We start from the raw sequence: 230,686 nt of genomic DNA on the forward strand, positions 1-230,686 counted from the left end.
GCAGGCGGTGGCGCAGTTGCACAAGCAGGCGCTGGCCCAGACCGCACGCGTCGTGCCGGCGGAGCAGTTGAGCGAGGCGGTGCGGGCGGACTGGCAAAGTCTGTCTGCCGGCCAGGTGTTCTGGTTGCCGTTGATCGACCCCCAGGGCCGAGTGTTCGGTGGTTTGTGGCTGGCGCGAGATACCTCGTGGAATCCGGCCGAGCAAGTGTTGCTGGCGCAATTGGGCGACACCTGCAGCCATGCCTGGCATGCGCTGCAGCCGCAGCGGCCGTGGCGGTTGCACCTGACCCGCAAGCGCCGGCTGATGGTGGTGGTCGCCTTGCTGCTGTTGCTGCTGATTCCGGTGCGCCAATCCGTGCTGGCGCCCGCCGAAGTGGTGCCGCTGGCCGGGCAGGTGGTGGCGGCGCCGCTGGATGGGGTGATTGCACAGTTTTTGGTCAAGCCCAACCAGGCGGTAAAAACCGGTGACCTGTTGCTGCGTTTCGAAAGCACCACTCTCACGGCCCAGGCCGATGTGTCGGCGCGTGCCCTGGGCGTGGCCGAGGCCGAGTTGAAGGCCAGCGCGCAGCGGGCTTTTGCCGATGCCGAATCGAATTCGCGTATCGACCTGCTGGCGGCCCGGGTCGAGCAAAAACGCGCCGAACGCGATTACGCCCGCGAACTGCTCAAGCGCAGCGAAGTGCGCGCCGAGCGCGACGGTATCGCCGTCTTCGCCGACGCCGAGCGCTGGACCGGCAAGCCCGTGCAAACCGGCGAGCGCCTGTTGCAGATTGCCGACCCCGACCAGGCCGAGTTGCGCATTGAGCTGGCGGTAGGCGATGCGATCGCCCTGGAACCGAACGCCCAGGTAGCGCTGTTCCTCGACAGCGACCCTTTGCATCGCCACCTGGCGACCTTGCAACGCGCAGCCTATGAAGCGCAGCCCACACCGGGTGGCCAACTGGCCTATCGCCTGGATGCGCAATTCGATGAAGCGCCGCCGCGTATCGGCCTGCGCGGCACGGCGAAGTTGTTTGGCGAACGCGCGCCGTTGGCGCTGTACCTGTTGCGGCGGCCGCTGGCAGGCCTGCGCCAGAGCGTGGGCCTCTGATGGACTTGCCCAAACTGCGTGAAGACCTGCAACTGTCCAGCGCCGGCGCGGCCCTGGACGGTTCGCCGCGCTGGACCCTGGCCGACCCGGTGCGCGGGCGCTATTTCAAACTGGGCGCCACCGCCATTCGCTTGCTGCGCCACTGGTCCCTGGGGGACCCGGAAAAAGTCCTGCAGGCCGCCAACCGCGAGCCGGGCCTGGCGTTGGGCGGCAGTGAAGTGGATGAACTGCTGGGTTTTCTGCGCGCCCACGACCTGATCGCCGCCCTCGACCCGCAGCAGCGCGCCAGTTACCTCGACAAATCTGCCGCGCGCAAACAAAGCCTGTGGCAGGTGCTGCTGCATCAATACCTGTTTTTCCGGATTCCGCTGTGGCGCCCGGATGCGTTTCTCAACCGTGCCTGGCCGCTGCTGGCGCGCTTTGGCCCTGGGTTGCTGCGCTACGGCTTGCCGATCATTTTGGCGCTTGGGGTGTTTCTGGTCGCCCGCGACTGGCAGCGCTTTGTGGCGACGTTTCCGCATCTGTTCAGTCTGGGCGGCGCCCTGGCGTTTGGCGTGGCGCTGTTCTTTGCCAAGCTGTGCCATGAATTCGGCCATGCCTTTATGGCCAAGCGCGCCGGGTGCAGGGTGCAGAGCATGGGCGTGGCATTCATGGTGTTGCTGCCGATGTTCTACACCGACGTAAGCGACGCCTGGCGGGTCAATGATCGTCGCGCGCGCTTGATGATCGGCGCCGGTGGGGTCATGGCCGAGTTGTTGCTGGCGTGCATCGCCCTGCTGGCCTGGTCGCTGCTGCCGGACGGCCCGGCGCGCACGGCAGCGTTCATGCTGGCAAGCGCCACCTGGCTGACCACCCTGGCGATCAACCTCAACCCATTCATGCGCTTCGATGGTTACTTTCTGATCAGCGATTGGTGGGAGGTGGATAACTTGCAAGGTCGCGCCTTTGCGCTGTGTCGCTGGCGCTTGCGCGAGCTGCTGTTCGGGTATGGCGAACCGGCACCGGAGCCGTGGTCGCCGAATATGCAACGCCGGCTATTGTGGTGGGGCTACCTGGCGTGGCTGTGGCGCGCGGCGCTGTTTTTAGGGATCGCCCTGGCGGTGTATCACCTGTTTTTCAAGCTGCTGGGGATCGTCCTGATGGGGGTGGAACTGGTGTGGTTTATCGGCCTGCCGATCTTCAAGGAGTGGCGCCAATGGTGGAGCCGACGCAGCCAGGCCCATGCGCCGCGGGTCATGCTCAGCAGCCTGGGCCTGGTGCTGGTGGTGCTCGCGCTGGTGGTGCCCTGGCGCAGCGCGGTGGAGCTGCCGACCATGCTCGAAGCCGGGCGCGCCAGTGCGCTGCATGCGCCGGTGGCGGCGCGGGTCAAGCACTTGCGGGTGGTGGACGGGCAAGTGGTGACCCAGGGCCAGGTGCTGATCGAGCTGGAATCACCGGACCTGGACGCCCGGCAACGCATCGTGCGTCGCGAAGTGGAGATTTTGCAGTTGCAGATGCGCCGCCAGGCCGGGCGCAGTGAAACGGCAGTGGACGCCGGCATCAATGATCAGCGCCTGTCCCAGGCCCTCGCCGAATACCGTGGCCTGGCCGCCCAGCGCGAACGCCTGCTGCTGCGCGCGCCTCACGCCGGCACGGTGCGCGATGTGCTGCCGCAATTGAGCGTGGGGCGCTGGCTGTCGCCCAAGGATTCGCTGGCGCGGGTGGTGGAAGAAGGCGCCCGCCTGCGCGGTTACATCGCCGAGGCCGAGTTGTGGCGGGTGGCGCCGGGGGCCACCGGACGGTTTATCGCCGATGACCCGATGCACGCGGCAATCCCGGTGGAATTGACCGATATCGACGCCAACGGTGTGGCCTACCTGGACCAGGAGGCGCTGACCTCAGACCACCACGGGCCGATTGCCGTGCGCCGCGATGAAAACCAGCGCCCGGAGCCGGTGCAGGCGCAATACGGCGCACGCTTGAAAAGTCTGCAAGCGATTGCAACGCCCCGTCAGCCATTGCGCGGCGTGGTGGTGCTGCAGGGGCGCAGTGAGTCGGTGTTGGGCGTGGCCTGGCGACGGGCGGCGGCGTTGGGTGTACGGGAAAGCGGGTTCTAGGAGTGAACGCAATGTCGAACAAGCAAGGTGCCCTGGCGCAGGGCCTGGTGATGCGTCCCTCACGCAGTACCGACGGGCCGTTTTTGCAGCGCCTTTACCGCTCGGCACGTTCGGATCTGCAGTGGATTGATGGCGAGCAGGCGCTGGTCGAGGAGGTGATCGCCCAGCAATTCCAGGTCCAGGAAAAGGGCCTGGACGAGCATTTTCCCGGTGCGCTGCACTATGTCATCGAAAAACTGAACACGCCTATCGGCGCCTTGAGTGCCGACTTCGGGGCCCATGAAATCCGGGTGTTGTACCTGGCATTCATCCCCACCGCGCGTGGCCAGGGTTTTGGCCGCGCGGTTTTGCAAGGGGTGCAGCAGGCGGCCACGCAGGTGATGTGCCCGGTGAGCACGGTGGTCTGGGCGAGCAACCCCCATGCGTGCCGGCATTACCTGGCGCTGGGGTTTCGGGTGGAAGAACAGACGCCCGCCGCGCAGCGGTTGGTGTGGTACCCGTCTCAGTTGAACACGATGCAGAAATAACCTCGCTCGCTGTCGCGGCCCATGGCGGGCTCGCGGGACACAAACACCTGTTCGAGGCAGGCGTCCGCCAGCGGTAAACGGCATAAGCCGTCGACGAAATCCGTGGGTACAAGGCTTTCGAGCAGCACCCTGAAGGCCCCGCGCGGGCTGCCTGGCAAGGTGGCCTTGGGGGTCTCGCTGAGGCTTTGGACTTGGATCGGCAGCGCCGAACCGTCGGGCAGGTAAAGCACGGCGGTGCCATCAAGCAACGGTCGAAAGTGTTCCGGGGTGACCAGGTTCAACATGTGAGGCTCCATTTCAGAGATGCCGGGGCCTGCGAGCCCCGGCCAGGGGTTAATCGCGCGACGGAAAAAGCCCGTTCAAGGCAATGCTGAAATTGATCGCAAGGTAAGGGTTCATGGTGGCCAAGGCTTGGCCCTGGCCGGCGACACTGATCGTGCCTCCGGCCACGGCGGTGCTCACGCCCTGCAGAGGGACCGGCGTGGCGCCCTGCTGGTCTGAATAGATTGCGGCGCTGCCTGGCCCACCGCCGGAAGCGCCGATAAACGCGTTGGTAGCGCTGGGTACTGTCAGCGGGTTGCTGGAGGTGTTCGCCAGTTGCACCGAGGTGGTGGCGGTGAGTGGTGTCATGGCGTGGGTGTGGGCAGGCAGGTTGAGCAGGGTGGCGGTGACGGATTCCGTGCCGGATATCTCGCCAATGACGCGCGCCGACAACCCCGCGCCGCTGCCTTGACCAATGGGCATTCGACCTTGCAGGTTAGGCAGCATGAAGCTGACGCTGCCATTTCCGCCGTAAACGACACCGAGCAGGGCGTACAGCGCCTGGTACTGGTTGACGGCAAGGGTTTGCCCGGCGCACAGGGCCCAGTCTCTGGGGGCGAAATCAAACGCAAAGGGTTGGATGGTGCCGATGAAAACTTCCATGGATCGTTCATCCTTGTGATGGCGTGACAGGGGGGAAGACGCCAATCGGTCCGGCGCCATCGCAGAGCGTAGTCGCCGTTGTTGCTTGCTGCCTGGCGGTTGCGAAACAGCGAGCGAAACCGGGGCTTTTGTCCTAGAGTGGCGCGTGTTTGCGCATGTGTGGGGTTTGCCTGGTAAACGGGCTGTGTCTGGGGAGTTGAGGTGCGACGGTCTGTGGTAGAACAAGACGACAAAGTGGCGGCACTTTCCGTAGTCAATCGCCTTTCGAGCGCCTGGGAAGGCGCCGGTTGGCTCAGCCGTTTGTGGTGGGTGCCGATCCTGGCGCTGGCCATGGCCGTGCGGTTTTATGGCCTGACGGCTGCGGCGATCTGGGGCGATGAGGGCTCAAGCCTGCTGCTCAGCGAATACGCCCTGGACGACCTGTGGTTTCACGCCGCCCATGATGTGCACCCGCCGCTGTACTTTTTCATGCTGCGCGGCTGGATCGAACTGTTCGGCGACGGCATCTGGTCGATTCGCGGCATGAGTGCGATCCCCGGCGTGCTGGCGGTAGGCCTGGGCGTCTGGCTCACGCGGCAACTGTCCACCCGCCGCGCTGCGGTGCTGGCGGGGGTGCTGCTGGCGTTGTTCCCCTCCGCCGTGCGCTACAGCCAGGAAGTGCGCATGTACTCGCTGCTGGCCGTATGGTTACTGGGGGCCACGCTGGCGCTGGTGTACTGGGTGCGCCAACCCACGCGTACGCGTTACCTGGTCGTTTATGCGCTGCTGATGGCCGCCGGTTTCTATACCCATTACTTCACGGCACTGTGCGTGCTGGTGCACTGGGCTTACCTGGGGCTGCTGTGCCCGTCCCAGGCGCCCGGCCAGCGCCTGATCCTGCGTCCGTCGTGGTGGTGCGCCAATGCGCTGGTCGTGGCGTTGTATTTGCCCTGGCTGCCGAACCTGCTTGACCTCGTGCAACACGTCGAACAGCTCAAGGTCGGCGGTGACATTGGCTGGGAAGACCCGGTCACGTTGACTTCAGTGCCGTCGATGATCTGGCAGTTCACGCTTCAGGATGAAGGCGTGGACTTCTGGCGACCGCTGTTCTGGCTGTTCCCGCTGTTGTTGATCACCGTCGTGATTGCCACCGCCTGGCAGGATCGCGAGCGCCATCACCCGGCCCGCCTGCTGGCGCTGTTCTTCCTGTTGCCGCTACTGCTGGTGTATGCGGTGTCGTTCATCTCGCCGGTGTTTATCGAGCGCTACCTCACGGTATACGCCCTGGGCTTGCCGATCCTTGTGGCCCTGGCCATCGACCGCCTGCCCACGCGCCTGGCATGGCTGGGCGCGGCGTTGTGCGTGGTGTTTGTCGGAGTGGAACTGCTGGGGCTGAAAAACAATGCCACGGTGGATGTGCATGATCAGTTCAACGTGCCGGTGGAGTTCGTCAACCGCAACTACCAGGAAGGCGACCGCATCGTTCTCAGCGACATGATGTGGTACCTCAGCTACGTGTATTACGACCAGACCGACGCCCAACTGCAGCTTTACACCCCGCCCAGGCCCGACGGCACGCCGACTCGGCCGAATGCCTATGGCTTCGGCACCCTGGTGGATCAGGACGGCGGGCGCATCTACCTTGACCGCCTGTCTGCCTTAGCGCCCGACACCCGCCGTGTCTGGCTGATCAGCAGCAACGAGCTGCCGGATGAATTCGCGCCGATTCCGTCAGGCTGGCAAGAACTTTTGCAGCAGGACGGCGGCGGCGCGCGGGCGCGGTTATTCGTGCTGTGTGGCGGGCCAGAGCCTTCGCGGCCCGCCGGTTGCCGCTAATCACGAATCGGTATTGGGGGCATGCCAAAATAGTGGCAAATGATCGCTAGTCGGCACTGTGTTTCTCAACTACGCTGCGGCCCACAAACGGATTTTTGTCCTACAAAGTGGTGAACGGATTGCAGTATCACTTTATCTCGGGCTTGCCGCGCTCCGGCTCGACCCTGCTCTCTGCGATTTTATTGCAGAACCCGCGTTTTCACGCCGGCATGAGCAGCCCTTTAGGCACCTTGTTCAATGGTGTGCTGGCGCAGTGCAGCGCCGGCAGCGAGTTTGGCTCGGTCATCGATGCCAACACCCGTCGTCGCCTGTTGCGCGGCCTGTTTGATTCCTACTACGCCGACAAAGCCTCCATCCCGGTGGTATTCGACACCAACCGCCAGTGGTGCGCGCGCATGCCTGCGCTGCACGACCTGTTTCCCCAGGCCAAGGTCGTCGCCTGTGTGCGCAACGTTGCCTGGATCATGGACAGCCTGGAACGCCTGTATCGCGCCAATCCTTTCGAAAACACCAAGCTGTTTGGCGATGACGTCGAGCGCAATACGGTCTACAGCCGCTGTGAAACCCTGGCCCAGCGCAACCGTCTGGTCGGGTTTGCCTGGGCTGCGCTCAAGGAAGCCTATTACGGTGAGCATGCCGATTCTTTGCTGATCGTCGATTACGACCTGCTCAGCCAAGCCCCGGAGCGGGTCATGCGGTTGGTCTACGATTTTATCGGCGAGCCATGGTTTGAGCATGACTTCGACAACCTCGCCTACGACGCGCCGGCATTCGACGAGGCGCTGGGCGTTTCCGGGTTGCACAAGGTCCAGCCCAAGGTGCGTTTGCAGTCGCGGCGCACCATCCTGCCGCCGGACTTGTTCCAGCAGTACACCGAGTTGTCGTTTTGGCAGGACGGCTCAGCCAGCGCCGCCAATGTGATTCGTATGAAGGCCAACGCCGCGATCAGTTGATCGCGGCGTTTTCATTTTTCTCAAGAACGTTTGACGCCGGGTGAGCAGCATGTGGTGGAGCAATCGCAAGTCGCGGGAAACCGAAGCAGTACGGGCACGGGTCTCGCCGATGATCATGCACCTGGAGCCGCGCATGCTGTTCGACGGCGCAGTCGCCGCCACCGTGGCTGAAGCGGCGCAACCGGACAGCCATCCCACCGCTGACGCCGCCAAGCCGCCGACGGCTGACCACCCGAGCGTGAGCAAAGACACCCACGGCCAGGCCGACGCGCCAGCCGTTTCACCCGTAGCCGTGCCCGGTCAAACCGTGGTGTTCGTGGATGCCCGGGTCAAGGACTCCGCCAGCTTGTTGCAAGGCGTGGCCCCGGGCGCCCAGGTCATCCAGCTGGATGCGAGCAAGGACGGCCTGCAGCAGATTGCCGACTACCTCGACACTCACCAGGGCGTAAGCTCGGTGCAGATCATTGCCCACGGCAACGCGGGCGATCTGTGGCTCGGTACTACCTACCTGTCGGCCGACAACGTCGCGGCCCGCAGCGCGGTGCTGGGGCAAATCGGCAAGGACATGAACGTTGGCGGCGACATCCTGATTTACGGCTGCTACACCGCCGAGGGCGAACGCGGCCTGAATTTTGTCGATTCCCTGGCGCAGTTGACCGGCCGCGACGTGGCGGCGTCGATCAACCGCACGGGCGTGGGTGGCGACTGGGACCTGGAGATCGCCACCGGCTCCATCGAAAGCGCCAACGTGCTGTCGACCAAAGCCATGAGCGATTACCAGTGGGGCCTGGCGACCTGGACCGCCACCAACAACCTCAACACTGGGGTCGGCTCGCTGCGCGCGGCCATCGCCTCGGCGCAGAACGGCGATATCGTCACGTTCAATGCCGGCCTCTCCGGCTCGACCGTGGCGCTCACGTCCGAGTTGCTGATCAACAAGAACATCACCGTCGATGGCGACCTGGACAACAACGGCACCGCGGATATCACCCTCGATGGCCAGTACCGGTCCCGCGTCGTGGAAATCGCGTCCGGCAGCACGGTAACCCTCGATGGCCTGGTCATCACCAAAGGGCTGGTGGCGGGCAACGGCGGCAACGGCGGCGCGGCAGCGGCGGGCGCGATGGGCGGCGGGATTTTCAACGCTGGCACCCTCACGCTCAACAACGTGACGGTCACCGCCAACGCCGCGTCCGGTGGCGGTGGCGGTGGTGGCGTGACGCCCGCCTATTCCGGCGGCGGTGGTGGCGGCGGCGGGGGTATCGGTGGGGGAAGCGGCGGCCATGGCGGTTCGACCGGCCCAGGCAACCTCACGTATGCAGGGGGCGCCGGCAGCGCCGGCGCTGGCGGCTACGGGGGTGGCTACTCAGTCAACGACATGGGCGGACGCGGCGGCACCAGCACCGGCGGCCTGGGTGGCAATGGCGCCTCCGGCTACAGCCACGGCGGTGACGGCGGATCGGCGACCAACGGCACGCTGTCGATTGGCGGTGGCGGTGGCGGTTCCGGCTGGGACAAGGTCGGCGGCGTCGGCGGCAATGCATCGGGCGGTATCTACAACGCTTCAAGCGGCACCCTGAAAGTGATCGGTGCTTCGGTGATCAGCAACAACATCGCGGCCGGCGGCGGCGGTGGGGGCGGCGGCAGCGGCGGCAAGATCTTCGACGGCGGCGCCGGTGGTCGCGGTGTGGGAGCCATCTGGAACAACGGCGGGACCGTGTTGATCACCGCCGCCAACTTTGCCGCGCTGAGCGGTAACGCCGCGGCCAGCGGGGTAGGCGGCCCCACGAGCGGGGGCACCGCGGGTACCACGCCGAGCGCGCAGCCCTCGATTTACAGCAGTGGCGGCGTCCTCAATACCGCCTATGTCGAGCCCCCGACCGCGACCATCGTGCTGGCCGATAGCGCCCTCAAAATTGGCGATACCTCGCTGGTGACCATCACCTTCAGCCGGGCCGTGAGCGGCTTCACCAATGCCGACCTGGCCATCGCCAATGGCACGTTGACGGCCGTTTCCAGCGCCGACGGCGGCATTACCTGGACGGCGACGTTCACGCCCACCAATGCCATCTCGGACACCACCAACGTTATCTCCCTGGACAACACCGGCGTGGCGGCCATCTCCGACGGCGCAGTCGGCGTCGGCACCACCAATTCCGCCAACTACGTGGTCGACACGCTTCGCCCGACGGCCACGATCGCTATCACCGACACGGCACTCAAAGCCGGCGAAACCACGGCAGTGACCTTTACTTTCAGTGAAGCCGTAAGCGGTTTCACCAACGCTGACCTGACCATCGCCAACGGTACGCTGAGCGCGGTGAGCAGCAGCGACGGCGGTATCACCTGGACGGCGACCTTTACCCCGACCACTGCTATCACCGACGCCACCAACCTGATCACCCTGGATAACACCGGCATTGCCGACCAGGCCGGTAACGCCGGCAGCGGCACCACCGATTCGGCCAACTACGCCATTGATACGGCTCGGCCGACCGCGACCATCGTGGTCGCCGACAATAACCTGAGCATCGGTGAAACCTCGCTGGTGACCATCACCTTCAGTGAGGCCGTGAGCGGTTTCACCAACGCGGACCTGACCCTCGCCAACGGGACGCTGTCGGCCGTCACCAGCGGCGACGGCGGCATCACCTGGACGGCCACGTTCACGCCCACCAACAGCGTCACTGACACCACCAACGTGATTACCCTGAATAACGCCGGGGTAGCAGACGCTGCCGGGAACACCGGGCAGGGCACCACCGATTCGAACAACTTCGTGGTCGACACCACGCGTCCGACCGCCACCCTCGTCGTGGCCGACACCGCGCTGGCCATCGGTGAAACCTCAACGGTCACCATCACGTTCAACAAGGCCGTCAGCGGCTTTACCAACGCGGACCTGGCTGTCGCCAACGGTACGTTGTCGGCCGTCAGCAGCAGCGACGGCGGCATCACCTGGACCGCGACGCTCACCCCGACGGCCAGCATCACCGACACCACCAACCTCATCACCCTGGATAACACCGGGGTCAGTGATGTGAATGGCAACCAGGGCCTCGGCACCACCAGCTCCAACAACTACACCATCGACACCCAGCGCCCGGCCGCGTCCATCGTAATGGCCGACACGGCCCTGAAAATCGGCGACACCTCGCTGGTGACCATCACCTTCAGTGAAGCCGTGTCGGGTTTCACCAATGCCGACCTGACGATTGCCAACGGCACATTGACGGCTGTCAGCAGCAGCGACGGGGGGATTACCTGGACAGCGACCTTTACCCCTGCCGCCAGCACCAGCGACGCCACCAACCTGATCACCCTGAACAATACCGGCATCGCCGACCAGGCCGGCAACGCCGGCAGCGGCACCACCGATTCGGCCAATTATGCCGTCGATACCGTCCGGCCAACCGCGACCATCGTGGTCGCCGACCCGGTGTTGAGCGCTGGTGAGACCTCGCTGGTCACTGTCACCTTCAGTGAGGCTGTCAGCGGTTTCACCAATGCCGACCTGTCGATTGCCAACGGCACGTTGACGGCCGTCAGCAGCAGCGATGGCGGGATCACCTGGACCGCCACCTTCACGCCGACGCTTGGCGTCAATGACGCCACCAACCTGATTACCCTGGCCAATACCGGCGTCGCCGACCTCGCCGGCAACGCCGGGTCCGGCACCACCAACTCGGCCAACTACACGATCGACACCGTACAGCCGACGGCGACCATCGTAGTCGCGGACACCGCGTTAAGCATCGGTGAAACCTCTCTGGTCACCATCACCTTCAGCGAAGCGGTCAGCGGCTTCAGCAACGCCGACCTGGCCATCGCCAACGGTACGCTGAGCGCGGTGAGCAGCAGCGACGGCGGCATCACCTGGACGGCGACGTTCACGCCCACCAGCGCCATTACCGATGCCAGCAACCTGATCACCCTCGACAACAGCGGTGTACAGAACGGCTCGGGCAACGTCGGCAGCGGTACCAGCGACTCCAACAACTACGCCATTGACACCCAGCGCCCAACCGCCAGCATTGTGCTTGCCGATACCGCCCTCGGCGTCGGCCAGACGTCGCTGGTAACGGTCACTTTCTCCGAGGCGGTCACAGGCTTTACCCTCGCCGACCTGACGGTTGCCAACGGTACCTTGAGCGCCTTGAGCAGCAGCGATGGCGGCATTACCTGGACCGCAACCTTCACGCCGACGGCCGGAGTCACCGACACCAGCAACCTGATCACGCTGAACAATACCGGCATCGCCGACTCGGCCGGCAACGTCGGCAGCGGCACCACCGATTCGAACAACTACACCATCGACAGCCAGCGCCCAACGGCCACGATCGTGGTCGCCGACCCAGTGTTGAGCGCCGGTGAGACCTCGCTGGTGACCATCACCTTCAACGAGGCGGTTTCAGGTTTCGACAACAGCGACCTGAGCGTGCCCAACGGCACTCTCTCGGCGGTGAGCAGCGCCGACGGCGGCATCACCTGGACGGCAACCTTCACCCCGAACGCCAGCGTGCGCGACACCACCAATCTGATCTCCCTGAACAACGCCGGGGTCGCCGACCTGGCCGGTAATGCCGGTACCGGCATCACCAACTCGGGCAACTTCACCATCGATACGGTGCAACCGACGGCAACCATCGTGGTCGCGGACACCGCGTTAAGCGTCGGCGAAACCTCACTGGTCACCATCACTTTTAGCGAAGCGGTCAGCGGTTTCAGCAACGCCGACCTGGTCATCGCCAACGGTACGCTGAGCGCGGTGAGCAGCAGCGACGGCGGTATCACCTGGACGGCAACGTTCACGCCCACCAGCGCCATTACCGATGCCAGCAATCTGATCACCCTGGATAACAGCGGTGTACAGAACGGCTCGGGCAACGTCGGCAGTGGCACCACCGACTCCAACAACTACGCCATCGACACCCAGGCCCCGACCGCCAGCATTGTGCTTGCCAATACCACCCTCGGCGTCGGCCAGACGTCGTTGGTAACGGTCACCTTCTCTGAGGCGATCTCCGGCTTTACCAACGCCGACCTCGCGGTTGCCAACGGTACCCTGAGCGCCTTGAGCAGCAACGATGGCGGCATTACCTGGACCGCAACCTTCACGCCGACGGCCGGAATCACCGACACCAGCAACCTGATCACGCTGAACAATACCGGCATCGCCGACCAGGCCGGCAACGTCGGCAGTGGCACCACCGATTCGAACAACTACACTATCGACAGCCAGCGCCCGACGGCCACGATCCTCGTCGCCGACCCGACTCTGGCCGCCGGGGAAACGTCGCTGGTGACCATCACCTTCAACGAGGCGGTTTCAGGTTTCGACAACAGCGACCTGAGCGTGCCCAACGGCACCCTCTCGGCGGTGAGCAGCGCCGACGGCGGCATCACTTGGACGGCAACCTTCACCCCGAACTCCAGCCTGCGCGACACCACCAATCTGGTCACCCTGAACAACGCCGGGGTCGCCGACCTGGCCGGTAATGCCGGTACCGGCATCACCAACTCGGGCAACTTCACCATTGATACGGTGCAACCGACGGCAACCATCGTGGTCGCGGACACCGCGTTAAGCGTCGGCGAAACCTCACTGGTCACCATCACTTTCAGCGAAGCGGTCAGCGGGTTCAGCAACGCCGACCTGGCCATCGCCAACGGTACGCTGAGCGCGGTGAGCAGCAGTGACGGCGGTATCACCTGGACGGCGACGTTTACGCCGATCAGCAATGTCACCGACACCAGCAACCTGATCACCCTGGACAACAGTGGCGTGCAAAATGGTGCGGGCAACGTCGGCAATGGCACCACCGACTCCAACAACTACGCCATCGACACACAGGCCCCGACCGCCAGCATTGTGCTTGCCAATACCGCCCTCGGTGTCGGCCAGACTTCGCTGGTAACGGTCACCTTCTCCGAGGCGGTCACCGGCTTTACCAACGCCGACCTCGCGGTTGCCAACGGTACCCTGAGCGCCTTGAGCAGCAGCGACGGCGGCATTACCTGGACCGCAACCTTCACGCCGACGGCCGGAATCACCGACACCAGCAATGTGATTACGCTGAACAATACCGGCATCGCCGACCAGGCCGGCAACGTCGGCAGCGGCACCACCGACTCGAACAACTACACCATCGACAGCCAGCGCCCAACGGCCACGATCGTGGTCGCCGACCCGACCCTGGCCGCCGGGGAAACTTCGCTGGTGACCATCACCTTCAACGAGGCGGTTTCAGGTTTCGACAACAGCGACCTGAGCGTGCCCAACGGCACACTCTCGGCGGTGAGCAGCACGGACGGCGGCATCACCTGGACGGCAACGTTTACTCCGACCAGCGATATTCACGACACCACCAACCTGATCACTCTGGATAACGCCGGTGTCAGCGACCTGGCAGGCAATGTCGGCAGTGGCGTGACGGGCTCCGGTAACTTCAGCATCGACACGCTGCGGCCGACCGCGACGGTTGTGGTCGACCACGGCGCATTGAAGGTGGGTGAGACTGCCCAAGTCACCATTACCTTCTCCGAGGCAGTCAGTGGCTTGAGCGTCGGCGACCTGAGCGTGGCCAATGGCACTCTGGGCAACCTGGCCTCCAGCGATGGCGGCGTGACCTGGACCGCGACCCTGACGCCGACAGCCAACATCACCGACACCAGCAACCTGGTCACGCTGAACAACAGCGGCGTGCAGGACGCGGCCGGCAACGCAGGCAGCGGCACCACCGATTCCAACAACTATGCCGTCGACACCCAACGCCCCACCGCGAGTATTTCCGTGGCCAACGGCACCTTGGGCATCGGGCAGACCACCACCGTTACCATCGCCTTCAGCGAAGCAGTGAGCGGCTTTGACCTGTCGGACCTGAGTGTGGCCAATGCTGTGCTGTCCAACCTGACAAGCCAGGATGGCGGTAAAACCTGGACCGCCCTCCTGACCCCGACAGCAGTGATCAGCGATGCGACCAACCTGATCGTGCTGGATGCGGGTCAAGTCAATGACACGGCGGGTAATGCCGGCAGCAGCATTACTATCTCCAACAACTATGCGATCGATGGCGAACGCCCCACCGCGACGATCAGCATCGCCAACCCGAACCTGACGGTGGGCCAGACCACCACCGTGACCTTCACCTTCAGCGAGAAAGTCAGTGGCTTCGACCTCGATGACCTGAGCGTGGCCAACGGCAGCTTGTCCAACCTGGCAACCAGCGATGGCGGCCAGACCTGGACGGCCACTTTGACCCCGGCAGCCAACCTCAACGACCCGAGCAACTTCATCACCCTCGATACCGGGCTGGTGAATGACCTGTCGGGCAATACGGGCAGCGGTTTTGCCAACTCCAACAACTTCTCGATCAATACCGTTACGTTGACTGGCGACCCGCTGTTTCGCGTCACCGAGCCGGCACCGTCGCAGGTGGCGACGAACGTGCCATTGCAGCCCGTTATCTTCGGCCCGCCGACCGGCAATCTCGGCTCACTCATCGGCTTCTCGCCGTTGTTTGCACCGCGCGAAATAGGCGCGGGTTTGCCGCCCCTGGGCAGTATCTTCATTCAAAACGGTGCGTCGGCGCCGAGCTTTATCGCCCAGGTTTTCAGCAATAACGACGCCGGTGACGGCAGCGGCAAGGGCTTTCTCGGCTTTGGCGGCGGCGATGGCGGAGTGTTTGGTTCAAGCTCCTTGTCGAGCCTGTTCAACCGTGAAAGCGGCGGCGACGACAGCGGCCTCAAGGCGTTCGACAGCAAGTCGATCAAGGGCCAGTCCGACCCGGCCCACGGGTTGCGTGGCGTATTTGGCGCGCCGACCCTCGGCCAGCAATTGCAGCAACTCAAGGACACCGAACAACGCCAGGTGATTGACCTGGCGCATGCACTGCAACAGGTCGGCATCAGCGAAATGCAGGCTTGAACATACTTAACTCAAGACGCAGGAACAGGGGCGCTCCAAGGATGAAAACAGGTCATAAGTTGTTCGGCGCCAGCTTGCTGGCGCTGGCGATAAGCGGTTGTGCAGTCACCAGCGAGCCGATTGAACGCAGTGTCAGTGAGCAGCGAGCCCGCAGCGATCTGCAAGGCATGTACAAGGACCAGGAGCCGCTGAGCGGCCCGCTCACGTTGCACCAGGCCATGGCCCGTGCGGTGAAGTACAACCTTGAAGGCCGCTTGAAGATCATGGAAGAAGCCCTGGCCATGCGTCAGTCCGACCTTTCCAGCTTCGACATGCTGCCGCGCATGGCCCTGTCCGCGGGCTACGCCGGGCGCAACAACACCAACGCCTCCAGCAGCCAGAGCGTGCTCAGTGGCAACCAGTCGCTGGAACCGTCCACTTCCCAGGACCGCGACCGCCGCGTGGCGGACCTGACCATGGTGTGGAACGTTCTCGACTTTGGTGTGAGCTACATCAGCGCCAAGCAGCAGGGCGACCAGCGCCTGATCATCCAGGAACGTCGGCGCAAGGTGATCAACACCATCGTGCAGGACGTGCGCTCGGCCTATTGGCGCGCCGTGGCGGCCGAACGCTTGCTGACCCAGATCGACAGCCTGATGGCGCGGGTCAACCAGGCCCAGACCAACAGCCAGAGCATGAGCGAGCAGCGCATCGGCGACCCGGTGCAGGCCCTCGGTTACCAGCGCTCGCTGATCGAAGCCACGCGCCAGTTGCAGGAACAGCGCCGCGCGCTGTCCCTGGCCAAGACCGAACTGGCTACCCTGATCAACCTGCCCATGGGCACCGACCTCAAGCTGGTAACGCCGGATGACTACAGCGTGCCGCAACTGAAGGTCAAGCTGGCCAGCCTGGAGCAGGAAGCCCTGGCCAACCGCCCTGAACTGCGCGAGCAGGACTACCAGACCCGCATCAGCGCCGCCGAAACCCGCAAAGCCATGCTGCGCCTGCTGCCGGGCCTGGAGTTTTCGGCCGGAGGCCATTACGACAGCAACTCGTTTCTGGTCGACAACCGCTGGGCCGACTACGGCGCCAAGATCACCTGGAACCTGTTCAACGTGATCTCCGCACCGGCCGCCATCGACGTCGCCAAGGCCGGTGAAAACGTCGCGACAGCCCGACGCCAGGCGATGTCCATCGCGGTGCTGGCCCAGGTCTACGTGGCCAACGCCAATTACCAGGAAGCCGTGCGCCAGTTCAAGACCAGCGAACAACTGGCCAGCATCGACGGGCAAATCCTCACCCAGTTGCGCAACCGCCATGAGGCCGCCGGGTTAGGTGAGCTCGACCTGATCCAGGGCGAACTCAACACCCTGCAAGCCGACCTGCGCCGCGACCTGGCCTACGCCGACCTGCGCAACGCCTATGGCCAGATTTTCGCCAGCGCTGGGCTCGACCCGTTGCCCGAAGAGCTGGACTCGGACCGCGTGCAGTCCATCGCCACGGCGCTGGCTGGCCGCGAATCAGCGTGGGCTGCCGGCAATATCACCACGCCGGTGCCACGTGCCGTCGCCAAATAACCTGGTAGCGCCGACGGCGAGCGTCACTCGCCGTCAACGCGAAGCGCGCAATGGGCATTGCGGCGTGGCGATCCTGCTCACCGGTTTGCCTGCCTCGGGCAAATCCACCCTGGCCCAGGGGTTGCACGCGGCGCTGTTCGAACAGGGCCGTCAGAGCCTGGTACTCGACGGCGACGCCTTGCGCGGTGGCCTCAACAAAGACCTGGGGTTTGCCGACAGCGATCGCCTGGAAAACATCCGCCGCGCCAGCGAACTCGCGGCATTGCTGGTGGAAAACGGGCACATCGTGATCCTGGCGTTGATCGCGCCGCTGGTTGAGCTGCGCGCGGTGTTTGCCGAGCGCCTGGGCGCCGATTATCGCGAAGTATGGTGCAGCGCCTCACTGGCGGTGTGCGAAGGCCGCGACCCCAAGGGGCACTACGCCCGTGCGCGAAGGGGAGAACTGCCGGGGTTCACCGGCATCGGCTCGCCTTACGAGCCACCGCCCCATGCGTCGCTGGTGCTGGATACCGGCGTGCTGTCGGCACAGCAGTGCGTCGAGCGGTTGTTGGCGTGGCTGGCGCCCGAAATGTGCAAAAAAATGTGTAAAAAGGCCAAAACTTGAAAAAAAATGGTGAGGGTTGAAAAAAACCGGGCTTTAGTCGGCTAGGTGAACTTTTTTTGAGGTTGCGTGATGTCTTTACGCCTCTCTAAATGTGGGAGGGGGCTTGCTCCCGATAGCGGAGTGTCAGTCGACAGTTTATTGCCTGTTTCACCGCTATCGGGAGCAAGCCCCCTCCCACATTCGTCCAGCGGTGTCAGCGCTATACCGCTCCACTCATCCGCGAAATTGTTTCCAAACTTGACGGGCGCGCATCGATCCACCATATTGATAGTTAGCAAACTAACTGTATGCGAACGATCCCGTGCCTCAATCCCTCGAACAACTCCAGATGAACCTCAGCAGCAGCATGGTGGTGGGCGCCCGTAATTGGCGCAAAATCTGCCAGACCACGCTGGTGAGCTATGGCATCTCCGAAGCCTGCGCCGTGCCGCTGCTGATGATCGGCCGCCTGGGTGACGGCGTGCACCAGGTCAAGGTGGCCCAGGCTTCCGGTATGGAGAGCCCCTCGTTGGTGCGCCTGCTCGACCGCCTGTGCAGCGACGGCTACGTGTGCCGCACCGAGGACATCCACGACCGCCGCGCCAAGGCCTTGAGCCTCACCGAGCGCGGCCGCGAACTGGTGCAGGCGGTGGAGGCGCAACTGGTGCGCCTGCGCAGGGACGTCCTGGCGGATCTGCCCCCCGACGACTTGCAAGCCGCATTGCGCGTTCTGCGCGCCTTCGAGGCAGCCGAGGCTGTGGCGCCTTGAACGGATTCTTGACCGGCTTTCCGCCCGCTCGCGACTGGTTCTACGGGGTGCGTACCTTCGCCGCGTCGATGATCGCGCTGTACATCGCCATGCTCATGCAAATGCCGCGTCCCTATTGGGCGATGGCCACGGTGTATATCGTCTCCAGCCCCTTTGTCGGCCCCACCAGTTCCAAGGCGTTGTACCGCGCTATCGGCACCTTGATGGGCGCGGCGGCGGCGGTGTTTTTTGTGCCAATGTTCGTGCAGTCACCCTACATCCTGGTGGTGGTGATCGCGTTGTGGACCGGGACCTTGCTGTTTCTCTCCCTGCACCTGCGCACCGCCAACAACTACGCGCTGATGCTGGCCGGCTACACCTTGCCGCTGATTGCCCTGCCGGTAGTGGATAACCCGTTGGCGGTGTGGGACGTGGCTGAGGCGCGTACCGAGGAAATCTTCCTCGGCATCGCCGTGGCGGCGGTGGTGGGCGCAATGTTCTGGCCGCGTCGCCTGATGCCTGTGTTCGATGGCTCCGTGGCCAAGTGGTTTACCGACGCCCAGGTCTACGGCCAACGTTTTCTCACCCGCGATGTAGACCCGGAAGCCGTCAGCATCCTGCGCGGTGGCATGGTCGCGACCTTCAACACCCTCGAATTGATGATCGGCCAGTTGCCCCACGAAGGCGCGCGGCCGCAGACGGTGCGCAACACCAAGGAACTGCGCGGGCGCATGATTCACCTGTTGCCGGTGATCGACGCCTTGGACGATGCGGTGTACGCCATCGAACATCGCGCCCCCGAGTTTCTCGCTCAGCTCACGCCGTTGCTCCAGGAGGCCAATGCCTGGCTGCAAAGCACCACCCAAACAGCTCCCCTTGAACGCTGGCGCGTGCTGCGCGACCAGATCGACGCCGCGCAACCCCAAGGCGAAGCGCTGGACGACCGCCACACGCTGCTGTTCTCCAACGCCCTGTACCGCCTCGGCGAATGGGTCGACCTGTGGCAAGACTGCCGCAGCCTGCAAGCCGCCATCCAGTGCGAAAGCCAGGACACCTGGCGCGCCGTATACCGTCACTGGCGCCTGGGCCGGCTCACGCCGTTCCTCGACCGGGGCCTGATGTTCTACTCGGCGTTTTCCACCGTCAGCGCGATTATCGTCGCCTCGGTGCTGTGGATTCTGCTGGGTTGGACCGACGGCGGCAGCGCAGTGATCCTGGCCGCCGTCGCCTGCAGCTTTTTCGCCTCGATGGACGACCCCGCACCGCAGATCTACCGGTTCTTTTTCTGGACCGCCATGTCGGTGCTGCTCGCCAGCCTGTACCTGTTCCTGGTGCTGCCCAACCTGCACGATTTCCCGATGCTGGTGCTGGCGTTCGCCGTGCCGTTCATCTGCATCGGCACCCTCACCGTGCAGCCGCGCTTTTACCTGGGCATGCTGCTGACGCTGGTCAACACTTCATCGTTCATCAGCATCCAGGGCGCCTATGACGCGGACTTTCTCAACTTCGCCAACGTCAACCTGGCCGGTCCCGTAGGCCTGCTGTTTGCCTTTATCTGGACCCTGATCGCGCGGCCCTTCGGCGCGGAACTGGCGGCCAAGCGCCTGACCCGTTTCAGCTGGCGCGACATCGTCAGCCTCACTGAACCTGCGACCCTGGCCGAACACCGGCACATGGCCGCGCAAATGCTCGACCGCCTGATGCAGCACCTGCCGCGCCTGGCCCTTACCGGCCAGGATACCGGCACCGCGCTGCGCGACCTGCGCGTGGCGCTGAACCTGCTCGATCTGCTCGCCTACTCGCCGCGCATCCTCGGCGTGCCTCGCGTGCTGCTCAACCAGGTGGTGGAAGGCGTGGGCGGTTATTTCAAGGCGTGCCTCAAGGCCGGTGAACGCTTGCCCGCGCCCAGCGGTCTGCTGATGACCCTGGACCGCACACGCCGCGCCCTCAACGGCCAGGGCCTGCAAGACGACGGTGACACGCGCCTGCACCTGCTGCATGCCCTGGCCGGCCTGCGCCTGGCGCTGTTGCCTGGCGTGGAGTTCATTGGCGGCACGGAAATGGAAGCGCCGCTACCCGATGGAGCGCCTTTATGATCGGTGACCTGGATATCAGCGGCGTATTCCTGCCCACGCTGCTGGTGCTGATGGGCATTACCTATGTGTTGTTTCTGGTGGTGCACGGGCTGTTGACGCGCATGCACTTCTATCGCCTGGTCTGGCACCGGGCATTGTTCAATGTGGGGCTCTACGCGCTGTTGCTGGGCGCGGTGGACTCACTCAGTCGATATTTGATGACATGAAAAAACCTTTTTTGACCATCGGCCGTGTAGTCCTGACGCTGTTGATCGTGAGTTTCGCGGTCGTCGTCGTGTGGCGCATGGTCATGTACTACATGTTTGCGCCCTGGACCCGCGACGGGCACATCCGCGCCGACATCGTGCAGATCGCCCCGGACGTGTCCGGGCTGATCCAGCGGGTGGACGTGCGCGACAACCAACTGGTGACCAAGGGCCAGGTGCTGTTTGCCGTCGACCAGGACCGCTTCAAGCTGGCCCTGCGCCAGGCCCAGGCCGCCGTGGCCGATCGCCAGGAAACCCTGGCCCAGGCCCAGCGTGAGTACAAGCGTAACCGTGGCTTGGGCAACCTGGTGCCCAGCGAGCAACTGGAAGAAAGCCAGTCCCGCGTGGCCCGTGCCCAATCGGCGCTGGCCGAGGCGCAAGTGACGGTGGATTCCGCCCAGCTCAACCTCGACCGTTCGGTGATCCGCAGCCCCGTGGACGGCTATGTCAACGACCGCGCGCCGCGCACCCAGGAGTTCGTCACCGCCGGGCGGCCGGTGCTGTCGGTGGTGGACAGCAATTCCTTCCATATCGACGGCTACTTCGAAGAGACCAAGCTCGACGGCATCCACGTCGGCATGGGCGTGGATATCCGCGTGATCGGTGACAACGCCCGCCTGCATGGGCATGTGCAGAGCATCGTTGCCGGTATCGAAGACCGCGACCGCAGCAGCGGCTCCAACCTGCTGCCCAACGTCAACCCGGCGTTCAGCTGGGTGCGCCTGGCCCAGCGGATTCCCGTGCGTATTGCCTTTGATGACGTGCCACCGGACTTTCGCATGATCGCCGGGCGTACGGCGACGGTGTCGATCATCGATGACAAGGCCAGAGCCGGAGACCAGCCATGAAGCAACTGCTGGCCACCGCTGCGCTGGGGGTGTTGCTGTCGGCCTGCCAGGCGGTCGGCCCGGATTACAAACTGCCGGACACCGCTGCCGTCAACCGTGGCGACCTGCAAGGCGCTATCGCGGGGGAGGGCAATAATGTGATGTCCGCGCCCGTGCCGACGGACTGGTGGAAACTTTACAAAGACCCGCGCCTGGATGAGCTGGTGCGCCAGGCCATGGCCTCCAACACCGACTTGCGTGTGGCCGCCGCCAATTTGCAACGCGCGCGCTATCAGACCCAGCAGGCCGAATCCGCAGGCGGTTGGAGCGCCGGGGCCAAGGCCGAAGCCCAGCGGTTGCAGGAGTCTGGCGAAGCCTTCTTGCTGGAAGACAAAGTCCCGGTGGGCAACATCGGCAGTGTCGGCATCACCACCTCGTATCAATTCGACCTGTTCGGCACCCTGCAGCGTGGCATCGAAAGCGCTCAGGCCAGCGCCGATGCGGCCCAGGCGGCCGCCGATATCGCGCGCATTACTCTGGTGGCCGATGTGGTGCGTTCCTACACCCAGGTCTGCGCCGCCAACGAAGAGCTGGCGATTGCCAACGAATCCCTCGACCTGCAAGCGCAAAGCACCAAGCTCACTCAGCGCCTGCGCGACGCCGGGCGTGGCGATGAAACCCAGGTCACGCGCTCGCAAACCCAATACAAATCTCTGCGCGCCGATATGCCGCGCTACGAAGCGGCGCGCCAGGCGGGGCTGTTCCGGCTGTCGATGCTGCTGGCCAAACCGCTCGATCAACTGCCGGCCGGCACCGCCAGTTGCGCCGAGCTGCCGCACATTGCGCAATTGTTGCCGGTGGGCGACGGCGCGGCCCTGCTCAAGCGCCGCCCGGATGTACGCCAGGCCGAACGTCAATTGGCCGCTGCCACCGCGCGCATCGGCGTGGCCACCGGCGCCTTGTACCCGGACATCGCCATCGGCGCCACGGTGGGCACAGTGGGCCTGCTCGACAACCTCGGCCAGCCGGCGACCAATCGCTGGGGCTTTGGCCCGATGATCAGCTGGACAGTGCCGACCAACGGCGCCCGCGCCCGTATCCACGAAGCCGAAGCCGCGACCCAGGGCGCCCTGGCGCATTTCGACGGGGTGGTGCTCAATGCGATCCGCGAAACCCAGACCGGCCTGGCGCAGTACACCGCCATGTTGCAGCGCCGTGAGGCGCTGGCCGACGCCGAACGCTCGGCACGTGAAGCGGCAGACCAGACCCACCGCTTCTTCCAGGCCGGGCGCGAGTCGTTCCTCGCCGACCTGCAAGCGACCCGCACCTACACCACCATGCGCGCGCAATTGGCGGCGGCCAACACCCAGGTTGCGATGAGCCAGATCGACCTGTTCCTGGCCCTGGGCGGCGGCTGGGAAAGCGGACGAACGCAAGGGGTAAAACCCGGCAATCCATGAGGTGATAGCTATGCTGTGTCTAAGGGGCGTAACGCCTCGCCTGACACTGCTCGCGTTTGCTCATGGGGATTCCAATAATGAAAAACCCTTATGCTCCCGCTTTCTGGTGCGTGCTCTTCGCACTGGTGCTGTTATCGGCCGCGTATTTCTACGGGGTCATGCTCGCCCACCAACTCGACAAGGCCATGGTGTTTCTCGACAGCGCCTGTCTGGTTATCGGCACCTTGTCCATCGGCGTGGTGGCCTGGGCGTCCTATCAAAACCAGCGGGTGAAGCGAAAGCTGCTCGAGCAAGGCAAGACCCGCGTAACGATCTGGGACACCAAGGTTGCCCTGCGCCGTGTCGAAACCGTGTTCGACCGCTATTTCTGGGGCAGCTACTGGCAACCCGGGCGCACCTTCCAGGAAGTCATGGGCGACCTCACCGGCACGCCCCTGGAAAAAAGCCTCGAAGTCCTGAAGAAGCAGTGCGTGGTGCTCGACCGGCAGGTCGCGGACGGTAGGCACTGGCTCAATAATGCGCGGGAATTGTCCGATGTCGCCACGCAGATGGCCCGTGAGCGCTACCAGCTGGACTTCTGTGACCCCAAGACCGACACCCCCGGCAACGCGGTGATACACCGCGAGTTTGAGGTGCTGGTCTACACCTGGACGGCGCGCCTGAAGAGCTTCGATCACCAGTTGGATGAAATTGAACTGGAGTACTCCTGAACTCCTGCTGAACTGATCCCTCTGAAAGGCTGGGCCGTTTGCGCCCGCCAGTGCTAATCTTCCCCAGCCTTTCGGCCATACGGGCCAGTACTGTAGGAGCGAGCTTGCTCGCGAAAAACGTCAACGATAACGCGTGCATTCTGAATGAACGCGGTGCCTGTGCGTTCTTCGCGAGCAAGCTCGCTCCTACAGTTCAAGGAAGACAGCCCACCTCTCACAGGATTTGATCAGGTCACTTCATGAATAAGCCAGCAGTCGTTCTTTTGGGTTTCGTTGTCGCCGTTGGCGTCGTCAGTGCAGGCGGCGCCTGGTACACCGGTAAACAACTGGAGCCGGTCCTGCAAACCGCGATCCAGAACGCCAACAAGGAACTGCAGACCTCCATGGCCGGCGTGGACGGCAGCGTGTCCCTGGAACTGGTGTCTCTGGACCGCGGCGTGTTCAGCAGCACCGCCCACTACCGCCTCAAGGGCCAGGGCAGTGTGTTCGGCGAGCAAAACCCGAACCCCGAGCTGCTGTTCGTCGACCATATCGAACACGGCCCATTGCCGTTCTCGCGCCTGGTTAGCCTGAAGTGGTTGCCAGTGATGGCCACCAGTCACTACGCACTGGAAAAGAACGCCACCACCGAACAATGGTTCGCCGCCAGCAAAGACGTGTCGCCGCTTAAAGGCGTGGCCAATATCGGTTACAGCCGTTCGGTCAGCGGCAACGTCGAACTGCTGCCCCTGGAATTCAAGGACGACAAGTCCTCGGTGAGCTTCTCCGGCGCCAACCTCGACTTCGACAGCAGCGCCGAAGGCCAGAAGGTCAAGGCCGACGGCTACATGAACAGCCTCAAGGTCGCGGCCGTCGATGCCAACGGCGACGCGTTCGAAGCCGAACTGGCCGGCCTGACCGTCGCCAGCAACCTGGCCAAATCCACCTTCGGTTTCTACACCGGCCAGAACACCATCGAACTGACCGACACCAAGGTCACCTTCGGCCCGCAGAAAGCCGTGCTGACCCTCAAGGGCTTCGAGCAGAAAGACTCCAGCGAAACCAAGGACAACAACCTGGCCGGCCGCGTCGACTACAAGATCGACGAGATCGGTTACCAGGGTAAGCCGGTGGGCTCGGCCGCCATGGCCGTCAGCATGAAGAACGTCGATATCCCGGCGATGCTGGTGCTGACCAAGCTCTACCAGGACAAGATGCAGCCGGTGCAAGCCGCCGCCGCTGCCGGCCAACCCGCGCCGGAGCTGCAACTGACCGAAGCCGAGCAGACCCTGGCCGAAGCCAACGTCAACCAGGTGCTGGCCGCCAAGCCACAACTGGCCGTGGAAAACCTGTCGCTGAAAACCACCCATGGCGAAAGCAAGTTCAGCTTGGTGCTGGACCTGGCCAAGCCGGCTTCCATGGAACTGCCGCCGGTTGAACTGGGCAAGCAGATGATCTCGCTGCTGGACGCCAACCTGAGCCTGTCCAAGCCGATGATCGGCGACGTGGCCGCGCTGCAGGCGCAGGTCGGCGGCGTGACCGACCCGAAAGCCATCGAACAGCAATCGCAGATGGCGGCCGATATGGTCAGCGGCGTGGCCGTGGGTACTCAACTGGCAACCCTGGAAGGCACCGATGTGGTGTCCAAGCTGCACTACGCCAATAACGAAGTGACCTTCAACGGCCAGAAGATGACGGTCGAGCAGTTCATCAGCTTCGTGATGTCCAAAGCCGGCGCAATGAGCGGCGCGCAATAACCCTGAAATGCAGTTAAAAATGTGGGAGGGGGCTTGCCCCCGATAGCGGTGGGTCAGTTAAAAATTTACTGACTGACACTCCGCCATCGGGGGCAAGCCCCCTCCCACATTTTGTTTTGTGTTCGGCAAGAAATCGCTTTCAGCCAATTCTGAACAATTGTTCTGAATTGCCCTTGGCCTCGCCTGGCTGAGGGATAGTTCCCATAGGAAAGCTAGGTCGGGTCCCGAGACGCCGACACCCTGATGCACATCGCTCAGGATCACCCATCGTTGCAGCTTTCCTTGTAAGGAAGCTGACGCCATGTTGCCAATCCATTCACTCAGTGCATCAGGCCGGTTGCGGTTGCTCATCGGAGCAGCCCTGTGCAGCCAATTGCTGATGCCCGCCTACGCCGTGGCCGACCCTGCCTATGACGCGCTGATCATCCAGGCCCGCAACGGCCACTTCACGCCGGCCCTGACTCAACTGCGCCAACTGTCCGCCGAACGTCAAACCCCAGGGCAGGTCAGCGATCACCTGGTGATTGCCGGTTGGGCCGGGCAGGACGCCGAAGTGCTGAAGGTGTATGAAGCCCAGGGTAAAAATCGCAACCTGACCAGCCAGGCGCTGGCCACGGTGGCGCGCACCTACCGCAATCAAAAACAGTGGGCCCAAGCCGAGGCGGTCTATCGCCAGGCGCTGCTGCGTGAACCGAACAATATTGACCTGCAACTGGGCCTGGCGCTCACCCAGGCCGATGGCGGCAAAGCCACCGAGGCGGTGCAACGTTTGCGCGCGCTGGTGGCCGCGCAGCCGAATGACCCCAGCCGTCGCATGGCCCTGGGCTATGCGCTGAGCCGCGCCGGCTTGAACTACGACGCGCTGTTCGAGTTCGACCAGGCATTTATCCGCGCCGGCGACAAACCCGACGTAGCCCGTGAATACATCGTCGCCCTGCAAAAGGCCCGCCTGCCGGAAGCCGCGCTGCGCCTGTCGGCCAAGCGTCCAGGGCTGGTGGACGCGGTGACCCAGCGCCGCCTGGAAGGCGACCTCGCCGCCGAGCGCGTGCGCATCGCCGAGTTCGCCACGCGTACCGAAAAAGAGCGCTACGTGGTGGCCGACCGTGCCCTCATTGACTACGACCGGCTGATCGCCCGCTGGGCCCCGGACGCCAGCGCCCATGACGACGTGGTGCGCTGGCGCATCGACCGCCTGGGCGCGCTGAAGGCCCGGGCGCGTACCGCGCAAGTGATCCGCGAATACCAGACCCTCACCGGCGAAGGCGTGCAGTTGCCCACTTACGCGTTGCGTTGGGTTGCCGCGTCGTATCTCGACCAGCGCCAGCCGGAGAAAGCCGAACCGCTGTACCGCCAGGTGTTGACCGCACCGGATGCTGACGCCAGTTACCGCGTCGACGACAGCACCGCGTTGTTCTACGCGTTGCTGGAAAGCGACAAGGTCGAGGACGCCCGCCAGGTCGCCAACTCCCTGGCCAAGGAACAGAACCCCCGCGTCGAACTCAAGGGCCTGCCGATTGGCAACCCCAACGACAACTGGATGGACGCGCAACAACTGGCCGCCCAGGCCGGCACCTTCGGCGGCGACCTGCCGGGCAGCGAAGCCAGCCTGGAAGCTCTGGTGGCGAAGGCACCGGGCAACGTCGGCCTGCGCATCGCCCAGGCCGACATGTACCGCGCCCGTGACTGGCCGCGCCGCGCCGAAGGCACCCTCAAGGAAACCGAAGCCCAGGCCCCACGCGACATCGGCCTGGAAGTTTCCCAGGCCTACACCGCCATGGACCTGCAGGAGTGGCGCCAGATGGACGCCCTCACCGACGACGTGGTTGCGCGCAACCCGGACAACCGCCAAGTGCAACGCCTGCGCCGCCTGCGCGATGTACATGACATGGCCGAACTGCGCGTCGAGGCCTACACCGGCAAAAGCTATGGCGGTGGCAATGACAACGACGCGGGTGCCGTGGCCGGTAGCCGTGACTGGGGCATTGAAAGCGTGATCTACACGCCGCCCATCGACGAAGACTGGCGCCTGTTCGCCGGTGCCGGCTACGCCACCGCCGACTTCAGCGAAGGTACCGGCCAGCACCGTTGGCAGCGCGTGGGCGTGGAGCGGCGTACCCGCGACATGACCATTGAGGCCGAAGTGTCCAACCATTCCTACGGCGATGGCTCCAAGCAAGGCGCGGCAGTGTCGATCGCTCGCGACATCAATGACCACTGGCAGTACGGCGGCAGCGTCGGCTACCTGCTCACCACCACGCCATTGCGCGCCTTGAACGACGGCGTCACCGCCAACGGCGGCAGTGGGTTTATCCGCTGGCGCGCCAATGAAAGCCGCGAGTGGAAACTGACCCTCAGCCCGTCGCACTTCAGTGACGGCAATGACCGCTTCGAAGCGCTGCTCAGCGGCCGCGAAGGCCTCTACAGCTCGCCCCATGTGCAAGTCGACCTGGGCCTGGAAGTGGGCGCCAGCCGCAACAGCAAGGAAGACACCGCGTACTTCAACCCGAAGTCGGACTTCACGGTGTTACCGATGATCAACGTCAATCACGTGCTCTATCACCGCTACGAGACCCAGTGGAGCCAGCAGTTCCAGATCGGTGCGGGCACCTACAGCCAGCGCGACTACTCCACCGGCGGCATCGGCCTTATCGGTTACGGCCAGCGCTTTCGCTGGAACGACGTATTGGAAACGGGCGCCAACCTCAGCCTGATCAGCCGACCTTATGACGGTGATCGCGAACGCGATCTGCGCCTGCTCGTCGACCTCACTTACCGTTTCTAGAAGAGCCTGACCATGACCGTCCTCAGCCGTTGCTTGTTGGTCCTGGGTGTAATGCTGGCCGCCGCCTGCGCCCAGCAACCCGCGCCCTATACCCCACCCGCGCAGCGGCCAACAGCGCCGAACGAAGCGCCTTGGCCGAAAAACCATTTCCTGGGCATTGCCTACCACGACGTCAATGATCGCGACCCCGACCAGACGGTGGTGGCGGTACGCACCGAACGCTTGATCGAGCAACTGTCGTGGCTGCGGGAGAACGGCTACCAGGCGGTCAGCGTCGACCAGATCCTGGCGGCGCGCGCCGGTGGCCCTGAACTGCCGCCCAAGGCCGTGATGCTCAGCTTCGACGACGGTTATACGAGCTTCTACACCCGCGTGATGCCGATTCTGCGCGCCTACCACTGGCCGGCCGTGCTGGCGCCGGTGGGCTACTGGATCGATACGCCACTGAACAAGCCGGTGGACTTCGCCGGCTCACCGCGCCCGCGTGGCGAATTCCTCACCTGGCAGCAGATTCGCGAAGTGTCCCAGTCGGGCCTGGTGGAAATCGCTGCGCACACCGACGCCAGCCACACCGGGATTCTGGCCAATCCCCAGGGTAACCTGGAGCCGGCGGCGACCTCGCTGCGCTACGACCCGGCGACCCAGCGCTATGAAACCCAAGCGCAGTTCCAGGCGCGGATGCGCGCCGATGTGGCGGCCATTACGCAGAAAATCCGCAGCGTGACCGGCAAGGCGCCACGGGTGTGGGTGTGGCCGTACGGCGCGGCCAAAGGCACGTCCCTGGCGGTGGTCAGCGAGCAGGGCTACCAGATGGCTCTGACCCTGGAAGACGGCCTCGACAGCCCCGGCAACCTGATGAACAGCCCACGCTTCCTGGTGGCCTCCGACCCGGACGGCGAGCACTTCGCCAACAGCATCGTCGCGGCGCAGACCCCGGCGCCGCTGCGCGTATTGCACGTGGACCTGGACAACGTCTACGACCCCGACCCGGCCCAACAGGCGCGCAATCTCGACGTACTGGTCCAGCGGGTAGTGGATATGGGCGTCGGCACGGTATTCCTGCAGGCCTTCGCCGACCCCAAGGGTGACGGCCTGGTGCATTCGCTGTATTTCCCCAATCGTCATCTGCCGGTGCGCGCCGACTTGTTCAACCGCGTCGCCTGGCAACTGCACACCCGCGCCCATGCTGCGGTGTATGCGTGGATGCCGGTACTCAGTTTCGCCCTCGACCCCAAGCTGCCCCGCGTGACCCGCTGGGACCCGCAAAGCGGCAAGCTGGGCGCCGATCCTGATCAGTACATACGCCTGTCGCCGTTCGACCCGCAGGTGCGCAAAATCATCGGCGAGATCTACGAAGACCTCGCCCGCAACAGCGCCATCGACGGTGTGCTGTACCACGACGACGCCGTGCTCTCGGACTTCGAAGACGCCAGCCCCGCCGCGCTCAAGGCTTATGCGGCCAATGGCTTGCCGGGCAGCATCACCGCTTTGCGCGCAGACCCTGCCACGCTGCAACGTTGGACCCGCTTCAAAAGCCGCTACCTGATCGATTTCACCCAGGAGCTGACCACCAAGGTGCGCGCCATCGCCGGGCCGCAGGTGCAGACCGCGCGCAACATCTTCGCCGAGCCGATGCTCAACCCGGCCAGCGAAGCCTGGTTCGCGCAGAACCTCGATGACTTCCTGCAGGCCTACGACTGGACCGCGCCGATGGCCATGCCGCTGATGGAAGGCCAGTCGCTGGAAAACTCCAACGCCTGGCTGGAAAAACTGGTCGCTACCGTCAAGGCCCGCCCCGGTGCGCTGGAGCGCACCGTGTTCGAACTGCAAGCCAAGGATTGGCGCACCCAGCAAGCCCCCGATATCAACGCTGTGCAAATGGCCGAATGGATGGGGGTGCTCAAACGCCAGGGGGTCAAGAGCTTTGGCTACTACCCGGACAACTTCCTGGAAAACTCGCCGGACCTGAAGACCGTACGCCCGGCCCTTTCCAACCAGTGGAACCCTTGATCATGTTCGACAGAATCCTGGCTTTATTCGTGTTGGCGTTGGTACTGGGCGTGCCCCTGGGCCTGATCTTTCTGGTCACCGGGCAGTTCCTGATGGACTTCGTGTTTTTCTACCCGTTGTTCATGTCTGCGCTGTGGATCGCCGGCGGCCTGTACTTCTGGCTGCACTGGGAGCGCCACTGGCCGTGGAAGGAACATACCCCGGCGCCGACCCTGGCCGGCAACCCGCTGATCTCGATCATCATCCCTTGCTACAACGAAGGCGATAACGTCGCCGACACCATGGCCGCCGCATTGGCCCAGGTGTATCCGAACATCGAAGTGATCGCGGTCAACGACGGTTCCAGCGACAACACCGCCGCCGTACTCGACGCGCTGGCGCTGCAACACCCACGCCTGCGCGTGCTGCACCTGGCGCAGAACCAGGGCAAGGCCGTGGCCCTGCGCATGGGGGCGGTGGCCGCGCGCAGCGAATATCTGGTGTGCATCGATGGCGATGCGTTGCTCGACAAAAACGCGGCGGCCTACATGGTTGCGCCGATGCTCGACAACCCGCGCCTGGGCGCCGTGACCGGCAACCCGCGTGTACGCACACGCTCCACCCTGATCGGCCGGGTACAAGTGGGCGAGTTCTCCTCGATCATCGGCCTGATCAAGCGTACCCAGCGCGTGTTCGGGCGGATCTTCACCGTGTCGGGGGTGGTGGTGGCGTTCCGTAAAAAGGCGCTGAACCGCATCGATTACTGGAGCACCGACATGATCACCGAGGACATCGATGTCAGTTGGAAGCTGCAGCTCGATCACTGGGCGATCTTCTACGAGCCGCGCGCGCTGTGCTGGATCCTCATGCCCGAAACCGTCGGCGGCCTGTGGAAACAGCGCCTGCGCTGGGCCCAGGGCGGCGCTGAAGTGCTGTTCAAAAATATCCGTGGCATCTGGCAATGGCGCCATCGCTACCTGTGGCCGCTGCTGTTCGAGTATTGCCTGTCCACCGGCTGGGCATTCACCTTCCTGCTCTCGGTGTTTTTCTGGGGGCTGGGTAAATTCATGGTGTTGCCGCAGGCGATTACCGTCGTCTCCCTGGTGCCCCCGGCGTTTACCGGGCTGGTGCTGGCAATGGTGTGCCTGCTGCAGTTCGCGGTGAGCATCCTGATCGACCGGCGCTACGAAAAAGACCTGTGGAAAACCCTGTTCTGGACCGTGTGGTACCCGATGGTGTTCTGGCTGGTGAGCCTGTTCACCACGCTGGTCAGCTTTCCCAAGGTGTTGTTCAACCAGCACCAGAAACGCGCCCGCTGGGTCAGCCCGGACCGTGGTATCAAACCTGCCCAAGAGGAGGCGTGACGATGAAACTGGTCAGAACCCGCCAGCACCTGGTGATGTGGATCATCGATGTATTGCTCACCCTGCTGGCCTGGGGCGGCCTGGTCTGGCTGCTGGCCCGGGGCATGAGCGCCATGCTCGAAACCCACGGCGGCCCGCGCCTGGAAGCGCCGATTTTCGCCGCGCTCAATACCTTGCAGATCTATCTGTGGATCGCCCTGTTCAACGCCGTGATCCTGATCGCCTGGGCGCGCTACCAGCAGCGCAAAGGCCGAAGATTCGCCCAGCGGCGTGCCGAGGCCAAGTCCCTGAGCGACCAGCACCTGAGTGAAAGCTTCAGCCTGGCCGACGGCGACCTGGAACAGTTGCGTCGCCCCGGCGTATTGGTCATCCACAACGACGACGAGGGCGGCGTCGCGCAGGTGAAAGCTCATGTCTCCCGTAATGTAGAGCGCCCGCCGCTCTCGCTGGTGCCGGGCCAGGAAAAAAACAAGGACATTGGCTGAGACCCAAGATCTGTGGCGAGCAGGCTAGTTCTGGTGAATAGCTTCTTATTGCGAGCGGGCTTGTCCCGCGATGGGTTGCAAAGCAGCTCTAACTATTCCAGGGTGAGCAAGCTGTGATAGACCCGATTTCCATCCTGATCTGTATTTACGCATGCTGGGAGATCGACCCAAGCGGCATCCAAACGCTCACCTTATGAAGTTGGAAATGTAGTCATCTAGTCATACCCCGGACTTCATACGCTTATAGGGTTCTATATTCTCGCGCCGACGTCTCTTGAGGGCAGCTCCTGCAGAAACGCCCGCCATCGCTGCAACTACTTTGTCGGGTAGTTTTCCCAAAAGGTGCTCGTACTCGTCAATAGGTGATGTATTCGAGCTCCTCAATGACTTTATCCCTAAGCGCGTACGGCGCTCTGTTATGGCGGCTTTCGAAACGCCAGCCCTGTTGGCGATTTCCTGATCTGGCATCGTTCCTAGAAGGTGTTCGAACTCTGCCAGTTTGGATACCCGGACATAGGGATCAATCTTAAGTGCAACTCTGCGTTGGCAGACGGCTGATACAGACACCTTAGCCAAGGCTGCCACATTGGGATCTGACATCTTCCCCAATAGAGCATCAAAGCCCCCCTGTGACAACAACGATTTCTTAGCCACTAACAGCACCTCACTGCAACTGAAGCGGATTTTGCAGACTGACTATTATGGATGTTTGCACGACGGTGGTTACCCATAAGCAATCAGGATTTCGTTTCTTTGGTTCCAAGTACGTCACGAATGCCGTCAATAACGTTGCCGTCTTTAATCACATCAGTTAGCCACCCCTCAAGCGGCATGTTACCCCACTTGATAGCGCGTTCGATCAGGTAGGGCACGGGGCTGTGAGGTTCGGTGGTTTTGAAGAATTGCGCCACGCTCGCTAACATTGTGAACGCTTCATCGCGGGTACCTGGAGTAGTCCGCAATATAGTCGACGGTGGGGTCTGCTGTTGTGAGGGCATTGCCGCACCTGCCTGGGTGATATCCAATTCTGGAGTGCCAAGAGTGACCGGCTCGACTTGCGCCGGATTGAGCTCGATTCCTCGGTCCTTCAACAGCTTCTCGACCAGTTGCGCGGCTCGCGACAAGATGGCGTCAAGTGCTGCGAAACTTGGAGCGTCGTGCCCGAACAGGCTGTCGCAGGTCGCCTGGAGCTGTCGGCAGGCCATAAGGCTGGCGGTGATTTCCGTGGCCTTCAGGCGAAGGTGATCAGTGTCGGTAAGGACCACCGAGCGCTGGAAAATTTCTGCGTTGATCTTGCCTTCATCGACAGCAGCCCGCATGGCCTGGGGGTTCTGCAAGGCGAGGTTTTCTACATGTCGGGATTCGTCATAACGCAACAAGCCATAGTTATCACCCTGAGTGATTGGCAATCCGCCGACCACATCGACAAGTGAGGCTTTGAGCCAGGTCAGGCGGGCGTTACGCTCTTCCATGCCGTCTTCAAGTGTTGGATATAAATCGTCCCAGAATGCCTGCAAAATACGCTCGGCGAGGGTCAGGCCGAAGTGAATGCCAGTAAAGTGATATTGGTGCGCGAGGCCTTCTGAAAGCCAGGCAACCAGCATCAGGTCCTTGCTCTGTTGAACCAGGCCTTGCGCGGCCAGGGTGACGGTCAACTCCCAATCCGAAGATTTGAGTTCGGTTTGCCAGTCGCCCTGGGTCAGGTAATCGGGATCTGCTCGGCGCGCTTCTTTGATTTGATCGAACAGGGTGGAAAAACTCAGGTCGGCGCCACTTCCCCCGTCGATTGGGGCGGTCAGTTCGGCCAGGGAAAGGCCGTTGAGAAATTCAGGCATAGGTAACTCTGCTCGGAAAAAAACGCCGTGCCTGCAAGCAGGCACGGTGTGGAGTACGGGATGCATGCGCGTCCCGAAATCGCCATATGCTTAAGCGAAAACCTTGTTCGCGGTGCGATCCCAGCCACCGGTGACGTTACCGCCGCCCTGACCGTCGGCACGGCTTTGTTGGGTATAGGTAGTCTTGATGCGTGCGAAGTTGAAGCTCACTTCCTCGATCGGCAGGTCGCTGACTGCCTTGTCCTCACCGCCTTGGTTACCGCCAGCTACAGCTTTGACGGAAGACACTACAACTTCTTCCAGGTTAATCGTCAGGTAGGTCAGCTTATCGCCGCCAGCACGGTTGACGTTCAGCTGGATCTTGGCGATGTGGGTGCCCTTGCAGCAGGCTTCAAACAGCTTGGCCGATGCCTTGTCCACGGCTTTGCGGATGCTGAAGTCACTGAGCGCTACGCGTTCAGACGACGCGCCGCCCGAAGAGCTGGCAGTGGCAGAAGTAGCTTGAGTAGCACCGTACTCGTAACCCAGCACTTCGATCCAGTCCTTGTGCTTATCGTCCAGCACTTCGCCTGGGATGCCATCGATTTGGATATATGCGTCAAATGCCATTTCTATTTCTCCTTTCACTGTTTAAGAGTTGTATCGACCCGCGCTGGGTCCCAACTCTCGTTTTGACCGTCTTGAAAAATCAAGACAGGCTTCTTTTACGCTGACCCGGCATCGGACCGGGCAGCGATATCTCGCTGACACATGCGCCTCAGTTGAGCGCGCGGACTTCGATCTCGACCCGCCGGTTTGGCTCAAGACATTGAATCAGTGCGGCACGGGGCAGTTGCATGTCACATTTCACAAGCGGTTTTTCGCTGCCTTCGCCCACCACGTCCACCAGTTCGGCAGGTACGCCTTTACCCACCAGATAGGTCTTGATGGTTTGCGCCCGCTGCTTTGAGACCGCCAGATTGCCCTGGCGATCTCCCAACTGGTCGGCATGCCCGGCAATGATGATTTTGCCGATGTTCGGTGTGCTTAACAGCTTGCCGGCGATGGCGCTCAACTGCGCCTGACCTTCGTTTTTCAGACTCTGGAAGTCGGCGCGGCCGAAGGCGAACAATGTGTCGGACTCCAGAGTGATCGTTTCGATTGAGCGCAGCGACTGGGTCAGCAGGCTATTGATGTAATTGCGCGAGCTGGAGGTGAGGAACGCGTTGTCGAGGATGCGCGGCACGTCCGGCTCATGAATCTGATCGCTATAGAAGTTGATCTGGCGGCTGGCGTATTCGTAATCCTGATTGGCACTTGCGGCATTGCCCTGACTGATAGTCTTGCCGGTCTGGCGCGCAATAGCCGGATACCAGTAGTCGGGCATTTTTGCTCTGAGAAACGCCGGGTCGGCCTTCTCTCGCTGGGCACGCGACAACATGATGTAAGTATCCAGGGTCGCCGTGCCGAAGTTCGCAATGGATTGCGCGCGATTGTCAGTCGGCAGCGCCTTGGGCTCCACGCTGTCGATACCTGTTACTGGGGTCAGATCCTTGGCGTTGCGCTGATACACCTTGATGGTGGTCAACAGGTACAACGAGCGGGTGAGGTTGTCGGCGGTTGGCTTGAGCATCACCGTCTCGAGGCGTGAGAAATACTGGCTGCGCAGGAGCGGCTCGATTTTGTAGCCTTGGTAAAGGCCCATGCGCATGCGCAGCGGTACGCCGTCTTCGTGGTGCTGGCTGTAATAGTGCCCGGTCCACGAACGCATGCTGTCCAGCGTATGCCATGCTGTGTATTGGCTGGGGTTGGCGCGATCATCGCTGGACGCCTGGGCCAGCTCGGCAGACAGGCTCCGGATCGTGCTTTTGTTGTTCCAGTAAGACCAGCCCCACACACCGCACAGCAGCAGGGCCAATACACCGAAACCGCCGATCCAGGCCGCTTTGCGTCTACGTTCGCGGTGATTGGTAGTGTATAGCGCCACCAGGTGCTGGTCGGGAATAATCACCTTGCGGAACAGGCTATTGATGAACAGCGCACTCGGTTGCGCATGGCCGCTGGTGGGCTCCTGATCGCTCTGCAGTGAGAAGCGCTCGGTAACCTGGCGAGCATGACCGCCCAATTCAGGCTGATCGGCATCCAGCGCACTGGTGAAGTAGAAACCGCGCAGCAGTTCGGCGTTTTGATATGGGTTGGCCCGCAGCAAGGCATCGACAAACAGTTGCAGGCGCGGTTTGAGCGCCGCCAGTTCTAGCGGGAAGCGGTACACCGACGAGTTCTGGCGGGTCACCTGAATGTCTTGCAGCACTAATTGCCGGCTGGCCACATCCTGCCAATAGGTAATCAGTTCATCCATGGCGACGCCGAAGCGCTGGCCCCAATCGGCTTGCTCAAAGCCTTTGTGGGAGAAGGTCTTGCCCATCACTTCGCCGCGTGCCACCTCATCGAGTTGGCTGTAGAAGGGCGCAAACCCTGGCACCAGATCGCACTTAGTGAATACCAGATATACCGGCAGCCGCACTTCCAGCAGCGCGTGGGTTTCCTGGATGCGTTCGCGCAAGCGCTTGGCAATGCGCTCCTGATCTTCGAGCGACGATTGCAGGATGTCATGGATGCTCACCGCAACGATCAAGCCATTCAGCGGGCGACGTTGGCGGTGCTGGCGCAGCAATTGCAAAAACGCTCGCCATTTGCCAGCTTCTTCCTGGTTGTTCATATAGCGCCCTGCGGTATCCAGCAGCACGGCTTCGGAGCTGAAAAACCAATCGCAGTTACGCGTCCCGCCAAGGCCTGCGACTCTTGCGCCTTCGCGCTCGGCATACGGGAAGTTCAGCCCGGACTGATACAGCATGGTGCTCTTGCCCGCTGCAGGCTGGCCGATCACAAGGTACCAGGGCAGGGCGTACAAGGCATCCTTGGATTGGGTGCCGGGCTTGTTGTTGCTCAAACGCTCAATGCTTTGCAGCAGGCGTTCGCGTAGCAGGCTTACTTCCTCACGGTCCGCCGGACTTGCGTTCAGCACGGCTTGGTCGGCGTCCTCGCGCAACAGTCCTTCAAGGTTGTGATGCCGGGAGACACCGCGATACAGCAGCACCACATAGCCGGACGACAGCACCAGAAACACACCGATCCCGGTCAGCAGGCTATTGAGCGAGCTGAAGTTGAACGCACGGCCGATTCCCCACACGATAAAAATCGTCAAAAAGAACAGCACCCCGAGAATGTAGGGTTGGTAGCGCAAGAAATAATATTTGATTCTATTCATACGGACTTCAAATCCAGGGCACCGACAAAACGGTCGATAACGTCATAAAGAGGGCAGTCGATTTCAGGAAAAGCATATCCACAGTGGTGCTCATCAAACACTTCAAATGGCGCCAGCACATCGTAACTTTCTTGGCGTTCGCTGCTGCCGGTTAGCACCCTATACAGACTGTTGCCGCTGCGCGAAGCAAAGCACAGCAACTTGGGGCGCATGAAGTCATCGGCCAGCACGCTGATATGCGGCTCGGTCTCGGCGCTCTTCATACGCGTGAGCCAGTCGATCCACAGGTCGGCGGTCGGGTTTTTCAGCCCCCGTTCGGCAGGCAGGGGCAGAGAGATCGCCATGCTGGTTTTTTGTTGCATCGGTTGTTGCAGGGCCTGCAGGCGAGTGAGCACCGCATTGCTGACAAACTCCGGATACGAGTCCTCCAATGAACGGGTGATGTCGCGCAGATTGAAATTAACCAGGAACTTGTCGTGTACGCGCCGAAACAGTTCAAAGTCCTGGACTTGCAAGGGACGCAACGCTTTGATTCGCTCAAACAGCGTTGAGGGGTTTTCACCTTGCGCCGCCATGTGCAGCAACGGCTTGATTTGCCCACAAAACAATTCGCTCAGGGTAAAAGGATTTACCAAGGGCTGGGCTTCGCTGGCTTTGAGCGTCTGGAAGATGAAAAACGGGTAGCGCCGTGCGCTGAAGTCCCTCGAACTGATCATGCCACCCAACAGCCAGTTGCCGTTGCGCGCACGGTAGCTGAACAGGCACACCGGCAAGCGATCGAACAGCTCGCGCCAGTCCTCGCGGTGCTGCATGGCCGCCAAGGCACCCTGCAACCACGCGTCGAACTCGCAGACTTCTTCCATCGCACCGTGCAGGCTGACGAAATCTGCACTGGCAGGCACTTTGCCGAAACATCCGATCACCGGCGGCACTCCTGATACATGTATTGAGTCCTCACTTGGCGCGTCCGTCCGTGGCGTTCAACGCACTCAGTGCCTTGACGTTGGCCAAGTCGGTAAGCTTGACGCCGCCATAGTTGCGCACGGTCAGGCTGATCGGACCGCTGGCGGTGTTCCAGCTGAAACGCTGCTGAATGCCATCAAGGTCGGCGACCCGCGCACTGTCGTTCATGCGCAACAGACCCCAGCGTCCCGGATAGTCGAACACCGTGATGCGCTCGCCGCTCAGGGTCACCACGTCAAGACGTGCACCCGGCGCTGTGGTAGTGCCCGGCCACGAGAACCGGCTCCAGCTGGTCTTGCCATTGCGGTAGTGCTGCACCTGGCCGTCCAGGGTGAAGACGATGTCGGTGAAGTAAGCCGACGGCTCGAGCATGATCTCGAAGCCGTTGTCGCGGTCGGACAGGCTGGCAATCACCTCACCCAACGAACTGGCCTTGTCGATGCTGTTGACCATACCCGGATTGACCAGTGGGGCGGATTTCACGCCGCTACTCATGCCCAGACCTTCGCCTCCGGCAAGGTTACCGATTTCGTTACGCTTGAAGTTTGGCAACAATCCTGACTGGGGGTCGACAAAACGTTGCAGGTCCTTGACCGACGCTTCGTTGCGGCTGTTCACAGCAATCGGGTAACGATGGGCCATGACCTGCTCCCACGGCTTGGCGATCTGCTGTGCCCAGGCCTTGGCAATTTGCTCACCGGCCGGGTCGCGTAGGGTTTCCCAGGTGTATTGGATCGGCAGGCTGAACAGGCTTTGCAACGAATCCGACAGGCCGCCCTGACTGGTGTCGATGGTGGTCTCCACATAGTTGCGCACATTGGTGACCTCGCTTGGCTGGCCTTCCAACGTCTCGCTGATCAGTTGCTTGCTGCTTTTGCCGACGTCCTGCGAGCGCTGGATGTTGTTGACCCGCACTTTAAGTTTGCGCAGGGCGGCCAGGTAACGATCCATGATCGTGCTGTCTGCGCCTTCGGCGTTCTGTGCCGCAAATACGCGTGATACCGGCTCAAACCGTGCGGCAAGGCTGCCGTCATTCACGGCAGGTAGCGGCGAAATCAGCGTGCCCGGCGAGACGTCGGGGGAGTCGAATATGCCGCTGACTTTGCTCCAGAAACTGTCCTCATGCTTGGTGCCCGGTTGCTGGGCCTCATGCGACTCGGGCAGGTCCCACCGGGTGTTGTCATTGATCGCCGACAGCAACCGTTTGACGGGCGAATTCTGCACGTCACTGAGCAGCGAGAGTTGTTGGGTGGCGTTGGCCATATCGGTGAAGTGACGCACGCCGACACTGCCGACCAGGGTGTACCAGGCCTGGGTGTAGTCACGTTTGTAGCGCGCCATAAACTCACGGATGAAGTTGGCTTTTTGCACCACGCTGTCGCCGCCGTCGCCATCCAGCACCCAGTCGGTTTCGTTGTGCAGGTTGCCCGATACCAACTTGATCAGCTCAGGCTTGACGAATTCGTCCCAGCCCTGGCGGGTGAAAATCGCCGGAACCACTTCGGTGCCGTACAGCAGTTGACGGCTTGGAAGCGGCACCAGATCGCTCAAACCAATTGCTGGGAACTGGCGGCTGGATTCGAGTTGTAAACGCAGGTATTCACGGTCGACCAGGGAGCTGGATATCATGAACGACTTGAGGCTTTTTTGCGTTTCACTGATCAATTGCTCGTTACGCGGCAGCGTCGGTGCCTGGCCGTTTTTGAGCATTTGTACGTAGACCGGCACGTTATCCTGAATCACCTTGTCGCTGATCGGATTGTCCTGGCCAAGGGTGTTTGCCCAGGCGACCGGCAGCGCGGCGTCGACGAACTCGACTTCCGGGTGCGCGGCAGGCTGGGTGAGGATCAGGTACAGCTTCAGCGTGTTGTACGACTCGATGATCGACGCCACCTGATGCTCATCCAGGCGCCCCAGCATTTCTTCCGACAATGATAGCCCGCCTGTGGTGGCCGACAGGTCCGCAGCGTCACTGGCGGTAGCCGGGCTACGCAGGGAGGCGAGAGCGTTGTCGCGCGCCTGTCGGGCCGAACCCTTGGTCGTGCCGGTCAGTCGTTGACTGACATCGCTGGTGCTGTGTGGAAGACTGCCAAGATTAGGCTTCACTCCGGCACGTGCAGCCAGTCGTCGTGCGCTGTCGGCCGAAGCGCCCTTGCGTGTGTTTTTGGCAGGCAGTGCCGCCGTGGCATGTTGCAGGTCCATGGTATTCGCGAAGTCATTGAATTCGCGCAGATGGCGCTGCAAGTTGAGCGTAATCGGCTCCAGCGCCTGGGTGCGCAGTTGTTGCAAATATGCGTTTTGGGTAGCCAGATAAATATCGTCGCCACGGTACAGGCCGCCACTCAGCCGCAGCGGCACGCCGTGGTTGCGGTAGCGTTCGATGGTAGTCATCTGGTCACGCAATAGCTCCAGGCCCTGGCCGGAGGCAAGCAAATGCTCACGGTCCGGGGATTGCTCCAGCTCGCTCAGGTGTTGGCGCATGGAGGCCAGCCACTCACGGTTGTTCTTGAACGACAGACCTTGCCAGCCGATGAACATCACCCCGGCGAAAAGCGCCAGGCCGATCATCACCGGGTTCAGCGTCGACTTGCGACCAGAGCGCGACTGGTACAGCGACAGGTCGCGGTCGGGGAAAATCACACGGCGGAACGTATCGGTAATGAAGTAGCTGCGATCACCGGTTTTGCGGGTGCTGGCGTCAGCCGGCGGAGCCTGGTCAGCCTGTGGATGCAAGGCGAACGACTCGGCCAGGTCATCTTCGAACACCGGGCTCAGTTGCCGGTCGGTCTGCAACGCACTGGTAAAATACAGGCCGCGCAGCAGAAGCGGCTTGGTCTGATGAATGTGCGGGGCGAAGTGCTGGAGGAACTGTTCGAGTACACCCGCCAGTTCGGCAAAGTAGTTCGGGAAGTTCAGCAGCGCACTACTGGTATCGGCGCCGAGGGCGATCATTTGCGCATCGACGTGACGGCGAATCTGCCCGTGCAGGTTGGCCAGTTTAGTATCCAGTACGCTGCGCAAACCCTGGTTGCGGATCTCCGACAAACCAAAGGTCATGCCCAGTGGTTGCTGACGCTCGTTGAGGTCAAGGCCTTCGAATGCCTGACTGAAACCGGGCAGTTGGTCGGTCTTGCTAAGCATCAGGTAGATCGGCGGGTTCACGCCCAGGCAGTCGACGTATTCTTCAATACGCGACACCAGTTGCGCAGCCAGTGCATCGCGCTCATCCGAGGTGGAGGCGAGTAATTCCGGCAGACTGACCACCAGCACCAACCCGTTGACTGCAGCCTTGTTGCGTTGCTTTTTGAGCAGGCGCAGGAAGTCGGCAAAGTCGCTGGCGGATTGATCGTCGCGCAGGTACCGCCCGGCGGTATCAATCATTACGGCTTCAGGGCTGAAGTACCAGTCACAGTGCTGGGTCCCGCTTTCGCTGTCGTTCGCGCTGCTGGCAATGCGTGCAGACAAGCCCGAGCGGCTGAGCAGCGAGGTCTTGCCCGCTGCAGACATACCTATCACCAAGTACCATGGTAAGTCGTACAACGCCGAAGAACCGCCGCCGCCAGCCGCACGGTCGGTACGCAGCATGGCGATGGCGTGCTTGAGGCGTTCACGCAGCACTTGCTGGTCGCGGAACTCGCCAGTGGATTCGAGCGAGCGATCAACTTCGCGCTGTACCAGGTTCTCAAGGTTGTGCTCGGTGCGAATACGCCTGTATTGGCGCAGCACAATAATCAGTACATAAAAGGCGCTGATCAGAATCAGTGCTTCCGGCAAATGGCCCTGCAACCGCTGTACACGCGGTGCGGCGATCCAGCATGCCAGCAGGCTCAATGCCCACAGCACGGGGATGAGGAACCAGAAACTTTTCAATAAGCGCAGTAATGTCTTCATGTCTTCCTGACCCGGTTACCTGATCTGTGCTCAGGCACTGAACAGCTGGCTGATTTGTTCTGCCAGCGCGGCGACGTCCTTACCCAACAGCCAGTCCAGCGTCAGGTAAACAGCAACGCAGACCAGTGCAATGAGCACCAGATACAGCCACACCGGGACTTCGTGACGAAGCATTTGCGAGACCTGATCGGGCAGCGCCCAGTCCGGCGATAGCGCTTTTGGTATCTTGCGGTAACGTGCGATGTCCTGGCCGAGGGTGTTGGCCAGGTAACGCAATTGGTCTTTCTGGCCGAGGCTGAATTTGCCCTCGAAACCTAGCGCCAGGCACAGGTGGTAGACCTCAAGCACATCCAGGTTGGCTTTCACGTCGCTGCGCAACGATTCGATCTTTTCAAAGAACCCTTCACCCGCCAGGTGTACGCCGAAGTAACGGAACTGCAAAGGCTGCAACTCGAAATGATTGCGCAGGGCGTTTTCACCCGAGCGCAGCACGCTTTCGTCGAGGAATGCGCACAGGGCGTACTGGGTGTCCTTGACTTCGTCGACGCTGTAGTTGGCGCTGCGTGCATCGCGTTCCAGCGTATTGAAGAAACTGTCGACACTGGCTTCAAAAGCATCCACCGATGTGACTTGCCGGCCCCGGCGAACGATCAGCGCCATGCTGATGAAGTCCTGCACCAAGTCTTTGAGGGTAGGCTTTTCGTGCGCCGTGGCCACGGCGCCTTGCATCATGGTTTCGGTCATTTGAGTACCGCCATCAGTTCAAGCTGGAGGTTGGTAAAGGCGCTGGGCGCATAGAAGGAGATGGCTTGGGCGTTCATCATTCGCTCATACACCCGGCCGTGCGGCTCGATGGAGAAATAGTGGTTGTCCAGGCGCACCGGAATGGCGTTGGGTAAACGTGTCGAATGGTTCAGCGTGACGCCTGGCATGGCGCTGTTGACCACCACCTCAATGTCTTCCGGCGAACCCACCTTGATCGCGCGCGGTACCAGTTCCAACAGGCTGGAACCAGGCATGTCGGCATGCACTGAGATGTAGAAGTCGGCCTCGGTCAAACGCGGGTCGAGCAACTGGCCCTGCCAATAAGACGGCTTAGTCTGCGTCAGATTGATGACAATGCATTGGTTGGGAATCACATTGTCGAGCAGCACCCGGATCATCTCGTCGAGCTTGACCAAAGACGCAGCCGGATCATGATGGTCATACTCGGGAATGTCGTTGAGCTGAGTGTCGAGCGAAAACGTCAGCAGGCCGCCCGCAAGCTCCGCCAGGAACAGGTACAGGCGTTCGGGATGCAGGCGCGGGTGGGCCAACAGGTGAGCCAGGTTCGGGTAGGCACGGTTTACCGTGTTCAGCAGCCAGAACAGTGTAACGTCGCTGGAACCGAACTCGGCGATCTGGTCGGCGCGCTCACGACGACGGCCCGACAGCGCCTTGCTCTTGGACTGCAAGGCACCGAGCAGCCGTTTCCCCAGACCGACCAAGGTTTCATGGGTGCCGACATGCAGCGTCGGGTGCACAAAGTGCGTATCGAGGTTGAAGCCGCCGATGTTATTACGCGATAACCGCGCAATCGGGCAGTAGCTGTAACCGTCGAGGTTATCGCCGTCGATCAGCATCACCACGTTCAATCGCAAACTGGTGATTTCGTTTTCCAGGTCGCCTTCATTCAGGTCAGGCAGGGTGTCGAACTGCTTGCGAAAACGCCGGGCGCTTTTTTGCTCCTGGCCATCTTCGACATAGTTCAGGCCGAACGGCTCCGGCAGCTTGAGCGCGGCATACACCTTGAGGTCATTACCCTTGAGCAATTCCTTCAAGTCGCGCGCGGCGGGCAGCGGGTCGTGCTGGGGCGCGTCAAACAGGCTGCCGTCGGGAAACACCAGCTTCAGCCGAGTCAGGCGCAGGGTGCCGGTGGCCAGGGCTTCTTCATCAATCTGCAGGGTTTGCACACCCCAGTGGAATGGCGTGCTGCGCAGGGTCGACTCGGTCAACTGATGTTGGTGAAACTCATCCTGATACTGGAAATGCTGCGGCAAAAGGAACATGCCTTCTGACCACATCACACGGCTTTGCTTACTCATTTAGCGCCTTCCAATAGAGAATTCATTTGCGTATCAGCGGTCTTTTTCACGGCACCGTTGGCCATGTCAGCAGCTTGCTTCTGAGCCATGTCGCTGACTGGTTTGGGTATCACCGGGGTTTGAGGAGTGTTGGTTGCAGTCGACGGTTCTGCAGTCCTGGGTGTGTTCAGTACATCAACGCCGCCCACTGCCTGCACCGAGTAGAAGTCGGCCAGTACGCGTACCCCGTCAGAAGAGAACCAGATACCGTCCTTGCGTAGCGAGGTGGCATCGAAGGCGACCTTCCATTGGCTGTCTTCATCACTGCGAAAGAACCCTGCAACGCCTACATACCGAGTCGCCTTGTTCAACGGCCAGGTGTCGGTCTGGCCCATGCCGGGAAGCAGGATAATTTCGCGCTCGTCGATCAGCGTATTGCCCAGGGTCTGCTTAGGCGTCGCATACAAATCGTCGGCGGAGCCCGAGGCAAAACGCTCCAGTGCACTTAACTGATATACATGCACCACCACTGATAGCGGCTTGCCGTCTGCATCCAGGTTGAGCTGATTGCCAGCGTAGGTGTTGAGGATCACCTTTTCATTGTCGCTGTAAAACATGTCACCCATCCAGGTATCGTCGGCGCGCTTGCCGATGCGGTCGGTGACGCCGCATCCGCTGAGCAGTGCTGTCATTGCCAGGGCTACCACGCAGGCCGCGAGGGCTGGCTTTTGTCGCTTGTCCATAACTGCTACCCGTAGTGGTCGATCAGGTCAGGCTGTAGATGAAATCACCGTCGCTGCCCAGTCCGATGGCCAGGCTTTCAATCGGTTTATCCTGTGCCATCCGCTCCAGAACGCGTTGCGCCAACTCCGGCATCAGCGTTTTCGAGAGAATGTTGTCGATGTTGCGGGCACCGCTGTCCACCTCGGTGCAGCGCGCGGCAATCGCCTTGACCAGTGCTTCGTCGTAACTGAGCACCGCGTGGTGATTACGCTCGAAGCGCTTGCGAATGCGCGCCAGTTTCAGCGCAACGATGCGTTCCAGAATCGCGTCCTTGACCGGGTAGTACGGCACCACGGTCAGACGGCCGAGAAAGGCCGGCTTGAATACCTGATTCAGCTCCTCACGCAGGCCCTCGACCATTTGTTCCGGGGTGGGTTGCTCATCGCTGTTCAGGCACCACTGCATGATGCTGTCGGTGCCGGTGTTGGAGGTGAGCAAAATCACCGTGTTGCGAAAGTTGATCTCGCGGCCTTCGCCATCGTCGAGCACGCCCTTGTCGAATACCTGGAAGAACAGCTCAAGCACGTCCGGATGAGCTTTTTCCACTTCGTCCAGCAGCACGACGCTGTAAGGCTTGCGCCGCACGGCTTCGGTCAAGACGCCGCCTTCGCCATAGCCGACATAACCCGGCGGCGAGCCTTTGAGGCTGGAAACCGTGTGGGCCTCCTGATACTCGGACATGTTGATGGTGATCACGTTGCGCTCGCCACCGTACAAGGTGTCGGCCAGCGCCAGCGCGGTTTCGGTCTTGCCGACGCCGCTCGGGCCGAGCAGCAGGAACACGCCGATTGGCTTGTTCGGGTCTTCCATGCGAGCCCGGGAGATCTTGATGCGCTTGCCGATCTCGACCAACGCGTGGTCCTGGCCCAGCACCCGTTCGCCCAACAGCGCCGGCAGGCGCTGCACGGTGTCTATTTCGTCGCGCAACATCTTGCCCAGCGGGATGCCGGTCCATCCGGAAATCACTTCGCCAATGGTGCCGCCGTCTACCAAGGCGTGCACCAGCGGCTGCTCGCCCTGCACATTGGCCAGCTCGGCGCGTACAGCGGCAAGCTCGCTGGCGTCCGGTGTGCCGTTTTCCGGCGTGCTCAACGCGCCGAGTTTTGCCACCAGTTCCAGCTCACGCTTCCACTGGTGTTCCAAGGCTTCGCGCTTGGTTTGTTCGGCTTGCAGTTGCTCTGTCAAGACGCCCAAGCGTCGGGCATGGTCGCTGCCTTTAGAGACTTCTTGTTCCAGCACGGTGATTTCGGCCTGAAAGTTGTCGATCTGGCGTTTGCAGTCTTCCAGCGGTCCGGGCTGCGACGACTGGCCCAGAGCGACTCGGGCACACGCGGTGTCGAGAACGCTGACCGCCTTGTCCGGCAATTGGCGACCAGTGATGTAGCGGTTGGACAGGCGCACGGCCTGCACCAGCGCCTCATCCATCACGGTCACCTTGTGGTGCTCCTGCATTTTCGCGAGCAGGCCGCGCAGCATGTGTATGGCCTTGTCTTCGTCAGGCTCTTCAACCTTGACTACCTGGAAGCGGCGGGCGAGGGCGGCGTCTTTTTCGAAGTATTTTTTGTATTCGGCCCACGTCGTGGCGGCAATGGTGCGCAGCTCGCCGCGAGCCAGTGCCGGCTTGAGCAGGTTGGCGGCATCGTTTTGTCCGGCCTGGCCACCGGAGCCGATCAGGGTGTGGGCTTCATCGATAAACAGGATGATCGGGTGCAGGCTGCGCTTGGTTTCTTCGATCACCGACTTGAGACGGTTTTCGAACTCGCCCTTTACCCCTGCGCCGGCTTGTAGCAAGCCAAGGTCTAGGGTGTGCAGTGCCACGTCCTTGAGCACCGCGGGGACATCGCCCTGCACGATGCGCAGCGCCAGGCCTTCGACTACGGCGGTTTTACCCACGCCAGCTTCACCGGTAAGAATCGGGTTGTTCTGGCGCCGGCGGGTCAAGATGTCGACCATCTGGCGCACTTCGAACTCGCGACCGAGCACCGGGTCAATGCGGCCGTCGCGCGCACTTTGGGTGAGGTTTATGGTGTATTGATCCAGCGCTGGGGTTTTGCCGTTGCCCTTCACCGGGCTGCCATTGCCGGCGCCAGCGTTTGCCAATGGTTTGGCGAGCTTGGACTCGACGCTGCCTTCAACCAGGGCATTGAAATGCAGGCGCAGGTCATCCGCGTTGATTTTTTCCAGCTCGGGCGCGGAGCCGATAATCACTCGGCGCAACTCGGCGTCATCAAGCAGTGCCTGCACCAGGTGGCCGGTGCGGATCTGCGCCTGGCCGAACTCGATAGACGCCAGCACCCACGCTTGTTCGATCATCCGCGTGATATGCGGCGACAGCGCAGGCGTACGGGTATTGCCCTTTTTGAACGTGCTCAGGGCCGTCATCAATTGTGCCTGCAGACGATCCGGCACCACATCGTAATGGCGCAGGATGGCCGGCAGGTCGTTGTCGCTGGTATCGAGCAACTGCAGCAGCAAGTGCTCCACTTCTACATCGTAATGGTTTTCCGAGAAGCACAGTGCTGCGGCACCTTCGGTGGCGGTGCGGCTGTTGTCGTTCAACTTGGCAAACAGGGACTTCAGGTTCACAGGCAGACCCCATCAAAAGGAATGTGAAAGAGGGCGCAACGGGAGGGTTCCACGTCAACACCGGGGCGTTTTAGCCAGCCAAGCCGGCCCAGAGAAACGTTGCCTTTACGGCCAATACTGGCGACGGGTACGGCTTCGCGCTTAAGCGTGGGGGCCAATTGAAAGTCCAGCTCGGCGCCAACATAAAAGCGCACCAGCTCGACCAGCTTTTGGTAATCCACTGTGCCTGGCTGGAAGCGTTGGTAATCGATCAGCTCCAGCGGGCCAAGCTCGATGCGCACGCAGGATTGATAGTCCCAGACCCGGTTGCCGGCGACGGCGCTTTGCCCGAGCACGGCATTCTTGCGGCCCAGTTGCGTGCATTGGCTGGCGTCCAGGCGTAGCCAGCGACCGGCAAAGGACTTGACCTTGAACGGCAGCGAAAAATAGAAGCTCAGCATTACTTGCAGGTTCAGCGTATTGCGCGGCTTTTGCGCGAACATGCCCGAGAAGTAGCTGAACAGTTCGCGGCGCAGGGGCGACTCGCCCTTGTCGAACTTCTGTTTTTGCGCCTGCGGCCCAAAGCCCACCAGGTTGAGCAGGTAGCGATCAAACCCGGAAGTGCCATTGCGTTCGTACTCGATATAAAACTTGTACTTCTGCCAGGCTTCGTAAAAGAGCGTGGTCATACGGTGCGAGAAAATATCCAGGAACGCATGCGCCGCGTCGTCGCGGTACTGGATGTGACGGTCCATCAGCAGCTCGGTATATGGGCGCGGCAGTACCCCGGAAGGCCCGACCAGGCCCATGAACGTTACCTGCACCTCAGTCAGTGGCAAGCCCGCCGCCGACACATTGCCTGCGTGTTCGAACCGCAGGTCGCTGACCTCACTGGCAGGGAAGTTGAGCGACAACTGCGAGCGGAAGCGCAGCGGGTCTTCGTGCGGCCGGGTTTGCAGGTCCATTCGCCCGGTTCTGCTGTAATGAAGGCGCAGCAGACGCACCAATTGAAAGAATTCGAATCGGTGCGGCTCGGCCCTGGCCTGGTCGATCAGACCAGGGGTTGATCGCCGGTTCGCGGGGGCCATTGGACCACTCTCTTTTCGCGCTGCAGGGTGCGAAGGGTTAATTGGGTAAAGCTGTTCATCGTGCAGTACTGACCGAAGAAGTGGTCGAGCACCATGCCGAACAAAAACACACCACTGCCGGTGTACTGGCTTTCGTCAAATTTGAGGGTGATGCCTACTCCGCGCACAAAGTTCGGGCGCGGGTGACCAATACGTGCAACAACCGGCTCACTAGTGATCGAGACAATGCCGTTGATCTGTTTGCGGATTGCCGACAGGTTGCGGTAGTTGTAGAGCGACAGCAGCTCCAGCAGCACTTCGCGGCCTTTGGAAACCAGCGACATATGGTTGAGCGAGAGGTGCGAAATCAAGCGCCAGATCACCCCGTTGCCCAGCGGCACACGCACGGTGGCGGTGGGCTTGCGCAGGCAGCGGATGTCTTTGATCACCGAGTTGGCCGGCATGTTGAAATCCCCACGCTCGCCGCCAAACGGCAGCATCAAAGGCAGGTCGCGATTGCTGCAGGTGAGACGGATGCTCAAGGTATCGTTGTTCGAATCGATCATCTCCAGATTGCGATCCACCACCCGAATAAACATGTTCGAACCGTCGCGCTGCTGGGTTTGCACGGCACGGCGGCGGGCAATCCAGAAGCTGCTGCCGGGGCCCTGATCGCCACGCGGTTCAAAGAACGGGTGGCAGGTGCCGACCTGATCGGTGCCGCCGACTTTTTTCACGCGACGCACGCGGTCAATTGACACCACTTCCGACGCGCTTTGCAGGCGGACATCCGGCATCACTGCATACTCATGCTGGGCATGGGTCAGCTTTATAGGCTCGGCCTGCTGGCGGAACAGGTTGATGATCGGTGTGCAGTTGAGCTTGAAGTTATTGCGGCCGATATTTTGCGTAAGGCGAACCAGGCGGTCCGTAAGGTCGTAATCGGAAAAGTAGAAATTGATCTCGACGTTCTCGACTTCCTTTCCTGCGAGAATGCGCGCAAAACCGGAGAGGTCGAAGAACATGAATTTGTCGGGGAAAGTGAAGTATTCGTGAAGCAACCGGTAGCCCAGGAACGAGCGCTCGGAGTAATCCACCAAGCCTTCATCCAACTGGTAACCGACCGCCTTCAGCGCGCCGGCGGGCAGGGCCACTTCGCGGGTGCGGTCTTCGTCCTTGAACGACAACGTGGCCTTGGCCAGGTTGTTGAACAACAATTCGTACAGTTGCAGCATCAGCGTGCTTTCGCCGTCGAGGAAAAACCGCAGGCTGTCCAGCTCCATCTTGCCGAATGGCACGTCCGAGGTGGCCGTCAGGCCAATGCGCAGACGCGCGACGAGGTCGGCGCTGTGGCCGTTGAACGCTGAGCGTTCCATCTCGATGAACGACGCTTCCTGCACCGCCACTGGCCATAGCTCGACCGGGTAGCAGGTGCGGAATTTACACACCACGCCGTCTATGGGGTTGGCATGCAGTTCGGTGTGGCGGGCTACACGGTAGGCTTCAGTGACCTTCTCCTGCTTGCCGAGGTTGAACTCCACAATCGACATCGACGGCGTAGGGCGCAGGTAGTGGGGGTACAGCACTTCCAAAAAGGCTTCGACGATTTCCGGAAACTCGTCATCGAGTTTTTTGTGCACGCGCGCCGACAGGAACGAAAAGGCCTCGATCAACCGTTCGGTATGCGGGTCTTCGCAGTTATCGCCCTCGATGAGCAACCGCGAAGCAATTTTTGGATACTGGCTCGCAAACTCCTGGCCCAAAAAGCGCAGATGCGAGAGTTCCTTTTCGTAATAAGGCAGCAGATCGTCGAGCATCAGTTGAGATTCTGCACTTTGTATTCCTGGGTGTTGACTTGCAGCACCGCATCGAAGGAGACCTGACGTGAAATGTCCTGCAGACGCAGAACCGCGTCCACACGAAATGTCAGCATGCGTTGGCCGGTTTGTTGTGCGAGCAGTTGTACTTTCACGCTTCGAAAGCGCCGATCACCAACCGTGATGGCTTTTTCCAGCTGACGTTGTATCAGCAGGCGGTCCTGGGGATCGAGCACACTCTTGCTGGTGAAATCGGGCATGCCGTAGTCGAGGATGGTTCCCCCCAGATTGGCAAAACCATCCAAATCGCCGGCGACCAGGGACTGGCGGGTATTCACCAGAATCTCCAGGTCACGCACGATGCTGGCCTTGTAATCGGCCAGTGAACACAAGCGTTGCGAAGCTGCTTCAACGGATTGGTGCGGACGATCATCCAGCAATCGGTCCAGCAACGAAGGCAACAACCTATGTTGGCTACTCATGACGGCCTCCCTGGCTGAGTTCGATTAACCGCGAGTCGAAGGTGGCAGTTCTGCGACCAGACGCAACGAAGCAGTCAGTTCGTCCAACTGGTAGTGTGGACGCAGGTAAGTCACAGCCTTGTAAACGCCTGGCTTGCCCGGTACTTCAAACACTTCGGCACGGGCTTCGCGCAACGGGAACTTGGCTTTGGCTTCCTGGCCTGCGGTGTCATCCAGCAGCACATAACCCGACAGCCACTTGTTCAGAAACATCTCGACGTCCTTGCGCGAAGCGAAGCTGCCGATCTTGTCGCGCATGATCGCCTTCATGTAGTGAGCGATACGCGAGGTGGCGAAGATGTACTGCAACTGTGCCGACAGACGCGCGTTGGCGTTGGCGATGTCGGTGTTGTATTGCTTTTGCTTCTGCGTCGACTGGGTGCCGAAGAACGCGGCGTAGTCGGTGCCTTTGCAGTGCACCAGAGGGATGAAACCCAGGTCCGACAGCTCTTTTTCACGGCGGTCGGTGATCGCGATTTCAGTCGGGCATTTGAGCGCGATTTCGCCATCGTCGGTGTTGAACGTATGGGTTGGCAGGCCTTCCACCAGGCCACCGCCTTCCACGCCGCGAATCGCCACGCACCAGCCATAACGCGAAAACGCGTCGGTCACTCGGGTGCCCAGCGCGTAGGCGGCGTTCATCCACAAGTATTTGTTGTGATCACGACCATCGACGCTTTCGACGAAGTTGAATTCTTCCACGGGAGTGGTATCCGGGCCGTACGGCAGGCGACCGAGCACATGGGGCAGGGTCAGGCCAACGTAGCGCGAATCTTCCGAGGCACGGAACGACTTCCACTTGGCGTATTCGACGGTGTCGAAAATCTTCGCCAGGTCACGCGGGCCGGACATGTCGGTGAACGAATCCCAGCCGAACAGCTCTGGCGATGCCGCCGAGATGAACGGTGCGTGCGCGGCAGCGGCAACGTGGGAGATCTCTTCGAGCAGGTACATGTCTTCCGGGCTGCGGTTGAACTCGTAGTCGCCCAGCAGCATGCCGAACGGCGCGCCGCCGAAGGTGCCGTATTCTTCTTCGTAGATTTTCTTGAACAGTGCGCTCTGGTCGAATTCGGACGAAGCCTTGAGGTCGCGGACCAAGTCTTTTTTCGAGGCGTTGAGCAGCTGGATTTTCAGCGTAGTGCTGGTCTCGGTCTGGTCAACCTGGTATTTCAGGCCGCGCCACGAAGCTTCCAGTGCCTGGAATTCACGGGCATGCATGATTTCGTTCATTTGCTCGGAGAGCATCGCGTCGATTTCTGCGATACGCGCGTCGAGTACCGCGATCAAGTCCTTGCTCGGCGTCATTTCGCCTTCCAAGACCTGCCCGACCAGTTCACCGATCAAGTCGCGGGTGCGGGTACGCTCGGTTTCCGAACGGGCGACGCGGCTTTCGGAAATGATGCTGTCCAGAAGAGACGACTGTGGGGCGAAGTTTTCCACTTCCACCAGAGCACTGTCCTGCTGAGTCGCGGGTTGCTTATCGGTCATCATCAGGCTCCTGCTTACGCTTTAGGATCAGTTGGGGGAACAGCGGCTTCGCGGCCAAATTCCTTGCCCAGGGTTTTCAATTTCTCGGTGTTCTGCAGCACGTCCATCAGCAGCTCTTCGAGCTTGTCATTGCCGCCCATCTTGTTGCGTAAGTCAGCCAGCTTGTTACGCACTTCCAGCAGTTTGCGCAGCGGCTCCACCTGCCGAACCACGTTCTGTGGCTCGAAATCTTCCAGGGTGTTGAAGTTCAGTTCCACGCCCAGCTGGGTGCCGTTCTTGACCAGTGTGTTGTCAACCCGATAGGTCAGGCGCGGCTTGATGCCTTTGAGCACCCCGTTGAAGTTGTCGCGGTCGATAAAGATGAACTTGCGATCCTTGAGCTTGGGCAGAGGCTCAAGTGGGTTGCCGGAGAAATCGCCCAGCACGCCAACGACAAAGGGCAGCTCTTTCTTTTCCTGCGCGTCGCCAATGTCCACGTCGTAGGTGATGTGGACTCGGGGCGCACGAACGCGGTCGAGTTTATGCTGGGTACTTTCCTTCTTCGCCATCGTGATCTCCTGTGCGAGCAACTCGCTGAAAGTTATTTTCGCCTCGGTCGATTATTGACCGAGAGCGTTACAGTCCATCGACCGTCAGCAGCAGGCGCTGACGGATCTCATCATCCATTTCCAAAATATTCTCGCGCCCCACCAGCTCTTCAAAGGTGGTGTTGCCGGCAATCTGCGTGCTGTTACGGATGACAGTTTCATCTGGCAATTCAGAGCGCACGGGTGAGCTGATAATGCAGAACGGCAAGTCGCCGAAGTCCTTCAAACGCTCGAAACTCACCGGGAAGCGTAAGCCTTCCAGCAAGCGGCTCAGGCCGGGAGATTTGCTCAGGCAATAAAACAGCACCAGGTAGTGCACAACGAAACGGTACAGCTCGGCGTTACTGCGATTGGGGTCTTTGATGATCTGGCGAAATTGCGCCAGGTCGAACGAACTGAAACCGACCACCCAGCGTACGGGGCTGGTGATACGGATGGTTTGTCCGCTGTCTGAAAGTACCTTGTCGTATTCCAGCGCAAACAATTGCGGCGTAGTGCTGATGAGATTGAGGGGGACTTCCAGCTCGTTGACCAGCTGAAAAGGCGCAGCCGAACCGATGCGGTCGTACAGCGCCTTGAGCTCTTTGAAGTGGTGCTGGGTTTCGCGTCCGCTGCTGCGTTGCGCCCCTTGCAGGTATTCACCGAATAGCGTCTGTGGGCGAATCAACAAAGCGAGCGTCGACAGATAATCCGACGCCTGCGATTTGAGCACGTCAGAGATCGCCCGGGTCTGCCGGCGCAGCGTTATCAATGCTTCAACATCAAAGGTCTGAGTCATCAGTACATCGTCCTTGAACTCATCGCAACGATCCCGTCGTTATCGCGGGGGAGGAGAGGAGTTACGAATTTCTCGACTGCACGCCGGTTCATATCATGCTGCTGGCGAATCGCGGCGCCAGACGGGGCACGCCTGACTGGCTCTGATAGCGAACGGTGCTGGCATATTAATATCCAGAAGCCATCATTTGTGCAATATGGCAATCGCTCAACCGATTTAGTTCCCAGAGGATGTATATTTTCTTGTTTCTGCTACAGGTAGCAATAATGGCTCTGTGCCACTTTTTTTGAGGTGGAAGGGCGAAAAAGCGGTAAAACCCCGGAAATCAAGGGGAGGAATCCGATTTCTGTAAGATTATTCTTTTCAAATGAAGTAGAAAAATGCGAAACCAATCGTTTTTTTCTGACTTTAAGGAAGAGCCGGACATGCGGTGCGGGCAGGGAACATTCACATTGCGTGATGGCACCCCGCCGGATGGGCGGGGCGCCTGGAGGCTTGATTGCGGGTTAGAGGCGCATGCCCTTGAAGGGATTCCAGCCTTGTTCGCCCTTCACTTCCTTGAGGTAATACGCGTAGTTCGTGACGATCGCGTACATGAATGAAAATCCGAAGCCGATGCCGTTATCCAGCGCTCTCGGGAACTCCATGCCCAGCACAGCCAATATGATTGATACCACGGCATACGTCGCGAACATGATGCCAATCAACGCCAGGTTTTTCTTCCAAAGGCCCAGCACAAACAGATAGATCGGGCCGAAGAAAAAGGCGATGACATTTCCGTTGATCAGGAGCTTTTTACGAAAGGTCGGCATCGCCTTGAGGGCAGATTTGTAGCGAGGGTCGTTTGGTGCACCGTAGGTGTCAAAAAAATCGAAGCGCTCTTGCCATTTAGGCTTGTGCGTAGTTGGTATTTGAAGCTGTTCCGTTGTGCTCATCCTTGCGTCCTTATGTTCGTTATGTGGGTGTTTCAAAAAGCGCCATTCATCTCTTTGGCTTAGGGTGGCTCTCCTAATCAGCGTTTTCAAAATCAGGGATCAATCGTGCTGGTGTGGCTTAGCGGCTTCACTTGCAATGATCAGGCGCCAATGTGATTTCAGCGATAGGCACCGCCGCGTCGCTCATATACTGGTAGGTAATCTTGTTGCCAAGCGCCAACATCAGCAGATACGCCGTCTGGCTGCACAACGATTTTTCGATCTGTTGAGTCAGAAAGCTTTGGTAATAAGCCTGCTCGCCAGGCTGGCCCTTATAGCCACTTAGTGTGATGGTGTAGCGCACGTTGTGATCGGCGTATGCAATAGCGTCTACACGCGTGGCGGGGTCCAACATTATGGGCAGTTGCTGCTGTTGGGCAACGACAATTTTCAGGACTTGTTCGCTGTCTTGAGCCTGAAGGACGCCCGAGAAGAAAGTCGCCGCGCAGCAAGCAGCACCCAGAAAGATTCTATTCAAAATCAACACTGCGTGTTTTTTATTGATGGTACGCGCTGCTTTTCGGCCGACAGCTTCAATCCGGCAGCTGTATTTTCAGCCCGCGCGCGGATTGTATGGCGACATAAAAAGCGTCTTTCAACGCTCTCGCCAGCTCCGGATCATTTTCTTCGAATTCCTTCGATGCAATCGCACCAATGCTGAGCTGGTGCAGTTTGGATTTGTCGGTTTCCGAGCCCTCAAAAACAGCTTTTACATAGTCAAGTTGTTTGAGCAGTAGGTCGTAAACCGGAAACTGCGGGCATCGGTTACGGCGGTCCACCGTCAGCTCAATAGCTTTTTGAACATAAGCGAGTGGAGTGGCTAGTTTCATGGGTTACCCGGAGTAATTAATTTGAAGAGTTCTCGCTGGCCAGAAGTCATCTGCCGGGCGCCCCCAATTGCATCGAACGGCTGGGAGGGAACAGACCACGTGTCGAGCACGGGAGCGGACGTGCTTCGTAGCAGCGTCACTTTATCGGTGGTTTGATAAACGTTGACGATTTTCGGTACGACAGTTTCAGTTTTATAGATCTGGCCCAAAGGATTGATGCCCAGCTGAGATGGCACGATATCGGGGGTCGGAGAATACCACATGCCCTGACGGCCACCCGGGACCTGGAACTGCCAGAGTTTCTTGCCGCTATTGATGGTTTCGACGCTGACAGGCTTGGTGAAGTCCAGTCCGTTCATATAGCCTTCGTAGTCGGCCGGTTTGTAGCCTTGAGACTTGAAGAAGTTGGCAGCGGTTTCCTGATTTCCGCGAATATTGATGTCCTGGACAAGGTCGCCCGTACGCCCGAACTTTTTGTTCAAATAATCTCGGCGTGATGTCAGGTCGGCCGCGGGTTCCTCGATCGGTTTGGTCGCAGGCCGGTCTCGCAGCGGTGGGGGTTCCGGCTCTGCCCGTTTCAACGGCGCAGGATCCTTCACCTGCAACTCCGGCTGCGCCAGCATCTTCTGCTCATTCTTCGCCAACCAAACCGCAAACTGCTTGTTCGAAATCTCCGCCTGCAGCTTGGCACTTCGCGCCGCGATGCTGTCCATGCTAGCCATAACGCCGGATTTGATCTGTCCTCGGGTCAGGTAGGTCACGATTGCGGTGAGCAACAGCAACACCAGTTGTTCTTGACCACGTGCCAGTTGTCGCGCCGCGCGTTCCGTGCGTTCCTGAACTTGCGCTGCAGAACCGCCAGTAGGATCAAGCCCCTCGGGCTTGACGCCGTCTGCTGCGAACCACGCTGTGGCGAGCCCTTCTTGCAAGGTTGAAAGGCAAGCGGGCAAGCCCTGATAAAAATACTCGGCGATGGCCGACAGGCCCAGCGCCATCAGGATCAGATTACCCACCTGCAAACCGATACCTGCTCCGGCAATGGCTGCTGGCGCGGCGCCGACACCAAACGCAAATGCTCCCGCCGCACCACCAGCAATAGTGCCCACTGCCACGCTGGCGCCAAGGATCATCGAGACCTCCTTGACCAGTTGCAGCAGCACGGGAAGGATTTGTTCGATTTCGATCGAAGCCCATTTGTGCTTCAGGTTCGATTGGATGATCGGGTATGACAACGCCATGGCTTGGCGAACGTTGTCGATGCGGTTTCCGCCTAGCACTATTGCCGACGCGGCGAGTGAAGCCATTCCAACTGTCGTGAGTATTCTGTAGATTTATCTGCGAGTATTTTCACGGGCAAGTAAACGTCGAGACCTTACAACCGGCACAGACAGATAGGTGAACCGTAAATATCTGATCGCTGACGAGGTGTGTTCGTTGAGCCATGACGAAGGTCAATGTCGCAGTAGGAAAAGCTCGATGAGAGCGTTAATCTTGGTGACCTGAACCGGCTTCACATGAGACTTGAGCTGTAACTCTGCCGCGTGGTATTCGTCGGCTTATCCAAGGACATATGCAGGATTAAGGAGATAGCCATGCCGCCTACGCCATCATATTGCCGGTCTCAGCAGTTACGAGCCTTTGTCCCTATGGTGTGTGCAAACTATCGAGTGTCAGCTGCAATGCCAAAGGCCAGACCTTTGTGCGGCAGTCAGCGAGGCGATGTGCGTGAGTAATTTTTTGACGCCTCCCACTTCAGCCAGCTTGCGATGTGAGCGCAGGCAGTCAGGTCTATTGAGCGGCCAGCAGGTGTTCGCTGGCGAGTCGGCAATGGATTTTATATGCAGCCGGGGCGTTTCGCCGGGCTATACGCGACTGACGATTACACGGCCGCTGTGTATCTTGTACATCAGTTGTCATCTCGCGATGATCAAATGAGTCCTGATGAATTTAAGGGTGCTGTGCTGCTGCTCCGCGAGCTGCTGCAGAAGCTGAAGTCCGCCACCAATGTATCTGTTGAAGCGTTGCGGTCTCTGCAACAGGCTGCTTAGAACATTCCAGGAATTGGCTCCCTCATGTTCTCCGGGAGTAATTTGCCTGGGACCATCGCAACTGCCGCCGGTGGCATTATGGCGGCAGCCAAGAGCAGAAAGGTTACTGATCTTCTGGATTTGAGTCCTGCGCAAAAATTGAAGCTTCACGCGTGGGCCAATAGTCGCGGCACTCCCGGGGCGCAATCGGCCAACAGAACATTTAAGGGCAGTATCAAATTATCGCTAAAGAAAGTCAGTTATTCTTTGAGGTGCCGGTAACGGCCGTTGCGAAACATTACAAGATATTAGGTGCGGTCGGGCCGTCTGCTGTTCATGTACCCGTGGGAAGTACCAAAGCGGCGTTGAGTCAGCGCGCCCATTTGCATGCAAATGGGGCTACTGGGGCGCTAAAATTTATGGGGGGGAACACGGTCGGCGCTGTTCTAGCCGCGGGACCGCAAGCATTCTTGGATTATTCAAGCTCAACTACGGGCACAGAGTTCTACAATAAGTCTGTTCATAACCAACCCACGAATATCTTATCAGCGGCTGTGGGCGTCGGCGCTGGCTATGCACTGACGGGTGCCGCTGCGCTATTGGCGGTCCCCGCAGCGCCCCTGGTAGTAGTTGTGGCTGTTGGCTTCGTTGCTGGCTTGGGAATGCAGTGGGCGATGGTCGGATTTGGGATTGATAAGATGATCGGCAACGCATTGGAAATTGGTAATCATAATGATTGACTCAGATAGGCTTAGGAAATTTAGTTGGTTTTTGTTTAGCTTCTTCGTGTTTTTACTGGCTTTTGGTACTTCAGGGTTTAAATATTTTTGGCATGCGGTTTTCTTTATTTCTTTTTCGGCTCTAATTTGGAATTTATATCTAATTTATGTGTGTGAAAAGTTTGCGCTATATATAACTTCGGTGTTAGTTTCGGTGGTGGGTATCTTCTGTTGGTTAGCTTCTGTATCGGCTTATTTAGTTGCTGCCAGATTCTGGGGCAAGACAAGCGTTATTGCACTTTTAATTGGGCTTGTTCCGATAGGGGTTTCATCACTTGCATATTTGGTATTGGCCAGTGGCAAACCGTCATTTCATCCGTTCGAATATGATGGAATTAAGGTTCAGCCACGTCCGCAAGCAAAGCAAAGAAAATCGACTGCGTACTCTCCTCTCTTGGTGGCCGGCGCGACCACGCTGGCAGCTAGTGTCTTTACAAAAACGTTGGGGCCCCTCAGTGCTGGGATGGTCGCCATGTTTGGGCTCACGACTTTCTCGGTGGCATTATTGTTTCACGTGCGCCACATAATCAGGGGCCTACGCCTCCTCCGCGCCCAAGAAAAGAACATGCCTAAACCCTATACTTTCATGCAAATCGACGAAATCCGTGAAGCTCGCAATCATTGGTGGCTGAGCAGGTTGTTCAAGTGGATCGCTCGCTGGCGCAAATCATCGGGCGCCTGATGAGCTCGCTAACAAGCATTCTTTAATTGCTGCTGTTGGGAAATGATGATTTTCAGGGTTCGTTCGCTGTCTTGTGCGTGGAGGAGGCCCGAGAAGAAAGTCGTCGCGCAGCAGGCAGCACCCTAGCTTCCTAAGTTGAGGAGGAGAGAGGACCTTGGGTTCGACAAAGGCGTGTCATAAGGACGTCAGAGTCTCCGAGCGTGGGGTTTACCGCAGCTCCCACGGGTATCCTACTTCATCGCCAAAAGATATCGTTTATAGGCGATTCGTAAGGTACCGGTTGAATGTATTCAGCGTCTTCGAAAAAGCGCTTGAAGATCTGACTGTAGGTGTGCTCCCAGCGAAAAGTAAGCTCCTCGGATAGTCCACAAATATGTCCTCGGTTCTGGATCTTGGGTCTTTGCCTACTCCCACTGGGCCCTCCGTTGGCATATGGCCGCGTTGATGCCGCTAGCGGGTTATTTTCCAAGATTTCACCAGATGCCTTGGGTGTCAAATCAGCGCCAAAATTCCAGTTTTGCGGTAGAACGCCTTGACGCAGATCGTCCTACAGGTTGACACGATCGGCTCAGCGGTGTTTCCTCATCGCAATTGAAGAGTGGAACGTTTAAGCAAGTGTGACCAGCCTCTCTTTTTTTGAAACACTGAGGGCGTTTTTCCACGGTTTCGTGGTCACAGCGGTTCAGTCAAACAAGGCCTGTGGCTGCTGACGCCAGTATGATGATGAGGGGAAGGCCGTAGCCTTTTCCCGCAGGGCTCTTGGAGCTTTAGTACGTCTAAGTGCGACGATGGCGGTATAAGTACCATTGCTGATGCTTAATTTTTGGTGTCTCGCACGTGCTTCACGGTCTCGAGGCTTGTCGCTCTGTCGCGGTAGCGTCCGCAGTTGTATCCAAGGATAGTATGCAGAATTATGGACATCTCTACGCTGCCTGCTCCGTCAAAAAGTCAGCGATCACAAGGTGCTGAATTGCGTGGTGGGTGCGAATTATGGAGAGCACCGTGGTCGATTGATGCCGTGGTTCAAAATCTGCCTGGGCAGACTGTGAGGGGCGCGTATGAGTAACTTTTTGACACCAACCACTTCAGCCGCTCTTCGATGTGAGCGGAGACAGATTGGCCTGCTGGGGGGGGCAGCAGGCGTTCGTAGGCGAGTCGACCATGAGTTTTTACATGCGCCCTCCTAGTCCTGGTCTGGCAGGGCAGTACGCAACGGATGATTACACTGCCGCTTTACTTTTGATAAGTCAGCTGTCATCTCCTGATGAGCAGTTGGCTCCGGAAGAAGCCGAGAGCATGGCGGTTCTGCTCTGGGAATTGTTGCAAAATATCGAGCGGTCAAAAGACGTATCAGTTGAGGCGCTCCAGTCTCTGCAGAAAGCGGCGGAGGGAATTCCGGTATTAGGACCGCTGATGTTCTCCCCAGGGAACATTCCTGGAACTATTGCAAGCGGCTCAGGCTTAATCATGGCAGCCACCAAAGCCAAAAACATCTCCGATATGCTCGATCTAACTTCTGCTCAGCACACCAAGCTCCGCAAATGGGCAAATCAAAGAGGCGGGCCCAATGCCCGCGCTGCGGGCAAAGTTTTGAAGGGTAGAATCAAAGTCCTGCGCAACGGTGGCAAGTTATTCTTGGAAATACCGCTTACCCTAGAAGCCAAGGATTATAAAATACTGGGTGGGATTGGCAAATCGTCGATAAATATTCCTATGAACGAAGTGCGAAGTAAACTAAACAGCAGAGTGCATCTTCATGCTGATGGAGCAAAGGGCGCTCTTAAAGTAATGAATGGTGGTGTTGCTGGCGTAGCGCTGGCGGTCGGGCCACAAGCCTATATTGATTGGACCGGTTCAAATACCAAAGAAGAATTTTTTAGAAAGTCGGCGGAAACCCAACCTACAAACGTCGCCTCATTTGTTGTCGGCGCTGTGTTTACGGTTGCAGCTGGATTCGTTGGGGCTCCTCTCGTGGTTGTCATCGCTGTCGGGTGGGGAGCTGGCCTGATGGCACAATATGCCATGTCCAAGACCGGTGCGGATAAGGCGGCGGAAAAAATGATCAAGAGTTACTTGCCAGAATGAGCACTATTTACAATCCCGATGCACAAACTGTCAAACAAGCGTCGTTAGTGATATTTTTAATTATCGTGATTTCTGGAGTTATGGGCCCAGTAAGCTTTTCGGGTGGCTGGTGGGTTTATGGATGCTTTTCCTTAATGGCTTTTTTGTACATGATGTATATTAAGTATGTGTGTGAAAGCTATACTTTTTTTGCCTTGAGTTATTTTGTACTATTTGTTTTCTCTCTTGCCTTTGCACCAGCTTGCGTAACCTATATGGTGGTGACAGACGATCTGGCTGGGTCTAAGTTTGAGGGAGGTTTCGCCGCCTTTCTTCTGCTAAGTTTTCTTGCGCTGGTATATTTTTTTATTTATCTCACTCCAACAGTAGCGTTTCCATTTGAAGTGGCCGGCAATAAAGTTTCCTTCACTGCTCCTGATACATCCAGTCTCAAGGCTGGGGTCATTGCAGGTCTTGGAACATTGGTCGCATCTATAGTTATACGGTCAGTTACTCCGCTTACCACAGGCATCCTTATCATCCTGATTTTTGTATTCGGATGCATCACTATGTTAATCCACTCTCGTCATCTTATTAGAGGCCTACGCACCCTCCGCATCCAGGAAAAAACCATGGGCACCCCCTTCACCTTCATGCAAGTCGACGAAATTCGTGAAGCGCGCAGTCGTTGGTGGTTGAGCAGATTGTTCAAGTGGGTTGCTTCCTGGCGCAAGTCGCCGGGTGCCTGATTTTCGATGATCACTATGTGCAGGCCGCTCAAGCCTGATGACGTGTTTCGGTTAAGGAGTTGAAGCGATGGATCTTTCCTCACTGTTTACGGCTCAAAATAGGCGTCTGTTCAAGCTGACGATGGCCCTTAAGGGTGGTCAAGAGCTATTGCTTGAATCTTTTGCTGGTAGTGAGGGATTATCGGCCGATTTCGGGTTCCAGCTTGATCTGATTTCCGAGGACGCGAGCGTAAAGCTCAAGTCCGCCATCGGGCAGGCTGCGACGATTGAAATCGAACTCGCTACCGGCGGCAGCCGTTATATCAACGGCCACGTATTGAGCTTCGGTAACAACGGCAGCGATGGCGGCATGTCGCGCTATTCGGCCTATGTGGGTTCATGGTTGAGCTTGATTGCACAGCGCTATGACTCTCAAATCTATCAGGATCAAACCGTAGAGCAGGTGATCAGGAGGGTCTTTGGTCGCTATGAAGGTCTCGCGAAATACGAGTTCCGCGTCGACCGTACACTCAAGCCACACAGCTACATCACTCAGTACCGCGAAAGCGACAGTCACTTCGTCATGCGGCTGCTTGAGCAAGAAGGGTTGTTCTTCTACTTCGAGCACACGGCCGACAGCCACACGCTCATCATCATGGACGACTCCAGCGTTCTGACGCCGTTGCCTGAGCAGCCGCAAGTGCGCTTCCATACAGCATCGGTGACCGAAAACTCCGACTCCATCACCAACTGGAGTTCCGCCAGGGAGTTCCAGGCCGGAAAGATCTCGGTGCAAACCTTCGATTACCGACAGCCGGGAAGTCGTATTCCCGTCACGATGACTAGCCTCAATCAACAAGGCGATGTTCCGTCGTATGAAATCTTCGACTACATGGGCCAATACACCCACGGCACGCCTGAAGATGGCGAGCTTCTGGTGCGTAACCGCATCGAGGCGCTGGAGCTCAAAGGCAAGACATTTGTAGGGTCAAGTAACTGTCGCGCTATGCGTCCAGGCCATACTTTTGAGCTGACGCAGCATTACGAACATGACACGGGTTCTGCCGATGACAGGCAGTTCCTGGTGATGAATATCGAGCACCGCGGCAGCAACAATTATACTTCGGGCAGTCAGGCTGGCTACGGTAATAAATTTTATTGCGTGCGGAAGAAGATTAAATTCCGTCCGCAAATGGACTTGCTCAAGCCCGCGATTTCCGGTCCGCAAACCGCCATAATCGTCGGCCCCCCTGGCGAAGAGATCTACACCGATGAAATGGGTCGCGTCAAAGTGCAGTTCCACTGGGACCGTTACGGTAAGTTCGACGACAAAAGCTCCTGCTGGGTCCGCGTCGCCCAAACCGGCGCCAGCGGCGGTTTTGGCAGCATCCAGATTCCGCGAGTCGGCGATGAAGTGGTGGTGGTTTTCCTCGACGGCAACCCCGACCGACCTTTGGTCATGGGCAGCCTGTACAACAGTCAGAACACTCCGCCCTGGTCGTTGCCGGCGAACAAGACGCAGAGTGGCTTCCTCACCCGGTCGATCAAGGGTAAGGGCTCTAACGCTAACTTCTTCCGTTTTGAAGACAAGGCGGGGGCGGAACAAGTCAGCCTCCATGCCGAGCGCAACCTGGATACCGATATCGAGGCGGATGAAAGCCATACGGTTGGCGGCAATCGTGAGCTGAAAGCGACGGCAAGCATACCGAAACGATCAAGCTGGAAACCAGCATTGCGGTGACGGAAGGATCCTATTACGTCACGGTCGATAGCGGCGAAGTGAAGATCACCTCGGCGACCTCAATCACACTCGAAGTCGGTGCCAGCAAATTGGTTATGAACTCCGACGGCACCATCACGCTATCTGGCGTCACCGTCGATGTGACCGGCAGCACAAAAGTCAACCTTAACTAATCAGCCCGACGGACAAGGAGTTCCCGTATGCGCCGGAATATTTATGATCGCCTTTCTGAACGACGTCTCCGGGACCAAGAGCGCGAACGCGTTGAAAAGGAACTTGCCGATGCTGTGCCGCCCCCTCCTGAGCGTTTTCATACCAACGAATTGAGTTTCGTAAGAACGCCGAGCCTCAAAGACAAAACCTTCCATGTATTCACCCTGACAGACATCGGGCCAAGCCCGTTCTCACTGGTGGTGGGGCGTTCACAAGTTGAGGCGGGCGTTGATCTTGAAACCATGGCCCAACAATTACTGGGTGAGCTGAAAAAGTCTTTATCGCATGTCGAGTGGATCGAGCCGGTCACACCTCGGTGCGAAGGGTGGTAAGTGGTTTGATGCGCGGTATGAGGTTAAGGTTCAGGGGCTTGGGTCGAATTTTAGGAAATGTTAAAATTCAGCCTAGAAAACTCCTACTTCAACCGAACCTGCGCCGTTAGCCCGGCCTCCGAGGGATGCAAAAGGCCGCTTCGTACGAACTCAAGATCCAGCCATATACAATCGCAAGTCTCAATATCCGAGTGCATATCGTGCAGGTGTAAAAGATAAAGTATTAGATGCTAATACTATAACTAAAGGCAAGCAAGGCAAGCATGCCGGGAAAGTCTTGACGGTAGATGGAGATAAGGTTCCGCGTAATGGTCCTCGGTTGACAATTGAACATAATAAACCGGTTGTTGAACATTGGAATGAGCAAGGTTACAACTCCGGGAGGGCTGTGCGAAATGATTTTTATAATGATACAAATAATATGAGCCTCAGGCTTCGCTCGGCTAATAGTTCTGATGGTGCGAAGATGATGCAGAATGGTATAAGATATAGACAGGATGTTGGGCCAAATTATGAGTGAAAGAGGGTTTATGGATATTGAGGAATTACTTGAAGATGAGTATGGTGACGTCATAAAGAAAAACTCTGACATGTTCTTTTTTCAGGACGAGACCAAGACGTATGTAATTAATTACTGGCTAAAGGCGCGAGAAGATAATTCTAAACTACTCGTCATTTCTCAAGATTTCTTCGATGACGCTTTGGCGGAAATTATTGTTAACTCAGTTTCTGTTATTTCTTCAACAGATAAGCCATTAATATTACCGATCACCGCTGGTAAACACTCTTCTAGTTTGTTTACTCATATAATCATTTTGCCGCAAAATTACCATGGGTATATGAAAAGTGCAGGTATTGACCGAGGTGATCTCTATTGGTGTATTCCTATATTTCGTTGTGAGTTTTCCGGCGAGGAGAGCGTTGAAGAATTTATGAGTATGCGTGTACACTTCGTGCCTGTTCTTGATTGGAAGCGCGCGATCCGTCCTAAAGTTAAGGTCTATTTTGACAATCCTAAAACTGGCGCAGGCGCCGATGAAACACGTGTTTTGGTGCAATATCTGACTCTCCTTCAAGAGGTTGACAATCTTGAAGGTGTCTCTAACGGCTTTATTGAATTGGAGAATTATAAAGGTGAGGTTGTAGAAATTTTATCTCCCGTAAAAAGCGAATTCATTCTTATCCTAAATAGAGAGGATGAGACTGCTATGTCCAAGGATGTATTAAAAACCCATCTGGACGAGTTTGTGATGAGTTGAATTATATGTGCGAAGCTGACACTGCAGTGCACTGGCGCCGTTGCCCGAGCAACCGTGGAGCTACGCGCCTCTATTGCATTCCTAAACGCGCCGCTCGCCGTGCGCTAGTTGGGTTTTAAGGAGCGCTTACGAATTACGGCGGTGTATCGGCCGTCAGAGAATGTTTCTGCAAGTCTTGGGTCAAGCGGTCCGGCTCAATCGCAGAGTACTTGCCTGTAATTTTGCCTAGCTTGTGGCTTGGTAGGGTTTCAAGCTTTTGGGTGGCGGACTGGTTATCTATGGGGGCCTCAAGCAAAGGCTCCTCGGTCCATCCCAGGCGCACCGGCTCTCTCGCCTGCAACTCCGGCTGTTTCAGGTTCGTCTGCTCATTCCTCGCCAGCCACGCCGCAAGGAGCCAACACTAGCAATAGAATAAAAAACTCTGAGAGGCTGAGTACAGGTACCGGGTGTTGGTTCATTCATTCAGAAGGTGCATAAGCATAAATATTCGCTGGTGAAGGGCATTTTTTGATTGACACAATACGTTGCCTTCAATGTGCTGGGCATAATAATGCTCTATCTTCCGTCTGAGCGAATGCATATTTCTTGAGTGCCAACCATCTTGCAAGGCCAGTTGCCATTTATATACCGAGTGGGCTTAAAGCATGCTCTTTCGTCGTTAACCCAGAATAGTTGCCATGCCGAACCTGATATGAGCAGTTTTGGACAAGGTGAGTAATCCTTGAGCAGCAAGATTGCCGTCGTGAGGATCATTATCGCCGGAACGGCAAAAACTATTGTCTTGACAGAAAGATAAATCATCAGTGATTGAAAGCGGAATAAAAACGAATTCACCGGGGGATCAAATTTTTTTCCGTTCCATACGCAAATTGAAGCGCCTACGACGGAGGTCAGAGCTGCGGGTGGAGCCATCAGTAGACAGAACGCCATATAGGGTGTTTCTACGATTGGCGCTCCTCGATAAATGCGTCCGTATATGGGTAGCACGTACTCCCAAAGCCAATAAAGCGAAAATACGCCAATAATGGACATAAAAAAAACAATGAGCGCCGCGATTAGTCTGAGCTTTAGCGGCGACAAGGACGGTGCAAGCGTGCTTGAATTTTTTTTCATATGGATGCCTAAAACTTGGGGAGCTTAAAATCTGAAAAATTTGGCAACGTTGGAGTTTTAGGCCAATTAGGTAGTGGAAGCTCACCAGGCTGAATTTTTCGCAAAATCCAAGATTTTGTTTCGTCGTATGCTTGATCAAGAATACTTTGTGCGGCCTGAGTTGCTATATCCTCCATATACCGTTGCAGGTCTTTAGTCGTGACTTTGGTAGCTCGCTCATGCAGCAGTCTCACATTGTCCACAGCGTAGCGCATTCCAGATTTTACGCTGTCTTTAATACCATATTTATTATCTAATACGTTTAGTCCTATGCTGATAGCGAATACAACTATAGCTCCGACCACTACCGGAAGTGCGGCGGCTGTGAAAACCGCCCCTATCGCTAGTGCCGCAGCATAACCAATCGCAGTTGCAATTCCTGCCTTTACTAACTCAACCCCGATGCCTGCAAATAGGTCAGACAGTACCGCCTCGTCATTGAATATCCATTCTAAAACCTCAATGCCGACTGCCACGTAGCATGAGAGCTTAAATCCTGCTATCGAAGACCCCCTGACGCCATACCTACCTATACCCATCTCAACCAGTTGAGCGTTGCGAATCCCATAACGGGTTCCATTTAAGCGTCGCCGTAGACCTGGATAGCCGGTCAATACTACGTATTGTTTACCGTTTTTCACCGTAATCCGAATTTTGGTTCCGAACCCTCCGATATCTCGGAGTAAACGGCTGATATTGTAGGCATCGTAGGAGCCCAACGCAGTTGCTGTTGCCCATGAGGTGTTAACTGTCGGGTGTAGGGTCGCGTTATATATAGATTGAGTGCCGCCCCATAGGCCGTCCAACATTCCTGGCTGAGTTCTAGAACACATCACTGGTGGCTGCGTACTGGCGCCGGACGATGTATTGCTTTCGGCAATTATTGCATTCGCGTCTTCAAGAGTGAGAACAACCATTTCTTGCTGATTGTTATCGATATCCTTATCAAGTTTTTTGAGCTGGGTATCACTCAAGCTCATGATGCACTCCCTGTTTCTAATTGTCCGCTCGCTCAGCGCGGCAGCACGTGCGCTGGTAAGGGTGCACCGAGTGAGAAATAAAATCAAACTAGCATATTGCCACCTTTGGCGAGACGCCCGCTCTGGCTTGACAAGGTCACTACAAAAGGTTTTTCATCGTGCGCTTAGGCCCTATCTTGCAGGATGCAGTCAATGATTTCTGAGCTCCTCGAGCAGATAAACGTCCAGAATAGCAGGCTCATCACTTTCGATTCTCCTTTACCACCCGAGCAGGAGCTTGTCCTGGAGAGCTTCAGCGGTGAAGAAGGGCTGTCGATCCTGTTCGAATACGAGCTTCAACTGTTGTCCAACGATGCGACAATCGAGCTTAAAAAGCTCATAGGCAAAAAAGTCTCAATGGGCATCACATTGGCCGATGGCAGCACAAAAGTGATCAGCGGGCATTGCTCTCACTTTAACCACGTCGGTGCCAATGCTGGCGTTGCCAATTACGTGGCTAAAGTTGTGCCTTGGTTGTGGATATTAAGTCGTCGTCGCGATTCTCGTATATTTCATGACAAAACGGTTGAAGATATTGTAAAGGAAGTATTTGCATACTACTTGAGTCTCGCAAATCACGAATTCAGACTGAATCGCCCGCTAAAACCGATTAGTTACTGTACCCAATATCAAGAATCTGATCTTAATTTTGTATTAAGACTTCTGCAGCAAGAAGGCCTGTTCTTTAATTTTGAGCATAGCCAAGACGGTCATCGTATGATTATTTTTGATGACAGCCTTGATGCGGCTCCGTTGCCGAATCAGCCCACCATACGATTTCATACAGCCTCCGTGACTGAAGAGGATGACTCAATTACTGAGTGGTCATCCCAGCGTACGTTTCACTCCACCCGGCTTTCATTGAAGTCGTTTGATTATAAGCAGCCAAATTTTTCCAACCAGGTGCAGCTTCAAACTGTATCTAAGCAAGGGGACGTCGGGCAGTACGAGATATTTGAGTACGAGGGACTTTATGGTTACTCGGACCCGCAGCACGGTGAGCAAATTGCTCGCAATCGGCTTGAGGCTATGGAGGTCCAGGGCAAAACGTTCCAGGGCAAAAGCAACTGTCGCGCAATGCAGCCCGGCTACTATTTCGAACTGACTCAACATTATGACCACGACAGTGGTGCGGTTGAAGATCGACAGTTTCTGCTCTTGAGCGTCAAGCAATTCGGCCGAAATAATTACTCTGGCTCGGGAGAGGCGTTTTACCAGAATCAATTTATCTGTATTCGACGCAAGATTCCCTTCAAACCACCGATGAGCACCCCTCGAGCGGTGATCAGTGGCCCGCAGACGGCCATCGTCGTTGGCCCCAAGGGCGAAGAAATCTACACAGACGAACTCGGCCGCGTAAAAGTCCAGTTCCACTGGGACCGCTACGGCGAGCACAACGACAAAAGCTCCTGCTGGGTCCGCGTCGCCCAAACCGGCGCCAGCGGCGGTTTTGGCAGCATCCAGATTCCACGAGTCGGCGATGAAGTGGTGGTGGTTTTCCTCGACGGCAACCCCGACCGACCTTTGGTCATGGGCAGCCTGTACAACAGTCAGAACACTCCGCCCTGGTCGTTGCCGGCGAACAAGACGCAGAGTGGCTTCCTCACCCGGTCGATCAAGGGTAAGGGCTCTAACGCTAACTTCTTCCGTTTTGAAGACAAGGCGGGGGCGGAACAAGTCAGCCTCCATGCCGAGCGCAACCTGGATACCGATATCGAGGCGGATGAAAGCCATACGGTTGGCGGTAATCGTGAGCTGAAAGTCGACGGCAAGCATACCGAAACGATCAAGCTGGAAACCAGCATTGCGGTGACGGAAGGATCTTATTACGTCACGGTCGATAGCGGCGAAGTGAAGATCACCTCGGCGACCTCAATCACACTTGAAGTCGGTGCCAGCAAATTGGTTATGAACTCTGACGGCACCATCACGCTATCTGGCGTCACCGTCGACGTGACCGGCAGCACAAAAGTCAACCTTAACTAATCAGCCCGACGGACAAGGAGTTCCCGTATGCGCCGGAATATTTATGATCGCCTTTCTGAACGACGTCTCCGGGACCAAGAGCGCGAACGCGTTGAAAAGGAACTTGCCGATGCTGTGCCGCCCCCTCCTGAGCGTTTTCATACCAACGAATTGAGTTTCGTAAGAACGCCGAGCCTCAAAGACAAAACCTTTCATGTATTCACCCTGACAAACATCGGGCCAAGCCCGTTTTCACTGGTGGTGGGGCGTTCACAAGTTGAGGCGGGCGTTGATCTTGAAACCATGGCCCAACAATTACTGGGTGAGCTGAAAAAGGCCTTGTCGCATGTCGAGTGGATCGAGCCGGTCACACCCGCCGAGGTGGCAGGGGTAGAGGCGCGTCGCGTAGAGTTTCGCTGGCGGCAACAGGGTCAACCGGTTCATCAGCTGCAACTGATCTTCTTGCATCAAGATGAACATCAACAACCGTTGCTCATGCAGATCACCGGTACCAGTAACAACCCTAAAGGCATGACGTCCGAGGAGCGCCGGCAGTTTGATGCCTTGGTGCAGACGCTTGAATTGCGCTACCCGCCCGAAAGCGACAAGGAGGAGGACGTCGACGAGGTTGTACTTTCATGAGCCAGGCGGCGGCGCGCCTGGATGACCCGATTGAACACTCCAGCGCGCTAGGGGGCTTGCTGGCCGGTCTTGCCATCGGCGCCGGTGCGGTGTTGGTGGGGATTGCCATCGTCGGAACCGGCGGTCTCGGTGCCGTGGCATTGTGTGCGATGGTCGGAGCAGGGGCCGCTACCGGAGCAGGCATAGGCCAGTTGATCGGAAGCCTTTCATTTGCCTGCCACGATACCGGCCAGATCAAGACGGGCTCTGGAAATGTCTTTACCAATGGCAAACCGGCGGCCAGGGCCCATGTTGATACCGCGACGTGTGACCAGCATGGGTCTGCTCCGCAGATTCTGGCGCAGGGCAGTGACTCGGTTTACATCAACGGGCTGCCCGCTGCACGGGTAGGTGACAGAACAGTTTGTGACGCCAAGATCAGTGCCGGGTCCGGTAATGTGTTTATTGGAGGCGGTACTGAGACAACAGACGCCATCAGTCCAGAAGTACCGGGGTGGTTGGAGCGGGCGGTATTGGTGGTGGGTTTGGCGAGTGCCTTTGTCCTGGCGAGTCCGGTCGTGGTTATTGCCGGGCTGGTTGGAGGTATTGCGGGGGGCTTGGGGGTAATTGGGCAGGCGGTAAGCTGTTTGGTGAAGGTTCTGATGGCCAGAAATTGATGGCATTTGGCGGTGCGCTGCTGGGAGGCGGACTGGGTGCGAAGGGTGGTAAGTGGTTTGATGCGCGGTATGAGGTTAAGGTTCAAGGGTTGGGGTCGAATCTTGGGAATGTGAGAATAACTAAGCGGCCGACTATTCCACCGGCGAATACGAAAGGCGTTTCCCCCGAAGTTTATCAAAAGCTAAGAGCCCGCACTCCGAGCAAGGAGATACAAGCGATGGTTAACGATGAAGTTGTGCTACCAATGAAAGATCCTGCCTTGCCAGGGTTAGAAATTACAAAGCCTCTCCACGCGGATCATATCGTCCCGATGAAGCAGATAACAGAAATGGATGGCTTTAATAGACTAACCTTTGAAAATCAACTGCAGGTTCTTAATCATAAACCAAACTTTACTCCCTTAAGTGAAACGGCGAATACTTCGAAGGGCGCTAAAACGTTCGAGCAGTGGACTCGCTATAAGAAAGGAGCTGTAGATGTTGATCCCGCGTTCAGAAGTAGTATGATGGAGCGCGCCAGTAAGCTGGAAGTTGAACTGCAAAATAAAATTCATACACTTTTACCATAAAGGGAATGAAATGATAAGTTTTGATGATGTTTTAAACGAAGTAAGATCAAGGTTTTCTGATAGGGACGTTTACTTCTCAATCGCTGAAATTCCGACTGGCTTAGTTGTGCCAAGTGATTGGGAAGGTTTTGGTGCAGCCACCACAGAACATCCTAGTTTTCCAGCTTCATGGTATCTGTTTGCAGAGGAATTGCCTTGGGTGCTTTCCTTGCTAGAGGTAGGGCTCCTTGGGACTGGAATATTAAGCGGTGCAAAGCTGGAATTATTATATATTTTTCATGATGCAAACGGACTGTACTATTATATTGGAGGTCAGCCCCTGAACAGTTGCTCGCCGAAAGATAATCAGGCTGTTCCTTTTGAGGGTAAAGTTTTAGAGTTTTATCGTCGAGTACATAACGGATTTACTTTTTTTCCAGCTCAATCCATGGGACCTCAAAATGTAGAGGACTTTTCATGTATTGCTGACTTGATAGACGAAGAAGACACGCGTTTTGCTGAAAAGTGGGTGACGTTATTCTCAAATGGAGCCGGCGATTATTTGGCTATAGACTTAGCGAGTTCTGCTGAAGGTAAAGGCATTATTTGGTGGCATGAACAACCACTGGAGCCAGAGCTTGATGTTGATGTATTTAAAATAATGGACACTTGGATTTCTATTTTTTTAGAAGATACACAGCCGCGCGACAATATAATTATCCCAAGTGCGGGGTTTACAGCTTAACCACAGTTTTCGCTTAGCCGTTGCTCTATGGTAATTTGAATTTTTAACGCCAGCCTGACTCGTCGTATTACTACGAGCGCTCTACAAGTACCAATGGCAATCCGGCGCCAAGGTCCATGTTGATGCTGCGACATGTAACCAGCATGGGTCTGCCCCTCAGGTTCTGGCTAGGGCAGTGATTCGGTTGTAACTGATCCATAATCCCACCTATCCAAATAGGCGGCGTCTGAGCTGGGAAAGAGTCAAATCAAGCTGGCGCGGAGGCTATTCACGGCGCAGCGACTTAATTTTTTCTGGCTTGATATCCACCACCGTTCCCGCTTGTACGTATTTGATCGGTGAAAGCAAGTACGACGAAATTCCAGCTTATCCGTGGTCGGTTACCACAGTGACTCAGTTGTTATATATGCAAGTGCGTAGTCAGAAGTTATTGATCTATTTAAATCCAGTTGAGTGCTCGGCGTCGTAATATCAGCAGGAACTATTGTTCAACTGTACGATGGTGGGTTGCCTGTCAGCGACGTCCATAAATAATGGAGTTCATTTCATCGTGAGGCGGCGCTCGTTCAAATAAATTTTGTGCCTTTTCCTGAATATGTACCGACCAAGCAACCTTGTGGACCCATTCTTCCGGCATACCCGACACCCCGTACAGCCTCCCGGAAAGCTGGCTGGTGGCGACGACTCCACTACGCTGGCGCCGTTACCCGAGCAACCACAAATACGCTTCCACACTGCGTCGGACACAGAGACGGCCGACTCCATTACCCTATGGAGCGGAAATCGCAAATTGCAATCGGGCAAAATTGCGGTCCAGACCTTCGATTACCGCCAGCCTACCAACCGTCTGCCGGTCGCCATGAAGAGTCTGAATAAGCAGGGCGATGTCGATGATTTTGAAATCTATGACTTCCCCGGCCAGTACACTCACGGTACTTACGACGAAGGCGAAGCTTTGGTTCGCCTGCGCGTCGAGGCACTGGAACTCAAGGGCAAAAGCTTCCAGGTCCTGAGCAACTGTCGGGCCATGAAACCTGGCTACACCTTCGAACTGCTGCAGCATTACGATCACGATCAAGGCTCGCCGGACGACCGTCAGTTTCTGCTGATGAGCGTCGAAAGTGAAGGCCGCACAATTACCTCAACGGGCATCAGGCGAGCTACTTCAATACCTTCTCCTGCGTGCGCAAAAAAATCGTTTTCCGCCCTCAACTGACCACACCGCGCCCGACTATTTCCGGGCCGCAAACGGCGATCATTGTCGGCCCGCCGGGAGAGGAAATCCTCACCGACGAACTGGGATCGCTATCTGGCGTCACCGTCGACATGACCGGCAGCACAAAAGTCAACCTTAACTAATCAGCCCGACGGACAAGGAGTTCCCGTATGCGCCGGAATATTTATGATCGCCTTTCTGAACGACGTCTCCGGGACCAAGAGCGCGAACGCGTTGAAAAGGAACTTGCCGATGCTGTGCCGCCCCCTCCTGAGCGTTTTCATACCAACGAATTGAGTTTCGTAAGAACGCCGAGCCTCAAAGACAAAACCTTTCATGTATTCACCCTGACAAACATCGGGCCAAGCCCGTTTTCACTGGTGGTGGGGCGTTCACAAGTTGAGGCGGGCGTTGATCTTGAAACCATGGCCCAACAATTACTGGGTGAGCTGAAAAAGTCCTTGTCGCATGTCGAGTGGATCGAGCCGGTCACACCCGCCGAGGTGGCAGGGGTAGAGGCGCGTCGCGTAGAGTTTCGCTGGCGGCAACAGGGTCAACCGGTTCATCAGCTGCAACTGATCTTCTTGCATCAAGATGAACATCAACAACCGTTGCTCATGCAGATCACCGGTACCAGTAACAACCCTAAAGGCATGACGTCCGAGGAGCGCCGGCAGTTTGATGCCTTGGTGCAGACGCTTGAATTGCGCTACCCGCCCGAAAGCGACAAGGAGGAGGACGTCGACGAGGTTGTACTTTCATGAGCCAGGCGGCGGCGCGCCTGGATGACCCGATTGAACACTCCAGCGCGCTAGGGGGCTTGCTGGCCGGTCTTGCCATCGGCGCCGGTGCGGTGTTGGTGGGGATTGCCATCGTCGGAACCGGCGGTCTCGGTGCCGTGGCATTGTGTGCGATGGTCGGAGCAGGGGCCGCTACCGGAGCAGGCATAGGCCAGTTGATCGGAAGCCTTTCATTTGCCTGCCACGATACCGGCCAGATCAAGACGGGCTCTGGAAATGTCTTTACCAATGGCAAACCGGCGGCCAGGGCCCATGTTGATACCGCGACGTGTGACCAGCATGGGTCTGCTCCGCAGATTCTGGCGCAGGGCAGTGACTCGGTTTACATCAACGGGCTGCCCGCTGCACGGGTAGGTGACAGAACAGTTTGTGACGCCAAGATCAGCGCCGGGTCCGGTAATGTATTTATCGGAGGAGGGACTGAGACAACAGACGCCATCAGTCCAGAAGTACCGGGGTGGTTGGAGCGGGCGGTATTGGTGGTGGGTTTGGGCAGTGCCTTTGTGTTGGCGAGTCCGGTCGTTGTCATTGCCGGATTGGTGGGTGGCATTGCAGGTGGACTTGGGGGTAATTGGGCGGGTGGCAAGCTGTTTGGTGAAGGCTCTGATGGGCAGAAATTGATGGCATTTGGCGGTGCGCTGCTGGGAGGCGGACTGGGTGCGAAGGGAGGTAAGTGGTTTGATGCGCGGTATGAGGTTAAGGTTCAGGGGCTTGGGTCGAATTTAGGAAATGTTAAAATTCAGCGCCGAGCCGTACCTACCGACGAAACGGTAAAGGTTCCTACTCACAAAGTTCCGTATTCTCCAGTAACCAAGACACAAAGGGCTGCTCTAAAGGCGAAGCTGGAAAACCGAACGCTATCAAAGGATGAGTATAAGCGTCTTGATTGGGATAGAAGATTTGCTAATAAACGAGCAAAAGGCGTTTCGAGGTTTTGGTCTGATGAACGTACCAAGCTCAAGCTGGGAGAATCTGGAACTCGGAAATGGTCCCCGGAACAAGAGGCAGATATTTTATCTGGTAAAACACCAAAATATAATGGTGAAGCTATTCAAGGTCATCATAAATATAATGCGTTGGATCATCCGCAACTTGCTAGCGATCCGAAAAATATCTATCCTGCTACTCGAACGGAGCACTTTGAGAGATGGCATGGGGGCAGTTGGAGAAATGACTCGTTTGGCGAGCCTGTTAATTTTAAATATCCGGAGGAATTCTAATGTCTGTTATAGCAATAGTTTTAGATTTTAACTCTGTAAGCGCTCAAACGGTTATGAAGTTGCACCGCGCGCTCGGGATCTCTATACAGTCTATAAAGGATGCTTGGGCTGCGGGACTACCTATTGTGGAAATAGAGATATTCGAGGGGGATTATCAAGCTAATGCTCAGGCGATACGTTCCGTTCTGAAGATAATAAAAGAGAATAGCCTGATGGCAAAGTTTTATGAGCTCCCTTATGGAGAGCAATATGAGCGTGGTTCAAGTGTTGGCACTTGGGAGATTGGCGCTGAGGTTGTAGCCAACATATTGAATACGGCAGACGAAGAAGTTGAACGTCAGCTTGATAGCTAATGATGTCATCAATGTTGGCGGCAGATACTGGCCTGTTCTTTAATAATTCATTTTTGAGAGTGATTGTGAGATAGCTGCAGCCACCTGTTTCCAGTAGGACCTGAAACTCCGCATCACTGGGGCCGTCAACGTGCTGGGCCGTGAGCTGGAAATTCACTACAACGAAGACCTACGCGTCATCGCCAGCCGCGACATCGGCGGTGAGCACTACGCCATCGACCTCGACGAAGCCGGCAATACCACCGGTATCACTTTGCCTGACGGGAATCGTCTGACGTTCAAGTACGACGATTTTTCTCGGCTGATCGAGGAAACCGACCCACTCGGACGCAAGATTAAATACAAGCACCACCTCAGCACCACGCTGGTCACCGAAACCACTTTTCCGGACGGCAGCGTGTGGACCGCGCGTTACGATGATAAAGGCAACCTGATCGCCGAAGTTGATGCCCTGGGTCACAAGACCGAATACCTCAACAGCGAGGATGGACTGCCGCACACCATTATCGATGCCACGTATAAGTCCAAATATTTGTGGTGGAACGGGTTGGCGCAGGTTGAGCGGTTTCAGGATTGTTCGGGCAAAGACACGTATTACCGCTATGACGAGCGGCAGCATTTGGTCGCGGTGACGGATGCGCTGAATCAGACGACAGCCCTTGAGCGCAAGCCTGACGGCGAAGTGCTGCGCATCGAGCATCCGGACGGCACCGCCGAATCCTTTACCTACAACGCGTTCGGGCAGGTGCTGACGCACACCGATGGCAAAGGCCAGACCACGCGTTTATTACGCACCGCACGCGGTTTACCGAGCAGCCGCCAGGACGCCAAAGGCCAACGCATTCGTTATGAATACGACAAAGCCATTCGCCTGACCGCCCTGGTCAACGAGAACAATGCCGCGTATCAGTTTGCCTACGACGCTTCGGATCGATTGATCGAAGAAAAACGCATCGACAACCTGACCCGCCGCTTCCGCTACAACCTCGGCGGGCATCTGACGCGTGTTGATGAAATTGGCTACGGCGACAGAGCTGAAAGGCCACAACGCCATACCGAATTTGAGCGTGACCCGATTGGACGGTTGCTGGCCAAGCTTAACGAGGACGCCCGTCAGGATTATGCCTACGACGAGGGTGATCGTTTGCTGTCCATCAATCGGTTACCGACCACCATTGGTAAAAAACTCGGCGTTTCTGAAGAAAAACTAGAATTCGCCTATGGCCTATTGGGCCGACTGATCCAAGAGGCTACGCCCCAAGGCGCGTTGGCCTACGAATACGATCCCCTGAGCAACCTCAACACGCTGACGCTTCCGACCGGCCAACACCTTAACCACTTGTATTACGGCAGTGGCCACCTGCACCAACTCAACCTCGACGGCCAGTTGATCAGCGACATGGAACGCGACGACCTGCACCGTGAGGTCTATCGCACCCAGGGCAAGCTCACCAGTTGCTTTGGCTATGACGCGATGGGACGCAAGGCTTGGCAGTTTGCTTCAACGCTGCCTGCTGAAAAACTCTCGCGCGTGCTGGGCAGCGAAACGCCACAACTGCTGGTGGAGCACGCGTACAACCCAATCCATCGCCGTTATCAATATGACCCAGCTGGCGAACTGATCCGCACGCTTGACAAATTGCGTGGCGAAATCAAATACGAATATGAAGCCAACGGTCAGTTGCACAGCCGCGACACCGGCAAGCTGGTCGACAGCGAAGAGTTCCGCTACGACGCCGCCGCCAACCGCCTGAACTTCAACACCAGCCAGTTTGACCACGTTAAAGACAACCGCATCAAGCAGTGGCGGGATCAGGAATATTCCTACGACGCGTGGGGCAACCTGATTGAAAAGCGGATAGGACTGACAACGTTACAAACTTTCACGTACGACTGCGAAAACCGCCTGGTCAAAGCCGAGACGCTGGTTAACAGCAAGCGCGAAAGTACCGGCAATTATCGCTATGACAGCCTCGGCCGACGGGTTGGCAAGACCTCCGAAATCAACGGCAAAACGGAGCAGAAAAACTTCCTCTGGCAAGGTTTGAGAATGCTGCGTGAGGAAAGCCCCGGCCAAAGCAGCCTGTACGTGTACGAACCCGGTAGCTATGCACCGTTGGCCCGCGTCGACCACCATGAAGGAGAAGAGCAAAAGCTTTACTACTTCCACACTGATCAGATCGGTACGCCGTTGGAAATGACGGACATCGATGGCGAAATCGTCTGGCAGGCAACGTACCGGGCGTGGGGTGAGGTTGAAACGCTGGCGGTGAGTGAGGTTGAGCAGAACCTGCGGTTTCAGGGTCAGTATTTCGATGATGAGACGGGGCTGCACTACAACACGTTTAGGTATTACGATCCGCAGGCTGGGCGGTTTATTACGCAGGATCCGATTGGGTTGGCGGGTGGGGTGAATCTTTATGCCTACGCTCCGAATACCAATGGGTGGATCGATCCACTCGGCTGGTGTGTCACTACAGTCACTACAAATGTTACGAGAGGGGCGGGACAACCTTTGCGAGCAACCGCCACTATCAGTGCAAAGGATTTAGGAACTGGGACCGCGACCAACAAGTCATCAAGATTTTGGGCGCAGCGGTGTGACAGTCAATGATGTATTGACTGTCACACCGCCATCGGGAGCAAGCCCCCTCCCACATTTGGATTTGTGTGAATCCGTTAGAACAACTTGCGCTGTACCGCCTCATCCAGCGTGCTGCGTGTCAACGCTTCTACCACGTCCAGGGTGTCTGCCTGGAACGGGATGCCCACGATCAGCACCAGGTGCATCCAGGTGCGTACCGACTCGCTCTTCTTGACCCGGCCCAATTCCTTGCCGTCTTTGTCCTTGAACACGGTTTCCAGGGTGAAGGTGTTCTTGGCCGTGGACGGGATGATGAAGAACGTCACGCCGGTGATGATCGCCGAGGCCATGCTGAACTGTTCGTTGTTGTACAGGGTGGCGTCAGCGTAGATGTCCGAGTCGACCTTGTCGGTGCTCACCCGTGCAAAGCGGTTGGACTGGCGGAACCCATCCGCCACGGCTTTTTCCCACAGGGCGGCGGGTGCGCCGGCAGCGGCGTTGGCGGGGCCGCCGTTGACCTGGTTCAGCCCGGTGGTGCGCACGTACGCCGTAGGTTTTTGTGCGGGCGCGTTGGCGGTGGGCGGCCAGGTCTGTACTGGTGGCAGTTCGTGTTGCGAGTAGGACACGCAGCCCGTCAGCAAGACGGCCGCGAGTACCAGGCTGTGCTTGATCAATCCTTTCATGTGGGGCTCCTTGAGTTTACGGTTTGGCCAGTTTGGCGGTGGCGGTGTCGAGCAGTTGCGCGACGAGTTCATTCAGTTGTTTGGCGCCCATGGTCGGGGCCCAGTATTCGCGACCGTACAGGCCCACGTTGCGCTCGAACTTGACCTCTTGTTTGCTGCTGGCCAGTTCCTTGCCGTCGCGGTCGACGATCACCAGGTCGCCGGCCAGATCGAACGTGTCGACGTAGATCGGGCCGTTGACCCAGATCCAGATCGTCAACGTCAGCAAAGCACCGGGCACGTAACCGGGGTGCACGCCGCGATGGCCCTTGAGCGACGTCATGTTGAACTTGAGCGAAACATCCTGCTCACCCAGGCGCACCGGGTACTCGGTAACCTGCTTGAAGTAACCGGCGGTGCGCACATACTGGATGAGCTGCAGCGTCAACGAACGGCTGATCGCGGTTTTGTTGGCGTCGTTGACGTCGGCGGCGTTCACCGTCACATCAGCGATTTGCGCGCTGCGCGGGCTGCTGACAGAAGCCGGGTGTAACGGGGCGCCGATGGGGCCGGTGACGGTGTAGGACACACAGCCGGTCATCGACAGTGCGGCAACGAGGGCCGCTGCCCGCAAGAGGATTTTCAACACGCAATATCCCTATTAATGAATGAACCAGGTCAGGGTCTCGGCACGTCGGCTCAGAACTTTAGGCCGATCCGGTTTCCTTCCCTCAGCAGCCCCATTCATCACTTAACCCTGCGTTTATTCAAAACACCTTGAGAACCGCTCTCAACCCCGTAAAATGCCGCAGCCGTTGCGGCACGACAGGTTCAGGGATGAATACAGACGCACGTGTTTCCCTCCCCGAAAGTGGCCGCAGCCCTGCGCTCTGCCGATTTCTCACTTTAGGAGCAACACGTGAAGACACTGTCCAAAATCCTGCTGTCGGGCCTCACCGCCGTGGCGCTGTTGACCGTGGCCGGTTGCGCCACCGAGAGCAACCGCGCAATGCCGGTGGAGCAAGTCGCCAGCGCCAGCGTGGCCTATTCCGGCGTGCGTGTACCGATTGCCGTGGGCAAGTTCGACAACCGCTCCAGCTACATGCGCGGTATCTTTTCCGACGGCGTCGACCGCCTCGGCGGCCAGGCCAAGACCATCCTCATCACCCACTTGCAGCAGACCAACCGCTTCAGCGTGCTGGACCGCGACAACATGGGCGAAATCTCCCAGGAAGCCAAAATCAAAGGCACCGTGCAGAAGCTCAAGGGCGCTGATTACGTGGTGACTGGCGATGTGACCGAGTTCGGCCGCAAGGAAACCGGCGACCGCCAGCTGTTCGGCATCCTCGGCCGTGGCAAGACCCAAGTGGCCTACGCCAAAGTCGCGTTGAATATCGTCAACATCAACACCTCCGAAGTGGTGTATTCCACCCAGGGCGCCGGTGAGTACGCGCTCTCCAACCGTGAAGTGATCGGCTTCGGCGGCACCGCCAGCTACGACTCCACCCTCAATGGCAAGGTGCTTGACCTGGCCATGCGCGAAGCGATCAACCGCCTGGTGGACGGCATCAACGCCGGCGCCTGGAACCCACGTAACTGATCAGCAACACCTCAAGGAGCAGTACACGGATGAGCAAGGCAGTGAAGTTGGCGCTGACGCTGGCAGCAATCGCGACGGTAACCGGGTGCCAGACGGCGCCCCAGCCCCTGTATCAATGGGAAAGCTACCAGCCGCAGGTTTACGAATACTTCAAGGGTGAGCCCAAGGAAGCGCAGGTCGAGGCACTGGAGCGCGACCTGCAAAAGATCAACGCCACCGGCCGCAAGGCGCCGCCGGGCTACCACGCGCATTTGGGCATGCTGTACATGAACATGGGCAAGGACGACCAGATGGTGCAGGAGTTTCGTACCGAGAAGGCGCTGTTCCCTGAGTCCGCCGCCTACATGGACTTTCTGCTGAAAAACGCCAAGACCGGAGTCGCCACTAAATGAGCCTGTTAAAACTCACCGGCGCCCTGCTGGCCCTGGCCTTGCTCGGCGGTTGCGCGGCGCCCAAGACGTTTGATTACTCAGCCTACAAACAGGCGCGGCCCAAGTCGATCCTGGTACTGCCGCCGATCAACGAGTCACCGGAAGTGCAGGCGTCCTACAGCCTGGTGTCGCAAGTCACCTACCCGTTGGCCGAAGCCGGCTACTACGTGCTGCCGATCGCCCTGGTGGACGAAACCTTCCGCCAGAATGGCCTGACCACCGCCAACGATATCCAGGCCGTACTGCCGGCCAAGCTGCATGACATCTTTGGTGCAGACGCCGCGCTGTACATCACCGTCAGCGAGTACGGCACCAAGTACATGCTGATCTCCAGCGACACCTCCGTGACCGCCTCCGCCAAACTGGTGGACCTGCGCACCGGCACCACCCTGTGGACCGGCACGGCGCGTGCGTCGAGCGAGGAGGGCAACAACAACAGCGGTGGCCTGGTGGGTATGTTGATTACAGCGGCGGTCAAGCAAGTGATCAACAGCTCCACCGACGCGGCGCACCCGATTGCGGGTATCACCAGCGCACGGTTGCTGTCGGCCGGGCAGCGCACCGGCATCCTCTATGGCCCGCGCAACCCCAAATACGGCACGGACTGATAGGCTCTGCAGATCAAAATGTGGGAGGGGGCTTGCCCCCGATAGCTTAGTGTCAGCCACTGCATCTGGTGGCTGACCCACCGCCATCGGGAGCAAGCCCCCTCCCACACTGATTTCTGCTGTTGTCAAAATTGCACGCGTTAACCCGAACCCCATATTCCTCGCGTCTGACCTTGTGAACGGACTATTCACTCACGAGGTTCAGCCCATGTCCCGCCCTCTGCTCTTCCTGCGTCCTGCTGCCCAAGGCTTTACCCTTACCCTGCTGGTGGCGCTGGCCGGTTGCGGGCTGTCGTCCTCGCCTGACCTGGCGAAACCGGCTGAGCCCGCCGCCGAGCTTCAGCGTGCGCCGGCCCAGGGCGCATTGGTCAAGCGCATGGCCATGCCTGCACCGATGCAAATGCGCGAGACCGCGACCATGGACTACCGCAGCGAACCCCGCGAGCAATACGCCAACCTGCCCGACAACCCGGTGCATCGCGTCGCCGAAACCCCCGTCTCCACTTTCAGCGTGGATGTCGACACCGGTAGCTACGCCAACGTCAGACGCTTCCTCAACCAAGGCAGCCTGCCGCCCGAAGGCGCGGTGCGACTGGAGGAAATGGTCAATTACTTCCCCTATGACTATGCGTTGCCTACCGATGGCTCACCCTTTGGCGTTACGACCGAAGTCGCCGCCACGCCGTGGAACCCACGGACTAAACTGCTGCGCATCGGCATCAAAGCGTCCGACCGCGCCGTGGCGGACCTGCCGCCGGCCAACCTGGTGTTTCTGGTGGATGTGTCCGGCTCCATGGACCGTCGCGAAGGTTTGCCGTTAGTGAAAAGCACGCTGAAATTGCTGGTGGATCAATTGCGTGATCAGGACCGCGTGTCGCTGGTGGTCTATGCCGGTGAGTCCCGCGTGGTGCTCAAGCCGACTTCCGGGCGTGACAAAACCAAAATCCGCAACGCCATCGACCAACTCACTGCCGGTGGATCCACCGCTGGCGCGTCCGGTATCGAACTGGCCTACCAGCTGGCCCGCGAAGGCTTTGTCGACAAGGGCATCAACCGCATCCTGCTGGCCACCGACGGTGACTTCAACGTGGGCATCAGCGACTTCGACAGCCTCAAGCAAATGGCCGTCGACCAGCGCAAAAGCGGCGTTTCGCTGACCACCCTCGGCTTCGGAGTGGGCAACTACAACGAACGCCTGATGGAGCAACTGGCCGATGCCGGTGACGGCAACTACGCCTACATCGACAACCTGCGCGAAGCCCGCAAAGTGCTGGTGGACCAACTCAGCTCGACGCTGGCGGTGGTGGCGCGGGACGTAAAATTGCAGGTGGAATTCAACCCGGCACACGTCAGCGAGTACCGCCTGCTCGGCTATGAAAACCGCGCCTTGAAGCGTGAGGATTTTAATAACGACAAGGTCGATGCCGGCGAAATCGGCGCAGGGCACACGCTGACCGCGCTGTACGAAATCGTACCCAAGGGCGAGAAGGGCTGGCTGGAACCGTTGCGCTATGCCAGAGCGCCTGCGGCTGAAAACACCTCGGTCGAACTGGCGACGGTGCGCGTACGCTACAAACCTGCGGCGGGCGGTGATAGCCAATTGATCGAACGGGCCGTCGATAAAATATCAGCCAGGCCCAGCGACGACCTGCGCTTCAGCGCCGCCGTAGCCGCGTTCGCCCAACAGCTCAAGGGCGATGGCCGCTACACTGGCAACATGAGTTTGCAGGACACCGCCAACCTGGCCCGCACTGCACGCGGCGACGACCCGTTCGGCCTGCGCAACGAGTTCGTCCAGCTAGTCGAACTGGCCCAAAGCCTAAAACACTGATCCCGACCACAACAAAGATCAAATGTGGGAGGGGGCTTGCCCCCGATAGCGGTACATCAGCACCAAATGTGCTATCTGACCCACCGCATCGGGAGCAACCCCCTCCCACAGTTAACCCTGCTTCGGCTGACAAAAAGGAGTTCACCCCACCAAATGGCCGTCCCAGACGATCCACCCAGCGACGAATCGCTGCTGGCCCGCTACCGCACCGGCGACGCCGCTGCTTTCGAAGCCTTGTACGCCCGGCACCGCCAAGGCCTGTACCGCTTCCTCGTTTCCCTGTGCAACAAACCCGAACTGGCTGAGGAAATCTACCAGGACACCTGGCTCAGCCTGATCCGCAGCACCACCCAGCCACAGGGTCGGGCGAGTTTTCGTACGTGGCTGTTCCAGATCGCGCGCAACCGCCTGATCGACCACTGGCGCAAGCACGGCATCCACAACCCGTTGCACGACAGCTACGACGAGCAACTGCACGCCCAGGCCGACCACAGCGCCGGCCCCGAGCAACACCTGAGCCTGAGCCGCGACCAGGCGCGCCTCGACGCCGCCGTGCAAGACCTGCCCGAAGACCAGCGCGAAGTCTTCCTGCTGCGCCTGCACGGCGAACTTGAAGTCCCCCAAATCGCCGCCCTCACCGGCGCCCCGCTGGAAACCGTAAAAAGCCGCCTGCGCTACGCCCTGCAGAAACTGCGGCGCTTGCTGGCCGACGAGGTAACCGTATGACTGACACTCGACCCACCCCAGACGACGAACTGCTCCAGCACTACCGTCAACACAGCACCGGCGAACCCCCCGCGTCCCTCGACGCCTTCATCCTCAACACCGCCCGCCGCGAAGTCCCGGCGCCACAACCGAACCTGTGGCAACGCTGGCTGCACGCCTGCCAACGCCCACGCTGGCAAATGGCATTCGCCACCGTCGCAGGTTTAGCGCTGATGATCGGCGTGCTCACACGCTCCCCCGTGCCGCAGCCCGAAATCTCCACCGCGACATTCTCCGCCCTGCGCCACGAAGAAGCCGCCCAGCCAACGCCGCAAGCCTTCTCCGCCCCCGCGCCAATGGCCCGCATGGCTGCGGCACCCAGGCTTGAACGTGCACCTGCCCAGGCTGAAACCGCAGATGCATTGGCGGCTCCGCCAGCGGCAAAGCTCAGCAAGGCCACGCCGGTTGCATTGCCATCTTTGGAGCAGGAGTTGCAGGCCATCGTGAAGTTGCGTGAGGCGGGAGAGAGCAAGGCGGCTGATGAGAAGCTGCTGGCACTGCATAAACGCTTTCCGGAGGAGGATTTGCCGGGGAGGTTGGAGGCGTTGCGGAAGCGCTGAATTGGCATATACGGAAAAGCCCCGGGTCTTTCGACCTGGGGCTTTTTAATTCATATCTGGTGCCCCGGCGTCGTTTGAACTGGGCGGTAAGATGCCCGTATTTATTGGGCTTCTTTGGTGGTGCGTCGGTTAGGCATACACGTGGGCATACAGGGCGCAGTGTGCTGACGCCTTTAACGCTCTTTCTGGAGGTTCCATCGAAGCTCCTCGTGACCTAGATCCCGATGGGTGACTCGCTTTCTTCAATGGCCTCTCCACGTTGAACCCTGTGGTCCTTTCGCCACCAGCACAACTACCGTGCTTTCGCTGCCTTCAGTAATTGGGTGAAGCTGTAAATTGCGAGGTGTATGTCATCCTGGGTATCTCCGTCCCACTCCTCAACCGTTTCTAACTCGGCTCGTAAGCTGACGATACGCTGTTCGATTTCTTCGATCTCAGCGGCACCGCATTGCTTAGCAATTGCCTGCCAACTGTCATCAGAGATTTTTTCGTCGAGAGCTAAGCCGGATCGGGCATTTACGATTAGGTTCTGGAGGTTACTCATCTGAGATCTCGGGTGGGTTGCAGAAAAAGGTGCTGGGGACCCCTGACGATATCCTGAGTATACGGGGCATGAAATCCGCGGGACTGAGTTAGTGGGAGGTGCTGAAAGTTACTGAAATTTCAATTGTTGAAATTGAAAGGATCTTGAAGAAAAAAGGGGATCCTTACCGGAACGGTAACGGTCCTCGGTTTTGTTCAGGATTGTGAACGGATGGCTCGGTCAACTCAGTCAACTAACTTTGGAGCCCAGCCACTAACGAGATCCGGCGGGTTCTTTGCCCCGTGTCTATCCGAAATGCCCAGGGTCCCCAGTGGCTTTGCGATTCATAGGGCAAATGCACTGGTGAACAACAGTTCACCCGGTTCACCTGTTCACTAAGCTGGGCACCTTTTCGCTAACACGATCACGCGGGTTTCCTACCCCGTACCAAACCAAAATTCGTAGGGGCCCCCACTATCTAGCTAGAATCAAGAGCATGTCGATCTCCCTTCGCTGGAGGGGCAATAGTAATGGGGTTCGGGGATGCGCTAATAAACCGTGTTAGGGCTGTTACGCGCGTTACATTGAGATTTAAGTGCTTGATTTTAAATGATTTAATCGAGGTTACAAAGCTTTGCTTCGTTTGCCGATAGACGTGTTACATAGCAAGTTGGTGTTACATCAATAACTGCTCTGCGAGGAGCAGGTTATGATTACTGAGGTGGCTGCCATCGGACGAGTGCCCTCTGATAAGAAAGGCCGCTACCGTACTAAAGCTGCAGCCCCTCAATGACAGGTAAGGTTCTTTTAAAGTGTCCGCTACTGAGAGCGGAAGGGCATTTATGCCGTCACTTTCTCTTACGGTCCCCCCAACTGCGTTTTTTAGCTACCCCGCTAAAATCCTCTTCCCACCCTCTCATCCATCCTTCATAGGCACTATCGGGAGGGATCAGAGCTGCGTTTTCTCCAATTGAGTCTACCCGCCGAATCAACCGCTTTTCCCCAGATAACTCCTCATACCGGTCACGGGCTTGAATCCCACGTGATGTCAGGCAATCGGAGAGCTTACATGCGAAGAAGATAATATCGTCGGTGTAGGTTGCTATTCCCTGCACAGCCGAGCCGTATTCATTATTTACAACGCCTCCAACGGGTAGCGCAAGATAGTAGTGCTCGGGCGCGAAACCTGCTGGTAAGCTTCGGTTTCTAAACATCTCCAGCAGTGCGTTATATGTGTCAATCATGCCGTTGAGATTTCCGACGGCGTCCGATAGCGCAATTATTGATTTCACCCCATTGGGCGACATGCTCATGTTCTTAAGAATTAGGCTTTGTAACTCAACAGTCGGCGGCGCTATGGTTTGAAACTTAAAATGGTTGATACTCAGTGGGAATGGATCTTCACGTCTCTCAGCTGCCTTATAATCAGCGAACCTTGCCAAGTCCGATTCGTACTTGCTCAAAAGTCCTAACACGTGCTGCTTTTTGAGAGATCCGGCCATATCTATTACCGATATGCATAGCGTTATCGCGACGTCGATACTGCGGAGCTCAGCCAATAGCTCGTCTCTCAGCTTCGCGCTCCTAGCAATGCGGCCGGCCATCCATGCACCAATACCAGCACCGAACCCTGCGCTGATCAGCGCGCTTCCCCATTGAACAGCGTCAATGTTGGGCAGACTAGCAGCCCAGGGGAAAAGCGGTACCGTAGCTGTATAAATGCCGTTAATCGGCTCCCACAAATCCGTCATTACGTACCCTCAAACTCGACGCCTCGACCATTTAAGGCATACGAGTCGGCATATTAAGCGATTCGCTACAGCAAGAGTGGTCCGTTCATTAGGCGCTGGCTTGCAGCCAAAAGGAATAAATACTCTTCAACTTCACAGCTCTGCCTTTGAGACTGAATCTCAGGGTTACCCTACGACTGTGATTGTCCCGGAAAAGATCTTTTATTAACGGTGGGTTACGACCCATACCTGAGACTCGGAGCGGACAGCTCCGGTCAGAAACGTCTGCCTGAGGCATTTCGCCATTACACGTCTACAATTGGCTGATTCACTGACCATAAAATGTTGAAGTTAACGCTAGATAAGGGGATCAAGATGCGCCTCAAGACCGTCAAGCTCACTCACTTCCGTGGTTATCGCAGCACCACCATCATTCCAATCGATTTAGCGATGACCGGCATCGTGGGCCGAAACGACTATGGGAAGTCCACCGTCCTTGAGGCTCTGGCCATCTTCTTCGATAGCGCCGATATCAAGCCTGATAAGAGCGATATGAACTGTTTTAGCCTGATGGAGGGGCATGACAAATTCGAGATTACCTGCGAGTTCGACGACCTTCCCGAAACCCTGGTGCTTGATGAGAATGTTCAGACTTCATTGTCGCAGGAGTTCCTGCTAAACGTGGAAGGCGGCTTTGAAGTTGTCAAAACCTTCAAGGCTAGCACCGGCAAACATGACGGTACGGCCATTCGCTGTCAGCACCCCGCAGACAAAGCACTCGCAAGCCTATTGAGCCTGAAAATGGCGGATCTGAAAAAGCTTGGCGAACAATTTGGAGTTACTGATCAAGTGGCTGATCAGCGGGTTGCTTCACAGTGGCGGCAAGCCATTCGCAGTGCCGCAGGAGATGTTTCTTGTCAGGAGACGCTGCTCGATGTAGGCAAAGGTCTATCGACAGAAGCCAAATCTATTTGGGAGAAGATTGAGATGCTGTTGCCGACCTTCGCTCTTTTTAAAGCTGACCGAGAGAGCAGTGACGGTGACGCCGAGGCCAAGAATCCCCTGCAACTAGCGGTCAAAGAAGCCCAGGCTGCGCTACAAGCCCAGATCAGTGAGTTGGAGCGGCAAATAGAAAGCAGCGTGCTAGACGTAGCCAAACGCACCCTCGACAAGCTTCGCGAAATGGCTCCTGAGCTGGCAAACGAGCTGACCCCGCGCTTTAAAGATAAGCCCAAGTGGACCTTCAACTTCACTTTGGAAGGAGAGAACGGCATCCCCATTAATAAACGCGGCAGCGGCGTACGCCGCCTCATTTTGCTCAACTTCTTCCGGGCCGAGGCAGAAAAAAATGCAGTAGTTGGAAGCCCGCGCAATGTGATATATGCCATTGAAGAGCCGGAGACCTCACAGCACCCCAACTACCAGATGATGCTGATGAAGGCGCTGCTGGAGCTATCCAGCCAGACGAATCGGCAGATCATCGTTACTACCCACGTCCCTGCACTAGCGGGTTTGATCCCCATTGAAGGTATCCGTTATGTCACTAGGGACGAGAACGGCATACCCATCGTCAAGATGCCCAGCCCACAAGTACTTAAGGAGGCTGCCGAGAGCCTAGGCGTACTACCGGAGACAGGGATGGAGCGGGCAAAAGGCGTAGTGCTGGTGGAGGGCAAGTCAGATGTCCTCTTCCTCCGCCATGCTTCGAATATCCTAAAGGCGGGTGGCCATCTTCAAGCCAGTCTTGAGGATGCTGGTATTGTCCCTATCCTTATTGGTGGGTGTGGCAGTGTGAAGCACTGGGTCACCCTCAACCTCGCCGATGATCTCGGGCTACCTTGGTGCGTTTTTCTGGACTCTGACCTAGGTGGGAGCCCGGAGCAGGTCGCCGCGATTTTAAAGCGTAAACAAGAAGTCGAGGGACAGGGCCGGGCTTTCTACTCGACACGTAAACGGGAAATCGAAAACTATCTTTGTCCCGACATGATCAACATGCAAACGGGGATACAGGTGGCTTTCACTGACACCTGCGATGCCAAAAAAATCATTGGCAAAGCAGTGGGCATCAAGGCGGACGATGTGATCGATAAACTCTGGCCTTTGATGACGGCCGAGCAGATCCTCAACAGGTCTACGTACCGAGAAAATAATATAGATCGCGCTGAGCTTAAAGAACTGTTGGGTAATCTGCTGAAACTTGTCGCGTGAATTCCTCGACAGCGCTAGCGCGCGGCAGAGATCTGTTGCCGATGAGAAGACGCTTCGTGCTACTGGCCGCATTAGGTCAATTGCTGCGAGGACGGCCGGCGGCTCCGGCCATAAGCGGATGGTTTCGGCTTACCCTCACATAAGCAAATAGGGAGGTGTGCTGTTGACAGGAAAAGCTTACGCCGTACTACTTAAGGATTACTCGCTGAAAAAGCTTTGAGAAAAAAACAACTATCACATTGCATTTCTATATGGTAATTTCAAAGAAGTGGCTGGATGACTGACTGCGGTTATGTCCGTGGGTACGAGTTCGTACTCGACAATTTGAGGTCTTACAAATTCCATCCAGCCACCCCATTTTTCCTATCAGTACAACACAATGACAACTACTAGAATTGAAGATGTTCATGATCTGGCCGAATTGTCTTTCGCAGTAGGGGTGAAGGCTGAGCTGATAGAGTCGTATTTAAACGCACCCTGGCAGGCACACCACTATCAAATTATAAAAATAGCTAAGCGGGGACGAAATCGTCAAGGAGAATACCGGCAGGTATACAAGGCGAAAAATAAGTGGCTTGCACAACTCCACCGATCTATTGCGATGATTATTTCAAATAGTGTCGAATTCGGTGAGCATGTACAAGGGTTTTTAGCTGGTCGATCAACAGTGTCTAATGCTAAATTGCATATGAAAAAAGACGTTATTGTTCATGCTGATATCAAAGATTTTTTTAATGCGATAACTGAAGTCCAAGTCTGTCAGTCGATATTGGCGCTTGGTGGCAATCTCCTCATCGCTCAAATTTTGGCGAGAGCATGCACTATTGATGGTTATTTATTACAGGGTACAAGATGCAGTCCTGTACTCTCAAACATAGTATGCAGAAGACTCGATTCAGATATGTTGGAGTTGGCGCGCACCACTAAATCGACATTTAGCCGATATGCAGATAACATAACTTTTTCTGGTATAACACCTCCAGCGCCGGAAAATATTGAAGCTGTTATCAATGGAAACGGTTTTCAATTACAGGCAAAAGGTTGTTATGTACAATATCGTGGTGCTCGTCAATTTGTAACAGGCCTTTCAGTAGTCGATCATGAAAGGCCAAGACTTCCAAAAAAAATGAAGAAGAAGCTGAGGTTGATTGCTTACTATATAAAAAAGCACGGAGATGGGCACTTCGAGTTCCCTTCAAGAAGTCATTCAATAGCACCGACGAGAGCTCAATTTGAAGGTTTTATCGCTTACGCTCATTCAGTTGAGCCACAGTTTGCAAAAAAGCTATGGTCGATGCTAAATTAGTTCAGGCAATAGGGTTTTTATCTCTTTTATGCTTCTCGCCAGTTGCAATATTTTCTCCATAGCGAATTCTGGTTTTTATATATGCTATATATTCTTTTGGATAGATTGATCCAGTCGATAGGTAATTGGCAGAAATATCAGCAACTAAATCTGAAAGCTCTAGTATTTCCTTTCTATTTCTAGCGTAGGAGCTTGATACTATAGAGTTAATTGAGCGATGGTATCTATTTTCAACTTCAGTTACGGCAGATGTAAATATAAAGTCAATGTTTTTAATTTTTGAATATACCATCTCGGTGAGTTCATTTTTATTGCTTAATCTATGGAGAAGAGGTATCACCATTAGCTCTCTCTCAACTTTCTCAGGAGGCCAATCACTTATCTCATTCCCTCTGGCATAATAGATATAAGCAGAAAAATCAGCAGTGACAAGATCTTGCATTAAGATACTTGCAAAATGAACATTTTTAATTAGTTCGTTCAGGTCGCTGTTTTCTATTAGAGCTTTATCATTTCTGGTCAGCAGTGAGCTGCGTTTTAACCGTTCCTTCCAAGTCCTCACCTCTTTTGCTAGTTTATTTAGATCATCAGTCACAACTATTGCGGTAAGGGCTAGATCTTCGTTTTTTGCGACTACATTGGCTATGGCAACACTACAGATTGAAGGGATGGCGCTGTCAAAAATCGGTTGATCAAAATGATTTGTAGTCACCGCAGAATCAATTTGGCTATTTTTGTCTTTAAATTTAAAAAGAGGGTACAGTAGTCGTTTGAGGGAATCCTGGCTATAAGTTGCGGAAACGCCAGCTCCTTCTCTAGATATGTTTTTCAAGTACTCCCAAAGATCATGTGCTCGACTAGGGGTTGTCAGGATTTGACTTAATCTATTAATTGTCTCTGAATTAGAAAGTGACTCATGTGTCATGACGTCAAAATTAAATATGACGAAGTTTTTAAGAAAGTTATGTAGTTCGAAGTCACTAAAATTAAATTGTGCAACACTTAAAATTTTCCGGATGTCGTCAATGAAGCTTTCAAACTCGACACTTGAAGTTCCAGATTCATTTTTTCGTGAAAAAAATACTGCTTCACTATGACTATGTCTCGCAGCCTGACAAACAGTTTTAACATTTCTTAAGCTAGCGCTGGAAATGGTATCTGTTGCTGCTCCATAGTAATCATATCCGAGATGGTTTTTTGGATTTTTGTAAGTTAGCCAGGAGCCCTTTACAACTTCACGGAAGTCTTTGTTGCTTTCGGCTGCGGATATTCTCAATGAGCGCTTAACTTGTATGTGTAGTTTCGTTTCGTGAGCATCATCAAAGGTGACAATTACGTCATCAAGCGGATCACCGAAGGCTGACTGCTGTAATGCGACAGTTCTGATGCTGGAGTTAAGTGGAGGTCGTATTTCTCCTGTTAGTAGTGCTGCTAAAAAATATGCAGCCACGTGTCCCTCATAAACGAATCCAGTCCCGCCAGCCAACTCAGAGGATTGTGCCATTTTTTTTCCTATTTTTGAGGACGCTTGTTGGTTAGTGACTAGGGATTTTTTGAGCTTCAAGGCAGGATTGCCTAGACCAATACCGGCCCCACTTATCAGCCCTACTTAAATAAATGAATTATGAATCGAACATACCATTTCGAGGAGCGATTTTAGACACTCGTGATGATTACTCATGTTCCGATCCGCCATTCTGGGGCTGCCCAATCAGATGTCCAATCAAGTTCCTCAGACATCGCCGCAATTTGACCATACTCTTCAAAATATGCGTTGACGATTTTCGCGTCGGTTATAAAAAGCGCGTTCTCGAGAGATAAGGTAGCGCTTTTTGTTAAATTAAATGAGCCTGTCCAGACTGCATAAGGCGTAATTGTTTCAACGCTGTCCGGTCCACTTTCTTCAATCTTCGCAAACACTAAAAATTTGTTATGCATACGCGGGAATGCAGGGTTTTTCTCGGAGTTATGATTGCCCACACATCTGATGGGATCAATAGAAGGGTCGCTTGCAACTGATATAGAGCTCAAAATATTACTAAACGAATACCTTGTTAAATTACATCTCAGTGCTTTGTACTTCTTACGCAATGCCTTTTCAAAGCCATATTTAGCGCCTACGTCAGGGCGAAGAAAGTCCTCTTTTTGTACAATAATAGAGACGTTTCTCAACCTAGCCAGTGCATCTAGTATAGGAAAATTTGTTAGCCAGGCAACGGCACCAAAAACAGCATCAGATTCTTTAATGTGCTGCAGCAATTTTTTATCTAAATTTCTAAAGTATACGGTTAAGCCGGAGTCCGAAACTACGCTGTTATCATTGAAAGCTTTATCATAGTTTCCATCATTTTCCAGTTGATATAGGTTCAGGTTGTCCATGTATTAAGCTTTCTCCATAATTCAACTGTCAATTGGTTTTTTTGATTCTAGCTCAATTCAATAAGTATTTCATTTTTTTATTGCTGGCTTGAGATTGCTGATTATGTTTTTGTTGTTGGTCTTAACAGTATCGGTGGTAGCAGATGCTGTATCAATATCTGCACTTAGACTAGAGTGTATAAAAGCGCTGTATCAAAACTCAAGTGCACGTGTCTATTTTGCATATGGAATTGATCAGCACGTTAGTAGATGTGGATTTTGCGCAGGTGTGCAAGTTTCAGTCCCGGTTTGAGTATTTGTTGCGCTCAAAAGCGCTGTTACACAGCCTCGGATGAATCGGTCATAAGACTAGGTCCGCCGTAGACCAGAAATCGAAAAGATCTGAACCTTTTTTGTAGTAGCACGATCTAGCACGGCGGAAACTGATTAAGCTTCCGCTTCTTCATCACCCGCTCTTTCTTTTGAGCTGACGGTCAATGAAATCGAGCTCTGCCTTGATTGCATCAAGCGTGAGCGTCTCAACTTTAGTGACAGTGTTTGCTCTTGCGTTGAGCTTTTTGGTGTCAGCCATGCCGATAATTGTCCCGTTCAAATGCAGCTTTCGGGCCTTTAGGTAATCAGGCATCTGAGCACTGTTCTGTGGTGGTTTATTCATGGTTAGACCGATGGTTGGCCCGAAGCAGCCGACCCTCGCCGGTTGCTTCGGGGAAGGTTCAGGTTAGGCCGCCAGCAGGTCAAGCAGGCTGTGTTGGCGCGAGCGATCTGCGAGTTCGTGCCAGGTCCAGCTTCCAAAGCGCTCGCCCTGTTCAGGGATATCCAGCTTCATCAATGCAACCGGGTCTCGATTGATCAAGTCGCGTGCGGCCCACAACTTACCGCCTGTTTCCAGCAGCGCTTTCGCGGCCTCATTCCACTTTTCTTCTAATACCGTGTTTGCCAGATGTGCTGCTTCTTTTTCAATCTTGGCATGTTCTTTTTGTGCCTCCGTAATGTGCTGATCAATCGTCACGAGTTCCTGCTCCAGGGCGGTGATGAGCAGTTGTTGACGGCGGTGATGCTCAGCCGCAGCCGTGAGGTTTTTTGCTGCCTTTTGAGCTTCTGCGTTAGCCGCTTTCTCGCCCTCTACATCGCCCCAGGCGACAGCCTGTGCATAAGCGGTGGCCGCGTCCGTTTCAGCTTGTCGAGCTTTGCCATGTCTTCCTGATCGCTCTGGCGGACCTGCTGTAACCTGGTCTCGATGCTGCTGCGCTTTTCGTTGAGTTCCATATCGTCGGCTTTCCAGTTCGCCATATCGCTGAGATAGCCCGCAGCCAAGCTCTCACGGTTTGCCAATGTCTCAAGGCGATGAATCTTTTGATTCAGGTTGCTGATCTCCAGATTTCGCGAGTCGATGCGTCTTTCGTGATCGTTGATTTCATCCTGCACGGCTCGTTGACGGCCCTGCTGGATGACCTCTGGGCTTTCCAGCGCCTCTTCGAAGGGCGCCAGGTCACGCTGAATGCTCTCCATTTCGAGGGTTAGTTTGTCGCGGCGGTCTTTCAGTTCTTGGATAGTGTTCATCTGTATTGTCTCTGGGTACTGCGGTTGATAGGGATGGTTGTCGAACGGCTGGCGAGGCCGGGAATGAGCCGGCGCTACCTCGATCAGCAGGCATGCCGTCAGGCGGCCTTGGCCTCGCTTTCATCCGTTCCTGGAACGGTCTTCACCACGTAGCAGCGTTGAGGTCCTAACCCGGGCAGACGGATCAAGCTGTAGGCCTTGCCGTCACTACCCGGCTCAAGCACGCAGCGTTGCAGCAACTCCTTGTTCACCGCACTGATGTTCATGCCTTTGAAGATCTGGGCCCTCCAGGCTTCAGGCAGTACGTAATAGGTGTTGGTGGTGTGCAGGGCGTCGCCCATGCCGTGTTCCAGCGTCTTGCGAAAGCCCAACCGATCAATCGTGCGTGGGCCGTGCTCGTCGATCTTGGCGGCGGCAGATTCCCAGCGGGTGAAGCGGCTTTCTCCAAAGCGCTCGATGACCTGGCGCAGCCGCGCCAAGATCGCATCACCCTCAAAGTTACCGGCGCCGCCACGTTCGGCCAGCCACGCATGCAGACACACCCGAGCGGCGGTCGTGGCTGTGCCATCCGGCCAGCCGGTAACACCAAAGGCGGTAGCCAACTCTCCGGCGGCGGCGAGGCCGAAGCGAAGAGCGGCACGCTGCGCCTGACCACTGGCCGAGGCTGGTAGGTTTTGGGTGATGAACTGTTCCACCGTGCGGCGCACGATCACTGTCCACCTGAGCATTTCCCCAGGCGCACACAGTGCGTGCAGGAAAGCGGTGAGGGGCGTGCCGTAATATTTGGCTACTCGGGCCTTGAGCGCATCGGAGAGGGCGGCAGCGTCCTCAAAACCATCCAGCACATCGAACATGCCGAGGCCTTTGCTGGCATCCGCTGGCACGGCGAGCATGCGCACCTCCATACCGGCTTTCAGCTCCTTGTTTGCATCCGCCATGTGCTGCGCCAACGTCTTCTCGCCGGTCGAGAGAAACAGCAAGCGCCACTCCTGCACCTGTCGGCCCGCTTGTCCTCGATCATTCGCCCGGGCCTTGCCGGTGCCGTTGCCGAGCATGTACACCGTCTCGCCAATAATGCGCGGGTCGCACATGCCGATTTCATCCAGTACCAGACGACCGTCTGAATGTGCAGCGGCGATGGATTCCAGAGCGTTATCTGTCGAGCGCCATGAACGCACCAGACGCGGCCCGCCATAGACCGAGGCGGCGACCCGCAAGTGGGTGGTCTTGCCCCCCGGAACTGTCGCCGTACAGGTGGAAGCCGCCTGATTCATGCCCGAGCAGGTTCAGCAGAGGCCCCGCAAAGGCCACAGAGACGACAAACGCCAAGCGGTGATTACCAACGCACAGCGCGCCGATTTGCTGCTGCCATTGCTCCAGAGAGCCCGCCTCGCTGATCGGCGGCAACTGCGCACCAGCCTCGTAAAAATGCAGGTGTTCTGCGTGCGAGCCGATCTGTTGTTCGGGCAATAGGAACGCGTTGTTGTGCCAGCCCAAGCGAGTCACCAAACGTGCTCGCTGGGCGCTATCGAAGCCGCCGAGATAACTCTGCAGATCATTGCGGGCATTGCGCCCTGATCGGGTTCCCGCGAGGCGCAGGCCCATGTCGACCGGTGGACCGAGTATGTCCTTTCCAAAGTCGCAGCCATGGTTCGGGCCGGAATGTTCCAGCGCTTTTTGGCGCCGTCCGGGTAATCGAATTCGACCAACACGCCCCAGTTGTGGACCTTGTCGTCGCGATTACAGGCGACGGATAGCCAGAAACAAGAAAGCCCGCACGGGGCGGGCTTCTTGGGGTGTTTCGTAGACTGTCTGAGACAGCCCGAGACTGCTATATGGTGCACCCGGCGGGATTCGAACCCACGACCCCTGCCTTCGGAGGGCAGTACTCTATCCAGCTGAGCTACGGATGCTTGTGCGGGCGACATCATACCCATGTCGACCTTGGGCGTCCATGCTGGTCTTTGGGCGTTTATGCGTAGGAATCCGCCGCGTGCAGGCTCTGGGCCGGGGGCCATCGATCAGTGCGGTGAAACCAAGTGCAACTACGCTGATCAGAAAGGTCTGACGGATATGCCGTTTTTGTTCTTTTTTTCGAACATCCTATTGCCCTGTACCCCCATTGCTCCTAGGATTCGTTTGAGATTTCAAACGCTCTGCCTCTCGTGCACTATCTATTCACTGTGGCGCGTTGAGGCCGATTTCCCTGACGGCAGCCCACCAGGCGCCTTTCAACAACTCTAATTCGCTCCGCGTGCGCGCGGTGCTGTTAAGGAAAGCCGACATGCAGCTTAAAGACACCCAGTTGTTCCGCCAGCAAGCCTTTATCGATGGCGCTTGGGTCGATGCGGACAATGGTCAAACCATCAAGGTCAACAACCCGGCCACGGGCGAAATTCTTGGCACTGTGCCGAAGATGGGCGCCGCCGAAACCCGCCGCGCCATCGAAGCCGCCGACAAGGCCCTGCCGGCCTGGCGTGCACTCACCGCCAAGGAGCGCGCCAATAAGCTGCGCCGCTGGTTCGAACTGTTGATCGAGAACCAGGACGACCTTGGCCGCCTGATGACCCTTGAACAAGGCAAGCCGCTGGCCGAAGCCAAGGGCGAAATCGTCTACGCCGCTTCCTTTATCGAGTGGTTCGCCGAAGAAGCCAAGCGCATCTACGGTGACGTGATTCCCGGCCACCAGCCCGACAAGCGCCTGATCGTGATCAAGCAGCCGATCGGCGTGACCGCTGCCATCACCCCGTGGAACTTCCCTGCGGCGATGATCACCCGCAAAGCCGGTCCGGCCCTGGCCGCCGGTTGCACCATGGTGATCAAGCCTGCGTCGCAAACCCCGTTCTCGGCCCTGGCCCTGGTTGAGCTGGCGCACCGTGCCGGCATCCCGAAAGGCGTGCTGAGCGTGGTCACCGGCAGCGCCGGCGACATTGGCGGCGAGCTGACCAGCAACCCGATCGTGCGTAAATTGTCCTTCACCGGCTCCACCGAAATCGGTCGCCAGCTGATGGCCGAATGCGCCAAGGACATCAAGAAAGTCTCCCTGGAGTTGGGCGGCAACGCGCCGTTCATCGTGTTCGACGACGCCGACCTGGATAAGGCCGTCGAAGGCGCGATCATCTCCAAGTACCGCAACAACGGCCAGACGTGCGTCTGCGCCAACCGCCTGTATATCCAGGATTCGGTGTACGACGCGTTTGCCGAAAAACTCAAAGTGGCCGTGGCCAAGCTCAAGATCGGCAACGGTCTGGAAGAGGGCACCACCACCGGCCCGCTGATTGACGAAAAGGCCGTGGCCAAGGTCCAGGAACATATCGCCGACGCCCTGAGCAAAGGCGCCAAACTGTTGGCCGGCGGCAAGGTGATGGAAGGCAATTTCTTCGAGCCGACTATTCTGACCGACGTGCCGAAAAACGCCGCCGTGGCCAAGGAAGAAACCTTCGGCCCACTGGCGCCGCTGTTCCGCTTCAAAGATGAAGCCGAAGTGATCGCGATGGCCAACGACACCGAGTTCGGCCTGGCGTCCTACTTCTATGCGCGTGACCTGGGCCGTGTGTTCCGTGTGGCTGAAGCCCTGGAATACGGCATGGTCGGCGTCAACACCGGGTTGATCTCCAACGAAGTGGCGCCGTTCGGCGGCATCAAGGCTTCGGGCCTGGGCCGTGAAGGTTCCAAGTACGGGATCGAGGATTACCTGGAAATCAAATACCTCTGCCTGGGCATCTGACCGGTAAGGGATTGCAGTAAACGCAGAGGGCACGAGAGCGCTGTCCCTTTGCGTGTTTTACGCCGTTATTCGCAGTGGCCGGAAAGCTGTGGCAGTCGATCATCGCATGCTGCCGTAGTTGCCTCCCCGCCACCTATCCTTGAGCTACGCCGCCCGATGAGCGGCGAATGAGGACTTTATGAGCAAGACCAACGCTTCCCTGATGAAACGCCGCGAAGCCGCTGTACCGCGCGGTGTTGGCCAGATTCACCCGATCTTCGCCGAATCCGCGAAGAACGCCACCGTGACCGACGTTGAAGGTCGCGAGTTCATCGACTTCGCCGGCGGTATCGCCGTGCTGAACACCGGTCACGTGCACCCGAAAATCATCGCAGCGGTGACCGCGCAGCTGAACAAGCTGACGCACACCTGCTTCCAGGTCCTGGCCTACGAGCCTTACGTGGAGCTGTGCGAGAAAATCAACGCCAAGGTGCCAGGTGATTTCGCCAAGAAAACCCTGCTGGTCACCACCGGTTCCGAAGCGGTCGAGAACGCCGTGAAAATCGCCCGCGCCGCCACGGGCCGTGCCGGTGTGATCGCCTTCACCGGCGCGTACCACGGCCGCACCATGATGACCTTGGGTCTGACCGGTAAAGTCGTGCCGTACTCGGCCGGCATGGGCTTGATGCCGGGCGGCGTGTTCCGTGCGCTGTTCCCCAATGAGCTGCACGGCGTGAGCGACGACGACGCCATCGCCAGCATCGAGCGTATTTTCAAGAACGATGCCGAGCCGCGTGATATCGCTGCGATCATCATTGAGCCGGTGCAGGGCGAAGGCGGTTTCTACGTCGCGCCGAAAACCTTCATGAAGCGCCTGCGCGAACTGTGCGACAAGCACGGCATCCTGCTGATCGCCGACGAAGTGCAAACCGGTGCCGGCCGCACCGGCACCTTCTTCGCCATGGAACAGATGGGCGTCGCCGCCGACCTGACCACCTTCGCCAAATCCATCGCCGGTGGCTTCCCGCTGGCCGGTGTGTGCGGCAAGGCCGAGTACATGGACGCCATCGCCCCAGGCGGCCTGGGCGGTACCTACGCCGGTAGCCCGATCGCCTGCGCGGCCGCGCTGGCGGTAATGGAAGTGTTCGAAGAAGAGCACCTGCTGGACCGCTGCAAGGCCGTCGGCGAACGCCTGGTAACCGGCCTCAAGGCCATCCAGGCCAAATACCCGGTAATCGGCGAAGTGCGTGCCCTGGGCGCGATGATTGCCGTGGAGTTGTTCGAAGATGGCGATAGCCACAAACCGAACGCCGCTGCCGTTGCATCCGTGGTGGCCAAGGCGCGTGACAAGGGCCTGATCCTGCTGTCCTGCGGTACCTACGGCAACGTCTTGCGCGTACTGGTGCCACTGACCTCGCCGGACGAGCAGCTGGACAAAGGCTTGGCAATCATTGAAGAGTGCTTCTCTGAGCTCTAAGCCCAGCGCTTTTCTCGATAGAAGAACCCCGCCTCGGCGGGGTTTTTTGTGCCTGATGAATCACCTCCAGGCGTTGTTTGGGTTAATCCGCGATCACCACACCGATCAACGGCACGATCAACGCCGTACTGATGGCCATGGATAAGACGTTGCCGATGTAGGGATGCAGGTAGCCAGGCAGGCGCCCGGCAATCGCGCAGGCCAGCGGCGGGGCGATCAGCGCGCCCAGTATTGCGCTGGCTACAATCACTGTCGGGTTGCCGCCATAGGTCAATACGGCAGCGGGCACCACCGAGACCAGGGGCACATAGGTTGGGTACCAGCCACGCTCACGCCATTGCCGGCGCCACAGGATAATGCCGATGAGTGAGGTCAGCGCTTGGCCTGCAATCAGGTGTGGCAACCATCCAGACCCATAAGCGGGGCTCAGTGGATTCAGTGCGTAGGCCAGCAGCACCCCAGCGAGCAGACCCAGGCTGGCCCACTCATTTCCATAGAACGGTGCTTCGGAAAAGTCCGCCAGTACCCGACGTAACGTCCAGCGTATACCGTAATCGGGTGTTTTCAGGGCGGCAGCGGGAGGGATGCTGGCCTTGGGTTCAGCTGCACGGCTTACCAGCACCGGCAGGGCACGGCATAGTAAAAACGCCACCACACTGCCTAAAGCCATGCCCAATACATTGCCAATCACCACCGGCAAACCCAGCGGAATGCACAAGTAGTTGACCAGCAACAGGCAGCTCGGTGTCACCAGAAGCGCGCCGAGCAAGGCGCCATTGAGCGTGACCTTCCATCCCCCGCCAAACAGCAGCACCATGGCCGCCGGCAGCGAAACAAAGGCGGCGAACGTGGGTTGCCAAGCGTCTGCCGTCAGGGTCCAGCCCCACATCGCATTGCTCAGCAGCAAGCCCAGCAATGAACTGGTCACCAACCAGGGCCAGAGCCCCGTGCCGTAGGCGATGTTGAAGCCTTGCCAGGTTTGAGCGTAACGACTGGTCCAGTAACCGAAGGCGCCACCGAGCAGCAGGCCGAGTGACGCGAACTCGTGTTTATAGAAGGCCACCTCACTGATATCGCCGACCACCCAACGCAACCACGCTGTCGGTGTGGGCAGGCTGGCCATCATGTCGTTGTAGCTTGGCCAAAGCTCCGGCGCCGAAGTGGAGTAAGCCACTGACAACCCGGTGAGTGACACTGCCAGGGTGAGCGAGGCCAGGAGCAGAATGACAAGGTGGCGAACAGGTGAGTCTGATGACGGTTTTTTTGTCGGTAGGAAAGCCATAGTCGCACCCCCATCAGCGTGGCAGGCACGGGTGAAGGCGGTAGCCGAGCATCCCGTCATACAGGTCGCTGCGACGATCCCGTTGCAGGTCGTTGAGGCTGTTCCAGATCGGTGCGCTGCGAGCGCTGGAGAGGTCGATGTCGGCGTAAATAATCGCTTGCTCGTTAGGTGAGGCGATCTTGCCGATCGGCCAGCCGTTGGTGCCGGCAATCAATGAACACCCAAGGTAACGTGCATCCTGTTCCTCGCCGATACGGTTGGCCGCAGCGATGAACACGTTGTTGACGTGGGCGGCCGTCATGGTCAAGTACGAGGCCATGCATTTGCCGGCTTCGTCGAACAGCGGCGGCGGGGTCCACACCCAGTTGTTCAGGCTGCAGATGATATCGGCGCCTTGCTGGGTCAGGATGCGTGGGACCTCGGGGAACCAAATGTCCCAGCAGATCAGTAAACCTATACGGCCGATGGGTGTTTCAAACACCGGGAACCCAAGGTTGCCAGGGCTGAACCAGAGCTTTTCCTTGTTCCAGAGGTGGGCCTTGCGGTATTTACCAATCAGGCCGTCGGGGCCCAGCAGCACGGCGGTGTCGAACAGTTGCATGCCATCGCGTTCAGCCAGGCCTGCCGCAAGATACACCTGATGAGACTGGGCGAAATCCATCCAGGCCCGTACGCTCGGACCGTCTGGAACGGGTTCGGCATGCAGATAGGCGTCCTGGCGATTGTTGAATAGGTAACCGGTATTGGTCAACTCGGGCAGCACAATCAGATTGGCGCCATTGTTAACCGCTTGCAGGGCAAGGCTCAGGCTGGTTTCCAGGTTGGAAGCGCGATTGTGGGTGCCGACTTGCGGATCAAATTGCACAACGGCGACGCGTACGGGACTCGTGGACTCGTTCATGGTGCAGACCTCTTATTGTTATGAACCCACCGGAATGGGTGGGCGTTTAATAGGAAGTCTTTTTTGTTTATGCGTCAGTAGGCTGTTTCCGCTTTAGTCGTAGGCAGTTGCTGTATCAATGGCTGCCCCTGGTAACGCGGGTACTCATCCAGGGTAAACCCCCCGTTGAACGCGGCTTGGGTCGTATTGCAGAGGTTGATCACGGCGTCGACGGCGCCGCGCAGGCACGGCTCGGTCCAGCCTGCATCCACGGAAAACGATTCCCCAGCCAGATACAGGCCGGAAACATGGGCATAGTCGCGGTTGTACTGCATCAAACTGACGGCATCGTAGTAAGTCCCCGCGCGGTAGAGCTTGGCGCACCCTAGCGCGTTCTTGTCGGTCATCCAGCGTTGGACGATGGCGTTTTGTGCATCGATGTAGGGCGATATCGGCGCTTTGATATTGGCGCTGCGTAACAGGATGCGGTCCAGTTCCGTGACGCACTTGTTGACCAGTGTTTGGTCGTCAAAAGAGGCCAGTTTGGTCGCGTCATCCTCCCAGGTGTAACTGAGCAAGATGCAGTCATAGGGATAGGCGTCGTGGTAGCGATAGGTGTACACATCGTGGATAAAGCTATCGGTGACCATGATCTGGGGAATCTTTCTGTTGTTCGACAAGAAGCTTTTCTTGAGCGGTGCGTAGACCTTGCAGCTGGTTTCCCAGTGAGCGGTTTTGTAGGCATTGGTTACGGAATAGGGCAGCATGGCCTGGCTGAAATTTTCCAACTGAATGTGTGTTTCGATAATCCAGGACGGCAGGGTCATGATCACCGCATCGAAGTCTTCATGACGTTCGGCTTTACCAGTAGGGCTGCTGGCGTGCCAGTCGTAGGTCACGCGAATTTGGCCGTTTTCAAGCTTGGTCAAGCGAGTCACTGAGGTATCGGTGAGAAAGCCCTTTCCGCGTTCTCGGCAGTGATCATAAAAGGACTGGGCGTTGACCTTGGTTTCCATGAACAGCAGGCACTCATCCAGCGCTGCCAGCCCCAGATAACGCGGCGCGTCGAACGCCAAGTCATTACAGTCCTGGAGGCTGGTTTGCCCCAAGTACGGTGACGCAACGGGATTGCCGTCAATGCCGACGCGCCCATGCACCAGTTGTAGTTGACTGCTGAAACCGAAGATCGCCGTGCGTAAAGGGTAGAGGCAGCACACGTCATAAAACGCTCCCCAACTGCCATCGCCGATGCCGATGGAATAGAACAGGATGGACTCCTCCCGGGTCATGCCGAGCCCGCCAAAGTCCCCGGGGATATTGGCATTCCACGTAACACTCGCCAATGTCACCAAGTCACGGAAGGACAGGCTCTGGTAACGCGCGACGATGGCGGCCCATAGGGATTCCCACTGCGGCGTGCCATAGATCTTTGCGACTTGGTGCGTCATCTGATCTGCAAATTGGCGCCACTTGGCATACACCTGCTGCAATTTTTCTGTGGGCGGAGGTGTGTGACCTTGCGAGTTTTTCCAGATAAGCATTTGCGGCTCTAGCTGTCCCTCGAGTAGCCCTTCACGCAGGTAAATGCCAGTGCTGCGCACATGCGGCGTGCCTGGATTGGGGAAGTCGGATAGCTGCAGTTCGAAGCGTTTGCAATAGTAGGCCAACAGCGATTGACCTTCTAAAGGCGATTCACCGGCCTGGTTGAACATCGGCATGCGCATGGCGCCCATTTCGAAGGGGGTCTGACCCAGCAGTGGAGATTGGCCGGAGTTGAGCGTTGATAGATGACGCCCTCCAACGCGGTGAGACTGTTCCAGCAATGTGACGTTTTTGAATCCGCACCGAAGCAATTCCCGCGCAGCGGTCAAGCCGGTGATGCCCGCCCCGACGATGCAGATTTTGTAATCAGGTTGGGTAGCCTGGGCGATGCCAAAGTCGTGTTCGACCAATTTCCGATAGTTGAAGCACAAGTCCGGAGGGCTCGGGAAACGGCCTCGCCATGAGGATGGCGCATGGGTTGGCAAGTGCTTGGCGACTAAGGCGGGGTAGTCGTAGGTGGATCCGATGGTCATGGTTCACGCTCCAGAGTCTGGCCAGTCTTGAGGAATGACCGGCGGCAATGGTGAGTGAATTTAGTGACGCGAGAAGGTGTCGGGGTGGTAGATCGTTGTGGTGAGACTGGCGTCAGATGTAGCGCGGGCCTGCAATCTTTCGACGGTAGCCCCGCTCCTGTATTTGATCAGCGCTAACCCGCGATCACCCGATTTTTACCCTGACGTTTTGCCTCATACATCGCCGCATCGGCGCGGCCGAACAGGCTGTCCAGGGTCGAGTCGTCTTCGCGCAGGCTGGTCAGGCCCTGGCTGACGGTCACTGTAAACGCGTGGCCTTCAACGCTGAAACTCAGCGCCTGGATTTCCTTGCCCAGCCGCTCGGCTACCTGCAAGGCCATGTCCGGGGCGCAGCCGGGCAGTATGGCGGCGAATTCTTCGCCACCGATGCGGCCGAACAGGTCGCCACGGCGTAACACGCCTCGGCCACTTTCGGCGATGCGCCGCAGCACCTGGTCACCCTCGAGGTGGCCATAACTGTCGTTGATGTCTTTGAAGTCGTCGATGTCCAGCAACAGGAACGCCAGCGGCGTGCCCTGCATACAGGCGTTGTCAAAGGCCTGGTTGGCGAGTTCGAAGAAGTGCCGGCGGTTGCTGCTCTGGGTCAGCACGTCGGTGGTGGCCAGGCGATGCAGTTCCAGCTCCAACTGCTTCTTTTCGGTGATGTCCTCGGCCATGCCCACGACGATCATCGGCTTGCCCGGCTCGGCCTGCTGATTGATATAGCATTTGTCGCTGAGCCAGCGGATCTGCCCGTCGACCGTGACGATGCGGTATTCGCGGTCTTCCACGGCGCCCTGTTCCAGCACGCGGGCCAGGCTGTGTTCGGCGTAGTCGAGGTCTTCGGGGTGGATGCTGTTGCGCCATTCCCGGTGATCGGCCAACAGCAAACCGGCGCTGCGGCCGAATATCCGTTCGTAGGCCGGGCTGACGTAGAGCACGCGACGCGTTTCCCAATCGATGGCCCACAGCACCGCATTCACACTCACCAGCAGCGAGCTGAGCAGCTGCTCACGCTCACTCAGCCGTTCGACCTCACCCTGGGCATGCATCAGCGCCAGCAGGGTCGACGCGGCCGCCGGACGCGGTGGCTGGGCGGTGGACAGGTCAGTCGGGCAGGGCTTTTCGTGAACCATCGGAACAACTCTCTCTGGGCGCGCCGCAGGATGGAACAGCGGTCACTACAAGGGGTCACCATGATGGCGAAGTGTTCTTTGAGAGAGGGGAATTGCGGTGAAGTTCCGTGATCGTGGTGGATTGGCGGTGCCCGGAAAATGGCGCCAAAAAGCCAGTGTGCGGGAGGGAGAGCCCTCCCGCAGTACCGTCAGACCGCTGCGGGACGCAGTGAATAGGTCTTCAATTGGTGAGCGAAATCGCGCAGAGATTGAATGCCGCTGGCCTCGGCTTCGTGCACCCATTCCTTGATCGCAGCCAGCATGTCGTGGCCGTTGGAACTGGTCTTGAGCCAGATTTGCTGCAGCGCCAGGCGCTTCTCGTAGATCACGCTCAGCGCATGGCTGTGTTCCAGCATGCTCTGGATGCGCACGTGGTGGCGATCGCTCAGCAGGCTGGTTTCCCGCGACAGCAGGCGCTTGGCGCGGTGAAACTGGTGGCGCACCGAATGATCGACTTTCTCCAGCTCCTGCTTGACCAGCGGGCCGATCACCAATTTGCGGTATTGGGCCATGATCTGGAAGCGGTTGTTGAGGATCGCCATCGCGGTGTCCATGTCCAGGTGGCCCTTGCCTTCGACACGGTGGGCGATCGGCGCGACGCGCTGCACCTTGGCCAGGCGCAGGAAGCTGAACACCTTGATCCAGGCCCAGCCCAGGTCGAATTCCCACTTCTTCACCGACAACTTGGCCGAATTGGGGTAGGTGTGGTGGTTGTTGTGCAGCTCTTCGCCACCGACGATGATGCCCCACGGCACCAGGTTGGTCGCCGCGTCGCGGCATTCGAAATTGCGATAGCCCACGGCATGGCCCAGGCCGTTGATGACGCCGGCGGCCCAGAACGGGATCCACATCATCTGGATCGCCCAGATGGTGATGCCGATGGTGCCGAACAACAGCACGTCGAGGACACCCATGATCGCCACGCCCAGCAGCGGGTAGCGCGTGTAGAGGTTGCGTTCGATCCAGTCGTCCGGGCAGTTCTTGCCGTAGATGCGCAGGGTCTCGGGGTTTTCCGCCTCGGCGCGGTACAGCTCGGCACCTTTGCGCAGCACGGTGGATAGGCCCTTGATCACCGGGCTGTGCGGGTCATCGACGGTTTCGCATTTGGCGTGATGCTTGCGGTGGATGGCGGTCCACTCACGGGTGTTCTGCGCCGTGGTCAACCACAGCCAGAAGCGGAAGAAGTGTTTCAGGCCAGCATTGAGCTCGAGCGAGCGATGGGCCGAATAACGGTGCAGATAGACGGTGACCCCGATAATGGTCACATGGGTCATCAACAACGTGACTGCCACCAGTTGCCAGGCTGACAGGTCAAGAAAACCGTTGTACCACATAGGCTGTATGGCCCTCAGATAAAGTAAAGAACAGCTCACGCATTATCACTAAGCCTACAGAGAAAACCAGCCGCCCTTTCAGATAGAAGTGACTGGATGTTTCTTATTCTATAATCCTCAGCCTTCGTAGGGCGATTGTGTTTTTTTGGTAAGGATTACTGAGCATATGTTGTTTTCATACCGAGGAGCCCTACGTGCGGGGCTGGTATACCTGCTGATTTCCATTCTATGGCTCCAGCTTAGCCACCATCTATTAATCAGCTTTATCGATGATCCACGGGCCTTGGCGCATTGGCTGCAACTGCGCGGCTATGTCTGGGTAGGCCTGAGCGCGCTGGCTATTTATCTGATGAGCGCGCGTTTTGCCCGTGCCCACGCGTTGCAACAACCCCTGAAAGAAAACCGTGAACGCCTGCAACAGGCCGCTGCGGTGTTTGATTGCACCCGCGAAGGCGTGCTGGTCACCGACGCTCAGGGCCTGATCGTGCACGTTAATCGGGCGTTCATCGAGATCACCGGATACCGCCGCGAAGACGTCATGGGCCGGCCTCCCAGCCTGTTCAAGTCCGGGCGCCATTCGTCGAATTTTTATCAACAGATGTTCCAGGTCCTCGAGCGCAGCGGCGAATGGAGCGGCGAAATCTGGAATCGACGCAAAAGCGGAGAAATTTACCCTCAGTGGCAAACCATCCGCGTCATCCGTGATGACCAGGGCCACATCAGCCACTACGTCGCCGTGTTCTCGGATATCAGCGCCATCAAGGACTCCGAACACGAGCTGGCGCACCTGGCCCACCACGACCCGCTGACCGGCCTGCCCAACCGCCTGCTGTTCACCGACCGCGCCGAGCAGGCGTTGGCCTCGGCACGCGTGCACAAGCGCGGCTGTGCGTTGCTGTTGATGGACCTGGATCACTTCAAGATCATCAATGACAGCCTGGGCCACAATGTTGGCGATCAACTGCTCAAGCTGGTGGCCGACCGTCTCAAGGGGCTGTTCGGGCCTGGGGTGACCCTGGCGCGCCTGGGGGGCGACGAGTTCGCCGTGCTGGCGGAAAGTTGTCCACAGGTGATGCAGGCTGCGGCCATGGCCCAGCGCATGCTCGACGCCATGAAGGAGCCGTTTGTTTTTGACGGCAACCAGCTGTTTATCAGCGCCAGCATCGGTATCAGCTTGTTCCCCAGCGATGCGCTGAGCGCCGAGCAATTGTTGCGCAACGCTGACTCGGCCTTGTTCAAGGCCAAGAACGCGGGCCGTGAAAGCTACGCCTTGTACACCGAGGAACTGACGGCTCACGCGCAGAGTCGTGTGGAAATCGCCAGCGAATTGCGCCGCGCCCTCGACCGGCAGGAACTGCGCGTCTATTACCAGCCCGTGCACGACCTGCAGGACAGCCGTTTGATTGGCGTGGAAGCGCTGGTGCGCTGGCAGCACCCGGAGCGTGGCCTGGTGCCGCCGGCTGAATTTATCCCCATCGCCGAGCGCACCGGGTTGATCGCCGACATCGATGCCTGGGTGATGGACCAGGCCTGCCGCCAGATGTGCCTATGGTTGGCGGACGGCGCGCCGTTGGGGTTTATCGCGATCAACGTCTCCAGCCGCCTGTTTGCCCGGCGTGAACTCTACGAGCAGGTCGGCCAGGTGCTCCACGACACCGGCCTGGACCCGGCCTTCCTGGAGCTGGAAGTCACCGAAAGCGCGGTGATGGATGATCCGGAAGTCGCCCTTGAACAACTGCACCGCCTGCGCGAGCTGGGCTTGCGCCTGGCCATCGACGACTTCGGCACCGGCTATTCCTCGTTGTTGCGCCTCAAGCGCCTGCCGGTGCAGAAACTCAAGATCGACCAAGGCTTTGTCGCCGGTTTGCCCTGGGACGAAGACGACGCCGCCATCGTGCGCGTGGTCATCGCCCTGGCCAAAAGCATGGGCATGCAGGTGCATGCCGAGGGGATCGAGCAAGTGGAGCAGGCGCGCTTCCTGCTGGACCAGGAGTGCGACATGGGCCAGGGGTATTGGTTTGGCAAGCCGATGCCGGCGGCCGATATCGACTGGCACCGAGCCCCGGTCCTTAATTGAAATGCGATCAAACTGTGGGAGGGGGCTTGCCCCCGATGGCGGTGTATCAGCTTGGTGAGGCTTGGCTGACCCACCGCCATCGGGGGCAAGCCCCCCTCCCACATTGGATTGCATTACGGCTTAATTTCAGTGGTTGAACGCAAAACCTGCGCGCAACTCCACGCCCCGCCAGAAAATTCTTTTTTGTTATATAAACATTCTTAAATAGTATTTTTAAGAATATCCGCGCTTATCTACTATCGCCCTCACGCCGCAAGCAGTGCCGCCACTGCCAGGCACTATTCATTTCAGGAGCGAGACCATGAGCGCATCTCTACGTAGCGTCGACGGCCAGGACGAAGCAGCCATTTTGCGTGAGATCCAGAGCGCCTTGCGCGATCTGCGGTTTGGCGCGGTGGAAATCACCGTACACAACGCTCAAGTGGTACAGATCGAACGCAAGGAAAAATTCCGTCTGCAGAACCCGGGTAACAAACCCGCCTAAGAATAAGCCACCAGTAGGAGCGAGCTTGCTCGCGAAAAACGCCAACGATAACGCAGCGCATCAGGTTTAACGCGGTGCTCCTGGGTTTTTCGCGAGCAAGCTCGCTCCTACAGGGTTGCGCCAACATAAGAATTTCAGGAGCTTCTATGTCGTCGATTCGCCGTTACGCCCTGGCCGCATTGGCCAGTGCCGTGTTTGCCGGTTCCGCCGTTGCCAAGGATTACGAGTTGCTCAACGTCTCGTACGACCCGACCCGTGAGCTGTACCAGGACTACAACGCTGAGTTCACCAGCTTCTGGAAACAGTCCCACCCGGGCGACAACGTGAAGATCCAGCAATCCCACGGTGGTTCGGGCAAGCAGGGCCGCGCGGTGATCGACGGCCTGCGCGCCGACGTGGTGACCCTGGCCCTGGCGGGCGACATCGACGAAATCGCCAAGCTGGGCAAGACCCTGCCGGAAAACTGGCAGACCCGCCTGCCGGATGCCAGCACCCCGTACACCTCGACCATCGTGTTCCTGGTACGCAAGGGCAACCCCAAGGGCATCAAGGACTGGGGCGACCTGGTCAAGAAAGACGTTTCGGTGATCACACCCAACCCGAAAACCTCCGGCGGTGCGCGCTGGAACTTCCTCGCGGCCTGGGCCTACGGCCTGAAGACCGGCGGCAGCGAAGCCAAGGCTCAGGAATACGTCAAGGAGCTGTTCAAGCATGTGCCGATCCTCGACACCGGCGCGCGCGGTTCCACCATCACTTTCGTCAACAACGGCCAGGGCGACGTGCTGCTGGCGTGGGAAAACGAAGCGTTCCTGGCGCTGAAAGAAGACGGCGGCGCCGACAAGTTCGACATCGTCGTGCCGTCCCTGTCGATCCTCGCCGAGCCACCAGTGGCCGTGGTGGACAAGAACGCCGAGAAAAAGGGCAATACCGAGATCGCCACCGAATACCTCAAGCACCTGTACAGCCCGGCTGGCCAGGAGATTGCGGCGAAGAACTTCTACCGCCCACGCGATGAGAAAGTCGCCGCCAAATACGCCCAGCAGTTCCCGAAACTGGACTTGGTGACCATCGACAAAGACTTCGGCGGCTGGAAAACTGCCCAACCGAAATTCTTCAACGACGGTGGCGTGTTCGACCAGATCTACACGGCGCAATAACAACACCGATCCCTGTAGGAGCGAGCTTGCTCGCGAAAAACTTCAAGGCACCGCGTGCAAACAGACCGCCCGCGTTATCGTTGACGATCTTCGCGAGCAAGCTCGCTCCTACAGGGGTCAGGAGAGCCCGCATTCATTTGCGGGTTTTGCATATCCGTTCCGCTAACCAAGGACTCTTATGTCGCGTCGTATCTCCCCCGTCATACCCGGCTTCGGGCTGACGCTGGGCTACACCGTCGTGTACCTCAGCCTGATCGTGCTCATCCCGCTGGCGGCGATGTTTGTACACGCCGCCCAACTCACCTGGGATCAGTTCTGGAACATCATCTCCGCACCCCGCGTGCTGGCAGCGTTGAAACTGAGCTTCAGCACCGCATTGTACGCCGCGCTGATCAATGGCGTGATCGGCACCCTGCTGGCCTGGGTGCTGGTGCGCTACACCTTCCCCGGACGCAAGATCATCGATGCGATGATCGATCTGCCGTTCGCCTTGCCCACGGCTGTGGCCGGTATCGCGTTGACCGCGCTGTACGCGCCTAACGGGCTGGTTGGCCAGTTCGCCGCCGACCTGGGCTTCAAGATCGCCTATACCCCGCTGGGCATCACCCTGGCGCTGACCTTCGTTACCTTGCCCTTCGTGGTGCGCACGGTGCAGCCGGTACTCGCCGATATCCCCCGGGAAGTCGAAGAGGCCGCCGCCTGCCTGGGCGCCAAGCCGCTGCAAGTGTTCCGTCACATCCTCGTGCCGGCGCTGTTGCCGGCCTGGCTGACCGGTTTTGCATTGGCCTTCGCCCGCGGCGTCGGCGAGTACGGTTCGGTGATTTTCATCGCCGGCAACATGCCGATGAAAACCGAGATTCTGCCGTTGCTGATCATGGTCAAGCTTGACCAGTACGACTACCGCGGTGCCACCTCAATCGGTGTGCTGATGCTGGTGGTTTCCTTTGTCTTGCTGCTGCTGATCAACTTGTTGCAGCGGCGCATCGAACGTCCATAAGGAGGCGCGGAACATGTCCCAATCGTCTATCTCCGCCGCGTCCTCGGCCAACGCCGCCCGGCGCGGCAGCGCCACCTCGCGACGCATCCTGATCGGCCTCGGCTGGCTGGTGTTCGCGCTGTTTTTGCTGCTGCCGCTGTTGATCGTGGTGTCCCAAGGCTTGAAGAATGGCCTCGGCGCGTTCTTCACTGCGATCCTTGAACCTGACGCGCTGTCGGCGCTGAAACTCACGGTAATCGCCGTGGTGATTTCGGTGCCGCTCAACCTGGTGTTTGGTGTCAGCGCCGCGTGGTGCGTGAGCAAGTATTCTTTCCGTGGCAAAAGCATATTGGTAACGCTGATCGACCTGCCGTTCTCGGTCTCGCCCGTGATCGCAGGCCTGGTGTACGTGCTGATGTTCGGCGCCCAGGGCTTCTTCGGACCGTGGTTGCAGGACCATGACATCCAGATCGTGTTCGCCTTGCCCGGCATCGTGCTGGCGACCATCTTCGTCACCGTGCCGTTCGTGGCCCGCGAGCTGATCCCGTTGATGCAGGAGCAGGGCACCCAGGAAGAAGAAGCCGCGCGCCTGCTCGGTGCCAACGGCTGGCAGATGTTCTGGCATGTCACCGTGCCGAACATCAAGTGGGGCCTGATCTACGGCGTGGTGCTGTGTACCGCGCGGGCCATGGGTGAGTTCGGCGCGGTGTCGGTGGTGTCCGGCCATATTCGTGGCGTGACCAACACCCTGCCGCTGCACGTCGAGATTCTCTACAACGAATACAACCACGTCGCCGCCTTCGCGGTGGCCAGCCTGTTGCTGATCCTGGCGCTCTTCATCCTGCTGCTCAAGCAGTGGAGCGAGAACCGAATCAACCGCCTGTGCAACAGCGCCGGTGAGGAATAAGTCATGTCGATCGAAGTCCGTAATGTCAGCAAGAACTTCAATGCCTTCAAGGCCCTGGACAGCATCAACCTGGATATCCAGAGTGGCGAGCTGGTGGCCTTGCTGGGCCCGTCCGGCTGCGGCAAGACCACCTTGCTGCGCATCATCGCAGGTCTCGAAACCCCGGATGCCGGCAGCATCGTGTTCCACGGCGAGGACGTCTCCGGCCACGATGTGCGTGATCGCAACGTGGGCTTTGTGTTCCAGCACTATGCGCTGTTCCGCCACATGACCGTGTTCGACAACGTCGCCTTCGGCCTGCGCATGAAGCCGAAAAACCAGCGCCCGAGCGAAAGCCAGATCGCGACCAAGGTTCACGACCTGCTGAACATGGTGCAGCTCGATTGGCTGTCGGATCGCTATCCGGAACAACTCTCCGGCGGCCAGCGCCAACGTATCGCCCTGGCCCGCGCCCTGGCGGTAGAGCCTAAAGTGCTGCTGCTGGACGAACCCTTCGGTGCCCTCGATGCCAAGGTGCGCAAGGAGCTGCGCCGCTGGCTGGCGCGCTTGCACGAGGATATCAACCTGACCTCGGTGTTCGTGACCCATGACCAGGAGGAGGCCATGGAAGTTGCCGACCGTATCGTGGTGATGAACAAGGGCGTGATCGAGCAGATCGGCTCACCGGGCGAGGTGTATGAAAACCCGGCCAGCGATTTTGTGTACCACTTCCTGGGTGACTCGAACCGCCTGCACCTGGGCGAGGATAAACACCTGCTGTTCCGCCCCCATGAGGTGTCACTGTCGCGGCATGAACTGGAGGATCACCATGCGGCTGAGGTGCGCGATATTCGGCCGCTGGGCGCGACCACGCGGGTGACCTTGAAGGTCGAAGGCCAACCCGAGTTGATCGAAGCCGAAGTGGTCAAAGACCACGACAGCCTCACCGGCCTGGCCCGTGGCGAGACCCTGTTCTTCAAACCCAAGGTCTGGCAAAAAGCCTGAGCTCACCGCAAAACCAAATCTGAAACCGGGACCAAATGTGGGAGGGGGCTTGCCCCCGATAGCAGTGGATCAGTCAGAGCATCTGTGACTGAGACACCGCCATCGGGAGCAAGCCCCCTCCCACATTCAGACCTCGCTTGGCTTGAGATCGCGGCGCGCCACCGGCCCCGAGCGCGTTTCAATCTGTTGTTTCAGGTCCTGCCGCAAGCCCACCAGAAACGCCAACTCCGCCACCACAAACAACGGCCCCACGATCAGCCCCGACACGTCGTCCACAAACGCCGGCTTGCGGCCTTCGTAGTAATGCCCGACAAACTGGATCACCCAGCCCAGCACAAACAGGCCCACGCCGCTGCCCAGCCACACTGCCGTGCTCTGCGCCGCCAGTACGTGCCCGGCCCACACCGACAAACCCATCAGCACCGTCATCAACCCACCCAGCGCCAGCTCCAGGCGTAGGTAGAACCACGCCGAAAACAGCGCCAGCAACACCGCCGGCGATAGCCACAGCCCGCCCACCGGCCATTCGGGGCGTGACAGCAGCACGGCGACCGCCACCACAATCAACGGAATGCCGATGAAATGACTGGTGATATTGCGCGGGTCGCGGTGGTAGGCGGCGTATTGACTGAGGTGGTCGACGAGGCTTTTCATTGTTATTCCTCTTGTAGGATGTTTGATCATGCCCTGTCAGTCGGCTGCCAGCGGCTGCTGATGATGATCGCGCAAGGCCAGGGTGAAGTCGAGCAGGCGCGCCTATGAACCGCGATAGGTGGAGAAGCCGTAAGGGCTGAGCAACAGCGGGATGTGGTAGTGCTGGTCAGCCTGCTTGACCTGGAAAATCACCGGCACTTCGGGGAAGAAGGTTTCGCGGTTGGCTTTCTTGTAATAGTCGCCGGTCTTGAACACCACGCGGTACTCGCCCGGCTTCATTTTGCGGTCAGCCGGGAACAGTTCGGCGATGCGCCCTTGTTGGTTGGTCACGCCTTGGGACAGCGTCTGCCATTGGTCGCCCACATGTTCTTCCAGGGTGACGTTGACGCCGGCGCTCGGCAGGCCATTTTCCAGGTTGAGCACATGCACGCTCAGCGGGTTGCCGTCGGCCAGGGCCAGATTGCACAGGCCGCTCAGGCTGAGGGCGGCGAGGGTCATGCTTAGGGTTTTCATCGAGAAGTCCTTGTTGACAGGAGTGGAATCAAGGGGTGATTTTCAAGCCCAGTTGCTCGGCCGTCTGTACGGCGCAGGCTTCATCCTGCGGCGCGCCGCCGGCACCGGCGATGCCCAGCGCGCCGACCAGTTCGCTCTCGGCAAACAGCGGCACGCCACCGCCGAGCAACAGCAATTCGGGCAAGCTGTTAAGGTTGGCGGCCTCGGGGTTGTTGCGCGCACGCTCGGCGAACAGCCGGGTTGGGGTTTTGGTCGACAACGCCGTGTACGCCTTGCGCTGGCTGGCGAGGCTGTTGTGCGGGCCGACGCCGTCGGCGCGCAGGGCCAGCAACAGGTTGCCGCCGCGGTCGAGCACGGTCAGCGCGGCGTTGCAGTGCGCCAGGCTGGCATCGGCCAATTGGCGCGCGGTGTGTAAATCAAGCGTGGCGTAGCGTGGCAGTTGTGGCGTTGCCTGAGCGGCAGTCGCCACGGCGAGGCTCAGGAATAAAGCAGTGCGATACATGGTGAACGCTCCAGAAGGCAGGCCGTCACGGTAGCCAGTGGAGGTGGACAAAAGCCGCACAATTTGATGACAGGTTTGTAATCAAACCCAGAGGTAAGGCATGCACGTGTTGTTAGTGGAAGACCAGCCGCAATTGGCGCAACGGATGGCCCAGGGCTTGAGCGAGGCCGGTTTTACCGTGGAAGTCGCGGCCAACGGCATGGCCGCGCAACGGTTTGTGGAAAGCACCGTGTACGACCTGGTGATCCTGGACGTGATGCTGCCGGGCCTGAATGCCTGGAAGTTGCAGCAGGCGATTCGCCAACGCGGCGAAACGCCCGTGCTGTTTCTGACCACGCCCGATGGCATCGAAGATCGTTTGCGCGGGTTGGAATTGCATGAAGACGACTACTTGCTCAAGCCGTTTGATGCCAAGGCATTGGTGGCGCGGGTGAGGAAGGTGCTGCGGCGTGACCGAGGGCGGTGATGGCCTGGGCAATCGCTATCGGGGGCAAGCCCCCTCCCACACTTGAATGTATTCACAGACCCAATGTGGGAGGGGGCTTGCCCCCGATGAGGCCCTCAAAGCCACTGCACATCTGCCTACCGCAACCCATCCCTGAACTGCCCCGGCGTCATCCCCGTCCAGCGCTTGAACGCCCGATTGAAGCTGCTGGTATCGGCAAACCCAAGCAAATGACTGATCTCGGCCAATGAACACTGCGGATCGCGCAGGTGCAACAGCGCCAGGTTCTGCCGACACTCATTGAGCAGCGCATCAAACCGGCAGCCTTCATCCGCCAGGTGCCGCTGCAGGCTGCGCAGGCTCAAATGCAGCGCCTGGGCGATCCGCTCCGCGCTGGGTTCGCCGTCGGGCAGTTGCGCCTCGATGGCGGCGCGCACCTTGCGTTCCCAGGTCAGCGGTTGCAGTTGGGCCAGGGTGCGCTTGAGCACGGTTTCATTGTGTTCGGCCAACTCCGGGTTGGCGTCGTCCAGGTGGCTGTCGAAGTCGCGGGCGGCGAACTCCAGGCGGTCTTCCTCGGCGCCGAAGAACACCGGTGAGCGAAACACCGTGTGCCAGGGCGCAGGGTCGGCCGGTTCCGGGCGCCGCAGGTACACCGCCAGCGGTGCGTAGTCACGCCCCAGGCGATTGCGGCAGGTGCGCACATAGATCGCCGCAAACGCATCGATCGCTTCCAGCGCCGGCGCCGGGCTGCCTTCGGGTTGCAGCAGGCGGAAACGGTAGCCGTCACCGTGACGGCTCAGCTCCAGGCTCAGGGCATCACTGACCACCTGGTGATAGCGCACGATACGCTCGAACACCTCGCGCAGGCTGCCGCTGGCCACCAGCGCATACCCCAACGCATGAAAGGTGGTGGGGCTGACAAATCTCGACACCCGCAAGCCAATCGCCGGATCGCCACTGGCCTGCACCGCCAGTTCCCACAGGCGCGTGGTGGCCGACAACGGGTAGCGCGCATTCGGGTCGTCCATCAACAGCGGGTCGAGCCCGGCCTCGCGGCAGAGCGCGGCGCTGTCGAGGCTCAGGGCGTCGAGTTGCTTGCGCAGGGCGCGGGTCCAACTGGCGAGGGAGGTGGGTTCGGTCATGGCGATTGGCGCTTGCGGTCAACAGGTTGGCGTGCGGAGCTAGCGCCCTGCGCCAGGGTTGGGTGCAGGATGCAGGCATCACTCCACTAGAGAATGGAAGCATGGACGGTACTTGTGCAAGTCCCCAGCAGATGAACGCGCAACAGCGTTCGGCGCATATCCGTGAGGTGGTGCTGGCCGAGGGCGTGCGACTGCGCCAACGCCACCCCTGGCTGCTGCATCAGGACGCCCTGGGCGCGGGCATCCTGGCGTTTGCGCTGGTCGGCATGCTGGGTTCGGCGGCGCTCTATATCAGCGGCCAGATGGCCTGGTGGGTGTGCCTGCTGCTCAATGCCTTCTTCGCCTCACTCACCCATGAGCTGGAACATGACCTGATCCACAGCATGTACTTTCGCAAGCAGCGCGTGCCGCACAACCTGATGATGGGCCTGGTCTGGCTGGCGCGGCCGAGCACCATCAACCCGTGGATTCGCCGGCACCTGCACCTCAATCATCACAAGGTCTCCGGCACCGAGGCCGATATGGAAGAGCGCGCGATCACCAACGGCGAGCCCTGGGGCATCGCGCGTTTGCTGATGGTCGGCGACAACATGATGTCGGCGTTGATCCGCCTGCTGCGCGCCAAGACCTGGCCGCACCGGTTCAGCATTCTCAAGCGCGTGGTGCTGGTGTACGCACCGCTGGCGCTGTTGCATTGGGGCGCGTGGTACGTGTTCCTGGGTTTTCATGCCGCCAATGGCATCGCCAGCCTGATGGGCGCGCCCATCGAGTGGTCAGCCGGGACGCTGCAGATGATGCAGGTGATCGACATCGCCGCCGTGGTGATCATCGGCCCCAACGTGCTGCGCACCTTCTGCCTGCACTTTGTCAGCTCCAACATGCATTACTACGGCGACGTGGAGCTGGGCAATGTGATCCAGCAGACCCAGGTGCTCAACCCCTGGTGGATGTGGCCGCTGCAGGCGTTCTGTTTCAATTTCGGCAGCACCCACGGCATCCACCATTTTGTGGTGAAGGAGCCGTTCTATATTCGCCAGATGACCGCCAAGGTGGCGCACAAGGTCATGGCCGAGATGGGTGTGCGCTTCAATGATTTGGGCACCTTTGCGCGGGCCAATCGGCTTGAGCGCCAGGAGCAGCCGCGCAGCGAACTGTCGTTCAGCAAGCGATGAACGCCAACGGCAGGTCGCGGATCTGTTCGCGCGCCGGCGGCTGGTAGTGATCGTCGCTGGTCAATTCATGCAGCAGCTCTTCGCGCAACTGGTGGAATTCAAAGCTGCTGCGCTGGCGTGGATGGGGCAGGGCAATCTCGACCACCTGCTTGATCCGTCCCGGTCGTGGCTCCATCACCACCACCCGGTCGGCCAGGAAAATCGCTTCCTCCACGTCGTGAGTCACCAGCACCGTAGTGATGCTGGCGCGGGCGCGGATCGCCAGCAGTTCGTCCTGCATTTGCTGGCGGGTCAGCGCATCCAGTGCGCCGAACGGCTCGTCCAATAGCAGAATTCGTGGGCTGGCGACCAAGCCGCGAGCGATCGCCACCCGTTGCGCCATGCCGCCGGACAATTGGTGAGGATAGGCGCGGGTGAAATCAGTCAGGCCCACCAGTTCGATAAAGTCGCTGATGCGCCGGCTGTGCTCGGCCTCGCTCAAGGGCTCGTTGATCAGGCCCAGGCCGATGTTCTGCGCCACCGTCAGCCACGGAAACAGGCGGTGTTCCTGGAACACAATGCCGCGTTCGCCACCGATGCCGTTCACCGGCTTACCGTCCACCTGTATCTCGCCGCGAAACTGCGTATCCAGCCCCACCAGCAAGCGCAGCAGCGTGGATTTGCCGCAACCGCTGGAGCCGACAATCGCAACGAATTCGCCCTCGGCGATCTGCAGGTTGAACTCGCGGATGGCCTCCAATTCGAAGCCGTCCACATCGAAAGACTTGCCCACATGGTTGAAGCTGACAATCGGTGCGTTCATGCGTGTCTCCAGCGGGTGGCGCGGGTTTCAAGGCGTTGGCCGACAAGGTTGAGGGTGGCGCCGGTGAGGCCGACCAGCAGCATGCCGCTCATGATCAAGTCCATGCGCAGCAGCTGTTGGGCGCCGATCATCAGGCTGCCGATACCGCCGTTGGACGGCATGAAGTATTCCGCGCCGATGGTGCCCAGCCAGGCGTAGATCAGGCTCAGGCGCAGGCCGGCGAAAATTCCCGCTGCCGCGCCGGGCAAGATCAGGCGGCGCAGCCGTTGGGGCAGGTCCAGGCGCAGCACTTGGGCGGCTTCGCTCAGTTGCGGTGACAGGTTCAACACGCTGCGCTGGGTGGCGACAAACAAGGGGAAAAACGCCGCCAGGCCGATAAACACCCACTTGGCCAATTCCCCCAGGCCAAACCACGCCGTAAGCAGTGGTACCCAAGCGAAGATAGCGATCTGGCGCAACGCGGCGAGGGTAGGGCCGAGTACCCGCTCACTGCGCGGTGACAAGCCCAGCCACAAGCCCACGGCAAACCCCAGGCTGCCGCCCAGGATCAAGCCGCCCAAGGTGCGCCCCAGACTTTTGCCCAGCGCCCCCGACAGCGTGCCGTCCGCGACACCCGAGGCGGTGGTGTGCAGCACCGTCCAGGGGCTCACCAGGATATTCGCGTCGACCCAGCCCTGTTGCGTCGCCACCTGCCACAGCGCGAGCAACAACAGCGGCAGCAGCCACGGCTGCAGGCGTTGCCAGCCGTGGTAACGCGGGCCGCGACGGATCTGCGCCGTGGCCGGGTGCGGCCAGTGCACCCAGCGCCGATCCAGCCAGCCGATGCCACGGTCCATCGCCACGCCCAGCACGCCGATGACCACGATGCACACAAAGACGACATCGAGCATGAATAACTGGCGCGCCCACACCATCAGGTAGCCGATGCCTTCGCTGGAGGCGAGCAATTCCACCGCCAGCAGCGACGTCCAACCGGCCGCCAGGGCCAGGCGCACGCCAGCCATGAACGCCGGCAGGGCGGCGGGCAGGATCAGCCGGCGGATCAGCAGAGGGGTGGGCAGGCGCAGCACCTGCGCAGCCTCACGCAACTGCGGTTGGGCGTCGCGCACGCCGACCAGGGTATGCAGGGTGACCGGCACCACGATGGCTTTGACCAGCACCACCAGTTTCAACGTCTCGCCGATGCCGAAAAACACCATGAACAGTGGGATCCACGCCAGGGTCGGCACCTGCGACAGCGCGCTGAATGTCGGAAATACCAGGCGCTCGGCACGCGCGCTGAAGCCCAGCCAGGCGCCGAGCAAGGCCCCGGCGCTGATGCCCGCCAGCAAGCCCCAGCACAAGCGCTGCAGGCTGATCGCCAAATGGCTCCACAACTCGCCGCCCGCCAGTTCCACTGCGCTGCTCCACACCAATGAAGGCGGCGGCAGGATCTGCTCGCTCATCCACTGATTGCGGCTGGCCAGCCACCACAGGGCGAACAACGACAGCGGCAGCAGCCAGTGGCTGAGCGACGGCCAGCGCAGGATGGGCGTTGTCAGAGGCGGGCTCAATCGTGCGCTCCGGGCCATTGAGGACTTCCCTTTCGTTATGTGATTTCGATCTTATAAAAACGTAATCAAGATGATTGTGGGATAAGAGAAGTCATTTAAAGCCTGCGCCCGGCACGCATCCAATGCATTCGAAGAATATTTTCGATGCTGTTTGTGCATAGGTCGCTGGAGCCTGCGGTTTGGCTCGCATAGTGCTAAAAGCTATAAAATAGTGAATTTATAGTATTTAAAGTTTTCAGCAGCCTGTGCCTACTTTCAGCTCCCCGGCGACCGTCGCCCACCAGGAGCTGCGCTTATGAAACTGCCCTTCAAACGTCTGATCACGCTGTTCGCGGGCACCGCATTGGCGGGGCTGGTGCATGCCGCCGAACTCAAGGAAATCCGCATTGCCGTGCCTGACCTCAGCGCTGGCACCCAACACAGCGGTGGCGGCATCACCGATGTGTTGCGCCAACAGCAGATCTTCGAAAGGGCCTTCGCCGACCAAGGCATCACGATTCAGTGGAATTACTTCAAGGGCGCGGGCCCGGTGATTAACGAAGCCTTTGCCAACGGCCAGGTGGACCTCGCCTACCTGGGCGACCTAGCGGCCATCATCGGCCGCTCCAATGGCCTGCAGACCCGCTTGCTCAGTGCAACGGCACGGGACATCAAGCAGTACCTCGGCGTGGTACCGGGCTCGGGCATCAAGACCCTGCAAGACCTCAAGGGCAAGCGCGTCGCGGTGTTTCGCGGCACGGCCAGCCAGTTGTCGTTCGACAGCGCACTGGCCAGCCAGGGCTTGAATGAGAAAGACCTGAAAGTCATCAACCTGGATTTCAACGCGGCCGGTGCGGCGCTGGCCGCCAAGCAGATCGACGCGACCTGGGGCGGCTCGAACCTGACCGCGCTGCAAGCCAAGGGGCTGGCCGAAATCGGCCTGACCACCAAGGACCTCGGCGGTGCCGGCAGCATCCAGGCGGTGCTGGTGGGCAGCAAACAGTTTGTCGATGAGCATCCCGACGCCGTGGCCAAGCTGCTCAAGGCCCAGCAGCAGGCGGTGCAATGGTTGACCGATGACAACAACAAGCAGGCCTACATCGAACTGGTGTCGGGGCTGGCCAGTTATCCGCCGGTGATCCTGACCAATGATTTGAAAGACCAGCAGCTCAGTGCGATTTTCCCGGCAACGCTTGATCCGGTGTTCCTTGGCAAATTGCAGGATGCAGTGGACTTGGCGTCCAGGGAAAAGCTGATTCGCCGGTCGTTTCAGGTGAGTGACTGGGTAGCGCCTGGGTTGGTGGCGGCGGGGCTTTGAGCTGAGTGGTGCCTGGGCAATAGCTATCGGGGGCAAGCCCCCTCCCACACTTTGAATGTATTCGCAGTTCAAATGTGGGAGGGGGCTTGCCCCCGATGAGCATAGGTATCTACACAACTTTGTAGCAGCCAACAGTAACCACGATGCGAAGCGAGCCGCTCTTGATCTTGCTCTTGATCTTAAGCGCCCCGTTAAACCACGCTGGCCGGAATTCGACAGTGATTTGGGGGGTAAACCGGCAGGGATGCCGGTTTAGCCGCCCCGCGCCATGGATGGCGCGTGGCTGCGGCCCCCCAAATCGCTGTCGGATTACGGGCACACCGAGCCTAAGCGAGGTGCCGAGTGGTGGGGCAAGAGCGTTTTGCTTACTTTTGCGCTTTTCAAAAGTGAGACGCCGTAAGGGCGGAACCCATAGCAGCCGTTACCGCAGCAACGGATATGTACTCGCCCTGATCCAGCATCCTGGTCGGCTGTCAGGCCGCCATCGGGAGCAAGCCCCCTCCCACATTTGGATCGCGCGGCATCAGTCAGATAGCTATAGGCCGCCAGGTCGCCACGGGAGCAAGCTCCCTCGCCACAGGTTCAGGGCTACGCCAAAGTTGTGTAGATATCTATGCCCCGATGAGGCCCTTCAAACCGCCACACTCACCTCCTGCCGATCAACTTCCACCAACGTCTCAATCATCGCCTTGGCCGCCGGCGACAAGCGTGACCCGGTACGGCTGACAACCCCGCACCGCGCACTCAAGGTCTCCAGGCTCTGCGGCAGGTTGCGCCAGTGCAGCAGCACCAGCGCACCTCGGGCGATGTCCTCGGCGAACGCTTCTTCGGTGCCCACGCCGATGGCATTGGACTGCAGCACAATCTTTACCAGCGCCGGGAAGTGTTCGGTCTGGATGCTCGGTGAAAAGTCCATGCGCCCGCTCAGGTTCGCCAGCAGTTTGCGAATGCCCTGGGAGATCAGCGGCGCGGCCAGCGGGTAGTCGAACATGTCGTTGGTCGACAGGCTGTCCTTGGCCAGCAGCGGATGCCCCGGGCGGCAGAAAAACACGCCGCGCTTGGGCGTCAGCGCACGGGTCTGGAAGTTCGGGTCGGCTTCGAATTGACGGATGTCGGCAATGAAGAATTCGATCTCCTCACGGCTCAATGCACGGCTGAGCTTTTCCCAGTTATCCACTTGGAAACTGGTGCGGATTTTCGGGTGCGCGCCGATAAAACGCGCCACCGCATCCGGCACCAGCTTCACCGCCGGCGCCGGGCCGCAGCCGAAGCGCAGGTCGCCGGCATCAAGCTTGGTCATGCGCGTGACTTCACTGCTCAGCAAGGCGGCGCCATGCACCAGGGTAAGGGCGTGTTGCAGCACCACCTGGCCTTCCGGTGTCGGGCGCAAGTCCTTGTGGCCACGGTCCACCAGCACGCAGCCGAACTCCTGTTCCAGCCCCTGGATACTGCGGCTGAACGCCGGTTGCGTGATGCCCATGGCGTCCGCCGCACGCACAAAACTGCGGTGTTCGTTGAGGGCGATGAAGTAGCGCAGCTGACGAAGATCCATATGCATTCCCGGCATTTGAAAAATAGGTCGAAGGCATTTGCGAGCGACGCAGCTGAGGTTTTAAATGCAAGCTCTTATTCCGTCAACGAAGCATTGGTTCAATTGCTAGATCTAAAAGGCATATGAATAGAGCGTTGTCGGCGAGCGTTCCACCATCCGCAGGCACATGAGGGTCACTACAATGAGCAACGCCGCATTAGCTGTTCAACCCATCGCCCAGGCACTGGAGATTCATCCGGTTGCCGGCCGCATCGGTGCCGAGATTCGTGGCATCACACTGTCCGGTCACCTCGATGCCGCCACGGTCGAAGCCATCCAGCAAGCGCTGGTGCAGTACAAGGTGATCTTCTTTCGCGAGCAAACGCACCTCGATGACCAGAGCCAGGAAGCCTTCGCCCATCTGCTCGGCGAGCCGATTGCGCACCCGACTGTGCCGGTACGCGACGGCACGCGCTTTCTGATGGAGCTGGACGGCACCCGCGGCCAGCGCGCCAACTCGTGGCACACCGACGTGACCTTCGTCGACGCCTACCCGAAAGCCTCGATCCTGCGTTCAGTGCTGGCGCCAGCCTCCGGCGGCGACACCGTCTGGGCCAACACGGCGGCCGCCTACAACGACCTCAGCGTCGAACTGCGCGCCCTGGCGGACAACCTCTGGGCCATTCACAGCAACGAATACGACTACGCCGCGCGCAAGCCGGATGTGGCGGTGGAGAAGCTTGAGGAGTACCGCAAAGTGTTCACCTCGACGGTGTATGAAACCGAGCACCCGGTGGTGCGCGTGCATCCGGTCAGCGGCGAGAAAACCCTGCTGCTGGGGCATTTTGTCAAACGCCTGAAAGGCTACTCCCAGGCCGACTCGACGCAACTGTTCAACCTGCTGCAAAGCCACGTCACCCGCTTGGAAAACACCGTGCGCTGGCGCTGGAACAGCGGCGACGTAGCCATCTGGGACAACCGCGCCACCCAGCATTACGCGGTGGATGACTACGGCACCCAGGAACGCATCGTGCGCCGGGTGACACTCAAGGGCGATGTGCCGGTGGGGGTGCAGGGCCAACGCAGCCAGACCACCAAAGGCCTTTAAATTCACACAGATGATCGTTCCCACGCTCCGCGTGGGAATGCCTCCTGGGACGCTCCGCGTCCCGCTACCGCGCACAGGTGACGCAGAGCGTCACGGGCTGCATTCCCACGCGGAGCGTGGGAACGATCATAGGCCTTACCAGACCCCAATCTGCACCACCTTCTCCGCCTCTGGCTCCCCATAGCGAAACCATTGGCCACGCACTTCAATCTCCGTGTGGCTGATGGTCGTGCGCCGCTTCAACCCACGCAGCCACTCGAACAGATAACCCACGTGTGTCTCGCGCACATCCGCATAGGCCGGATCGGCGCCCAGGTCGTGCACTTCTTGCGGGTCGTTTTCCAGGTCGAACAGCTGCGCGCGAAAGCCGTCGTACGCCAGGTATTTCCAGCGCTCGCTGCGCACCATGGTCATGCGGCAACGGTCGATCGGCCGGCCCAGGCGCTCGCGGGCCGGGGCCTGGAAGGCGTAGTCGTATTCGGCAATCGCATACTGGCGCCAAGGGGTCGGCTGACCATGCAGCAGCGGGATCAGCGAACGACCTTCCAGGCGGTGATCGGCGGCGGGCAGGCCCAGGGCGTCGAGGAAGGTCGGCAGCGCATCGATGGTCTCTATCAGGCGCGCGTCCACCGAGCCGCGGCTGCTATCGGCACTCGCGCGCGGGTCGCGCACAATCAAGGGAATGCCCACCGCAGGCTCCAGCAGAAATTCCTTTTCACCGAGGAAGTGGTCGCCGAGGAAGTCGCCGTGGTCGCTGGTGAACACGATCAGCGTGTCATCCCAGCGCCCGTTGCTTTGCAGGAAGTCGAACAGCCGCCCGAGCTGGTCGTCGATCTGTTTGATCAGCCCCATGTAGGTCGGAACCACTGTGAGCCGCACCTCGTCGCGAGAGAAATTCACGCTCTCCTGATGCTGACGGAATGCCTGGTACACCGGGTGATCGCTGGTCTGCTCCGGTTGAATCGGCGCCTGCACATGCTCGGCGGCGTACAACGCGTGGTACGGCGCCGGTGCGATATAGGGCCAGTGCGGCTTGATATAGGACAGGTGCAGGCACCAGGGTTGCTCGGCCTGTTCCTGGATGAAGTCGATGGCGCGGTCGGTGGTGTAGACGGTTTCCGAATGCTGCTCGGCGACCCGTGCCGGCAAACCGGCGTTGCGCATATGCCAGCCGCTGAGCACTTCGCCGTTTTCGCCTTGTGCGGCATTGGCCCATTCATGCCAAGGGTTGCTGCCGCCGTAGCCTCGCTCGCGCAGGTAATGCGTGTAGGGCGCGGACTCGCGTTTATCCTCGAACAGCGGGCTGTCGGGGTAGATGCCGTCGTGACGAAAATAGGTGTCGAAGCCCACTTCATTCAGCGGCTCGGCCTGGGCGCTTTCAGGGTCGATGTTCACGCGTAGCAGCGCATCCAGATTCGGCGTGGCGTGGGTCTTGCCCACCAGCGCAGTACGGATGCCGTGGGGGCGCAGATAGTCGCCGATGGTCAGCTCGTCCAGGGGCAGCGGCACGGCATTCCACGCCACCTGGTGGCTGCTGACATAACGCCCGGTGTAGGCCGACATCCGCGACGGGCCACAAATGGTGCCTTGGGTGTAGGCGCGGCTGAAACGCACGCCGGCAGCGGCGAGGCGGTCGATATTTGGCGTGTGCAAGTGCGCATGGCCATAGCACGACAGGTAATCGCGGCGCAGTTGGTCGCACATGATGTACAGCACATTGCGCACGGGTTGGGGTTTGGACATGAGGCTTCACCGAACGGAGGACAGGTGACGGTTTTCGCCGTTCGGATGGGCGCTGGCAAGTGCATTTGGGGTCTGGGTTTCATGCAGTGAATGCATGGGGCTTGCCCCGATGGCGTCGGTTCACACAGCGACATTTTCCAGCGTGCAAATATCTTCATCCAACTCATCTATCTGCTTGATCTGCTCAATCATCGCCTCCGCCAGCGGTGACAACCGATACCCCGCGCGGCTGACGATGCCGTAGCGGGTGTAACGCTCCTCCAGGTTTTCATCCAGGCCGTCGATCGCCAGGCACACCAATTCGCCGCGGGCCATCTGCAGCACGTCGCTGTTGGCGCTGACGATGCCGATGGCGTCCGAGCGCAGCACCACGCCCAGCAGGCTGTAGCCGTTTTCGCATTCGACATTGGGCAGGTAATCCGGTCGGCCGCTCAGGTCGACGATGACTTTGCGCAGGTTCGGTGGGCGGATGGTCACGGCCAGCGGATAGCTCATCAGTTCGGCGGCGCTGACGCTGTCGCGGGCGGCGAGGGGGTGGCCGACGCGGCAGCAGAAATACCAGCGGCGCGCGCGCAGGCGATGGGTGTGATAGTCGGGGTTGGCCTCGAAATGGCGGGTGTCGGCGACGAAGAATTCGAACTCTTCGCTGAGCAGGCGTTTGCTCAGGCTGTCCCAGTCGTCCACCTGGAACTGCACGCGGGCCTTGGGGTAGCGCCCGATAAAACTGCCGATGGCGCGGGGGATCAAGCCGCCCGCCGGGGCCGGGCCGCAACCGAAGCGCAGTTCGCCCGCCTCGAGGCCATTGAATTGGCTGATTTCGTTAGCCAATTGCTGCGCGCCGCTGACCAGGCGCCGGGCATGTTCGAGCAGCACCTGGCCTTGTTTGGTCGGCGCCAGGTCTTTGCGCCCGCGGTCCACCAACTGGCAGCCGGCGCTGTGTTCCAGGGCCTGGATGCTGCGGCTGAAGGCCGATTGCGACAGGTTCACCGTCAACGCCGCCGCGACAAAACTGCGTTGTTCGGCGAGGGCGATGAAGTGGCGAAGCTGGCGCAGGTCGATATGCATTTTTCACATCAAAAATATCCGGGAAATGCATTGGCTATGCATTAGGTCGACTCCTTATAAAGGCTATCTCTTATGCAGTAAATGTTCGTAAAAACATAAATAAATAACCTAAGGGAATATCAGAGATTGAATATTCCTGGGTTCCGGAGCCGCTCATGAGTCTGTTCACGCCCGCTGTACCTTGCTCTCCCTGGACGCTCAAGCGCCTGCCCTTGGCCCTGTTGCTCGCGGGCAGTGCCGGTTGGACGCCCAGCCACGCGGCTGAGCCTGCGCCTGCGGGCGAAAGCGCCAGTGGTCAGCTGGAAACCGTCACGGTCACCGCACGCCGGCGCACCGAAAGCGCCCAGGCGGTACCGACGCCCATGAGCGTGGTCGGCGGCCAGGCGTTGGAGAGCCAGCGGGTGTACCGGATTCAGGATTTGCAGCAACTGGTGCCCAGCGTAAACGTCGCCTATATGCATGCGCGCCAGTCCAGCGTGTCGATTCGCGGCCTGGGCAACAACCCGGCCAGCGACGGCCTGGAAGGCAGCGTGGGGTTGTATATCGATAACGTGTACCTCGGCCGCCCCGGCATGGCGGTGTTCGACCTCATGGACATCGAACAGCTCGAGGTACTGCGCGGCCCGCAAGGTACGTTGTTCGGCAAGAACACCACGGCGGGGGTGATCAATATCAGCACGCGTGCGCCGAGTTTCACCCCGGAGCGCAGCATCGAAACCTCGTTGGGCGAGGACGGCTATTTCCAGACCAAGGGCACGATTTCCGGCCCGCTGAGCGATGAACTGGCCGGGCGCTTTTCGGCCTATCGCACGCGCAGCGACGGCGACATTAAGAACGAACATGACGGGCATGACCTCAATGGCGGTTCGCGCCAGGGCTTTCGCGGGCAACTGCTGTACAAGCCCAATGAGGCGTTCAACCTGCGCTGGATCGGTGACTACAACGAGGAGGATTCCAGCGCCGGTACCCGCGTGCTCTACAGCACCGGGCCGACCATCAACGGCACCAACCTCTACCAGTCCAGGGCCAACGCAGCGGGCGCGACGCTGGTCGACGGCACCCACCGCAAGGTCAATCTGGACAATGACCAGCACGTCACGGTGTTCCAGGGCGGAACGTCGCTGGAGGCCAACTGGACCTTGCCGAGCGATTTCACCCTGACGTCGGTCAGCGCCTATCGCTGGTGGAATTTCACCCCGCGCAACGATGACGGGCTTAACGTGCCGGCCTCGTATAACGCCGGCGTATCGGTGGAAGACAAACAGTGGTCCCAGGAATTTCGCCTGGCTTCACCCCAGGGCGGGTTCTTCGACTACGTGCTCGGCGCCTATTACTTCGGCTCAGACCTGGATAACCAAGCCTTCGCCTATTACGGCCCGAGGGCCGACATCTGGAACGGCACGCCGACCGGCGCGTTGAATAATGTGAGCAGCGTCGGCAACGGGCACATCCGCACCGACAGCTTTGCGCTGTTCGCCCAAGGCACCTGGCACCTGACTGAACGCCTGGATTTCACCGCCGGCCTGCGCGGCACCTACGAAGAAAAAAGTGCCTGGGTGACACGCAATGCCCCGCTCGGCGGCGCGGCTGCCACGGCGCGGCGCGGGCGCGCCGGGGCGTATGACTCGGGTGACCTGACGCAATACAGCGCCACGCCGTCGGGGCTGCTCAACCTCAGTTATCACTTCAACGACAACCTGCTGGGCTACGCGACGCTGTCCCACGGCGAGAAGTCCGGTGGCGTCAACCTGGCGGTGGGCTCGGCGCCGACGGCCGGGGCCGACTCGCTGCTGATCGGCACCGAGCGCGCCAACAATGCCGAGTTGGGTTTCAAGAGCACGTTGTGGGATCGACGCCTGCAGCTCAATGCCAACCTGTTCTGGACCCAGGTCAATGGCTACCAGACCAACGCCTACGACCAGGACAACCGTGTGCAATACCTCACCAACGCCGGCTCCGTGCGCTCACGGGGCGTTGAAGTGGAAAGCACCCTGGTGCCGATCAAGGGCCTGACGTTGAATATCAACGGCTCGTTCAACGACGTGAGTTACCTGTCTTACAAGGACGCGCCATGCCCGCCGGAAGTCAGCCTGCGCCCCGGGGCAGCGGCGTCCTGCGACCTGACCGGGCACCAGGTGGTGGGCGCGTCGAAATGGATTGCCAATGCCAACGGCGAGTACAAGTGGAACCTGGATAACGGCTTTGAACCCTACGTCACCGCCAGTTATGCCTTCCGCTCCAAGGCGGTGGGCACGGTGGAAGATTCCGACTACGGGCAGATCCCCGCCTATGCGCTGGTCAACCTCTCCACTGGCCTACGCGGCAACTACGAGCAAGGCCAGTGGGATGTGTCGTTGTGGCTGAAAAACGCCTTCGACAAAACCTACTACACCACCCTGTGGACCGGCGGCAACGGCGGTTACGAAGGCCTGCTGGGCACGCCGCGTACCCTAGGCGTGACCGGGCGCTACGACTTCTAGCCCGGTGCGGTAGGTGGCCGGGCTGAACACCCGCGTCACCAGCAGCATCGCCACCGCCGTTACCGTGAGCACGACCCAGGCGCTGATGAAGTGGCCGGTGAGTTCGCGCAGCCAGCCGGTCAACCACGGCGAAATCGCGTTGATCAAAAAGCCCACGCCTTGTACGAAGGCCGCCAGTTGCCCGGCCTGGCGTGGGTCGCGGTGATGGTCGAGGGTCAGCAGCAGGCTCAGGGCGAAGCACGCACCCAGGCCGAACCCGCACAAGGCCACCCACAGGTGGGGGAATGCGGTGGGCGCGATGATCAGGCCGAGATAGCCGAGGATTTGCGCCAACAGGCTGATGCCTAGCAGCGGGCGACGGTCGATCCCACGTTGCGCCAGTACCGGCATCAACAGCGCGGCGATTACTTGGAAAATGGTCATGAACGCCAGCAACGAGCCGCTGGGCAGCACGCCCCAACCCAGTTGCTGATAGTAGGCGGGCAGCCAGGCCACCATGCTCATGTAGCCGCAATTGACCAGTCCGAAATACAGCGCCAGCAGCCACGCGCGGCGGTTGCGCAGGCCTTTGAAGGCCGGGGCGACCTGTGTATTTCGGGCGGCGCCCAGTGGCAACCCGGCCCATAGCAACAACGCCCCCAACGCCGGCAACAGCCATACGCCCAGGCCCGCCTGCCATTGCTGGAAATACGTGGCTACCAGCGGGCTGAGCAGCGCCGCCAGCCCTCCACCGGCCATCAGCGACGCCGAATACACACCCATCGCCACCGGCACGCGGTGCTGAAATTCGCGCTTGATCATCGCCGGCACCAACGCCTGGATCAGCGCCACACCCGCGCCGCCGAGCAATGCCGTGACCAACAGCGCCGAGGCCTGGCCCATCAGCCAGCGCGCCAGGCACGCCAGCAGAATCATCACCAGTCCCAGCGCAATACCGCGCCGTTCACCGAGTCGTGCTTCTACCCGCACGCCCACCAGCGCCACCAACCCCATGCACACCACCGGCAAGCTGGTGAGCAAGGCACTGCTCTGAAAGCTCAGGCCGGTGGCTTGGCGAATCTCACCGAGCAGCGGGCTGATGGAGCTGAGGATGGGCCGCAGGTTCAGTCCCAGGACCACCAGGAGGCCCCAGCCTGCGAGCTTGCTGGCGATCGAATGGTTAAGCGTCATGCAGGGCCTGCCGGAGAGCAAAAAGAGGCAGGGAGTATGCCAGCCGTTGTGTTGGGTCGACAGCCTGAGCACGCCTGGGGTGAGGTGCTTATCTGGTGCGATGCAAATCCCGCTTGAACCATGCCTTCACTGAATATTTTGTATGCCGTAAACGCATGCAAAAACAAGCGCTTCGCGCAAAGCCACGGAAGACGCGGGCTTGACGCAGGGGACGTATTTTTATATTCGCTTTAGATATATCCATAACTTTAAAGATTACTTTAAGAGATAAGCGCTCAACCCCGATGATTCAGCCCTCGACGGCCTTTCAAGCAGGCCTGTCGGTTTTTTGGTCTTGAAGCCGTAGGGAGTGAATCAATGGGCAATGTCCAGACCGCCGCCAGTGCACAAGAGGCGCAATGGCGCCTGGCACCGGGTGGTGAGTTGGTCGACCTTGGCCGGCCGCACCGTGCGCCGTTGGGTCAGTTACGCCTGCAACAGACCCCCAAGCGGTTTTCCAGCCGACGCGAAGGCATTCTGCTGGGCTTGTTGGTGCTGGCCTTGCACGGCGCCGTGATCTATTGGGTGAGCCAGAAGCCCACCCCGCTATTGCCGGTGGTGCCGCCGGAAATTCCGCCGATGACCATCGAGTTTTCCCGGCCGGCGCCACCCGTGGTCGAGCCGCCACCGCCCGTGCCGCCGCCACCTGCGGTGGTCGAGCCGCCGCCGGTGGTGGATGAGTTGGCCGCCAAGCCGGCGCCGCCCAAACCGATTCCTAAACCCAAGCCCAAGCCCGTGCCCAAACCTGAGCCCAAGCCGGTACCCAAGGTGATCGAACAGCCGCCCGCGCCGCCTGTACCCGCGCCGTCGGCACCTGTTGCACCGCCCGCGCCGGCCCCGGTAACGCCCGCTTCGGCCAACGCCGCTTACCTGAAGAACCCGGCGCCGGAATACCCGTCCCTGGCCCAGCGTCGCGGCTGGGAGGGCACTGTGTTGTTGCGGGTGCACGTACTGGCCAGCGGCAAACCGGGTGAGATCCAGCTGCAGAAAAGCAGCGGTCGCCAGCAACTCGATGACGCCGCATTGGCCGCCGTGAAGCGTTGGAGCTTTGTGCCGGCCAAGCAGGGTGACGTGGCCCAGGACGGCTGGGTCAGCGTGCCGATCGATTTCAAGATTCATTAATTATTCAGCTGCACAGAGGGAACACATCATGGCTTTGGCATCTCCACTTGAATCCATTGAAAGCGCGGTGATCTGGCTGTTGGTGGTCTTTTCGGTCGCCACCTGGGGCTTGGCGTTGTTGAAGGGCGTGCAATTCGGGCGCCTCAAGGCCCAGGATCGCCGGTTTCATAAAAAATTCTGGGCTGCCTCAAGCCTGGACGCCGCCGCCGAATTGACCGAAACCCAACCGGGCGCGGCGGCCCGAGTAGCCCATGCCGGTTACGCCGCGATCCAGGTCGGTGATACCCAGCACGCGGCTGACCTGAGCCAGGCCATCAATCATCAAGACCGCCTCGAACGTGCCTTGCGCCAGCAGATCGTGCGTGAACGCCGCTCCCTGGAAACCGGTCTGGCCGTGGTCGCCAGCATCGGCAGCACCTCGCCGTTTATCGGCCTGTTCGGCACCGTGTGGGGCATCATGGAGGCGCTCAAGGGCATCAGCGCCGCCGGTTCGGCCAGCCTGGAAACCGTGGCGGGGCCTATCGGTGCGGCGCTGGTCGCCACGGGCGTGGGGATTGCCGTCGCGGTGCCGGCGGTGCTGGTCTACAACTATTTCCTGCGTCGCCTGAAGCTGACGGCTGCCGACTTGGACGACTTTGCCCACGACTTCTACAGCCTTGCGCAGAAAAACGCCTTCCGCGTGCTGTTGCACCCGGCGCTGACCAAGACCAGCGCCGCCAACCCGCAAAAAGTGAAGGAGGCCTCCTGACATGGCCTTCTCCACCCAAGACAGCGATGAGGTGCTGAGCGAGATCAACGTCACGCCGCTGGTGGACGTGATGCTGGTGCTGCTGGTGGTGTTCATCGTCACCGCGCCGCTGCTCACCAATGCGATTCCGATCAACTTGCCCAAGACCGAGGCCGTGGCCCCGGTCGAGCAGAAAGACCCGCTGGTGGTGAGCATCGACGGTGCCGGCAAACTGTTTATCAACAAGGACGAAATCCCGCCGGACCTGCTGGAGTTCAAGCTGCAGGCGGCCAAGGCCAAGGACCCCGATGTGCGGGTGCAACTGCAGGCTGATGATGGTGTGAACTACGGCGAAGTGGCGCGAGCCATGGCGTCTATCGAGCGCGCGGGGATTACGAAGTTGTCGGTGATTACGGCGCGCTAGCGCGTAGTTGTGAGCTTCAAGCTTCAAGCTGCAAGCGGCAAGTAAAAGTCCGTCCGCTTACAGCTATTTTTTCAGGCCGTCTCCTTGGCAGGGTGCGGCCTTTTTTTTGCTCCAGACTTGCCGCTTGCCGCTAATCCCTTGAAGCTGCTTTTCAGTTATTAATAAATAGCTTCTTATTCCTTAACGAATATAAACCGCGTCCCTATACTGGTCTGCAACGTTAAACGCTGCAGGAGGGCACACCCATGCACAGCGAATCGATTCGTTACCTGATCGTGCCGGGCTGGCAAGGATCGCCAGAAGATCATTGGCAAAGTCACTGGCAGAACAGCCTGCCCAACAGTGCGCGCGTGGAGCAGGATGACTGGCTGACCCCGCGCCGCGAAGACTGGGTGGCGGCGTTGGCCGAGGCCATCGCCGCCGACAGCACGCCGGTGATCCTGATCGCCCATAGCCTGGGTTGCATCACCGTGGCGCATTGGGCGGCCACCGCGCCGGTGAATTTCCTGCGCCAGGTGCGCGGTGCCTTGCTGGTGGCCCCGGCGGACGTCGAACGTCCGGCCTGCGCCCCCGCCCTGCGCAACTTCGCGCCGATTCCTACCGACCTGTTGCCGTTTCCCAGCCAAGTGGTCAGTTCCGACAACGACAGTGCCGTCAGCGCGCCACGGGCGTTGGAGCTGGCGCGTCACTGGGGCGCCGAAGCCGGCATCCTGTCGGGGGCCGGGCATATCAATGTGAAGTCCGGCCACCAACGTTGGGAGCAGGGTTTCGCGTACCTCTATCGCCTGCAAAATCGCCTCGAGCATCACGCTCGGCGCCGTGCATAACCTATTTCAACACCCTGTCCCTGAGTGGATGGGGGCGGGAGCCTGCCATGAGTCTGCATGAAACCTACGGCCAGCCATTGCTGACCTTCCCCGATGCCGAAAAAAGCCCGTTGAGCATCCGCGCCAAGGCGCTGGTGTTCGTCGACCCACGTTCGCGGCAGCTGCGCGAAGAGCTGGAAAGTCTCGCACCGCGTGCATTGCCCGTGTTGATTCGCGGCGAGACCGGTAGCGGCAAAGAGCTGCTGGCGCGGCATATTCACCGTGGCAGTGATCGCTCGGGCTTGTTTGTGTCGGTCAATTGCGGCGCGATCAGCCCGACTTACGCCGACGCGGAGCTGTTCGGCTATGCCGCCGGCAGCCACAGCGGCGCGGCAAGCAGCCGGGCGGGGTGGTTCGGTTCGGCCAATGGCGGCACGCTGTACCTGGACGAAATCGGCGATTTGCCGTTGCCGATCCAGGTCAAATTGCTCGCCGCCCTGGAAAACCACGAAGTCACCCGCGTCGGCGCCCACCAACCCAGCCCGGTGGACGTGCGCCTGGTGGCCGCCACCAGCATCGACCTGGCCCAGGCGGTGGCAGCGGGCAAGTTCCATGAGCGCCTGTTCCATTATCTGAGCGAAGGTCAATTGGACCTGCCGGCATTGCGCGAGCGGGTCGGCGACATCCTGTCCCTGGCCGAATACTTCCTGGGCATCTACAGCCAGCGCCTGGAACTGCCGGTGCCGCTGATCAGCGACGCCGCCCAGCGCGTGCTGGAACGTCATAGCTGGCCGGGCAATACCCGCGAGCTGGAAAACGTTATCCACTTTGCCCTGTTGGTGAGCAGCGGCGATGAGATTCTGCCCGAGCATCTGAACCTTCCCGCCGCCGGCTCGCCCTTGGAGCAAGTGCAGCGGATTTTCGCGAACGCCAGTCCCACCGAACGGGAGACGCTGCGTAGCTTCTTGTATGAGCAAAATGGAATATCAACGTGAATAAAAGATATTGTTCGGGAATAAAAAATCTAGGTATTGTCCACTCCACGCCGCGATAGCACTTCGCTGGCACTCCACATAAAAACGGTCGTTAGAAGGACATTGCATGAAAAAGGTTCTGTTGTTTACCGCCCTGGCGGCTGCCCTGACTGCCAGCTTCGCCCAGGCCAACGAGAAACTGGTGGTGGCCGCCACCCCGATCCCGCACGCCGAGATCCTCGAGCTGATCAAGCCAACCCTGGCCAAGGAAGGCGTAGACCTGCAGATCAAAGTCTTTACCGACTACGTACAGCCGAACGTGCAAGTGGCCGAGAAGCGTCTGGACGCCAACTACTTCCAGACCCTGCCGTACCTGGAGAACTTCAACAAGGGCAAGGGCACCAACCTGGTGACCGTAGTCGGTGTGCACGTTGAACCTATCGGCGGGTACTCGAAAAAAGTCAAAAACATCTCTGAGCTCAAAGATGGCGCCACTGTGGCCATCCCGAACGAAGGCTCCAACAGTGGTCGCGCCCTGTTGCTGCTGCAGAAGAACGGTCTGATCACCCTGAAAGACCCGACCAACCCGTTGTCCACGCTCAAGGACATCAAAGACAACCCCAAGCACCTCAAATTCAAGGAGTTGGAGTCGGCGCTGCTGCCCCGCGTACTCGACCAGGTTGACCTGGACGTGATCAACACCAACTACGCGCTGGAAGCCGGCCTGAACCCAGCCAAAGACGCGCTGATCATCGAAGACGCCAAGTCGCCCTACGTGAACTTCCTGGTCGCTCGCCCGGACAACAAGGACAGTGACGCGATCCAGAAACTGGCCAAGGCCCTGACCAGCCCCGAAGTCAAAGCCTTCATCGAGAAGAAGTACAACGGCGCGGTCGTACCAGCGTTCTGATGTAAGTCAAAACCTCCTTCAAGGTTTCAACGCCGGTGGCTAATAAAGCGCCGGCGTTTTTTTTGTGACAGATACAGGGCGTCGAAGTGAAGCGTTAAGTTGTGGAGCGCAACTTTATATTCGTTACATTAAGGGTGTTTATTGGTTTTGTTTGTGGATTAGTTGCATTGAATGTTTTCTTGAATTGCTGGCTTATGTTTCTTAAATAATCTTACATTTGTATCTTTGTTTTTTTGTTTTTTTACCCGCAGGCTTGGAGTCGATGAAGGAACTAACGCATGGAGGCGCCGGCAAGTGTTGTCAGCTTTTTGGAGCCAATAGTTATGACTCAGCATGTATCTTCGCATCAACCGCTCACCACCTCCCCAAGCATGAGCCCGGTAGCGGCCCAGCCCCAGAGCCCTAAAAGCTTTGAATCCACCTACCCTCTAAGCGAATTCAAGCCCGTCCCGAACAATATCCATATGGTGTGGGTGGGCTCGGAACCAAGCGTCAAGCAGGATGAATACTTGCGTCAGTGGGCAGCCAAGAACCCTAACCATGAAGTCACGCTTTGGGTGGATTCCACTCAATTTGATGCTTACGCCACGAATAAGTCCGCGCAGGCAAAAGCGGAAGCTATTTATCCAGGCTATCAATCAGAGCGTCCCATTCGCGGTTTATTCAGCCAACTCAAAGTGACTACGGAATCTCCCAGGCAGCGTAAACCTGCAGAACAGTCACAAGTCATCAGCGAGTTGAACAAAGAGCTGTCTGCCTCGGGTAACAAAAAGTTGAAAGCGCTACTGCTGCCCGAAGGTGGAAACGTGACGGCTGCTAACGCTCGGCAGGTACTTGACGGATTTGAGCGTTACGCGCAGCGCACCGACGATAAGTTTTATCAAGCAGAAGCCGTGATTCTGGACCAGACGACAAAATCCTGGGACCGTTACGCGAGTAACCCTCCCCGTGATATCAGTACGCTGACGAGTTTAAAAGAGCGGTTTGCCGATCAAAAGAACATTCAGATTCGTGACCTGAGCAATCCCTCGGACATTCGATTACAGAATAAAGACGTGTATCAACACGAAATTATCGGACGTAACGGTGGCTATGCTGCAGCCTCGGACGTGGCACGTTATGAAATCGTCAATCGTTATGCGGGCACTTATACGGATATTGATCTGGAGAGCGTACGCCCCCTCGATGGCGCACTGCATGCCCATCCCGATTTAATGCTGGTCGGCATGGCTGAAGGCAAAAATGACGCAAAGGGCAGCGCCACCCCTTATTTCGCCAACGCGTTATTTTCCAGCCATGCCCAGAGTGCGATGCTGTCCAGCCTGATTGATGACATCGGCAACAACTACCGTTCCATGAAGGGCAATGAGTACGGCGGTGACCGTTACTTCAGTCGCCCGAATAAAAGCACTATTGAAACCACCGGCCCCAATGCATTACGCGGGCACGTCGACAAAGTGATACAGCAAGCGAAGGGGCAGCCGGATCTGGTGCGCAGCGACGCCCGCTCTCTGGCTGATCGAATATGGGACAAAGCAAAGCCGCAAAACGAAGAGTACTGGAAACTCGTGGATTCCCATTTCAAATTCCCCGACAACTACGTCAATTTTGAGACCGAAGAGCAGCAAAACAGCGCTACCAAAGCAATGGCCGGTGGCGGCCAGCCCGACACTCTGAAGAGGGGCTGAATAGTGTTGAAAGCCTTGCCTGTCGGCAGGGCTTTTTTTATCGAAGCGTTCACGTCTTGCACTTGGTTGAGCAATCCCCAATAGGTTAGCTATTTGGGTGATATTGATATGCTATTTCGGTATTTAAATTTTGCTTTTTATACCTTTAAAGTTCGCGCTACCCGACGTTATCCACGCCGGAACGGACTGCGCTCGCGGCATTACCCATGCGGCGATTTGGACTGCACATGACCTTCGATTTCGCATTTATTCTCAGCACCTTGCCGGCGTTTCTCAAAGCGGTCGGGGTGACGCTGCAAGTGGGTCTGATCGCAATTGCCACCTCCTTGCTTGTGGCGCTGATCAACGCGGCGCTGTTGGTGTTTCGCACCCCCTACCTGTCGCGGCTGGTGGCGCTGTATGTGGAGCTGGCGCGTAACACGCCGCTGCTGATTCAACTGTTCTTCGTGTATTTCGCGCTGCCGGCCCTGGGCTTGAATATTTCCGGATTCTGGGCGGCGATTATCACCATGACCTTCCTCGGCGGCGCCTACCTCACCGAAGTGCTGCGCGCCGGTGTGGAAGCGGTGCCGCTCGCACAGATCGAGTCGGGCAAGTCTATCGGCCTGTCCGACTGGCAGCTGCTGCGCCATGTGATTCTGCCCCAGGCCGGCATCCTCAGCCTGCCGGCGCTGTTCGCCAATTTCATCTTTCTGCTCAAGGAGACCACGGTGGTTTCCGCTGTGGCGGTGCCCGAGATTCTCTACACCACCAAGAGCTACATCGCGCTCTACTACAAGACCTACGAAATGCTCGCCGTATTGACGCTGATCTGCGTGCTGCTGTTCTTGCCGTTGTCGCTGTTGCTCAGCCGTTTGGAAAGGAGGCTCCAGCATGGCCAGTTCGGGTCTTGAATTGTTATGGGTGTCGTTGCCGCAACTGGGCAAAGGCGCTGCGCAAACCCTGTCGATTTCGTTCTTGAGCATCGCCTTCAGCACGGTCGGCGGCGTGTTGTATGGCGTATTGCGCACCTTGGACAACCGCGTGATCAATGCGCTGCTGCGGGTTTACCTGGAGCTGTTTCGCGCCATCCCGGTGCTGGTCTGGCTGTACCTGTTGTTTTTCGGCCTGCCGATCTTCTTCGGCCTGAGCATCCCCAGTTTCTGGTGTGCGGTGCTGGTGTTGTCGTTGTGGGGCGCCAGTGAAGTCGGCGAAGTGGTGCGCGGCGCCTTGCATTCGCTGCCCCGTGGCCAGCGCGAAGCCGGCTTGTCGATCGGGCTGTCCGACCCGCAGCTGTACGGCTACGTGCTGCTGCCCCAGGCCCTGAAACGCATGACGCCGCCGACCATCAATGTCTACACGCGGATCATCAAGACCAGCTCCCTGGCGGTGCTGATCGGCGTGGTGGATGTGATCAAGGTCGGCCAGCAAATCATCGAGCGCACCTATGAGTCGGTGTTGATCTACGGCGCGCTGTTCCTGTTTTTCTTCTTTATCTGCTACCCGTTGTCGGCCGCCTCCAAGGTGCTGGAACGGCGCTGGGCCCAAGCATGAGCGCATTGATCGAGTTTCAGGGTTTCAACAAATTCTTCGGCGAACAGCAGGTGCTCAAGGGCATCGACCTGAGCGTGCACAGCGGCGAAGTGGTGGTGATCCTCGGCCCCAGTGGTTGCGGCAAAAGCACCTTGCTGCGCTGCCTCAATGGCTTGGAAGTGGCTCACAGCGGGCACTTGCGGTTCGCCGGCAACGAGCTGTTGGCAAAACATACCGACTGGCGCCAGGTGCGCCAGGACATCGGCATGGTGTTCCAGAGCTACCACCTGTTCCCGCACATGAGCGTGCTCGACAACATTCTGCTCGGCCCCTTGAAGGTGCAAAAGCGCGACCCGCGTGAAGCGCGTGAGCAGGCGGAAAAACTGCTGGCGCGCGTGGGCCTGGCCGACAAGCGCGACGCCTTTCCACGCCAGCTTTCCGGCGGCCAGCAGCAACGCATCGCCATCGTCCGTTCGCTGTGCATGAACCCTCAGGTCATGCTGTTTGACGAAGTCACCGCCGCCCTCGACCCGGAAATGGTCAAGGAAGTGCTGGAAGTCATCCAGGGCCTGGCCCGCGACGGCATGACCCTGCTGATTGTCACCCACGAAATGGCCTTCGCCCGCGCCGTCGCCGACCGCGTGGTGTTTATGGAGGCCGGTCGCATCCTCGAACACAACACCCCCGAGGCATTCTTTACGAACCCGCAAACCGCACGCGCGCAGCAGTTCCTGGAGAAGTTCTCCTTTGTTTCAACACTGCCCAGAAAGATCAAGGAACCGGAGCTGCTATGAAAAAGTTACTGCTGCCACTGTTTGCCGTCGCGTTACTGGCCGGCTGCGACAAGAAGGCCGAAGAGCCTGCCAAACCTGCCGCCAGCGCGGTGAGTGCTATCGACAAGATCAAGGCCCGCGACAAGCTGATCGTCGGCGTCTTCACCGACAAGCCGCCGTTCGGCTTCGTCAACGAAGCCGGCCGCTACGTCGGTTTCGATACCGACATCGGCCGCCAATTCGCCAAGGACCTGTTGGGCGATGAAAACAAAGTCGAGTTCGTCGCCGTGGAGCCGGCCAGCCGTATCCCATTCCTGCAAAGCGACAAAGTCGACCTGATCCTCGCCAACATGACCGTGACCCCTGAGCGCAAGGAAGCGGTGGACTTCACCAACCCCAACCTGAAAGTCGCGGTACAGGCCCTGGTACCGAACGACAGCCCGGTCAAGAACCTGGATGACCTGGCCAGCCGCACCACCATCGTCACCACCGGCACCACCGCCGATATCTGGCTGACCAAAAACCACCCGGACTGGAAACTGCTCAAGTTCGAGAAAAACTCCGAGTCGCTGCAAGCGCTGTCGGCCGGCCGTGGCGATGCCTACGCCCAGGACAACCTGGTGCTGTTCAGTTGGGCCAAGCAGAACCCCGGCTACCGCGTGCTGGAGCAGAAGCTCGGTGACGAAGCCCCGATTGCCCCGGCGGTGAAGAAGGGCAATATCGAACTGCGCGACTGGGTGAACGCGGAATTGGCGAAGTTGGGCGAAGAGAAGTTCTTGCTCAAACTCTATGACCAATATGTGCGTAAAGAACTGAGCGATGACACCAAGCCTGAGAGTGTGATTGTTGAAGGCGGGAAGTGGCAGGGCTGAGGCCTGGCTTTTGTGTTGGCTGTTCTGCCGCCATCGGGGGCAAGCCCCCTCCCACACTGGATTGGGTTCACAGGTTCTGATTTGTGCATATATCCAAATGTGGGAGGGGCTTGCCCCCGATGAGGCCTGTGCAGTCACCCCCTATTCCGGCCACTGCCACGCCGGCGCATCCAGCATCCCCTGGCCCACCACCCGCGTCTCCCCCATCACCTTCTCCAGCACAATCGAGTTGCACTCTTGATCCTGCTGCAACGCCGCAATCAAGCGGCTGGCATGGGACACTACCCACACCTGGCACTGCGCCGACGCCTGGATGATCAAGCGCGCCAACGCTGGCAACAGGTCTGGATGCAAGCTGGTTTCAGGCTCGTTCAGCACCATCATGGTCGGCGGCCGTGGCGTCAGCAGCGCGGCGATCAGCAGCAGGTAGCGCAAGGTGCCGTCCGACAGCTCTGCCGCCGACAACGGGCGCAGCAGGCCTTCCTGGTAAAACTCGATGGCAAAGCGCCCGCCCTGTAACGGTTGGATATTTAAGCGCGCGCCTGGAAACGCATCGCTGACTGCGCGCTGTAACGCCTCGGGGTCGCCAATTTCACGAATGGTTTGCAACGCTGCGGCCAAATCGCGCCCGTCGTGATGCAGCACCGGCGTGCGGGTGCCTAACTGCGGTTGGCGCACTGGCGCGTCCACGTCGCTGCGAAAGTGATCATAAAAGCGCCAGCCACGGATGCTTTCGCGCAGCAGCAATACTTCCGGCGAGCCACGCAAACTGCCGACTTGGTCGAACAGGCTGTGGTAGTTCGGCGTGTGCTGGGCCAGTACATCCCAGGCACGGCCTTCGCGAGCGCGCACCAACGGCCCGGAACGCTGTACCAACAGGCTGGCCGGGCGGTAGACGTGCCCGGCCCAGATGCATTCCCTCTTCACTTCCGGGTCGAGGCTGAAAAACGACTGGGTGGGTTCCGGCAAGCCCAGGGAGATCGCGTAGCTGAAATCTTCGGCGGCGAACCCCAGGCGCAGACGCTTGACGCCCTTGCGCACGACAGCCTCCACCGGCACTTCACCGCTGTGCATACGCCGGCTGATGGTTTCCGGCCCGGCCCAGAACGTCGAGTCCAGTCCGCCCTCCCGGGCCAGGGCATTGATCACCCCGCCCTGGGCAGTTTCGGCCAGCAGGCGCAGGGCGCGATACAGGTTGGACTTGCCGCTGCCGTTGGGGCCTGTGACCAGGTTCAAGCGGCCCAGGGGCACCACCAATTTATTGATCGAGCGGTAATTGGCCACCGCGAGGGTCTTGAGCATGGCAATTGAGTCGGTAGGGGAACCATTGAAGTATGGGATCCTCCATGCAGATAAGGAACCCTGATCTAAGCTCACAGTCGCATACACACTGGCACGTCGGCATCACGCAAAAGGAGCCTGCATGGGCGGTCGCATTTCCACATTTTTCTTCGGGCTTGGCTTACTGACGCTGCTGGGCGGTTGTGGCCAGGAAAAGGCCGAGCCCAAGGCCCATTCGCGGGTGTTCGTGCAAACCGTGCAGCCGGCGGATTTTGCCGCAGCGGTCACGCTGACCGGGGATGTCCAGGCGCGGGTGCAAACCGATTTGTCCTTTCGGGTGGGTGGCAAGATCATCCAGCGCCTGGTCGACGTCGGTGATCGGGTGACGGCCAAGCAAGTGCTGGCCAGGCTCGATCCCAAGGACCTGCAGACCAACGTCGATTCCGCCCAGGCCCAGGTCGTGGCCGAGCAGGCGCGGGTCAAGCAAACCGCCGCCGCCTTCGTGCGTCAGGAAAAGCTCTTGCCCAAGGGCTACACCAGCCGCAGCGAATACGACGCCGCCCAGGCCGCGTTGCGCAGCAGCCAAAGCGCGCTGGCCGCCGCCCAGGCGCAGTTGGCCAATGCCCGTGAGCAACTGGGCTACACCGCGCTGATCGCCGATGCGCCGGGCATCATCACGGCGCGCCAGGCTGAAGTCGGCCAGGTCGTCCAAGCCACCGTGCCGATCTTCAGCCTGGCCCGCGATGGCGAACGCGACGCGGTGTTCAACGTTTACGAATCGCTGCTGGTGGAGCCGCCGCCGGACGCGCCGATCACCGTCAGCCTGCTGGATAACCCGAGCATCAAGACAGTGGGCAGAGTCCGCGAAGTCACCCCTGCCGTGGCCGCCAATACCGGCACCGTGCAAGTGAAGATCGCCCTGCAAAGCCTGCCCAAAGGCATGGAACTGGGGTCGGTGGTAAGCGCCACCGCCAATGGCCCGGCCAAGGCCAGCATCGAGTTACCGTGGTCGGCCTTGACCAAGGACCTCAGCGAACCCGCCGTCTGGCTGGTGGACGGCGACGGCAAGGCGCAGTTGCACAAGGTTACGGTGGCGCGGTACCTCACCGGCAAAGTAATCATCGGTGACGGCCTTAAAGGCGGCGAAAAAGTCGTGGTGGCCGGTGGGCAATTGCTGCACCCCGGCATGCTCGTCGAAATTGCCCAGCAAGGAGCCCAGCCATGAAGCACCTGACGGTGATCCTCGCCGCCAGCCTGTTGCTGGTGGCCTGCTCCAAGGAAGACGCGCCGCCCGAACCGGTGCGCCCGGTGTTGTCCATGGAGGTGGAGGCCGAAGACCAGGCACAGCTCGGTCGTTTTGCCGGCACCATTCAGGCCCGCTACGAAAGTAACCTGGGCTTCCGTGTGCCGGGCCGTATCGCCCGCCGCGCGGTGGACGTGGGCGCCGAGGTGGAGAAGGGCGCCTTGCTCGCCGTCCTCGACCCCACCGACCAGCAGAACCAACTACGCGCCGCCCAGGGTGACCTGGCCCGCGTGCAGGCACAGTTCATCAATGCCCAGGCCAATGCCCGCCGCCAGCAAGAGCTGTTCGACCGTGGCGTCGGCGCCCAGGCGCAGTTGGATGTGGCCCAGACCGACCTGAAAACCACCCAGGCCACCCTCGACCAGGCCCGCGCCTCGGTCAATCAAGCCAAGGACCAGCTCAACTACGCCGAGCTGCGCACCGACCACGCCGGCATCGTCACCGCCTGGAACGCCGAGGCCGGCCAGGTGGTCAGCGCCGGCCAGCAAGTGGTGACCCTGGCCCGCCCGGACATCAAGGAAGCGGTGATCGACCTGCCCGCCGGCCTCGCCGAGCGCTTGCCGGCGGATGTGGTGTTCCTGGTGGCCGGGCAACTGGACCCCAGCGTGCACACCACCGCCATCGTGCGCGAGATCGAGCCCCAGGCCCAAAGCGCCACGCGTACCCGTCGCGCGCGCTTGAGCCTGACCGACACCCCCGCCGCGTTTCGCCTGGGCACCGCCATCAGCGTGACCTTGAGCAGCGCCATCGCGCCGCGTATCCAGCTGCCGTTGAGCGCGTTGCAGGAAGTCGATGGCAAGACCCGCATCTGGTTGCTCGACACCCATAGCCAGACGGTGCAACCGCGTGATGTCACGGTTGTCAGCCGTGACGCCGACAGCGCAGTGCTCAATGGTGGCATCAAGCCCGGCGAGCGCGTCGTCACCGCCGGTGTGAACAGCCTGAAACCCGGGCAGAAAGTCAAAATCGACGAGGACAGCCCGCGATGAAAGGAAGCTTCAACTTATCCGACTGGGCCATCAAGCATCAGTCCTTCGTCTGGTACCTGATGTTCGTCGCGCTGCTGATGGGCGTGTTTTCGTACATGAACCTGGGCCGCGAGGAAGACCCCTCGTTCACCATCAAGACCATGGTCATCCAGACCCGCTGGCCGGGCGCGACCCAGGAAGAAACCCTCAAGCAGGTCACCGACCGCATCGAGAAAAAACTCGAGGAACTCGACTCCCTCGATTATGTGAAGAGCTACACCCGGCCGGGCGAATCCACGGTGTTCGTGTTCCTCAAGGACACCACCAGCGCCAAGGCCATCCCGGAGATCTGGTACCAGGTTCGCAAGAAGATCGACGATATTCGCGGCACCTTCCCCCAGGGCTTGCAGGGGCCGTCGTTCAACGACGAATTCGGTGATGTGTTCGGCTCGGTGTATGCCTTTACCGGCGATGGCCTGTCGATGCGCCAGTTGCGCGACTACGTGGAGCAGGTGCGCGCTGAAATTCGCTCGGTGCCGGGGCTGGGCAAGGTCGAGATGATCGGCCAGCAGGACGAAGTGATTTACCTGAATTTTTCCACACGCAAACTGGCGGCCCTGGGCATCGATCAGCGCCAGGTCGTGCAAAGCCTGCAATCGCAAAATGCCGTGACCCCCGCTGGGGTGATCGAGGCCGGGCCGGAGCGGATTTCCGTGCGCACCTCGGGGCAGTTCGCCTCGGAGAAGGACCTGGCCAACGTCAACCTGCGCCTGAATGACCGCTTCTATCGCCTGGCCGACATTGCCGACATCAGCCGGGGCTACGTCGACCCGGCGCGGCCGATGTTCCGTTTCAACGGCAAGCCGGCGATTGGCCTGGCGATTGCGATGCAGAAGGGCGGCAATATCCAGTCGTTCGGCAAGGCGCTGCATGGGCGCATGGATGAACTGACCGCCGACCTGCCGGTGGGCGTCGGCGTGCACAAGGTTTCGGACCAGGCCGAAGTGGTGGAAGAGGCCGTCGGTGGCTTTACCAGCGCGTTGTTCGAAGCAGTGATCATCGTGCTGGTGGTGAGCTTTATCAGCCTGGGCATGCGTGCCGGGCTGGTGGTGGCGTGCTCGATTCCGTTGGTGCTGGCGCTGGTGTTCGTGTTCATGGAATACAGCGGCATCACCATGCAACGGGTGTCGTTGGGCGCGTTGATCATCGCCCTCGGCCTGTTGGTGGACGATGCGATGATCACCGTGGAGATGATGATCACACGCCTGGAAAAAGGCGAAACCAAGGAGCAGGCCGCGACCTACGCTTATACCTCCACGGCCTTCCCGATGCTCACCGGCACGCTGGTGACCGTCGCCGGTTTCGTGCCAATTGGCCTCAATGCGAGTTCGGCGGGTGAGTACACCTTCACCTTGTTCGCGGTCATCGCCGTGGCGATGCTGGTGTCGTGGGTGGTGGCGGTGCTGTTTGCTCCAGTGATCGGCGTGCATATCCTCAGCGCCAATGTGAAGCCCCATAGCGCCGAGCCGGGGCGCATCGGCCGCGCGTTCAATGGCGGCATGTTGTGGGCCATGCGCAATCGCTGGTGGGCCATTGGCATCACCGTGGGCCTGTTCGTGGCGTCGGTGTTCTCCATGCAATTTGTGCAGAACCAGTTCTTCCCGTCGTCGGACCGTCCGGAAATCCTCGTCGACCTCAACCTGCCGCAAAACGCCTCGATCAACGAGACGCGCAAGGCGGTCGACCGTCTGGAAGCGATCATCAAGGACGACCCGGACATTACGCGCTGGAGCACCTACATCGGCCAGGGCGCGATCCGATTCTATCTGCCGCTGGACCAGCAACTGGAAAACCCCTACTACGCGCAGTTGGTGATCGTCAGCAAGGGCCTGGAAGAGCGCGGTGCCCTGATTGCGCGCCTGCAGAAGCGCCTGCGCGATGATTTCGTCGGCATCGGCAGTTTCGTGCAGCCGCTGGAAATGGGCCCGCCGGTGGGACGCCCGATCCAGTACCGCGTATCCGGCAAAGACACCGACCAGGTGCGCAAGCACGCCATCGAACTGGCGACTTTGCTCGACCAGAACACCCACCTGGGCGAGATCATCTACGACTGGAACGAGCCGGGCAAAGTGCTGCGCGTCGACATCGCCCAGGACAAGGCACGGCAACTGGGGCTGTCGTCGGAAGACGTGGCGCAGTTGATGAACAGCGTGGTCAGCGGCGCCTCGGTGACCCAGGTGCATGACGACATTTACCTGATCAATGTGGTCGGCCGCGCCGAAGACGCCGAACGCGGTACGCCGGAAACCTTGCAGAACCTGCAGATCGTCACGCCCAACGGCACCTCGATTCCGCTGCTGGCCTTCGCCACCGTGCGCTACGAGCTGGAGCAGCCGCTGGTGTGGCGTCGCGACCGCAAGCCGACCATCACCATCAAGGCCGCAGTGCGCGACGAGATGCAGCCGACCGACCTGGTCAAGCAGCTGGCGCCGACCATCCAGAAGTTCAGCGACGGCCTGCCGGTGGGTTACAAAGTCGCCACCGGCGGCACCGTGGAAGAAAGCGGCAAGGCCCAGGGCCCGATTGCCAGCGTGGTGCCGTTGATGCTGTTCCTGATGGCGACGTTCCTGATGATCCAACTGCACAGCGTGCAGAAGATGTTCCTGGTGGCGAGTGTCGCGCCGCTGGGGCTGATCGGCGTGGTGCTGGCGCTGATCCCCACGGGCACGCCTATGGGCTTCGTGGCGATCCTCGGTATCCTCGCGTTGATCGGCATCATCATCCGCAACTCGGTGATCCTGGTGACGCAGATCCACGAATATGAAGTGGCCGGCTACACGCCGTGGGACGCCGTGGTGGAAGCCACCGAGCATCGGCGCCGGCCGATCCTGCTCACGGCGGCGGCGGCGAGCCTGGGCATGATCCCGATTGCGCGGGAAGTGTTCTGGGGGCCGATGGCCTACGCGATGATTGGCGGGATTATTATCGCCACCTTGCTGACGCTGTTGTTCCTGCCGGCGCTGTATGTGGCTTGGTACAAGATCCGCGAGCCAAAGCAGGAAGAACGCGGTTAAAAATGTGGGAGGGGCTGATCGTTCCCACGCTCCGCGTGGTAACGCCTCCTGGGACGCTCCGCGTCCCGCCAAGCGCTGCAAATTTCGGCTACTGCGCACAGGTGACGCGGAGCGTCACGGGCCGCATTCCCACGCGGAGCGTGGGAACGATCTTTGAGATGTGGGAAGCTTCTGAAAGTGACGCCTGTTGCCCTGGTCACCCCGTTGAGTGTTTTACCCTCCGGCCTCCACCTCTCAACGGTCGCCTGCCATGAACCGTCTGCGTCATACCTTGCTGATCTGCTGCTGCTTCCTGTCGCCCCTGGCCTTTGCCAGCACCGTATTGGAAAACCCGTTGTGGCGAGTCGAACTCGACCCGGCCACCCTCGCCATCCGTGTGACACCCAGCGGCCAACCCGAGGTTCACGCCTCCAAAGGCGTATCGGCCCGCGCCGTCAGTCAACTCGCACAAAACGATCAACAGGTCAGTTGGCAATGGGACGACGGTGCCTATCGCGTAACTGCCAGCCTTGAGCAGCGCGACCTGCTGCTGTCGATCAGGGCGCGGGAAGACGGTGAACTGCCGATCCTTGTGCAGCCGGCGAGCGCCCTGGGCAAGGGGTTGATGTGGCCGTTGGCCGAAGGGCATTACGTGCCGGCCGGCAATGCCCTGTGGAGCGATTTCCTGATAGAGCAGGGCGATATCAACACCACCCAGGACCTCAGCCTGCCGTTGTGGGGTGTCGATCACGGTGCCTTCACCTTGAACTGGCTGCTGACCAATCCCTACAACAACCGCCTGCGCTGGCAAGGCCAGGCGTTGTCGTTGGCCCATGAGTTCACGTCGCTCGCACCTGCCGCGCCCATGACCCTGTTGTTGCACCTGGGCGACGCCGACCCGCTGGCCGGCGCCAAGCGCTATCGCCAATGGCTGGTCGAACAGGACCGTTACGAACCCTTGGAGGCCAAGCTGCGGCAAACGCCGGGTGCGCAAAAACTGCTGGGCGCCAGCCATGCCTACCTGTGGGGCAATGACCTGCTGGCGCTGGAGGATGTGCGTGATTGGCCGCTGTTGCTCAAGCGCTTGCGCGATCATGCGCTCAAGGGCCTGTTGGACAAGGACTCCGCAGCGCTGCTGGCGCAGCCGGGCAGGTTGAATCGCTACGAGCAAACCGTGCTGTTGCGCGGCCTCAACGCGGCGATCAACCAGAAGGCCCGGCAGAGCTGGCAGGTGGACGAGCCCGATATGACCCGTCTTGCCGCCCGCTACGGTGAGTTGCGTCGTGAACTGGCCGTGGATTTTGCCGGTGCCCTCGGCGGTAGCCCCGACACCTGGGGCAGCAAGATAGTACAGACACTGCGCGACGCCGGGCTGCCACGCTTGATGCTGACCCTGGGCGAAGGCTGGGAAGGCGGCCTGTGGCACCCCGAAACCATCCGCGCCGGTGTCGACGCGGGCTACCTGATAGCGCCCTACGACTCCTATCAAACCGCGTTGTCCGCCACCGAAAATCCCGACTGGACCACCGCCCACCTGGGCAGCAAGGCCTACCGCGACTGCGCCATTGTATTGAAGGACGGCCAGCTCAAGACCGGCTTCCAGCGGTCCGGCCACTACACCGATCCGCGCTGTGTGCGGCCGTTATTGGAAGCGCGGGTGAAAGCCGTACAGGCCAGGGCGGGCTTCAACGCCTGGTTTCTCGATGCGTACGCTACCAGCATGCTGCTCGACAGCTACCGCGACAGCGCACCGATGACCCAGGCGCAAAACGCTGAAGGCAATATCGATGCGTCCCGTTGGCTGAACACCACGCTGCAATTGCCGACAGGCTCCGAAGACGGCAACGCCATCACCGCCCAGGGGATCCTGTTCGCCCATGGCATGCAAACCCCGGTGCTGGGCTGGGGGGATCGCGACATGACTCGGGACAAACAGTCGCCCTACTACTTGGGCAACTGGTATCCGCCGGAGCAACCGGCGGTGTTCTTCAAGTCGGTGCCGCTGAACGAGCCATTTCGCACGCTCTACTTCGATCCGACGCTGCGCCTGCCGCTGTACCAGGCGGTGTTCCATGGTTCGGTGATCACCACCCATCACTGGCTGTTTGATAGCCTCAAACTGAGCAATGTGCGGGCTGAAAATGAGCTGACGCAGTTGCTCTACAACGTACCGCCGCTGTATCACCTGAGTGCTGCGACGCTCAAGGAACGGCTGCCGTTGATTCAGCGCCAGGATCGGTTTTTCCGTCCACTGCATGAGCGCCTGGCGACTCAGGCGATGACTGATTTTCGCTGGCTGACCGCAGATAAACAGGTGCAGCAAACCACGTTTGCCGATGGCACGCGGCTGGTGGCGAATTTTTCGGCGGGAGAAAAACAAGGCTATGCCGGGCGCAGTGTGACGGCGCTGGTGGAGGGTGAAAGCCCGGTGGTGTATCAGGTGTATCAGCGGGGCCATTGAGACCATCGGGGGCAAGCCCCCTCCCACATTTGAACGCGTTCCCCTGTGGGAGGGGGCTTGCCCCCGATAGCGTCAGCCCAGGCAATACATCACTTAAACCCGACGCCACACACTGGCCAACCAAGGCTGCTGCTCCCGAGGCAATCCCGCCGGCCGGTAATAGTGCTCCAACTCCACAAACCCCGCCGTCGTCAGCAATGCCTGCCACGCCGCCAGATCGTGATAAGACCCATACCGAGGCCCATTCCAGCCTTCCTGGTTGTCACCGCGAGGATTGGAGCTGAACAGCACGCCTCCAGCCTTCAACGTGCCATGCAGTTGCTTGAGGACCCGGGGCAATTCCTGCTTGGGAATATGAAACAGCACCGCATTGGCAAACACCCCATCGAAGCGCCCGTCGGGCAGGTCCAGCTTGAGGAAGTCCTGCTGCAACACCTCGCAGTCACTGTCCTGCCGCGCCATCTGCGCAAACCGCTCGGAACCATCGAGCCCCACGGCGATATGCCCCAGGCGTGTAAAGGTCTGCAGATCCCGCCCCGGCCCGCAGCCAAAATCCAGCACGGTAAACGGCGGCGTGCCCTGGATGTGCCGCAGCAACGCGTCGATGTTCTGGCTCACATCGTGATCGCGGGTGCCCTCGCGGAAGTCTTCGGCGACTTTGTTGTAATGGCCGAGGGTGGTGGCGGTAATCTGGTTAAGGTCGTCGGGCTTGAGGGTCATGACAGGCAATACCGGGCGCTGGGATGCGCCGACTATACCTCACCTCTTGTTCAGCACCCGCGCCAGTCGATCCCCGCCGAGTTGGATCACCGCCACCAACACCACCAACAGCACAATCACCGTCAGCATGATCTGCGTATCGAAGCGCTGGTAGCCATAGCGGTACGCAATGTCGCCCAAGCCACCGGCGCCAATCGCCCCGGCCATGGCCGACGAGTTGATCATGGTCACCAGGGTAATGGTGAACCCGCCGACGATCCCCGGCAGCGCTTCGGGCAGCAGCACGTGCCAGATGATGTGCCAGCGGCGGCACCCCATGGCCTGCGCCGCTTCGATCAAGCCATGGTCGACCTCGCGCAGGCTGACTTCGGCGATGCGCGCAAAGAACGGCGTGGCCGCGATGGTCAGCGGCACGACCGCCGCCCATACGCCGTAGGTGGTGCCGACGATCAGGCGGGTGAACGGGATCAGCGCCACCATCAGGATCAGAAACGGAATGGAGCGGAACAGATTGACGAAGGCCCCGAGCACCCGGTTCAGCGCCGGTGCCTGGTAGATGCCACCTTTGTCGCTGGTGACCAGAAACACCGCCAGCGGAATCCCTACCAGCAAGGCGATCAGTGATGACACGCCGACCATCAACAAGGTGTCGATGGCGCCCTGTACTAAACGATCAAACCACATAGCCCAGCACCTCCACCTGTTGTGCCCAGTTCGCGGCGCGGTTGCGCAGTTCCTCGGTGCTATGGGGCGAGCCATTCACCGCCAGCAGCAGTTGCCCCAAGGCATGCCCCTGAATCCGTTCGACACCGCCCTGCAGCAGACGCACACGCCCGCCGAGGGCACTGAACAGCGCGGCCAGGTCGGGTTCATCGCTGGCACTGCCGGTGAACTGCAAGCGCATCACCACGGCGGCTTCCGGCGATTCAGGCTGGGTATGCAAACGGTTTTGCAGCTCTTCCGGCAGCCCATGTTGCAGCGGCGCCAGCAGGGTCTTGCTGACCTCGTGTTGCGGGTTGCCGAACACTTGCCACACCGGGCCTTGCTCGACGATACGCCCATGCTCCAGCACCACCACGCGGTCGCAGATGTCGCGGATCACCGCCATCTCATGGGTGATCAGCACGATGGTCAGGCCCAGGCGCTGGTTGATCTCGCGCAGCAGGCCGAGGATCGATTGGGTGGTTTCCGGGTCCAGCGCCGAGGTGGCTTCGTCGCACAGCAGGATCTCGGGGTCGTGCACCAGCGAACGGGCGATGCCCACGCGCTGTTTCTGCCCGCCCGAGAGCTGTGCCGGATAGGCTTTGTGCTTGTCCTGCAAACCCACCAGCTCCAGCAGCTCACGCACCTTTTGCTCACGCTGCGGCTTGGGCACCCCGGCGACCTTGAGCGGCAGTTCGACGTTCTGCCAGACGGTCTTGGCCGACATAAGGTTGAAGTGCTGGAAGATCATGCCGATGCGCCGGCGCAGCGCTACCAGGTGGTCTTCATCGAAGCTGCCGATATCCACCTGATCGATCAGCACGCGCCCGCTGCTGGGTTGTTCCAGGCGATTGATGGTGCGGATCAGCGACGACTTGCCGGCGCCGCTGCGGCCGATGATGCCGAACACTTCGCCGCGCGCAATCGCCAGGTCGATGCCTTGCAGGGCATGCACAGTGCCGTCATAGGTTTTGCCCAGGTTGATGAAACGCACGTGGGCGCTGTTCAAGTCCGGATGCAGTTCGGTCTGCTCGGCGTCCCTGGGCAATGTGCCCAGGTCGCGCAGTTGGGCGTTGGCGGCGGTCATTTTTTATCGTCCCAGCCGACTTGGTAGAGCTTGCCGAGGGATTTATCCAGGGCGGCGCGCACCGTCGGCGAGTGCTGGTAAATGTCGACGAACTTGATCACCCTCGGGTCGGTTTTGCTCTTGGGCTGGATCACGAACTGGATCACGTATTCCGGATGGTCGAGGCCATCGAACAGCAGCGCCGACTCGGCATCGAAGGTCTTGGACAGGCGGATGTACGCCGGGTAGCCCTGCACCAGATCGGCGTCGTCATAGGCGCGTACCAGTTGCACGGCCTCGACTTGCAGGATCTTGATCTTTTTCGGATTGCTGACGATGTCTTCTTCCGTGGCCTTGTAGCCCACCCCCGGTTTGAGGGTGATCAGCCCGGCTTTGGCCAGCAGTTGCAGGCCGCGCCCGCTGTTGATCGGGTCGTTGGCGATGGCCACGCTGGCGCCTTCGGGCAGGTCGTTGAAGCTTTTGTACTTTTTCGAATACAGGCCGACGTTGTTGATGATGCCCGGCGCGTAGGGCTCCAGGTCAAAGCCGGCGGCGGCCTTGGCGTTTTCCAGGAACGGGATGTGCTGGAAGTAGTTCACGTCGATATCGCCGGCGGCGAGGCTGACGTTCGGCGCGATCCAGTCGGTGAATTCCACCAGTTCAACCTTCAGGCCCTGTTTGCCGGCTTCTTCTACAGCGGCTTCCAGGGGAATCGCGAAGGCGGCGGTGGTGCCGACTTTCAACGGCGCATCGGCGGCGAATACGGCCGAGCTGAACAAGCCGAATGCCAGGGAGAGCACTATTTTTTTCATATGAATTTCCAATTGTAGGAGCGAGCTTGCTCGCGAAAAACTTGAGGGCGCCTCGGTAAACCAGATGCACCGCGTTATCGTTAACGATCTTCGCGAGCAAGCTCGCTCCTACAGGGGTTAGTGTCGATAGGTAGACCCGGTGTGTTGTTCGGGAAGACGCGCAGTGCCATGGAAGACTTTTTCGCGCAGCGTTCCCTGCTCATATTCAGTCTTGTACGAACCACGCTTTTGCAGCTCCGGCACCACCAGATCAATGAAATCCACATAGCTCTCCGGCGTCACGATGCGCGTGAGGTTGAAGCCATCCAGGCCGGTTTCGCTGATCCAGGATTCCAGTTCGTCGGCGACCTGCTCGGGCGACCCCACCAGCGTGATGTAGCGCCCACCGAGGGCGTGCTGCTCGAGCAATTTGCGCCGGGTCCAGTCGTTGTTCTGCAGGTTTTTGGTCGCCGACTGGATGGCGTTGCTCTTCACGTACTGGATCGGTTCATCCAGTTCGTACTCGGAAAAGTCGATCGCCGTGGACGCCGAAAAGTGCGCCACGCCGGCCTCCGCGCTGGCGTAGCTGAGGTACTCGGCGTGCTTGGCCCAGGCCAGTTCCTCGGTCGCGCCGACGATCACGTTCAGGCCCATGAACACCTTGATGTCATCCGGATTGCGCCCGGCTTCCACCGCGCTGGCGCGCACTTTGTCCACCTGGATTCGGGTCGCGGCCTTGTTCTGCCCGCTGATGAACACGCACTCGGCATGGCGCCCGGCGAACTGCAGGCCACGGTCCGAACTGCCGGCCTGGAACAGCACCGGCGTACGCTGCGGCGATGGCTCGCACAGGTGATAGCCCTGCACCTGGTAGAACTCGCCATGGTGTTCGACCTTGTGCACCTTGCCCGGCTGCGCATACACCCGCGCCTGGGGATCGTTGACCACCGCGTCATCCTCCCAGCTGCCTTCCCAGAGTTTGTACAGCACCTCCAGGTATTCATCGGCCTGGTCATAGCGGCGGTCATGCTCGACCTGTTCGGTCAGCCCCATGGCTTTGGCGGCGCTGTCGAGGTAGCCGGTGACGATGTTCCAACCCACCCGGCCCCGGCTCAGGTGGTCGAGGGTGGACATGCGCCGGGCGAACAGATACGGCGGCTCGTAGGTCAGGTTGGCGGTGAGGCCGAAGCCGAGGTTCCGGGTGACGGCCGCCATGGCCGAGACCAGCAGGAGCGGGTCGTTGACCGGCAACTGGATTGCTTCCTTGAGCGGCACGTCGATGGACTTTTGGTACACGTCATACACGCCGACGATATCGGCGATAAACAAACCGTCGAACAGCCCGCGCTCGAGGATTTTTGCCAGGTCAGTCCAGTACTCGAGGGTCTTGTACTGGGTGGACGTGTCCCGTGGATGGGTCCACAAACCGTGGTTGATATGCCCGATGCAGTTCATGTTGAAGGCATTGAGCAGGATTTTTTTCTTGCTCATCAGATAGTCCCCCGCAGCGGCGGGTTTTCATCGTTGAGGTAGTAATTGCCCACCGCGTGGTATTTCCAGCGCACCGGGTCATGCAGGGTGTGCACGCGAGCGTTGCGCCAGTGGCGATCCAGGCCATGCTCGGCCAGGGTCGCCTGGCTGCCGGCCAGTTCAAATAGCGTGCTGCCGGCGGCCAGGGAGATTTCGGTGCTCAAGGCGCGCACTTCGGCGACGGCGATGGAGGCGGCCGCGACGGTCTGGGCATTGCTGTCGGCCTGGGCGCGGTCGAGAAATTCGCCCGAGCGCTCCAGCAGCGCTTCGGCGGCGTGCAGGCGAATGCTCAAGTGGCCGAAGCTCTTCAAGGTCAATGGGTCATCGGTGGCCTTGTCGCTGCCCGAGTCGATCCAGGGACGGGTCTTGGTGCGCACAAAATGCAGCGCGTCTTCGAAGGCGGCGCGGGCGATACCGGTGTCGATGGCGGCATGAAGGATCTGCGCCAAGGGGCCGACGGTGGTCGGGCGTTCGAAAGCGCTCTGGAACGGGATCACGTCCTGCGCCGCCACCCACACGTTGTCGAACACCACTGAGCCGCTGCCGGTGGTGCGCTGGCCGAAGCCGCTCCAGTCGTCAATCACGCTCAGGCCCGCGCTGTCGCGGGGCACGAAGGCCAGTTGCTGCACACCGTGCTCATCCACCACCGAGGTGGGGATGCGCTGGGCGTAGATCGCGCCGGTGGAATAGAACTTGCGGCCGCTGATGCGAAAGCCGTCACCGTCGCGGGTGATTTTGGTGACGCGGTCATGAGCGGTTTTCGTGCCCAATTCCGCCAGGGCGTTGCCGAAACGCTGGCCGGCCAATACTTCGGCATACAGGCTGCGTTGCTGGGCCGGGCTGCCATTCACGCGCAGCACTTCCAAGGCGTAGAAATGGTTTTGCGGAATCTGTCCCAGGGACGCATCCGCCTGGGCGATCAAGGCGATGACCTTGGCCAGGGTGACGTTGGACACACCAGCGCCGCCGTAGGCCTTGGGCACGCTGATGCCCCACAGGCCGGAACGCGAGAACACGTCCAGTTCGGGTAAGGGCAGGCGGCGCTCGCGGTCGCGCTGGGCGCTGTCGCGACGGAAGTCTTCAGCCAGGTCGCTGGCGACAATAAGGGCTTGTTCGTCGCTGGTGATGACCGCGACGGGGTGAGAGAAAGTCATGATGTTCTCCAGATGTCTGGTCGGTCAGATCCAGGAATGGCGAGCCGGCAAAGTGCCGTTCAGGCGATAGGCGCCCACCGCGTGATACTTCCAGCGCACTGGGTCATGCAGCGTGTGGACCCGCGCATTGCGCCAATGCCGGTCAAGGTTGAATTCGGCGAGGGTGGCGCGGCTGCCGGCCAGCTCGAAGAGTTTTTCGCTGACCAGCAACGCCACCTCAGTGGTGAGCACTTTCGCCTCGGCCACGGCAATCGAGGCGCGTGCAGCGGACTGCGCGGTAATCGGCGCAGCGCTGACCTGGTCCAGCACCTGGCCGGCCTTGCGCAACAGCGCCTCGGCGGCGTGCAGTTCGATTTTCAGCTTGCCGATGTCCGCGATCACATACAGGTCGTCGCTGGCCCGTTCGACCTTGGCGTCGATCCATGGGCGCGAGCGTTCACGTACAAAGGCGATGGTGTCGTCCAGTGCGCCACGGGCAATGCCGGCGTCGATGGCCGCCTGGATCAATTGCGAGACGGCACCCTGGATATTCGGGCTTTCGCCCAGGCGCCAGTTGTCCACCACCAGTTCTGCGTCCACCGGGACCCGGTCGAGCAGCACGGTGCCGCTGGCGGTGGTGCGTTGGCCAAAGCCCGACCAGTCATCCACGATGCGCAGCCCTTCGCTGCCACGGCGCACGAACGCCATGACCTGCTTGCCGTCGTCATTGAGGGCTTTGATGGCCACCCAGTGCGCAAACAGAGCGCCGGTGGAGTAGAACTTCTGGCCGCTGACCACGTAGCCGTCACCCTCGGCGGTGATACGCGCCTTGAGCTCCAGGGTATTTTTGGTGCCGCGTTCCGGACCGCCATTGCCGATGCGCCAACCGTCGAGCACGCTCTGGAACAGCTGCTTTTTCTGGCGCTCGCTGGCGGTGTTTTGCAACAGGTGCAGGATGCCGAAATGGTTCTGCGGGATCTGCCCCAGGGCCGGGTCGGCCGCGCTGATGATCGCGAAGACTTCGGCCAGGGTGACGAATGAAACCTGCGGGCCGCCGTATTCACGCGCAATGGAAATGCTGCCCAAGCCGCTGCGGGTGAACTGTTCGACCTGCGCCCAGGGCAATTGGCGTTGCTGGTCGCGCTTGGCGGCCTGCAGGCGCGCGGCGTCGGCCAGCTCATGGGCGGCGCTCAGCGCCTGGGCGTCGTTGCGCAGCACCGTGGCCGGCAACAACAGTGGGGCTACGTCCAGATCACTCTGGAGGGGTGTTAGAGCCAAGTTAGACATCAGCGCCGCTCCTTGGCTGCACGTAATGCCCTGGCGTTATGCACCGGGGTAATTCTGACCATACCGACCTCGCATTCAATGAAATAAAAACAAAAAATCAGGAATGTCCGGTGGTCCGGTGTATATACCCTAAGCGTGTTTATTTTTTAAATAAACTAACTTTTAGGAATATGCATAGAAGGCGCGTCACCCCGGTTCGCAGGGAGAGCCGAAAGGGCGGGGTTGATACACGTCCTTGGCTGCGCCAGGGGGCGTGGGAACCCAGGCGGCGATGCGCAAGGTGCGGGCTGGCGCCCAGCGCGAATTGTTGCCGACGCGGTCCAGGATGCAGTACGTCACCTCCAGGCGGCAGTCGTCACCGCCTTCGATAATGACTGTCGAAGGCACCCAGACCTGCACCGCCAGGCCGACGTCCCTGGCCTGGATGTTGGGCAGGTCCATGCGCACGTCACCCCAGCGCAGCGTGATGGCATCGCCACTGGCCATGTTCGCGTACGGCTCGATGCTCAGCGGAATTCCACGTTGCACCTGGCGACTGTTGACGCCCTGGCGGCGGATGGTCTCGGGCAGGCTGACCGGCGCGAGGTTCTGGTTTTCGTCGCTGTACAGGGCCGACGGCGCGCCGCCCGGGTAGTTGGTTTTGACCCGGACCTGGGTGGTGGCCGAGCGCGCCGGGCCGTGGCCGATCTGCATGATCTGGTAATGAACCCGCGCCGGGCCATCCTGTACAAAACTTTCCGGCACTCGCAGGTGGGTAGGCGTGCCGATTTTGCCGGCGGTCACCCGGCGTGAGGCGGCAAAGCAGTTGTTCCAGAACAGCTCGATCAGGTCGCCTTCTTCCATGCCGGGGTAAGGTGCGATGTCGACCTGCAATTGGGCAGCCGCGTGGGCACTGATGCCGTTTCGAACGGCTTGGGGCAGGGTGGGTGCGGTCAGCATGGCCGGGGTTGTAGTGTGCGTCATAAGTGATCTCCTTGATGCAGCCAGCAGCAATCGTTCCAGGCCTGGGCGCGGGTGCGCAAAGGGGCCGAAAGAACGATTCAGTGAGTAGCCGGGATAGGATCCAATCCTCTGGACGCTAGATAAGAGGGTTGGGCCGGGGACGTCAATGGCGGCAAAAGGCTAAACGGCGGGTTGGAGGATATTCAGAAGGGTCTGACTGGAAGGGGTATTTCAAGAGGGCCGCAGCGTGGTGTTTTACCGGCAGCAATGGCGTTTCTGTGTAGGAGCGGCTTTTTGTGGCGAGCAAGCCCGCTCGCCACAAAAAGCTGGGTCAATGGGCGAGAAACTTGCTCAGGAACTGCTGGGTGCGTTCTTCCCTGGGGCTGGCGAACAGCGCCTTGGCTTCACCCTGTTCGACGATCACGCCCTTGTCGAAAAAGATCACACGGTTGGCCACATCCCGGGCAAAGCTCATCTCGTGGGTGACGATCACCATGGTGCGGTTTTCTTCGGCCAGGCTGCGGATAGTCGCCAGCACTTCACCTACCAGTTCGGGGTCGAGGGCCGAGGTGGGTTCGTCGAACAGGATGACCTCCGGCTCCATGGCCAGCGCCCGAGCGATCGCCACACGCTGTTGCTGCCCACCGGACAAGCGCCGAGGATAAGCCGCCTCCTTGCCCGCCAGGCCCACTTTGGCCAGTAGCTTGCGGCCCAGCTCGGTCGCCGCCTCGCGTGGCATCTTCTTGACCACGATCGGGCCTTCGATGACGTTTTCCAGCGCGGTGCGGTGGGGGAACAGGTTGAAGTTCTGGAAGACAAAACCGACGTGCTGGCGCAGGCGTCGCACCAGGCCCTGTTGCTGGTTGAGTGGCTTGCTGCTGTCGATCTCGATATCGCCCACCTTGATGCGGCCGCTGGTGGGTTCTTCGAGAAAATTCAGGCAGCGCAGGAAGGTAGTCTTGCCGGAACCGCTGGGGCCGATGATGGCCACGACTTCGCCGGCCTTGACCTCCAGGTCGATACCGTTGAGCACTACCTGGCCGTTGAATTGTTTGGTCAGCTTTTCAACCACGATCATGCTTCAAGACTCCAGGTCGTGCCGGTTGACCCGGTCTTCCAGACGATTTTGCAGATGCGCCAGGATGCTCGCCAGGATCCAATAGATCAGGGCTGCGGACAGATACATGGTGAAAATTTCGAAGGTGCGCGCCGAGACCAGTTGCGCCTGACGGAACAGCTCGGGCACCTGGATAGTGGCGGCCAGCGCCGTGTCCTTGACCAGCGAAATGAAACTGTTGCCCAGCGGCGGCAAGGCCGTGCGCATGGCTTGCGGCAGGATGGCCCGGCGCAACGTCTGCGCGCGGGTCATGCCGATACTCGCGGCGGCTTCCCACTGGCCACGCTCGATGGACGCGATGGCGGCCCGCAGGATTTCACAGGCGTAGGCGGCCATGTTCAGCGAAAAGCCGATCATGGCGGCCGGGATCGGGTCCAGCTCGATGCCCACTTGCGGCAAGCCGTAGTAGATCAGGAACAATTGCACCAGCAAGGGCGTACCGCGAAAGAACGACACGTAGACCCGCGCCGTCCAACTCAGCAGCTTGAAGCGCGACAGGCGCATCAACGCCAGGCCGAAGCCCAGCAGCAGGCCGAAAAACATCCCGCCCAGGCTGAGGATCACCGTGTAATACGCGCCCTTGAGCAGAAAGGGCGCGGAGTCCAGCGCGAGTTGGAAACCTGCTTCCATTATTGAGTGACGTCAGCGTTGAAGTACTTCTCGGACAACTTCTTCAAGGTGCCGTCGGCGCGCAGCTTGTCGAGGGCCTTGTTTACCGCGTCGAGCAGTTCAGGCTCGCCCTTGCGCAGGGCAATACCGGCTTCCTGGCGGGAGAAGGCGGCGCCGGCAGCGGCGGTGTCCTTGGCTTTCTTGGCGTATTCCAGAGCGGCCAGGCGGTCGATCAGGATCGCGTCGATGCGGCCGATGCGCAGGTCCTGGAATTTGGTCGGGTCGTCGTTGTAGGTCTTGATGATGGCTTTGGGTTGGTTGTCCTTGAGCCATTGTTCGTAGTTGGTGCCCAGGCCCACCCCGACTTTCTTGTCGGCCAGGTCGTCGGCGGTCTTGATGCTGTCGACATTCTTCGCCAGGGTCAGCGCCTGGATACCGGAAATGGTGTAGGGCTTGGAGAAGTCATACTTCTTCTTGCGCTCTTCGGAGATCGTCACCTGGTTGACCACGGCGTCCAGGCGTTTGGATTCCAGGGCGGCGAGGATGCCGTCCCATGGCGTGGCTTGCAGCTTGACCTTGACGCCCAGCTCCTTGGCCAGCGCCTCGGACAGCTCCACCTCGAAGCCGCTGAGCTTGCCGCTTTCATCGACAAAGCTGAACGGTGGGTAGGTGCCTTCCAGGCCGATCTTGATCTCGCCGGCTTTCTTGATGGTGTTCAGTTGCTCGCCGGCGACCGCCTGGCCAAGCATGCCTGCGCCGAGCGCCAAGCCCAATGTGCCGACCAGCAATGTGCGACGCAATACAGAAATAGTCATGAAGAGCCCCTGTGGTTTTTTATGGTGAGCGAAGCCGGTGACGCAGTAGCCGTATCCTGCCTTAAAGCGCGGTGCGCGTCTTCGCCTTCGGCGCGATGATAAAGGCGGTTTTTAAGACTTGAAAATAATATAAATCATGTTTGATATTCGTTTTTGAAATATACGCGAATCCAATGTGGGAGGGGGCTTGCCCCCGATAGCGGTATATCAGTCAACTCCTCGGACACTGACCCACCGCTATCGGGAGCAAGCCCCCTCCCACATTTCGGTCCGTGTTCAGTCAGTTGAACACCGAATCATAGGCAAACAACGCCGGCGCTCCGCCGGTATGCAGGAAAATGATCGGCCCGTCTGCGAAACGCTGGCGCCCGATACCGTCCAGCAGGCCGGCCATGGCCTTGCCCGTGTAGACCGGGTCGAGCAACAGACCTTCCTGGCTGGCCAGAAGTTTGATCGCCGACAACGTACCCGCATTCGGCTCGCCATAACGCGGGCCGAAGTATTCATCCCACAGGATCACCTTGAAGGCTTCCGGCACCTGCATGCCGAGCAGTTCGGCCGTGCGCTCGGCCAGGCCTTGCACTTTTGGACGTTGGGCTTCATCGGTGCGCGACACGGTGACGCCGATCACCGGCAGGTTCGGCAGCGCTTCGCTCAACGCCAGTGCCAGGCCGCTGTGGGTGCCTGCGCTGCCGGAGGCCAGTACCACCGCCGCAAAGTCGAGGCCGCTGTCTTCGATCTGCGCCGCCAGCTCCAGGCCCGCGCGCACATACCCCAACGCACCGAGGGCGTTCGAGCCGCCGATAGGCACCAGATAGGGCTTCTTGCCGTTGCTGCGCAGGCGGTCGGCGAGGGCGTTGAGTTGGTCGTCGGCATTGTCGAGGTTTTCCACCCGCTCCACCTTGGCGTCGAACAGCTCCAGCAAAAGCCGGTTGCCGTTGCCCAGGTAGTTGGGGTCTTCGGTGCCGGTGGGGTTTTCCAGCAGGGCGACGCAGCCCAGGCCGAGCCTGGCGGCCAGCGCGGCGGTCTGGCGCACATGGTTGGACTGGATAGCGCCGGCGGTGACCAGGGTATCGGCGCCCTGGGCGATGGCGTCAGCGGCGAGGTATTCAAGTTTGCGCAATTTATTGCCACCCATGGCCAGTGGGGTGGTGTCGTCGCGCTTGACGTAGATATCCCTGCCCAGCCAGGTCGACAGCCGCTCGAGTTTTTCCAGGGCGGTGGCGCCGCCCAACAGTTCCAGACGGTTAAAGCGGTCGAGCTGTTGTTTGATCATGGCTATGCACGGTGGCTGAGTGATGGGGCGACTATAGGCAGGCACTTTTCATCGGGCAACCGCCAATCGCTTATGGGCTGGGGTTATATGTTTGGGATAATTGGTTATTAAGGCTGCTTTCAGTGCATGTCGTAGAGTGGGTGTCTTTTCAGGGGCAAGCTGTGAGCGGCAAGCTGCAAGTTGATCGCGGTTTGCTTGCAGCTTGCAGCTTGCAGCTTGCCGCTGCGCCCCCCCTATTCAGGAGCAAACCCCTTTGAGTGAGCGTTCCAGCCATTGGCAACTACAGACCATCGTCAGCCAACTGCGCAGCGCCCGGGACCAGTGGCGAACGCGCAATGGCCGCTTGAGTGGCGAACATGGAGGCCGCGAACTACCGTCTCGCCAGGCGGTGGCGCAGATTCTCGAAGCCTTGTGCGGCGCACTGTTCCCGATGCGCCTGGGCCCGGTGGACCTGCGCGAAGAAAGCGAAGACTTCTATGTCGGGCATACCCTCGACGTCGCCCTTAACGCCTTGCTCGCCCAGGCCCGCCTGGAGTTGCGCTACGCCGCGCGCCAGGGCGGCCAGGATGACCGTGAGGTCGACGCCCAGGCCATTCGCCTGATCCAGGATTTCGCCCTGGCCTTGCCGGCGTTGCGCAGCCTGCTGGACACCGACGTACTGGCCGCCTACCACGGAGACCCCGCCGCGCGCAGCGTGGATGAGGTGCTGCTGTGCTACCCCGGCATCCTGGCGGTGATCCACCATCGCCTGGCCCACCATCTGTACCGCGCCGGTTTGCCCCTGCTGGCGCGGATCAGCGCGGAAATCGCTCATTCGGCCACCGGTATCGATATCCACCCCGGCGCGCAGATTGGCCCGAGTTTCTTCATCGACCACGGGACCGGCGTGGTGATTGGCGAGACGGCGATCATCGGCGAGCGGGTGCGCATCTACCAGGCGGTGACATTGGGCGCCAAGCGCTTCCCGGCGGATGAAGATGGGCAATTGCAGAAAGGCCATCCGCGCCACCCTATCGTTGAGGATGACGTGGTGATCTACGCCGGCGCTACGATTCTGGGGCGGATTACCATCGGCCAGGGTTCGACCATTGGCGGTAATGTGTGGCTGACCCGCAGCGTGCCGGCCGGGGCGAATATTACCCAGGCGAATTTGCAGCACGACGATGGCGCCCAGAAATAAGCGACCTGCACAAATCTCCTGTGGGAGGGGGCTTGCTCCCGATAGCGGTGGACCAGCCATACATGTGCTGGCTGACCCACTGCTATCGGGAGCAAGCCCCCTCCCACATGTTTGACTGCATTCCAAAATCATCCCGTCATTGCTGAACGAATTCCGCACCTCACGCGTCATACCAATCCCTAAGCTAGTGTAGGAATCACCTACCACTCGGCCCCGAAATTAGTCCCAAACCGCCTATCCATGTTTAACTTGAACGTTCGTTCAAGTTAAACCGGTGGTTCGCTGCCCGCTCACAACAGGAGGCTTACCTTTGCTGAGTCCGTTATTGACAGCCACATTTCACACCTCGGGGGTGCATGGTTCATGAGTGCATCATCTACCCCGTCCAGCGGTCAGGTGCGCATGAATGCGCCCGTCTTCTACTTTGCCGCCACGGCTATTCTGCTGTTCGGCATCACTGTCATCGCTATCCCGCAACAGGCCGGTGCCTGGCTGCTGGCGGCGCAAAACTGGGCGGCCAATACGGTCGGCTGGTACTACATGCTGGCGATGACCCTGTATCTGGTCTTCGTGGTGGTCACCGCGTTATCGGGCTACGGCAAGATAAAACTCGGTGCCGACCACGACGAGCCCGAATTCAGTTACCTGTCCTGGGCCGGCATGCTGTTCGCCGCCGGGATCAGCATCACGCTGTTCTTCTTTTGCGTGTCCGAACCCTTGACCCACCTGGTGCAACCGCCCCAGGGCGAGGCGCTGAATGCCGATGCGGCGCGCCAGGCCATGCAGATCCTGTTCCTGCACTGGGGCCTGCACGGCTGGGGCGTGTTCGCGTTTGTCGGCATGGCCCTGGCGTACTTCGCCTACCGGCATAACCTGCCGCTGGCGCTGCGTTCGGCGCTGTACCCATTGATCGGCAAGCGCATCAATGGCCCGATCGGTTACGCGGTGGATGGCTTCGGCATCATCGCCACGGTGTTCGGCCTGGGGGCCGACATGGGCTTTGGCGTGCTGCACCTCAATTCCGGCCTGGATTACCTGTTCGGTATCGCCCATACGCAGTGGATCCAGGTGGGCTTGATCACCTTGATGATGGGCGCGGCGATCATCGTCGCCGTGGCCGGTGTCGACAAGGGTGTGCGGGTGATGTCCGACATCAACATGCTGCTGGCCTGCGCGCTGCTGCTGTTTGTGTTGTTTGCCGGGCCCACCCAGCATTTGCTCAACACCCTGATCCAGAACATCGGGGACTACCTGGGCGCCTTGCCGACCAAGAGTTTCGATGTGTACGCCTACGACAAACCCAGCGACTGGCTGGGTGGCTGGACGGTGTTCTACTGGGCCTGGTGGATCGCATGGTCGCCGTTCGTGGGCCTGTTCATCGCACGCATTTCCCGTGGCCGCACCATCCGCGAATTCGTGTTTGGCGTGCTGCTGATCCCGCTGGGGTTCACCTTGGCGTGGATGTCGATCTTCGGCAACAGCGCCATCGACCAGGTGCTCAACCATGGCATGACCGCGCTGGGCCAGTCCGCCATTGATGAACCGTCGATGAGCCTGTACCTGCTGCTGGAAACCTACCCGTGGAGTAAAACCGTGATTGCGGTCACGGTGTTCATCAGCTTTGTGTTCTTCGTGACCTCGGCGGATTCCGGCACCGTGGTGCTGTCGACCTTGTCGTCCAAGGGCGGCAACGCCGATGAAGACGGACCGAAATGGCTGCGCGTGTTCTGGGGCGCGATGACCGCCCTGGTCACCAGCGCCTTGCTGTTTGCCGGCAGTATCGATTCGTTGAAATCAGCGGTGGTGCTGACTTCGCTGCCGTTCTCGCTGATCCTGTTGCTGATGATGTGGGGGCTGCACAAGGCGTTCTACCTCGAATCGCAAAAGCAGATCGCGCAGTTGCATTCGTTGGCGCCGGTGTCGGGCTCACGCAAGGGCACGGGCGGTTGGCGCCAGCGTTTGAGTCAGGCCGTGCATTTCCCGTCGCGGGATGAGGTGTACCGCTTCCTTGAGACCACGGTACGTCCGGCGATCGAAGAAGTGACGGCAGTGTTTGTCGAAAAAGGCCTCAACGTCGTCACCCAGCCTGACCCGTCCAACGACAGCGTCAGCCTGGAAATCGGCCACGGCGAAGAGCATCCGTTTGTTTACCAGGTGCAGATGCGCGGCTATTTCACGCCTTCATTTGCGCGCGGCGGCATGGGGTCCAAACAGCTCAACAATCGCCGTTATTATCGGGCGGAAGTGCACTTGCGTGAGGGCAGCCAGGACTACGACCTGGTGGGCTACACCAAGGAGCAGATCATCAACGACATCCTCGACCAGTACGAGCGGCACCTGCAGTTCCTGCACCTGGTGCGCTGAGAAAACGTACGGCGCACCGTTCCTCTCAAGTAGGTCTTTGCTGTAAAAGGGAAAGGCAGACTTAAGCGATTCAGCAGGCAGATAAGGCCTGGGAATAACCTTATTCCCAGGCCTTATCTGCCCCAAGCCCAGAGAGGATTCGATGACGTACATTGCTGCCGAAAACCGCTATGAATCTATTCCTTATCGCCGCGTAGGCCGCAGTGGATTGGTGCTGCCGGCACTGTCCCTGGGGTTGTGGCACAACTTTGGCGACAGCACCCCGATCGCCACCCAGCGCGCCCTGCTGCGCACCGCATTCGACTTAGGCATCAACCACTTCGACCTGGCCAATAACTACGGCCCGCCCTACGGCAGCGCCGAGATCAACTTCGGCCGGTTGCTGCGCGAAGACTTCAAGCACTACCGCGACGAGCTGATCATCTCCAGCAAGGCCGGTTGGGACATGTGGCCCGGCCCCTATGGCCAGGGCGGCGGTTCGCGTAAGTACGTGCTGGCGAGCCTGGACCAGAGCCTGCAACGCCTGGGCGTCGACTATGTGGATATTTTCTATTCGCACCGTTTCGACGCCGACACGCCGCTGGAAGAAACCGCCAGTGCGCTGGCCACCGCCGTGCAGCAGGGCAAGGCGTTGTACATCGGTATCTCGTCCTACTCCGGCGTAAAAACCCGTGAGATGGCAGCGCTGCTCAACGAGTGGAAAGTGCCGCTGTTGATTCACCAGCCGGCCTACAACCTGCTCAACCGCTGGGTGGAAAAAGACCTGCTCGACACCACCGAAGAACTCGGCGCCGGGGTGATTGCGTTCACACCGTTGGCCCAGGGTTTGCTCACCGACAAGTACCTCAACGGCGTGCCGGCCGACGCACGAGTCAACCGCCCAGGTGGCGGTTCGTTGCAGGCCAAGCACCTGTCCGACGCCAATATCGCCCATGTTCGCGCCCTCAACGAAATCGCCCAGCGTCGCGGCCAGAGCCTGGCGCAAATGGCGCTGGCCTGGACCCTGCGTGATTCACGGGTAACCAGTGCGCTGATCGGTGCCAGCCGGCCGGAGCAAATCATCGAGAACGTCGGGGCGTTGAAGAACCTGAGTTTCAGCGCGGAAGAATTGGCGGAGATCGATCGGTTTGCCCTGGAAGGCGGGATCAACTTGTGGGAAAAACCATCCACCGCTGAATAACCTGACACAGCTGGGTTAAAAGTGTGGGAGGGGGCTTGCTCCCGATGGCAGTGGATCAGTCAATAGATATAGTGACTGACCCACCGCTATCGGGAGCAAGCCCCCTCCCACATTTAGAACGGCACATCGCCCAGGATGGTCGCCCTATGCATCACCCGCCGCTGCGGCCGGTAGTCATCCACCGCGTAATGCTGGGTCACGCGGTTGTCCCAGAACGCCACGTCATTTTCCTGCCAACGCCAGCGGAGGGTGAATTCCGGGCGTGTGGCATGGGCGAACAATAGTTTGAGAATCGCCGCGCTTTCGGCCGATTCCAGTTCATTGATCCGGGTGGTGAAGCCTTCGCTGACGAACAGCGATTTACGCCCGCTCACCGGGTGCGTGCGGATCACCGGGTGCGACAGGGGTGGGTTTTTTCGGCGGGCTTCTTCCCAACGGGCTCGGTCGTCGGCGGTGTTGCCAAAGCGCTCCAGTGGGAAAGACTGGGTGAAGTCGTGGGTGGCAGTCAGCCCATCGAGCAACGCTTTGAATGGCTCGGACAGCGCTTCATACGCCGCAATCCCACTGGCCCACAAGGTATCGCCACCGAACGCCGGCAGCAGTTTGGCGCTGAGCACCGCGCCCAGGGCTGGCGTGGGCAGGAAGGTCACGTCGGTGTGCCATACGGCGTTATCACGCACATCGGTGACCGCCGTGTCGAGGATCAACACTTCGGGCTGTTCCGGCACGTTGGGGTAGATCGGGTGGACGTGCAGGTCGCCGAAATTTGCCGCGAACCGTGCCTGTTGCTGCGGGGTGATCGGCTGGTCCCGGAAGAACAGCACCGAATGCTTGAGCAGGGCGTGTTCGATGGCGTCGCGCTGTTCGGTGCTCAGTGTCTGGGTGATATCGACGCCACTGATCTGGGCGCCGAGCGCGATGCTTAGGGGGGTAACGGTCAGGCTGCTCATTTATTCATCATCACTCAGTGTGCCTGGCCATGCCACGGCACCAATTTACGCTGCAGGGCGCGCAGGCCCATTTCCATGGCGAAGGCGATCAGCGCGATCACCAGGATGCCCAGGACCACGACGTCAGTGACCAGAAACTGCGCCGCCGACTGCACCATGAAGCCCAGGCCGCTGGTGGCGGCGATCAGCTCGGCGGCCACCAGGGTCGACCACCCCACACCCAGGCCGATGCGAACGCCGGTGAGGATGTCGGGCAGGGCGCTGGGCAGGATCACATGCCGGATCAACTGGGCCCGGGTCGCACCGAGCGACTGTGCGGCGCGCAACTTGGCCGGGTCGACCGTGCGTACGCCGGTCGCGGTGGCGATGGCAATCGGCGCAAAGATCGCCAGGTAAATCAGCAGTACCTTGGACAGCTCGCCAATGCCGCACCAGATCACGATCAACGGCAGATAGGCCAGCGGCGGGATCGGCCGGTAAAACTCGATCAGCGGGTCGAGAATGCCACGGGCGATACGGTTGGCGCCGATGGCAATGCCCACCGGCACGGCCGTCAGCACCGCAAAGCCCAAACCCAGGCCGATGCGGCTGAGGCTCGCCCCCAGATGCTGCCACAAGGTGGAATCCATATACCCCGTGGTCGCCAGCAACCAGCCTTTTTGCAACACGGCAGAGGGCGGCGGCAGGAATAGCGGCTCGATCAACCCGCTGGCGGTCACCGCCCACCAGATAGCCAGCAAGGCCAACAGGGTCAACAGGCTGATCCAGCGCGTGCTCACGCGGCGCCGCACGGGAATGACGGCGCGTGTCACCGGCTTGGCCGCCGTGGCGGCGAGTTCGTAGCTGCTCATGCGCACACCTGCCGTTGCGAGAACACTTTGCCCAGCACGTGTTCGCGGGTTTCGATAAAGCGCGGGTCGGACTTGATCGCCCGTGCCGATTCGCCCGCCGCGTAGCGTTGGCCGAAGTCCAGGCGCAGGCGCTCGACGATCTGGCCGGGGTTGGGCGCCAGCAGGATCAAGTCGGTGGCGAGGAACACCGCTTCTTCGATGTCATGGGTGATCAGGAACACCGGCTTGGCCGTGCGTCGCCAGACTTGCAGCAGCAGCTCCTGCATCTGTTCGCGGGTGAAGGCGTCGAGGGCGCCGAAGGGCTCGTCCATCAGCAATACACGAGGGTCGGCCGCCAAGGCGCGGGCAAGGCCGACGCGTTGCTTCTGGCCGCCGGAGAGTTGCCAGATGCGGCGGCTGTCGAAACCGCCCAGGTCCACCAGCGCGAGCATTTCCCGAGCGCGCACTTCACGTTGCGCCTTGGGCACGCCGGCCAGTTCCAGGCCGAAGGCGACGTTGGCCAGTACGTCCTGCCAGGGCAACAGGGCATCGTCCTGGAACACCACGCCGCGCTCGGCACTGGGCCCCTTGACCGGCACGCCATCGAGGGTGATGCGCCCGGCCGAGGGCTCGACAAAACCGGCAATCAGGTTCAACAACGAAGTCTTGCCACTGCCGGACGGGCCGAGGGCCACCAGCAATTGCTGGGGCCCAAGCTCGAGTGAAATATCCGCCAGTACCGGTTCCGGAGCGCCTGGGTACTGTGCGCTGATGCGCTCCAGTTGTAGCAAGGCCATCGCGATGAACTCCTCAATTAGTGATGAATTTGGCGCTGATGTAAGGGGCGTAGTCTGGGAGCACGGCATCGACCTTGCCCTGTTCCTTGAGGAACGCCGCAGTGTCGGTGACGGCCTTGGTGGTCGGCGCGCCCAGCAGGGTCACCTGGTCAGCGGCCAGCGGGTAGACGTTGCCTTGCAGCAGCAACGGAATGTCGCTGGCCTTGGCACCGGAGAGCTTCACCAGTTTGTCGACGTTGCCTTCGTCGGCGAGCCAGGCTTGTGGGTCTTTGCGGTACGCCGCGTAGGCATCCAGGGTGACTTTGGCGAAGGCGGTGACGATTTCCGGATGCTTCTCGGCAAAATCCTTACGCACGATCCAGGCATCGAAGGTCGGTGCACCGAACTTGGCCAGCTCGCCGGAGGTGATCAACACCTTGCCGTTTTCTTTGGCTACGCCCAGGGCCGGGTCCCACACATAGGTGGCGTCGATATCACCGCGCTTCCAGGCGGCGATGATGGCCGGTGGTGCGAGATTGAGGATGGTGACCTTCGAGGGGTCGATGTTCCAGTGCTTCAGCGCGGCCAACAGGCTGTAGTGACCGGTGGACACGAACGGCACGGCGATCTTTTTACCGATCAGGTCCTGCGGGCTGTTGATCCCCGAACCATCGCGCGCCACCAGGGCTTCGGCACCGCCGATCTGGGTGGCGACGAGGAAGGTCTGCACCGGTACGTTGCGCGTGATTGCGGCGGTCAACGGGCTGGAACCGAGGTAACCGATCTGCACGTCGCCCGAGGCGATGGCGGCGATGATATCGGCGCCATTGTCGAATTTGCGCCAGTCGATTTTGGCATTGGTGGCTTTTTCATAGGCGCCATCGGCCTGGGCGACTTTCGCCGGATCGACGGTGGTCTGGTACGCGACGGTCACATCCGCCGCCTGGGCAAACAGGCTGGCACCGGCCAGGGACAACGCCGCCAGCAAGCGCAGGGGGGTCAGCAGTTTCAAAGGGAAGCTCCTCGATCAGGCGGCCGGGGGTCGGCGTGTGAGGAGACTAAATGATCTAAGAATCCGAAAATAAATAACATTTTCGAATTAGCTTAGTCGGAGAAGAATTGAAGCAAACCTTTGAGCATATGAGAGACAAATGTGGGAGGGGGCTTGCCCTCGATAGCGGTGGATCAGTCACTGATGGAGCGACTGACACTCTGCTATCGGGAGCAAGCCCCCTCCCACAATGGACCGAGTTGGACCTTAGTTACTGATCGCCAGAATACTCGCCTGGTACGACCCGACAAACACATCGAAATCGCCCACCTCGTTCTGCTCAAGCTCCGCCTGCTGGGCCAGCGATGTACGCGCCAGTTCCTCAAAGCGTGCCTGTTCCTCAGCGGGAAGCGGCTCCTTGCGGAAATACTCAGCATGCACCTCGCTCTGATGCAGGGAGAACTGCGCAAAGCTTTCCTTGCGCTCGGCCATCGCTGCCAGCACCTGAGCCGACGGCGTCAGTGACGGGTCATTGACCTTCGCCAATTGAGCGTCCAGCGCCTGGCTGTGCTCGGTGATACCGTGGCTTGCATCGAGCAGGGCGGCCAGGGGGGCGATGTGTTCCAGCAGCTCGGTGGCCCACTCTTTCATATCCACCGCTTGGCCCTCACGCTGCAATTGCAGGCCCGGACGGCGACCTTCCTTGACCACGCTGAGGAAGTTGGAGGTGGCATTCCCACATTCATTATTGGCGAACAGCGGGCTGTCATTCAGCGCGCAATACAGCAGGAACGCATCGAGAAAGCGCGACTCTGGAAGATCTATGCCCATCGGCAGGAATGGGTTGATGTCCAGGCAGCGCACTTCGATGTACTGGATGCCTCGCGCCATCAGGGCCTGGATCGGCCGCTCGCCGGTATAGGTCACGCGCTTGGGGCGGATGTTGGAGTAGTACTCGTTTTCGATCTGCAGGATGTTGGTGTTGAGCTGCACCCACTCACCATCCTTGTGCGTGCCGACTGCGACATAGGGCGCGTAGGGCGTTGCCACCGCTTCGCGCAGGCTGTCGGTGTAGCTGGCCAGGTCGTTGTAGCACGGCGTCAGGCCGGCCTGGGCGTTGCTCTGGTAACCCAGGTCGCTCATGCGCAGGCTGGTGGCGTACGGCAGGTACAGGGTGTCGGCGTCGAGCACCTCAAGCTGGTGCGAGCGACCGCGCAGGAAGCCGGCGTCCAGGGCCGGCGAGGCACCGAACAGGTACATCAACAGCCAGCTGTAGCGCCGGAAGTTACGGATCAGCGCGATATAGGCGGTGGACTGATAGTCGCGGTCAGTGCCGACAAACCCTTCGGCTTCCTTGAGCAGCGGCCACAGCTGTTCCGGCAGCGAGAAGTTGTAGTGGATACCGGCAATGCACTGCATGGTCTTGCCGTAGCGCAGGGCCAGGCCCTTGCGATAAACGTACTTGAGCTGCCCGATATTGGAGGTGCCGTAGTAGGCAATCGGAATATCTTCCTCGGCCGGCAACGGGCACGGCATCGAGGGGCTCCACAGGTACTCGCTGCCCAGCTTGGTGTAGGCAAAGCGGTGGATCTTGTCCAGGCTGCTCAGGGTATCGGCCGGGTTGGGCAGCGCGGGGGTGATGAACTCCAGCAGCGATTCCGAGTAGTCGGTCGTGATCTGTTCGTGAGTCAACGCGGCGCCCAGGGCTTCCGGATGCGGCGTCTGGGCCAGGCGGCCCTCGCTGGTGACGCGCAGGCATTCACGCTCGATGCCATGCAGGCAGTGCTCTAGCAGGGAGAGGTGTTCGCGCTTGCCGAGCAGAGCCAGGCGGCGGTTGAGAAGTTCGCTCAAGTTGGATTCCTTCACGCGTCAGTCGCCCCAATATGGGGGTGGGCAAGACGGTCTACAAGGGTGAAGTTGAAACTGGCGTGATCGCCTGGTTCTGAGTCGATTTGACCCGCTCTGAATATGCCGACTTCACTCCATGAATTGGGCTACAGCGCAGCGAGAAAATTCCGACGCTGTTGTCACAGCGCCGAAATTAACTCAAATCATGGGCGGGGAGCTATAGGACAGCGAACGTGCCCTGTGCTTTTGCGACAAGTCTGTCGCCCTGGTACACGTCGGCTTCGACCACTAATGTGCGCCTGCCGGCGTGGATCACCCGGCTGGTGCACAGTACGTCACCGTCTTCCACGGCGCGGATATAGTTGATTTTGCACTCGATGGTCGCGCTCTGCTGGTCGAACCCATGGGCGCTGGAGCAGGCCAGGCCCATGGTGATGTCCACCAGGCTGAAAATCGCGCCGCCATGCAGCTTGCCGCCGCGATTGCGCAAATGCGGCGCCAGGCTCAGGGCCACTTCGGCAATGCCCTCATCCAGGCGCTGCAGGCGGCAGCCGATCAGTTCGCTGAACGCGCTCTGGGTCAAACCGGCCGGAATCTCCATCAGCGCTTCTTCAACTGTTTGGCGTTGGCGAACAGCGAAGCCATGGCGTTGTTGCTCGGAGCGGCTGTCGCGGTTTCCTTGCGCGGCGCGGTGTTCTGCGACGAGCGCGGGGCCGAGCCAGGACGAGCACCACGGGCGCCGTCGATTTTCTCGCCGGGGGTGTCGCTCATGCGCATCGACAGGCCAACGCGTTTACGTGGGATGTCGACTTCCATCACCTTGACCTTGACCACGTCACCGGCCTTCACCGCTTCGCGGGATCCTTGATGAATTTCTCCGAAAGCGCAGAGATATGCACCAAACCGTCCTGATGCACACCGATATCCACGAATGCGCCGAAGTTGGTCACGTTGGTCACCACGCCTTCGAGGATCATGCCCAGTTGCAGGTCCTTGAGATTTTCGACACCGTCCTGGAACTCAGCGGTCTTGAATTCGGGGCGCGGGTCGCGGCCGGGTTTTTCCAACTCTTGCAGGATGTCGGTGATGGTCGGTACGCCGAAGGTTTCGTCGGTGTACTTCTTCGGGTCCAGGCGCTTGAGGAACGCGGCGTCGCCGATCAGCGAGCGGATGTCGCGATCGGTTTCGGCAGCGATTCGTTGCACCAGCGGATAGGCTTCCGGGTGAACCGCAGAGGCATCCAGCGGGTTATCGCCGTTCATTACGCGTAGGAAACCGGCGGCTTGCTCGAAGGTTTTCTCGCCCAAGCGCGCGACCTTTTTCAGCGCGGCGCGGGTTTTGAACGCGCCGTTCTCGTCGCGGTGAGTCACGATATTCTGCGCCAGGGTAGCGTTGAGGCCAGAGATACGTGCGAGCAGCGCCACGGAAGCGGTGTTCACGTCCACACCCACGGCGTTCACGCAGTCTTCCACCACTGCATCCAGGCCACGCGCCAGCTTGAGCTGCGACACGTCGTGTTGGTATTGGCCGACACCGATGGATTTAGGGTCGATCTTCACCAGCTCGGCCAGCGGGTCCTGCAGGCGACGGGCAATCGACACGGCGCCGCGGATCGACACATCGAGGTCCGGGAATTCCTTGGACGCCAGTTCCGAGGCCGAGTACACCGAAGCGCCTGCCTCGGAGACCATCACCTTGGTCATCTTCATGGCCGGGTATTTTTTGATCAGTTCGGCGGCCAACTTATCGGTTTCGCGGCTGGCGGTGCCGTTGCCGATGGCGATCAGGTCCACGGCGTGCTTGGCGCACAGGGCGGCCAGGATGGCGAGGGTCTGGTCCCACTTGTTGTGCGGTACGTGCGGGTAGACGGTGGCGTGGTCCAGCAGCTTGCCGGTGGCGTCGACCACCGCGACCTTGCAGCCGGTGCGCAGGCCCGGGTCCAGGCCCAGGGTGGCGCGTGGGCCCGCCGGAGCGGCCAGCAGCAGGTCATGCAGGTTGTGAGCGAATACGTTGATCGCCTCGGTTTCGGCGCCGTCGCGCAGCTCGCCGAGCAGGTCGGTTTCCAGGTGGGTATAGAGCTTGACCTTCCAGGTCCAGCGCACGACCTCACTGAGCCACTTGTCCGCAGGACGATTCTGATTCTGAATGCCGAATTGTTGACCGATCATGCCCTCGCACGGGTGCATGGTGCCCGGCAGCTCGTCGCCGACTTTCAGCGCGGAGCTGAGAATGCCTTCGTTACGGCCACGGAAAATCGCCAGGGCGCGGTGGGACGGCATGCTCTTGAGGGGCTCGTCGTGTTCGAAGTAATCGCGGAACTTGGCGCCTTCTTCCTCTTTGCCGGCGATGACGCGGGCGCTGAGGATGGCTTCCTGTTTCAGGTAAGTACGCAGTTTTTCCAGCAGGCTGGCGTTTTCCGCGAAGCGCTCCATCAGGATGTACTTGGCGCCTTCCAGGGCAGCCTTGATATCGGCGACGCCTTTCTGCGCGTCGACAAAGCGCGCGGCTTCGGCTTCCGGGGTCAGCGACGGGTCATTGAACAGGCCGTCGGCCAGGTCGCCCAGGCCCGCTTCCAGGGCGATCTGACCCTTTGTGCGACGTTTCTGTTTATACGGCAGGTAAAGGTCTTCGAGGCGGGTCTTGGTGTCGGCGAGCTTGATGTCGCGTTCCAATTGCGGGGTCAACTTGCCCTGTTCCTCGATGCTGGCAAGGATGCTGATACGCCGCTCGTCGAGTTCTCGCAGGTAACGCAGGCGCTCTTCCAGGTGCCGCAGTTGGATATCGTCAAGGCTGCCGGTCACTTCTTTTCGGTAACGGGCGATGAAAGGCACCGTGGAGCCTTCATCCAGTAGCGCGACGGCCGCTTCGACCTGTTGGGGGCGTACACCGAGTTCCTCGGCGATGCGGCTGTTGATGCTGTCCATAAAACCACCTGAAATTCTGAAAAGCAGCTCGCAGGCCCGAAACACAAGGCTTTGCGAGGCTGGTTGAGCGGCCCGACTGGCGCCGCTGCCTGGGTCAAGAGGCAGTCTGTTGACCCTCGAAATCGAAAAAACACGACAAGCGGGTAAAAAAAGCCTGGCAGTAAACGGTAACGATCTGACGTTGCCCTGCACGAAGGCGCCGCATTATAACCAGCGTTCTGCCCTTGGGGGCTACTGCGCCAGTGGTCGTAGAGCGCGGCTTGGCTGGCAGTAGAGGAAAAATCTGCTAACAATGCACACGGTGCGTATAACGGCAGCTAGGCCATAATGCGCGCCGAGATAAGAGGAGCATCTAATGAGCAGCACTGCACAAACTGCTGAAGGCGAAAAAATTCTCATCGTTGACGACGATCCGGGGCTGAGCAGCCTGCTGGAGCGTTTTTTCAACTCCAAAGGCTACCGGGCGCGCGCGGTGCCGAACACCGAGCAGATGGACCGCCTGTTGGGGCGTGAAGTGTTCAATCTGGTCGTGCTCGACCTGATGCTGCCCGGCGAAGACGGCCTGACCGCCTGCAAGCGTCTGCGCGGTGCGAACAACCAGATCCCGATCATCATGCTCACTGCCAAGGGCGATGAGCTGAGCCGCATCAAGGGCCTTGAACTGGGCGCTGATGACTACCTGGCCAAGCCGTTCAACCCGGACGAGCTGATGGCCCGGGTCAAAGCCGTATTGCGTCGCCAGGCCCCGTCGGTACCGGGTGCGCCGGGCAGCGAAGACGAAAGCGTGACCTTTGGCGACTACGAGTTGTCCCTGGCGACCCGCGAGCTCAAGCGTGGCGACGAAGCGCACATGCTCACTACCGGCGAATTCGCGGTGCTCAAGGCCCTGGTGATGAACGCTCGCCAGCCGCTGACCCGCGACAAGCTGATGAACCTGGCCCGTGGCCGAGAATGGGACGCCCTGGAGCGCTCCATCGACGTGCAGATATCCCGACTGCGCCGGATGATCGAGCCGGACCCTTCCAAGCCGCGGTATATCCAGACGGTGTGGGGTGTGGGTTATGTGTTTGTGCCGGATGGCACCGCAACCAAGTGACCGATGATTTGCAGGGGCGGGCATCCGGCGTTTGATTCCATAAGGATCGACGGGGTGTCCGGCGTCTGCAATTCTGCGAGCGCCGCTCGTTCCTGCAAGGTGTCTAGCTGTCTCCTATGAAAACCCCGCTGTGGTTCCCGCAAAGTTTCTTCTCCCGCACCCTTTGGCTGGTGCTGATCGTCGTTCTGTTTTCGAAGGCACTCACACTGGTTTATCTCTTGATGAACGAGGACGTGCTGGTGGATCGACAGTACAGCCACGGCGTCGCCTTGACGTTGCGCGCCTACTGGGCCGTAGACCCTGAGAACCGTGAAAAGGTAGCCAAGGCCTCAACCCTGATCCGGGTTGATGGGGCCGGCGTGCCTGAGGGCGAGCAGCATTGGCCCTACAGTGAGATCTACCAGCGCCAGATGCAGGCGGAGCTGGGCGACGACACCGAGGTGCGGCTGCGCATGCATGTGTCGCCTGCGCTGTGGGTGAGGGCGCCCAGCCTGGGAGATGCCTGGATCAAGGTACCGCTGTATCCGCACCCGTTGCGCGGGCAGAAAATCTGGAACGTATTGGGCTGGTTCCTCGCCATTGGATTGCTTTCAACCGCGTCCGCATGGATTTTCGTGCGCCAGCTCAATCAACCGCTCAAACGCCTGGTGTTCGCGGCCCGCCAATTGGGCCAGGGGCGCAGCGTGCGGCTGCCAGTCAGCGATACGCCCAGTGAGATGACCGAGGTGTACGGCGCGTTCAACCAGATGGCGGAGGATGTCGAGCAGGCCGGGCGTGAGCGCGAGCTGATGCTGGCGGGCGTGTCCCATGACCTGCGCACACCGTTGACGCGATTGCGTTTGTCCCTGGAGTTGATGGGCAACCATACCGACCTCACCGATGACATGGTGCGCGACATCGAGGACATGGACGCGATTCTGGACCAGTTCCTGGCATTCATCCGTGATGGGCGCGACGAGGTAGTGGAGGAGGTTGACCTGACCGATCTGGTACGTGAAGTGGTCGCACCCTACAACCAGAGCGGTGAGCAGGTGCGCCTGCGCCTGGAACCGATTCAGCCGTTTGCATTGCGCAGGGTGTCGATGAAGCGCCTGCTGAACAACCTGATCGGCAATGCTTTGCATCATGCCGGTTCGGATGTGGAAGTGGCTGCGTACGTGTCTGGCGACAGTGCTGCGCCCTATGTCGTGCTGAGCGTGATGGACCGCGGCACCGGTATCGACCCGGCGGAACTGGAGGCCATCTTCAACCCGTTCACCCGTGGCGACCGCGCCCGTGGCGGTAAAGGTACCGGCTTGGGCCTGGCGATTGTGCGGCGGATTGCGTCGATGCATGGCGGCAATGTCGAATTGCGCAACCGCGAAGAGGGCGGGCTGGAAGCACGGGTGCGCCTGCCGCTTGGATTGATGTTGCCCCGGGATGCGGTCTAACAGACAACATGAATCAAATGTGGGAGGGGGCTTGCTCCCGATAGCAGAATGTCAGTCAATGCAGATGTGACTGACCCACCGCTATCGGGAGCAAGCCCCCTCCCACATTTGAACTGATGTTGTGTCAGGGGCAGAGCTTTTCAGCCCTTTCCCTTGGTCCGGGTCATGTTCGGCCCGCCATTTTTTTCCAGATGCTCAATGATGATCCCCGCCACATTTTTGCCCGTGGTGGTCTCGATCCCTTCCAGGCCCGGTGATGAGTTCACCTCCATGACCAACGGGCCATGGTTGGAGCGCAGGATATCCACGCCCGCCACGGCCAACCCCATAACCTTGGCCGCACGCAGCGCGGTCATGCGCTCCTCCGGGGTGATCTTGATCAGGCTCGCGCTGCCGCCACGGTGCAGGTTGGAGCGGAACTCACCCGGCTTGGCCTGGCGCTTCATGGCGGCAATCACCTTGTCGCCCACCACGAAGCAGCGGATATCCGCACCGCCCGCTTCCTTGATGTACTCCTGCACCATGATGTTCTGCTTGAGGCCCATGAACGCCTCGATCACCGATTCCGCCGCCGTTGCGGTTTCGCACAGCACCACGCCGATGCCCTGGGTGCCCTCCAGCACCTTGATCACCAGCGGCGCGCCATTGACCATTTCGATCAGGTCGGGGATGTCATCCGGGGAGTGGGCAAAGCCGGTGACCGGCAGACCGATCCCCCGGCGCGACAGCAACTGCAGCGAGCGCAACTTGTCCCGCGAGCGCGCGATGGCCACGGATTCATTCAGCGGGAAGACACCCATCATTTCAAACTGGCGCAGCACCGCGCAGCCATAGAACGTCACCGAGGCGCCGATGCGCGGGATCACCGCGTCAAAGCCTTCCAGCGGCTTGCCGCGGTAGTGGATCTGCGGCTTGTGGCTGGCAATGTTCATATAGGCGCGCAACGTGTCGATCACCACCATTTCATGGCCACGTTCAGTGCCGGCCTCGACCAGGCGGCGGGTGGAATACAGACGCGGGTTTCGCGACAGCACAGCAATCTTCATGCAGCACCTGGGGCTGAAATAGTAGAGACCGGGAACACCGGCTTGTCTTGAACGTACTTGACGCCCGGGCTGACCACCAACTGGCCGTCAATCAGCGCCTTGGAACCCAGTAACAGGCGATAACGCATGGCTTTGCGGCAAGCCAGGGTGAATTCCACCCGCCATACCCGATCGCCCAGCGCCAGGGTGGTGCTGATCACGTAGCGCACCTGCGCATGGCCGTTGGAACTCTTGATGGTTTTCATCGTTACCAGGGGCGCTTCGCAGCGGCGGTGACGCAGTTGCACCACGCTGCCCAAGTGGGCGGTAAAACGCACCCACTTTTCGCCATTACGCTCGAACGGCTCGATTTCAGTGGCGTGCAGGCTCGAGGTACTGGCGCCGGTGTCGATCTTGGCGCGCAGGCCAGCCACTCCCAAGTCGGGAAGCGCCACCCACTCTCGCAGACCCACAACGGTCAAATGGTCAAATGTCTTCAATATGGGTACCGGTCAATGTGCCCAGGCGTCAGGCGAAACCTTGGCCAGGGCATTGAATGTGGGCTTGGCGAACCAGTAGCCCTGCATTAGAAATATTCCACAGTCGGAGAGGAAGTCCCGCTCGCCGGCACTTTCGATGCCTTCGGCGATGACAGTAACCCCCAACTGCTCACAGATTGTGACAATCCCCCGGACGATCACCTGACGCACACGGTCTTGGTCGACATCGCGAATCAGCGCCATGTCGAGTTTGATCAGGTCCGGCTGGAAATCGGCCAGCAGATTCAGCCCCGAATAGCCCGCGCCGAAATCATCGATGGCGGTCTTGAAGCCGAATTCGCGGTATTCACGCAGAATATTCGTTAAATGGCGATTGTTATCTACATGCTCGCTTTCCAGTGTCTCGAAAATCAGCCGGTCCAGCGGAAAATTGTGCGCGCGGGCGGCCTCCAGGGTGCTGCGGATACACAGTTCCGGACGGTATACGGCATTGGGCATGAAATTGATGGAAAGGTGAGTCTGCATGCCCAGGGCGGCAGCGCCGGCAATTGCCTGGGTGCGGCAGCGCTGGTCGAAGCGGTAGCGATTGGTTGCGTTGACGTGGGCCAGCACCGACGACGCGCCTTCACCCTGGATGCCGCGCACCAAGGCTTCATTGGCGAATATCGAATGATCACGCAGGTCTACGATAGGCTGATAGGCGAAAGCAAAATCGAACCCCAGCGGCTCGCTTTGCTGGCAACCCACGCACCGCTGGTTGGGCGAGGTGAGTGAAACGGGAAAGTCGGTCACAGCGTGTCCTCGCGAAAACAGAGTGCTACCTGGCGTATCTTAGGTGAGCCTCAGGGTTTATGCGTCGAAGCGTTTCAACGGTAAGGTTGCGACATTTTTCAGAGCGAGGAATTCAAGTGGCTCAAAAACAGGAAGAGGAAGAAAAGGTCCGCCTGGACAAGTGGCTGTGGGCCGCGCGTTTCTACAAAACCCGTGCCCTGGCCAAGGCCGCTATCGAGAGCGGCAAGGTGCACCATCGCGGCGAGCGCTGCAAGCCGGGGAAGGAGCCGCGTGTCGGTGACGAGTTTCAGATTCGTACAGGGTTCGATGAAAAGACTGTCGTGGTTCAGGCGCTTTCCGCCGTGCGCCGGGGTGCGCCAGAAGCGCAGACGCTGTATGTGGAGACCCAAGCCAGCATTGCCAAGCGCGAGAACGCTGCGGCCATGCGCAAGGCGGGAGCTTCGGGTTTGACCACCGATGGCAAGCCGAGCAAAAAGCAACGCCGTGACTTGTTCAAGTTTCGCGGCAGCGGCAATGATGATTGATTACACCAATCTCCAACCCAAAGGAGATCAAAATGTGGGAGGGGGCTTGCTCCCGATTGCGGTAAGTCAGCTACCTATAAGCTGACTGATCCACTGCTATCGGGAGCAAGCCCCCTCCCACATTTGGCCGGCGGTGTTAACGGGCTGCGCGTATCACACTCAATCGCCCGATCACCGGCAATTTGCCGAGCAACCCGAAAACCGGCGCTGTCATCCGCAACAGGAACCCCGACACCTTCGCCGCAAACGGCGTGTAGTAACCCCAGCCCAATGCCAGCAGTGCCAGCAAAACCCCGCCGATGTAATCGTCCTGGCCCCAGTGCGCGCCTGCTACGAGCCGCGGCATCATGAACAGCAGCGCCAGGCCCCAGATCGCCAGCACCTGGCCGATGCGCTTGGCGAACACGGTCATGAACATCGCCCAGATCAACAATACCGACGCATGATCGCCGGGAAAGCTCTGGCTCGATCGGTCTTTCAGTTCCCAGGTTTTCTCCAGCCCAGGGAAAAAATCACTCATCTGCACTGCGCCGCCGATCACCATCGACGGGCTGCTGTGCTGCCATCCCATCTGCGCCGCGAGTTTGGAAAACAGCATGCGGATAAACAGCAACAACAAAAGAATGCTGAGGAAGCCAAAGAACGCTTGGCGCACCTGCACGGCCTTGAACACCCAGTCGCCGCGTATTAGCAATGCCAACAGGATCACCCCGACGACCGCATCAAACGGTCGCAGGCTCGCCACGGCCCACACATGCAACCAAGTGGAGTTGCTCGCCAGCGGACCATTGAGCAGATGAAACAGCCACTCGTCGAAAACCACACACAGCATCTGCCCCGTGGGCCACAGCCAAAAACACAGCAGCCCGATAGCGAGTAGATTGCAAAGAGCCCATCGCCGGAGGTTCCAGTTCGCTTGGAACAAACCCGGATTGTTCATAAACTGTCCCTCATCGTCCTATTAAGCTCCTTGTTTTCAGGAGAATCCGCACCAATATGGTGCTAAAGCGTTTAATTTTATAAACGTTGTAATCATTTTGTCATCACTTCAGATACCCAGACCTATGACTGATCTACCGGATACCGACTTCACCCAACGCTTTATCTTTGACGAGAACGACGCCCGCGGCGAATTGGTTTCGTTGGAGCTCAGCTATGCCGAAGTCCTTGCCAAACACGCGTATCCGGAGCCGGTCGCGCAGTTGCTCGGTGAGTTGATGGCAGCGGCTTCGCTGCTGGTGGGCACGATGAAATTCGATGGCTTGCTGATCCTGCAGGCGCGTTCCGAAGGTCCGATCCCGATGCTGATGATCGAGTGTTCCAGCGAGCGCGAGATCCGTGGCCTGGCCCGTTATGACGTCGACCGGATTACACCGGATGCCACATTTTCCGAGCTGATGGCCGATGGCGTGCTGGCGATCACCGTTGACCCCACCGAAGGCCAGCGCTACCAGGGCATCGTTGACCTCGACGGCGAGACCTTGGCGGACTGCTTTACCAACTATTTCGTAATGTCCCAGCAAGTCGGCACCAAGTTCTGGCTCAACGCCGACGGCAAGCGCGCTCGCGGCCTGTTGTTGCAGCAATTGCCGGCGGACCGCATCAAGGATGAGGATGAGCGCACGGATAGCTGGCGCAAGCTGACCGCTCTGGCGGGCACCCTGACCGCTGAAGAATTGCTGGCCCTGGACAACGAGACCATCTTGCACCGTCTGTACCACGAAGAGGCCGTGCGCCTGTTCGACGAACAGTCCCTGCGCTTCAATTGCAGCTGCTCCCGCGAGCGCTCGGCCAATGCCCTGGTCAGCCTGGGCCTGGAAGATGCGCAGAATCTGGTGGTGGAGCACGGTGGCCATATCGAGATCGACTGCCAGTTCTGCAACGAGCGTTATCTGTTCGATGCTGCCGATGTCGCCCAATTATTCGCCGGCGCAGGCATCGACACCCCTTCCGACACCCGCCACTAAAACGTTTAAGCACAGGTAAATCACCTGTCAAATGCCGGATTAGAGGCGTTCTGACGGGAGGGCCCTACTCTTTTTGGGCTTTTCTGGCATAATCCGGCCCACTTTTTTCGCGGTAGTAGTGCGCAACTTTCTACTACAAAACGTTTGGAGCACTCGGCCATAGGCCGACGGGGAACCTCATGACGCAAGCCAATAACGCCGTATACACCGATCTGAGTGTTGACGATCTGGTCAAAGAAGCCCTGCAGCGCGGTGAAGGCGTGCTTGCCGATACTGGCGCGCTGGTCGTAGAAACCGGTCACCGCACCGGTCGTTCGCCGGTCGATCGTTTTATCGTTGAAGAGCCGACCACCCAGGCCGCAATCGCCTGGGGCCCGATCAACCGCAAGTTCCCGGCCGACAAGTTCGATGCCCTCTGGGCTCGCGTCGAGGCCTTCAACAATGCGCAAGAGCATTTCGTTTCCCACGTTCACGTAGGGGCTGCCGAAGACCACTACCTGGCCGTGAAAATGACCACCCAGACGGCCTGGCAGAACCTGTTCGGGCGCTGCCTGTTCATCAACCCGGCGCAGTACAACCCGGCCGGCCGTGAAGAGTGGCAAGTGCTCAACGTGGCCAACTTCGAGTGCGTGCCAGAGCGTGACGGCACCAACTCCGACGGTTGCGTGATCCTCAACTTCGCCCAGAAGAAAGTGCTGATCGCCGGCATGCGTTACGCCGGTGAAATGAAAAAAGCCATGTTCTCGGTGCAGAACTTCCTGCTGCCGGCCGCCGACGTGCTGCCGATGCACTGCGCCGCCAACATCGGTGAAGCAGGCGATGTGACCCTGTTCTTCGGCCTGTCCGGCACCGGCAAGACTACCCTGTCCGCCGACGAAAGCCGTTACCTGATCGGTGACGACGAACACGGTTGGGGCGAAGGCGTGGTGTTCAACATCGAAGGCGGTTGCTATGCCAAGTGCATCGACCTGTCCGAGCAGAACGAGCCGGTTATCTGGAAGGCCATCAAGCACGGCGCCGTGCTGGAAAACGTCGTTATCGACGAAGCCGGGCATGCCGACTACGCCGATGTCAGCCTGACCCAGAACAGCCGCGCCGCCTACCCGCTGGAACACGTTGCCAAGCGTTCCGAGAAGAACCTGGGCGGCGAGCCCAACGCGGTGATCTTCCTGACCTGCGACCTCACCGGCGTCCTGCCGCCCGTGTCGATCCTCAGCGAAGAACAAGCGGCCTACCACTTCCTGTCCGGCTACACCGCACTGGTGGGCTCGACCGAAATGGGCTCGGGCAGCGGCATCAAGTCGACTTTCTCCACCTGCTTCGGCGCACCGTTCTTCCCGCGCCCGGCCGGTGAATACGCTGAGCTGCTGATCAAGCGCATCCGCGGCTTCGGCTCCAAGGTCTACCTGGTCAACACCGGCTGGACCGGCGGCGGCTACGGCGTCGGCAAACGCTTCAACATCCCGACCACGCGCGGCGTGATCGCAGCGATCCAGAGCGGCGCGTTGATCGGTGCCGAAACCGAACACCTCGACACCATCAACCTCGACGTGCCGCTGGCCGTACCGGGCGTCGAGACCGGCCTGTTGAACCCACGTAACACATGGGCTGACAAGGCTGCCTACGATGAAGCGGCGAAGGCGTTGGCTGGGTTGTTCATCGAGAACTTCAAGAAGTTTGAAGTGAGCGATGCGATCAAGGCTGCAGGGCCTAAGTTGTAAGATTTAGCTGCAGTGAAAAAGCCGCCTCCAGTAGGCGGCTTTTTTGTGCGCGAAAGATCAGTCGGCGATGTGCAAAACCACTGCTCCGACCAGAACCAGCACAACCCCCAGCACCTGCACCGCCGTCAGCCGCTCCTTGAAAAACACAAACCCCAGGATCGCTGCAATCCCACCTGATAGCGTACTGATCACCGTCACCACCGAAACCGACCCTGCCATCGCCCCCCACGAAAACGCCGAGAAACCACCGAGGTTCATCACGCTCGCTCCGGTCAATGTCGCGCAGTTTTTCAGCGGCGGGATTTTCAAGCCGTCCTTGATCTTCAGCACCATCATCACCATTACGCACCCCCCAACCAGGTAACCCAGCCACAGCATGGTGATGGGTCCCAGCGCTGGCAGCGTATAGCGGCCTTGCAGCCAGAAACTGGTGCCGTACAGCAGCGCGGCGAGCATGGCGTAGGCGATGGACAGGCGCGGATTGTTGTGGGGTACGCCGTTGTCCTTATGGAGGCTGGAAAGGATCACGCCGATGACGCACAGGCCGATACAGCCGAGTTGGACCAGGCTGATCTGCTCGCCGCTGGCCCAGGACAGCAAGGTGGTGACTACGCCGTATGAGGTCACGAGTGGCGCAACGATGGCGGCTTTGCCCAGGGCGAAGGCCTTGGACAGTGCGAGGGCGCCGGACACGGTGAGCAGCGCGGCCGCGATACCCAGGAGCCAGACGCTCAACGGCGCATTGAGGGATTTGAAAAAGAAGGCAGGAAAACTGACCAGCAGCAGGGTCATGATCAAAAAGCCGAGGGCTTGGCCGAAATACACCGCGCGTTTAACACCAACGGCCCGGGCGTTGAGGCCCACCAGAAAGTCCGTGCCGCCCCAGAGCAGGGCGGCCAGCAGGCCCATCGTTACGTCCATGTAAGGTCCTTGTCATGTATCGCTCGCCAGATTTGCGCAAAGCTAATGTGGGAGGGGGCTTGCCCCCGATTAAGGTTTAACAGTCAAAAATTTGCTGGCTGACACACTGCCATCGGGGGCAAGCCCCCTCCCACATTTGAATTTCAGCGCTCTTCAGTTCAGCTCAGGTTTTCCAGCGTTTGCGTGTCCCAGCTGTAGGTCTTGATCGCCAGGTAGAGCATACCAATGGTCAGCGGGACTTTGTCGCCATGCCCCTTGGCCCGGCGCTTGAGGAACACGTCGAAGACCGGTGGGTTGAAGTAACGATAAGTGTCGTAGTCGCCCAGGTCGAGGGCGAACTCCTGCTCCAGTGCTTCCATCAGTTGCTTGGCCTCGCCGCCGTCACAGCCCAGGTCGAAATTGAGTGAGGTTTGCAGATGGATGGTCTTGTGTTTCGGCAGGCCGATTTCTTCGTGCAGCAGTTGCAGGAGTTGCTGCATGGCGGGGTCTTTGGGGAAGTTGGGGGCGAGGTTCACGGTAGGGGCACGCAGGAGTGGGTGAGGGGGACGGTTGCGTTGGTGGCGATACTTGTTTTGGCTTTTTAACAAAATGATGCCTGTTACAAAAGCGATGACCGGCAGGCTCTCTGTTTGTGTCTCCCTTATCCAAGAGGTGGCGCAGAATAAGATTGTCGGACCGCTCACCACGAGTATGAGCCCAAAAGCCTTTCTGAATACGGGCCGCTTGATTGTTTTGTCGGCTAAAGCGGCAAGTGCCAAGAGTAGAATCAAATTTATCCATTGGATGTACATGGTTATCGTATTAGCCACCCTGAAATTGTCGGACCATTGACGAGAGAGATCGCTGAGGGCCGATGCCTCCGTTGACCTGAGCGTCGATCCCTATAACGACGTCACCGGCGTGATAGCTACGAATGAGGCCTTTGATAGTCAGACCTACGGCTGCTCCTGCGGCGAGTCCAACTGCTGGAGATGCCAGACTCATTGGCGCGGATACCGCGCCGCTGATTAATCCTGCAACGATTTCCCCGCGAATGTTGAGCAAGTCGGCATGTTGCCGGGTGATTGGCTTCGAGATGCCGATGGTGATTTTGCAAGGCAAATCACGGGCAAGCATTTTGTCGTATAAATCTACGAGCCGCTGGCGCAGCTCATTTGCGAATGTGCCTGCTTCCAGCAGGCATAGGTTTGCCAGTGCGTGCCGGTTGGCTGGTAAGGCTATAAGGCGAAGCACCGTGAAGGTGATGCCATAATGGCCGATGTATTGAGTCCTTTCGATGTTCACGGGTGTCCGCCGAGAAAGTTGAGACCGCGCTATTTTCATTCAGCTACGGGTAACTTCTGTAGACGTTAGGTGGGTATTTGGAGCAGTTTGGGAAGGGGATGTCGCGGTGTTTGGAAGTTTCTTACAGCGGTTTCCGGCATTTGTGCCTTGGCAGCGACGCCATAGGTAAAACTGGTCAAATGTGGGAGTCGGGCTTGCCCGCGTTGACGTTGGGTCAGGTGTGGAAATGTCGCCTGATACTCCGCTATCGCAGGCAAGCCAGCTCCCACAGGGTTAGCTGTGTGGCTGGCTAGTTTGTGTTGGACTGCCGGCCGCCTGCTGTAGCTGCACGTGTTGCGCCGCTTCCAGCAAATCACATCCGTCCTGGACGAGCAGGTACAAGGCGTTGGTGATGTGGGAGATGTCTTTGAGGTCGGCGTGTTCGAAGGTCAGGCAGGAGAAGGTTTCCAGTAAGTCGGTGGCAGCGCGGATGCGTTGGTGGGCGGCGGACTGGATGTCTTCGGCTTTGGCTTGGGTGTCGATGAGAAGCGGATGGGTATCAGTGAAATTGGTGCGTAACTGACGATAGCGGATCATCGTTTCAGGTATTTGCATTTGAAGTTACTCAGTTTGCTGTTAGGTAACCGACATCACCGTGACCAAGCGGTGGGAGGCGGACTGTGCGCAGGTTGGTCAACCGGAAACAGCAATCCGGCACACCCGAAGGCGTCCTACACACAGCCGCCATAGCATTGCGTTACGAGACGATAGACGTCTGTAGAGCAAGTAATGGCACTTATGTGTGCTGTTTTTCGGGTGACCAAACCCGGCCGCTGATTTAGCAGCGACGGAACGAACCTTAGAAGTGAGTGTGTTCTTGGGCAATAAACGGATGGTTTAATCGTTCGTAGTTTTATCAGGTGCTGGCAGGTTTACTGATACACCGCTCAAAAATCGCCTCCAACCCCCGATAGTCACACGCCACCGCGTCAATATTTGCCGGTATCCACGCCGCATGTTTGACCAGCCACCAGTTCACCGAAAATCCCGCGTTCACGATGATCTGTTCAAACAAAATTCGCTGCGCCCGGCCATTGCCTTCACGGAAAGGGTGGATAACGTTGAGATCGCCATAAGCCTCGGCGACTTTACTCGCCAACTCGGGTTGGTTCGCGCCGACAAACCAGTTTGCCTGCTCCATCTGCCGGATGATTTTCGCGGCTTCTGGCGGGATACGTTCCGGAGTGCAGAACAGCGTGTCGCCTTTCTGGAGGTTGACGCTGCGTAGCTCACCGGCCCAGTCGTAGATGTCGCCGAACAGGATGCGGTGGATATGTTGCAGGCGTTCGAGGTCGTAGGGCGGCGGAAAGAGTGGGAGGTTGCCTACGGCGATTTCGGATAGTTCACGCTCGGCTTGGTGCAAGCGGAGCTCGTCGAGCAAGTCGAGTCGGTTGCGCAGGACACTGCTACCGGGGTAGCAGTACGGGTCCTGGCCCACCCCGTACTTGTCGAGCATTAGCGTGGGGTGTTGCGGTACTTGGCAAGGACGGCTTCGCGTGTCGGCAGCGGCTTGTCGACGTCGGTCGGTTGGGTGTCGAACCCTTCCAGGCGCAGGCTGGCCAGGTAATTGGAGCGGCGGATCTTATGATAGTGATCCTGTTTTTGCTCAAACGTCAGTTCGCTCATTGCAGCGTACTCCTAGTTAGCAAGGCTTTGATTGTAGCGCAATGCATCAGGGGGCAGGCAGGATAAAAACCACGTCACACTCTATACAAAAAACCCGCCAAAAATCTGAATTCAGCGTATGTTTCACCGCAAAATCTTGTAGGGCAATTCCGCCCACTACTTAAAGGGAATTAGCATGGGTTTGCTTCGTGTCGCTTCGGCGATGTCATTGTGTGCGGTGGCTTTTTCCGTTCAGGCCGAGCAGTTGCCGATCGAGGTGCTGAGTGCGGTGGTCAAGGACCAGAAAATCGCCGACGCCGAGGTGCTGCTGCAACGCAACGGTGCGCAGAACGTGGTGGGCCGCACCAACGCTCAAGGGCAGGTGACGCTGACCAGCGAGGCGGCTGACGACGTCAGCAACCTATTGATCATCAAAAAACCGGGCTATTCCAACCTGGTGGTGAAATGCCCGTGCAAGGGCATGACCTACGCTATCAGCCCTGTGATGGAAAACCTCGATGGCTTGCGCGTGGTGCTGAGCTGGGGCCAGACGCCGGACGATCTCGACTCCCATATGATCTTCCCCGGCAACAATATCTACTTCGAGAACAAGACCGGCACTGACGCCGAGCTGGACGTGGATGACACCGACAGCTACGGCCCGGAGACCATCACCCTGCAGAAAAAACACTACGGTGAAAGCTACGTTTACGCTGTGCATGACTACAGCAACGGCGGCAATCCAGGCTCGCGTCAGTTGTCCAACAGTGAAGCCAAAGTATTCGTGTACATGGGCCAATCGCTGGTGCGCACCTACTACGTGCCGAAAAACCGCAGCGGTAACCTGTGGACCGTGTTCCGCATGACCGGCAGTGGCGATTTCCAGGACATCAACACCTTCAGCGGCGTGACCGTGAATGCCGCCAATGTACTCAACGAAGTCAAACCATTGCTGGACGACAGCGTTGCCGTTACCGCAGTAGCCGTCAGCTCTTCCGCACAGACTGATGCGAAGCGTCTGAATGTGCAGGGTGAAGCTGCCTACCAGGCGGGTAATCTGGACCAGGCGATTGACCTGTTCCGCCAGGCCATTGATCTGGATAACGGCTTCGGTAAAGCCTATGGCAACCTCGGTCTGGCGTATCAGAAGGCTGGCAACACCGCCGAGTCGATCTGGGCCAACCGCAAGGCTATCGCCCTGGCGACGGGGGCCAATGCGGCAACCGTACGCGCGGGTGCCTACTACAACATTGCGCGAATCTACGAAGCGGCGGGCCAGTTCCCGGATGCGCTGCGTCACTACCAGTTGGCCAAGGAGCAGAAGGCCAATCCGGTGTACGACACGGCGATTGAGCGGGTGCAGAACCGCTGATTCAGGTGTAGGGCAGTTCCAAGATGTGGGAGGGGGCTTGCTCCCGATAGCAGTGGATCAGTGAGTTATTTGTAGCTGATCCACCGCCATCGGGGGCAAGCCCCTTCCCACATTTGGTTGTTGGTGTTCCTACCGTCGTATTTGGCCCAAGGCCATTGCTGCACCCTGTGTATCATCCTGTCTCTTTTTTCCATGCGACCTTTCTCGATCCGCTGAACTTAATGGGCTACGTTTTTAAGCCACGTTCAACGGTCAATGGAGTGACAGCCTATGCACGACACCCTCCAGCAGGTCTTTGGTTATCCACAGTTTCGTTTGGGCCAGGAAGAGACGGTCAGCGCCGTGCTGGCCGGTCGTTCGGCGGCCGCTATTTTCCCCACCGGGTCGGGCAAGTCCCTGTGTTATCAACTGTCAGCCGTATTGCTGCCACACCTGACGCTGGTGGTGTCGCCGTTGTTGGCATTGATGCAGGACCAGTTGGGTTTCCTGCGGCGTCACGGCATTTCAGCGGGCAGCATCGACTCGGCGCAAAGCCGCGAGGACGCCAGTGACGTGATGGCTCGCGCACGGTCAGGGGAATTGAAAATCCTGATGATTTCCGTGGAACGCTTGAAAAACGAGCGTTTCCGCAACTTCCTGCAAAGTGTGCAGCTCTCGCTGCTGGTGGTGGATGAGGCGCACTGCATTTCCGAATGGGGCCACAACTTCCGTCCGGACTATCTGAAGCTTCCCGACTACCAGCGCCAGTTCAAGATCCCACAAGCGCTGCTGCTTACGGCTACCGCCACGCCCAAGGTAATTGCCGATATGCAGGCCAAGTTCGCCATTGCGCCGCAGGATGTGATTACCACGGGCTTTTACCGGCCCAACCTCAACTTGTTGGTAGAACCGGTGAGCGGCGCGGACAAACGCCGCCGTCTCGTGCAATGGATGAGCGAGCGGGCCAATCAGCCGAGCATCGTCTACGTCACCCTGCAAAAAACCGCCGAGCAGATCGCCGAGCACCTGAACCGTAACGGCATCCAGGCCGAGGCGTATCACGCCGGTTTGCCCCACGACAAACGCGAGGGCATCCAGCAGCGTTTCATGGGCGGGCGCTCCAATTGCATCGTCGCCACCATCGCGTTTGGCATGGGCATCGACAAGAGTGATATCCGCAATGTGGTGCACTTCGACCTGCCCAAATCCATCGAAAACTACAGCCAGGAAATCGGCCGCGCCGGGCGCGATGGCCAGCCTTCGGACTGCCTGGTGCTGGCCAATCGCGACAGCCTCAATGTGCTGGAAAACTTCGTGTACGGCGATACGCCGGAGCAGGAAGGTATCCGTCGAGTGCTGGAAGAGGTTCAGGCCGCGCGAGACGAGGGCCAATGGGAGTTTTTACTCAGGTCTTTATCGGACCACAGTAACATTCGCGAGCTGCCGTTGAAGACGCTGCTGGTGCAGTTGGAGCTCAAGGGCGTGATCGCACCGCGCTACGCGTTTTATGCCGAGTACCGTTTCAAATACCTGATCGAACCCGATGCCTTGCTGGCGCGATTTTCCGGGGAGCGGCAACAGTTTGTCGCGGCGATCATCCAGGTGTGCAAGCGCGCGAAAACCTGGGCGACCGTGGATTTCGACGCGCTCTACCAGCAGCACAACGCCGAGCGCAGTCGTGTGGTGAAAGCGTTGGATTACTTCCAGGAGCAGGGCCTGATCGAATTGGAAAGCAAGCAGATGACCGAGGTCTACAGCTTGCTGAACACCGATTTCGACCCACAGGTGCTGAGCGCCGAGTTATACACAGGCTTCAAGCAGCACGAGGTGACAGAAGTGGCGCGGATTCACGCCATGCTTGATCTGTTCGCCACCGAGCAGTGCCTGGGGCAACGCCTGGCGCGCTATTTTGGCGACGAAAATGTACCTGAGCGTTGCGGGCATTGCTCGGTGTGCCATGGGCACGTCGCCCATCTACCGCCGCCGCCGAGCCTGCCGCCGCTTGTGGATAAAAACTTTATGGGGCTGTGCGGCGATTTTATCCACAGGCATCAAGAGCACACCGGCCAATTGCCGGGTGCGGAACGGCTGACGCGCTTTCTGGGTGGGATCAGCGTGCCGTTGTTCACCAAGTTGAAGGCGCGGGGCATTCCCGGTTTCGCTGCGCTGGAGGACTATCCCTACGCCGAGGTTCGTGAGTGGGCCGAAGCTCATTTAAATGACCTGTAAACTCCTTCTAACGAGAGGTGCCCATGCCTGACTCAGTGCCACAACGTGCCGATTACGCAAACTTCCAGCCGATCATTACGCGCTGGCACGACAATGACGTGTACGGCCATGTGAATAACGTCACCTACTACAGCTTTTTCGACACGGCGGTGAATACCTACCTGATCGAACAGGGCGGGTTGGATATTCATGACGGGGAAGTGGTCGGGTTTGTAGTCAGTTCGGCGTGCGATTACTTTGCGTCGATCGCTTTCCCTGAGCGCATTGATATCGGCCTGCGGGTGGGCAAGTTGGGCAATAGCTCAGTGCAATACGAGTTGGCGGTATTCAAGGCAGGCGAGCAGGAAGCCTGTGCGGCGGGGCGTTTTGTGCATGTGTTTGTCGATCGGGGCACGAACCAGCCGGTGACGATTCCGGGGAGGTTGCGCGAGGCGTTACAGCGGTTGGTAGCCTGACTCGGTCCCGCAAACACCGCTGAACCAAATGTGGGAGGGGCTTGCCCCCTCCCACATTGATTTGCAGTGTTCTTTAAAGCCTAGCGGTGACGGTAGTGATGTTTGTTCTTGCGATGCCCATAGGCATGTCCGCGGCCAGGGTGGCCATCGCGGTAGTAGCGACGGTCGTCGCGGCCACGGTAACGACGGTCATCGTCATCGCTCTTGTTGCCCATGTAGTTGCCCAGCGCGCCACCTGCGCCACCGCCGGCGGCTGAGCCGATCAGTGCGCCGGTGCTGCCGCCGACACTGCGGCCTACTACGTTGCCGCCAGCGGCGCCCAGTGCACCGCCAATGGCTGCTTCGCCACGGCTGCGCTTGTCGGCGCCGACCGCACTACCGCCCGCGCCACCCAGCGCTGCGCCGATGGTCGAACCGGTGTTGCCGCCCAACTGCTGGCCGACAACCGAGCCTAGAACCCCGCCCAATGCGCCGCCCACACCGGCTTCGGTGGTGCCGCCGGCCATGGCTGCGCCACTGACCAGGCCAAGGGACAACAAGAGAATCGAGGAGAACTTCATTCAGGGAAACCTCAAGGGGATGACGGCGCGATCCTGAGGTTGTATCGAGCCGCTGACAATCGAAATCCGACCGGCGGCAGCAGTTGTATACAATTTGCTAAGTTACTGTTTTGTATAGGGAACTTAAGTTGTTTTTACGAGTCTTTAGCTACTTAGGAAAGGCCGCTTTTATATAAAAAGCGGCCTTTTTTGTGCCTGCAAAATGTGTAGCACACGTCAGGCCGAGCGCGCCATGATCAACCCATTGTCACTCGCCGCTTCCAAACGAATCGCCACAAACTTCGACGTTGGCGTATGGCTACCGTCGCCCGTGCTTTCCAACGGCACCAGAGGGTTCACTTCCGGATAGTAAGCAGCGGCCTGCCCAGCCGGAATATCGAACGCCAGTAGGGTAAAGCCCTTGACGCGCCGCTCTCGGCCGTCTTCCCACAGCGAAATGATGTCCGCCTTCTGCCCCGGCTTGAAGCCCAGGCGGATGATGTCGGCTTCGTTGACGAACAGCACATCCCGTTGGCCTTTGACGCCGCGATAACGGTCGTCTAGCCCATAGATCGTGGTGTTGTACTGATCGTGGGAACGCATCGACTGCATAATCAGGTCCGGCACACGCCCCGTGGCGTGGGTGCGTTCGTGAATCAGGTCTTTGGGCAGGACGTTCGGTCGGAAGTTGGCGCGGCCCGATGGGGTGTTCCAGCGGCGTGCGCCGGCGGAGTTGCCCAAGTAGAAACCGCCCGGGTTTTTGAGCTTCTCGTTGAAGTCCTTGAAGCCTGGAATGGTGTCGGCGATCAGGTCGCGAATGCGTCCGTAGTCAGCCACCAGCCAATTCCAATCCACCGGTTTGCTGCCCAGGGTCGCGGCGGCAATGCCTGCCACAATCGCGGGCTCCGATTTCATCAGCTTCGACAGCGGCTGCAACTGGCCGTTGGAGTCGTGGACCATGCTGAACGAGTCTTCCACAGTCACCGCTTGCGGGCCCTCGGCCTGGATGTCGATGTCGGTACGGCCCAGGCATGGAAGGATCAGCGCGTCTTTGCCGTGCATCAGATGGCTGCGGTTGAGCTTGGTGCTGATCTGTACAGTCAGGTCGCAGTTACGCAATGCTTCGAACGTGCGGGTGCTGTCCGGCGTGGCCTGGGCGAAGTTGCCGCCCAGGCCGATAAACACCTTGGCGCGGCCTTCAAGCATCGCGTGGATGGCTTCGACCACGTTGTGGCCATTGGTGCGCGGCACCTGGAACTGGAAGCGGCGCTCCAGTGAGTCGAGGAATGCCACCGGTGGGCGTTCGTTGATGCCCATGGTGCGGTCGCCCTGCACGTTGCTGTGACCGCGCACCGGGCACAGGCCGGCGCCTGGGCGGCCGATATTGCCGCGCAGTAACATCAGGTTGGCGATTTCCTGGATGGTCGGCACCGAGTGACGGTGTTGGGTGATGCCCATCGCCCAGCACATGATCACGTTCTTGCCTTTGGCATACATGCGCGCGGCTTGCTCGATCTCCACCAGCGTCAGGCCGGACTGCTCGACGATTTCCTCCCACGAGGTGTCGTCGATCTGGCCCAGATAGTCCAGCACGTTGATGGTGTGTTCGTTGAGGAAGTCGTGATCGAACACTGCTTCCTTGCCTTCGGCCAAGGCTTGACGCTCCCACAGCAGTAGGAACTTGGCCATGCCGCGCAAGATGGCCATGTCGCCGCCCAGCGCCGGGCGGAAGTAGGCGGTGTTGGTTGGCTTGTCGCCGTTGGTGAGCATTTCCAGCGGATGTTGCGGGTGCTGGAAGCGTTCCAGGCCACGTTCTTTCAGGGGGTTGATACACACCACCTGAGCGCCGCGCTTCACCGCTTCGCGCAGCGGCTCGAGCATGCGTGGGTGGTTGGTGCCGGGGTTCTGGCCCCAGACGAAAATTGCGTCGGCATGTTCGAAGTCATCAAAGGTCACCGTGCCTTTGCCCACGCCCACACTCTGGGCCAGGGCGACGCCGCTGGCTTCGTGGCACATGTTCGAGCAATCCGGGAAATTGTTGGTGCCGTAGGCGCGCACAAACAGCTGGTACAGGTAGGCGGCTTCGTTGCTGGCGCGACCCGAGGTGTAGAACTCGGCCATGTCCGGGCTGGGCAGGGCATTGAGGTGCTTGCCGACCAGGTCGAACGCGGCGTCCCAACTGATGGGCTGGTAGTGGTCGGTCGCGGCGTCGTAGCGCATAGGCTCGGTGAGACGCCCTTGGTACTCCAGCCAGTAATCGCTTTGTTCAAGCAGCGCGGTCACGCTGTGTTTGGCGAAGAATGCGGCGTCCACGCGGCGCTTGGTGGCTTCCCAATTGACCGCCTTGGCGCCGTTTTCGCAGAACTTGACCATGCCACTTTCCGGCGAGTCGCCCCAGGCACAGCCCGGGCAGTCGAAACCGCCGTTCTGGTTGGTCTTGAGCATCATGCGCAGGTTTTTCAGCGCGTTGTCGCTGGTCAGCCAAGCGTGCGCCACGCTGATCAGTGCACCCCAGCCGCCTGCCGGGCCTTTGTAGGGCTTGTAGCGTGGGGTTGGGGTTTGGTCGGCTTGGTGGTGAAGGCTCATGGCTGGTACTCCATCGCTGGGCTGTAGACCCGCGGCGCGCTTTTCTGCGGCAGGTGGATGAGATTGAGGTTATGCCGGCGCGCCCATTGCAGGGCAAGGCCGGTAGGCGACGACAGGCTGACCAGGGTCTGGATGCCCGCGCGCAGGACTTTCTGGATCAATTCGAGGCTGCAGCGGCTGGTGACAATTGCCAGGCCACCGCCGGTCGGAATCTGTTGGCGGGTCAGTGCGCCAATCAATTTATCCAGGGCGTTATGCCGGCCGATGTCTTCGCGGCCCATCAGCAATTCGCCCTGGTTGTTCATAAATATGGCTGCGTGCACCGCGCCGCTGTGTTGGCCCAAGGGCTGGAAGGCGCTGATGCGCTGGCGCAGGCCATCAAGCCATGCGGCGGGTGGCAACGGTGCGCCGGGCAGCACCTGCAGGTCGGGCAAAGCCTGCTCCACGGCTTCGACGCCGCACAGCCCGCAGCCGCTGGTGCCCGCTAATTGGCGGCGCTGCTGCTTGAGGTTCCAGAACGCCCGGCTGGAAATCTGTACCTGGGCGTACTGTGCAGAGCCCGAGCCGCTGAGCTTCAGGTCATAGATGTCGCTGACGTCGGTGATAATGCCGCTGCCAAGGCTGAAGCCGACAATGAAGTCTTCCAGGTCGGTCGGCGTCACCAGCATGACGGCCTGGCTGATGTCGTTATAGGCAATCGCCAACGCCACCTCTTCGGCCAGTGCAGTACTGCCGACATCTGTGTGTTCGAGATTGCTGTACTCATAGCTCTGGCTGGCGGCGGGCGCGGGCGTTTCAAGGGCGGGCGCCGCGCAGGTTGGGCGCTTGGCGTTCATGAGGCAATTACCACCGACGGATTGATCAGTGTTCAGACTAGGCGCGACAAAGGGTCGCGTCTAATTGCCAGTATTGATGTAGTGATAGACGGCGTCGATCAAGGCTCGGTTTTGCGCGGTCGTCTGCTCGTCTTCGGGAGCGCTGGAACCCAAAACCTTGGGACTGGTCTAGTCTTGGGCATCAGGAACTTAAACCCAAGGAGAGCGCACTATGAGTATTTTCAGCTTTATCAAAGAAGCCGGCGAAAAGATCGTCGACCTGTTGACGCCGGGTAATGCTAATGCGAGTGAGCAGTTGAAGGAGCATGTGAGCAAGGTGGGCCTGGGTAATCCAAACGTGCAAACCACGGTGGATGGCGACAAGGTCACCGTGACCGGTGAAGTGGCCACCCAGGAAGAGAAAGAGAAAATCCTGCTGGCACTGGGCAACATCGCCGGCGTGGCGAGCGTGGATGATCAGATCACCGTCACGGGCCCTGCGGTTACCGCTGCGCGTTTCGTCGTGGTGAAAAAGGGCGATACCCTCAGCGCGATTTCGCTGGCTGTGTACGGTAATGCCAACCAATACAACAAGATTTTCGAGGCCAACAAGCCGCTGTTGTCGCACCCGGACAAAATCTACCCAGGCCAGACCCTGCGTATTCCTGAGTAATACGCACAACAACCCTGTGGGAGGGGGCTTGCCCCCGATGGCAGTGTGTCAGTCACTGGATGTGTTTCTGATACACCGCCATCGGGAGCAAGCCCCCTCCCACATGGGTTCAGAGTCCGGCTATTAGATCGCGGTAGTCCTCGACAGCCGCAAACTCTGCGGTGTCCTTGGGTCCCTTTTTGCTGTCCGGCTCCTTCACCGCCAGCAAATGCCCCACACCGAACTCCCTGGCGCTGCGCAGGATCGGCAAGGTGTCGTCGATAAACAGGCTGCGGGCCGGGTCGAACTGGATATCAGCGTGCAGCGCTTCCCAGAACTGCTGGTTTTCCTTGGGAAAACCGTAATCGTGGGAGCTGATCAGTTGCTCGAAGTACGGCGCCAGCTCAATGCGCTCCAACTTCAATGACAACGAATCGCGGTGAGCATTGGTGATCAGAATCACGCGTTTGCCGGCCTGTTTGATCGCCGCCAGAAATGTATCGGCGTCCGGGCGCAGGGCGATCAGGTGGGCGGTTTCAAGCTTGAGTTCGCGCACTGGGATCTTCAGTTCGGCGCTCCAGAAATCCAGGCAATACCATTGCAACTGTCCGGCGTTACGCTCGAACAGGGGCTGCAGTTCCATTTCGGCCATGGCCCGGCTTACGCCATGCAGTTCGGCATAACGCTGGGGCAGGTGCTCCATCCAGAAATGGTTGTCGTAGTGCAAGTCGAGCAATGTGCCGTCCATGTCCAGCAGGACGGTATCGATGGCGTGCCAGGGCAAAGAGGGCATGGGGCGTTCTCATGTAAGTAAAGATATCCGACACAGACAATCGGAAAAGCCACGGTATAGTAACCCGATCACGCCAAGGAGCCGTTCATGCGCCAGAAACCCACCGTCCTCGCCCGCGAAATAGTCGCCAGTAGCCGTTTGTTCCGCGTGGAGGAAGTGCAATTGCGCTTTTCCAATGGCGTTGAACGGACCTACGAACGCCTGGTGGGCCGTGGTGCCGGTTACGGCGCAGTGATGATCGTCGCGATGATCGACGAAGACCATGCCTTGCTGGTGGAAGAGTACTGCGGTGGCACCGACGAGTATGAGTTGTCCTTGCCTAAAGGCTTGATCGAGCCCGGCGAGGATGTGCTGGCGGCGGCTGACCGCGAACTCAAGGAAGAAGCCGGCTATGGCGCACGCCAGTTGGAACACATCACTGAGCTTTCGCTGTCTCCCGGCTACATGAGCCAGAAAATCCAGGTGGTGCTGGCCACCGAGCTTTATGAAGAGCGCTTGGAAGGCGATGAGCCCGAGCCCATGCGCGTGGAGCGGGTCAACCTGCGTGAGCTGTCGGCGCTGGCGCAAAACGAGCAGTTCAGTGAGGGCCGGGCGCTTGCCGCGCTGTACCTGGTGCGAGACCTGCTGACCCAGCGTGGAGTGTTTACCTTATGAGCGAACTGTTTCTGGGCCATCCCTTTATCGCCCCCGTCATCGAACTGGCTCGCCAGGCCGGTGAAGCCATCCTGCCGTACTGGCGTGCCGACGTCGCGGTTACCTCCAAAGCGGATGATTCGCCGGTGACGGCCGCCGACCTGGCTGCGCACCATCTGATTCTCGCTGGCCTCACTGCGCTGGACCCAAGCATTCCGGTGCTGTCCGAAGAAGACGCCGATATCGACCAGAGCGTGCGCGCCGGTTGGCAGCGTTGGTGGCTGGTGGACCCGTTGGATGGGACCAAGGAATTCATTGGTGGCAGTGAAGAATTCACCGTCAATATCGCCTTGATCGAACAAGGCCGCGTGGTGTTCGGCGTGGTGTCTATGCCCACCAGTGGTCGTTGCTACTTCGGCGGCGCGGGCCTGGGGGCTTGGCGTTCGGATGTGAATGCCGCGCCCAGGCAGATCCAGGTGCGCCAGGCTCCGGCCGCGGGTGAAGCCTTTACCGTGGTTGCCAGCCGCCGTCATACCAGCCCGGAGCAGGAGCGTTTGCTGGAGGGGCTAAGCCAAGGCTTGGGGGAGCTGAAACTGGCGAATATCGGCAGCTCGTTGAAGTTCTGCCTGTTGGCCGAGGGCAGTGCCGACTGCTATCCGCGCCTGGCGCCGACCTCGCAGTGGGACACTGCGGCGGCGCAAGGCGTGCTGGAAGGGGCGGGGGGCGAAGTGCTGGAGTTGAATGGCAAACCGTTCAGCTACCCGGCGCGGGAATCGTTGTTGAACCCGTTCTTCCTGGCGTTGCCGGCCAAGGCGGCGTGGCGTGAGCGCCTGTTGACCCTGGCCAGATCCTGAAGCCGCGACAGATCAAACTGTGGGAGGGGGCTTGCTCCCGATAATGGAGTGTCAGTCACTGAATGTGCTGCTGATACACCGCTATCGGGAGCAAGCCCCCTCCCACATTTTTAGCGGTGCAGGACGTACTGACCAGTGAAGGCTACTGCTCTTTCGTCACTGCCCTCATTCACAATCCACGTCTCCAGCGCCAATCGCGCTCGCCCATAGCGCTTGTACGTTGCGACAAAGCGCTTCCACACTTTCTCCTCCGGCGCTGCGCAAATCACCGTCGCGTCCTGCGTCACCGGCAACGGATAGCTGATCTGCCCTTCCTGAATCACGATATGCCCGTCTTCGATGCCCTCTTCGCGCAGTTTCAGGTGCAACCAACCCCAACCCGCCAGCACGGCGCCGCAGTAGAGGCTGCCGCCAAACATGGTGCTCTTGTGGTTGATATTGGCCTGCAAGGGTAAATGCAGTTGCAGTTGGCCGTGTTGCCAGTCGAGCACCTTGAGGCCCATTTCCCGGGTGAGGGGGATGTCGTGGTGGAGGATGGATTCCAGGTAACGGCTGTCGCGGCTCATGGCGGTCTCTTGGCGGGTGGGCAGGGTCATTCGTCGTCTGCGCTGTGGCTGGCGCTGTCGGCGAAGTTCAGGCCATGCTTGCGCAGTTTGTCGTGCAGGGTTTTGCGGGGCACGCCGAGGGCTTCGGCAAGGCTGCGCATGGAGCTGTGGGGGCGGGTCAGTTCGGCGGCGATCAGGCTTTTTTCGAATTGTTCGACTTGCTCGCTCAAGCCGCCGGGCGTGGAGGTCAGTGTGCTGGCCGATGGATTGTCCAGCGTACTGTCCAAGGCCAGTTCCAGGCCCAGGGCAAAGCGTTCGGCGGCGTTTTGCAGCTCGCGTACGTTACCTGGCCAACTGTGGCGCAGCAGCAGCGCGCGCTGGCCCGGTTGCAGCTCATGCAAGGGCAGGCCGTGGCGGCTGCTGGCTTCGTCGGCGAAGTGCTGGAACAGCATCAGCGCATCTTCACCGCGCTCGCGCAGTGGCGGAATGCGCAGCGGCGCGACATTCAGGCGGTAATACAAGTCGGCCCGGAAGCGGCCCTGGTCGGCCGCCTGGCGCAGGTCTTCCTTGGTGGCGGCGATGATGCGGATATCCAGTGCAATCAACTGGTTGCCGCCCAAGCGCTCCACGACGCGCTCCTGCAGCAGGCGCAACAGCTTGACCTGTACATCCAGGCTCATGCTTTCGATTTCATCGAGGAACAGCGTGCCGCCATTGGCGAATTCGAACTTGCCGATGCGGCGCTTCTGCGCGCCGGTAAACGCGCCCGGTTCATGGCCGAACAGCTCGCTTTCCACCACCGATTCGGCCAGGGCCCCGGCGTTGATCGCCACGAACGGACCGCTGCGGCGGCTCGACAGATCGTGCAAGGCGCGGGCGACCACTTCCTTGCCGGCCCCGGTTTCGCCAAGGATCAGCACATCGGCCTTGGTCGCTGCCAGTGCGCCGATTTGCTCGCGCAGGCGCAGCATCTGCGGCGAATGCCCCACCAGGCGCGTGCTCAGTTGCTGCCGATCGCTGAGGGCCAGGCGCAGGCTGCGGTTGTCCAACACCAGTCGGCGCAGGGCCAGTGCGCGGCGCACGCTGTCGAGCAAGGCGTCGCTGGCGAAGGGCTTTTCGAGGAAGTCATAGGCGCCGGCGCGCATGGCCTGCACCGCCAGCGGCACGTCACCGTGGCCGGTGATCAGCAGCACGGGCAGGTCCGGGTCCTGGCCGTGCAGTTCGGCGAGCAATTCCAGGCCGTCCATGCCGGGCATGCGGATATCGCTGACCACCACGCCCGACCAGTCCCGCGACAAGCGCGCGGTGAGGCCGCTGGCTTCGCCCAGGGGCAGCACTTTCAGCCCGGCCAGGTCCAGGGTCTGGCACAGCGCCTGACGCAAATGGGGATCGTCATCGATCAGCACCACCTGAATCTGGTTATCGATACTCATACACTGCGGTCCTCGGACGGTTGCAGACTGACGCCCGGCGAGCCGGCACGCAATTTCAAGGTTAACAGCGCGCCGCCTTCCTTGTGGTTGGCGAACAGCAGTTCGCCGCCGAAGGCACGCATCAGGGTGTCACAGATCGCCAGGCCCAGGCCGAGGCCCTGGGTGCGCGTCTTGGTGGTGTAGAACGGCTCGCTGGCGCGGCCCAACGCCTCCATGCAAAAGCCTGGGCCGTTGTCGCAAATGTACAGGTTGACGCCCTGGTCAGTGGTTTGGGCACTCAGCCACAGCTTGCGCGGCGGGCCTTTTTCGGTAAGGGCGTCCAGGGCATTGGCCAGCAGGTTGCCCAGCACCTGGCGCAGACGGGTTTCGCCGGCTTGTACCCATAAGGTCGCTTCGGGTAAGTCGCGGATCAATTCCACTTCCATCGAGCGCCGCCGTTTGGCCAGCAAGGCCAGGGCATCGTCCAGCGCGGGTTGCAGCGCCACGCTTTCCGGCGCGTGGCGGTCACGGCGGGCGAACGCGCGCAAGTGGGCGATGATCGAGGCCATGCGCCCGGTCAGTTCGCTGATCAGCTTGAGGTTGCCGCGCGCATCGGCGGTGCGTTCATGGTCGAGCAGGATTTCAGCATTTTCCGCGTAGCTGCGAATCGCTGCCAGGGGTTGGTTCAGTTCATGGCTGATACTGGCCGACATGGTGCCCAGCGCCGAGAGTTTACCGGCCTGCACCAGGTCATCCTGGGCACGTACCAGTTCCTGCTGGGCGTGTTCGCGCTCCAGCACTTCCTGTTTCAGGCGCCGGTTCAGGCCTTCCAGGTCGCTGGTGCGCTCGGCCACGCGCATTTCCAGCTCGCGGCGGGCCTTGGCTTCGAAGGCGATACGCTCCAGGTAATGCCGGCGGCGCTGCATCATCAAGCCGAGCAGCAGCATCAGCACCAGCAAGGTCGCGCCGCCTACGGCCACCACGGTACGCACCGGGCGGTTGATCAAGGATTGGGGGGCGAGGATTTCCACATTCCAGCCGGTCTCGGCGATGGCGGTGGATTGGCGCAGCCAGGCGCTGCTGCTGAGGTTCAGCGGCTGAGGATCACGGGTGGGATAAGGCTGAATGGCAATAATGGCCTGGCGCTCTGCGGCGGTCAGCGGCCGGGTGGCGCGGAACCGCCATTGCGGGCGCGAGGTGAGGATTACCACGCCGTTGTGGTCGGTCACCAGAAGTTGTTCCGGGGTGTTGCCCCACAAGCTCTCGGTGTGGTCCAGGTCTACCTTGACCACCAGCACGCCAATGATGTTCTCACCATCGCGCACGGCGGCGGCGAAGAAGTAACCGCGCTTGGCCGAGGTAGTGCCCAGCCCGAAAAAACGCCCCAGGCGCCCGGCCATGGCTTCGCTGAAATAGGGGCGAAAGGAAAAGTTGCGCCCGACAAAGCTGTCTTGTTTGTCCCAGTTGGACGCGGCGAGGGTCTTGCCGGTGGTGTCCATCAGGTACATCACCTCCACCCCGGCCTGGGCGGCGACGTCCTTGAGCAGCGAGTTGGCGTTGACCAGGTTGGTGCTGACGTGAGGCGCATCCAGCGCGGTGCGCAAGGCCGGCAGGTCACCGAGGATCTGCGGCAGCACTTCATAGCGATGCAGGGTGCCCAACAGGTTGGCGACGTACAGGTCGAGGGTCTGACGGTTTTGCCCGGCCAGCTCGCTGCGGTAGTAGCGCTCGGCCAGGTGCTCCAGCGGCCAGAGCAGCGGCGCCAGGCACAGCGCCAACAGGGCGAGGCTGCGCCAGCGGGGTCTTCGCGGAAGGGGTGGGGTCATGGGAATCGTGCGCCTGTGGGTACAGGCGCATTATGCCTAGTGCTGCCCGGCAAGACACTCGTGCAATGCGTCTTGCCACTGCGGCTGGCTGACTTGCCATTGCTGTTGCAGACGGCTGCAATCCAGGCGCGAGTTCAGCGGGCGCCGGGCGGGTGTCGGATATGCGCTGGACGGGATCGCTTCCAGTTCGGCGCAGGCTTTGCCCGCAGCGCGAAGGGCTTGGCCAATGGCCTCGGCAAAGCCGAACCACGACGTCTCACCCTGGGCCGTGAGGTGGTAAACCCCCCAATCCCCGGCGTTACCGGCTTGCCAGCGCTCAATCAACGCACGCGTACTGTTGGCGATGGTCCCGGCCCAGGTTGGCGCGCCGATCTGGTCGGCGACGATGCGCATCTGCGGCTTCTCCTGCAGCAGACGCTGCATGGTCAGCAGGAAATTCTTGCCGTGGCTCGAATAAACCCAACTGGTGCGCAGAATCAGGTACTTCCCGTCCACGGCCGCAATCGCCTGCTCGCCCGCCAGTTTGCTCTGGCCGTAGACGCCCAGTGGGTTGGGTGAGTCGCTTTCGGTGTAAGGGGCCGGCTTGCTGCCGTCGAACACGTAGTCGGTCGAGTAGTGAATCAGCGGGATGCCAAGGGCCTTGGCTTCTTCGGCGAGGATGCCGGGGGCGATGGCGTTGATGGCGAAGGCTGCTTCCGGCTCGCTTTCGGCCTGATCGACCGCCGTGTGGGCGGCGGCGTTGATGATCAGGCTTGGGCGGTGGGCGCGCACTTGTTGGCGAATCTGCTCGGCGTTGGCCAGGTCAAGCTGGTCGCGGCCGAGGACGATGAGTTCGCCCAGGCCTTGGAGCCGCTGTTGCAGCTCCTGGGAGACTTGGCCGTGTTGGCCGGTGATCAGAATTTTCAGGGGGGCTATCATGGGAACAGGTCCGCAACTTTCAGGCTTTTACCGGTTTGATCCTTGGCGGACAGGGTCGGTGGGCCATTGAGTTGCCAATTGATATTGAGGTCCGGGTCGTCCCAGCGAATGCACCGCTCGGCAGACGGAGTGTAGTAATCCGTCGTCTTGTAGAGGAATTCGGCGTAATCGCTCAGCACAACGAACCCATGGGCGAAACCGGGTGGAATCCACAGTTGACGATTGTTCTCGGCAGACAGGCGCACGCTGGTCCATTGACCGAAATGAGGAGAGCTGCGGCGGATGTCCACCGCCACATCCAATACTTCCCCGGCCGTCACCCGCACCAGTTTCCCCTGGGCGTGTTCTACCTGGTAGTGCAAGCCGCGCAGCACGCCTTTCAACGAGCGTGAGTGGTTGTCCTGCACGAATTGAAGTTTCAATCCGCTGGCGTTTTCAAATTCGCGAGCGTTGAAACTCTCATAAAAAAAGCCGCGGTCATCGCCAAAAACCTTTGGTTCGATGACCAATACACCAGGCAGCTCAGTGGCGCTCACATTCATTTAGGGTTCCCGGCCAGAGTGTACAGATACTGACCATAGCCAGTTTTGCCGAAATATTTCGCACGTTCCAGCAGATAGTCACGATCAATCCAGCCGTTCTCGTAGGCAATCTCTTCCAGGCAGGCTACTTTCAGGCCCTGGCGGTGCTCGATGGTCTGCACATAGGTCGACGCTTCCAGCAAGCTGTCGTGGGTGCCGGTATCAAGCCAGGCGAAACCACGACCGAAACGCTCAACGTGCAGGTCGCCGCGCTTGAGGTAGGCGTTGTTGACGTCGGTGATCTCCAGCTCGCCGCGTGGCGAAGGCTGGACGGCCTTGGCGATCTTGATCACGTCGTTGTCATAGAAATACAGGCCGGTCACCGCATAGCTGGATTTAGGCTTCGCCGGTTTTTCCTCGATCGACAGGGCACGGCCTTCTTGGTCGAAATCGATCACGCCGAAACGCTCCGGGTCTTTCACCCAGTAGCCGAACACCGTGGCGCCCGACGGGCGTTGGGCAGCGTGGCGCAATTGGTCACCGAAATGCTGGCCATGGAAGATGTTGTCGCCCAGGATCAGGCACACCGGGTCATCCCCGATGAATTCCTCGCCAATGATGAACGCTTGTGCCAAGCCGTCGGGCGAAGGCTGCTCTGCATAGCTGAAACGCACGCCGAACTGGCTGCCATCGCCCAACAGGTTGCGGTATTGCGGCAGGTCCACGGGCGTGGAGATCACCAGGATGTCCTTGATACCCGCCAGCATCAGCACCGAGATCGGGTAATAGATCATCGGCTTGTCATACACCGGCAACAGCTGCTTTGACACGCCCAGGGTAATGGGGTGCAAACGGGTGCCGGAACCGCCGGCCAATACAATTCCCTTCATCATGCGATCAGATCCTTTACGTCAGTATTGCCGAGTCGTTCACCTTGATAACTGCCATCCTGGACCCTGCGGCACCATTCCAGGTTATCGAGGTACCACTGCACGGTTTTGCGCAGGCCGGTTTCAAAGGTTTCTTCCGGGACCCAGCCCAGTTCGCGCTCGATCTTGCTGGCGTCGATCGCGTACCGCTGGTCGTGGCCCGGACGATCCTTGACGAAAGTGATCAGGTCGGTGAACTTTTCCACCCCGGCTGGACGCTGTGGCGCCAGCTCTTCCAACAGGGCGCAGATGCCGCGAACTACGTCGATGTTCTTCTGTTCGTTGTGGCCACCGATGTTGTAGGTCTCGCCCACCACCCCAGTAGTCACTACCTTGAGCAGCGCACGGGCGTGGTCTTCGACGAACAGCCAGTCGCGCACTTGCAAGCCATCGCCATAGACCGGCAACGGCTTGCCGGCCAGGGCGTTGAGGATAACCAGAGGAATCAACTTTTCTGGGAAGTGGAACGGCCCATAGTTGTTTGAGCAGTTGGTCAACAGCACCGGCAAGCCGTAGGTACGCTGCCAGGCGCGGACCAGATGGTCGGAGGCTGCCTTGCTCGCAGAGTACGGCGAGCTGGGGGCGTAGGGCGTGGTTTCGGTGAAGAGATCGTCCACACCGTGCAGGTCGCCATACACCTCGTCAGTGGAGATGTGGTGGAAGCGGAATGCGCTTTTAGCCGGTTCTGCCAGCGTCTGCCAGTACGCCCGGGTGGCTTCCAGCAGGCTGTAGGTACCGACAATGTTGGTCTGGATAAAATCCGACGGGCCGTCGATGGAACGGTCCACATGGGACTCGGCCGCCAAATGCATGATCGCTTCGGGCTTGAAGCGCGCCAGCACCGCGCTGACGGTGGCCTGGTCGATGATATCGGCCTGGACGAACTCATAGCGGCTGTTGGACGCAATGCTGGCCAGCGACTCAAGGTTGCCGGCGTAAGTGAGTTTGTCCAGGTTGAGCACTTCATGCTCGGTGTGCTGGATCAGATGCCGGATCAGGGCCGAGCCAATAAATCCGGCACCGCCGGTGATGAGAATACGCATGTCGAGGGCCTTTTCCTTAGACGGACATTAAGCGAAAGAAGCATAGCTTGAGTTGTGAATCGGGCGGGCGCAAGTGCGGCGAGCACGAGGGGTTGATTAACGCCCCGGAACAATGGCGATATAGACGCCTGATAAAACCGAGGTCGTCACAATGTTGCTTGCCACATTGATCCATCGTGCCAGTTTGCCTTGCCCCCAGTTGAGCCTCGAGCAGGCGGCCCATTTGCTTGAGCAGCATTACGGCCTCAGGGGCACATTGCAGTCATTGGGCAGCCAACAAGACCTTAACTACAGGATCGACAGCGCCTTGGGCCGCTTCGTTCTGAAAATCTGCCGGGGTGACTACGCCGCAATCGAGCTACTGGCCCAGCATGCAGCCCTCAACGAGCTGCAGGCACACGTACAAGTGCGCGTGCCCAAGGTCATCAAAGCCCTCAATGGCGACGAATTGCTGAGCGTCACCGTCGATGGGCATACCCTGCACCTGCGGCTACTGGACTACATCGACGGCCAGCCGCTGACCGACTTGCCTCACCTGGGCCGCGATGTAATCGCAGGGTTCGGCGACCTGTGCGGGCGAATGAGCCTGGCACTGTCAACGTTCACCCATCCCGGCCTGGACCGCACCCTGCAATGGGACCCACGCCACGCGCAGGAGCTGATTACCCATCTGCTGGCGACCTTGCCCGAGCTTCCCCATCGCACTGCACTGGAGCAGGTCGCCGGGCAGATCGAAGCGCATATCCGGCCTCTGGCTGCACACCTGCCCTGGCAGGCCGTGCACATGGACATCACCGATGACAACGTGGTCTGGCAGCGCGATGCGCAGCGGTATTGGCAGGTCCAGGGTGTGATCGATTTCGGCGACCTGGTACACACCTGGCGCATCGCTGACCTGTCGGTGACGTGCGCCGCGCTGCTGCATCACGCTGAGGGCGACCCGTTTGCCATCCTGCCGGCGATCCGGGCCTGTCACGCCATCACGCCGTTGCAGCATGAAGAGTTGCGCGCGCTGTGGCCGTTGATCGTCGCCCGCGCGGCAGTGTTGGTGTTGAGCAGTGAGCAGCAGCGACGTCTGGACCCTGATAACGCCTACCTGTTGAAGAACGCCGAGCACGAGTGGGAAATTTTCCATGTCGCCACGTCGGTGCCGTTCGAACTGATGGAAGCGGCGATCCTGAGTAGTGTCGGCGAGGCGTTGCCTGCCTTGGCCAGCCAGGACTTTGCCCCCTTGCTGCCGGGGCTGGTCGGGCGGGAGTTCGCGCTGATCGACCTGGGCGTGCTCAGCCCGCATTTCGAGGCGGGCAATTGGGAGACGCCGGGCATGGATCGGCGGCTGCTGAATGAAGCCGCTGCGGTGCATGGGCTGGCAGCCAGCCGTTATGGGCAATATCGCTTGTCGCGCACCCGCCCGGACAGTGCTGGGGAACCGGACACCTTCGCTCTTCATGTCGAATTAAGCCTGCCCCATGGCACAGTGCTTGAGGCACCTTTCGCCGGGACACTGCGCGAGGGCGCCGACGGCTTGCTGTGTGTGTACGAAGAGCGCCTGAATCTGCGCGTATGGGGCGTGACAACGCGGCTCAAAGCCGGTGCGCAGGTGGTGAAGGGGCAAATACTCGGTGAAGTCCACGGGCCGTTGATCGTGCAGCTGTGTCGTGCCGATCTTGCTCCCCCGCTGTTCTGTGCGCCTTCCCGGGCGTCGGCGTGGCAGGCGTTGTGCCCGTCACCGGCGGCGTTGCTCGGGCTGGCCTGTGATGCCGAACCGGAGCTGGACGCCGGAGCCCTGCTGGCCCGGCGCGACGCCAGCTTCGCCCGTTCGCAGAAGCATTATTACGTCGACCCGCCCCGTATCGAGCGGGGCTGGCGCAATCACTTGATCGACATGCAGGGCCGCTCCTACCTGGACATGCTCAACAACGTGGCGGTGCTGGGCCACGGCCACCCGCGCATGGCAGCAGTGGCGGCGCGGCAATGGTCATTGCTCAACACTAATTCACGTTTTCACTACGCGGCGATCGCCGAGTTTTCCGAACGCCTGCTGGCGCTGGCGCCGGCGGGCATGGACCGGGTGTTCCTGGTCAACAGCGGCACCGAGGCCAATGACCTGGCGATCCGCCTGGCCTGGGCCTACAGCGGCGGGCGCGACATGCTCAGCGTGCTGGAGGCCTATCACGGCTGGTCGGTGGCGGCGGACGCGGTGTCTACCTCGATTGCCGATAATCCCCAGGCGTTGAGCAGCCGCCCGGACTGGGTGCACCCGGTGACGGCGCCGAATACCTACCGGGGTGAGTTTCGCGGGCCAGACAGTGCGCCTGACTATGTACGAAGCGTGGAGCATAACCTGGCGAAAATCGCCGCTGGCCAACGCCAACTGGCGGGTTTCATCTGCGAACCGGTGTATGGCAACGCCGGTGGCATTTCGTTGCCGCCCGGCTATTTGCAGCAGGTCTATGGGCTGGTCCGCGCCCAGGGCGGTGTCTGCATTGCCGATGAGGTGCAGGTAGGTTATGGGCGCATGGGGCATTTTTTCTGGGGCTTTGAAGAGCAGGGCGTCGTGCCGGACATCATTACCATGGCCAAGGGGATGGGCAACGGGCAGCCGCTGGGCGCGGTGATCACCCGTCGAGAGATTGCCGAAGCCCTGGAGGCCGAGGGCTATTTCTTCTCGTCATCGGGCGGCAGCCCGGTGAGCTGCCGTATCGGCATGGCGGTGCTGGATGTGATGGAAGAGGAAAAGCTGTGGGAAAACGCCCAAGTAGTGGGCGGGTATTTCAAGACACGCCTGCAAGCGTTGATCGAGCATCATCCGCTGGTCGGTGCGGTACACGGTTCCGGCTTCTATCTGGGCCTCGAGCTGGTACGTGACCGACAAACCCTGGAACCCGCGACGCAAGAGACTGCGCTGTTATGCGACCGTCTGCGCGAACTGGGAATCTTCATGCAGCCGACCGGCGACCACCTGAACATCCTCAAGATCAAGCCGCCGATGGTCACGACCCGGCGCAGTGTGGATTTCTTCGTCGACATGCTGTCGAAGGTGCTGGATGAGCTGTAGTCATTCGATTGTTATCGACTAAATTAAGTGATCTAGCCTGATTATTATTTTTTTCACTATTAAAGCCGATATTTATCCGTTATAAAGTCGGCTTTCACCCCATTCGGAGTCCTCATCGCCATGACCACCCTGCACAGCACACCACGCGCCGATGGCTTCCATATGCCCGCCGAATGGGCGCCACAGACTCAAACCTGGATGATCTGGCCCGAGCGCCCGGACAACTGGCGCCTGGGCGGTAAGCCGGCGCAAGCGGCCCACGTGGCCGTGGCCAAGGCCATCGCACGGTTCGAGCCGGTGACCGTTGCGGTTTCCGCCAGCCAATATGAAAACGCTCGTAGCCGCCTGGATGTGCCGAATATCCGCGTGGTGGAAATGTCCAGCGACGACGCCTGGGTACGGGACACGGGGCCGACCTTCGTGATCAACGACAGCGGTGAAGTACGTGGGGTGAACTGGGATTTCAACGCCTGGGGCGGTTTCGATGGTGGCCTGTATGCGCCGTGGAACCGTGACGCACAGGTGGGCGGCAAGATTCTCGAGATCGAGCGCGCGTCGCGTTATCGCACCGAAGGTTTTGTGCTGGAGGGCGGTTCGATCCACGTCGACGGCGAAGGCACCCTGATCACCACCGAAGAATGCCTGTTGAACCGCAACCGCAACCCGCATCTGGACCGCGCAGCCATTGAAGCGGTGCTCAGCGCCAACCTGGCTGTGGATAAGATCATCTGGTTGCCGGATGGCCTGTTCAACGACGAAACCGACGGCCATGTGGATAACTTCTGCTGCTACGTGCGCCCAGGTGAAGTGCTGCTGGCCTGGACCGATGACCCGCAAGACCCGAACTACCCGCGCTGCCATGCCGCCATGGACGTACTGCAAAGCAGCACCGACGCCCGCGGCCGCTCGTTCACGGTGCATAAGATGCCGATTCCGGGGCCGCTGTATGCCACCGAAGAAGAATGTGCCGGTGTCGATCCGGTAGACGGCAGCCAGGAACGAAATCCGAGCGTGCGGTTGGCCGGTTCCTACGTCAACTTCCTGATCGTCAACGGTGGCATCATCGCGCCGAGTTTCGATGACCCGCTGGATCATCAGGCTAAGCAGATCCTGCAGAACCTGTTTCCACAACACGAAGTGGTGATGGTGCCGGGCCGCGAACTGTTACTGGGGGGTGGCAATATTCACTGCCTGACCCAGCAGCAGCCAGCACCGCAGAGAAATTGAGTGCAGTTGTAACAGCGCCTTGAGGGCGAGGGAGCACTGCGCGAACGCAGTGTTCCAGGCAAGCCCGCGACCCAGCACGGTCGCGGGCTTTTTTGTGCCTGAATACCTGTGAATGCGGGAGATTGGCATACCTCTTGTATCGGCAAACACACCACAGAGCGCCAAGGTGATGACCGCATGGTTCTGTCACAAACCTTGAGTAAGTTAGCCGCTCACGCAGCAGGAGAGAGCGCTGAAATGAATGCCGAAATCAACCCGATGTACACGCGCACGTTCCACCCGGTGCGGGTCGACGGCGACGCGATCCACGCGCTGGCGCTCTGGTTGAAGGAAAACGGCGCGCGCCATGGCAGGCAACAGCCTGACTTGCGCAGCGTGATGAGTGAACGCTACCCGGCGGGCTTGTTCACGGAGGATGAGGTGCAGGTGTTGTGCGCGCTGGAGCGCAACTGAAGAGCACCGAAGAATCAATGTGGGAGGGGGCTTGCTCCCGATAGCAGTGTGTCAGTCAACGAAATATGGACTGATCCACCGCAATCGGGAGCAAGCCCCCTCTCACATTGGTTGCGTCTGGTCTGATCGAACCTAGAAGCTGTAGGTCCCTGTCACCACCAGGCTACGCGGCTCACCCGGCTGGATCTGCGCCACGCTGGTCGCGGAGGCGTAATAGTGTTTGTCAGCGATATTGTTCAACGCCGCCCGCACATCCCACGCCTGTTGACGGAACCCGGCCAGCGCATCCCAGCGACCATATCCCGGTAACACCACGGTGTTGAGGCTGTCGGCATAACGATCACCGACCAGGGTCAGCCCGGTTTCCGCATACCAACCCATCTCCGGCTTCCAGGTGACAAATAGGCTGCCATTACGCTTGGCCACGTCGCTGATGCGCTTGCCTTCGAAACCGTTGTTGTCCTTCTCGACCTTGGCATCCTGCAGACCCACGCCGCCGCGCACATACCAATTGCCGACGATCTTGCCGGTGGCTGTCAGTTCGATGCCGCGTGAACGTTGCTCGCCGGTCAGCAGGGTAATCGTGCGGTCCAGCGGGTCGCTGGTGCGGCGGTTGTAGAGCACCAGTTCATACACCGCCAAGGTGGTGCTCAAGCGGTCGTCGAGCCAATCGCTTTTGACGCCGATCTCCTTCTGTTTGGTCAGTTCGGGGCTCAAGTCGTTGACGCTGCCGGCCGCGTTCGGCGTGATGCCGATCAAACCGCCGCCTGCCGGGGAGAAGGTTTTGCTCCACGAGGCATAGAACGAGTGATGTTCCAGAGGCGTCCACACCAAGCCGACGCGCGGGCTGGTGCTGTGGCTTTCGACGTCCTGCTGCGTATCGCGCAGCTTGTTGGTGGTGCCCACTTCGAAGCGGTCATAGCGCAGCCCGCCCAGGAGCTGCCACTGATCGTTCAGGCGCAGTTGGTCCTGCACGTACAGCGCGCGGCTTTCGACTTCAGTGTGGTTGTTGCTCGAAACGCTCATCCGCCCGGTATGGTTGAGGTGACGATTGGGCTGGTTGAGGTCCAGGCTCGGCACAGCCTGGCCGCCCCGATTGGTCGCGGTGGCTGAGTAGAGTGTCGGATCGCGGCGCTGGCTGCCCAGTTCAATCCCCGTGAGCAGGCGGTGCTCGAGGCCCAAGGTCTCGAAACCACCCTCCAGCTCCAGGTTGTTGAACACATTGCGCGTGGTCAGGTCCTGCTGCCAGTGCTGGCGGCTGACGGTGTTGGTTTTCGCGTCGTAGCCGGTCTGGTAGGTGTTGTCGAACTCACTGTCGAGCTTGAACACGCCCAGGGTGTGGCGCAGTTGCCAGTCGTCGGTGAGCGCATAGGCAAGCCTGGAGCGCAGGGACTGGGATGTGTCATCGATGTAATCGCCGCTGGAGAAATAGGTGGTGCTGCGACTCACATCGGCAGGGCGCCCGTTGACCCCAGGAATGCCACGGTCCGGCGTGCGGTTGTAGCGGCTGTATTCGTATTGCACCAGCCAGTTCAACTCGGGCGTGAGCTGCCAGCTCATCGACGGCGCGAACAACTGGCGGTTGCCACTGACACCATCGCGAAAGCTGTTGGTGTCCTGGTTGCCCATGTTCAGGCGCAGGCTGATGGTATCGCTGGGATCGGTGCTCAGGTCGGCATACACACTGCGCAGGTCGTTGCTGCCGCCCTGGGCTTCAAGGCTGGATTGACGGCCGGGGGATGGCAGCTTGCTGACCCGATTGACGATCCCGCCCTGGCCGCCGCGCCCATAGAGCACCGCCGCCGGCCCCTTCAGCACTTCGATGCGCTCGATATTGTGCAGATCGCGCACGTACTGGCTGTCGTCGCGAATGCCGTCCAGGTAGAAGTCATTACTGGCGTCGAAACCACGGATACGCAGGCTGTCGAAGCGGGTGTCGGCGCCGCTGCTGACGTTGGGAATACCGCTCAACGCCTGGCCCAGATCGTTAGTGCCATAGGCGCGCAGGTTTTCGGTTTTCACCGAGTCGATCGCCTGGGGCACATAACGCACGGCAGTCGCGGTGCGCGTGGCGGTGTTGCTCTCCTTGACGCGCGGGTCGTCTTCATCGACTTCGGCGCTGATCGAGGTGGCAGGCAAGACCGTGGTGGCGCAGGCGAAACTGGCCGACAGCACAACGGAAAGCCCAAGGGAAATGGGCGTCAGGCGAGGGGCGAGCATGGGGAAATGTGTCCGAATTGTCAGGTAGGAAGAAGTGCGCGAATGGTAATGCTTTGCATTTGCCCGCGTGATCTATTCCCAAACGTAGCGGCTGATAATTTGTTACTTAGTGTGTTTTCGGCAGGAGAAAGGCGGTTTTTCCGACTTTTGCCAAAGCGCCATAGGTCTGTGCTTAGAATTATTTAGCCTAAATACAAGCGGTTCACGAAATTGACACATAGTTCAACGCGCGCATAGGATTGCGTCCAACGCCTGTGGCTAACAGCCATGACTCATCCAATAAGAAAAGGCCCGCGGCAGTTCAGTCGTCCGCGGGCCTTGTTTTTTCTGGAGAAAGTCGACACCAGAAAGCGATACGGGGCCTGGTGTCATAGCGCGTACTCAACCAGTAATAAGGAATATAAGAAAATGTTGAAGCAACGGATGAGTCTGATCGCTCTGGGGATTTTGAGCGCATCGACAGCCATGGCGAACGATCAGGAGCAATCCAAGGGTTTCGTTGAAGACAGCCACCTGAACATCGCAGCACGCAACGCCTACATCAGCCGGGACTACAAAAACGGCAAGCAGGACAAGGCCGAGTGGGGCCAGGGTTTTATCGGCAAATTGGAATCCGGTTTCACCCAAGGCACCGTCGGTGTGGGTGTGGACGTGATTGGTCAGTACGCGATTCGCCTGGATGGTGGCCAAGGCCGCGCCGGCGCCGGCGGTATCGACTTCTTCAAGCAGGGTAACGGCACGGTTGATGCCAACGGCAAGCCAAACCCAGGCCCGGCCCCCCACGACCTGGCCAAGGGCGGCGCGGCCGTGAAATTCCGCGTTTCCAACACCGTGCTCAAGTACGGTGATCAGTTCCCCGCCGTACCTGTGTTGCAGTACGACAACTCCCGCCTGCTGTCGGAAACCTACACCGGTACCTCGATCGTTTCCAAAGAGATCGCCGGTTTGCAACTGGACGCCGGTCACTTCACCAAAGAAGCCCGCAAAAGCATGGAAGGCACCGACAGCGGCCGCCTGAAAAGCATCGACTATATTGGTGGTAGCTACAAATTCACCGAAAGCCTGTCGGCAGCGTTGTATGCCTCCGACATGCAGGACGTACTGAAGAAGCAATACGTCAACGTCAACTATGTGCTGGCGCTGCCAGAGAAACAGTCGCTGACCTTTGACTTCAACGGCTACAAAACCAAGCTGGACCGCAGCTTCGCCCTGGAAAACCAGAAAGACGCCGACGCTCGCGACAACAAAATCTGGAGCCTGGGCGCTACCTGGGCCGTTGGCGCGCACAGCTTCACTATCGCTCACCAGCGCAGCACCGGTGACACCGGCTACCTGTACGGCGGCTACCGCAATGCGGGCGGCATCGGCGACGGCGGTAATACCATCCTGCTGGCCAACTCCTACTGGTCCGACTTCAACGGCAAGGACGAGCGCTCTTGGCAAGCGGGCTACGGCATCGACTTCACCACCTTCGGTGTACCGGGCCTGACCTACAACATTGCCTATGTACGCGGCACCAACATCGACGACGGCACTGGCCGTGGCGATGGCACCGAGCGTGAAATCTGGAACCAGTTCAAGTACGTGGTCCAGAGCGGCCCGGCCAAAGACCTGAGCCTGCGCGCTCGCGCCTCGTGGTTGCGCGTTTCCAACAACGCCAGCGAATATAATGTTGGCGGTAACGAAATCCGCCTGTTCGCCGACTACCCGATCAATGTTTTCTGATTGATCGCAGGTCGCGCCTGATGCCAGGCGAGAAAAACCCCGACTGGTTCTTTCGACTGGTTCGGGGTTTTTTTTGGGGTGAAAAACAGCAGCGCTGCCCCTTCGAAATCGCGTAACTCGTTGGCAAAATCCTGCTGCCTCAAGCCTTTCAGGCTTGAGACAAATAGCGTTGCGCCATCGTCGACTGCTTGATCTGCGCCAAAAGCCCCTGGCGTGCGGCTTGCAATGCATCCCAACGCTCGCCTTCCTGCAGCGCAGGAATAGTCACCAGCTCGCGTCGGTCGAAACCAAGCAGGGCGGCATCGACCAGTTCACCCACTTCCATGATTTCGCTCAAGGTGTTGATATCGATACCGGCGCGGTCCCAAATCTCCGTGCGGGTGGCGGCGGGCAGTACGGCTTGTACGTAAACACCCTGGGGCGACAGTTCCAGGCTCAGGCCTTGGGAAAGGAACAGCACAAACGCCTTGGTCGCCCCATAGACCGACATGCCGAACTCAGGCGCCAGCCCCACCACCGAGCCGATGTTGATGATAGAGCCTTCACCTGCTTTGGCCAGGCGTGGCGCGATGGCGCTTGCGAGCCGCACCAGCGCGGTGGTGTTGAGGGCCACCAGTTGCGCAACGCTCTCGGTGCTTTGCTCGATGAACGTGCCGGATTGTGCGGCGCCGGCATTGTTGACGAGGATGCCGATGCGCACGTCATCGCGCAGGCGCGCTTCAACGCTGTGCAGGTCGCTGAGTTGCGTCAGGTCGGCCTGAAGCACATCAATGGCGACGTTGTGTTCGTCCTGCAACTTCGCGGCGAGCGTTTCCAGGCGCGCGTGGTCGCGGGCGACCAACACCAGATCATGCCCGCGTTGGGCGAAACGCTCGGCGTACACCGCGCCGATGCCAGTGGAAGCGCCAGTGATGAGAACAGTAGGACGGGTCGTCATGATGTCAGCTCTTTATCAGGGATTGGGATTGAGGTGCGCGTAAATTCAGGCTCGATCAGCCGGTGACTTTGGTAGAGGTCATGTCACTTGCGATTAGGATGATGATCGAAATCTAAACTGTCAACGGTTTTGATTATGAACGACATCTATGTATCATCAGCTCATGAATTCAGCGGTAGAGAGGTAGCGAACATGCGCGTGTCCAAGGCCAAGGCCCAAGCAAACCGGGAGCACATCGTCGAAACGGCTTCAGTGGTGTTTCGCGAGCGCGGTTTTGACGGCGTCGGCGTGGCCGACCTGATGGCCGCCGCCGGCTTCACCCACGGCGGCTTCTACAAACATTTCGGTTCCAAGGCCGACCTGATGGCCGAAGCCTCGGCCAACAGCCTTGCCCGATCCCTCGCCGGCGCCGAAACATTGAGCGTGAGGGACTTCATCGACATGTACGTGTCCAGGGCCCATCGCGACAGCCGCGCCACGGGCTGCACCATGGCGGCGTTATGCGGCGACGCGGCGCGTCAGTCGAGCGAGTTGAAATCGACCTTCGCTGAAGGGATCGAGCACATGTTGCAAACCCTCGGCGAAAAATACCCAACCGGACCGGATGCCGCGCCGGATGAGGCGAGGGTGAAAATGATTGATCTGCTGGCAAGGGCGGTTGGCGCGATCGTGTTGTCGCGCGCTTGTCCTGATGATTCGGCGTTGGCGGATGAGATTTTGGGGGTGTGTCGGGGGGAGATGATTGAGGCGTTGTCGGGAGAGGTTTAGTGGGGATAGGGGGCGGGACGCTGCAGCACCCTAGAAATTAAAGAACCGCTAAAGGGCATAATTATTGCCAGTCCATAATCAAAGAGAAAAAAGGGACGGAATTATTTTCTTGCAATTTGCCACTATTCATTCAAACCCCAGATACCACAAAGCCCCGAGTTAAGGGGCTTTGTATTGTGGTGACGAGTCGGACCTACCGACTTGCAATTAGTTGGTCAGTTACCCGGGCGCTTCTGCGTATCAACGATACCAATCCTCCCGACGCTCTGAATGCTGGTGAAGAATCCTGAAGACCATCACGCGGTCGCCCTGCAAGCTATAGGTCGCTCGATACGGATACGTGGTGATAATCAGCTCTCGGCAATCGGGCACTGGAGACGCGTTCCCTGCATTAGGAAAACGCTCCAGCATTTCCAGGCAGTTGAGGATGTGGAAGACGGCTGCCTCCCCCAATTCCGCGCCGACTAAACCTTCGTAATGCTCGTTAATTCCATCCAGGTCACTTTCCGCTTTGCTGCTTAACGCGATCTTCGGCACGTTTTACCCACTTAGCCTTTACGGCATCCAAATCGGTGACGTTGCCGGCATCAGCATCTGCGATGCCTTCCTGCACGGCTTTGAAATGCCAGGATTCATCGGCCACATAGCGGCTCAAAGCCCGTTGCAGGTGGTATTGGCGGTCTCGGTCGGTCGCCTGCGCCAGTTGATCCAGCTCGCTGGCAAGTTCGGGCTTTACTCGGAAAGACAGAACGGGAGAGGCTGCCATAACGTTGCTCCATACATTTTTTGTATACGCTGTGTACACCGTATACAAACGTTAGGCTTCGGCAGGTTGGCGGTCAATAGCGGTTTGTCGGTTTGGGGAAGGGTTTGCAGGCGAGCGACTGGGTTGTATTAACCCAGAAACAACAAAGCCCTCACATTTCTGCGAGGGCTTCGTTTTGTATGGTGCCGGCACCAGGAGTCGAACCCGGGACCTACTGATTACAAGGAAGGTGCTTCAAGCATACAAATCAAGGAGTTACGTGATTCCTTGTTACGTCCAGACGCGCCAAGGCCCGCATAGATGGCGGGCCCTGGGTCGCTTGTTACGTCCGATTTGCTCAGTCTGCGGAGGGGGAGACGGTCGGTATGCTGTGGTCGTAGACGTCCATCATCTTCGGGTCGCGGTGGCCGCTGGCCTCCTGTTTATCCGCGCGCGTGCCCACAGTGTCGGTGATTCCACGTCTTTTCAGGTCGTGAAGCGCGAACCGCTGGTCCGGCGTGATGATGTCGTCGGCCAGGGCCAGGGTGATGAAACGTTGCCAAGCCGTATCCAGGCTTGACTTGCGAAGTGGGCCACCATGGCTGGCCACGATGATGTTCCGGCGTGACGGCGCGATCGGTATCGCGGTTTTGCGTTTGGCCCAAACCTTCGCCCGATAGGCCTTTGCATGATCCCAAGCTTCGCGCAGGCGCGGCGTCCAGCGAACAATGTTGTCCCGACTTCCCTTTCGACGGTTGGTTAGAATTCCAGTGTCCAGCTCGTTTGCGTCGGTCAGGGTTACGACTTCGATTCCGCGCAACCTGCAGAGATAGGCCAGCTCCATGACGTAACCAAGGTATTCGGGGCAGCCCCCTTTCTCGCCACGTACCAGCAACCCCCGTGCAATCGCCCGATCGATGAGCGTGTCCATAACCTGGTGATCTGGCAGGCGGCGTTGTTTGCGCTCGGTTGGGGCCTCGATGCCCAAGGCAGGGTTTACCTCCAGGTAGCCGCGGTTGCGCGCCCACTGCAACACACGGCGCAGGTAGCGGAGGGCGTGGGCAGCTTTGGACGGCGTGCCTTCGTCCGCTAGCCGATCGACGATTCGCTGCACCAGGGCAGAACTAAACTTCCGCACAGCCAGATCACCCAGTGGCTTGCCCAACCTGGTGGGCAGGGTCAGCAGGACATCACGCGAATAACAGTAATCGTCATGGGTTTTGGGGCTGAGCTTCTTATAGCGATCGCTTTCGTGGAACTGCGCGCAAACGTAGCGAAGCGTTCCACGGTCGACGTTGGATGCGTCATCCATGATCTGGTGCAGTTCGGCCAAAGAGACATCGGCCGGGGCAATGTTGCGCCGGCGCTGCTTTCCCGTTTCGTCGTAGTGCAGCGTGTACCAGACCTGACCTTTTCGGTGGTCAAAGTAAACGGCCGCTGGGAGAGCGGCCTGGTCGATATGTGCTGGAATGTGCGGATTGTGCTTCCGCTTCCGTGCTTTTTTCATAGGATATCGGAGTCGTATCGTTCTGATGCGGCTGGCTTCATGCCTGCAGCCTGGTTGATAAGGTCCAACGTGGTCCAGGGCCCGGTGCGACCACGGAACAGGCGAACACCCTGGTCGATCAGGGACCGTTCAACATCAGACCGGCGTTGGTAGCCGGTGATGCGCTGCAGGTCGGTGAATACCAGGACGTTGTCCGATCGGGAGTTCATTGCTAGCCCTCAGTAAGCTGGAGCACCCCGGGCAGTTTAGCGCTGCGGCCGGGGCTTCGTTATTAGAAATTGGATTACAAACTGCTGGGATCAGCGCGCATAACGTTTCTCCCGGGCTGCTCGAGCAGCAAGCTTCTCTGCCATCAAGGCCGCCCACTCCTCTGCTTTTCTCTGTTGGCGTAGTTTGCTGCAGCCCTGGTGCCGGCGCGTTGAACGAGCAAAGCCACAGATATCGCAAAGGCTGGGCAGATCCAGCCGCGTGCTGGCCATCGCCGGCCGGGTTCTTCCTGTTGCCACCACGGTCAGACTCTCCTTACTACTGGTCACTGGCGCGTCACTCGGGGATGGTTTGGCAGCTCTTTTTCAGACTCGATAAAACCGGTGCTCTTGGCGTCACCGTCCATAGCCTTGATGAATAAGACTTCCACCTTCGCCGAGTCCACAAGGACTTTTCCGACTTCGGCGATCGCCTTCGCACGCTCAATATCCATCGGCCTATCCTGATCCTGGAGAGCTTCCAAGGTGGCAAACAGGTGGTTTCGTAGGTCGGTCATTTTGTTATTCATGGGCGGCCTCGATCGCGCGCCTGAGTTTTCCTAGCTGGCGAATGGTGGTTTTGAGTTCTTCCGGGTATCGGTGAATAGTGTTTCGCCGCATGAGCTCACCCCGGGTTATCAATTCAAGGTTGTCGACGTTGCAGTTGTTATGGTCACCATCTCTGAAAATCAGCAGAAGGCCAGCTGCTATGGGCCCATGAACAGCCTCCCAATTACGTCGATGTGTCCATTCCCAGGTATTAGGCTCGGCGACTTTGATTTTCAGGTACCCGTCCGTGGCCATGACTTCTGTGCCGACCGGGACATGGTTGTGCGGCAGCCGCCCGCTGGCGAATTGCGTCTCTGCTGATCTCCCGCCGGCGGCGAACGGCTTACCCTTGTTCCAGCTGTCGTGTCCTTTTTGAAACCGTGTGGCCACGCCCGGGTTGTCACCTTTGCGAAGACGGCCGGAATGCTCACTGGCCAGGAACTCGGCGCTGCGCTTCAAACCGAGTTCTTTCGCTTTACCGTAGATCGCTGACTTCGGGCGCCCCAGCGTTTCTTGCATCTGAGGCATGGGCGTGTCGGGATACATGGCCGCCAAGCGCGATTCCTCGGCCGTTGTCCAGAACCGCCGGCGGTTGATCGATCGGCCTTGTTTCGCGTCAGCGGCGCTTGCTCTGGCCCGTGCTAGAGCCTGTTGTGCAATTGGGTTCATACGGAAACTCCGGATGTAGTGGGCTTGGCCAGCAGTTGGGACACAAATGCCCTTTCACTTGCAGTGAGATCACCTTGTAGGTGGGCCATGGTGGTGACTGCCTCAAGGCGGATCCGGGTGTCGGGCGTCTTGTGGACCTGGTAATCGAAAAGCGCGGTACCGACGATTCGGATGGCCATCAGGTGCCGCGCCGCCTGCAGTCCTTCTGCCGGCACTGTGGTAGCCTTCGGGTCGCTGCCGCTCTGGTGCTGTGCTTGCATGGTGTTGCCCTCAGTGGTGGTTGGTGTCGGGGAGGTGCAACTCCTCGACACCGTTCTAATTACCGGCCTTCGCCGGCAGTGGTTGGTTGCACTTGCCGAACCAGGTGAAGCACCAGGTTCTCCAGCTCGATCACTTCGTCAGTCGCTGACTGCCACTCCAGCACCGCCTGGATCTGTTCCCTGGTGCACTCCAAAACCAGAAGCTCCTGCTCTGTGGCACCACGGACTTGCAGAATCTCGACCAGGCCAGCAGCGCTATATGCCTCGGCGTGTACCATTTGGCTGGCCTCGCCGATCCACTCCTGCAGTTCCTTCAAATGCTTGAGCTGTTTCGTCGCACCGTCCCGACCTTGGCCGGTGATGACTTGTACGTGCATGATGTTTTTCCTTTTTGGTGCGGCGTTGCAGCACTAGGCTGTGAGTGTCAGAACGGAATGGACTCGGAAGCGATGTCGTGCAAGACCTTCACTGCTTCATTACGGAGTGCGTCGGGAATCGAAAGCAGTGTGCAAAGGAGGTCCAGCAGCGCGAGCATTTGCGCGCAATTCTTGGCAGTTCTTGGGCTGAGACCATCCCCATATGTTTGGGTCAACTGGCCCTGGTACCGAGGCAGGAGCCTCTCCAGGCTGCTGGTTACCCAATCTTCCGATTGCGCCACTTTGATACCGAACGCGATGGCCTTATCCGCGCTGACATCGGTTAACTCCTCGGGCCGGACCCTGGTTGCGTGTGGGCTCTCGTCTGAAAAGTTGATGGTGACCATGCGACTGGCGACGGCATCACTGCATTGCACTGGATGATTTGCGGTGATCGTTAACGCACCTTTGAATGTGTGGTGCTCGGCCATGACGCCCTTCGATCTGATGGAGAACTCGCCGTTGTAGAGCGGTTTCAGTTCGTCCCAATCAAACTTCTGATTGAACTCACCTTCGTTCTCGCAGATAACCACACGGTTTTCCGCGCTCAAGACGGACCGTGCTCGTGCTGCGGGAGTGGGGTATGCCAACGAATACGCATAGGGAACTTGGCCCGTCAGCTTTTGCAGGTAGTCCAAGATCAGAGACTTGCCGCTGTCAGCGGCGCCGATGATCTGGATAAACGGAAAGCTATTGTGGTCCTTGCGAATTTGAGCGGCGTGTACTGCCCCCAGCCACCAGGCCATGGCGACCACCCCCCGAGGTCCAAAGTAGGCGACAAAGTCGTTGAAGCGAATCGCCGATTTGAGTTCGTTTTGCATGGTGTTACTCCTGTCGGTCACTACGGTTAAGCACTCTGGAACATCCAGCAGCGCACGGTTTTTGCTTTGTCGAAGGCGTCGCGCATCCGTGCCGAGCAAACGGTGCGATTGGTCTCGATGAACTTGGGGCACTTACTGGTCTTGAGGTGGCGTTTGAGTTCGGTCAAATCCGGGACCTTCTGCCGTTTATTCGCTGCCATTTCCGCGAATTCGTTCAGGTTGACGGCGATCAGGCCGTCAGTTCTGGAGTGGTTGAGATCCCCTTCAGGCCCGTTGAGGTAGTCGAACAATTCCCAAAATTCCACAACGACGGAATGGTCGGCGTTGATGGCCAGCTGGCGATCCTTGGCCATGGTCTGGATCTCGGCATGGGCCGCGTCCACCTGGTTCTTTTTCAGCGGGACCACATGCACCAGGGCGTCGACCAGGGCGTGCAGTTGGGCATGATTCTTTGCGATCCGTACCGTGCGAATTTCGGGTAGGGCGAGCAGCTGCTGTTCGTACTTGGGACCCTTTTCTCGCACGGTTTCCATCACCGCGCTTTCCATCATGGTGGACTTCACTAGGAAGCCGCTGACGCGATCGACCGGCATGCGCTCCAGTTTTTCCACCAACAGTTTGGTCTGAGGTGTCTGGCCTTCTTTCGTCATTGCGATATGCACAAGCCGCTGCAGGATGGGTTCTGACGCGTTGACAGCGTGGTTTTGACCAATGACCACGGCCGCACGGAAAGGTGGTTCCCGTGTGTCGTTACCGTTGTTCTTCACGCCAGTGGAACGGACGCTGCGCCCGTTGTAAGCGGTTTTCAGTTCGTCCCAGTCGTACTGCCTGGTCTGGCTGCCGTCGGTCTTTTCCCGCTCGGATTCAATCAGTACCACCGGCAGATTGGCCACCTGGGCGAAGTTACGAGCCCGGGCTACCGGTGTGCCCTTGGTTGGGTCGAAGCCCTCGTAATCGCTCCGGCCGCACAGCTTCCAGAGAAATTCAATCAAGGTAGATTTGCCGGCACCTGGTTCGCCGATAATCTCCATGAACGGGTAACTTTTCTGGTGTTGCCGGATTTGCTCGGCAAACAGAGAGCCAAACCAGAACGCGAGCGCTACCAGGCCCTTGGCGCCGAAGCACTCCCATATGATTTCAAGCCATTCAGTCTCAAACTTCTGCAGGTCGGTGTTTAGGTTGAGGATCACGGACTGGCTCAAGGTCTTGATGCTGAGCCGGTCCATATCGAAAAAGTCTTCCTCGTTGAGCTTGAACACCTTCCCGTCGCGCACCGCGACGTCACCGTAGACGTATGCCCCGTGTTCACGGGTATACCCGGTGAAATCAATGGTCTGCACGGTTTTCAGAGCGTCAGTTTGTTCCTCAATGAAGGCATCCAATTGTTGCGTGGTGCCGGTGAACATCCCGCCCGGGGCGATGCCGAGTAAGCGTTTCTTAAACTCTGCAGACGATGAAATCTGAGAGCTGGTGAAGGTGTTCTTAATAGGCGCGGCGTCGTGCGCAAAGGTGATGCGGAAGTAATACCAGGACTCGTCGGTGAGCTTGTTTTCTTGGTAGTACAGAGCCTTGGGATTGCACGTAGCGATACGCTGCAGGGCGCCGCACTGCTGCATGGCCTTGGCTCGCATCTGCTTATTGTTCAGTTGCTGGTCGTCGTGGTGTTCGCTGTCCTCAAGTTCCTGGATTGCCTTGTTGTACTTCTCTAGGTCGAGCTTGAACCAGTACAGGCGGTTGCCGAACTCCAAGTGGAATTCGCTACGGCGCTTCCAATCGAACATCACCAAGGCCTTCTCGGTGGCGTTGTCGGCAATCAGCAGCGCGCCGTGGTGGCGGGCTGTGGTGATGTCCTTGTCAAACTGAGCATCGCGCTTAGCGCCCTCGTCCAGGAACTGCCAGCGCTGGTGCAGATCGTTCCAGTCGACCTTCCGGTTGTCCCGCTGCGGGATTTGTGCAGCTTCGCAAGTGAAGCCCAGTTCACGCGCCATACGCACCCACCGCTTTGTATAGGCGTGTGCACCTGGCTCGTTGTCCAAGGCCCACACCAGCTTCGGCAAGTTGCCTGGACGCGCTGCCACGATCGCCTGCAGCGAGTCGGCCGGGAAGGCGTTCGAAGACATAGCCGATACGGCAGCAATATTGTGATGGACCAGGGCGATGGCATCGAATATGCCTTCAACGATCCAGATTTCTTTCGCTTCCAGGACGTCGACGCACGGCGGGCACCACCACGTGCCCCGGTAGCTTTCACCTGGTGCGAACCGGGCTTTCATCTTTCCGAAGCGGGCCGGTTTGTCGATCAGGCGTTCCCAGTAGCCGCCTTTCTCCAGAGCGAAACGAACCGTGGCGCTGCCGGCGTTGTGCTGCCCTGAATAGTGGGAGTCCTGGGTGAACCAGCCGGCGATCAACTCGATGTTGAATCCACGCCCAAACTCCAGATAGGCGCGAGCTGTGGCCGTGGGGGCGTTGTCCGTCGCCGGCGCACGCTTGCTCCAGTCTTCAAACAGATCGTTGTAGATTTCTTTGACGTGCAGGGTGTGGCCGCATTTCTCAGACCGGCCGCAGATCACCAGCCAGGGTTTGTCATGACGCGAATACAGCTCACGCTTGTGGCACTTAGGGCACTCACCACCGCGCATGTAATCGGTATCTTTACGATGTTTCAGGCCGTAGTCGGATTCCAGGCGCTGCAGGACGTCGTGCCGAAGATCTTCTTTCATGATTGCTTCACTGCTTTAAGGCTTTGGGACAGGGCTGCCATGAGGCGTTTTTGCGCTGCCATTACCGGGACATGGGCGAGGATTGCGCCGTGGCGAAGACCGTCCGCTACAAAGCGAAATTGGTCGTCGTACCAATGTTCATTGAGGCTCAAACGGTACTGTTCACGCAGCGCGGCCAGCAACGCTTCGGCCTCGGCCGGGGGCAGTTGAGCGGTGACAATTACGGCGTTTACCATCAGGAAACCTCGATTTCGGGCGCAGCTCACCCAAACCCACGAGACGTGGGGCCGGCGTTTGGTTTGGGTTGGGAGTTACGAGTGCGCGGAGCGCAGACGGACGTTATCCGGGGTGTTCAGTACGCGCTGATAGATCAGGCTGACAGGCACGGACCAGCAATGCCCTTTAACTGGATCGCGGATAACCACAACGGTCTCGGTGCTGTGGTCCAAGATGAGGCGCTGACGGAAAGCGATTTCCATTAGCTCGATGTGGGCGAGGGAGGTCAGTCTGGTTGCAACCGATTCGCCCACGTCGAAGCTGGTCACCAGGTGGTTGATGGCGCGGTTAAGAAGCGCCGACAGGTCACCCAGGTGCTCGGCTTGATGGCGCTCAAGGAAAGCCAGCGCGGCGTTCTGCATGCATTCCTGATAGTCCAGGGCATTAGTTTGGGTGGTCATTTGGCTTTCCCCGATTTGGCGCGGTAAAGATCGATCGCGGCATACACTTCGGCGGTGCGTGCGGCCATGTGCAAGGTATGGGCGTTCTGGATCAACTCGGCTTCTACGTCGGTGATCACGCCGTCATCAAGGGCCTGGGCAATGATCTGGTCGACCGTCCCTTGTTTGGCTGAACTCTGCATGGCCCGTGTGTACATCTCCACGTTATCCAGCCTGTCCGGGTGGACGACTGGGACGAACATGCCGCCGTACATTGCCGCAACATAGTTGGGCAAGTGGTGGGTGCCAGTGACCTGCTCCAGTTGGAAGATCTGCGCATCGGTCAAAGGGCGGCAGCTGTTGTTCTCATAAGCATGGTTATCAAACTTCTTGAGCGGCAGGCCGATCCGGGCGGCGGCACATTCGCGGCCACCGGAGTAGCTGCAAATGATTGCGCTGACCACTTCCCGCCGCGTTTTTAGAACTCGACTTTTCATTTTCTGCTGTTCCTTCAGTACCGTGGCCATTACTGTGCAATCACGCCGTCTTTGATCCCCAGCAACACGGCGGCGCGATGTGCCTCCCCCCGGCGACCTTTGATCCGACCGTTCAACAGGTCGCTGACTAAATTTTTATTCAAATCATGTTTGCGGCAGAACTCCGCAATGCTCACTCCCTTGTGATCAAGAGCGGCGCGGGCTTGCTCGGGCGTAATGGTGGCGGGCATCATGTGTACTCTGTTTGTTTGTGGTTAATTCTGTTGGTCTGTGGTGATTCTTGGTCAAATATTTGATCAGGTCAAGCGTGGTGAATAAAAAAATGCTCATAGCTGACGGAGTAGGTGAACGCCTAAGGGAAGAGCGCGAGCGCTTAGGTTTGAATCAAACGGATTTTGGAACCCTTCTTGGAGTCAGTCGCGGAACTCAGAAAAATTATGAATTAGGCTCCAATACGCTGGACCTGCGCTATGTGGCCTCGTTGATGGAACACAACGTTGATGCGGGTTACGTGCTTTCTGGTCATCGCTCGCCACCACCTGGTCAGGGGCTTGACCCTGTCGAAGCGGACCTGGTCGAACAGTTCCGACGTCTACCTTTGGATGATCAAAAAACTATCCGAAGAATCATCAAGTCGATGGCCGCTGAGGCGGACGGGGCGACAAATTAAGCTGTAACAATTTGTGTCGATTAATCAAAACAACCACAGAGGAAAATGCCGAGACTGTCCGATACCGTCGATTCAGCAAAATGCATAAACGGAGCAGTACGCATGTTGGATCGCACAAAATTGGAAAGCAGTTATCGCGAGTCGGTAGGCCTTGAATGGCTTGAGCTGACGGATCTAGAGATTCGACTTATCACGCTCTACCGGCAAATCCCTGAAAAAGACCGCAGACAAGTTCGGCGTATCGCTGGTTATCTTGCAGAGCCAACCGAAGTTGAGTAGCCAACCGGCTCAAGGTTTTGGAGTTGTCTAACCTATAATCGAACGCAGACGCCGGACGATAACGGCCGGCGTTTCCAGGCCTCATCAAGCTGCTCCAAGCTGATCAAATAGCTCTCGCTGCTTGGCTCTCGGCATATCCCTCAAACGATCAAACAGCATTCTTTCGTAGGATTGAGCGGAAGGGCTGAGCGTGTGTGAAAACGTCAGATTCGCTACCCATGTGTGCCCGCACGTTGCGTCGAGGCACTGGCAATAGAGCTTGGCAAAATCCCGAGATAGTTCTTCGCGTGAAGCAATCCGACCCTTGTTTCCGCATTTGCATACAACTCTCATGTGTCCCTCCCCAGGGCAGCCAATAGCCACTATTTTGCCACACTTTGTAGTGGCAATAGCTGCTTCAAGACATTTGCCCAGTGTTATCGACTGGTGTTTTGGTTTCTTGCCAGGATATTTTCCTGTCGCGTCGCAGCGTGTCGTTCAGCTGGCTGAATAGCTGGCAAATCGGCTTGATTTCATTGCTGGTGTACACACGATCGATCTTCTCGATATCCCCAAACCCCCCGCTGTTTTCCGGGATGATCCCGGCCAGGGCAGGGTTCATTCGCCAGGCGGCAATCACATCGTTACGAGTGATGTTCTTCACCTTCTCCAGCTCGTCCTTGGCCTGGAAGTCCCCCACGGGGATGATCTGGATCGCGTTTTCCTTGCCGTTGGGGATGTTGACGAACATCGAGCGGAAGTTGCCCACGCCCTTGCTGGCGCTGATCTGGGCGCGAAGGTTCTCTTCGTCTTCCTCGGTAAGGTCCGGGTCGTTGGTGTAGAAGATGTAGCCCGCGTGCGCGCCGTTGCTGTAGTAGCGCCGGCGAAACAGGGTCGCGGCTTCGTTGAGCAGCAGCGCCTGCAGGCCGCCCAGATAGTCGGGTACGCCGTAGATGTTCTGTTCTACGTCATAGTCCAGGACGTGTTCGATTTCGTCCTGGTGGAAGTCCATGTACTTGCTGTCGGGCAAAAGCATCCTGAACCCGCCGTCGACCTTCACCCGCATGTTGATGGCGGGTAGGTGCTGCATCTCCAGTACTTCCCCGAAGGCGTTGGTATCGCGATAGAAATACGCCTCGCCGAACACCATGTAATCCAGGCTCGCCCGGCCCATGGTCTGCGTGCTGCAGCCCTCGGACGGGATGAATTCACGCAACAGCAGGTTGCGCTTGAACTTGGGAATGGCGCCGTGGTGCGCATTGGCGCGCAGCAGCTTGGCCAGGCCCGCCCGTGACACCGGCGGCTTGTAGATTTCGCCGTCGTCGCTGAGGAACACCCCCAGGTACTCGCCGATGTTGCCGGACAGCACCTGTTCGGGCTCCCCGAAGGTGAACGCCCTCATGGGCTGCGGCTGTCGCGCCTGTTGGCTGATTTGGGGCTTTTTGTGTCGTGGCTTGGGCATTGGTTCCGCTCGTGACATAGCGGCTACGGCGCCGCTTGTTGGTGTTGAGGGGTTCATTGAACAGGGCGTGCATGATCGACCAGGCGATATCGGCGTGGCCGGTAGCGTCGGTGCGCGAAGCGCTGTAGGTCACTTGGCCGCTAGTGGTGGTGCCGCGCTTGATGGTCAGGAACGCCTGGGCGATGTCGGTCCAACCGGCGTCCCATTCGATGCGACTGCCCTGGATCGTGTCCTGGGCCTTGAGTACCAGCAGGTTCTTGGTCTCAAGGCTGTAATGGATCGGCGTGGCTTTAGGGTAGAAGTCGCGCACCAGGTCGAACACGCCATAGCCGACGCCGGTGATATCGATACCGATGTGTTGGACGTTGAAGCGCTCGGTAAGCTTTTTGACCTGGGCAGCCTGGTAATTGAATGAGTGCCCCCGCCAGCTGTGTTTCTCCAGGATGCGGAACTTCGCCCCGGGTTCCAGCGGCGGAGCGACCACCACACAGGTGGCGTCGTCGCGGGTGCGGCTCGGGTCATACCCAAGCCACACCGGGCTGTTGCCAAATGGTCGGTCCAGTTCCGGGTTGTAGTCTTCCCACAACAAAAGGTCGGAATAGCAGCGCTCCAAGTCTTTGAGGCCGAATGCGCTTTGGCTGCTGTCGATAAATTTGCACATGAACAGTTGCTGGAACTTGTCGTCCTCATACTCCAACTGCAGTTGTTCCAGGTTGAACAAGTTGCAGCCGCCGGCAAGTGCATCCAGGACAGTGATGATCTTGCGCCAGTGCCCGTCAGGACAAAGTGCGCCGGCTGCGATCTGTTCGTCACTGGGCCAAGGTTTTTTGGCGTCTTTGTGCTTACCGTTACGGAATTTCTCCCCGGTCCAGAACGGGTACGCCTGGTGTGACACAGCGCTGGGCGTTGAAAAATAGGTTTTGCGCCATTTGAAGTGGGTGCCCATGGCACTGGCAGTGTTGTTCAACTTCTCGAAGTCGCGGATCCAGAAGTATTCATCGACGTAGACGTGGCCGTGATAGCCCTGAGCGGTAGCACCGTTGGTACTGAGAAAGCGCAGCTCGGCCCAGGGCTTGCCGTCTTTGCTGAGCACTATCGGGTTGCCGGTCAGCTCCAAGCCGAACCACTCCTGGGCAAAGGCGATGATGTAGCTTCGGAAAATTTCGGACTGGGCACGACTCGCAGACAGAAAGACCTGGTTGTCACCGGTAAGCACCGCATCCATGAAGGCTTCGCCAGCAAAGTAGTAGGTGAGGCCGACCTGGCGGCTTTTCAGGACGTTGCGGATCCGCATCGTTAGCGGATTCTGTTTGGCGGCGAACAGCTCCTTCTGATAGTCGTACATCTTGCTGATGAACTTATCCAGAAAGTCGACTTCGGTCAGTTCGCTGACGTCGTTCTTTACCTTCTTTTCCTTTCTCCTGCCGCCACCCTCGCCACGGCTGGAGCGTTCGCCACGCGATTGCTTACGCGATTCCTGGGGCTCGCCAAGGTCGCCGCCGTTCGATGCTGCCACCGGTGCGGGCTTGGCCGCTTGTTTCAGCAGGCGTTCGCGAACGGCGGTCAGTCGGTCCAGTTCGTTGAGGTCGTCTTTGGATAGGCTGCCGGCCTTGTCCAGAAGCAGGGTGATCCGCCGGCCGACGGCCGTCAGCGGTTCTTCGTCCGACAGCATGTCCTCCCAACCGCCCTGGCGGATCCAGTAGTAAACGATCCGGATGTTGGGCAGGTTGAGCTGCGCCTGAATTTCCTTGGCCTTACAGCGGCGCAGAAACAGGCGTTTGGCGGCTTCTTTAACTTCGGTCGAGTAGTACATGGGCCGCAGTCTATGCGGCGAAAACGCTGGAAACGCGGGGTTAAATTCCGTGATCCGCCTATATCTCGAATATAGGAGAAACGCGCATTTGAACCGTTTGTTTGAGGGCTGACGGCTCCCTATCTTGGCGGCTCATTCAACCGATTGAGCGCAGTCAACGCCCATGCCCCGTTCCCTTGTTTCGTTCTGGAAACGTGTCGCCACCAGCGGCATAACCGCCGATGGTCGCGAGATCCTTCCCCAGGAACTGCGCGATATCGCTGAAACCTACAAACCGTCGAAATACACGGCTGTTATCTGGTGTGAGCACCAACGTTCGGAAGGTTCCTTCGGCACCGTATACGCGGTCCGGCTGGTTGAGGAGGGCGACGACCTAGAGGAAGGGCAAATTGCCCTGGAGGCCCAGCTCAAGCCCAACGACCGGCTGCTGTACCTGAATGACCAAGGGCAGAAGCTGTTCACCAGCATTGAGATTTGGCCGAATTTTGCAGGTAGTGGCAAATCCTACCTGACCGGCCTTGCGGTCACCGACACCCCTTCAAGCCTGGGTACCCAGGAACTCTATTTCTCCCGCCGAACCAACAAAGCCACGTATTACGCCGCTTCCGTTGAACTGGGCACCTTTGAGGAGGAGCCCCAAGGAGAAGTGGGCAAGCTAATCGGTTTGCTCACTGGCTTTTTCAAGCGTTTCGCGGCGGACGCTGAGCCCGCCGAACCCACCACCCCAACTGAGACCAAACCCCCTATGGATGAAGCTACCGCAACGGCCTTAAAAGCCCTGCTGGCTCAACTGCTGATTGTCGCTGCCGGCATTCAGGCCGTGGTTGAGCCCGTCGCCGAAGAGGCTCCCGAGCCAGAGCCAGAGCCGATTGATGACGTGCAAGCTGCCGTCGACGGCATCGTCACTACTGCAGAAGAAGAGCGTGAGTTCAGCCGTAAGGGCGGGGCAACGAATAAGGCACTGTTGGCGAGCATGGCGGCGTTGGAAAAGCGTTTCACAGCGCTGCAAAACACTTCCGCCGGTCGCCAGTTGCCCCGCAACCCAGGCCCGGTAACCACCTCACGACGTAAGGTGCTCTGACATGGCCCAGCCATTAAGCGCCCGTGGCGCCAAACAATATGCCGAGCTGCAGGAAGCGCTTGCCGAAGCGTACGGTGTCGAAAGTTCGGCTCGGATGTTCAGCGTTGACCCGACGATTGCCCAGGAACTGAACGACGCGATCACCGCAAAAGCCGACTTCCTGGAACGCATCAACGTTACCCCGGTCAGCGAGATCAAGGGTGAGAAGGTCTTCATCGGCGTTAACGGTCCGGTCACTGGCCGCACCAACACCAAGACCACCGATCGGGAAGCCAAAGACGCTTCGGCACTGGATAACACCCAATACGAACTGGCTGATACCCAGTCGGACGTGGGCCTTCCATACGCCAAGATCGACGCCTGGGCGAAGTTTCCCGACTTCAAACAGCGCTATTCGGCAGCCGTGCAAAAGCGTATCGCCCAAGACCGGATCGTGATCGGTTTTCACGGCACCCACGCTGCAGCGCAAACCGACCTGGAGAAGTTTCCTAAGCTGCAGGACGTGAACAAAGGCTGGCTGCAGCAACTGCGCGAGCAAGCCCCGCAGCAGGTGCTGAAAGAAGGCGCTACTGCTGGCAAGGTCACGCTGGGCGCCGGTGGTGATTACGCGAACCTGGATGCCCTGGTGCACGACACCAAACAAATGGTGGACGAGATCTTGCGCGAAGACGGCGACCTGGTCGCGATCATCGGCACCGATCTGCTCGCCGCTGACAAGGCCAAGCTGTACACCAAGCAAGGTGACACGCCGACCGAAAAAGAGCGCATTGAAAACGCGCAGGTCATTGCGACCTATGGCGGTCTGCCGGCGTACAGCGTGCCCAACTTCCCGGTCAACGCCGTCTTGGTCACCAGTTGGGACAACCTCTCGATCTACTTCCAGGACACCAGCTGGCGTAAGCAGACGATCGAGAACCCGAAACGCTCCCGTGTTGAGGACTACAACAGCCGCAACGAAGGCTACGTGATCGAGCAGCTGGAAAAGATCGCGTTCACTGAAAACGTTGAGCTGGTGGTCGCGTGAGTCTGGCCCTGGCGCA

The 230,686-nt window shown here is 59.3% G+C and carries 192 protein-coding genes, 1 tRNA gene and 12 pseudogenes (2 of these 205 cut by a window edge); 95 read left to right on the plus strand and 110 right to left on the minus strand.

Going from position 1 to position 230,686, the window contains the following annotated elements:
- The 3 genes in view from C4J92_RS00720 to C4J92_RS00730 are tightly spaced (at most 11 nt apart) and all read left to right on the plus strand, a layout consistent with a single transcriptional unit that may run on beyond the window.
- Nucleotides 1-1,090, plus strand: partial view of an efflux RND transporter periplasmic adaptor subunit gene (locus tag C4J92_RS00720; RefSeq protein ID WP_124402630.1) — the 3' portion only. The gene continues 230 nt to the left of window position 1, outside the view; the window shows 1,090 of its 1,320 coding nt (coding positions 231-1,320); the start codon falls outside the window, past its left edge; the stop codon is at nucleotides 1,088-1,090.
- Nucleotides 1,090-3,186 carry an HlyD family efflux transporter periplasmic adaptor subunit gene (locus C4J92_RS00725; RefSeq protein WP_124402631.1) on the plus strand — a complete coding sequence of 699 codons (2,097 nt, stop codon included), beginning with the start codon at nucleotides 1,090-1,092 and terminating at the stop codon, nucleotides 3,184-3,186. Before C4J92_RS00720 ends, C4J92_RS00725 begins: the two co-directional genes overlap by 1 nt.
- A gap of 11 nt (nucleotides 3,187-3,197) precedes the next feature.
- Entirely contained in the window at nucleotides 3,198-3,713 is a 516-nt protein-coding gene (locus C4J92_RS00730) for a GNAT family N-acetyltransferase (protein ID WP_124402632.1), read from the plus strand.
- On the opposite strand, the gene C4J92_RS00735 is transcribed toward C4J92_RS00730, so the two are convergent.
- Nucleotides 3,689-3,997, minus strand: a complete 309-nt coding sequence (locus C4J92_RS00735; RefSeq protein WP_124365336.1) for a hypothetical protein — start codon at nucleotides 3,995-3,997, stop codon at nucleotides 3,689-3,691. The two genes, C4J92_RS00730 and C4J92_RS00735, sit on opposite strands and share 25 nt — an antisense overlap.
- Before the next feature lie 49 nt (nucleotides 3,998-4,046).
- Nucleotides 4,047-4,637, minus strand: coding sequence for a phage tail protein (locus C4J92_RS00740; RefSeq protein ID WP_124360699.1), 591 nt, complete (start codon nucleotides 4,635-4,637; stop codon nucleotides 4,047-4,049).
- A gap of 201 nt (nucleotides 4,638-4,838) precedes the next feature.
- Between C4J92_RS00740 and C4J92_RS00745 the strand changes: the two genes are divergently transcribed.
- From C4J92_RS00745 to pgaD, 16 genes are all read left to right on the plus strand, one after another.
- Complete coding sequence (locus C4J92_RS00745) at nucleotides 4,839-6,452, plus strand: glycosyltransferase family 39 protein (RefSeq protein ID WP_124402633.1); 1,614 nt, start codon at nucleotides 4,839-4,841, stop codon at nucleotides 6,450-6,452.
- A 110-nt stretch (nucleotides 6,453-6,562) separates the two neighbouring features.
- Nucleotides 6,563-7,405, plus strand: coding sequence for a sulfotransferase (locus C4J92_RS00750; RefSeq protein ID WP_124365084.1), 843 nt, complete (start codon nucleotides 6,563-6,565; stop codon nucleotides 7,403-7,405).
- 133 nt (nucleotides 7,406-7,538) lie between these two features.
- Nucleotides 7,539-15,332, plus strand: a complete 7,794-nt coding sequence (locus C4J92_RS00755; RefSeq protein ID WP_372238385.1) for an Ig-like domain-containing protein — start codon at nucleotides 7,539-7,541, stop codon at nucleotides 15,330-15,332.
- A gap of 41 nt (nucleotides 15,333-15,373) precedes the next feature.
- Nucleotides 15,374-16,888, plus strand: a complete 1,515-nt coding sequence (locus tag C4J92_RS00760) for a TolC family protein (RefSeq protein WP_124402635.1) — start codon at nucleotides 15,374-15,376, stop codon at nucleotides 16,886-16,888.
- Nucleotides 16,872-17,492, plus strand: coding sequence for an adenylyl-sulfate kinase (cysC, locus tag C4J92_RS00765; RefSeq protein WP_124402636.1), 621 nt, complete (start codon nucleotides 16,872-16,874; stop codon nucleotides 17,490-17,492). Before C4J92_RS00760 ends, cysC begins: the two co-directional genes overlap by 17 nt.
- Before the next feature lie 328 nt (nucleotides 17,493-17,820).
- Entirely contained in the window at nucleotides 17,821-18,240 is a 420-nt protein-coding gene (locus C4J92_RS00770; RefSeq protein ID WP_124372366.1) for a MarR family winged helix-turn-helix transcriptional regulator, read from the plus strand.
- Nucleotides 18,237-20,315 carry an FUSC family protein gene (locus tag C4J92_RS00775; protein WP_124402637.1) on the plus strand — a complete coding sequence of 693 codons (2,079 nt, stop codon included), beginning with the start codon at nucleotides 18,237-18,239 and terminating at the stop codon, nucleotides 20,313-20,315. The genes C4J92_RS00770 and C4J92_RS00775 overlap by 4 nt, the downstream gene beginning before the upstream one ends.
- On the plus strand, nucleotides 20,312-20,521 hold the full coding sequence (locus C4J92_RS00780; protein ID WP_003187469.1) for a DUF1656 domain-containing protein: 210 nt from the start codon (nucleotides 20,312-20,314) through the stop codon (nucleotides 20,519-20,521). Before C4J92_RS00775 ends, C4J92_RS00780 begins: the two co-directional genes overlap by 4 nt.
- Entirely contained in the window at nucleotides 20,518-21,408 is an 891-nt protein-coding gene (locus C4J92_RS00785) for an efflux RND transporter periplasmic adaptor subunit (RefSeq protein ID WP_124402638.1), read from the plus strand. Before C4J92_RS00780 ends, C4J92_RS00785 begins: the two co-directional genes overlap by 4 nt.
- On the plus strand, nucleotides 21,405-22,847 hold the full coding sequence (locus C4J92_RS00790; RefSeq protein ID WP_124402639.1) for an efflux transporter outer membrane subunit: 1,443 nt from the start codon (nucleotides 21,405-21,407) through the stop codon (nucleotides 22,845-22,847). The genes C4J92_RS00785 and C4J92_RS00790 overlap by 4 nt, the downstream gene beginning before the upstream one ends.
- A gap of 77 nt (nucleotides 22,848-22,924) precedes the next feature.
- Nucleotides 22,925-23,557, plus strand: coding sequence for an NADH:ubiquinone oxidoreductase subunit N (locus tag C4J92_RS00795; protein ID WP_124365346.1), 633 nt, complete (start codon nucleotides 22,925-22,927; stop codon nucleotides 23,555-23,557).
- A gap of 239 nt (nucleotides 23,558-23,796) precedes the next feature.
- Nucleotides 23,797-25,293, plus strand: a complete 1,497-nt coding sequence (locus tag C4J92_RS00800) for a YdgA family protein (RefSeq protein ID WP_124402640.1) — start codon at nucleotides 23,797-23,799, stop codon at nucleotides 25,291-25,293.
- Nucleotides 25,294-25,594: 301 nt separating this feature from the next.
- Nucleotides 25,595-28,075, plus strand: coding sequence for a poly-beta-1,6 N-acetyl-D-glucosamine export porin PgaA (gene pgaA, locus C4J92_RS00805; protein ID WP_124402641.1), 2,481 nt, complete (start codon nucleotides 25,595-25,597; stop codon nucleotides 28,073-28,075).
- Between the two features lie 12 nt (nucleotides 28,076-28,087).
- Entirely contained in the window at nucleotides 28,088-30,085 is a 1,998-nt protein-coding gene (pgaB, locus tag C4J92_RS00810) for a poly-beta-1,6-N-acetyl-D-glucosamine N-deacetylase PgaB (RefSeq protein WP_124402642.1), read from the plus strand.
- 2 nt (nucleotides 30,086-30,087) lie between these two features.
- The gene (gene pgaC / locus C4J92_RS00815) at nucleotides 30,088-31,428 is read left to right on the plus strand and encodes a poly-beta-1,6-N-acetyl-D-glucosamine synthase (protein WP_124402643.1); all 1,341 of its coding nucleotides are present in this window, start codon (nucleotides 30,088-30,090) and stop codon (nucleotides 31,426-31,428) included.
- A 2-nt stretch (nucleotides 31,429-31,430) separates the two neighbouring features.
- Entirely contained in the window at nucleotides 31,431-31,913 is a 483-nt protein-coding gene (gene pgaD, locus C4J92_RS00820; protein WP_124402644.1) for a poly-beta-1,6-N-acetyl-D-glucosamine biosynthesis protein PgaD, read from the plus strand.
- A gap of 737 nt (nucleotides 31,914-32,650) precedes the next feature.
- Here the strand turns inward: pgaD and tssA are convergent.
- The 19 genes and pseudogenes from tssA to C4J92_RS00915 form a co-directional block, all read right to left on the minus strand.
- A complete protein-coding gene (gene tssA, locus C4J92_RS00825; RefSeq protein WP_124402645.1) occupies nucleotides 32,651-33,748 on the minus strand; it encodes a type VI secretion system protein TssA in 1,098 nt (365 codons plus the stop codon).
- A 90-nt stretch (nucleotides 33,749-33,838) separates the two neighbouring features.
- Nucleotides 33,839-34,357, minus strand: coding sequence for a type VI secretion system tube protein Hcp (locus C4J92_RS00830; RefSeq protein ID WP_124402646.1), 519 nt, complete (start codon nucleotides 34,355-34,357; stop codon nucleotides 33,839-33,841).
- A 148-nt stretch (nucleotides 34,358-34,505) separates the two neighbouring features.
- Entirely contained in the window at nucleotides 34,506-36,995 is a 2,490-nt protein-coding gene (gene tssM / locus C4J92_RS00835; protein WP_124402647.1) for a type VI secretion system membrane subunit TssM, read from the minus strand.
- Complete coding sequence (tagF, locus tag C4J92_RS00840) at nucleotides 36,992-37,918, minus strand: type VI secretion system-associated protein TagF (RefSeq protein ID WP_124402648.1); 927 nt, start codon at nucleotides 37,916-37,918, stop codon at nucleotides 36,992-36,994. The genes tssM and tagF overlap by 4 nt, the downstream gene beginning before the upstream one ends.
- Nucleotides 37,919-37,949: 31 nt before the next feature.
- Nucleotides 37,950-41,849 (minus strand): type VI secretion protein IcmF/TssM N-terminal domain-containing protein, encoded by a 3,900-nt coding sequence (locus C4J92_RS00845; RefSeq protein ID WP_124402649.1) that lies wholly within the window; start codon nucleotides 41,847-41,849, stop codon nucleotides 37,950-37,952.
- A gap of 30 nt (nucleotides 41,850-41,879) precedes the next feature.
- Nucleotides 41,880-42,593 (minus strand): type IVB secretion system protein IcmH/DotU, encoded by a 714-nt coding sequence (icmH, locus tag C4J92_RS00850; protein ID WP_124402650.1) that lies wholly within the window; start codon nucleotides 42,591-42,593, stop codon nucleotides 41,880-41,882.
- Nucleotides 42,590-43,933, minus strand: coding sequence for a type VI secretion system baseplate subunit TssK (gene tssK, locus C4J92_RS00855; protein WP_124402651.1), 1,344 nt, complete (start codon nucleotides 43,931-43,933; stop codon nucleotides 42,590-42,592). Before tssK ends, icmH begins: the two co-directional genes overlap by 4 nt.
- A complete protein-coding gene (tssJ, locus tag C4J92_RS00860) occupies nucleotides 43,930-44,655 on the minus strand; it encodes a type VI secretion system lipoprotein TssJ (RefSeq protein ID WP_124402652.1) in 726 nt (241 codons plus the stop codon). Before tssJ ends, tssK begins: the two co-directional genes overlap by 4 nt.
- A gap of 22 nt (nucleotides 44,656-44,677) precedes the next feature.
- A complete protein-coding gene (gene tssH / locus C4J92_RS00865) occupies nucleotides 44,678-47,281 on the minus strand; it encodes a type VI secretion system ATPase TssH (RefSeq protein ID WP_124402653.1) in 2,604 nt (867 codons plus the stop codon).
- Nucleotides 47,278-48,348: a type VI secretion system baseplate subunit TssG gene (gene tssG, locus C4J92_RS00870; RefSeq protein WP_124402654.1), complete on the minus strand. Its 1,071-nt coding sequence runs from the start codon at nucleotides 48,346-48,348 to the stop codon at nucleotides 47,278-47,280. The genes tssH and tssG overlap by 4 nt, the downstream gene beginning before the upstream one ends.
- A complete protein-coding gene (tssF, locus tag C4J92_RS00875; RefSeq protein ID WP_124402655.1) occupies nucleotides 48,312-50,144 on the minus strand; it encodes a type VI secretion system baseplate subunit TssF in 1,833 nt (610 codons plus the stop codon). Before tssF ends, tssG begins: the two co-directional genes overlap by 37 nt.
- Nucleotides 50,144-50,626 (minus strand): type VI secretion system baseplate subunit TssE, encoded by a 483-nt coding sequence (tssE, locus tag C4J92_RS00880; protein ID WP_124402656.1) that lies wholly within the window; start codon nucleotides 50,624-50,626, stop codon nucleotides 50,144-50,146. The genes tssF and tssE overlap by 1 nt, the downstream gene beginning before the upstream one ends.
- 24 nt (nucleotides 50,627-50,650) lie before the next feature.
- Complete coding sequence (tssC, locus tag C4J92_RS00885; RefSeq protein ID WP_124402657.1) at nucleotides 50,651-52,153, minus strand: type VI secretion system contractile sheath large subunit; 1,503 nt, start codon at nucleotides 52,151-52,153, stop codon at nucleotides 50,651-50,653.
- A gap of 14 nt (nucleotides 52,154-52,167) precedes the next feature.
- Nucleotides 52,168-52,701 (minus strand): type VI secretion system contractile sheath small subunit, encoded by a 534-nt coding sequence (gene tssB / locus C4J92_RS00890; protein ID WP_124402658.1) that lies wholly within the window; start codon nucleotides 52,699-52,701, stop codon nucleotides 52,168-52,170.
- Between the two features lie 67 nt (nucleotides 52,702-52,768).
- Entirely contained in the window at nucleotides 52,769-53,518 is a 750-nt protein-coding gene (locus tag C4J92_RS00895) for a hypothetical protein (protein WP_124402659.1), read from the minus strand.
- A gap of 506 nt (nucleotides 53,519-54,024) precedes the next feature.
- Nucleotides 54,025-54,453 (minus strand): DUF2628 domain-containing protein, encoded by a 429-nt coding sequence (locus C4J92_RS00900; RefSeq protein WP_124402660.1) that lies wholly within the window; start codon nucleotides 54,451-54,453, stop codon nucleotides 54,025-54,027.
- A gap of 127 nt (nucleotides 54,454-54,580) precedes the next feature.
- A complete protein-coding gene (locus C4J92_RS00905) occupies nucleotides 54,581-54,979 on the minus strand; it encodes a hypothetical protein (protein ID WP_256657440.1) in 399 nt (132 codons plus the stop codon).
- A gap of 46 nt (nucleotides 54,980-55,025) precedes the next feature.
- Nucleotides 55,026-55,322, minus strand: a complete 297-nt coding sequence (locus tag C4J92_RS00910) for an immunity protein Tsi6 family protein (RefSeq protein WP_124402661.1) — start codon at nucleotides 55,320-55,322, stop codon at nucleotides 55,026-55,028.
- A pseudogene (locus tag C4J92_RS00915) lies at nucleotides 55,319-56,651 on the minus strand (polymorphic toxin type 46 domain-containing protein); the annotation flags it as partial. The gene C4J92_RS00910 and the pseudogene C4J92_RS00915, both read right to left, overlap by 4 nt.
- Before the next feature lie 1,168 nt (nucleotides 56,652-57,819).
- Between C4J92_RS00915 and C4J92_RS27080 the strand changes: the two are divergent.
- From C4J92_RS27080 to C4J92_RS00950, 7 genes and pseudogenes are all read left to right on the plus strand, one after another.
- On the plus strand, nucleotides 57,820-58,089 hold the full coding sequence (locus C4J92_RS27080; RefSeq protein ID WP_256657441.1) for a hypothetical protein: 270 nt from the start codon (nucleotides 57,820-57,822) through the stop codon (nucleotides 58,087-58,089).
- A complete protein-coding gene (locus C4J92_RS00925) occupies nucleotides 58,082-58,810 on the plus strand; it encodes a hypothetical protein (protein WP_124402662.1) in 729 nt (242 codons plus the stop codon). The genes C4J92_RS27080 and C4J92_RS00925 overlap by 8 nt, the downstream gene beginning before the upstream one ends.
- A 1,161-nt stretch (nucleotides 58,811-59,971) precedes the next feature.
- Nucleotides 59,972-60,895 (plus strand): hypothetical protein, encoded by a 924-nt coding sequence (locus C4J92_RS00930; protein WP_256657442.1) that lies wholly within the window; start codon nucleotides 59,972-59,974, stop codon nucleotides 60,893-60,895.
- On the plus strand, nucleotides 60,892-61,623 hold the full coding sequence (locus C4J92_RS00935) for a hypothetical protein (protein WP_124402663.1): 732 nt from the start codon (nucleotides 60,892-60,894) through the stop codon (nucleotides 61,621-61,623). The genes C4J92_RS00930 and C4J92_RS00935 overlap by 4 nt, the downstream gene beginning before the upstream one ends.
- A gap of 67 nt (nucleotides 61,624-61,690) precedes the next feature.
- A pseudogene (gene tssI / locus C4J92_RS00940) lies at nucleotides 61,691-63,516 on the plus strand (type VI secretion system tip protein TssI/VgrG).
- Between the two features lie 27 nt (nucleotides 63,517-63,543).
- A pseudogene (locus tag C4J92_RS00945) lies at nucleotides 63,544-63,870 on the plus strand (DcrB-related protein); the annotation flags it as partial.
- 548 nt (nucleotides 63,871-64,418) lie between these two features.
- Nucleotides 64,419-65,147 (plus strand): hypothetical protein, encoded by a 729-nt coding sequence (locus tag C4J92_RS00950; protein ID WP_124402665.1) that lies wholly within the window; start codon nucleotides 64,419-64,421, stop codon nucleotides 65,145-65,147.
- A 1,121-nt stretch (nucleotides 65,148-66,268) separates the two neighbouring features.
- On the opposite strand, the gene C4J92_RS00960 is transcribed toward C4J92_RS00950, so the two are convergent.
- On the minus strand, nucleotides 66,269-67,279 hold the full coding sequence (locus C4J92_RS00960) for a hypothetical protein (protein ID WP_124402667.1): 1,011 nt from the start codon (nucleotides 67,277-67,279) through the stop codon (nucleotides 66,269-66,271).
- A 192-nt stretch (nucleotides 67,280-67,471) separates the two neighbouring features.
- Between C4J92_RS00960 and C4J92_RS00970 the strand changes: the two genes are divergently transcribed.
- The 4 genes and pseudogenes from C4J92_RS00970 (at nucleotide 67,472) to C4J92_RS00985 (ending at nucleotide 71,874) form a co-directional block, all read left to right on the plus strand.
- Nucleotides 67,472-69,304: a type VI secretion system Vgr family protein gene (locus C4J92_RS00970; protein WP_124402668.1), complete on the plus strand. Its 1,833-nt coding sequence runs from the start codon at nucleotides 67,472-67,474 to the stop codon at nucleotides 69,302-69,304.
- Nucleotides 69,305-69,331: 27 nt separating this feature from the next.
- Entirely contained in the window at nucleotides 69,332-69,925 is a 594-nt protein-coding gene (locus C4J92_RS00975; RefSeq protein ID WP_124402669.1) for a DcrB-related protein, read from the plus strand.
- A pseudogene (locus C4J92_RS00980) lies at nucleotides 69,922-71,150 on the plus strand (PAAR domain-containing protein). The gene C4J92_RS00975 and the pseudogene C4J92_RS00980 overlap by 4 nt, the downstream one beginning before the upstream one ends.
- Before the next feature lie 10 nt (nucleotides 71,151-71,160).
- Nucleotides 71,161-71,874, plus strand: a complete 714-nt coding sequence (locus tag C4J92_RS00985; RefSeq protein WP_124402670.1) for an SMI1/KNR4 family protein — start codon at nucleotides 71,161-71,163, stop codon at nucleotides 71,872-71,874.
- 514 nt (nucleotides 71,875-72,388) lie between these two features.
- On the opposite strand, the pseudogene C4J92_RS27085 reads toward C4J92_RS00985, so the two are convergent.
- Nucleotides 72,389-72,559: pseudogene (locus C4J92_RS27085) on the minus strand (ADP-ribosylglycohydrolase family protein); the annotation flags it as partial.
- Here C4J92_RS27085 and C4J92_RS00995 point away from each other — a divergent pair.
- The 5 genes and pseudogenes from C4J92_RS00995 to C4J92_RS01015 all read left to right on the plus strand — a co-directional run.
- Nucleotides 72,554-73,176, plus strand: a pseudogene (locus tag C4J92_RS00995) (contractile injection system protein, VgrG/Pvc8 family); the annotation flags it as partial. The pseudogenes C4J92_RS27085 and C4J92_RS00995 sit on opposite strands and share 6 nt — an antisense overlap.
- An 84-nt stretch (nucleotides 73,177-73,260) precedes the next feature.
- The gene (locus C4J92_RS01000) at nucleotides 73,261-73,854 is read left to right on the plus strand and encodes a DcrB-related protein (RefSeq protein WP_124402671.1); all 594 of its coding nucleotides are present in this window, start codon (nucleotides 73,261-73,263) and stop codon (nucleotides 73,852-73,854) included.
- A complete protein-coding gene (locus C4J92_RS01005; protein WP_124402672.1) occupies nucleotides 73,851-75,110 on the plus strand; it encodes a PAAR domain-containing protein in 1,260 nt (419 codons plus the stop codon). Before C4J92_RS01000 ends, C4J92_RS01005 begins: the two co-directional genes overlap by 4 nt.
- Nucleotides 75,110-75,463 (plus strand): hypothetical protein, encoded by a 354-nt coding sequence (locus C4J92_RS01010; protein ID WP_124402673.1) that lies wholly within the window; start codon nucleotides 75,110-75,112, stop codon nucleotides 75,461-75,463. Before C4J92_RS01005 ends, C4J92_RS01010 begins: the two co-directional genes overlap by 1 nt.
- A gap of 121 nt (nucleotides 75,464-75,584) precedes the next feature.
- Nucleotides 75,585-77,930, plus strand: a pseudogene (locus C4J92_RS01015) (RHS repeat-associated core domain-containing protein); the annotation flags it as partial.
- A 212-nt stretch (nucleotides 77,931-78,142) separates the two neighbouring features.
- Here C4J92_RS01015 and C4J92_RS01020 read toward each other — a convergent pair.
- Nucleotides 78,143-78,730 carry a hypothetical protein gene (locus tag C4J92_RS01020; RefSeq protein WP_124402674.1) on the minus strand — a complete coding sequence of 196 codons (588 nt, stop codon included), beginning with the start codon at nucleotides 78,728-78,730 and terminating at the stop codon, nucleotides 78,143-78,145.
- Nucleotides 78,731-78,746: 16 nt separating this feature from the next.
- The gene (locus tag C4J92_RS01025) at nucleotides 78,747-79,358 is read right to left on the minus strand and encodes a hypothetical protein (protein ID WP_124402675.1); all 612 of its coding nucleotides are present in this window, start codon (nucleotides 79,356-79,358) and stop codon (nucleotides 78,747-78,749) included.
- A 270-nt stretch (nucleotides 79,359-79,628) separates the two neighbouring features.
- On the opposite strand from C4J92_RS01025, the gene C4J92_RS01030 reads away from it, so the two are divergent.
- The 6 genes from C4J92_RS01030 (at nucleotide 79,629) to C4J92_RS01055 (ending at nucleotide 84,504) form a co-directional block, all read left to right on the plus strand.
- Nucleotides 79,629-80,309, plus strand: coding sequence for a CsgG/HfaB family protein (locus tag C4J92_RS01030; RefSeq protein ID WP_124360727.1), 681 nt, complete (start codon nucleotides 79,629-79,631; stop codon nucleotides 80,307-80,309).
- 29 nt (nucleotides 80,310-80,338) lie between these two features.
- Nucleotides 80,339-80,701, plus strand: a complete 363-nt coding sequence (locus C4J92_RS01035) for a DUF4810 domain-containing protein (RefSeq protein WP_124365366.1) — start codon at nucleotides 80,339-80,341, stop codon at nucleotides 80,699-80,701.
- A complete protein-coding gene (locus tag C4J92_RS01040) occupies nucleotides 80,698-81,348 on the plus strand; it encodes a DUF799 domain-containing protein (protein ID WP_124365367.1) in 651 nt (216 codons plus the stop codon). Before C4J92_RS01035 ends, C4J92_RS01040 begins: the two co-directional genes overlap by 4 nt.
- A 208-nt stretch (nucleotides 81,349-81,556) precedes the next feature.
- A complete protein-coding gene (locus tag C4J92_RS01045) occupies nucleotides 81,557-83,179 on the plus strand; it encodes a VWA domain-containing protein (protein ID WP_124402676.1) in 1,623 nt (540 codons plus the stop codon).
- Nucleotides 83,180-83,332: 153 nt separating this feature from the next.
- Complete coding sequence (locus tag C4J92_RS01050) at nucleotides 83,333-83,905, plus strand: RNA polymerase sigma factor (protein ID WP_124402677.1); 573 nt, start codon at nucleotides 83,333-83,335, stop codon at nucleotides 83,903-83,905.
- Complete coding sequence (locus tag C4J92_RS01055; protein WP_124402678.1) at nucleotides 83,902-84,504, plus strand: hypothetical protein; 603 nt, start codon at nucleotides 83,902-83,904, stop codon at nucleotides 84,502-84,504. The genes C4J92_RS01050 and C4J92_RS01055 overlap by 4 nt, the downstream gene beginning before the upstream one ends.
- Before the next feature lie 292 nt (nucleotides 84,505-84,796).
- On the opposite strand, the gene C4J92_RS01060 is transcribed toward C4J92_RS01055, so the two are convergent.
- Entirely contained in the window at nucleotides 84,797-85,048 is a 252-nt protein-coding gene (locus C4J92_RS01060; RefSeq protein ID WP_124402679.1) for a hypothetical protein, read from the minus strand.
- Between the two features lie 827 nt (nucleotides 85,049-85,875).
- Complete coding sequence (locus tag C4J92_RS01065) at nucleotides 85,876-86,778, minus strand: hypothetical protein (RefSeq protein WP_038448429.1); 903 nt, start codon at nucleotides 86,776-86,778, stop codon at nucleotides 85,876-85,878.
- 354 nt (nucleotides 86,779-87,132) lie between these two features.
- On the opposite strand from C4J92_RS01065, the gene C4J92_RS01070 reads away from it, so the two are divergent.
- Nucleotides 87,133-88,965 carry an AAA family ATPase gene (locus C4J92_RS01070; protein ID WP_124402680.1) on the plus strand — a complete coding sequence of 611 codons (1,833 nt, stop codon included), beginning with the start codon at nucleotides 87,133-87,135 and terminating at the stop codon, nucleotides 88,963-88,965.
- A gap of 379 nt (nucleotides 88,966-89,344) precedes the next feature.
- The gene (locus tag C4J92_RS01075) at nucleotides 89,345-90,271 is read left to right on the plus strand and encodes a reverse transcriptase family protein (RefSeq protein ID WP_124402681.1); all 927 of its coding nucleotides are present in this window, start codon (nucleotides 89,345-89,347) and stop codon (nucleotides 90,269-90,271) included.
- Nucleotide 90,272: 1 nt separating this feature from the next.
- Here C4J92_RS01075 and C4J92_RS01080 read toward each other — a convergent pair whose 3' ends face one another.
- The 6 genes and pseudogenes from C4J92_RS01080 to C4J92_RS01105 form a co-directional block, all read right to left on the minus strand.
- On the minus strand, nucleotides 90,273-91,835 hold the full coding sequence (locus tag C4J92_RS01080) for a hypothetical protein (protein WP_124402682.1): 1,563 nt from the start codon (nucleotides 91,833-91,835) through the stop codon (nucleotides 90,273-90,275).
- A gap of 113 nt (nucleotides 91,836-91,948) precedes the next feature.
- On the minus strand, nucleotides 91,949-92,650 hold the full coding sequence (locus tag C4J92_RS01085) for a phospholipase D-like domain-containing protein (RefSeq protein WP_038448431.1): 702 nt from the start codon (nucleotides 92,648-92,650) through the stop codon (nucleotides 91,949-91,951).
- A gap of 445 nt (nucleotides 92,651-93,095) precedes the next feature.
- The gene (locus tag C4J92_RS01090; protein ID WP_256657443.1) at nucleotides 93,096-93,305 is read right to left on the minus strand and encodes a hypothetical protein; all 210 of its coding nucleotides are present in this window, start codon (nucleotides 93,303-93,305) and stop codon (nucleotides 93,096-93,098) included.
- Nucleotides 93,306-93,368: 63 nt separating this feature from the next.
- Nucleotides 93,369-94,210: pseudogene (locus tag C4J92_RS01095) on the minus strand (chromosome segregation protein SMC).
- Between the two features lie 98 nt (nucleotides 94,211-94,308).
- Nucleotides 94,309-95,961 (minus strand): annotated as a pseudogene (locus C4J92_RS01100) (DUF927 domain-containing protein); the annotation flags it as partial.
- 85 nt (nucleotides 95,962-96,046) lie between these two features.
- A tRNA-Arg gene (locus C4J92_RS01105) sits at nucleotides 96,047-96,123 on the minus strand.
- Between the two features lie 371 nt (nucleotides 96,124-96,494).
- On the opposite strand from C4J92_RS01105, the gene gabD reads away from it, so the two are divergent.
- Together gabD and gabT are read left to right on the plus strand one after the other, a co-directional pair.
- Nucleotides 96,495-97,937, plus strand: a complete 1,443-nt coding sequence (gene gabD / locus C4J92_RS01110; protein ID WP_124402683.1) for an NADP-dependent succinate-semialdehyde dehydrogenase — start codon at nucleotides 96,495-96,497, stop codon at nucleotides 97,935-97,937.
- Between the two features lie 178 nt (nucleotides 97,938-98,115).
- Nucleotides 98,116-99,393, plus strand: a complete 1,278-nt coding sequence (gabT, locus tag C4J92_RS01115; RefSeq protein WP_124402684.1) for a 4-aminobutyrate--2-oxoglutarate transaminase — start codon at nucleotides 98,116-98,118, stop codon at nucleotides 99,391-99,393.
- Between the two features lie 82 nt (nucleotides 99,394-99,475).
- Here gabT and C4J92_RS01120 read toward each other — a convergent pair whose 3' ends face one another.
- From C4J92_RS01120 to desA, 5 genes are all read right to left on the minus strand, one after another.
- Nucleotides 99,476-100,675: a hypothetical protein gene (locus C4J92_RS01120; RefSeq protein ID WP_124402685.1), complete on the minus strand. Its 1,200-nt coding sequence runs from the start codon at nucleotides 100,673-100,675 to the stop codon at nucleotides 99,476-99,478.
- A 13-nt stretch (nucleotides 100,676-100,688) separates the two neighbouring features.
- Nucleotides 100,689-101,576, minus strand: a complete 888-nt coding sequence (locus C4J92_RS01125; protein ID WP_124402686.1) for a nitrilase family protein — start codon at nucleotides 101,574-101,576, stop codon at nucleotides 100,689-100,691.
- A 74-nt stretch (nucleotides 101,577-101,650) separates the two neighbouring features.
- Nucleotides 101,651-103,630 (minus strand): FAD-dependent oxidoreductase, encoded by a 1,980-nt coding sequence (locus C4J92_RS01130; RefSeq protein ID WP_124402687.1) that lies wholly within the window; start codon nucleotides 103,628-103,630, stop codon nucleotides 101,651-101,653.
- 173 nt (nucleotides 103,631-103,803) lie between these two features.
- Nucleotides 103,804-104,805: a sensor domain-containing diguanylate cyclase gene (locus C4J92_RS01135; protein WP_124402688.1), complete on the minus strand. Its 1,002-nt coding sequence runs from the start codon at nucleotides 104,803-104,805 to the stop codon at nucleotides 103,804-103,806.
- A 188-nt stretch (nucleotides 104,806-104,993) separates the two neighbouring features.
- Entirely contained in the window at nucleotides 104,994-106,178 is a 1,185-nt protein-coding gene (gene desA, locus C4J92_RS01140; RefSeq protein WP_124360741.1) for a delta-9 fatty acid desaturase DesA, read from the minus strand.
- 166 nt (nucleotides 106,179-106,344) lie between these two features.
- Between desA and dibA the strand changes: the two genes are divergently transcribed.
- The 3 genes from dibA to C4J92_RS01155 all read left to right on the plus strand — a co-directional run bounded on the left by dibA (nucleotide 106,345) and on the right by C4J92_RS01155 (nucleotide 109,896).
- Nucleotides 106,345-108,255, plus strand: a complete 1,911-nt coding sequence (gene dibA / locus C4J92_RS01145; protein ID WP_124402689.1) for a phosphodiesterase DibA — start codon at nucleotides 106,345-106,347, stop codon at nucleotides 108,253-108,255.
- 301 nt (nucleotides 108,256-108,556) lie between these two features.
- Entirely contained in the window at nucleotides 108,557-108,739 is a 183-nt protein-coding gene (gene oscA, locus C4J92_RS01150) for a sulfur starvation response protein OscA (RefSeq protein WP_010565387.1), read from the plus strand.
- Nucleotides 108,740-108,885: 146 nt separating this feature from the next.
- Complete coding sequence (locus C4J92_RS01155) at nucleotides 108,886-109,896, plus strand: sulfate ABC transporter substrate-binding protein (RefSeq protein ID WP_124360743.1); 1,011 nt, start codon at nucleotides 108,886-108,888, stop codon at nucleotides 109,894-109,896.
- Here the strand turns inward: C4J92_RS01155 and C4J92_RS27090 are convergent.
- Nucleotides 109,892-110,029: pseudogene (locus tag C4J92_RS27090) on the minus strand (outer membrane lipoprotein carrier protein LolA); the annotation flags it as partial. The gene C4J92_RS01155 and the pseudogene C4J92_RS27090 sit on opposite strands and share 5 nt — an antisense overlap.
- 45 nt (nucleotides 110,030-110,074) lie before the next feature.
- Here C4J92_RS27090 and cysT point away from each other — a divergent pair.
- The 3 genes from cysT to C4J92_RS01170 are packed head-to-tail and all read left to right on the plus strand — an operon-like array spanning nucleotide 110,075 to nucleotide 112,763.
- Entirely contained in the window at nucleotides 110,075-110,893 is an 819-nt protein-coding gene (gene cysT, locus C4J92_RS01160) for a sulfate ABC transporter permease subunit CysT (protein WP_065949976.1), read from the plus strand.
- A 13-nt stretch (nucleotides 110,894-110,906) separates the two neighbouring features.
- Nucleotides 110,907-111,779, plus strand: a complete 873-nt coding sequence (gene cysW / locus C4J92_RS01165; RefSeq protein ID WP_124402690.1) for a sulfate ABC transporter permease subunit CysW — start codon at nucleotides 110,907-110,909, stop codon at nucleotides 111,777-111,779.
- Between the two features lie 3 nt (nucleotides 111,780-111,782).
- Nucleotides 111,783-112,763 carry a sulfate/molybdate ABC transporter ATP-binding protein gene (locus tag C4J92_RS01170; protein ID WP_124369172.1) on the plus strand — a complete coding sequence of 327 codons (981 nt, stop codon included), beginning with the start codon at nucleotides 111,783-111,785 and terminating at the stop codon, nucleotides 112,761-112,763.
- A 126-nt stretch (nucleotides 112,764-112,889) separates the two neighbouring features.
- Here the strand turns inward: C4J92_RS01170 and C4J92_RS01175 are convergent, their stop codons facing one another.
- From C4J92_RS01175 to C4J92_RS01185, 3 genes are all read right to left on the minus strand, one after another.
- The gene (locus C4J92_RS01175; RefSeq protein WP_124402691.1) at nucleotides 112,890-113,417 is read right to left on the minus strand and encodes a DUF962 domain-containing protein; all 528 of its coding nucleotides are present in this window, start codon (nucleotides 113,415-113,417) and stop codon (nucleotides 112,890-112,892) included.
- 102 nt (nucleotides 113,418-113,519) lie between these two features.
- Nucleotides 113,520-113,930: a hydroxyisourate hydrolase gene (gene uraH, locus C4J92_RS01180; protein WP_124402692.1), complete on the minus strand. Its 411-nt coding sequence runs from the start codon at nucleotides 113,928-113,930 to the stop codon at nucleotides 113,520-113,522.
- A 28-nt stretch (nucleotides 113,931-113,958) separates the two neighbouring features.
- A complete protein-coding gene (locus C4J92_RS01185) occupies nucleotides 113,959-114,432 on the minus strand; it encodes a heme-binding protein (RefSeq protein WP_124402693.1) in 474 nt (157 codons plus the stop codon).
- A gap of 100 nt (nucleotides 114,433-114,532) precedes the next feature.
- On the opposite strand from C4J92_RS01185, the gene C4J92_RS01190 reads away from it, so the two are divergent.
- A complete protein-coding gene (locus C4J92_RS01190; RefSeq protein WP_124402694.1) occupies nucleotides 114,533-114,898 on the plus strand; it encodes a response regulator in 366 nt (121 codons plus the stop codon).
- 116 nt (nucleotides 114,899-115,014) lie between these two features.
- On the opposite strand, the gene C4J92_RS01200 is transcribed toward C4J92_RS01190, so the two are convergent.
- Nucleotides 115,015-116,019 (minus strand): AraC family transcriptional regulator, encoded by a 1,005-nt coding sequence (locus C4J92_RS01200; protein ID WP_124402696.1) that lies wholly within the window; start codon nucleotides 116,017-116,019, stop codon nucleotides 115,015-115,017.
- Nucleotides 116,020-116,120: 101 nt separating this feature from the next.
- On the opposite strand from C4J92_RS01200, the gene C4J92_RS01205 reads away from it, so the two are divergent.
- Nucleotides 116,121-117,191 carry a fatty acid desaturase gene (locus C4J92_RS01205; RefSeq protein ID WP_124402697.1) on the plus strand — a complete coding sequence of 357 codons (1,071 nt, stop codon included), beginning with the start codon at nucleotides 116,121-116,123 and terminating at the stop codon, nucleotides 117,189-117,191.
- Here C4J92_RS01205 and C4J92_RS01210 read toward each other — a convergent pair.
- Nucleotides 117,178-117,993, minus strand: coding sequence for an ABC transporter ATP-binding protein (locus tag C4J92_RS01210; RefSeq protein WP_124402698.1), 816 nt, complete (start codon nucleotides 117,991-117,993; stop codon nucleotides 117,178-117,180). The genes C4J92_RS01205 and C4J92_RS01210 overlap by 14 nt on opposite strands.
- A complete protein-coding gene (locus tag C4J92_RS01215; protein WP_124402699.1) occupies nucleotides 117,990-119,564 on the minus strand; it encodes an ABC transporter permease in 1,575 nt (524 codons plus the stop codon). The genes C4J92_RS01210 and C4J92_RS01215 overlap by 4 nt, the downstream gene beginning before the upstream one ends.
- 277 nt (nucleotides 119,565-119,841) lie before the next feature.
- Here C4J92_RS01215 and C4J92_RS01220 point away from each other — a divergent pair, with 277 nt between their 5' ends.
- Complete coding sequence (locus C4J92_RS01220) at nucleotides 119,842-120,843, plus strand: ABC transporter substrate-binding protein (RefSeq protein WP_124402700.1); 1,002 nt, start codon at nucleotides 119,842-119,844, stop codon at nucleotides 120,841-120,843.
- 631 nt (nucleotides 120,844-121,474) lie between these two features.
- Here the strand turns inward: C4J92_RS01220 and C4J92_RS01225 are convergent.
- Nucleotides 121,475-122,395, minus strand: coding sequence for a LysR family transcriptional regulator (locus tag C4J92_RS01225; protein WP_124365391.1), 921 nt, complete (start codon nucleotides 122,393-122,395; stop codon nucleotides 121,475-121,477).
- A 181-nt stretch (nucleotides 122,396-122,576) separates the two neighbouring features.
- Between C4J92_RS01225 and C4J92_RS01230 the strand changes: the two genes are divergently transcribed.
- Nucleotides 122,577-123,482 (plus strand): TauD/TfdA family dioxygenase, encoded by a 906-nt coding sequence (locus tag C4J92_RS01230; protein WP_124365392.1) that lies wholly within the window; start codon nucleotides 122,577-122,579, stop codon nucleotides 123,480-123,482.
- Nucleotides 123,483-123,617: 135 nt separating this feature from the next.
- Here C4J92_RS01230 and C4J92_RS01240 read toward each other — a convergent pair whose 3' ends face one another.
- Nucleotides 123,618-125,225 carry an alkaline phosphatase family protein gene (locus C4J92_RS01240; protein ID WP_124402701.1) on the minus strand — a complete coding sequence of 536 codons (1,608 nt, stop codon included), beginning with the start codon at nucleotides 125,223-125,225 and terminating at the stop codon, nucleotides 123,618-123,620.
- A 120-nt stretch (nucleotides 125,226-125,345) separates the two neighbouring features.
- Nucleotides 125,346-126,290: a LysR family transcriptional regulator gene (locus tag C4J92_RS01245; RefSeq protein WP_124402702.1), complete on the minus strand. Its 945-nt coding sequence runs from the start codon at nucleotides 126,288-126,290 to the stop codon at nucleotides 125,346-125,348.
- Nucleotides 126,291-126,445: 155 nt separating this feature from the next.
- On the opposite strand from C4J92_RS01245, the gene C4J92_RS01250 reads away from it, so the two are divergent.
- Entirely contained in the window at nucleotides 126,446-128,770 is a 2,325-nt protein-coding gene (locus C4J92_RS01250; RefSeq protein ID WP_124402703.1) for a TonB-dependent receptor, read from the plus strand.
- On the opposite strand, the gene C4J92_RS01255 is transcribed toward C4J92_RS01250, so the two are convergent.
- The gene (locus C4J92_RS01255; protein WP_124402704.1) at nucleotides 128,741-129,940 is read right to left on the minus strand and encodes a CynX/NimT family MFS transporter; all 1,200 of its coding nucleotides are present in this window, start codon (nucleotides 129,938-129,940) and stop codon (nucleotides 128,741-128,743) included. The genes C4J92_RS01250 and C4J92_RS01255 overlap by 30 nt on opposite strands.
- 357 nt (nucleotides 129,941-130,297) lie before the next feature.
- Between C4J92_RS01255 and C4J92_RS01260 the strand changes: the two genes are divergently transcribed.
- The 11 genes from C4J92_RS01260 (at nucleotide 130,298) to C4J92_RS01310 (ending at nucleotide 139,787) form a co-directional block, all read left to right on the plus strand.
- On the plus strand, nucleotides 130,298-131,101 hold the full coding sequence (locus tag C4J92_RS01260; RefSeq protein ID WP_124402705.1) for an energy transducer TonB: 804 nt from the start codon (nucleotides 130,298-130,300) through the stop codon (nucleotides 131,099-131,101).
- A gap of 25 nt (nucleotides 131,102-131,126) precedes the next feature.
- Nucleotides 131,127-131,849, plus strand: a complete 723-nt coding sequence (locus C4J92_RS01265; protein ID WP_124405748.1) for a MotA/TolQ/ExbB proton channel family protein — start codon at nucleotides 131,127-131,129, stop codon at nucleotides 131,847-131,849.
- Nucleotide 131,850: 1 nt separating this feature from the next.
- Nucleotides 131,851-132,252, plus strand: coding sequence for a biopolymer transporter ExbD (locus C4J92_RS01270; protein ID WP_124402706.1), 402 nt, complete (start codon nucleotides 131,851-131,853; stop codon nucleotides 132,250-132,252).
- Between the two features lie 245 nt (nucleotides 132,253-132,497).
- On the plus strand, nucleotides 132,498-133,079 hold the full coding sequence (locus tag C4J92_RS01275; protein ID WP_124360762.1) for an alpha/beta hydrolase: 582 nt from the start codon (nucleotides 132,498-132,500) through the stop codon (nucleotides 133,077-133,079).
- A gap of 47 nt (nucleotides 133,080-133,126) precedes the next feature.
- Entirely contained in the window at nucleotides 133,127-134,053 is a 927-nt protein-coding gene (locus tag C4J92_RS01280; RefSeq protein ID WP_124402707.1) for a sigma 54-interacting transcriptional regulator, read from the plus strand.
- A gap of 106 nt (nucleotides 134,054-134,159) precedes the next feature.
- Nucleotides 134,160-134,942 (plus strand): MetQ/NlpA family ABC transporter substrate-binding protein, encoded by a 783-nt coding sequence (locus tag C4J92_RS01285; RefSeq protein WP_124402708.1) that lies wholly within the window; start codon nucleotides 134,160-134,162, stop codon nucleotides 134,940-134,942.
- A gap of 323 nt (nucleotides 134,943-135,265) precedes the next feature.
- Complete coding sequence (locus C4J92_RS01290) at nucleotides 135,266-136,630, plus strand: TcdA/TcdB catalytic glycosyltransferase domain-containing protein (protein WP_164487509.1); 1,365 nt, start codon at nucleotides 135,266-135,268, stop codon at nucleotides 136,628-136,630.
- 227 nt (nucleotides 136,631-136,857) lie between these two features.
- Entirely contained in the window at nucleotides 136,858-137,523 is a 666-nt protein-coding gene (locus tag C4J92_RS01295; RefSeq protein WP_057725386.1) for an amino acid ABC transporter permease, read from the plus strand.
- The gene (locus C4J92_RS01300; protein ID WP_124365403.1) at nucleotides 137,504-138,163 is read left to right on the plus strand and encodes an amino acid ABC transporter permease; all 660 of its coding nucleotides are present in this window, start codon (nucleotides 137,504-137,506) and stop codon (nucleotides 138,161-138,163) included. Before C4J92_RS01295 ends, C4J92_RS01300 begins: the two co-directional genes overlap by 20 nt.
- Nucleotides 138,160-138,936, plus strand: coding sequence for an amino acid ABC transporter ATP-binding protein (locus C4J92_RS01305; RefSeq protein WP_124365404.1), 777 nt, complete (start codon nucleotides 138,160-138,162; stop codon nucleotides 138,934-138,936). Before C4J92_RS01300 ends, C4J92_RS01305 begins: the two co-directional genes overlap by 4 nt.
- Nucleotides 138,933-139,787: a transporter substrate-binding domain-containing protein gene (locus tag C4J92_RS01310; protein ID WP_124402710.1), complete on the plus strand. Its 855-nt coding sequence runs from the start codon at nucleotides 138,933-138,935 to the stop codon at nucleotides 139,785-139,787. The genes C4J92_RS01305 and C4J92_RS01310 overlap by 4 nt, the downstream gene beginning before the upstream one ends.
- A gap of 141 nt (nucleotides 139,788-139,928) precedes the next feature.
- Here the strand turns inward: C4J92_RS01310 and C4J92_RS01315 are convergent, their stop codons facing one another.
- Nucleotides 139,929-141,089 (minus strand): AAA family ATPase, encoded by a 1,161-nt coding sequence (locus C4J92_RS01315; RefSeq protein WP_124402711.1) that lies wholly within the window; start codon nucleotides 141,087-141,089, stop codon nucleotides 139,929-139,931.
- A 121-nt stretch (nucleotides 141,090-141,210) separates the two neighbouring features.
- Between C4J92_RS01315 and C4J92_RS01320 the strand changes: the two genes are divergently transcribed.
- The 4 genes from C4J92_RS01320 to C4J92_RS01335 all read left to right on the plus strand — a co-directional run bounded on the left by C4J92_RS01320 (nucleotide 141,211) and on the right by C4J92_RS01335 (nucleotide 148,853).
- On the plus strand, nucleotides 141,211-142,293 hold the full coding sequence (locus C4J92_RS01320) for an efflux RND transporter periplasmic adaptor subunit (RefSeq protein ID WP_124402712.1): 1,083 nt from the start codon (nucleotides 141,211-141,213) through the stop codon (nucleotides 142,291-142,293).
- Nucleotides 142,290-143,360, plus strand: coding sequence for an efflux RND transporter periplasmic adaptor subunit (locus tag C4J92_RS01325; protein WP_124402713.1), 1,071 nt, complete (start codon nucleotides 142,290-142,292; stop codon nucleotides 143,358-143,360). Before C4J92_RS01320 ends, C4J92_RS01325 begins: the two co-directional genes overlap by 4 nt.
- Complete coding sequence (locus tag C4J92_RS01330; RefSeq protein WP_124402714.1) at nucleotides 143,357-146,413, plus strand: efflux RND transporter permease subunit; 3,057 nt, start codon at nucleotides 143,357-143,359, stop codon at nucleotides 146,411-146,413. The genes C4J92_RS01325 and C4J92_RS01330 overlap by 4 nt, the downstream gene beginning before the upstream one ends.
- A gap of 250 nt (nucleotides 146,414-146,663) precedes the next feature.
- A complete protein-coding gene (locus C4J92_RS01335) occupies nucleotides 146,664-148,853 on the plus strand; it encodes a glycoside hydrolase (RefSeq protein WP_124402715.1) in 2,190 nt (729 codons plus the stop codon).
- Between the two features lie 93 nt (nucleotides 148,854-148,946).
- Here C4J92_RS01335 and C4J92_RS01340 read toward each other — a convergent pair whose 3' ends face one another.
- From C4J92_RS01340 to C4J92_RS01400, 13 genes and pseudogenes are all read right to left on the minus strand, one after another.
- Nucleotides 148,947-149,573: a bifunctional 2-polyprenyl-6-hydroxyphenol methylase/3-demethylubiquinol 3-O-methyltransferase UbiG gene (locus C4J92_RS01340; RefSeq protein ID WP_124402716.1), complete on the minus strand. Its 627-nt coding sequence runs from the start codon at nucleotides 149,571-149,573 to the stop codon at nucleotides 148,947-148,949.
- A gap of 39 nt (nucleotides 149,574-149,612) precedes the next feature.
- Nucleotides 149,613-150,257: a methionine ABC transporter permease gene (locus C4J92_RS01345; RefSeq protein WP_034117212.1), complete on the minus strand. Its 645-nt coding sequence runs from the start codon at nucleotides 150,255-150,257 to the stop codon at nucleotides 149,613-149,615.
- On the minus strand, nucleotides 150,247-151,362 hold the full coding sequence (locus tag C4J92_RS01350; protein WP_124402717.1) for a methionine ABC transporter ATP-binding protein: 1,116 nt from the start codon (nucleotides 151,360-151,362) through the stop codon (nucleotides 150,247-150,249). The genes C4J92_RS01345 and C4J92_RS01350 overlap by 11 nt, the downstream gene beginning before the upstream one ends.
- Nucleotides 151,359-152,153 (minus strand): MetQ/NlpA family ABC transporter substrate-binding protein, encoded by a 795-nt coding sequence (locus C4J92_RS01355; protein ID WP_124402718.1) that lies wholly within the window; start codon nucleotides 152,151-152,153, stop codon nucleotides 151,359-151,361. The genes C4J92_RS01350 and C4J92_RS01355 overlap by 4 nt, the downstream gene beginning before the upstream one ends.
- A gap of 10 nt (nucleotides 152,154-152,163) precedes the next feature.
- A pseudogene (locus C4J92_RS27095) lies at nucleotides 152,164-152,253 on the minus strand (outer membrane lipoprotein carrier protein LolA); the annotation flags it as partial.
- Nucleotides 152,254-152,270: 17 nt separating this feature from the next.
- Nucleotides 152,271-153,623, minus strand: a complete 1,353-nt coding sequence (locus C4J92_RS01365; protein ID WP_124402719.1) for an LLM class flavin-dependent oxidoreductase — start codon at nucleotides 153,621-153,623, stop codon at nucleotides 152,271-152,273.
- A complete protein-coding gene (locus C4J92_RS01370; RefSeq protein ID WP_124402720.1) occupies nucleotides 153,623-154,816 on the minus strand; it encodes an SfnB family sulfur acquisition oxidoreductase in 1,194 nt (397 codons plus the stop codon). The genes C4J92_RS01365 and C4J92_RS01370 overlap by 1 nt, the downstream gene beginning before the upstream one ends.
- 24 nt (nucleotides 154,817-154,840) lie before the next feature.
- Nucleotides 154,841-156,082 (minus strand): SfnB family sulfur acquisition oxidoreductase, encoded by a 1,242-nt coding sequence (locus C4J92_RS01375; protein ID WP_124402721.1) that lies wholly within the window; start codon nucleotides 156,080-156,082, stop codon nucleotides 154,841-154,843.
- Nucleotides 156,083-156,268: 186 nt separating this feature from the next.
- Entirely contained in the window at nucleotides 156,269-157,045 is a 777-nt protein-coding gene (locus C4J92_RS01380) for a hypothetical protein (RefSeq protein ID WP_124369199.1), read from the minus strand.
- Nucleotides 157,046-157,355: 310 nt separating this feature from the next.
- A complete protein-coding gene (gene tcyN, locus C4J92_RS01385) occupies nucleotides 157,356-158,102 on the minus strand; it encodes an L-cystine ABC transporter ATP-binding protein TcyN (RefSeq protein WP_124402722.1) in 747 nt (248 codons plus the stop codon).
- 3 nt (nucleotides 158,103-158,105) lie between these two features.
- Complete coding sequence (gene tcyL / locus C4J92_RS01390; RefSeq protein ID WP_003187646.1) at nucleotides 158,106-158,771, minus strand: cystine ABC transporter permease; 666 nt, start codon at nucleotides 158,769-158,771, stop codon at nucleotides 158,106-158,108.
- Nucleotides 158,771-159,565: a cystine ABC transporter substrate-binding protein gene (tcyJ, locus tag C4J92_RS01395; protein WP_124402723.1), complete on the minus strand. Its 795-nt coding sequence runs from the start codon at nucleotides 159,563-159,565 to the stop codon at nucleotides 158,771-158,773. Before tcyJ ends, tcyL begins: the two co-directional genes overlap by 1 nt.
- A 280-nt stretch (nucleotides 159,566-159,845) precedes the next feature.
- Nucleotides 159,846-160,841: a D-cysteine desulfhydrase gene (locus C4J92_RS01400; protein ID WP_124402724.1), complete on the minus strand. Its 996-nt coding sequence runs from the start codon at nucleotides 160,839-160,841 to the stop codon at nucleotides 159,846-159,848.
- Nucleotides 160,842-161,094: 253 nt separating this feature from the next.
- On the opposite strand from C4J92_RS01400, the gene epsC reads away from it, so the two are divergent.
- The 3 genes from epsC (at nucleotide 161,095) to mgrA (ending at nucleotide 165,565) form a co-directional block, all read left to right on the plus strand.
- Entirely contained in the window at nucleotides 161,095-162,021 is a 927-nt protein-coding gene (gene epsC / locus C4J92_RS01405; RefSeq protein ID WP_124360785.1) for a serine O-acetyltransferase EpsC, read from the plus strand.
- A 402-nt stretch (nucleotides 162,022-162,423) separates the two neighbouring features.
- Entirely contained in the window at nucleotides 162,424-164,385 is a 1,962-nt protein-coding gene (gene betT / locus C4J92_RS01410) for a choline transporter BetT (protein ID WP_164487677.1), read from the plus strand.
- Between the two features lie 142 nt (nucleotides 164,386-164,527).
- Nucleotides 164,528-165,565 carry an L-glyceraldehyde 3-phosphate reductase gene (gene mgrA / locus C4J92_RS01415; RefSeq protein WP_124402725.1) on the plus strand — a complete coding sequence of 346 codons (1,038 nt, stop codon included), beginning with the start codon at nucleotides 164,528-164,530 and terminating at the stop codon, nucleotides 165,563-165,565.
- 113 nt (nucleotides 165,566-165,678) lie between these two features.
- Here mgrA and tauD read toward each other — a convergent pair whose 3' ends face one another.
- The 7 genes and pseudogenes from tauD to C4J92_RS01450 form a co-directional block, all read right to left on the minus strand.
- Nucleotides 165,679-166,515 carry a taurine dioxygenase gene (gene tauD / locus C4J92_RS01420; RefSeq protein ID WP_124402726.1) on the minus strand — a complete coding sequence of 279 codons (837 nt, stop codon included), beginning with the start codon at nucleotides 166,513-166,515 and terminating at the stop codon, nucleotides 165,679-165,681.
- 14 nt (nucleotides 166,516-166,529) lie between these two features.
- Complete coding sequence (gene tauC, locus C4J92_RS01425; RefSeq protein WP_124402727.1) at nucleotides 166,530-167,366, minus strand: taurine ABC transporter permease TauC; 837 nt, start codon at nucleotides 167,364-167,366, stop codon at nucleotides 166,530-166,532.
- Nucleotides 167,363-168,142 carry a taurine ABC transporter ATP-binding subunit gene (tauB, locus tag C4J92_RS01430; protein WP_124402728.1) on the minus strand — a complete coding sequence of 260 codons (780 nt, stop codon included), beginning with the start codon at nucleotides 168,140-168,142 and terminating at the stop codon, nucleotides 167,363-167,365. The genes tauC and tauB overlap by 4 nt, the downstream gene beginning before the upstream one ends.
- 13 nt (nucleotides 168,143-168,155) lie before the next feature.
- Nucleotides 168,156-169,133, minus strand: coding sequence for a taurine ABC transporter substrate-binding protein (tauA, locus tag C4J92_RS01435; RefSeq protein WP_124402729.1), 978 nt, complete (start codon nucleotides 169,131-169,133; stop codon nucleotides 168,156-168,158).
- Between the two features lie 246 nt (nucleotides 169,134-169,379).
- Nucleotides 169,380-170,963, minus strand: coding sequence for a glutamate--cysteine ligase (gene gshA, locus C4J92_RS01440; RefSeq protein WP_124369209.1), 1,584 nt, complete (start codon nucleotides 170,961-170,963; stop codon nucleotides 169,380-169,382).
- A gap of 214 nt (nucleotides 170,964-171,177) precedes the next feature.
- Nucleotides 171,178-171,561 (minus strand): PaaI family thioesterase, encoded by a 384-nt coding sequence (locus C4J92_RS01445; RefSeq protein WP_124402730.1) that lies wholly within the window; start codon nucleotides 171,559-171,561, stop codon nucleotides 171,178-171,180.
- Nucleotides 171,561-173,884: pseudogene (locus tag C4J92_RS01450) on the minus strand (Tex family protein). The gene C4J92_RS01445 and the pseudogene C4J92_RS01450 overlap by 1 nt, the downstream one beginning before the upstream one ends.
- Nucleotides 173,885-174,239: 355 nt before the next feature.
- Here C4J92_RS01450 and ompR point away from each other — a divergent pair.
- Both ompR and C4J92_RS01460 read left to right on the plus strand, forming a co-directional pair.
- Nucleotides 174,240-174,980: a two-component system response regulator OmpR gene (ompR, locus tag C4J92_RS01455; RefSeq protein ID WP_124402731.1), complete on the plus strand. Its 741-nt coding sequence runs from the start codon at nucleotides 174,240-174,242 to the stop codon at nucleotides 174,978-174,980.
- A 116-nt stretch (nucleotides 174,981-175,096) separates the two neighbouring features.
- Nucleotides 175,097-176,410 carry an ATP-binding protein gene (locus C4J92_RS01460; protein WP_124360795.1) on the plus strand — a complete coding sequence of 438 codons (1,314 nt, stop codon included), beginning with the start codon at nucleotides 175,097-175,099 and terminating at the stop codon, nucleotides 176,408-176,410.
- Between the two features lie 140 nt (nucleotides 176,411-176,550).
- Here C4J92_RS01460 and rimK read toward each other — a convergent pair whose 3' ends face one another.
- The 3 genes from rimK to C4J92_RS01475 are packed head-to-tail and all read right to left on the minus strand — an operon-like array spanning nucleotide 176,551 to nucleotide 178,727.
- Nucleotides 176,551-177,456 (minus strand): 30S ribosomal protein S6--L-glutamate ligase, encoded by a 906-nt coding sequence (rimK, locus tag C4J92_RS01465; protein WP_057725432.1) that lies wholly within the window; start codon nucleotides 177,454-177,456, stop codon nucleotides 176,551-176,553.
- Nucleotides 177,453-177,902 carry an ATP-dependent zinc protease gene (locus C4J92_RS01470; RefSeq protein ID WP_372237488.1) on the minus strand — a complete coding sequence of 150 codons (450 nt, stop codon included), beginning with the start codon at nucleotides 177,900-177,902 and terminating at the stop codon, nucleotides 177,453-177,455. The genes rimK and C4J92_RS01470 overlap by 4 nt, the downstream gene beginning before the upstream one ends.
- Before the next feature lie 45 nt (nucleotides 177,903-177,947).
- Nucleotides 177,948-178,727, minus strand: a complete 780-nt coding sequence (locus C4J92_RS01475) for an EAL domain-containing protein (protein ID WP_124402732.1) — start codon at nucleotides 178,725-178,727, stop codon at nucleotides 177,948-177,950.
- Between the two features lie 116 nt (nucleotides 178,728-178,843).
- On the opposite strand from C4J92_RS01475, the gene C4J92_RS01480 reads away from it, so the two are divergent.
- On the plus strand, nucleotides 178,844-179,251 hold the full coding sequence (locus C4J92_RS01480) for an RNA-binding S4 domain-containing protein (RefSeq protein WP_124360798.1): 408 nt from the start codon (nucleotides 178,844-178,846) through the stop codon (nucleotides 179,249-179,251).
- A gap of 136 nt (nucleotides 179,252-179,387) precedes the next feature.
- On the opposite strand, the gene C4J92_RS01485 is transcribed toward C4J92_RS01480, so the two are convergent.
- Nucleotides 179,388-180,191: a phosphatase PAP2 family protein gene (locus C4J92_RS01485; RefSeq protein WP_124402733.1), complete on the minus strand. Its 804-nt coding sequence runs from the start codon at nucleotides 180,189-180,191 to the stop codon at nucleotides 179,388-179,390.
- A 124-nt stretch (nucleotides 180,192-180,315) separates the two neighbouring features.
- Here C4J92_RS01485 and hslO point away from each other — a divergent pair, with 124 nt between their 5' ends.
- Entirely contained in the window at nucleotides 180,316-181,218 is a 903-nt protein-coding gene (hslO, locus tag C4J92_RS01490; RefSeq protein WP_124369215.1) for an Hsp33 family molecular chaperone HslO, read from the plus strand.
- 179 nt (nucleotides 181,219-181,397) lie between these two features.
- The gene (locus C4J92_RS01495) at nucleotides 181,398-182,939 is read left to right on the plus strand and encodes a phosphoenolpyruvate carboxykinase (protein ID WP_124365432.1); all 1,542 of its coding nucleotides are present in this window, start codon (nucleotides 181,398-181,400) and stop codon (nucleotides 182,937-182,939) included.
- Between the two features lie 57 nt (nucleotides 182,940-182,996).
- Here C4J92_RS01495 and C4J92_RS01500 read toward each other — a convergent pair whose 3' ends face one another.
- The 6 genes from C4J92_RS01500 to C4J92_RS01525 all read right to left on the minus strand — a co-directional run bounded on the left by C4J92_RS01500 (nucleotide 182,997) and on the right by C4J92_RS01525 (nucleotide 186,809).
- Nucleotides 182,997-183,860, minus strand: coding sequence for a DMT family transporter (locus C4J92_RS01500; RefSeq protein ID WP_256657444.1), 864 nt, complete (start codon nucleotides 183,858-183,860; stop codon nucleotides 182,997-182,999).
- 158 nt (nucleotides 183,861-184,018) lie between these two features.
- Entirely contained in the window at nucleotides 184,019-184,339 is a 321-nt protein-coding gene (locus C4J92_RS01505) for a DUF1493 family protein (RefSeq protein WP_256657445.1), read from the minus strand.
- Nucleotides 184,340-184,661: 322 nt separating this feature from the next.
- Entirely contained in the window at nucleotides 184,662-185,144 is a 483-nt protein-coding gene (locus tag C4J92_RS01510; protein ID WP_124360803.1) for a hypothetical protein, read from the minus strand.
- 273 nt (nucleotides 185,145-185,417) lie between these two features.
- Nucleotides 185,418-185,738, minus strand: coding sequence for a hypothetical protein (locus C4J92_RS01515; protein ID WP_164487510.1), 321 nt, complete (start codon nucleotides 185,736-185,738; stop codon nucleotides 185,418-185,420).
- Nucleotides 185,739-186,039: 301 nt separating this feature from the next.
- Nucleotides 186,040-186,639: a putative adenosine monophosphate-protein transferase Fic gene (locus C4J92_RS01520; RefSeq protein ID WP_124402735.1), complete on the minus strand. Its 600-nt coding sequence runs from the start codon at nucleotides 186,637-186,639 to the stop codon at nucleotides 186,040-186,042.
- Nucleotides 186,639-186,809, minus strand: coding sequence for a YhfG family protein (locus C4J92_RS01525; RefSeq protein WP_124402736.1), 171 nt, complete (start codon nucleotides 186,807-186,809; stop codon nucleotides 186,639-186,641). Before C4J92_RS01525 ends, C4J92_RS01520 begins: the two co-directional genes overlap by 1 nt.
- A gap of 175 nt (nucleotides 186,810-186,984) precedes the next feature.
- Here C4J92_RS01525 and C4J92_RS01530 point away from each other — a divergent pair, with 175 nt between their 5' ends.
- The 3 genes from C4J92_RS01530 to C4J92_RS01540 all read left to right on the plus strand — a co-directional run bounded on the left by C4J92_RS01530 (nucleotide 186,985) and on the right by C4J92_RS01540 (nucleotide 190,823).
- Complete coding sequence (locus C4J92_RS01530) at nucleotides 186,985-188,160, plus strand: tetratricopeptide repeat protein (protein WP_124402737.1); 1,176 nt, start codon at nucleotides 186,985-186,987, stop codon at nucleotides 188,158-188,160.
- A gap of 270 nt (nucleotides 188,161-188,430) precedes the next feature.
- Nucleotides 188,431-190,368: an ATP-dependent DNA helicase RecQ gene (locus C4J92_RS01535; protein WP_124402738.1), complete on the plus strand. Its 1,938-nt coding sequence runs from the start codon at nucleotides 188,431-188,433 to the stop codon at nucleotides 190,366-190,368.
- A 23-nt stretch (nucleotides 190,369-190,391) separates the two neighbouring features.
- Nucleotides 190,392-190,823, plus strand: coding sequence for a thioesterase family protein (locus C4J92_RS01540; RefSeq protein WP_124402739.1), 432 nt, complete (start codon nucleotides 190,392-190,394; stop codon nucleotides 190,821-190,823).
- Between the two features lie 80 nt (nucleotides 190,824-190,903).
- Here the strand turns inward: C4J92_RS01540 and C4J92_RS01545 are convergent, their stop codons facing one another.
- The 3 genes from C4J92_RS01545 to fdhD all read right to left on the minus strand — a co-directional run bounded on the left by C4J92_RS01545 (nucleotide 190,904) and on the right by fdhD (nucleotide 194,784).
- Nucleotides 190,904-191,383 (minus strand): glycine zipper domain-containing protein, encoded by a 480-nt coding sequence (locus C4J92_RS01545; RefSeq protein WP_124369222.1) that lies wholly within the window; start codon nucleotides 191,381-191,383, stop codon nucleotides 190,904-190,906.
- A 216-nt stretch (nucleotides 191,384-191,599) separates the two neighbouring features.
- Nucleotides 191,600-193,948 carry an FdhF/YdeP family oxidoreductase gene (locus tag C4J92_RS01550; protein ID WP_124402740.1) on the minus strand — a complete coding sequence of 783 codons (2,349 nt, stop codon included), beginning with the start codon at nucleotides 193,946-193,948 and terminating at the stop codon, nucleotides 191,600-191,602.
- Nucleotides 193,945-194,784, minus strand: a complete 840-nt coding sequence (fdhD, locus tag C4J92_RS01555) for a formate dehydrogenase accessory sulfurtransferase FdhD (RefSeq protein WP_124402741.1) — start codon at nucleotides 194,782-194,784, stop codon at nucleotides 193,945-193,947. The genes C4J92_RS01550 and fdhD overlap by 4 nt, the downstream gene beginning before the upstream one ends.
- A gap of 211 nt (nucleotides 194,785-194,995) precedes the next feature.
- On the opposite strand from fdhD, the gene lysM reads away from it, so the two are divergent.
- Nucleotides 194,996-195,436: a peptidoglycan-binding protein LysM gene (gene lysM / locus C4J92_RS01560; protein WP_003187704.1), complete on the plus strand. Its 441-nt coding sequence runs from the start codon at nucleotides 194,996-194,998 to the stop codon at nucleotides 195,434-195,436.
- A 109-nt stretch (nucleotides 195,437-195,545) separates the two neighbouring features.
- Here the strand turns inward: lysM and yrfG are convergent, their stop codons facing one another.
- A complete protein-coding gene (gene yrfG, locus C4J92_RS01565) occupies nucleotides 195,546-196,208 on the minus strand; it encodes a GMP/IMP nucleotidase (RefSeq protein WP_124360812.1) in 663 nt (220 codons plus the stop codon).
- A gap of 87 nt (nucleotides 196,209-196,295) precedes the next feature.
- On the opposite strand from yrfG, the gene nudE reads away from it, so the two are divergent.
- Nucleotides 196,296-196,862 carry an ADP compounds hydrolase NudE gene (gene nudE, locus C4J92_RS01570; protein ID WP_124360813.1) on the plus strand — a complete coding sequence of 189 codons (567 nt, stop codon included), beginning with the start codon at nucleotides 196,296-196,298 and terminating at the stop codon, nucleotides 196,860-196,862.
- Nucleotides 196,859-197,695 carry a 3'(2'),5'-bisphosphate nucleotidase CysQ gene (cysQ, locus tag C4J92_RS01575; RefSeq protein ID WP_124369226.1) on the plus strand — a complete coding sequence of 279 codons (837 nt, stop codon included), beginning with the start codon at nucleotides 196,859-196,861 and terminating at the stop codon, nucleotides 197,693-197,695. The genes nudE and cysQ overlap by 4 nt, the downstream gene beginning before the upstream one ends.
- A 110-nt stretch (nucleotides 197,696-197,805) precedes the next feature.
- Here cysQ and C4J92_RS01580 read toward each other — a convergent pair whose 3' ends face one another.
- Genes C4J92_RS01580 through rfbB form a run of 7 tightly spaced genes read right to left on the minus strand, consistent with a single transcriptional unit; the run spans nucleotide 197,806 to nucleotide 204,889 of the window.
- Entirely contained in the window at nucleotides 197,806-198,261 is a 456-nt protein-coding gene (locus C4J92_RS01580) for a thioesterase domain-containing protein (RefSeq protein ID WP_124405751.1), read from the minus strand.
- Nucleotides 198,262-198,287: 26 nt separating this feature from the next.
- The gene (locus C4J92_RS01585; RefSeq protein ID WP_124402742.1) at nucleotides 198,288-199,673 is read right to left on the minus strand and encodes a sigma-54 dependent transcriptional regulator; all 1,386 of its coding nucleotides are present in this window, start codon (nucleotides 199,671-199,673) and stop codon (nucleotides 198,288-198,290) included.
- Entirely contained in the window at nucleotides 199,670-201,478 is a 1,809-nt protein-coding gene (locus C4J92_RS01590; protein WP_124402743.1) for an ATP-binding protein, read from the minus strand. The genes C4J92_RS01585 and C4J92_RS01590 overlap by 4 nt, the downstream gene beginning before the upstream one ends.
- A gap of 36 nt (nucleotides 201,479-201,514) precedes the next feature.
- Nucleotides 201,515-202,396 carry a dTDP-4-dehydrorhamnose reductase gene (gene rfbD / locus C4J92_RS01595; protein ID WP_124402744.1) on the minus strand — a complete coding sequence of 294 codons (882 nt, stop codon included), beginning with the start codon at nucleotides 202,394-202,396 and terminating at the stop codon, nucleotides 201,515-201,517.
- Entirely contained in the window at nucleotides 202,393-202,938 is a 546-nt protein-coding gene (gene rfbC / locus C4J92_RS01600; RefSeq protein ID WP_124402745.1) for a dTDP-4-dehydrorhamnose 3,5-epimerase, read from the minus strand. The genes rfbD and rfbC overlap by 4 nt, the downstream gene beginning before the upstream one ends.
- Nucleotides 202,935-203,810 (minus strand): glucose-1-phosphate thymidylyltransferase RfbA, encoded by an 876-nt coding sequence (rfbA, locus tag C4J92_RS01605; RefSeq protein ID WP_124369230.1) that lies wholly within the window; start codon nucleotides 203,808-203,810, stop codon nucleotides 202,935-202,937. The genes rfbC and rfbA overlap by 4 nt, the downstream gene beginning before the upstream one ends.
- On the minus strand, nucleotides 203,807-204,889 hold the full coding sequence (gene rfbB, locus C4J92_RS01610; RefSeq protein ID WP_124369231.1) for a dTDP-glucose 4,6-dehydratase: 1,083 nt from the start codon (nucleotides 204,887-204,889) through the stop codon (nucleotides 203,807-203,809). The genes rfbA and rfbB overlap by 4 nt, the downstream gene beginning before the upstream one ends.
- Before the next feature lie 151 nt (nucleotides 204,890-205,040).
- On the opposite strand from rfbB, the gene C4J92_RS01615 reads away from it, so the two are divergent.
- From C4J92_RS01615 to C4J92_RS01625, 3 genes are all read left to right on the plus strand, one after another.
- Nucleotides 205,041-207,947 (plus strand): aminotransferase, encoded by a 2,907-nt coding sequence (locus tag C4J92_RS01615; protein ID WP_124402746.1) that lies wholly within the window; start codon nucleotides 205,041-205,043, stop codon nucleotides 207,945-207,947.
- Nucleotides 207,948-208,067: 120 nt separating this feature from the next.
- The gene (gene aguA, locus C4J92_RS01620) at nucleotides 208,068-209,174 is read left to right on the plus strand and encodes an agmatine deiminase (RefSeq protein ID WP_124402747.1); all 1,107 of its coding nucleotides are present in this window, start codon (nucleotides 208,068-208,070) and stop codon (nucleotides 209,172-209,174) included.
- Between the two features lie 237 nt (nucleotides 209,175-209,411).
- Nucleotides 209,412-209,627, plus strand: coding sequence for a hypothetical protein (locus C4J92_RS01625; RefSeq protein WP_124402748.1), 216 nt, complete (start codon nucleotides 209,412-209,414; stop codon nucleotides 209,625-209,627).
- A 132-nt stretch (nucleotides 209,628-209,759) separates the two neighbouring features.
- Here C4J92_RS01625 and C4J92_RS01630 read toward each other — a convergent pair whose 3' ends face one another.
- Complete coding sequence (locus C4J92_RS01630; RefSeq protein ID WP_124402749.1) at nucleotides 209,760-211,847, minus strand: TonB-dependent siderophore receptor; 2,088 nt, start codon at nucleotides 211,845-211,847, stop codon at nucleotides 209,760-209,762.
- Nucleotides 211,848-212,255: 408 nt separating this feature from the next.
- Between C4J92_RS01630 and C4J92_RS01635 the strand changes: the two genes are divergently transcribed.
- The gene (locus tag C4J92_RS01635; RefSeq protein ID WP_124402750.1) at nucleotides 212,256-213,572 is read left to right on the plus strand and encodes an OprD family porin; all 1,317 of its coding nucleotides are present in this window, start codon (nucleotides 212,256-212,258) and stop codon (nucleotides 213,570-213,572) included.
- 148 nt (nucleotides 213,573-213,720) lie between these two features.
- On the opposite strand, the gene C4J92_RS01640 is transcribed toward C4J92_RS01635, so the two are convergent.
- Nucleotides 213,721-214,509 carry an SDR family oxidoreductase gene (locus C4J92_RS01640; RefSeq protein WP_124402751.1) on the minus strand — a complete coding sequence of 263 codons (789 nt, stop codon included), beginning with the start codon at nucleotides 214,507-214,509 and terminating at the stop codon, nucleotides 213,721-213,723.
- A gap of 192 nt (nucleotides 214,510-214,701) precedes the next feature.
- Here C4J92_RS01640 and C4J92_RS01645 point away from each other — a divergent pair, with 192 nt between their 5' ends.
- Entirely contained in the window at nucleotides 214,702-215,277 is a 576-nt protein-coding gene (locus C4J92_RS01645) for a TetR/AcrR family transcriptional regulator (protein ID WP_124405752.1), read from the plus strand.
- A 240-nt stretch (nucleotides 215,278-215,517) separates the two neighbouring features.
- Here the strand turns inward: C4J92_RS01645 and C4J92_RS01650 are convergent, their stop codons facing one another.
- The 14 genes from C4J92_RS01650 to C4J92_RS01720 form a co-directional block, all read right to left on the minus strand.
- A complete protein-coding gene (locus C4J92_RS01650) occupies nucleotides 215,518-215,814 on the minus strand; it encodes a type II toxin-antitoxin system RelE/ParE family toxin (RefSeq protein ID WP_124402752.1) in 297 nt (98 codons plus the stop codon).
- Entirely contained in the window at nucleotides 215,777-216,043 is a 267-nt protein-coding gene (locus C4J92_RS01655) for a CopG family ribbon-helix-helix protein (protein ID WP_078822908.1), read from the minus strand. The genes C4J92_RS01650 and C4J92_RS01655 overlap by 38 nt, the downstream gene beginning before the upstream one ends.
- 337 nt (nucleotides 216,044-216,380) lie before the next feature.
- Nucleotides 216,381-217,529 carry a tyrosine recombinase XerC gene (gene xerC / locus C4J92_RS01660; RefSeq protein ID WP_124402753.1) on the minus strand — a complete coding sequence of 383 codons (1,149 nt, stop codon included), beginning with the start codon at nucleotides 217,527-217,529 and terminating at the stop codon, nucleotides 216,381-216,383.
- Nucleotides 217,526-217,738 (minus strand): hypothetical protein, encoded by a 213-nt coding sequence (locus tag C4J92_RS01665; RefSeq protein WP_124402754.1) that lies wholly within the window; start codon nucleotides 217,736-217,738, stop codon nucleotides 217,526-217,528. The genes xerC and C4J92_RS01665 overlap by 4 nt, the downstream gene beginning before the upstream one ends.
- A gap of 323 nt (nucleotides 217,739-218,061) precedes the next feature.
- Complete coding sequence (locus C4J92_RS01675) at nucleotides 218,062-218,304, minus strand: hypothetical protein (RefSeq protein ID WP_124402755.1); 243 nt, start codon at nucleotides 218,302-218,304, stop codon at nucleotides 218,062-218,064.
- Entirely contained in the window at nucleotides 218,297-218,992 is a 696-nt protein-coding gene (locus tag C4J92_RS01680) for an HNH endonuclease signature motif containing protein (protein ID WP_124402756.1), read from the minus strand. The genes C4J92_RS01675 and C4J92_RS01680 overlap by 8 nt, the downstream gene beginning before the upstream one ends.
- A complete protein-coding gene (locus C4J92_RS01685) occupies nucleotides 218,989-219,252 on the minus strand; it encodes a hypothetical protein (RefSeq protein ID WP_124402757.1) in 264 nt (87 codons plus the stop codon). The genes C4J92_RS01680 and C4J92_RS01685 overlap by 4 nt, the downstream gene beginning before the upstream one ends.
- A gap of 59 nt (nucleotides 219,253-219,311) precedes the next feature.
- Nucleotides 219,312-219,629, minus strand: coding sequence for a hypothetical protein (locus tag C4J92_RS01690; RefSeq protein WP_124402758.1), 318 nt, complete (start codon nucleotides 219,627-219,629; stop codon nucleotides 219,312-219,314).
- Nucleotides 219,630-219,676: 47 nt separating this feature from the next.
- A complete protein-coding gene (locus C4J92_RS01695; RefSeq protein ID WP_124402759.1) occupies nucleotides 219,677-220,489 on the minus strand; it encodes a hypothetical protein in 813 nt (270 codons plus the stop codon).
- A 26-nt stretch (nucleotides 220,490-220,515) separates the two neighbouring features.
- On the minus strand, nucleotides 220,516-223,209 hold the full coding sequence (locus C4J92_RS01700; protein ID WP_124402760.1) for a toprim domain-containing protein: 2,694 nt from the start codon (nucleotides 223,207-223,209) through the stop codon (nucleotides 220,516-220,518).
- Nucleotides 223,206-223,445: a hypothetical protein gene (locus tag C4J92_RS01705; RefSeq protein WP_124402761.1), complete on the minus strand. Its 240-nt coding sequence runs from the start codon at nucleotides 223,443-223,445 to the stop codon at nucleotides 223,206-223,208. Before C4J92_RS01705 ends, C4J92_RS01700 begins: the two co-directional genes overlap by 4 nt.
- A 75-nt stretch (nucleotides 223,446-223,520) precedes the next feature.
- Nucleotides 223,521-223,886 (minus strand): hypothetical protein, encoded by a 366-nt coding sequence (locus C4J92_RS01710; protein ID WP_124402762.1) that lies wholly within the window; start codon nucleotides 223,884-223,886, stop codon nucleotides 223,521-223,523.
- On the minus strand, nucleotides 223,883-224,362 hold the full coding sequence (locus C4J92_RS01715; RefSeq protein WP_305955741.1) for a YmfL family putative regulatory protein: 480 nt from the start codon (nucleotides 224,360-224,362) through the stop codon (nucleotides 223,883-223,885). Before C4J92_RS01715 ends, C4J92_RS01710 begins: the two co-directional genes overlap by 4 nt.
- A 29-nt stretch (nucleotides 224,363-224,391) precedes the next feature.
- Nucleotides 224,392-224,592, minus strand: a complete 201-nt coding sequence (locus C4J92_RS01720) for a DNA-binding protein (RefSeq protein ID WP_122561409.1) — start codon at nucleotides 224,590-224,592, stop codon at nucleotides 224,392-224,394.
- A 92-nt stretch (nucleotides 224,593-224,684) separates the two neighbouring features.
- Here C4J92_RS01720 and C4J92_RS01725 point away from each other — a divergent pair, with 92 nt between their 5' ends.
- Both C4J92_RS01725 and C4J92_RS26900 read left to right on the plus strand, forming a co-directional pair.
- On the plus strand, nucleotides 224,685-225,032 hold the full coding sequence (locus tag C4J92_RS01725; protein ID WP_124405754.1) for a helix-turn-helix domain-containing protein: 348 nt from the start codon (nucleotides 224,685-224,687) through the stop codon (nucleotides 225,030-225,032).
- A 102-nt stretch (nucleotides 225,033-225,134) separates the two neighbouring features.
- Entirely contained in the window at nucleotides 225,135-225,311 is a 177-nt protein-coding gene (locus tag C4J92_RS26900; RefSeq protein ID WP_164487511.1) for a hypothetical protein, read from the plus strand.
- 84 nt (nucleotides 225,312-225,395) lie between these two features.
- Here C4J92_RS26900 and C4J92_RS01730 read toward each other — a convergent pair whose 3' ends face one another.
- The 3 genes from C4J92_RS01730 to C4J92_RS01740 all read right to left on the minus strand — a co-directional run bounded on the left by C4J92_RS01730 (nucleotide 225,396) and on the right by C4J92_RS01740 (nucleotide 228,565).
- On the minus strand, nucleotides 225,396-225,644 hold the full coding sequence (locus tag C4J92_RS01730) for an ogr/Delta-like zinc finger family protein (RefSeq protein WP_071483122.1): 249 nt from the start codon (nucleotides 225,642-225,644) through the stop codon (nucleotides 225,396-225,398).
- Nucleotides 225,645-225,708: 64 nt separating this feature from the next.
- Complete coding sequence (locus tag C4J92_RS01735) at nucleotides 225,709-226,587, minus strand: phage portal protein (RefSeq protein WP_164487556.1); 879 nt, start codon at nucleotides 226,585-226,587, stop codon at nucleotides 225,709-225,711.
- Nucleotides 226,499-228,565 carry a terminase large subunit domain-containing protein gene (locus C4J92_RS01740; RefSeq protein WP_124402764.1) on the minus strand — a complete coding sequence of 689 codons (2,067 nt, stop codon included), beginning with the start codon at nucleotides 228,563-228,565 and terminating at the stop codon, nucleotides 226,499-226,501. The genes C4J92_RS01735 and C4J92_RS01740 overlap by 89 nt, the downstream gene beginning before the upstream one ends.
- 163 nt (nucleotides 228,566-228,728) lie before the next feature.
- Here C4J92_RS01740 and C4J92_RS01745 point away from each other — a divergent pair, with 163 nt between their 5' ends.
- The 3 genes in view from C4J92_RS01745 to gpM are tightly spaced (at most 1 nt apart) and all read left to right on the plus strand, a layout consistent with a single transcriptional unit that may run on beyond the window.
- The gene (locus C4J92_RS01745; protein WP_124402765.1) at nucleotides 228,729-229,646 is read left to right on the plus strand and encodes a GPO family capsid scaffolding protein; all 918 of its coding nucleotides are present in this window, start codon (nucleotides 228,729-228,731) and stop codon (nucleotides 229,644-229,646) included.
- Between the two features lies 1 nt (nucleotide 229,647).
- On the plus strand, nucleotides 229,648-230,670 hold the full coding sequence (locus C4J92_RS01750) for a phage major capsid protein, P2 family (protein ID WP_124402766.1): 1,023 nt from the start codon (nucleotides 229,648-229,650) through the stop codon (nucleotides 230,668-230,670).
- Nucleotides 230,667-230,686, plus strand: partial view of a phage terminase small subunit gene (gene gpM / locus C4J92_RS01755; protein WP_124402767.1) — the start only. 709 nt of this gene lie beyond the right edge of the window; 20 of the gene's 729 nt are visible here — the first part of the coding sequence; its start codon is at nucleotides 230,667-230,669; the stop codon falls past the right edge of the window. The genes C4J92_RS01750 and gpM overlap by 4 nt, the downstream gene beginning before the upstream one ends.

Source organism: Pseudomonas sp. R3-18-08 (assembly GCF_003852065.1).
GTDB lineage: Bacteria > Pseudomonadota > Gammaproteobacteria > Pseudomonadales > Pseudomonadaceae > Aquipseudomonas.

Bases quoted from the DNA above. Each gene is read 5' to 3' on its own strand.
- oscA (WP_010565387.1), top strand. From the start codon at position 108,557: ATGAGCGCATCTCTACGTAGCGTCGACGGCCAGGACGAAGCAGCCATT.
- C4J92_RS00755 (WP_372238385.1), top strand. From the start codon at position 7,539: ATGCTGTTCGACGGCGCAGTCGCCGCCACCGTGGCTGAAGCGGCGCAA.
- C4J92_RS01580 (WP_124405751.1), bottom strand. From the start codon at position 198,261: ATGAGCCGCGACAGCCGTTACCTGGAATCCATCCTCCACCACGACATC.
- rfbC (WP_124402745.1), bottom strand. From the start codon at position 202,938: ATGAATGTGAGCGCCACTGAGCTGCCTGGTGTATTGGTCATCGAACCA.
- rfbD (WP_124402744.1), bottom strand. From the start codon at position 202,396: ATGATAGCCCCCCTGAAAATTCTGATCACCGGCCAACACGGCCAAGTC.
- C4J92_RS01330 (WP_124402714.1), top strand. From the start codon at position 143,357: ATGAAAGGAAGCTTCAACTTATCCGACTGGGCCATCAAGCATCAGTCC.
- C4J92_RS01540 (WP_124402739.1), top strand. From the start codon at position 190,392: ATGCCTGACTCAGTGCCACAACGTGCCGATTACGCAAACTTCCAGCCG.
- C4J92_RS00830 (WP_124402646.1), bottom strand. From the start codon at position 34,357: ATGGCATTTGACGCATATATCCAAATCGATGGCATCCCAGGCGAAGTG.
- C4J92_RS01065 (WP_038448429.1), bottom strand. From the start codon at position 86,778: ATGACGGATTTGTGGGAGCCGATTAACGGCATTTATACAGCTACGGTA.
- C4J92_RS01125 (WP_124402686.1), bottom strand. From the start codon at position 101,576: ATGAACGAGTCCACGAGTCCCGTACGCGTCGCCGTTGTGCAATTTGAT.
- C4J92_RS01750 (WP_124402766.1), top strand. From the start codon at position 229,648: ATGGCCCAGCCATTAAGCGCCCGTGGCGCCAAACAATATGCCGAGCTG.
- C4J92_RS01205 (WP_124402697.1), top strand. From the start codon at position 116,121: ATGGACGGTACTTGTGCAAGTCCCCAGCAGATGAACGCGCAACAGCGT.
- C4J92_RS01000 (WP_124402671.1), top strand. From the start codon at position 73,261: ATGCGCCGGAATATTTATGATCGCCTTTCTGAACGACGTCTCCGGGAC.
- C4J92_RS01225 (WP_124365391.1), bottom strand. From the start codon at position 122,395: ATGGATCTTCGTCAGCTGCGCTACTTCATCGCCCTCAACGAACACCGC.
- C4J92_RS01325 (WP_124402713.1), top strand. From the start codon at position 142,290: ATGAAGCACCTGACGGTGATCCTCGCCGCCAGCCTGTTGCTGGTGGCC.
- C4J92_RS01060 (WP_124402679.1), bottom strand. From the start codon at position 85,048: ATGAGTAACCTCCAGAACCTAATCGTAAATGCCCGATCCGGCTTAGCT.
- tssM (WP_124402647.1), bottom strand. From the start codon at position 36,995: ATGAATAGAATCAAATATTATTTCTTGCGCTACCAACCCTACATTCTC.
- C4J92_RS01525 (WP_124402736.1), bottom strand. From the start codon at position 186,809: ATGAGCGAACTGACGTTTGAGCAAAAACAGGATCACTATCATAAGATC.
- C4J92_RS00770 (WP_124372366.1), top strand. From the start codon at position 17,821: ATGAACCTCAGCAGCAGCATGGTGGTGGGCGCCCGTAATTGGCGCAAA.
- C4J92_RS01130 (WP_124402687.1), bottom strand. From the start codon at position 103,630: ATGACCATCGGATCCACCTACGACTACCCCGCCTTAGTCGCCAAGCAC.
- C4J92_RS01700 (WP_124402760.1), bottom strand. From the start codon at position 223,209: ATGAAAGAAGATCTTCGGCACGACGTCCTGCAGCGCCTGGAATCCGAC.
- tssE (WP_124402656.1), bottom strand. From the start codon at position 50,626: ATGAGTAGCCAACATAGGTTGTTGCCTTCGTTGCTGGACCGATTGCTG.
- C4J92_RS01720 (WP_122561409.1), bottom strand. From the start codon at position 224,592: ATGCCCGCCACCATTACGCCCGAGCAAGCCCGCGCCGCTCTTGATCAC.
- C4J92_RS01545 (WP_124369222.1), bottom strand. From the start codon at position 191,383: ATGAAGTTCTCCTCGATTCTCTTGTTGTCCCTTGGCCTGGTCAGTGGC.
- C4J92_RS01295 (WP_057725386.1), top strand. From the start codon at position 136,858: ATGACCTTCGATTTCGCATTTATTCTCAGCACCTTGCCGGCGTTTCTC.
- C4J92_RS01640 (WP_124402751.1), bottom strand. From the start codon at position 214,509: ATGACGACCCGTCCTACTGTTCTCATCACTGGCGCTTCCACTGGCATC.
- tcyL (WP_003187646.1), bottom strand. From the start codon at position 158,771: ATGGAAGCAGGTTTCCAACTCGCGCTGGACTCCGCGCCCTTTCTGCTC.
- C4J92_RS01690 (WP_124402758.1), bottom strand. From the start codon at position 219,629: ATGCACGTACAAGTCATCACCGGCCAAGGTCGGGACGGTGCGACGAAA.
- C4J92_RS00790 (WP_124402639.1), top strand. From the start codon at position 21,405: ATGAAGCAACTGCTGGCCACCGCTGCGCTGGGGGTGTTGCTGTCGGCC.
- C4J92_RS01705 (WP_124402761.1), bottom strand. From the start codon at position 223,445: ATGGTAAACGCCGTAATTGTCACCGCTCAACTGCCCCCGGCCGAGGCC.
- tssB (WP_124402658.1), bottom strand. From the start codon at position 52,701: ATGGCGAAGAAGGAAAGTACCCAGCATAAACTCGACCGCGTTCGTGCG.
- C4J92_RS01520 (WP_124402735.1), bottom strand. From the start codon at position 186,639: ATGCTCGACAAGTACGGGGTGGGCCAGGACCCGTACTGCTACCCCGGT.
- C4J92_RS01230 (WP_124365392.1), top strand. From the start codon at position 122,577: ATGAGCAACGCCGCATTAGCTGTTCAACCCATCGCCCAGGCACTGGAG.
- C4J92_RS01170 (WP_124369172.1), top strand. From the start codon at position 111,783: ATGTCGATCGAAGTCCGTAATGTCAGCAAGAACTTCAATGCCTTCAAG.
- C4J92_RS01500 (WP_256657444.1), bottom strand. From the start codon at position 183,860: ATGGACGTAACGATGGGCCTGCTGGCCGCCCTGCTCTGGGGCGGCACG.
- C4J92_RS00800 (WP_124402640.1), top strand. From the start codon at position 23,797: ATGAATAAGCCAGCAGTCGTTCTTTTGGGTTTCGTTGTCGCCGTTGGC.
- C4J92_RS00780 (WP_003187469.1), top strand. From the start codon at position 20,312: ATGATCGGTGACCTGGATATCAGCGGCGTATTCCTGCCCACGCTGCTG.
- C4J92_RS01645 (WP_124405752.1), top strand. From the start codon at position 214,702: ATGCGCGTGTCCAAGGCCAAGGCCCAAGCAAACCGGGAGCACATCGTC.
- C4J92_RS01310 (WP_124402710.1), top strand. From the start codon at position 138,933: ATGAAAAAGTTACTGCTGCCACTGTTTGCCGTCGCGTTACTGGCCGGC.
- C4J92_RS01370 (WP_124402720.1), bottom strand. From the start codon at position 154,816: ATGACTTTCTCTCACCCCGTCGCGGTCATCACCAGCGACGAACAAGCC.
- C4J92_RS01215 (WP_124402699.1), bottom strand. From the start codon at position 119,564: ATGGCCCGGAGCGCACGATTGAGCCCGCCTCTGACAACGCCCATCCTG.
- C4J92_RS01495 (WP_124365432.1), top strand. From the start codon at position 181,398: ATGACGCAAGCCAATAACGCCGTATACACCGATCTGAGTGTTGACGAT.
- betT (WP_164487677.1), top strand. From the start codon at position 162,424: ATGAATGCGCCCGTCTTCTACTTTGCCGCCACGGCTATTCTGCTGTTC.
- C4J92_RS01345 (WP_034117212.1), bottom strand. From the start codon at position 150,257: ATGTGGTTTGATCGTTTAGTACAGGGCGCCATCGACACCTTGTTGATG.
- C4J92_RS01185 (WP_124402693.1), bottom strand. From the start codon at position 114,432: ATGTATCGCACTGCTTTATTCCTGAGCCTCGCCGTGGCGACTGCCGCT.
- tauD (WP_124402726.1), bottom strand. From the start codon at position 166,515: ATGAGCAGCCTGACCGTTACCCCCCTAAGCATCGCGCTCGGCGCCCAG.
- C4J92_RS01380 (WP_124369199.1), bottom strand. From the start codon at position 157,045: ATGACGCACACTACAACCCCGGCCATGCTGACCGCACCCACCCTGCCC.
- C4J92_RS00950 (WP_124402665.1), top strand. From the start codon at position 64,419: ATGGATATTGAGGAATTACTTGAAGATGAGTATGGTGACGTCATAAAG.
- aguA (WP_124402747.1), top strand. From the start codon at position 208,068: ATGACCACCCTGCACAGCACACCACGCGCCGATGGCTTCCATATGCCC.
- C4J92_RS01505 (WP_256657445.1), bottom strand. From the start codon at position 184,339: ATGCAGCAACTCCTGCAACTGCTGCACGAAGAAATCGGCCTGCCGAAA.
- nudE (WP_124360813.1), top strand. From the start codon at position 196,296: ATGCGCCAGAAACCCACCGTCCTCGCCCGCGAAATAGTCGCCAGTAGC.
- C4J92_RS01035 (WP_124365366.1), top strand. From the start codon at position 80,339: ATGAGCAAGGCAGTGAAGTTGGCGCTGACGCTGGCAGCAATCGCGACG.
- C4J92_RS00985 (WP_124402670.1), top strand. From the start codon at position 71,161: ATGATAAGTTTTGATGATGTTTTAAACGAAGTAAGATCAAGGTTTTCT.
- lysM (WP_003187704.1), top strand. From the start codon at position 194,996: ATGAGTATTTTCAGCTTTATCAAAGAAGCCGGCGAAAAGATCGTCGAC.
- C4J92_RS01630 (WP_124402749.1), bottom strand. From the start codon at position 211,847: ATGCTCGCCCCTCGCCTGACGCCCATTTCCCTTGGGCTTTCCGTTGTG.
- C4J92_RS01085 (WP_038448431.1), bottom strand. From the start codon at position 92,650: ATGGACAACCTGAACCTATATCAACTGGAAAATGATGGAAACTATGAT.
- dibA (WP_124402689.1), top strand. From the start codon at position 106,345: ATGTTGTTTTCATACCGAGGAGCCCTACGTGCGGGGCTGGTATACCTG.
- C4J92_RS00925 (WP_124402662.1), top strand. From the start codon at position 58,082: ATGATTGACTCAGATAGGCTTAGGAAATTTAGTTGGTTTTTGTTTAGC.
- pgaD (WP_124402644.1), top strand. From the start codon at position 31,431: ATGAAACTGGTCAGAACCCGCCAGCACCTGGTGATGTGGATCATCGAT.
- C4J92_RS01350 (WP_124402717.1), bottom strand. From the start codon at position 151,362: ATGACCGCCGCCAACGCCCAACTGCGCGACCTGGGCACATTGCCCAGG.
- C4J92_RS01710 (WP_124402762.1), bottom strand. From the start codon at position 223,886: ATGACCACCCAAACTAATGCCCTGGACTATCAGGAATGCATGCAGAAC.
- C4J92_RS01445 (WP_124402730.1), bottom strand. From the start codon at position 171,561: ATGGAGATTCCGGCCGGTTTGACCCAGAGCGCGTTCAGCGAACTGATC.
- C4J92_RS01280 (WP_124402707.1), top strand. From the start codon at position 133,127: ATGAGTCTGCATGAAACCTACGGCCAGCCATTGCTGACCTTCCCCGAT.
- C4J92_RS00785 (WP_124402638.1), top strand. From the start codon at position 20,518: ATGAAAAAACCTTTTTTGACCATCGGCCGTGTAGTCCTGACGCTGTTG.
- C4J92_RS00910 (WP_124402661.1), bottom strand. From the start codon at position 55,322: ATGAAACTAGCCACTCCACTCGCTTATGTTCAAAAAGCTATTGAGCTG.
- tcyJ (WP_124402723.1), bottom strand. From the start codon at position 159,565: ATGACTATTTCTGTATTGCGTCGCACATTGCTGGTCGGCACATTGGGC.
- tssC (WP_124402657.1), bottom strand. From the start codon at position 52,153: ATGACCGATAAGCAACCCGCGACTCAGCAGGACAGTGCTCTGGTGGAA.
- tssK (WP_124402651.1), bottom strand. From the start codon at position 43,933: ATGAGTAAGCAAAGCCGTGTGATGTGGTCAGAAGGCATGTTCCTTTTG.
- C4J92_RS01675 (WP_124402755.1), bottom strand. From the start codon at position 218,304: ATGAATAACAAAATGACCGACCTACGAAACCACCTGTTTGCCACCTTG.
- C4J92_RS01625 (WP_124402748.1), top strand. From the start codon at position 209,412: ATGAATGCCGAAATCAACCCGATGTACACGCGCACGTTCCACCCGGTG.
- C4J92_RS01315 (WP_124402711.1), bottom strand. From the start codon at position 141,089: ATGCTCAAGACCCTCGCGGTGGCCAATTACCGCTCGATCAATAAATTG.
- C4J92_RS01200 (WP_124402696.1), bottom strand. From the start codon at position 116,019: ATGACCGAACCCACCTCCCTCGCCAGTTGGACCCGCGCCCTGCGCAAG.
- C4J92_RS01275 (WP_124360762.1), top strand. From the start codon at position 132,498: ATGCACAGCGAATCGATTCGTTACCTGATCGTGCCGGGCTGGCAAGGA.
- rfbA (WP_124369230.1), bottom strand. From the start codon at position 203,810: ATGATGAAGGGAATTGTATTGGCCGGCGGTTCCGGCACCCGTTTGCAC.
- ompR (WP_124402731.1), top strand. From the start codon at position 174,240: ATGAGCAGCACTGCACAAACTGCTGAAGGCGAAAAAATTCTCATCGTT.
- C4J92_RS01615 (WP_124402746.1), top strand. From the start codon at position 205,041: ATGTTGCTTGCCACATTGATCCATCGTGCCAGTTTGCCTTGCCCCCAG.
- C4J92_RS01050 (WP_124402677.1), top strand. From the start codon at position 83,333: ATGGCCGTCCCAGACGATCCACCCAGCGACGAATCGCTGCTGGCCCGC.
- uraH (WP_124402692.1), bottom strand. From the start codon at position 113,930: ATGAAAACCCTAAGCATGACCCTCGCCGCCCTCAGCCTGAGCGGCCTG.
- C4J92_RS01355 (WP_124402718.1), bottom strand. From the start codon at position 152,153: ATGAAAAAAATAGTGCTCTCCCTGGCATTCGGCTTGTTCAGCTCGGCC.
- xerC (WP_124402753.1), bottom strand. From the start codon at position 217,529: ATGAAAAAAGCACGGAAGCGGAAGCACAATCCGCACATTCCAGCACAT.
- fdhD (WP_124402741.1), bottom strand. From the start codon at position 194,784: ATGAACGCCAAGCGCCCAACCTGCGCGGCGCCCGCCCTTGAAACGCCC.
- C4J92_RS01460 (WP_124360795.1), top strand. From the start codon at position 175,097: ATGAAAACCCCGCTGTGGTTCCCGCAAAGTTTCTTCTCCCGCACCCTT.
- C4J92_RS01175 (WP_124402691.1), bottom strand. From the start codon at position 113,417: ATGAAAAGCCTCGTCGACCACCTCAGTCAATACGCCGCCTACCACCGC.
- C4J92_RS00930 (WP_256657442.1), top strand. From the start codon at position 59,972: ATGAGTTTTTACATGCGCCCTCCTAGTCCTGGTCTGGCAGGGCAGTAC.
- C4J92_RS01220 (WP_124402700.1), top strand. From the start codon at position 119,842: ATGAAACTGCCCTTCAAACGTCTGATCACGCTGTTCGCGGGCACCGCA.
- rfbB (WP_124369231.1), bottom strand. From the start codon at position 204,889: ATGCGTATTCTCATCACCGGCGGTGCCGGATTTATTGGCTCGGCCCTG.
- C4J92_RS00735 (WP_124365336.1), bottom strand. From the start codon at position 3,997: ATGTTGAACCTGGTCACCCCGGAACACTTTCGACCGTTGCTTGATGGC.
- C4J92_RS01400 (WP_124402724.1), bottom strand. From the start codon at position 160,841: ATGATCAAACAACAGCTCGACCGCTTTAACCGTCTGGAACTGTTGGGC.
- C4J92_RS01250 (WP_124402703.1), top strand. From the start codon at position 126,446: ATGAGTCTGTTCACGCCCGCTGTACCTTGCTCTCCCTGGACGCTCAAG.
- C4J92_RS26900 (WP_164487511.1), top strand. From the start codon at position 225,135: ATGTTGGATCGCACAAAATTGGAAAGCAGTTATCGCGAGTCGGTAGGC.
- C4J92_RS01040 (WP_124365367.1), top strand. From the start codon at position 80,698: ATGAGCCTGTTAAAACTCACCGGCGCCCTGCTGGCCCTGGCCTTGCTC.
- C4J92_RS00730 (WP_124402632.1), top strand. From the start codon at position 3,198: ATGTCGAACAAGCAAGGTGCCCTGGCGCAGGGCCTGGTGATGCGTCCC.
- rimK (WP_057725432.1), bottom strand. From the start codon at position 177,456: ATGAAGATTGCTGTGCTGTCGCGAAACCCGCGTCTGTATTCCACCCGC.
- C4J92_RS01340 (WP_124402716.1), bottom strand. From the start codon at position 149,573: ATGACCCTCAAGCCCGACGACCTTAACCAGATTACCGCCACCACCCTC.
- C4J92_RS01075 (WP_124402681.1), top strand. From the start codon at position 89,345: ATGACAACTACTAGAATTGAAGATGTTCATGATCTGGCCGAATTGTCT.
- C4J92_RS01715 (WP_305955741.1), bottom strand. From the start codon at position 224,362: ATGAAAAGTCGAGTTCTAAAAACGCGGCGGGAAGTGGTCAGCGCAATC.
- gabT (WP_124402684.1), top strand. From the start codon at position 98,116: ATGAGCAAGACCAACGCTTCCCTGATGAAACGCCGCGAAGCCGCTGTA.
- C4J92_RS01255 (WP_124402704.1), bottom strand. From the start codon at position 129,940: ATGACGCTTAACCATTCGATCGCCAGCAAGCTCGCAGGCTGGGGCCTC.
- C4J92_RS01590 (WP_124402743.1), bottom strand. From the start codon at position 201,478: ATGACCCCACCCCTTCCGCGAAGACCCCGCTGGCGCAGCCTCGCCCTG.
- C4J92_RS01260 (WP_124402705.1), top strand. From the start codon at position 130,298: ATGGGCAATGTCCAGACCGCCGCCAGTGCACAAGAGGCGCAATGGCGC.
- C4J92_RS01695 (WP_124402759.1), bottom strand. From the start codon at position 220,489: ATGCAAAACGAACTCAAATCGGCGATTCGCTTCAACGACTTTGTCGCC.
- mgrA (WP_124402725.1), top strand. From the start codon at position 164,528: ATGACGTACATTGCTGCCGAAAACCGCTATGAATCTATTCCTTATCGC.
- C4J92_RS01335 (WP_124402715.1), top strand. From the start codon at position 146,664: ATGAACCGTCTGCGTCATACCTTGCTGATCTGCTGCTGCTTCCTGTCG.
- tauC (WP_124402727.1), bottom strand. From the start codon at position 167,366: ATGAGCAGCTACGAACTCGCCGCCACGGCGGCCAAGCCGGTGACACGC.
- cysT (WP_065949976.1), top strand. From the start codon at position 110,075: ATGTCGCGTCGTATCTCCCCCGTCATACCCGGCTTCGGGCTGACGCTG.
- C4J92_RS01365 (WP_124402719.1), bottom strand. From the start codon at position 153,623: ATGAGCAAGAAAAAAATCCTGCTCAATGCCTTCAACATGAACTGCATC.
- tssF (WP_124402655.1), bottom strand. From the start codon at position 50,144: ATGCTCGACGATCTGCTGCCTTATTACGAAAAGGAACTCTCGCATCTG.
- C4J92_RS01740 (WP_124402764.1), bottom strand. From the start codon at position 228,565: ATGTACTACTCGACCGAAGTTAAAGAAGCCGCCAAACGCCTGTTTCTG.
- C4J92_RS01685 (WP_124402757.1), bottom strand. From the start codon at position 219,252: ATGCAAGCACAGCACCAGAGCGGCAGCGACCCGAAGGCTACCACAGTG.
- cysW (WP_124402690.1), top strand. From the start codon at position 110,907: ATGTCCCAATCGTCTATCTCCGCCGCGTCCTCGGCCAACGCCGCCCGG.
- C4J92_RS00970 (WP_124402668.1), top strand. From the start codon at position 67,472: ATGATTTCTGAGCTCCTCGAGCAGATAAACGTCCAGAATAGCAGGCTC.
- C4J92_RS01530 (WP_124402737.1), top strand. From the start codon at position 186,985: ATGGGTTTGCTTCGTGTCGCTTCGGCGATGTCATTGTGTGCGGTGGCT.
- C4J92_RS01550 (WP_124402740.1), bottom strand. From the start codon at position 193,948: ATGAGCCTTCACCACCAAGCCGACCAAACCCCAACCCCACGCTACAAG.
- C4J92_RS00975 (WP_124402669.1), top strand. From the start codon at position 69,332: ATGCGCCGGAATATTTATGATCGCCTTTCTGAACGACGTCTCCGGGAC.
- yrfG (WP_124360812.1), bottom strand. From the start codon at position 196,208: ATGCCCTCTTTGCCCTGGCACGCCATCGATACCGTCCTGCTGGACATG.
- C4J92_RS00725 (WP_124402631.1), top strand. From the start codon at position 1,090: ATGGACTTGCCCAAACTGCGTGAAGACCTGCAACTGTCCAGCGCCGGC.
- tssJ (WP_124402652.1), bottom strand. From the start codon at position 44,655: ATGGACAAGCGACAAAAGCCAGCCCTCGCGGCCTGCGTGGTAGCCCTG.
- gabD (WP_124402683.1), top strand. From the start codon at position 96,495: ATGCAGCTTAAAGACACCCAGTTGTTCCGCCAGCAAGCCTTTATCGAT.
- C4J92_RS01485 (WP_124402733.1), bottom strand. From the start codon at position 180,191: ATGAACAATCCGGGTTTGTTCCAAGCGAACTGGAACCTCCGGCGATGG.
- C4J92_RS01210 (WP_124402698.1), bottom strand. From the start codon at position 117,993: ATGAACGCACCGATTGTCAGCTTCAACCATGTGGGCAAGTCTTTCGAT.
- desA (WP_124360741.1), bottom strand. From the start codon at position 106,178: ATGTGGTACAACGGTTTTCTTGACCTGTCAGCCTGGCAACTGGTGGCA.
- C4J92_RS01585 (WP_124402742.1), bottom strand. From the start codon at position 199,673: ATGAGTATCGATAACCAGATTCAGGTGGTGCTGATCGATGACGATCCC.
- tssA (WP_124402645.1), bottom strand. From the start codon at position 33,748: ATGCCTGAATTTCTCAACGGCCTTTCCCTGGCCGAACTGACCGCCCCA.
- C4J92_RS01270 (WP_124402706.1), top strand. From the start codon at position 131,851: ATGGCCTTCTCCACCCAAGACAGCGATGAGGTGCTGAGCGAGATCAAC.
- pgaA (WP_124402641.1), top strand. From the start codon at position 25,595: ATGTTGCCAATCCATTCACTCAGTGCATCAGGCCGGTTGCGGTTGCTC.
- C4J92_RS01245 (WP_124402702.1), bottom strand. From the start codon at position 126,290: ATGCATATCGACCTGCGCCAGCTTCGCCACTTCATCGCCCTCGCCGAA.
- C4J92_RS01285 (WP_124402708.1), top strand. From the start codon at position 134,160: ATGAAAAAGGTTCTGTTGTTTACCGCCCTGGCGGCTGCCCTGACTGCC.
- C4J92_RS00795 (WP_124365346.1), top strand. From the start codon at position 22,925: ATGAAAAACCCTTATGCTCCCGCTTTCTGGTGCGTGCTCTTCGCACTG.
- C4J92_RS01745 (WP_124402765.1), top strand. From the start codon at position 228,729: ATGCCCCGTTCCCTTGTTTCGTTCTGGAAACGTGTCGCCACCAGCGGC.
- pgaC (WP_124402643.1), top strand. From the start codon at position 30,088: ATGTTCGACAGAATCCTGGCTTTATTCGTGTTGGCGTTGGTACTGGGC.
- C4J92_RS01045 (WP_124402676.1), top strand. From the start codon at position 81,557: ATGTCCCGCCCTCTGCTCTTCCTGCGTCCTGCTGCCCAAGGCTTTACC.
- C4J92_RS00845 (WP_124402649.1), bottom strand. From the start codon at position 41,849: ATGAAGACATTACTGCGCTTATTGAAAAGTTTCTGGTTCCTCATCCCC.
- C4J92_RS01535 (WP_124402738.1), top strand. From the start codon at position 188,431: ATGCACGACACCCTCCAGCAGGTCTTTGGTTATCCACAGTTTCGTTTG.
- C4J92_RS01725 (WP_124405754.1), top strand. From the start codon at position 224,685: ATGCTCATAGCTGACGGAGTAGGTGAACGCCTAAGGGAAGAGCGCGAG.
- C4J92_RS01010 (WP_124402673.1), top strand. From the start codon at position 75,110: ATGTCTGTTATAGCAATAGTTTTAGATTTTAACTCTGTAAGCGCTCAA.
- tauB (WP_124402728.1), bottom strand. From the start codon at position 168,142: ATGGCCTTGCTACAACTGGAGCGCATCAGCGCACAGTACCCAGGCGCT.
- C4J92_RS01635 (WP_124402750.1), top strand. From the start codon at position 212,256: ATGTTGAAGCAACGGATGAGTCTGATCGCTCTGGGGATTTTGAGCGCA.
- tcyN (WP_124402722.1), bottom strand. From the start codon at position 158,102: ATGATCGTGGTTGAAAAGCTGACCAAACAATTCAACGGCCAGGTAGTG.
- C4J92_RS00760 (WP_124402635.1), top strand. From the start codon at position 15,374: ATGAAAACAGGTCATAAGTTGTTCGGCGCCAGCTTGCTGGCGCTGGCG.
- C4J92_RS01375 (WP_124402721.1), bottom strand. From the start codon at position 156,082: ATGTCTAACTTGGCTCTAACACCCCTCCAGAGTGATCTGGACGTAGCC.
- C4J92_RS01730 (WP_071483122.1), bottom strand. From the start codon at position 225,644: ATGAGAGTTGTATGCAAATGCGGAAACAAGGGTCGGATTGCTTCACGC.
- C4J92_RS01515 (WP_164487510.1), bottom strand. From the start codon at position 185,738: ATGCAAATACCTGAAACGATGATCCGCTATCGTCAGTTACGCACCAAT.
- C4J92_RS01680 (WP_124402756.1), bottom strand. From the start codon at position 218,992: ATGAACCCAATTGCACAACAGGCTCTAGCACGGGCCAGAGCAAGCGCC.
- C4J92_RS00900 (WP_124402660.1), bottom strand. From the start codon at position 54,453: ATGAGCACAACGGAACAGCTTCAAATACCAACTACGCACAAGCCTAAA.
- C4J92_RS01300 (WP_124365403.1), top strand. From the start codon at position 137,504: ATGGCCAGTTCGGGTCTTGAATTGTTATGGGTGTCGTTGCCGCAACTG.
- C4J92_RS01305 (WP_124365404.1), top strand. From the start codon at position 138,160: ATGAGCGCATTGATCGAGTTTCAGGGTTTCAACAAATTCTTCGGCGAA.
- cysQ (WP_124369226.1), top strand. From the start codon at position 196,859: ATGAGCGAACTGTTTCTGGGCCATCCCTTTATCGCCCCCGTCATCGAA.
- C4J92_RS01005 (WP_124402672.1), top strand. From the start codon at position 73,851: ATGAGCCAGGCGGCGGCGCGCCTGGATGACCCGATTGAACACTCCAGC.
- C4J92_RS01020 (WP_124402674.1), bottom strand. From the start codon at position 78,730: ATGAAAGGATTGATCAAGCACAGCCTGGTACTCGCGGCCGTCTTGCTG.
- tssG (WP_124402654.1), bottom strand. From the start codon at position 48,348: ATGGCCCCCGCGAACCGGCGATCAACCCCTGGTCTGATCGACCAGGCC.
- hslO (WP_124369215.1), top strand. From the start codon at position 180,316: ATGACTGATCTACCGGATACCGACTTCACCCAACGCTTTATCTTTGAC.
- icmH (WP_124402650.1), bottom strand. From the start codon at position 42,593: ATGACCGAAACCATGATGCAAGGCGCCGTGGCCACGGCGCACGAAAAG.
- C4J92_RS01665 (WP_124402754.1), bottom strand. From the start codon at position 217,738: ATGAACTCCCGATCGGACAACGTCCTGGTATTCACCGACCTGCAGCGC.
- C4J92_RS01190 (WP_124402694.1), top strand. From the start codon at position 114,533: ATGCACGTGTTGTTAGTGGAAGACCAGCCGCAATTGGCGCAACGGATG.
- pgaB (WP_124402642.1), top strand. From the start codon at position 28,088: ATGACCGTCCTCAGCCGTTGCTTGTTGGTCCTGGGTGTAATGCTGGCC.
- C4J92_RS01155 (WP_124360743.1), top strand. From the start codon at position 108,886: ATGTCGTCGATTCGCCGTTACGCCCTGGCCGCATTGGCCAGTGCCGTG.
- C4J92_RS01135 (WP_124402688.1), bottom strand. From the start codon at position 104,805: ATGGTTCACGAAAAGCCCTGCCCGACTGACCTGTCCACCGCCCAGCCA.
- C4J92_RS01120 (WP_124402685.1), bottom strand. From the start codon at position 100,675: ATGGCTTTCCTACCGACAAAAAAACCGTCATCAGACTCACCTGTTCGC.
- C4J92_RS01655 (WP_078822908.1), bottom strand. From the start codon at position 216,043: ATGGCAGCCTCTCCCGTTCTGTCTTTCCGAGTAAAGCCCGAACTTGCC.
- C4J92_RS01290 (WP_164487509.1), top strand. From the start codon at position 135,266: ATGACTCAGCATGTATCTTCGCATCAACCGCTCACCACCTCCCCAAGC.
- C4J92_RS01090 (WP_256657443.1), bottom strand. From the start codon at position 93,305: ATGAATAAACCACCACAGAACAGTGCTCAGATGCCTGATTACCTAAAG.
- C4J92_RS01320 (WP_124402712.1), top strand. From the start codon at position 141,211: ATGGGCGGTCGCATTTCCACATTTTTCTTCGGGCTTGGCTTACTGACG.
- C4J92_RS01070 (WP_124402680.1), top strand. From the start codon at position 87,133: ATGCGCCTCAAGACCGTCAAGCTCACTCACTTCCGTGGTTATCGCAGC.
- C4J92_RS00960 (WP_124402667.1), bottom strand. From the start codon at position 67,279: ATGAGCTTGAGTGATACCCAGCTCAAAAAACTTGATAAGGATATCGAT.
- C4J92_RS01240 (WP_124402701.1), bottom strand. From the start codon at position 125,225: ATGTCCAAACCCCAACCCGTGCGCAATGTGCTGTACATCATGTGCGAC.
- C4J92_RS00895 (WP_124402659.1), bottom strand. From the start codon at position 53,518: ATGACTCAGACCTTTGATGTTGAAGCATTGATAACGCTGCGCCGGCAG.
- C4J92_RS01055 (WP_124402678.1), top strand. From the start codon at position 83,902: ATGACTGACACTCGACCCACCCCAGACGACGAACTGCTCCAGCACTAC.
- C4J92_RS00740 (WP_124360699.1), bottom strand. From the start codon at position 4,637: ATGGAAGTTTTCATCGGCACCATCCAACCCTTTGCGTTTGATTTCGCC.
- C4J92_RS00935 (WP_124402663.1), top strand. From the start codon at position 60,892: ATGAGCACTATTTACAATCCCGATGCACAAACTGTCAAACAAGCGTCG.